Consider the following 226,613-nt stretch of genomic DNA (forward strand, 5'->3'; position numbering starts at 1 on the left):
GTTCGCGGGCGTCATCGGCCCGCAGACCGTCATCATGACGAAGGATCTCTTCGCGCCGGTCGCCTACGCGGGCGCCTATTTCTCGCAAGGGATCCTCGCCCTCGTCACGATCGTCATCCTGATGTTCTACAAGCCCGTCTTCGCCTCCGGCGCGCTGCGCCCGAGCGGCGGGGAGGGCGGGCGTCCGCTCAGCGTGATCCTGCGCCAGCCGAAGATGATGCTCGCGGTCCTGTGCGGTGTCGTCTCCTATTCGGTGATGAGCCTCGTGATGACGGCGGCCCCGCTCGCGATGCTGAATTGCGGCTTCACCACCGCCGAGGCGGCGACCGGCATCCAGTGGCACGTCATCGCGATGTTCGCGCCGAGCTTCTTCACCGGCTCCATCATCACCCGCTTCGGGGCGGAGCGCGTCGCGGCCGTCGGCCTCGTCCTCCTCGCCTTGTCGGGGACGACGTCGCTCCTCGGCATCTCGCTCGGCCACTTCTACGCGTCGCTGGTTCTTCTCGGCCTCGGCTGGAATTTCGGCTTCATCGGCGCGACCACCATGCTCACCGCCGCGCAGCGGCCGGAGGAGCGCGCCCGCACCCAGGCGGCGAACGACTTCATCATGTTCGGCACGGTGGCGCTTGCCTCTTTGTCTTCCGGGGTGCTGTTCTCGACCGTCGGCTGGGAGAGCATCAATTGGGCGATGATGCCGATGGTCGCCCTTCCGCTCGCTCTCATCCTCCTCCAATCCGTCAGCCAGTCCGGCACGCGGCAAGATCGGCTCGCTTGACGCCAACGGGCGTCACGGGCACAGATTCTGCACCGCAATAAATGCGGACGCTAAAGCACAAAGACGATGCCGCCATGAAACAGGCGGCACTGGAGGAAATGCATGGATCCCACACTACTCGTCATCGCCTGTGGACTTGTCTCCCTGCTTTATGGGGCATGGGCGGTTAGAAGTGTTCTGGCGGCTCCCGCGGGCTCGGCCCGCATGCAGGAGATCGCCGGTGCCATCCAGGAAGGCGCATCGGCCTATCTTGCTCGCCAGTACATGACGATCGCGGTCGTGGGCATCGTCATCTTCGTGATCGTTTGGTGGCTTCTCGGCATGCTGGTCGCGATCGGCTTCGCGCTCGGCGCCATCCTGTCGGGAATCGCCGGCTATATCGGCATGCTCGTCTCGGTCCGCGCCAACGTGCGCACCGCCGAGGCCGCCTCGCGCAGCCTGCAGGGCGGGCTCGACATCGCGTTCAAGTCGGGCGCGGTGACCGGGATGCTCGTCGCCGGCCTCGCGCTCCTCGGCGTGTCGGTCTACTTCTTCATCCTCACCACGGTCATGGGCAATCCGCCGACCTCGCGCACGGTGGTCGACGCGCTGGTGGCGCTCGGCTTCGGCGCGTCGCTGATCTCGATCTTCGCCCGTCTCGGCGGCGGCATCTTCACCAAGGGCGCGGACGTCGGCGGTGACCTCGTCGGCAAGGTCGAGGCCGGCATCCCGGAGGACGACCCGCGCAACCCGGCGACCATCGCCGACAATGTGGGCGACAATGTCGGCGACTGCGCCGGCATGGCGGCCGACCTCTTCGAGACCTATGCCGTCACGATCGTGGCGACGATGGTGCTCGCGGCCATCTACTTCGCCTCGTCCGACTTCCTCGGCGCCACGATGCTCTACCCGCTCGCCATCGGCGGCGTGTGCGTCCTCACCTCGATCGCCGGCACCTTCTTCGTGAAGCTCGGCTCGAACAACTCGATCATGGGCGCGCTCTATCGCGGCTTCATCGTGACGGCCGTCCTCTCGCTCGTGGTGCTGCTGCCGCTCACCTACGTCGTGTTCGGCTCGCTCGGCACCGAGATCGTGTCCTCACGCGGGACGACCTTCACGCCGTTCGATCTCTATCTGTGCGGCGTCGCGGGCCTCGTGATCACCGGCCTCATCATCTGGATCACCGAGTACTACACCGGCGTCGGTTTCCGGCCGGTCCGCTCGATCAGCCAGGCCTCGGTCACCGGACACGGCACGAACGTCATCCAGGGCCTCGCCGTGTCGCTCGAGGCGACGGCGCTGCCGGCGCTCGTCATCATCGCGGGCATCATCTTCACCTACACCTTCGCCGGCCTCTTCGGCATCGCGATCGCGGTGACGACGATGCTCGCCCTCGCGGGCATGGTCGTCGCGCTCGACGCGTTCGGCCCGGTGACGGACAACGCGGGCGGCATCGCCGAGATGGCGGACCTGCCGGCGGAGGTCCGCGCGACGACCGACGCGCTCGACGCCGTCGGCAACACCACGAAGGCGGTCACCAAGGGCTACGCGATCGGCTCTGCCGGCCTCGGCGCCCTCGTCCTCTTCGCGGCCTATACCGAGGATCTGCGCTACTTCATCGACAATAGCGAGCAGTACACCTACTTCGCGGGGCTCACCCAGGAGACGCTGAACTTCTCGCTGGCGAACCCCTATGTCGTCGTCGGCCTCTTCTTCGGCGGCCTCCTCCCGTTCCTCTTCGGCGGCATCGCGATGACGGCCGTCGGCCGCGCCGCGGGCTCGGTCGTGGAGGAGGTCCGGCGCCAGTTCCGCGAGAAGCCGGGCATCATGGAAGGCAAGGACCGGCCCGATTATGGGCGCGCGGTCGACATGCTGACCAAGGCGGCGATCCGGGAGATGATCATCCCCTCGCTCCTGCCGGTGCTGTCGCCGATCTTCGTCTTCTTCGTGATCCTCGCGATCGCCGGGAAGGGCGAGGCGTTCGCCGCGACCGGCGCGATGCTCCTCGGCGTGATCGTGACGGGCCTCTTCGTCGCGATCTCGATGACCGCGGGCGGCGGCGCGTGGGACAATGCGAAGAAGAGCTTCGAGGACGGGTTCGTCGACCGCGACGGGGTCAAGCACCTGAAGGGCTCGGAGGCGCACAAGGCCTCCGTCACGGGCGACACGGTGGGTGATCCCTACAAGGACACCGCCGGCCCCGCGGTGAACCCGATGATCAAGATCACGAACATCGTGGCCCTGCTCCTCCTCGCGGTCCTCGCCCACCACTGAGGACTGCGGACGAAAAAAATGCGCCCGAACATCGCGTTCGGGCGCATTTCCATTTGGCCAATGCGGCGCGGCGGGGCCGCCGCGCGTCTCGATCTCAGCTGAAGAGTTCGCCGCCGGTGCCGAGCGAGCCTTCCGGAAGGCCGCGCACGTCTTCGGCGGTGAGGCCGACGAAGATGATCGTGTAGAGATTCGTGTAGGTGACGGCCGTGCCCTCTTCGGTGCCGACGACGCCGTACTGAAGGGCGGTGTCGACCTCGACCGAATCCTGGCTCGTGTTGAAGTCGGCGATCGTGTCGATGTCGCCGAAGCGGACGTGGTCGCTGGCGAAGCCGAAATGGTCGGAGCCGTTGCCGCCGGTCATGATGTCGGTGCCGAGGCCGCCGATGAGCTGGTCGCTGCCAGCGCCGCCGAGGAGCACGTCATTGCCCTCGCCACCGTCGACCGTGTCGTTGCCGAAGCCGCCAAAGACGAAATCGTTGCCGCCGCCGGTGCTGATCGAATCGTTGCCCGCGAGGTCGATGACGACATTGTCCTCCTCGCCGAGCTCGATCGTGTCGTTTCCAAACCCTGCGAAGATACCGAGAAAGAGATCCATTGGTTCAGCCCTTGTCGTTGGTGCTGTTCGCGCAGCACTAAAGCTAGAACTAGCACACCCATGCAGATTTCAAGCTTGCAATGACACGAAAAGAACCAACGGCGTGTGAGCCGTTTTGGTGAAGTGAAGCTTAACTTTTAGGCTAAATACCTGGGCGCCTGCCGTGGGTGCCCAGGTCCGATTGGATGAAGATTAGAGCGACGGGTTCATCAGGCCGCCCAGGATCTGGGTGACGAAGGCGAGGTCCGACCCGGACGTGCGCGTCTTGCGCGACAGATAGTCGAACACCTTGCCGTCCTTCAGCCCGTACTCGGCGATGTCGCGGACGTTGTTGTCCTTGTCGAGATAGACGGCGAGGATGCGCCGGTCCTTCACGCTCGGCCGCTGGAATGCGACGCTTCGTGCGCTCGTCTGCGAGATGTAGTAGAAGACCTCGCCGTCGAAGAGGCCGGTGGTGGTCGGCGTGCCGAGCGCGAGGAGGACCTGTTCGCGCGAGGAGCCGACGGGGACCTGTTCGAGCTGGTCGGACGTGATCTTCTGGCCACGCGTGTACGATTCGCCCATAGGAGTGCACGCGGCGACGGCGACCATCAGCACCGCGGCTGTTGATAGCCGCGCGACCTCGATACCGAAGCGAGCCAACCTATGTTTGAAGCGTAAGGGATTAACTGCCATGCTTCGCTTCTTCTTCAACAAACCCGATCCGGCCGTGCGGTCGCTCTATGACAGAGCGGTGGCGCAGGCGCGGCTGCCGGTCTTCTATCAAAAGTTCGGCGTGCCGGACACGCTCGAAGGTCGCTTCGACATGGTCGTTTTTCACGTCAGTCCTCTTATCGACCGGTTAAGAGACGAGACGGGGGCGATTTCCCGCAAGGGCCAGGACCTGTTCGACACCTTCGTGGACGACATGGAGCAGAATCTGCGCGCCATGGGTGTGGGGGATCTGACGGTGCCGAAGCGGATGAAGAAATTCGGGGCGGCGTTTTATGGCCGCTTCAATGCCTACCGCAAGGCGGGGGCCGATTCCAACGTGCTCGCGGCGACCATTGCGCGCAATCTCCTCGGGGAGGAGGAGCGCGCCACCACGCCGCAGGCGCGGGCGCTCGCCGCATATTATCTCGCGGTTGTCGAGGCCGCGAAGTCTGCCGACGACCCGATCGGCGATTTCGTCTATCCCGACGTGACCGCATTCGTCCCGCGCTCCGGCGCGACCCAGACCGTCGAGGCAGCCCTGTGATCGCCCGTTTCTCCCGTCCCGTCAGCCTGCGACGCATGAAGCAGGAAGAGACGATCACGATCGAGGCGAACGCGGAGGAGCGCGCCGCGCTCGCCGAGGAGCTCGACCTCCTGACGCTTGATTCGCTGACCGCGACGATGGTCCTGCGCCCCTGGCGCGGGGAGGGGGTGCGCGTCACGGGCACGGTGAAGGGCGCGCTCAGCCAGGCCTGCGTCGTCTCGCTGGAGCCGGTGCCGGCGGTTGTGGAGGAGAGCTTCGACCTGCGCCTCCATCCCGACATCCAGGATGCGTCGACCGTCGATGTCGACCCGGACGCCTCCGATCCGCCCGAGCCGCTGGAGGGCAACACCATCGATGTCGGCGCGATCGCGCTCGAGCATTTCGCGCTCGGCATCGACCCTTATCCGCGCGCGCCCGGCGCCGCGTATGAGGAAGAAAGCGCCGAGGAGGAGGAGGAAGAGCAGCCCTCGCCCTTCGCCGTCCTCGCTGCCTTGAAAAACGAGAACGGCTGACTGTTTTTATCGTCGCCGAGTTGAACTAATGTCCGCGCCGGCGCGCCTTGCGCGGGGCGCCAGGGGTGCGAAGACCGAGCGAGAATGACGGGCAAGACGATCCGACTGGCCATCGATGCCATGGGTGGGGACGCCGGGCCGGCGATGGTGCTGCCGGGCCTGAAGGTCGCGCTTGTGCGTTGCCCGGACCTGACCTTCGACCTGTTCGGCGACCAGGCCGAGATGGAGAAGGTCCTCGCGGACCTTCCGGAGGTCGCGAAGGCCTCCACCCTCCACCACACCACCGTTTCCATCCCGATGGACGCGAAGCCGAGCCAGGCGCTGCGCATGGGCCGGCGCGACAGCTCGATGTGGCGCGCGATCGACCATGTGCGCACCGGCGGCGCGGCGGCGACCGTCTCGGCCGGCAACACCGGCGCGCTGATGGCGATGTCGCTCTTCTGCCTGCGTCCGATGGCGGGGGTGGACCGGCCGGCGCTGGCGGCGATCTGGCCGACGATCCGCGGCGAGTGCATCGTCCTCGATGTCGGTGCATCGATCGGCGTCAACACGAACAATCTCGTCACCCACGCCCTTCTCGGCACGGCGATGGCCCGCGCCGTCTTCGGCATCGACACGCCGAAGGTCGCCCTCCTCAATATCGGCGAGGAGGAGGTGAAGGGGCTCGAAGAGGTGCGTGAGGCGGGGCAGATCCTGCGTAGCCGCACCTTCCCGGGCATGCGCTATGAGGGCTTCGTCGAAGGCGACGATATCGGCCGCGGGGCGGTCGACGTCGTGGTCACCGAAGGCTTCTCCGGCAACATCGCGCTGAAGACGGCGGAGGGCACCGCCCGCCAGCTTGCCGAATATTTGCGCATGTCTATTGGGCGAACACTCAGGGCCCGCCTAGGTTATTTGCTCGCGAAACCGGCCTTTATGCGGTTGCGTGACAAGATGGACCCGCGCAAGATCAACGGCGCGGTCTTTCTGGGCCTGAACGGGCTCGTCATCAAAAGCCACGGCGGAACGGACGCGGAAGGCTTTGCCAGCGCCGTCGAGTTGGCGCACGACATGGTCCGCAACGAGCTACTGCGTCGCATCGCGGCGGACGTGGCCGCACTCAAGGAGACGCATGAGCTTGCAGACGCGGGTTGATCATTCACAAGCCGTAGAGGTCCAGGATCGCGCATCCGTCATGGATGGACCTTCTCCCGGCAGACGAGAGGTCGCGCGCCCGGCTGCCTGCGTGGTGGGTGTCGGGTCGGCGCTCCCCGAACGCGTCCTGACGAACCTCCAGCTTATGGAGATGGTGGACACGTCGGACGACTGGATCGTGTCGCGCACCGGCATTCGCGAGCGGCGGATCGCGGCGGAGGGCGAGTTCACCTCGCACCTCGCCGAACGCGCCGCGCGGCAGGCGCTCGACAATGCCGGCCTCACCCCCGCCGACATCGACCTCATCGTCCTCGCGACGGCGACGCCGGACAACACCTTTCCCTCCACCGCGGTCGCGGTGCAGGAGCGGCTCGGCATGAAGACCGGCGCGGCATTCGACGTCGCGGCCGTCTGCTCCGGATTCGTCTACGCGTTGACGACTGCGAACGCGCTGATCGCGACGGGCACGGCGCGACGCGCCCTCGTCATCGGCGCGGAGACCTTCTCGCGCATCCTCGACTGGTCGGACCGCACGACCTGCGTCCTCTTCGGCGACGGGGCGGGCGCGGTGGTGCTGGAAGCGAACGGCGCCACGAACGGTTCCGCGTCCGGTACGCCGCGCGGCATCATCGCAAGCTCGCTGCGCTCCGACGGTGCCCATCGCGACAAGCTCTTCGTCGATGGCGGCCCGTCCTCCACGCGCAGCGTCGGTCATCTCAGGATGCGCGGGCAGGAGGTCTTCCGCTTCGCCATCGGCGCCACCGTCGACGTCGTGGAAGACGTGATGGCGAAGGCCGGGATCACCGCGCAGGACATCGACTGGTTCGTGCCCCATCAGGCAAACAAGCGAATCATTGATGCGAGCGCGCGCAAGCTCGGCATCGACGAAAAGAAGGTGGTCCTCACAGTTGAGCGCCACGGAAACACCTCCGCGGCATCCATTCCTCTCGCCCTGTCGCAGGCTTCGGCCGACGGACGGATCAAGAAGGGCGACCTCGTCCTTCTGGAGGCGATGGGCGGCGGCTTTACCTGGGGCGCGGTGCTCGTCCGCTGGTGACGCACGGCTCCCGCGGGGGCCGGCTCAACGCTCGATCGCCGGGGCGGCGCATGCCGCCCGGCGCGGAATTATCCCTTTAATGCGTCAGAATTGTTCGAATTTTCAGGCGCTTATACATTTGTCATAGAAAGTTCAAACGACTTACGGCTGTCGTTGATAGCCAGCGGCGAAACGCCAGCAGAAGTCACAATCGTCAGACACTTTTCAGACACATTCTGCAAAGTCGGACGAAATCTCTCTCTGCGGCACATTGACCATAGGTTAACGTCCGCATACGCTTAAGTCGTTAACCACCAACGGAAACTGTTGCTCGCGCGCGCATCTCACCGGGCCGCGCGGGCGGGAAAATTTTGGCAGAGATTCATGGCTGGTCGCACCATTACCCGAGCGGATCTTTCCAACGCAGTTTGCCGACTTGTGAATGTATCCCGCGCCGAGGCGTCGGAACTCGTCGACCAGTTCATCGAAGAAATCGTTGCCGCGCTCGAGCGTGGCGAGTCCGTCCGCCTCTCCTCCTTCGGCGCGTTCGAGGTGCGCGAGAAGAAGGAGCGCGTCGGCCGCAACCCGAAAACGGGCCAAGAGGTGCCGATCGACTCGCGCCATGTCGTGACCTTCCGGCCGAGCGACGTGATGAAACGCGCCATCAACCGACCACCGGCCACCGTCCCCTGAGGGCGCGGTCCCGCGCGCCACAGCGGCGCGCTTTCAGGTGATCTTCGGCACAAAAGCGGGCCGGATCGCGTGACTTTTGCGTTCCGCGCTCTAGCGTGGGCCCCGATGAAATGGGATGATTGGCGACGCGCGTCCGCGGCGTGATGCGCGCGCGGCCGCGTCGGACGGCGCCGCGAATTGCCGGAGGAACTGGGTGGACGGCAAGGCTGGTCGGCCGGCTGGCGAGGAGACGGGAGATGCGGCCCCGCGCTCCGTGATCGCGGCCGAAGCGCTCGCGCGTCACCTCGGCGTCCCGGCCTCCGTTCTCAGCTATCTCGAAGCACGCGTGCCGGAGATCCGCGCGATCACCGAGGGCCGCACGCGCGCCTATCGCGCGCAGGACGCGATGCTGCTCGCCGGCCTCGCCGAGCTCCTCTATCGCGAGGGCCTCTCCTTCCGCGAAGTCACCGAGATGATCCGCTCCAACGAGCGCGCCGCGATCGCCGCGCGCGGGCGAAAGCGCCTGTCTGGCCTCGTCGCCGCGACGCCCGCCCGGCCGGAGACGGCGCGGCCGATCCCGCGCGATGCGATCGTGCGTCCCAAGGGCGCCGCCGAAGCGCCGCGCGAGGCGCCGCGCCCCCGCCCGCCCTCGCCGGAATTGAAGGCGGTGCTCGCCGACCTCATCGAGTGCGTGCGCCTTCTGGAATCGGCGCGCTGATCCTCAGGCGAGCGGGTCGAGATAGGGCAGGGAATCCGGCGCGAAGTCGCGCACGATGACGTCGATGCGCGCGACCGCCCGCTCGCGCGAGACGAAGAGATGATCCTCCAGCGCCTTCGCCGCCGCCTCCGTCTCACCCGCGGCGAAGAGGTCGAGGATCGCCTTGTGCTCGGGCAGGAAGGGCTCGGTCTCGAAAAGGCGCGGCGTCCAGCGATAGAGAAAGCGGTGGGCGATCAGCAGCGACTGGGGGACGGTGATCGCGTCCATCAGCGCCTCGTTCCCGCAATAGCGCAGGAGCGTGATGTGGAGGTCCTCCTCCAGCGCGTCGAGCGTGCCGCCGGGGATGTCGTGGGCGTGCCGCGTCGCCTCGGCAAGGTTGTCGCGGATGCGGGCGACGAAGTCGGACGGCGCGTGGCCGGCGGCCTTGCGCAGCGCCACCGGCTCCAGGATCGCGCGCAGCTCGTAGAGTGAATCCACCCGCTCGCGCGTCAGCGCCGGGGCGAACCAGCGCGAGCGGTCGTCCTTCTGGACGATGCCGCGCTGCTGGAGGCGGCCGACGACGTCGCGCGCGACGGTCCGGCTCACCGCGTAGAACCGGGCGAGCTCGGCCTCGTTCACGCGCCAGGGGGCGAAGGCGATGCGGGCGGTGATCTCCGATTCCACCTCGGCATAGATGCGCTCCCAGGTGGCGAGGGAGGAGAGGCGGATGTCCTCCATCGCGACGGGCGCCTCGATCGGGAGGGCCTCCACCCGGCGCACCCGGTAGCCGCGCCCCTTCGACTTCTCCACGAGGCCGAGCGCGACGAGCTCGATCAGCGCCTGGCGCGCCGGGGCGCGGCTGATGCCGAACTGGCTCGCGACGGTGGTCTCCCCGAGGCGGGCGCCGGGGGCGAGGATCCCGGCGCGGATCTGGTCGGCGAGGATCGCGCTCGCCTGCTGGTAGAGGCGCGGCGTGGCGCCACGCTGGGCCGCGCTCTCCCCCTGTCCCCGCTCGTCCTGGGGCGCGCGCATCGCCTGTTCCTCTCGTCCTCGCTCCGTCGGGGGCGGCATCGCCCGTTCAGATTCCGGTCGCGAGATAGCCGCCGTCGACACGCAGTGTTGCACCGGAGACGAAGCGAGCGCCATCGGAGGCGAGAAAAATTGCCGCGCCCACCAGCTCCTCCAGTTCGCCGAGCCGCTTCATCGAGGCGCGGCGGGACGCCTCGGCCTTGCGCTCCGGGCTCATGCGGTCGCGGTTGAGGTCGGTGAGGAAGAAGCCGGGCGTGATGGCGTTCACCCGCACGCCCTTCTCGCCCCACTCCGCCGCGAAGGTCTGGGTGAGGCCGACGACGCCCCACTTGCTCGCGCAATAGGTGGAGGCGTTCGCCCAGCCGGTATGGGCCGAGAGGGAGGCGATGTTGATGATCGCCCCGCGCCCCTTCTCGATCATCGGCGGGGCGAAGGTCGTGCAGGCGAAGAAGACGCTCTTGAGGTTGGTGTCGAGCATCGTGTCGTAGGCCTCCTCGGTGACGTCGAGCGCCGGGCCGAGGGAGAGCGTGCCCTGGCAGTTGACGAGGATGTCGATGGGGCCGTGGTCCTCCAGGATCGTCGCAGCGAGGTGCTTGAGGGCCGCGACGTCCCGCAGGTCCGCCGCATAGCCCGCCGGCGCGGTGAGGTCCTGGTCGAGTTCGGCGACGACGGCGTCGATCTTCGCCTGCGTGCGCGCCGCGATCAGCACGTTCGCCCCGGCCGCGCGGTAGCCGAGCGCGATCTCCCGACCGATCCCGCCCGACCCGCCGAGCACCAGCGCCGTGCGCCCCTCCAGCGCGAAATTCTTCATCTCGAAACCCATCGTTCCCCTCCCGTTTCCGCTGTGACAATCGGGCGCCGCGAATTGGCGGTTGATCGTCCCGCGAAATGATGGCTAGTGTACACAAAAGACGTTTTGCCGAAAGGGCGGCTTCCCGCCCCCGGCGCGGGAGGATGGATGACGGGGCGGCTCGCCGACAAGACGGCCTTCGTGACCGGGGCCGGGCAGGGCATGGGGCGGGCGATGGCGCTCGCCTATGCGGCAGAGGGCGCGCGCGTCTTCGCCGCGAGCCGCACCTTGTCCAAGATGGATGATCTCGCCGCCGACCCGGCGATCGCGCCCGTCGCGCTCGACGTGACGGACGCTGCGGCGGTGTCACGGGTGCTCACCGAAGCGGGTCCGATCGACATTCTTGTCAATTGCGCCGGGCTCGTCCTCAACGGCTCGATCCTCGACTGCACCGAGGAGGACTGGGCCGCTAGCCTCGATGTGAACGCCACCGCCGCGTTCCGCACGACCCGCGCCGTGCTTCCCGGCATGATCGAGCGGGGGCGGGGGGCGATCGTGAACGTCGCCTCCGTCGCCTCCAGCATCACGGGCGTCTCCAACCGCCTCGCCTACGGGGCGAGCAAGGCGGCGATGGTCGGCCTCACCAAGGCCGTCGCGCGCGACATCATCAAGACGGGCGTGCGCTGCAACGCGCTCTGCCCCGGCACGACCCTTTCCCCCTCGCTGGAGGCGCGGATCGAGGCCTCCGCTGATCCGGCGGCCACACGGGCGGAATTTTTCGCGCGCCAGCCGATGGGGCGCCTCGGGACGATCGAGGAGATGGCCGCCGCTGCCGTATATCTCGGCAGTGACGAGTCGGCCTTCATGACAGGCCAGCTCCTTGTGATCGACGGAGGACAGACCCTGTGAACGACAGTGCCCCGAAGACGGACCGGTCCGTCGTGCGTGTGGAGGATGCCGAGCTCGAGGCATTCTGCCGCGACGTGTTCCTCGCCGCCGGCGCGGACGAGGCGAGCGCGAACGCGGCGACGCGCGCGATGATGCACGGCTCCCGCCTGGGCGTCGACAGCCACGGCGTCCGCCTCCTCGCCCACTATGTGATGGTGATGAACGAGGGGCGCCTCAACAAGACGCCCGACGTGCGGATCGTGAAGTCGCTCGGCGCGGTCGCCTCGCTCGACGCCGACAACGCCCACGGCGCGCTCGCCGCCTATCGCGCGATGGACCACGCCATTGAGATGGCCGAGTCGCACGGCATCGGCGCGGTCGGCATCCGCCACACCTCCCATTTCGGGCCGGCGGGGGCCTATGCGCTCGCCGCAGCCGAGGCCGGCTATATCGGCTTTGCCACCTGCAACTCGGACAGCTTCGTGCGCCTCCATGACGGCGCCGCCCGCTTCCACGGGACGAACCCGCTCTCCTGGGCGGTCCCGGTGGAGGGGCGCCGCCCGTGGCTTCTCGACATGGCGACGAGCGCGATCCCCTACAATCGTGTCCTCCTCTATCGCAGCCTCGGCGTCAGCCTGCCGGAGGGTACGGCCTCCGACGAGCACGGCGTCGACACGCTCTCGCCGGAGGAGGCGGCGATGCTCGCCCCGCTCGGCAACGAGTTCGGCTTCAAGGGGGCGGGCCTCGGCGGGCTCGCGGAGATCTTCTCGGCCGTCGCGAACGGGATGCGGCTCTCGACCGAGATCCTGCCCATGAACGGGCCGGAGTTCAAAACGCCGCGCGAGATGGGCGCCTTCGTGATGGCGCTCAAGGTCGACGCGCTCACCGACCATGCGAGCTTTTCGGCCGGCATGAACCGCTATCTCGACAATCTGCAGAACTCGACGACCCGCGAGGGCGCGAAGGTGATGGCCCCTGGCGACCGGGAATGGGCCGAGGCCGAGCGCCGCGTCGTCGAGGGCATTCCGATCGACCCGGTCACCGTCGACGCGTTCGCGCGCCTCGCGGCGACCTATGGCCTGACGCCGCCCGCCCACAGGCGAGGCGTCTAGCGCCCAACCCGCCGGCGCCGCCGGCCAAATGCAATGGAGGAGGAAGCTGCCATGACGTCACGACACTCTCGGATCGCCCTCATGGGCGCCGCCATCGGCGCACTCTGCCTGGCGAGCGGCGCGGCGAGCGCGCAGGACTTCACCCTGAGCTTCAACCACGTCCTCGGCCCCAACGAGCCCTATCACAAGGGGTTCGAGGCCTGGGCCGAGGCGGTGAAGGAGCGGACGGATGGCGGCCTCGAGATCCAGGTCTTCCACTCCGCCCAACTCGGCGTGGAAGAGGACATCATCGAGCAGATCCGCCAGGGCGCGAACATCGGCCAGAACACCGACTCGGCCCGCCTCGGCAACTATGTGCCGGGCATCGCGGTGGTGAACGGGCCCTATTTCGTCGCCGACAAGGAAGCGGCCTTCGCGCTGACCGACTCGCCCACGATGAACGCCTGGATGGACGAACTCGCCAGCGATCACGGCCTCAAGGTCGTCTGCTTCGACTGGGTGCAGGGCAAGCGCCACTTCTTCACCAACAAGGCGGTGCGCTCGCCGGAGGACCTCGCCGGCCAGCGCATCCGCACCCCGCCGGCGCCGATCTGGCAGGAATCGATCCGCGCCCTCGGCGCCGCGCCGGTGGCGATGAATTTCGGTGACGTCTATCCGGGCCTCCAGCAGCGGGCGATCGACGGGGCCGAGCTCGTCTATCCGAACATCACCGCCGCGAACCTCAACGAAGTGGTCGAGTACGCGAACGAGACCGGCCACATCCTCCTCGTCAACTTCCAGGTGGTGAGCTCCGAGTGGTTCGACGGGCTGCCCGCCGACTACCAGACCGCCCTCGTGGAAGAGTGCCGCACGGCAGGCCAGGCGACGTCGGCGACCATCGCCGAGGCCGAGGAGGCCGCGAAGGCCAAGCTCATCGAGCGCGGCATGACGGTGGTGGAAGACATCGACCGCGAGGCATTCCGCGCTGCCGGCGAGAAGGCCTACGAGGTGCTCGGCCTGACCGAGGCCAAGAACCAGGTCCTCTCCGAGATCGGCAACTGACCGGCGGGCGGCGGAGATCGACGTGCGGACCGCATACAAGGCACTCATCCGGTTCGAGGCGATCCTCGCCGCCGCCTTCCTGCTCCTCATGGTGGGGCTGATCTTCCTGGGGGGCGTCGCGCGCATGATGGCGATGCCCCTCATCTGGACCATCGACTTCGCGACCTGCTTCTTCGCCTGGGCCGCGTTCCTGTGCGCCGACATCGCCTGGCGGCGCGACGCGCTGATGTCGATCGACCTCTTCCGCGAGGCGGCACCGGCGCGGCTGCGCATGGTGATCCGCTACGCGAACCTCGCGATCATCACGGTCTTCCTCGTCTACGTGATCTATGCGGGCGGCTGGCTCGCTTATGTGAGCCGCGCGCGCTCCTTCCAGGGCCTGCCGGGCATCTCCTTCTCGTGGGTGACGGCGAGCCTGCCGGTCGGCGCGGCGCTCCTCCTCATCACGACGCTGATCAAGATCCGCCGCGCCCTCGGCGAGGACGGGCTCCTCGCCCCGCTCGCGCCGCTACCGGGCGAGCGGACCGCGCCCGCCGGCGTCGGCGACGGCACGTGAGCGCGGGAAAGCGGCAACCATGCTGATCGTCACCATCGCCTTCGTCGTCCTCCTCCTCATGGGAATGCCGGTCGCGTTCGCGATCGGGATCTCGGGCGCGCTCTTCTTCGTCCAGCACCCGGAGCTGCCCTTCACCATCCCCGTGCAGGTGACGGTGAGCCAGACGCAGAATTTCGCGCTCCTCGCGGTGCCGCTCTTCATCCTCGCCGGCAACTTCATGAACAAGTCCGGCATCACCGACCGCCTGCTCCACCTCGCCGCGGTGATGACGGGTCGCCTGAAGGGCGGCCTCGCGCAGGTCTCGATCGCGCTCTCGGCGCTGATGGGCGGCGTCTCGGGCTCCGCGATCGCGGACGCCGCGATGCAGGCCCGGATGCTCGGCGCGCCGATGATGGAGCGCGGCTTCACGCGCGGCTTCACCGCCGGCGTCCTCTCCTTCGGCGCGCTCCTGACGCCGATCATCCCGCCGGGGATCGGCATGATCCTCTACGGCACGATCGGCAACGTCTCGATCGGCCGCCTCTTCGCGGCGGGTTTCGTGCCGGCGCTCCTCCTGTGGATCGGGCTCGCGATCGCCGTCTACGTCACGGCGAGCCGGCGCGGCTACAAGCCGGAGCGCACGACGCGCCCCACCGCGCGCGAGGTCGGCAGCGCGCTGACGGGCGGGATCTGGGCGATCCTTTTCCCGATCTTCCTCCTCTTCGGCCTGCGCGCCGGCATCTTCACCCCGTCCGAGATCGGCTCCTTCGCCGTCCTCTACGCGATCGTCATCGGCGTCATCGTCTACAGGAAGATGAAGGGGCGCGACTTCGTCGACGCGCTGTCAAGCAGCCTCGCCGATGTCGGGGCGGTGATGTTCCTGATCGCGCTGTCGGCGATCTTCAGCTACGGCATCGTGCTGGAGCGGGTGCCGGAGCTCGTGTCCGGCGCGATCCTCGGCGTGACCGAGAGCCTCTGGGGCGCGACGCTGCTCATCGCGCTCTTCGTCCTGATGATCGGCTTCTTCGTCGACGCGACCGTGCTCATCATCATGCTGACACCGATCTTCCTCCCGGTGGTGCGCAATCTCGGCGGCGACCCGGTCCATTTCGGGATCGTCTTCATCATCGCCGCCACGATCGGCAACTTCACGCCGCCGGTCGGCGCGGCGATGTACACGGTTTGCTCGATCCTGAAGTGCTCGGTGACGGACTATACGCGGGAATCGATCCTTCTCTTCGCCGCGGTCAGCCTCGTCACCGTCCTTCTGATCTTCCTGCCGGGGGTCGTCCTCTTCGTGCCAAACCTGATCTTCGGCTGAGCCGAAGGGTCAGGAAAGGTCCTCCTCGTAGGCGCGGCGGAAGATCTCCCGAGCGCCCGCGACGTCGAGCGGGACGGGGTTGCCGCCGGCGGTCGGGTCGACGGCCGCCATCTCGGCGATCATGTCGGCCTTCGCGTCGTCGATGCCGAGGCCCTTGAGGCCGTGCGGGATGCCGATCTCCTCGCGCAGGTCGAGCACCCACTTGAGGAACCCGTCAAACCCGCCATCGACGCCGATGAAGCGGCCGAGCCGGTCGAGCTTGTCCTCGATCGCCGGGCGGTTGAAGACGAGCACGTACGGCATGAACACCGCGTTGGTGAGGCCGTGATGCGTGTTGTAGAGCGCGCCGACAGGGTGGGAGAGGGAGTGGATCGCGCCGAGGCCTTTCTGGAAGGCGACGGCGCCCATCGCGGCCGCGCTCATCATGTCGCCCCGCGCCTCGATGTCGGTCCCGTCCTTCACGACGCGGGGGAGGGCGTTCCTGCACAGCCGCACGCCCTCGACCGCGATCCCTTCGGACATCGGGTGATAGAAGGGGGCGCTGTAGGCTTCGAGGCAGTGGGCGAGCGCGTCCATCCCGGTGCCGGCCGTGATCTTCGGCGGCATCCCGACCGTCAGCTCCGGGTCGGCGATGACGATGACCGGCAGCATCTTCGGGTGGAAGATGATCTTCTTGGTGTGGATCGCCTCGTTGGTGACGACCGCGGCGCGGCCGACCTCCGAGCCCGTGCCGGCGGTGGTGGGGACCGCGATCACCGGGGCGATCGTGTCCGCGTCGGCGCGCTTCCACCAGTCGCCGATGTCCTCGAAATCCCAGAGCGGGCGCGTCTGGCCCTGCTGGAAGGCGATCGCCTTGCCGGCGTCGAGCGCCGAGCCGCCGCCGAACGCGACGACCCCGTCATGGGCGCCCTCGCGATAGGCGGCGATGCCGGCCTCGATGTTCGCCCCGATCGGGTTCGGCGCGACGCCTGAGAAGAGCGCCGCCTCGACCCCCTCGGCCGCGAGGATCGCGAGCGCGTTCTCGGTGATCGGCAGGCCGGCGACGACGGGATCGGAGACGAAGAGCGGGCGCGTGATGCCCGCGGTGCGGCACGCGCGGCCGAGCTCGCTGATGCGGCCCGCGCCGAAGCGGATCGCGGTGGGGTAGCTCCAGTTCGCAGTGGTCATGGTCTCTGCTTGGGTGCTTGCGCAGCCGGTCAGCCGGCGTGCCTCAGATGAAAGGATTTCGGGCGCGTCAGCGTCTCGTAGCCGACACGCGAGAGGGTGGCGCCGCGGCCGGTGTCCTTGACGCCCGTCCAGGCGAGGGCCGGGTCGAGATAGTCGCAGCGGTTCATGAAGACGGTGCCGGTCTCGAGCTTGTCGCCGAGCGCCTCGGCCGCCTCGAGGTCCTTCGTCCAGATCGCGGCGGTGAGGCCGAAGCTGCTGTCGTTCATCAGCGCAACCGCCTCGTCATCGTCCTTGACCTTCATGATGCCGACGACGGGGCCGAAGCTCTCGTCCCGCATCAGCGACATCGAGTGGTCGACGCCGACGACGATCTGCGGCGCCATGTACGCCGAGCCCGCCTCCTCCAGCGGGAAGAGGGACGGGTCGACGAGGGCGCGCGCACCCTTGCGGACCGCCTCCTCGATCTGCCCGCGCACGAAGTCGGCCGAGGCGGCCTTCACCATGGGGCCGAGCGTTGTCGCCTCCTGGAGCGGGGAGCCGAGGACGTAGTTGCGCGTCAGCGCGACCGCGCCCTCCACGAAGCCCTCATAGAGGCTCTCGTGGACGTAGATCCGCTCGATCCCGCAGCAGGACTGGCCCGAGTTGAAGAAGGCGCCGTCGACGAGATTCTCGACCGCGTGGGCAAGGTCCGCGTCGGAGCGGACATAGGCCGGGTCCTTGCCGCCGAGTTCCAGCCCGACGCCCACGAAGTGGCGCGCCGCAGCGGTCTCGATCGCCTGGCCGCCGCCGACCGAGCCGGTGAAGTTCACCTGGTTGACGAGGCCGGACGCGATCGCGCGCGCGGCCTGATCGTGCGACATGACGAGGTTCTGGAAGAGCCCCTCAGGCAGGCCCGCCGCCGCGAAGGCCGCCGCGAAGCGCTCGCCGGTGAGGAGCGTCTGCGCCGCGCACTTCAGGATGACGGCGTTGCCGGCCATGAGGGCCGGGATCACCGAGTTCACCGCCGTGAGGTAGGGATAGTTCCACGGCGCGATGACGAGCACGGTGCCGAGCGGCTCGCGTTTGATCGCGCGGGTGAAGCCGTCCTTCGGGGCGGGGATGATCGGGGCGAGCGCCGCCTCGGCGATCGCGATCATGTGGCGGGCGCGCTCCTCGAAGCCGCCGAGCTCACCGGCGCCATAGCGGACCGGACGGCCCATCTGCCAGGCGAGCTCCGGCACGATGTCCGCCTTCATGGCGAGCATCGCGTCGACCGCGGCGGCGCACAGGCGCGCCCGCTCCGCGATGGGGACGGTGCGCCAGGCGCTCTGCGCGGCGTTCGCGTCGGCGAGCGCGCGGGCGAGGCCGCTGTCGGAGACGATCGGCCGCTCGGCATAGACCGAGCCGTCGACCGGGGAAATGATTTGAACCTTGGTCATGGCCTCACGCGCGTTCGAAGCCGCGGCGGACCTCCCAGTCCGTCACGCGGCGATCATACTCCAATTGTTCCCAGTCCGCCGTGTGGGCGTAGTGCTCCACCACCGCCGGGCCGAACGCATCGCGCAGGAGCGCGGAGTTGCGAAGCGCCGCCGCCGCCTCGCGCAGCGTCTTCGGGATCTCCCGCACGCTCTGCGACAGATAGGCGTCGCCCTCAAAGGCGGGCTCCAGAGTCAGCCCCTCGTCGACGCCCGCGAGCCCGGCCGCGATGAGACCGGCGATCGCCAGATACGGGTTGAGGTCCGCCCCGCCGATGCGGCACTCGATGCGCACCGCCTTCGTCCCCTCGCCGACGATGCGATAGCCGGCCGTGCGGTTGTCGCGCGACCAGACGACCTTGGTGGGCGCGAAGGTGCCGGCCTGGAAGCGCTTGTAGGAGTTGATGTAGGGGGCGAGGAGCCAGGTGATGTCGGCCGAATATTTGAGCTGGCCGGCGAGGAAGGCCTCCATCGTCTTCGACATGCCGTGCTCGGTCGAGGCATCGTGGAAGACGGGCGCGCCGCTCTTGTCGGCGATCGACATGTGGATATGGCTCGACGAGCCGGCGAGCTGGTAGTCCCACTTCGCCATGAAGGTGATGGCCTTGCCGTGGAGGAAGGCGATCTCCTTCGCGCCGTTCTTCAGGATGACGTGGCGGTCGGCCGTCTCCAGCGCGTCGGCATAACGGACGTTCAGCTCCTCCTGGCCCGGTCCCCACTCGCCCTTGGAGTTCTCGACCGGGATGCCCGCGCCGACGAGGCCGTTGCGGATCGCCCGCATCACCGGCTCTTCCTTCGTCGTCTGCAGGATATTGTAGTCCTCGATATAGTAGGCGGCCGGGGTGAGGCCGGAATAGTTCTTCTCGTGGGCGCCGCGATAGGTGTCCTCGAAGAGGTAGAATTCGAGCTCGGTCGCCGCATTCATCGACCAGCCGCGTTCGGCGAGGCGCTCGACCTGGCGCTTCAGGAGGGCGCGCGGGCTGTGGGCGACCGGGTGATGGTGGTGGTCGAGCACGTCGGCGAGCACCAGCGCGGTCGCCTCAAGCCACGGCACGCGCCGCAGGGTCGACAGGTCCGGCTTCAGGACGAAGTCGCCATAGCCCGTCGCCCAGTTCGTCGCCGCGTAGCCGGGCACCGGCTCCATGTCGATATCGTTGGCGAGGAGATAGTCGCAGGCGTGCGTTTCGTCCGAGGCGCCCTCGACGAAGAATGTCGCGTGAAAGCGCTTGCCGACCAGCCGGCCCTGCATGTCGACGAGTGCGACGAGGACCGTGTCGATGGTGCCGTCGGCAACGGCGGCCTTCAGCTCGTCAAAGGTCAGATTTCCAGGCATGGGGTGCGCTCGCGTTCGGTGGGCGAACAAGGCGGCCGTGCCCATCGCACGGCCGTGTCTCGCAGGAGGGGGGGGGGGGTGGGACGGCCGGCGCCGGGCCGGCCGTCGCGTCGATCAGGTGGAGATCGTGCAGCGGTAGGGCTGGCCGGCCGAACGCTGGATCCGATTGAAGTTGCGGAAGATGTCGACGACCTTCGCGGCGCGCTCGCTGATGGCGGCGGCCTCGTCCCAGAACTCGATCGCCGCGTTCTCGACCTGATCCCACTCGGCGTCGGGGATCGAGGTCAGCTCCAGCTTGTCGCCTTCAACGCGCAGCTTCTGCTCACCGCCCCAGTACCACTGGTTCCGGTAGAAGTGGCCGGCCTCGATGGTGGACATCAGGAGCGACTTCAGGTGGTCCGGCAGCTCGGCCCAGCGGTCGGCGTTCACGTAGAAAGAGCCGATCCAGGCGCCCGAGATGGCGTTGGTGCAGAAATAGTTCGTCACGTCTGCCCAGCCGACCGTGTAGTCCTCGGTGATGCCGGACCAGGCCATGCCGTCGAGCTCGCCCGTCTGCACCGCGACTTCCGCGTCCTCGTAGGGGATCGAGACGGGGACGAGGCCGAACTGGGACAGGAACCGCCCGGCGGTCGGGAAGGTGTAGAGGCGCAGGCCCTGGAGGTCGGAGAGGCTGCGGATCGGGTTCACCGTGTTGAAGCAGCACGGATCCTGGCCGGCGGCGGAGAGCCACTTCACGCCGACCTCGTCATAGGCTTCCGACCAGATGTCGGCGAGGCCGTACTGCTTGAAGAGCACCGGCACGTCGAGCGAGTGGTGCGTCGCGAACGGGAAGTAGCCGCCGAAGATCGCGATATCGACCGGCGCCGCCATGGAATCGTCGTCCGAGTGGACGGCGTCGATCGTGCCGCGCTGGAGGGCGCGGAAGAGCTCGCCCGTCGGCACGAGCTGATCGGCGTAGAAGAGCTCGATCTCCATCTCGCCGTTGGCGGCGGCGTTGAAGGCGTCGATGATCGGCTTCGTCACGAACTGGCCGAGGGCCGAGCCCGCATAGGTCTGGAAGCGCCAGCGGATGGGTTCCTGCGCGCGCGCGACCGCCGGAGCGGCGAGCACCGCGGCGCTCCCCATGCCAGCGGTTTTGAGAAATTTACGCCTGTTCGTCATGGTTCACCTCTTTGCTCGTGGCTGCGCGCGAAAGGAACTCGACACGGGCGTCGGCCGGCGGGCGCGACGGGGGGCTGCCGTTAGCGCGCATAGAGGGTCTGCGGCAGCCAAAGGGCGATCTGCGGGAACACCATCACGATCACGAGGCCGAGCAGCATGACGCCGACGAACGGGATGATGGAGCGGTAGATGTCCTTGAGCGTGACCTCGGGCGGGGCCATGGCGCGCATCAGGAACAGATTGTAGCCGAAGGGCGGCGTCATGTACGCGATCTGGCAGGTGATCGTGTAGAGCACGCCGTACCAGATGAGGTTGAAGCCGAGCGCACCGACGAGGGGCACATAGAGCGGGGCGACGATGACGAGCATCGCCGTGTCGTCGAGGAAGGTGCCCATGATGAGGTAGGAGAGCTGCATCAGGATCAGGATCTCCCACGGCCCGAGGCCGAGATCCTGGACGAAGAAGCCCTCGATCGCCTTCACCGCGCCGAGCCCGTCGAACACCGCGCCGAAGGCGAGGGCGGCAAGGATGATCCACATGAACATGCAGGTCACGCCGAGCGTCTTGCGCAGCGTCGTCTCCATGACCTTCCAGTTGAGCCGGCCCTTCGCGAGCGCGGCGAACGTCGCGCCGAGCGCACCGACGGCCGAGCTTTCGACGAGGCTCGTGTAGCCCATGACGAAGAGGCCGGTCATGAAGAAGAAGATGAGGAAGGGGATCACGCCGGCGCGCGCGAGGGCGAACTTCTCGCGCCGGGTCATCGAATCGCGCTCCTCCTGCGGCAGCACCGGCCCCAGCGAGGGCTGCAGGCGGCAGCGCACGGCGATGTAGAGCACGAAGAGGCTCGCCATCATGAGGCCGGGGAGGGCGCCCGCGAGCCAGAGCTGGCCGACCGGCTGGCGCGCGATCATGCCGTAGAGCACGAGCACGACCGATGGTGGCACAAGGATGCCGAGCGATGACCCCGCTTGTATGACGCCGGTCACCATCACCTTGTCGTAGCCGCGGCGCAGAAGCTCGGGGAGCGCGATGGTCGCGCCGATCGCCATGCCGGCGACGGAGAGGCCGTTCATCGCCGAGATCACGACCATCAGCATGATCGTGCCGATCGCGAGACCGCCGCGCAGCGAGCCGAACCAGACGTGGAAGGCGCGGTAGAGATCGTCCGCGATGCGCGCCTCGGACAGGATGTAGCCCATGTAGATGAAGAGCGGCAGCGTCAGCAGCGGGTACCACTTCATCAGCTTGATCGCGGCGGAGAACGCGAGCTCCGAGCCGCCATCGCCCCACAGGGCGAGCGAGGCGATGACCGCGATGGCGCCGATCGCCCCGAACACGCGCTGACCGGAGATCAGCATCGCCATCATCGAGGAGAACATGAGGAGGGCGATCATGTCGTAGCTCATGGCCGCGCCTCCGTCCCGTGGGGGTGGGGCTGATGGCCGGGCACGTCGTCCCCTGGCTCGTCGTGGTCGGGGATGTCGCCGAGGCTGCGACCGGTGGCGGCGGCGATGTCGCGGAAGAAGGTCGCGATCGACTGGAGGAGCATCAGCGAGATGCCGAAGCACATGATGACCTTGATCGGCCACATGTACGGGCGCCACGCCGAGTAGGCGCGCTCGCCATACTCGAAGGCGTAGATGGTGCTGGACACCCCGCCGAAGAGCAGGATCACGATGTAGAAGATGAGGAAGAGGATCGTGAAGGCGTCGACGCACGCCTTCGTGCGGGGCGACCAGGCGCTGTAGAGAAGGTCCATCCGCACGTGGTCGCCGAGCTGCATCGCGTAGGCGCCGCCGAGGAGGAAGTAGGCGACCATCAGGAATTGCGCGATCTCGAGCGTCCACAGGGACGGGATCAGGAAGCTCTTCGAGACCGAGGACCAGACGAGCACCGCGATCATCGCGAAGATGAGGAACATCGTGACGCGGCCGACGAGCCAGCCGACCGCCTCGACCCAGCGGACATAGGCGCGGATCGCGCCGGGCATCATGGGCTGCGCGACGCTCATGCGGCCATCCTGGCGCGCGGCAGCGCCTCGGCGAGCGCATCCCCGAGGCGGCCGGCCCAGAGCGCGGCGCCGGCCTCGTCGTCGATGAGATCGTTGCGGATCTCGATCATCGCGTTGAGCAGGCTGCGCGAGAGGGCGTGCTCGCGCAAGGTGTGGGTGACGCCGTCTTCCGGGCCGTAGGGCTCGTTCATCTCGACGATCATGCCCCCCGCCTCGCGGAAGGCCCGCAGGAGAGGGTCGGCAAGGCGCGCATCGGCATCATGAATAATCCCAACGTCCAATTCGCGGCGGACTCCGAAGTAGACCGCCGTGAACGAGTGGATGGTCACGAGCACCGCCGGGCGCCCCGACCGTTGCCGCAAATCTAGCAAGTTCGAGACCGTTTCGCGGAACGGACGGTAGTAGTTGTCGACGCGTTCGGCCCAGTCCTTGGCCGAAAGGTTGGCGTTTCCGGGCACCCGGAAGCGCTCGCTCACCGCCGGGATCGCGCTCGGGACATCCGGCGGGCGGTTGCAATCATACACGAGCCGAGAGACGCGCGAGGCGACGACCGGGGCGTCGAAGCGCGCCGAGAGGGCCTTCGCGACGTCGAACGCGCCGGGGTCCCACGCGATGTGGGCGAGACGGTCGCTCTCGCTGAGGCCGAGATCGCCATATTCGGGGGGAATGTAGGGGGAGGCGTGCTCGCAGATGAGGACAAGTTCGCCCGTGCCACCTTCGTTGATGACCTCCACCACGTCATGGGGTGATGAACGGTGCGGGGCGGCCGTCGAAGTCATGAACCATCCTGAAGCTGTTCTGTCGATTTGATTTCAGAAACAATTCGGTTGTCAATATCGTTTCTGAAATGGATGGTGGGTGGCGGCCGGGCGGGCACGCAAGCGAGGAGTTGAGCCATGGTTCCCAAGGAGGAACTCACCGTCGCCGAGTTGATCCGCACGCGATACGAGGAGCTGACGCAGGCCGAGCGCCAGCTCGCGAGCGCGCTGCTCGCCAACTATCCGGTGCTGGGCCTGTCGAGCATCACCGAGGTCGCTGCGGCGGCCGGCGTGTCGAGCCCGACAGTGGTGCGGATGGCGAAGAAGCTCGGCTTCGAGGGATTTCCGGACCTTCAGACGAACCTCAGGTCCGAGCTCGAGGCGCGCATCTCGAACCCGATCAACAAGTACGATCACTGGGCGGCCGAGGCGCCCGACACCCACATCGTGAACCGCTTCGCCGACGCGGTGATGGACAATCTGCGCAACACGCTGCGCCACCTCTCGGTCGACGATTTCGACGCGGTGGTCGCCCTCCTCGCCGACCCGAACCGGCGGGTCTATCTCGTCGGCGGGCGCATCACGCGTTCGATCGCGGACTATTTCTTCACCCACCTCCACGTCATCCGCGACGCCGTCACGCTGATCCCCCCGAACGCCAACACCTGGCCGCATTATGTGCTGGAGATGAAGCCGGGCGACGTGCTCGTCGTCTTCGACGTGCGGCGCTATGAGCGGGACACCACGCGCTTCGCCAAGATGGCCCGCTCGAAGGACGTCACAATCGTCGCCTTCACCGACCAGTGGGGCTCGCCGATGATGAAGGAGGCGTCCTACGCCTTCCACGCCCGGATCGAGGTGCCGTCCGCCTGGGACTCCTCGGTGGTGACGCTGCTTCTCGTCGAGATGATGATCGCCGCGCTCCAGACGCGCACGGGCGAGCGCGGCATCGCGCGGCTGCGGGCGCTCGAGGAGCTGTTCGACCAGACGAAGACGCTGCGCAAGAGCTAGCGGGCCGGCCCTTGCGTCCGGCTGCGCGGCGGGGGAGTGCTGGCTGCACGCTGCATTAAAGTGGAGACGACCGCCCGTGAGAATCTATGTGACGAGCGTCCTCGTGGACGATCAGGCGAAGGCCCTCGACTTCTATACAAGCATCCTCGGCTTCCAGAAGAAGCACGACATCCCGCTCGGCGCGCACCGCTGGCTGACCGTCGTCCCGGCCGAGGCGCCGGAGGGGACGGAGCTTCTCCTGGAGCCGAGCGCCCACCCGGCCGCGAACCCCTACAGGGAGGCTCTCTTCGCCGACGGCGTCCCCGCCGCCTCCTTTCAGGTCGACGACCTCGCGGCCGAGCATCAGCGCCTCGAAGCACGCGGCGTCCGCTTCGCCGTGCCGCCTGTCGACGCGGGGAATGTGCGCATGGCGATCCTCGACGACACGTGCGGCAACCTCATCCAGCTCATCGAGATGGTCGCCCCATAGGGGCGTTGCGCACCGATTCGCTTCAAAGGCTTGAAATTGACGGCCGTCTCGCCTTCCAATTGGCCTAATGCAAAGACGCTGCCGGCGATCCGTGCAAGGGTCGTCGCGCAGCGCGGGCGCCGACAGCGCGCGTCATCGAGGGGGCGCGTCGCGCTCGGCGAAGGCCGGGAAGGGGGGAACATCGCATGAGCGGGACACTCGACAGAGTCCCCTCCGGGATTCCGGGTCTCGACGCGGTCCTCGGCGGCGGCGTGCCGGCGGGGCGGATGATCCTTGTCGAGGGCACGCCCGGCACGGGCAAGACGACGCTCGGCCTGCAATTCCTCCTCGCGGGCGCGGCGCGCGGCGAGCGTGCGTTGTTCTTCAGCATCGCCCAGTCGGCGAGCGAGCTCACGATGATCGCCGCCTCGCACGACATGGACCTCTCCACGATCGAGGTCGTCTCGCCGGAGGTCGGCGCCGAGGAGGAGGAGCGGACCTTCTCGGTCGAGACCGACGAGGCGCAGCTCGTCGCGTTGATGCGGGAAATCGCGCGCACGCTGGAGACGTCGCGCCCCGACCTCCTCGTCTTCGACTCGATGCTGGAGCTCCAGCTCCTCGCGGGGTCGGCGATCAGCTACCGGCGCGAATTGCTGACGCTGCGACGGCAGCTGCGCGAGGCGAAGGTGACCTCGCTCATCCTTGATCACTTCGACGTCGAGGGCCGGGAGGGCTACGCGGAAGGCGTCGCCCACGGCGTCATCCGCCTCGTCGCCGACACGCCGACGATCGGCATCACCCACCGCCGCCTCACCGTGGTGAAGATGCGCGGCGCGCCCTTCCGCGAGGGCTTTCACGACTTCCGCATCCGCACCGGCGGGCTGGAGGTCTATCCGCGCATCGTGCCCTCCGACACGCTGACCGAGCCCGCGACGCGGCGCCAGCTCATCCCGAGCCAGCCGGCGCTTAGGGACATGCTGGGCGGCGGCCTCGAATTCGGAACGACGACGCTCGTCGCCGGGCAGGCGGGGACGGGGAAGTCCACCCTCTCCACCGTGTTCGCGATCGCGGGCGCCGAGGGCGGCGAGAAGACGGCCCTCTTCCTCTTCGAGGAGCGTCCCGAGGTCTTCCGCGCGCGCTCCGAGAGCGTCGGCCTCGACCTTGCGCCGTTCGAGGCGAACGGGGCGATCACCATCCGCCATTTCGACCCGGCGGAGATCTCGCCGGGCGAGTTCTCGCGCGCGGCCGTGCGGGCGGTGGAGGAGGGGGCGTCGGTCATCATCATCGACAGCCTCAGCGGCTATGTGAATGCGCTGCCGAACAGGGCAAACGTTCTCACCCACCTCCACGCGCTGCTCCAGCACCTGTCGCGGCGGGGGATCCTCGTGGTGGTGACGCTCGCCCAGCACGGGCTTCTCGGCGAGCCGCCACGCTCCGACATCGACACGAGCTACATCGCCGACGCCATCATACTCCTGCGCCAGTTCGCGGAGGGGACCGAGGTCCGCCGCACGATCGCGGTCCTGAAGAAGCGCTACAGCCAGCACGAGCGCGGCATCCAGGAACTCGTCATCCGCGAGGGGGCGGTCGAGGTCCAGATCATGACCAGGCCCGGATGACGGACGCCGTGGCGAGCGCGCATCCGGTCCTCATCTACGCGCCGCTCGGCGCGGACGCGGCCTCGTTGACGAAGGTCGTGGAGGCGGCGGGCTTCGCGGCGCAGGCCTGCTCCGACGAGCCGGACCTTGCCGCCGCCCTCATCGCGCAGGTTCCGCTCCTCGTGATCGTCGCGCAGGAGGGGGCGACCGAATCGACGGGCGTGATCATCGCCGGGATCCTCGACAACGAACCGAGCTGGTCGCGCCTGCCGGTCCTCTTCCTCGTCAGCGATCCGCGCAAGAAGCCGCCGGCGCTCGCCCGGATCGAGGCGGGGGAGACGGCCTCCGTTTTCACCATCGCGCGCCCGGTCCGGCCGGACCGGCTGACGTCGATCCTGCTCGCCCAGGCCGACGCGCGGCTGCGCCAGTTCGAGACGCGCGACCTCCTCCACCGCCTGGAGGAGGCCGAGGCGCGGCAGGCCTTCCTCCTCAGCGAGCTGCGCCATCGCACGCGCAACAGCCTGTCCGTCCTCCACTCCCTCTTCTCGCTGAGCGCGCGCCGGGCGACCGACCTCGAGACCTTCATCAAGACCTTCTCCCAGCGCCTCGGCAATCTCGTGAAGGCGCACCTTTCCCTCTCGGAGGAGGGGGACGAGACGCGGCTCCTGGAGACGCTCGTGCGCGAGCACGTCCTCCCCTATTGCTCCCGGCCCGAGCAGCTCGCGACGGACGGCCCCTCCGTGCGCCTCGACCACCGCACCACCTTCGAGATCGCCCTCATCGTCCACGAGCTCGCGACGAACGCGGCCAAGTATGGCGCGCTGTCGGTGGAGGCGGGGCGCGTGTCGGTCGTCTGGTCGCGCGAGGATGAGACGGGCGACCTCCTCATCCGCTGGCAGGAGAGCGGGGGGCCGCCCGTTGCCGCGGCGCCGACGCGCAAGGGGCTCGGCTCGACCCTCATCCGCACCTTCGCGGCAGGGGCGGTGGAGGTGGAGTTCAAGCCGGACGGGCTCGTCTGGCGCGCACGCGTTCGCCCCACCCACTTCGAGATGGAGGCGGCGGCGGCCGGCTGAGCCGGAGTTGATCCAGAGGGCGGGGTGGGCGCAAGGTGGAACGGGACGCGCCCCGTCCCCGATCGTCAGGAGACAGTGATGCGCATCGAGCCGGTCTTCATCTTCGATCTCGATGGAACGCTCGTCGACAGCGTCTATCAGCACGTCCTCGCCTGGAAGGAGGCGCTCGATTCGGAGGGGATCGACCTTTCCGTCTGGCGCATCCACCGCAAGATCGGCATGAGCGGCGGGCTCTTCACCAACCAGCTCCTGCGCGAGACCGAGCTCGAGATCAGCCCGGAGCGGGTGGACCGGCTGCGCGCCGCCCACGCCTCCGCCTACCGCAAATATGCGAGCCAGATCCGCCCGCTGCCCGGCGCGCGCGAGCTTCTCGCCTGGTTGACGGAGGCGGAGATTCCCTGGGCGATCGCGACGAGCGGGCGGATGGAGACGGCGGCGGTGAACCTTGCCGCGCTCGGCGTCGACCCGGGGATGTCGGTGGTCGTGACGCGCGACCAGGTGAAGTACGCCAAGCCCGACCCGGACCTTTTCGTCGAGGCGGCCAATCGGCTGAAGAAGCCGATCGAGACCTCGGTTATCGTGGGCGACAGCGTGTGGGACATGCTCGCCGCCACACGCTGCCGCGCGCTCGGTGTCGGTCTCCTCAGCGGCGGCTACGGCGTCGACGAGCTGCGCCAGTCAGGCGCCATCCGCGTCTACGAGGACCCGAGCGAGCTCCTCGACCATATCGACGAGGTGGGCGGCCGCCGCTGACCGCTTACTGCGTGATCGCGGCGTCGATCGCCTCGCGCAGGCGCGGGTCGTCGGCCGTCACGTCCGGGGCGAAGCGGGCGACGACGCTGCCGTCGCGCGCGACGAGGAATTTCTCGAAATTCCAAAGCACCTCGCCGGGGCCGCCGACGGGGATGCCCTTGCTTGACAGGCGCTCGCGCATCGGCCCTTCGCCGATGACGTCGGGCTCGGCCGTGGTCAGCGCCGTGTAGAGCGGGTGGATGTCCTCGCCGATGACGCTGATCTTCTTGAAGAGCGGGAACGTCACGTCATAGTTGACCGAGCAGAATTGCGCGATCTCCTCGTCCGTGCCCGGCTCCTGGCCTTTGAAGTTGTTCGCCGGGAATGCGAGGATCACGAAGCCATCGTCCTTCTTCTCCCGGTAGAGGCTTTCGAGCCCCTCATATTGCGCGGTGAGCCCGCACTTGGAGGCGACGTTCACCACGAGCCGCACGGTGTCGGCGAAGTCGCCGAGCGTGGCGGGCGAGCCGTCATTGCGCTGCAGGGGGATGGCTTCGATGGCTGTGGTCGACGGCATGGCCGCGCTCCCTTTCGTTTGTGTTGTTGGGGCGAATGTGGACGAGCGCGCGCCAGGTTCCAAGGCGTCCGCGCGTCTCACGCACCGGTGGGAAGGTCAGGCGCTCGACGCGCTCGCGGGGGTGAGCGGCGTGCCGTCGAGGTGGATCTGGTTGCGCCCGGCCTTCTTGGCGAAATAGAGCGCGTTGTCGCTGCGGGCATAGAGGTCGGTGATGGTGTCGCCCGGATGCGCGGCGGCGATGCCGGCGGAGAATGTGTAGGTGAGGTCCGGCCGCTCGGAGAGCGGCTGCGCCTGCCGGATGATGACGAGCATCCGCTCCAGGATGAGCTCCGCCTGCTCGATCGGCGTCGCCGGCATCACGAGGCCGAACTCCTCGCCGCCGAGGCGGCCGAAGCAATCGGATCGCCTTAGATGGCCCTGAAATCGGTTTACGAAGTCGCGAAGCACGAGGTCGCCGGTGTGGTGGCCGAACCGGTCGTTGATCCGCTTGAAATGGTCGAGGTCGATGATGGCGAGGCAGCCGAGCGTGCCCGACGGCATCGCCTCGCGCTGCAGCATCTCGCCGACGCGCGCCATGGTGAAGCGGCGGTTGGCGGTGCCGGTCAGCTCGTCCGTGTAGGCGGCCTTGAGGGCGAAGTCGCGCTCCTGCCGGACCTCGCGATTCTTGGCGCTGAGGCTGGTGATCTCGCTCGCGACGCACAGCATCCAGCCGTCGGAGGAGACCGACTCGGTCATCCACAGCCAGCGCCCGTCGACAAGGTCGGTCTCGAACGCGCGGAAGCCCGTCTTGCCGCGCCGGGCGGTGGTGTTGGAGAGCCAGGCCTCGAAATCGTTGTGGCGGATGACGGTGCCGCGACCGGCGAGATGGTTGCGGCGCATGAGGTCGGACCAGAGCGGCTCCTCGTGCTCGTCGACGAAGAAGGCGGCGCGGAAGGCCTTGTTCGCGAAGCGAAGGCGGTCGAACCCGTCATAGGCGGCGACGAGAACGTCGCTCCCCTCGAAGAGCGCCTTCAGCTTGTTGGGGATTCCGCCGATCACCATTCGTCCGAACACCCCATGCACCAGCCCGTTTGAGTCTTCCGTCGATGCGTCAGAATAGCACTCATTTTTGCATTTGCGAGATCGAGGAGCGTCCGGCAGCGGCCGATTTCACGAAAAAATCCATTTAAAATTGCATTGAAATAAGACGATTAGGTTGTCCGTTTTGGACATCCTCGGCCGCGTCTCTCCCGGACGGTGGCACAACCACGGCGTGCCGGCTTGCACCGATCTCGGACGTCTGCCGCGATCCTCGTTCGCTGCACTGCGTGATCGCATCCGAAATCAGAGTTTGAACCGCGCGCGCTCGGCGAAGGAAAATACCGTCGTAAATTCAATGGGATGACTCTGCGAAACGAGCGTCCGAACCGGACTTTCGGATACGGATAAGAAAAGAGTTGATACGCTTTGCCTCCAGCGTATTCTTTCTGCGCACAAAATAAGCATAATGCCTTTAGGGAGGCGATGATGAGATGTGCGCGCACTATTGCGCTCACGGTCAGTACTCTGGCCGTGGCTACGTCGGCTTTTGCTCAAGGATCGATATCTAATCTTCCGAGAGAAGAGACTTTGATTGTCGAGAATCCGGAAGGGACAATCAAAAACGCCAGTTGGTTCAACTACTGGTCTGTGAATGCTGGCGGCCGGTCGACCGGGCTACAGCAGCTCTGCCTCGACACGCTCTGGTATGTCGACCCGGATCACGGGATCGATGGGCCGTGGGACAATTCCCTCGCCTCCGAGCGCCCGAGCTACAACGAAGACTTCACCGAGATGACCGTGAAGCTTCGCGACGGCATCACCTGGAGCGACGGGACGCCCTTCACGGCGGACGACGTCGTCTTCACCGTTCAGACCCACATGGATACGAACGGGCTCTACTGGAGCGCGCCGATGCAGCTCAATGTGGAGGAGGTGACGGCGACCGACCCGCAGACGGTCGTCTTCAAGCTGAAGAAGCCGAACTCGCGCTTCCACCTGAACTTCACGGTCCGGTGGAACGCGATGTGGATCATGCCGAAGCACGTCTTCGAGCCGGCCGGCGATCCCTTGAAGTTCGCGTTCAGCCCGCCGGTCTGCCTCGGCCCCTATACGCTCCACTCGTTCGATCCGAACGGGAAGTGGTTCATCTGGGCCAAGCGCGATGACTGGCAGAACACCACCGTCGCCCGCTTCGGCGAGCCGGGGCCGACCTACGTCGCCTATGAGGATCCGGGTCCGCCCGACAAGCGCGTCATCGCGCAGATGAACCACCAGCTCGACATCATTCACGATGTCGCGCCGGAGGGGATGTTCACCCTCGCAAAACAGTCGCCCTCGTCGGTCGCCTGGTTCGACGGTTTCCCCTACGCGCACCCCGACCCGACGCTGCCCGCGCTGATCTTCAACGACCAGAAGGAGATCTTCCAGAATCGCGATGTCCGCTGGGCGCTGGCGCTCCTCATCGACATCAAGGCGGTGGCGATGGCGTCCTATCGCGGGGCGGCGACGATCTCCGCGATCGCGGTGCCGCCGACGGGCACGCACCCGCAGGACTATCACGCGCCTCTCGAGTCCTGGCTCGAGGAGTTCACGATCGATACGGGCAAGCAGCAATACAAGCCCTACGACGCGTCGATGGGCCAGCAGATCGCGGACATGTTGCGCCCGACCCTCGGGGAGGCGATCCCGGAGGATCCAGAGCAGATCGGGGCGGCCTTCGGCCTCGGCTGGTGGAAGCCCAACCCGGAGGTCGCGACCGAGCTCCTGGAGCGGGCCGGGTTCAAGAAAGAGGGCGGGTCCTGGATGACGCCCGACGGCGAACCCTTCCACATCCGCATCGTCGTGGAGGGCGAGAAGCGGCCGGTGATGACGCGCGCCGGCACGATGATCGCGCAGGCCTGGAAGCAGTTCGGCATCGACGCGCAGACGAGCGTTGCCGAAGGCACCCTCGTGCAGCGCCGCAACACGGGTGATTTCGACGCGATCATCTCCTGGTCGGTCGAGACGCTCGGCGGTCTGCCGGACCTCGCCTTCTTCCTCGACTCCTGGCACTCGGAGTTCATCGCCGATGCGGGATCGCCGCAGCCGCCGCGCAACTGGCAGCGATGGTCTAGCCCCGAACTCGACGCGCTGATCGAGAAGATCCGCAAGGTCGCGTTCGACTCCGAAGATTCCATCGAGCTCGGCCGTGAGTATGCCAAGCTGATGGTCGAGGAGATGCCGATCATCCCGCTGATGGCCTACAACGTGTTCACCGTCATGGACACGACGTACTGGACCGGATACCCGACGGCCGAAAATCCGTACACCAATCCGGTGCCGAACTGGGCGAACACCAAGTATATGATGGTGAAGCTCAAGCCAGCGCAGAAGTAGAGACGGGCGCGCCGGCTTCACGGCCGGCGCATCCACTCCTGTAAATCCGGCCCAGCGGTGAAATCATGCACGGCTACGGATCGTACGTCCTGAAGCGTGTGGGGCAGTTCGTCCTCGTCGTCTTCATCGGCATCTCGATCACCTTCTTCGTGACCCATCTGACGCCCATCGACCCTGTCGAGACGACCATCTCGGCGAGCGCGGCGTTCGGGTCGACGAGCCCGGAAGCCATCGAGATGCTGCGCGAGTCCCTGCGCGAGCTCTATGGCACCGAGGGCGGCATCGTTCAGCAATATGTCGGCTTCTGGAGCCGCGTCATCGTCGGCGATTTCGGCCCGTCCCTCTCGGCCTTCCCGACGCCGGTCTCCGAATTGATCGGGCGCGCGCTGCCCTGGACGATCGGCCTCCTGGTGACGGCGACGCTGATCGCCTGGGTGCTCGGCAATTTCCTCGGCGGGCTCGCGGGCTACTACCGCTCGAGCCGCCTCCTGCGCCTCGCCGGCGTGATCGCGATGGGCCTCCATCCGATCCCCTACTACATCGTCGCCTTCGTCATCCTCATCCTATTTGCCTTCCTGTGGCCGGTCTTCCCGCTCTCCGGCGGCTATCGGATGAACCTCGCGCCTGGATGGAATCTCGAATTCATCCTGTCGGTGATCTGGCATTCGATCCTGCCGGCCCTCTCGCTCATCGTCGTCGGCCTCGGCTCCTGGTTCATGGGGATGCGGGCGCTGGTCTCCAACATCGTGACCGAGGACTATGTCCAATATGCCGATCTCGCGGGTGTTCCGCAGAACCGCGTCATGACGCGCTATGTCATGCGCAACGCGCTCGTGCCGCAATTGACCGGCCTCGCGATGAGCCTCGGCGCCATCTTCAACGGCGCGGTCATCACTGAGGAGGTGTTCGGCTATCCGGGCGTCGGCGCGCTCCTCATCGATGCGGTGCACGCGGGCGACTACAGCCTCGTCCTCGGCATCACCACGATCTCGATCGTCTCGGTCGCGGCGGCGGTGCTGATCATCGACCTCGCCTATCCGCTGCTCGACCCGCGCGTGAGGCTCGGCTGATGCGCGTCTTCTTCGATCTCCTGCGCCACAACGCGGAATTCGCCGCCGGCATCGTGCTCGTCGGGTTCGTGGTCGGCTTCTCGATCCTGTCCTTCTTCTCCCCGTACGATCCGGAGCTGATCTACGTGGTGATCCCCGACCTGCCGCCCTCGGCCGAACATTGGCTCGGCACGACCTCGCGCGGTCAGGATCTCTTCTGGCAGCTCACCTTCGCGATCCGCAACACGCTGCTCTTCGGCTTCGCGGTCGCGATCCTGTCGCGCGTCTTCTCGCTCGTGATCGGCCTCGTCTCCGGCTATCTCGGCGGCACCGTCGACCGCGTGCTGATGAGCATCAACGACACCTTCGTCGTCATCCCGCTCTTCCCGATCCTCGTGCTCTTCTACTTCGTCATGCGCGACAGCATGTCGTGGGCCGCCCTCGCGCTCGTCATGGCTTGCCTCGGCTGGGCCTATGATGCGCGCCTCATCCGCTCCGTCACGATGAGCCTGCGCACGCGCGAGTTCACCCAGCAGAGCGTCTTCTCCGGCATGACGACGCGCCAGATCGTGACGCAGGAGCATCTGCCCTACGTCCTGCCGATCGTCTTCTCGACGACGCTCAACAACATGAACTGGTCGATCGGGCTCGAGGTGACGCTGTCGGTCCTCGGCTTCACCAACATCAACACGCCCACGATCGGCGTCATGATCTACTGGGCGAACCAGCACACCGCCCTCGTCGCGGGCGTGTGGTGGTGGATCACCTTCCCGGTCGTGCTGGTGGTGATCACCTTCATCGGCCTCTTCCTGCTCGCCGTCTCGATGAACGAGTTCATCGATCCGCGCAGCCGCCTCCAGAGAATGCGGGGGACGGCATGAACGCGATCAGCTTCCCCGTCCCGCCGGAGGACCCGGCCGCGCGTCCGGACCAGAGGCGACCCGCGCTCTCGGTGGAGGGGCTGCGCGCCTACTATCTGACGAATGTCTTCGGCGTGCGGCGCGAGGTTCGCGCGGTAGACGACATCAGCTTCGCGATCATGCCGAACGAGATCTACGGGATCGCCGGGGAATCGAGCTCGGGCAAGACGAGCCTCATCAAGGCGGTCGCGGGGGCCGTGCGCCCGCCGCTCACCGTCGTCGGCGGTGAGGTCCGCTACAATTTCGCCGGCGAGACGATCTCGCTCTATGGCGGCGGGCCGGTGGACCTCTCGGCCGTGCGCTGGAAGCACCTGTCCTACATCATGCAGGGCTCCATGAACGTCCTCAATCCGGTGCGCCGGATCCGCCGCTCGTTCGAGGATTTCGCCTACCGCCACATCGGCCGCTCCCGTGCCGAGTTCAACGACATCGTGTCCGGCCACCTGGAACGGCTCCATCTGTCGCCGAAGGTGCTGAACGCCTATCCGCACGAATTGTCGGGCGGGATGCGCCAGCGCGTGACGATCGCGCTCGCGACCGTCTGCCGGCCGGACTTCATCATCGCCGACGAGCCGACCACCGCGCTCGACGTCGTCGTCCAGAAGCGCGTTCTCGGTCTCATCCGCGAGGTACAGCGCCAGATCGGCTCCTCGCTCCTCTTCGTCACGCACGACATGAGCGTCCACGCCAACCTCACCGACCGGCTCGGCATCATGTATGCGGGGCGCCTGGTGGAGGAGGGGCCAACGCGGGAGATCTTCGCTGCGCCGAAGCACCCCTACACGAAGCACCTCATCGCGAGCCTGCCGCGCATCGGCGACCGGACGGTGCGCGAGGGGCTGAAGGGCTCCCCGCCCAACCTTTCCGACCCGCCCCCCGGCTGCCGCTTCCACCCGCGCTGCCCGGCCGCGATGGAGGTGTGCCGCAAGGTCGCGCCGCCATTCGTGGAGAGCGGGGCTCGGCGCCGCGTCGCCTGCTTCGCCGCCGAGCCGGAGACCATCCCCGACCGGGAATCGAGGAGGCCGATCGCATGAGCGCGCTGCTCGAAGTCGACCATGTCGGCAAGACGTACGTGATGGGCGGGCTCCTCTCGCACGACGAGGTCCGCGCGGTGGACGACGTGTCCTTCACGCTGACCGAGAAGCCGGAGATCTTCACGATCATCGGCGAGTCGGGCTCGGGGAAGTCGACGCTCGCGCGGATGATCCTCGCCGAGGCGCCGCCGACCAGCGGGACGATCCGCTTCGAGGGCAAGGACGTCACGCACCTGCGCGGGCGCAAGGAGCGCCTCGCCTTCATGAAGCGCGTCCAGCCGATCTTCCAGAACCCGTTCGAGGCGTTCAATCCGCTGAAGAAGGTCGACCGCTACCTCTACATGACCGCGCGTCACTTCAACGGGGCGCGCAAGCGGGCCGACCTCGAGGCTCAGGCCGATATCGCGCTGAAGAAGGTCGGCCTTTCGCTCGCCGAGGTGAAGGGGCGCTTCCCGAACGAGTTGTCGGGCGGGCAGCTCCAGCGCATCGCGATCGCGCGTGCGCTGATCCCGGAGCCCGCCCTCATCGTCGCCGACGAACCGGTCTCGATGGTCGACGCGTCGCTGCGCACGTCCATCGTCAACCTGTTCATGGACCTGCGCGACACGCTGGGCGTCTCGATCATCTACATCACCCACGACCTCGCGACCGCCGACTACATCTCCGACCGCATCATCATCATGCGCAAGGGGGAGGTGGTGGAGGCGGGCGACGCGCGCACCGTGCTCGCGAACCCGCAGCACCCGTACTCGATCGAACTCAAGAACGCCGTCCTCTCGCCGGACGCGGCCATCCACGGCACCGCGCTCGACACGGTGGATGCGATGGAGCCGACATGACCGCAACGTCCCCGCGCGCCCCGCCCGACGGGGCCGCGCCGGCCCTTTCCCCGGGCTGAGCCCGACGGCCCGAGGCCGTCCCGCCACCCACCGTCCCTTTTTGCACACCGCCGCCCGGTTCGGCTGGTGACGACCCTGACTGGAGATTTTTCAGAATGGTTGCCGCGTCCATCCTCATCGACAAGCACTTCGAGATCGGGACGACCGATCCGCGTCTGTTCGGCGCCTTCATCGAGCATCTCGGCCGCTGCGTGTATGGCGGCATCTACGAGCCCGGCCACGCGGAGGCCGACGAGAAGGGCTTCCGCAAGGACGTCATGGCGCTGATCAAGGAGCTCGGCCCCACGATCATGCGCTATCCGGGCGGCAACTTCGTCTCCGGCTACAATTGGGAGGACGGGGTCGGCCCGGTGGAGAAGCGGCCGAAGCGGCTCGACCTCGCCTGGATGACGACCGAGCCCAACACGTTCGGCACCAACGAGTTCATCGACTGGTGCCGCGCGGCCGATGTCGAGCCGATGCTCGCGGTCAATCTCGGCACGCGGGCGGGCGACGCGGCGCGCAACCTCGTCGAATATTGCAACCATCCGGGCGGCACGTACCTCTCGGACCTGCGCGCGGAGCACGGCTGGCCGGAGCCCCATAACGTCAAGTTCTGGTGCCTCGGCAACGAGATGGACGGGCCGTGGCAGATGGAGGCGAAGACGGCGACCGAGTATGGCCGCATCGCCACCGAGGCGGCCAAGATGATGCGGTGGATCGACCCGTCGATCGAGCTTGCCGCGTGCGGCTCCTCCTCGCGCCGGATGCCGACCTTCGGCGCGTGGGAGGACACGGTGCTGGAGCACACGTTCGACCATGTCGAGTGGATCAGCCTCCACACCTACCTCAACAACTATGCCGAGGACACGGCCGCCTTCCTCGCGAGCGCGGACCTGATGGACGACTTCATCGAGGAGGTGGTGGCGATCGCCGACTCGGTCGCCGCCCGGCGCCTGTCGGAGAAGCGGATCATGCTCTCCTTCGACGAGTGGAACGTGTGGTACCGCACCCGCCGCGGCCGCGCGAACCGCATCAAGGAAGGCTGGCCGATCGCCCCGCCGATCCTTGAGGAGATCTACAACATGGAGGACGCGCTCGCCTTCGGCGGTGCGGTCATCTCCCTCCTCAACCACGCCGACCGCGTGCGCTGCGCCTGCCTTGCCCAGCTCGTCAACGTGATCGCCCCGATCATGACCGAGACGGGTGGCCCGGCCTGGCGGCAGACGATCTTCTTCCCGTTCGCCGACATGAGCGCCCACGGGCGCGGCCGCGTCCTGCGCGCGCAGGTCAAGTCCCCGACCTACAACGCGAAATATTACGACCCGCGCAATACGCAGGACCTCTACTATCCGGTGAACGAGGTCCCCTATCTCAAGGCCTCGGTCGTCGCCAATGAAGGCGGCGGCGTCACGATCTTCGCCCTCAATCGCCATCTCACCGACGAGCTGACGTTTGACCTCAATGCGCGCAGCTTCGGGAAACTCTCGCTCATCGAGGCGAGCGAGCTTCACGATGGCGATCTGAAGGCGATAAACTCCAAGGATGAACCGGAACGGGTGACGCGCCGTTCTCTCGAAGGCGTCACGGTCGACAACAACGCGCTGCGTGCAACACTGAAGCCACTCTCATGGAACGTCATCCGTCTGGCGGAGGCATAAGCGGGGCGCCCCGCCGGCAGGGGCGCAACGGCGCGCGGGCGAATGGGGCCGACGAGCCCCAGCGCACGTTCCTCAACGTCTACCCGGAGAACGCGTTCGAGGTTCTCCGGGGCCTCGCCTCGCCGGTCCGGATCCGCATCCTGCGCCTCCTGCAGCGCGGGCCGCTCAACGTGAACGAGATCGCGGAGCGGCTCTCCCTGCCGCAATCGACGATCGCGACCAACGTGTCGATCCTCGATGAGGCCGGCCTGATCGAGACCAAGATCACCAAGGCCGCCTCGAAGGGGCAGCAGAAGATCTGCGCAGCGCGCTATGGCGAGATCGTCATCCGCCTCGACGCGGACGGGCCGGAGCGGCGGGACGATGTCATCGACGTCGCGATGCCGATCGGCCTCTATACGAGCTGCATGGTGAGCGCACCGTGCGGGCTGTGCTCGCGCGAGTCGATCATCGGCGTCCTCGACGTGCCGGACCTCTTCCTCGATCCGCGCCGGATGGGGGCCGCACTCCTGTGGTTCGGGCGCGGCTATGTGGACTACAAATTCCCCAACAACGCCAAGATCCTGAAGGCGGGTATCACCGCCATCGAGTTCTCGATGGAGCTCTCGTCCGAGGTGCCGGGCACCAACGCCAACTGGCCGTCCGACATCACGATCTGGGTGAACGGGGTCGCCGTCGGCACCTGGGTCTCGCCCGGCGATTTCGGCGACCGGCGCGGCACCTTCACGCCCACATGGTGGAAGCTCGAAGGCTCGCAATATGGGCGTCTCACGACCTGGCGGATCACCCATGAGGGGAGCTTCGTCGACGACGTGCGCTGCTCGGACGTCACCATCGCGGATCTGCGCCTCACCGAGCACCACTCGATCCGCCTGAGGGTCGGGATCGACGCGGAGGCGCGCCAGCCCGGAGGGGTCAACATCTTCGGCCGCGGCTTCGGCAACCACGACCAGGACATCCTGATGCGCCTCTACCTCGCCTGAAACGAAAACCCCCGCCGGTGGGCGGGGGCGATCGTGCTGGTCCTGGGCCGGGACGGTCAGTTCGTCTCGGCCGACTTCTTCATGGTCTCGATCTGCGCGGCGAGCTCGGGATTGAAGGTCTCCATGAAGCCGTCGAACTTCGCGGCGAAGGCGGACTGGTCCGGCTCGATCACCGTCACGCCCGCATTGCGGAACTTCTCGACGAAATTCTCCTCCTCGGCCACGACATAGTCGCCGATGAAGGCCGAGGCCGTGCGCGCCGCCTCGATGGTCGCCTGCTGGATGTCCTCGGGCAGGCTCTCGAAATAGTCCTCGCCCATCATGAAGCCGGCGAAATCTTTCACGTGGCCGGTGAGGATCAGATACTCCACGACCTCCTGGAAGTTGCTCGTCCAGCTCGTGCCGAGGGGGTTCTCCTGGGCGTCGATGATGCCCTGCTGGAGGGCCATGTAGACCTCGTTGAAGTCCATCGGGGTCGGGCTGGCGCCGAGATGCTCGAACATCGCCACGGGAAGGTCCGTCGGCGGGACGCGGATCTTGAGACCGGCGAGATCCTCCGGCGTCTCGATCTTGCGGCTCGACGTGATGTGGCGGGCGCCGCGCCAGGCGACGGAGAGGACGCGGATGCCGGACGCCTCGGCCATCGCGTCGATGGTCTCGGCGCCACCGGCCGAGTTCCACATCGCCTCGCCCGCCTCGCGCGTCTCGAACAGGTAGGGCGTCTTGAAGAGGTCGCCGAGCGGGGTGTAGGTCGCGAGCCGGCTCGGCGCGTCGAGCACCACCTGCACCGTGCCGATGCGCAGGCCCTCGATCATGTCGCGGATGTTGCCGAGCTGGCTCGACGGGTAGACGAGCACCTCGACGCGCCCGTCCGTCGCCGCCTCGAGCGCTTCCTTGAACTTCTCGGCGCCGAGATGGAACACGTCGGTCGTCGACTGCGCGTGGCCGAGGCGGATCGTGTAGTCCTGGGCCTGCGCGAGGGCCGCCGTGCCGACGAGGGCGGCGAGGGCGAGCGGCAGAGTCTTGAGCATGATGTCTCCTCCGTTTGTTGATTGTTGGCGGGCGAGGGGTGGTGTGCGGCGCCTCACCCCATCACGAGGTTCGGCAGCCACAGGGTGAGGGCGGGGATGTAGGCGACGAGGAGCGCGATCAGCGTCAGCGCCACCACGAAGGGCAGGCACTCCTTCACCACCGCCCCGACATCGACGCGCGCGACGCGGCACACGATGAAGAGGCAGATCCCGATCGGCGGCGTGATGAGGCCGATCGCGAGGGTGAGGACCATGATGACGCCGAGCTGGATCGGGTCGACGCCGATCGCGGTCGCGAGCGGGAGCATGAAGGGCGTCGCGATGAGGAGGCCCGGCGTCGGGTTCATGAAGAGGCCGAGCCCCAGCATCACGGCGACGATCAGCGCGAGCACCACCGCCGGGGACTCGGCGAAGGTGAACACGAACTCGATCACCGTCTGCGGGATCCGCTCGAAGGTGATGGTCCAGGAGAACACCGCGACGGTCGCGACGATGAAGAGGAGGACGCCCGATTCCACCGCCGTCTCGGTGAGGATGCGCGGCAAATCCTTCAGCCGGATGGTCCGGTAGGAGAGGCCGAGGATCAGGCTGTAGACCACCGCGATGACGGCGGCCTCGGTCGGCGTCGTGATGCCGAAGACGATCGCGCCGACGACGAAGACGGGCGACAGAAGCGGCCAGAATGCGCGGGCGAAGGCGCGGCCGAGCTCGCGCAGCGTGGCGCGCCGCTCCGTCGGATAGTTGCGGCGCACGGAGATGATGTAGGCCGCGACGCCGAGGAAGAGCGCCATCAGGATCGCGGGGATCGCCCCGGCGAGGAAGAGCTTCGCGAGCGAGACCGAGGCGAGGCCGGCGAAAATGACGAACGGCACGCTCGGCGGGAAGATCGGGCCGATCACCGAGGAGGCGGCGGTGATGGCGGCGGCGAAGGGGGCGTCGAAGCCGGCCTTGCGCATCGCCTTCACCTCGACCTCGCCGAGGCCCGCCGCGTCCGCGACGGCCGAGCCGGACATGCCGGAGAAAATGAGGCTCGCGAGGATGTTGACGTGCGCGAGGCCGCCCTTGATGTGGCGCACGAACGCGCCGGCGAGGTCGAAGATGCGGTCCGTGATCTGGCCCGCATTCATGAGCTTCGCGGCGAGCACGAAGCACGGCACGGCGATCAGGATGAAGCTGTCGACGCCGGCGACCATGGTCTGCATGGCCGACTTCAGCGGCAGGTTCAGCGAATAGATGAGGCTGCTCGCGACGGCCAGCAGCACGAAGGCGATCGGCATTCCGACGAGGGCGAGCCCGAAGAGCCCGCCGAGCGCGATGAGAGCGGTCATGGCTGGATCACCCGATCACTTGGGCGGGGTCGACGTCGGGCGTCGCGAGGCGGCGGCCGCTGACGAGGGCGGATGCGGTGCGCACCGTCTCGTAGGCGAAGATGATCGCCATCAGGCCGAGACCCACGGTGCCGGCGAGGAAGAGGGTGCCGAGGGGGAAGTTGATCGCCGGAAGGCGCGAGTTGAGGCCGAGGATCACGAGCGAGACGCCGTGCCGGACGAGGACGACCAGGAGCAGGAAGATCGCGCCGTTGGTGAGGGTCGACACCGCGAGGTGGAGCCGCTCGGGCAGCTTGTTCACGACGAGTTCGACCGCGATGTGGGCGCGCTGGCCGGCGCCGGCGGCCGCGCCGAGGAAGGTCGCCCAGACGAAGCAGAACTTCGCGAGCTCCTCGGGCCAGGTCAGCGCGCCGCCGAGGCCGTAGCGGGCCACGACCTGCGTCGCGAGCGAGGCGATCGCGACCAACAGGCAGAGCGCGGCGAGACCCGCGATCGACTGCACGAACCAGCGCATCGCGCGGGGCGACTCACCGGACACTTCCGACATCCGAATTCCTCCCATCCGCCGCGTTTGCCAGCGGACCAATTTTGTATTGCAACAAGTATTTCTTCTGACATATCAGTTTGTCAATCACAATGGGAGGACCCTCATGAGCGGTGAGGACGGACGGCACGTCATCGTTGAGACCAGCGAACTCGAGGCATTCTGCACCGCGGCCTACCGCGCGGTGGGTGTTCCGGAGGCCGATGCCGAGCTTGCGTCAACGAGTCTCGTCGAGGCCGATCTGAGGGGCGTCTACTCGCACGGCGTCGTTCGATTGCCGATTTACATCGAGCGCCTGGCGGCGAACGCGATCACCCCGGCCGCCGCGCCGAAGGTCGAGCGCCAGACCCGCACGACCGCCGTTCTCGACGGCGACAACGGGCTCGGCCACGTCGTCAGCGCGCGGGCGATGGAGATCGCGCTCGACATGTCGGCGGGCGAGGAGTGCGCCTTCGTCGCGGTCAACAACAGCAACCATTTCGGCGCCGCGGCCTATTTCGCGGAGATGGCGGCGGCGAAGGGGGCGATCGGCTTCGCCTTCACCATCGGCGGCATCAACCACATGACCCCGTGGGGCGGGGCCGACGCGATGCTCGGCAACAACCCGTTCGCGGTGGCGCTGCCGACGCCGCTCGGCTTCCCCATCGTCCTCGACATGGCGTGCAGCGTGGCGGCGCGCGGCAAGATCATCGTCGCGGCGAAGGACGGGACGCCCATCCCCGGCGACTGGGCTGTCGGCCCGGACGGCGTCCCCACCACCGACCCCGTGCGCGCCCTTCAGGGTTTCGTCCAGCCGATCGCCGGGCCGAAGGGCTATGCGCTGACGCTGACCGTCGGGCTCCTCTCCACGATGCTGTCGGGCGGCGCTTTCGGCTCGGAGGTGACGCACATGTACGACGACCTCGAGCGGCCGCAGAATATCGGCCACCTCTTCGGCGTGCTGCCGATCTCGGCCTTCCGCGAGATGGACGAGTATAACGCGCACATCGAGAAGGCCGCGCGCGATATCAAGGGTGTCCCGCTTGCGACGGGGACAGATGAAATCTTCCTCCCCGGCGAGCGCGAATACAGGCTAAAATTGAAGCAGCGCGACAATGGTGTCAGCATCACCAGCGCCGTGCTGGAGGAATTGAAGGCCATGGGCGGGAATTACGGTCTGAAGGCCCCCGAGCCCATTCGAGTGGAGCAGGACGCATCAGCAGCCTGACCGACAAAACGATGACCGAGACCGAGCCTGCCTCGGCCGTTGATCGCGCCTATCGCACGATCAAGACGGCGATCTTGTCCAATGAGCTGCAGGCCGGGCGCTCGATCAGCGACCAGCGGATCGCCGTCGAGCTGGGGATCAGCCGCACGCCGGTCCGCGAGGCGCTGCACCTTCTCCAGCACGAGGGATACGTGATCATCTCCCCGCGCCGGGGGGTGAACGTGCTCGCGATCAGCCTCGACGATCTGACCCGGATCTACGAGGTGATCACGGCGCTGGAGCTCTACGCGATCCGCGTCGCAGGCCGGCGCGGCCCGGCCCCCGGCGCGGTGGAGGACATGCTCGCCGCCTGCGCCGGGATGAATGCGGCGCTCGCGGAGGGGGAGATGACGCGCTGGTCCTCCTGCGACGAGGCGTTTCACCGGGCGCTCCTGCGCTCCAGCGGCAACGATGTCATCGTCAGCCAGGGGATCCACCATTGGGAGCGGGTGAGCCGCGCCCACCGCGTGGCGCTGCGCCTGCGCGACAAGCCGCGCCTGTCGACCGACGCGCACAGCGAGGTGGCCGAGCTGATGGCCGCCGGCCGGTTCGACGCGGCGGTGGAGCGCCACTGCCAGCAGCGCGAGCGCTCCGGCCAGGAGCTGATCGACGCCATCGCCCGCGTCGGCCTCACCGAACTCTAGTTCGCGCCGGCCCGCCATGAATCATGGCGGGGTGGACCCGCGCGCGCGTCAGGCTCGCGCGGTGCCGCGCCTCAGAAGCCCGAGACGAGGCGCACGAGCGGGCGGCCGCTGGTGAGGCCGGTCGCCGCCTCCGCGATCGAGGCGGCGTCGATGCCGTAGTGGCGGTAGAGGTCCGTGACGGTGCCCGTCTGCCCGAACCGCTCGACGCCGAGGCTGATCGTCTTGTGCCCGGCGACGCCGCCGAGCCAGCCGAGCGTCGCCGGATGGCCGTCGATCACCGTCACGATCCGGCAGTGGGGCGGGAGCGGGGCGAGCATCCGCTCGATATGGCTCTGCGCCGCGGGATTGCCGTCGATCCGCGCCTTCTGCGCGTTGTGCCAGGCCGAGTAGAGGCGGTCGGCGGAGGTGACGGCGAGGACGCCGATATCGCGCCGGCTGTCGGAGAGGAGCCCCGCGGCGGCGATCGCCTCTGTCCCGATCGTGCCCTGATAGGCGATGACGAGGTCGGCGTTCGGGCCGGGCTCCTTCAGCCACGTCGCGCCCGCGATCACCTCCTCGGCGAAGTGCGGGTTCGCGCGGCGCAGCGGCTGCTCGATCTGGCGCGTGGAGAGGCGCAGATAGACCGCGCCGCCCGCTTCGTCGCAGAGCCAGGTGCGCGGGTCGGGGCTCGCCTCGCCCTCGCGCTGCATGTAGTCGAACGACCAGCCCATGATGATGGCGAGCTCGTCCGCGAAGGCGGGCTCGAAGCTCGCGAGGCCGTCCTGGCTCATGCCGATCAGCGGTTGCGCGATCGACTGGTGCGCGCCGCCCTCGGCCGAGAGCGAGACGCCGGAGGGCGTGCCGACGACCATGAAGCGGGCGTCCTGGTAGCAGGCATAGTTCAGCGCATCGAGCCCGCGCGAGACGAACGGGTCGTAGAGCGTCCCGATCGGGAGAAGCCGCTCGCCGAAGAGGGAGTGGCTGAGGCCCGCCGCGCCCAGCATCAGGAAGAGGTTCATCTCCGCGATGCCAAGCTCGATGTGCTGGCCGTCGGGGGAGAAGTCCCATTTCTGCGCGCTCGGGATGCGCTGGCGGCTGAAGGTGTCGGCGAGCTCCTCGCGCGCGAAGAGCTGGCGGCGGTTCACCCACGGGCCGAGATTGGTCGAGACCGTCACGTCCGGCGCGGTCGTCACGATGCGCGCGGCGAGGTCGCTGTCCGACTTCGCGATCGTGTCGAGGATTTTGCCGAAGGCGGCCTGGGTCGAGATCGCGCTGCCGGCGGGGGCGGGCGTCTCGGCAACGCTCGCCGGCACGTCGATCGTGGCGGCGTCGTAGCGGCGCGGGCCGCGGCGGAAGAAGGGGGCGGCGTCGAGGAAGGCTTGGAGGGTCGCCGGGTCGCTGTCGAGCCCCTCGAACGCCTCCCACTCGTGGCCCTCGCGCACCTTCATCGCGCGCTGCAGCGTCTCCATCTGCGCGGCCGTCATCAGGCCGGCGTGGTTGTCCTTGTGGCCGGCGAGCGGCGTGCCCCAGCCCTTCACCGTGTAGGCGATGAAGACGGTCGGCCGGTCGTGGTCGATCGCGCTGAAGGTCTCGGTGAGACTCGCGACGCAGTGGCCGCCGAGATTGGCCATCAGCTCGGCGAGCTCGGCATCGCTGCGCTTCTCGATGAGGGCGGTCGCGGGACCCTGGTCGCCGATCTCATCCAGCAGCCGCTTGCGCCAGGCCGCGCCCCCCTGGAACATCAGCGCCGAATAGAGCTGGTTGGGGCACGCGTCGATCCAGGCGCGCAGCCTCTCGCCGCCGGGCTCGGCGAAGGCGGCCCGCTGCAGCGCGCCATATTTCAGCGTGACGACATCCCAGCCGAACGCGCGGAAGACGGTTTCGACGCGCTGGTAGAGGCCCTCGCGCACGACGCCGTCGAGGCTCTGGCGGTTATAGTCGATGATCCACCAGGTGTTGCGCACGTCATGCTTCCAGCCCTCCTGCAGGGCCTCGTAGACGTTGCCTTCGTCGAGCTCGGCGTCGCCGACGAGGGCGATCATCCGGCCCGTCGCCCCGCTCGCCCCCGGCCAGGACTTTGCTGCCAGATAATCCTGGATCATCGAGGCGAAGAGGGTGATGCCGACGCCGAGACCGACCGAGCCGGTCGAGAAGTCGACATCGTCGGTGTCCTTGGTGCGGCTCGGATAGGACTGGGCGCCCTTGTAGCCGCGGAAATTCTCCAGCTTCTCGCGGCTCTGGTTGCCCATGAGATATTGGATCGCGTGGAAGACGGGCGAGGCGTGCGGCTTCACCGCGACGCGATCCTCCGGGCGCAGCACCGAGAAATAGAGGGCGGTCATGATCGAGACCATCGAGGCGCTCGACGCCTGGTGGCCGCCGACCTTCAGCCCGTCCACCTTCTCGCGCCGGTTCGCCTGATCGATGAGGAGACAGGCGAGCCAGAGCACCTTGCGCTCCAGGTCGCGCAGAATGGCGGTGTCTTCGGTGTGTGTCGCCATGATCGCCTCCGAATAGCGGGTCCGAACTCGACAAGGTGTGGAGACGGACAGGATAGCGCAGACGCCGCGGCACGTCCTTGCGAAATCATGTGGCGGACGGCATCATCGTGGCAGATTCAGCCAAAAGAGGTGGGTATTGGGGTGGAAACACTCAAGCTCGACCAGATCGATCGCCACATCTTGCGCGTTTTGCAGGAGAACGCGCGACTCACCAACCAGGAGCTCAGCGAACGGGTTGGGCTCAGCCCCTCGCCGTGCCTGCGCCGTCTGAAGCGGCTCGAGGCGGAGGGGGTGATCACCGGCTATTTCGCCTCGGTGGACGAGGAGAAGCTCGGCCTGCCGGTCGCGATCTTCATGTCGGTGCGGCTGGAGCGGCAGGTCGACGCCGAACTCGGCCGGTTCGAGGCGGAGGTCCGCAAGCACCCCGAGATCGTCGATTGCTGGCTGATGACCGGCGACAACGACTACCTCCTGCGCATCGTGGCGCCCGGCCTCAAGGAGTACGAGCACTTCCTGACGAGCATCTTCACGAAGATCCCCGGCATCGCCTCGATCCGCTCGTCGGTGTCGCTGCGCCGCGTGAAGGCCTCGGCCCCGCAGCCGGCGTGAAACGAAGAAAGCCGCCCGGGTGGGCGGCTCGCTTTCTCCTCGGTGCGGTCGGCTCAGTAGCAGACCTTCTCCTTGCGCATCACGTAGTGGCCGCGGCGCGGGTTCCAGACGCGAACCTTCTCGATGTAGCAGTCGCGCTGACGAACGCGGCGGTGGCCGTGGCCGCCGTAGTAGCCGCGGTTGTTGTTGCCGGAGGCGACCGCCGCGCCCAGCGCGAAGGCGCCGAGGCCGATGATGGCGGCGCCCGCCGCGTTGCGGCCGCGATTGCCGACCGTCTCGATGCCGGTCGCGTCGGTCTGGATCTCGGCCTTGGCGAGGCCGTTGAAGGGGGCCGCGGAGGCGGCGTTCGGGACGAGGGCGGCCATCGCGATCGTGAGCGCGGTGGTGGCGGCGATGATCTGGTTCTTCATGGTCGTCTCCTGCTCTCTGATGTTTGCTTCGGCTCTCCCGCCGACACACCGAAGATGGCGACGCCCGCAGAACCCGCCCGTGACCCCCATCACAGCGGGCGCGTTTGGAAATTCTCCTGCTTAAACAGTCTCTTGATGTGTTCACCGTCACATTTCCCGGCCGCGGCGACACAAGCTTGCCCGACCGAACCCAATGCCTCGATCCGCTCGCCGAGATCGCTGCGCCGCGTGAAGGCCTCGGCCCTGCGGCCTTCCTGAAACGAAGAAAGCCGCCCGGTTGGGGCGGCTCGCTTTTTCCTCGGTGCGGTCGGCTCAGTAGCAGACCTTCTCCTTGCGCATCACGTAGTGGCCGCGGCGCGGGTTCCAGACGCGAACCTTCTCGATGTAGCAGTCGCGCTGGTAGACGCGACGGTGGCCGTGGCCGCCGTAGTAGCCGCGGTTGTTGTTGCCGGAGGCGACCGCTGCGCCCAGCGCGAAGGCGCCGAGGCCGATGATGGCGGCGCCCGCCGCGTTGCGGCCGCGGTTGCCGACGGTCTCGATTCCGGTGGCGTCGGTCTGGATCTCGGCCTTGGCGAGGCCGTTGAAGGGGGCCGCGGAGGCGGCGTTCGGGACGAGGGCGGCCATCGCGATCGTGAGCGCGGTGGTGGCGGCGATGATCTGGTTCTTCATGGTCGTCTCCTGCTCTCTGATGTTTGCTTCGGCTCTCCCGCCGACACACCGAAGATGGCGACGTCCTCGGAACGCGCACGTGACCCTCATCACAGCGCGCGTCTTTCGGAATTCTTTCGTTGAATCAGCCAGTTGATGTGTTGCGCGTCACACTTCCCGAACGCCTCCATCGCCGCTTGCGGGATCGATCCCGCCAACGAAAGACGTGGATTGCCGGACGCGTCGATCGCTGCGTCGGTCTTGCATTTCTATTGTGCCCTAAAGCAAACCCTTGAGACGCGGCGCATTCGCAATCGCCGCGATGCAATAGGGGCGCTCCGACAGGCCGATTGGGCCGGGATGCGGCGCTTGAGGAGAGAATTGCCAGGATGTGCACGTCGCTCAGCTATCGGGACACCGCCGGCAATGCCTATTTCGGGCGCACGCTCGAGCTCACGACCGCGCTGCCCTACGAGATCGCCTACCTCCCGGCGGGCGTCGCCTTCGCTTCGGCGATGGCGGGGCACGGTCCGTTCGAATACACCGGCCGACACGCCTTCCTGTCGATCACGATGCCCGACCGCGTGCCGACGGCCGACGCGCCGATCGGCCTTGCCGACCTCAAGGTGCTGGAGGGGCTGAACGAGAAGGGCCTCACCTTCAGCCTCCTGTCCTACCCGGCGGCGGGAGGGTCGCGGCAGGCGGTCGAGAAGACGAAGGCCGTGCTCTCCGCGTCCGATCTCGGCTCCTGGGCGCTCAGCCAGTTCGCGACCGTTGATGCGCTGAAGGCGGCGCTCGCGGAGCAGCCCGTCCTCCTCCAGCCGCTCGCGATCCTCGGCGGCGTGGAATCGCCCTTCCACTATGTCGTCCACGACGCGTCCGGCGCGTCGGCCGTCATCGAGTTCACGCGCGGCGAGATGAAGGTCTACGACAACCCGGTCGGCGTGATGACGAACGGGCCCGCCTTCGACTGGCACCTCACCAATCTCGACAACTACACCTTCCTGTCGAACGTCGACCGCTCCTCGGCCACCTTCGGCGCCTATCGCGCGGTCCAGCCGGATTCCGGCATTGCGACGGCCGGCCTCCCGGCCTCCAACACCTCGGTCGGCCGCTTCGTGCGCGCGGCCTTCTACGCCGAGTTCACCGAGAAGGCGGCGACCCCCGACCTCGCCGTGCAGACGCTCGCGCACATCATGAACAATTTCGACCGTCCGCGCGGCGTGACCATCGACTACCCCGAGGCGGGGGGCGGGCATCTGGAGGTCGCGGGCCTCGCGGCGGACGCCTCGACAGCCTACGCGACCGAGTTCACCTCCTGGACGAGCCTTGCCGACCAGTCGCGCGGCCTCTTCTTCGTGCGCGACTACAAGGGGCTGAACTACACGCGGTTCGACCTCGCATCGCTGCGCGAGGCGAAGGGCCCGCTTGTCGTGCCGCTCCAGGCGGTGTCGGGCGCTGCCGCCGACGGCAGCGCGGCGCTCCTTGCGACGCGCCCGGCCTGACGCCCCCACCCCATCCCGAGCCAAGACCCCGATTTCGCGACGAGAAGGAGCCACCCGTGGGCGATGATCGCACCGCCGTTTGGCGCGACAATCCGTATGACGAGACCTATGGCGCGGGCGATCTCGCCACGCCGCTCGCCAAGTCCGGCTTCCCGGCCGACGAGCGCGATCCGCGCCGCATCTACCTCGCCATCAAGGACGAGCTGATGCTCGACGGGAACGCGCGGCAGAACCTCGCGACCTTCTGCCAGACGTTCGAGGAGCCGGAAATCCATCGCTTGATGGACGACTGCATCGACAAGAACATGATCGACAAGGACGAGTATCCGCAGACAGCCGAGATCGAGCGGCGCTGCGTGCGGATGCTCGGCGATCTGTGGCATGCGCCGGACGCGGAGAACGCGGCCGGGTGCTCCACGACCGGGTCGAGCGAAGCGGCGATGCTCGGCGGCCTCGCGATGAAGCGGCGCTGGGAGGCGCGGCAGCGTGCGGCGGGAAGGCCGACCGGCAAGCCGAACCTCATCACCGGCCCGGTGCAGATCTGCTGGCACAAATTCACCCGCTATTGGGACATCGAGCATCGCGAGATCCCGATGGAGAATGGCCGCCTTCTGATGACGCCCGAGGAGGTGATTTCCCGCTGCGACGAGAACACGATCGGCGTCGTGCCGACCCTCGGCGTGACCTTTACGGGCGAATACGAGCCGGTGAAGGCGGTGAGCGACGCGCTCGATGCCTATGAGGCGAAGACCGGGCTCGACATTCCGATCCATGTCGACGGGGCGAGCGGGGGCTTCCTCGCGCCGTTCTGCGCGCCGGATCTCGCCTGGGATTTCCGCCTGCCGCGCGTGCGCTCGATCAACGCGTCCGGCCACAAGTTCGGCCTCGCCCCGCTCGGCGTCGGCTGGGTCCTGTGGCGGGAGGAGAAGGACCTCCCGGACGAGATGGTGTTCTGGGTGAACTATCTCGGCGGCAACATGCGGGACATCGCGCTCAACTTCTCGCGCCCTGGCGGCCAGATCGTCTGCCAGTATTTCAACTTCCTGCGCCTCGGCATGGACGGGTACAGGAAGATCCACACCGCCTGCTACGACAGCGCCCGCTACATCGCCGACGAGATCGCTGCGATGGGCCCGTTCGACGTCGTCTATGATGGCGACATGGCGCGCGGCATCCCCGCCGCGTCCTGGACATTGAAGCCCGGCACAAATCCCGGCTTCACCCTCTTCGACCTTGCCGACCGGCTCCGCGTGCGCGGCTGGCAGGTGCCGGCCTACACGCTGCCGGCCAATCGCGAGGACCAAGTGATCCAGCGCGTGCTGGTGCGCAACGGCGTCAGCCGCGACCTCTGCTCGCTGCTGGTCGACGACATGAAGGCCGCGATCGCCCACTTCGAGGCCCACCCGATCCAGGCCCCGATGACCAAGGAGGAGGCCTCCGGCTTCCACCACTGAGGGACGGCATGGATCGCGCGCGACACGGCGCGTCCGCATGAGAGTGCGGGCGCATCACGGGCCGGCCCCGATGCACACGGCGGGGGCCTGGCCCTTCGTCACCTTCCGCAGCTTCCACCATCGCGGACGGCACATCACCTGGCGGGCGCGCGAGCACCGCAAGGGCCTGCGCCGCGCCGCGCGTGCGCTGGAGAACGCGGCCGTCCCCTTCTGGCAGGCGGCGCGTTACAACTGGATCACCGGCGCCTTTTTTGCGGTGGGCGCGCTCCTCTTCATGCTCGGCGCCGGCCTCTCCCTGGTGCCGGACATCGGGGCCACCCTCTCGGGGGCGGCGATCGCGATGATCTATTTTGCGGGCTCGGTGCCGTTCACGATCGCGGGCTATCTCCAGCACTTTCAGGCAGCGAACGCGCCCGAATTCACGCCGGATCCGGAACCGCAGACGCCGGCGACGCGCCGGATCGCCGTCATCGGCTGGCATCCGGGAAACGCCGGCTGGATCAGCACGATCACCCAGTTCATCGGGACGATCGCCTTCAATTTCAACACGTTCGACAGCATCGACGCGCCGTCTTCGTGGTGGATGCAGGATCTCGCGATCTGGACGCCGGGGATGGTGGGCTCCGTGCTCTTCCTCGTCTCCGGCACTCTCGCTTTCATCGAGACCGGCCACGCCTATTGGAGCTGGAAGCCGCGCGACCTCTCCTGGTGGATCGTGTTCGTGAACCTCATCGGCTGCGTCGCCTTCATGATCTCCTCGATCCTCGCCTTCGTGCCGAAGGGGGCGGAGCCCGGCTGGATCCCGGCGATGTCGAACGCGCAGCTATTCGCCGGCGCGCTCGGCTTCCTGATCGGCGCGCTCCTCATGATGCGCGAGAGCCGCCTCGCCGACGCCGGCGGATCCACGGCTGCGGGCACCGCCGAAGCGGCGCGCGAGGCGGCCTAATTTCGGGGGACGAGGGCGAGAACGCGCAGCGGGCTCCCGCTGCCACGCCGGATCTTCAGCGGAGCGGCGATGAGGACCGCGCCCGTCGGCGGCAACAGGTCGAGATTGGCGAGGCATTGCAGCCCGTACCGGTTCGCGCCGTGGAGGGTGTAGTGCGCCGGGTAGGGCGGGTTGAGGTAGGAGGCCTGGCCCGCGTCCGTGCCGATCGTCTCCGTGCCGAAGCCCAGAATGTCCCGCTCCTCGACGAGGAAGCGCATGCATTCGGGATCGGGGCCGGGCGTGTGCTGGCCGTCGGCGGCGAAATTCTGGAAGGCGACCGGGTCTCCGGCCTTCCTCGCCCAGCCGGTGTGCATCAGCACCCACGTCCCGGCGGCGATCCGCCCGTGCGCGGCCTCGAAGGCGAGGATGTGGTCCACCGTCAGGAGAAAATCGGCGTCTGCCTCGCTCGCGGCGACGCAGTCGATCACCGCGGCGGGGCCGACGAAGCGGGATGGTGGGATCGCGTCGGTGGTGTTGTGCGGCAGGTTCCGGCCGGAGATCCAGTGGGCCGGGGCGTCGAAATGGGTGCCCGTGTGCTCGCCGCAGGAGAAGTTGTTCCAGTACCAGGCCGGCCCGCGCGCGTCGTAGTGCGAGATCTCCTCGATGCGGAAGGGCGCGGAGGGGACCGTCTCGGACGGCAGCGTGATGCGCGGGAAGTCCGGCGAGAGCGTGTGGGTGAGGTCGACGATCTCGACCGCGCCGCTCGCGAGTTCGGCGATGAGGAGGGGGAGGGCGCTCATTGTCCGGCCTCCGCGAGCTCGCGCGAGAAGGCGGCAGGATCGGCGCGCCAGCGCTCGTACCATTGGCGCGAGACGGGGTCGGGGAAGACGTCTTCCACCCCGCTTTCCAGCGCCTTCACCGCCGCGCGGGCGAGGGCGTCCGGCGCGATCTTCGGCGGCAGGTCGAGCTGGTGCCAGCCCTCGTCGACGGGGCCGGGGAAGATGTTGACGACGCGCAGCCCGCTCGCCCGCATGTCCGCCCGCATCCCCTGCGCGAAGGCGAGCGCCGCGGCCTCCGCGGCCGAATGGGTCGCCTTCGAGGGGGAGGCGACGAGGGCGTAGATCGACAGGATGTTCACCCAGGCGATGGCGTGGTTCGGCCCCTCCGCCGCGCGCGCGGCGAGCGCGGGGCCGAACGCGCGGGCAAGGCGCAGGAGGCCGAGATAGGTGGTCTCCATCTCCGCCCGCGCCGTCTCGACGCCGAGCCCACCGACCGCGCGGTCCGGCCGGTGATAGTCGGCGGTGTTGATCACGATGTCGGTCCGCCCGCCGATCCGGCCGGCAAGGTCGATGACCGAATCGCTGTCCGTCACGTCGAGCGGGACGACGGTCACCTCGGGCGCCGCGACCGCCTCCTCGAAGCCTGGGACGATTCCCCACGGCTCGGCGCGGCCCGCCCAGACGATCGCCGCGCCCGCCGCGACGAGGGCCTTCACCATGGCGAGCCCGGCGGGAGAGGCCGCGTCGGTGACGAGCACCTTGCGGCCCTTGGGGGAAGCGGTGAACTCGCGCATTTGCGAAACCTCGAAATCAGCGTGGTCTTTGGGGAGCGCGATGAGGGCGGTGTGGCCGGCCCGGTCGAGCCGGGCGGCGATCTCCACCTCGGCCGGCGCATCGCCGAGCGCGGGGTGGAGGAAGGCACCGACCGTCACGCCGCAGGAGAGGCGCACAAGGCCGGTGCGCCAGGGGGCGCGCTCGCGGAAATAGAGCTCGTAAGGATAGTGGAGCGTCGTCGTCGCGAGGAGGGTGCCCGCGCCGTCCGCAGGCCGCCAGGCGAGGCGGTCCGAGAGGCACGCGCGGCACACGTCGCGCGGCGGATATTGCACCGCCCCGCAATCGCGGCAGGTCTGGAGCGCGAAGGTCCCGGCGGCGGCCCAGGCGCTCATCTCGGTCCCGGCGCGGCTGCGAGAGACCGGCGGCAGCGTCGCCTGGCGCGGCGCGAGGATCGGATTGCGGCGGGGAGGACGGGGCGTCATCGGGAAAGGATCGCTGCGCCGGCGCTGAGGCCGCGGTCATAGTTGATCATGCCGAAACCCGTGACGAGGCCGATATCGGCGCGGGCGACGGGCGCGCCCTCGGCGGCATCGGTGAGCTGTCGCACCGCCTCCACCACGCCGAGATAGCCGCCGGCGGCGCCCGCCTGTCCGCCCGAGAGCTGGCCGCCGCATGTGTTGATCGGGAACGTGCCGGCGTTGGTGAGGTCGTGCGCGGCGAGGAAGGCTTTCGCCTCGCCCTTCTCGCAGAAGCCGAGATCCTCGAGCTGGATGGCGACGACGACCGGATAGTCGTCATAGAGCTCGGCGAAATCGATCCTGTCCGGGCCGATTCCCGCCTGGGCGTAGAGGTCCTCGCGCCCGTCCGCCCAGCCCGCGCGGGTCTGGATCGGATCGTCGGGGTACGCGTTGTGCCGCTCGACGAGGCCGAGGAGGCTCGCGTGGGGAAGGCCCTCCGCCTCCGCCGTCTCGCGGTGCATGACGAGGAAGCCCTCCGCGCCCGCACACGGCATCACGCAGTCGAAGAGGCGCAGCGGCTCGGCGATCGGGCGGGAGGCGAGATAGTCCTCCATCGTCATCGCCGAGCGCAGGAGCGCGTTCGGATAGGCCCCGGCATTGGTGCGCTGGGCAACGCAGATCCGCCCGAGATCGGCCGCCTCCGCCCCGAACGTGCGCATGTAATGATCGGTGAGGAGGGCGACGGCCGCGTTCGTGCCGGACGCGCCATAGGGGTAGGCCGCGTCCTGGCCGAAGCGGCTGAAGGCGGCGGTGGAGCGGCGGAAGGCGTCGGGGTCGTTGGTGTCGCCGGCGAGGCAGGCGACGATCTCCGCGTCCCCCGCCTGCACGGCGCGCGCGGCGCGGTGGAGCGCGACGATGCCGCTCGCCCCGCCGAAGGGCACGTGGTCGACCCACCGCGCGCTCATCCCGAAATGTTCGGTGAGGGCGATCGCCGTGTCGGGCGCGAGGGAGAAGCTCGACACGCACAGCCCGTCGATCCGCGCTTTCGGCAGGTTCGCGCGCGCGAGCATCGTGCGCAGCAATTCGCCGAGAAAGGCGTGCGCGGTGCGGGTCGAGAAGCGCCGGTAGGGCACGCTCACCGGCACGGCGACGACGATGCCGTCATATCCGAGGCGCCGTCTCATCGCCCGCCTTCGCGCAGCGCCTGCTTTTCGGCGCGCAGGTCATGGCAGTCCGGATGGGCGGCCGGATCCTCGGTGAGGGCGCCGAGGTCGGCCTTGCGCACCTTCTGCGTCGCCGTCGTCGGCAGGCTGTCGAGGAAGGCGACATAGCCGGGGGTCTTGTAGTAGGCGAGCGAGCGGGCGCTATGGGCGAGGATTGCCTCGGCCAGCGCCCGGTCCGGCGCGTTCCCGTCCTGGAGGACGATCGCGGCGAGCACCTCCTCGCCGCGGATCGGGTCGAGCACGGCGACAACCGCCACCTGCCGCACGGAAGGATGGGCGGCGATCGCCGATTCCACCTCGATCGCGGCGATGTTCTCACCCGAGCGGCGGATGATGTTCTTCTTGCGGTCGACGAAGTGGAGGGCGCCGTCCGGCCCCTCGCGCATGATGTCGCCGGTGTGGAGATAGCCGCCCTGCCAGATCGCCTCGGTCGCGGCGGGATCCTTGAAATAGCCGGAGAAGAAGCGGGCGCGGGGGTCGTCTCCGCGCGCGCGGATCAGCAATTCGCCGGGCACGCCCTTTGCGACCGGCGCGCCCGCGTCGTCGACGATCAGCGCCTCCAGCGGCGGGCCGGCCCGGTCCGGGCGGCCGAGGCAGCGCTCGCCCACATGGCGCGGCTCGACCATCGCGCACAGGATCCCCGCGCCGCCGCACTCCGTCATCGCCCAGCCTTCGAGGAGGGGGACGCCGAAGCGCGCCTCGAACGCGGCGTGATGGTCCGGGTGGACGCCGCCGCCCATGCCGAACCGCAGCGCGTGCCGCGTCTCTTCCGGCGCCTCCGGCAGCGCGAGGAGGATCGCCGGCATCACGCCGAGATAGTGGAAACAGGTCGCGCCCGTCTCGATCGCGGTCGCCCACCAGTCGCGCGGGTGGAAGCGGTCGATGATGATCTGCGTGCCGCCCGCGCGCAGCATCCCGATGAAGGAGTTGCCCATCGCGTTGACGTGGAAGGTGGGGAGCGGGGTCATCAGCCGCTCCTCACCGGGACTGAGCGCGATCAGCCCCTGTTGTGCGATGTACCAGTCGCCCCAGCCGAGAAAATAGGCGTTGGAGAGGAGACACCCTTTCGGCGTGCCGGTCGTGCCGGAGGTGTAGAGGAGGGCGCATTCGGCGGCGCGCCCCGTCGCGGCGGGGCCGGCTGCGCGGCCCGGCGCCGGCAGCGGATCGCCGGGCGCGGCGAGCGGGACGCCGAGCGCGGCCGCAACCGGCGTGACCGACGCGTGCCGCGCCGGGAGGGCGACGATCAGCGCCGCCTCGCTGTGGCCGACGACATAGGAGAGCTCGCTCTCGCGATAATCCGGGTTGAGCGGGACGATCGAGACGCCGAGGCTGTTGAGGGCGAGCCAGTGGAGATAGTGGGCCGGCCGGTTTTCGAGGAGCAGCGCCACGCGGTGGCCGGGCCCGTACCCGGCCGCGCGATAGGTGGCGGCGAGTGTGTCCGCCTCGGCGAGCGCCGCGCCATAGGTGATCGCGCGCCGCGTCTCCTCCCAGAGCGCCGCCACCGCCTCCGGCAGGCACAGGAGCTCATGGTCGGCAAAGCGTTCGGCCTGCGCCGCGAGGAGGGCGTAGACCGTCCCTTCGGCGGGAACGGGTTGACCCGCGGCGAGCGCTGCGCCTTCTTGCCGCCCCATCATGCGAAGACACGTGCGGCCGAAGGGCGCCGCGATCTGACAGGGTTTCGATGACAAGCTCCACCCCGCCGGGCGAGGACACACACGACACCGGGGACCTTCAGGACACCGGGGACACCGCCCTCTACGAGCGCCGCCTCGCCGAGTTCGAGTATGCGATCTGGCATCTCGGCGCGGCGTTCACGCGCTGGCGGCGCGACTGTCTCGACGCCGTGTCGGAGACCAACCTCACGAGCACGGAGGCGGCGATCCTGCACGCCGTCCACATGATGGGTACGTCGAAGGGGCTGATGGAGATCGCCCGGCTGCTGCATCGCGACGATATCGCGAACCTCCAATACGGACTGAAGAAGCTGACCCAGCTCGGCCTCATCGAGCGGCAGGGCCGCTCGCGCAAGGCGACGGTCTACGCCGTCACCGAGGCGGGCGGGGCGCTGGTCGAGGCCTACCTCGCGCGCCGGCGCGAGGTGCTCCTGCGCCTCTTCATGCAGGTGGCGCCGACCTCGGCCGAGCTCGACAATCTGATCATGCAGATGCACGTCATGATCGGTCTCTACGACCAGTCGAGCGATCTGCTTCTGACGCGGCAACCCTGACACGCCCATCTCCTACTGCATCCTGTAGCCGCCATTGACGTCGAACGTCGCGCCGGTGATCCACCCGGCCTCCGGCCCGGCGAGATAGGCGACCATGCTCGCCACCTCCTCCGGCGTGCCGACACGGCCGAGCGGGATCTTTTCGAGAAGCCCCGGCACCGCGGCCGGGACCATCGCGCTCTGGAACATCGGCGTGTCGACGGGCCCCGCCGCAACCGAGTTGACCGTGAGCCCGCTCGCCGCCGCCTGCCGCGCCGCGATCTTGGTGAGGCCGAGGACCGCCGCCTTCGAGGCGACATAGGCCGCGTCCCCGCGATAGCCGCCGATCTGTGCGGCGGCCGACGAGATCGTCACGATCCGCCCCGCCTCGACCGGTCGCGCCTCGCGCCGGGCGAGCATCGCGCGCATCGCGAGGAAGGTGCCGGTGGTGTTGACGCGGAAGGTGTGCTCCCAATCGGCGAGCGCCATCCGCGCGATCGGCACGCTCGCCGTCCCGCCCGCCATGATCCCGGCGGACGTGACGAGCACGTCGACCGGGCCGAGCGCCGCCTCGGCCTCGTCGAAGGCCGCGCCGATGGCGGCCTCGTCGGTGACGTCGAGGGGGAGGGCGAGGGCGTCGGGGCCGATCTCGCGCGCCGCGGCGACGAGGGCCTCGGCGTCGCGGTCGGTGAGGACGACGCGATAGTCCTCGTGCGCGAGGCGCGCCGCGCAGGCGAGGCCGATGCCCCGTGCGGCCCCCGTGATGAGTGCGATGCGTTGCCCGGACTGCGTCGGCATTGAAGCCTAATTCCTCATCGATCGCCTAAAGATCTACCGAGTTTGCGTTACACAACAAGCTTCTCATCCAATAAATTACGTTATAAACTCTTCCAAATCGCCGCCAAGAGGGGTCCTGCGCCTTGTCGGGAGGGCCAGGCGGGCGGCTGCGGTCGACGTCAAACCACGCGACGGGGAGTGTGCGGGCATGGCCACCAAGAAGAACGCGAAAATCGGATCTGTGGAACGGATGAAGCGGGCCTGCGGCCTCGCCGCGATCGGCCTCGCGGCCGCGGTCGCCGGCGTGCCGGCCGGCGCCTCCGCCCAGGAGGTCTCGCTGACGGTGCAGAGCGCGTGGCCGCTCACGCTGCCGGCCTCGGGCCGCGACGCGCAGCATTTCGCCGACGTCGTGAACACGGCCTCCGACGGCGCGATCGAGGTCGACCTCTACGCGCCGGGCCGCCTCGTGCCGCCGCTCGAGATCTTCGACGCGGTGCGCAACGGCACGCTCGACGCGGGCTACACTTCACCGCTCTATGTCGCGGGCAAGTTCCCCGCCGTGCAGCTCTTCGGCGGCGTTCCCTTCGGCCCGGACGCGTTCGGCTATCTCGGCTGGATCTACAATGGCGGCGGCCTCGACATCTGGCGCGAGATCTACGGCGCGCAGGGCGTCGTCACCGTGCCGTGCGGCCTGATGGAGGCGGAGGCCGGCGGCTGGTACAACAAGCCGATCGACACCGTCGAGGACCTCCAGGGCCTGAAGGTCCGCTTCGCCGGCCTCGCCGGTGAGGTCCTGAAGAAGAAGGGCGCGTCCGTCGTCCTCCTCGCGGGCGGCGACATCTTCCCGAACCTCGAGCGCGGGGTGATCGACGGGACCGAGTTCTCGATGCCGACGATCGACAAGGTGATCGGCTTCGACAAGGTGGTGAAGAACTACTACCTGCCCGGCTGGCACCAGCCCGCCGCGATCAACGAGCTCATCATCAACCAGCGCAAGTGGGACTCGATGACCGAGGGCCAGCGCGCCCTGATCGAGCTCGCCTGCCGCGAGACGATGGTCTGGGGCGTGACCTCCACCCTCACGGAGAACGCCGAGGCGGTCGAGGCCTTCAAGGCCAACGGCGTCGAGATCCGCCAGTTCTCGCCCGAGGTGCTCGCCGCCTTCAAGGAAGCCACCGCCGAGGTGATGGCCGAGCAGTCTGAGAAGGATGCCGACTTCAAGCGCACCTGGGAGTCGCTCCAGGCCTATCGAGCCGGCGCCGCGGCTTGGACGAACGACGACAACTGATAGGATCGACGGGCGGGCCGCTCCGGCGGCCCTCCCTCACGCCCCCCGCGGACGGCGAACATGCGCGCATTCCTCCCCGTCTTCGTGCGACGGATCGACGGGCTCAGCCGGGCGGTCGGCCGCGTCACGGCGCTGGTCCTGCCCATCATGATGCTGGTGATCGTCGCCAATGTCGTGCTGCGCTACGGCTTCGGCATCGGCATGATCGAGTTCGAGGAGCTGCAATGGCACCTCAACGCGCTGATCGTCATGGGCTGCCTCGCCTACGCCTATCGCGATGACAGCCACGTCCGGGTCGACGTCGTCCACGCCCGCCTCTCCGCGCGCGGCAAGGCATGGGTCGAGCTTGTCGGCGGCGTCCTCCTGCTCCTGCCCTTCGTGATCGGCATCGCCTATTTCGCGTGGGACAATTTCGCCTACTCGCTGTCGATCGGGGAGCGCTCGCCGATGCCAAGCGGGCTGCCGGCGCGCTTCATAATCAAGTTCGTCCTCTTCGCCGGCTTCGTGCTCCTCGGCCTCCAGGGGCTTGCTGCGATCGGGCGCTCCATCCTGACCCTTTGCGGCCGGCCGCTGCCGCCCATCGACGTGAAGGACAACGCGTGAGCCAGGACCTACTCTTCGTCGTCCTGATGTTCTCGGCGTTCGCGGTCTTCCTCTTCCTCGGCTTCCCCGTGGCGTTCGTGCTCGGCGGCGTCGGGGTGATGTTCGCGGTGATCGGCGAGATCCTGCCCTTCTTCGGCGTGAAGGTCCTCGCCGGGACGAACTTCATCGGCTTCGCCGCCGACCGCATCTTCGCGACCATCTCGAACTACAGCCTCGTGCCGATGGCGATGTTTGTGTTCATGGGCTACATGCTCGAGCGCTCGGGCGTCGCGGACCGGCTCCTCGTCGCCCTGTCGGCCTCGCTGCGCCGCGTGCCCGGCGGGCTCGGCCTCGCGGTCGTTCTCATCGGCGTGGTCCTCGCCGCCTCGACCGGGATCATCGGCGCCTCTGTGGTGCTCCTCGCGACCGTCGCGCTCCCCGCGCTCGCCGCCGGGCGCTATTCGGCCCCGCTCGCGCTCGGCTCCGTCGCCGCCTCCGGCACGCTCGGCATCCTCATCCCGCCCTCGATCATGCTGATCGTGATGGCGGATCAGCTCCGCCTCTCTGTCGGCGACCTCTTCATGGCGGCGATCCTGCCGGGCCTTCTCCTCGCGCTCCTCTACGCGGTCTATATCGTCGTCTATGCCGCGCTCCGCCCGTCCGCCGCACCGAAGCCGGAGGCGGACGGGGCGGGCGCATCGACAGCGGCGCTCCTGCGCGCACTCGGACCGCCGCTCGCCCTCATGATCGCCGTCCTCGGCTCCATCTTCCTAGGCATCGCCTCGCCGACCGAGGCCTCGGGCGTCGGCGCGCTGGGGGCGACGATCCTCGCCGCGCTCGACCGGCGTCTCACCTGGTCGACGCTGCGCGCGGTGTGTGACGCGACCGGCAAGACGACGGCCTTCCTCTTCGCGCTGATCTTCGGGGCGAGCTGCTTCTCGGTGGTCCTGCGCGGCTATGGCGGCGATCAGGTCATCGAGGGTGCGATCACCGGCATCCCGCTTCCGCCCGAAGGCGTCCTCGCGATGCTGCTCCTCGCGATCTTCCTCCTCGGCTTCGTGCTCGACTGGATGGAGATCGTGCTGATCGTCGCGCCGCTGACGGTCCCGGCGGTGGTCGCGCTCGGCTTCGACCCGGTCTGGGTCGCGCTCCTCATCGCGATCTGCCTGCAGACCTCGTTTCTCACGCCCCCCGTCGGTATGGCGCTCTTCTACGTGAAGAACGCCGCGCCCGCGGGGACGACGACCATGCAGATCTATCGCGGCATCGTCCCGTTCGTGATCCTGCAGCTCATCGGGCTCGGGATCGTCTTCCTCTTCCCGCAATTCGTCCTGTGGCTGCCCCGGATCGCCTACTGACGGGGCCTCAGACCGCGATCGGCGCGGCGCGGTTCAGGATCTCGCGGGCGATGCTGTAGACGGTTGAGACCGAGGTCTTCGGGTTGTCGGGCGAGGCCTTCCCTTCGAGCCGCATCGTGAAGTTCACCGCGTTGGAGCGGACCTCGTATTCGTGGATGTTGCCGGGAGCGGCGGGGTCGGCGATGAGGCGCACCCGCGTCGCGTCGAAGCCCGCGCCCGCGAGCGCGAGCGTCGCCGCCACGTTGGCGTTCTTGGGGTAGGCGGTCGCCGCCTCGCGCGCGCTGCCGGTGAAGAACTCCGCCTCCTCGGCGAGGGAGGCAAGGTCGAGGATGTCCTCAGCAGGCGTCCCGCGCCAGGCGGCGGGCGGCTTGCGCGAGGTGTAGGTCACGCTCTCGATCCCGGCGATCTTCGCGGCGGCGAGCGCATCGATCCCGCCGATCGCGCCCGGGACGAGGACGGCCCGTGTTCCGCCGGCGCGCGCGGACGCGGCGATCTCGGCCTCGATCTCGGCATCGGCGAGTGCGCCGATCGAGGCGATCACGGTCTCGACCCCCGCCCGCAACAGCGCCGGCACGCTGTCGCGCACGGCATGGTGCGTGGCGCATTCGACGACGAGGTCCGGCGCGTCGTCGAGGAAGGCCTTCACCGACTCGGAGAAGTCCACCTCGGGGGCGATGTTCAGCGCCTTCTCGCGCAGCGCCTCGGTCGCGTGGTCGATCCGGCCGGGACGGGCGAGCACGCTGACGAGTTCCAGATCGAGGTTCGGATCCGTGGCGAGCACGTCGCACAGCATGGCGGCGATGTTGCCGTAGCCGATGATTCCCAGTCGTCGCATGGTCAACCTTGTCTGAGGGCCGCTGTCCCGGCGCGGCGTTGGCGCTCGCACGCTGATAGCCGAAAGCGGCCGGCGGCTCCACGGGTCGCGGCGGACGGGGCGCGCGTCAGAGGAGGAGGCGGGGGAGGAAGGACGTGATCTGCGGCAGCGCGATCAGCGTCAGGATCAGCGCGAGATGGGCAAGCAGGAACGGCGCGACCCCGGCGAAGAGCGTCCCGAGCGGGATGTCGGGGAGCTGTGAGCGGATGACGAAGATGTTCATCCCGATCGGCGGGGTGATGAGCCCCATCTCGGCGACGATCACGACGAGGATCCCGAACCAGACTGGATCGTAGCCGAGGCTGACGATGAGCGGCAGGAAGACCGGCACGGTGATGAGGATCATCGACACCGTCTCGAGGATGCAGCCGAGCACGATGTAGGTCGCGACGATGATCGCGAGGACGGCAAGCGTCGGCAAGGCGGCCGCCTGCACGGTGTCGACGAGGAAGACCGGGATGCGCGTCAGCGCGATGAAGCGGGCGAACATCAGCGCGCCGAGGAAGACGAAGAAGAGCCCGGCCGAGGTGATCACCGCCTCGCGAAGCGCGAGCCAGAGCCCCTTCGCGGAGATCGTGCGCGTCGCGATGGCGATCAGCATCGTGACGGCCGCGCCGACCGCTGCCCCCTCGGTCGGCGAGAACCAGCCGAGATAGATGCCGCCGATGGAGAGGGCGAAGACGAGGCCGAGCTTCCAGGTGGAGAGGAGCGCGCGGCGGGGGGAGGGTGCGCCCGTGTCGATCGGCGGGGCGACGCCCTCGCGCGTTGCGAGCCCCTTCGCGACGAGGATGGTGAAGAGGGTGAGGAGGGCGCCCGGAATGAAGGCGGCGGCGAAGAGGGCCGGCACGCTCTCCTCCGCGAGAAGGGCGTAGATGACGAGGATCACCGAGGGTGGGATCAGGATGCCGAGCGTGCCGCCCGCCGCGACCGCGCCCGCCGCGAAGCCGTCCGCATAGCCCGCGCGCCGCATTTCGGGGATCGAGACGCGCGTCATCGTCGCCGCCGTCGCGATGGAAGAGCCGCAGATCGCGCCGAAGAGGGCGCAGGCGCCGATCGTCGCCGTGGCGAGGCTGCCGCGCGCGCCGGGACGCGAGAGGGCGCGGGCCGCGTCGTAGAGCTCGCGCGACATGCCCGCCGCCGAGGCGATCGTGCCCATGAGGACGAAGAGTGGCACGACCGAGAAGGAGTAGCCGCGGATCATCTCGCCGGGGATCGTGCCGGCGACGAGGAGGGCGCGGCCGAACCCGTCGAGCCCGGCATAGCCGACGACGCCTGCCGCCATCAGTGCGATGGCGATCGGAAGGCGCAGTCCGACGAGGGCGAAGAGGAGAAGGAGGACGATGCCGCCCCACAGGGTCGGGCTCATCGCGGGCGGCGCCCCATCATTCGGCCTCGCCCAGAAGTAGGCGCATCAGCGCGAAGAGCGCGCCGAGCCCGTATCCCGCGAGCACCGGCGCCCAGTAGATGGTGAGGGGGATGCCGAGATCGACGGTGGTGTCGCCCCACTCCGCGACCTCGCCGAATTCGCGCACGGCGAGCCAGGTGAGGCCGCCCATCAGCGCCACCGTCGCGACGCCGGCGAGGATGCGCACGAGGCGCATCGTGCCCGGCCCCGCCACCGTGTCCACGAGGTCGACCACGATGTGGCCGCCGAGGAAGAAGGTGGCGGCGATGCCGAGAAAGGTCGCCCACGCCATCGCGAGCTCGACCATGTCGACGACGCCCTGGATCGGCGCGTTGAAGAGGTGGCGCGACACCACGTCGGCGACCGTCACCCCCATGATGGCGAGGAGGCCGATCGCGGCGAGGGCGACGAGGCCCTCGGCGGCCGCGCGACAGGCAAGGCGCATCGGGCGGCCGCTCCGCCCGTCAGCGATATTTGTCGGCGAGTTCGAGCATCAGCGCGCGCGCCTCGGCCGCCTGCGGCCCGCGCTCCTCGATGATGCGCGCGCCCACCGTGTCCGCCGCCGCCTTGAAGGCCGCCATCGCCTCCTCGCTCGGCACGATGATCTCCGCCCCGCCTTCCACGAGCGCGGCCTTGCCAGGCGGGTCCTGGTTGTCCCACACCGCGCCGACGGCCTCCTCGATGCCGGTGATGCTCTCGTCGAAGAGCGGCTTCAGGTCGTCGGGGATCGAGGCGTAGGCATCCTCGTTCATGATGAGGCCGAAGCTCGTCACGTAGCCGTTGAACTCGGTCACATAGTCGATGAGGCCGCCGAGCTTGAAGGCGAGGCCCGCGCCGCCATAGTCGATCACCACGCCGTCGATGGTCGTCTTCTGGAGGTTCTCGGCGATCTGGGTGGGCGGCAGGCCGACGCTCGCCGCGCCCATCTCGTCGAGATAGGCCTTCGCGGTCGCCGACGGGAAGCGGATGCGCATCCCCTTGAGGTCGGACGGCTGGGCGACGGCCTTGCCGGCGGTGTGGATCTGCGCCGGCTGGTGGGTGAAGAGGTAGAGCACCTTCACCCCGCGATGCTCCTTGTCGAGGATCGCGCGCATCTGCGGGTCGTTCAGGATCTTCGTCGCGTGGGTGGCGCTGTCGACGGTGAAGGGAATGTCGATGAGGCCGGTCAGCGGGAAGCGATCGGACGTCGCGCCGTGAAGGATCCAGCCGATATCGATGATGCCGCGCCGCGTCGCGTCATAGATCTCGGGCACGGGGGCGAGCTGGCCGCTCGGGAAGATCTCGATCGTGATGCGCCCGTCGCTCTTCTCGTTGAGCGACTTCGCCCAGTTGTCGAGATAGGCGCTCATCGGGTGCTGGGCCGGCAGATAGTGGCCGAGCTTGAAGGTGACGCTGTCCTGCGCGTGGGCCGTCACGGCCGCCATCGCCAGCGCGAACGCCAATAGGATCCGCTTCATCAATGTCCTCCCCTCCGGGGCGTTGCCCGGACCTGCGCGGTCTCGTGCCGCTTGCGGCGGGGCGCGTCCCCCGCCGCTGCCAGTATGCACAAGGTTCGCCCGTTCCGCGAGCGGCCGGGCCTACTCGCTGAAGGGGCCGACCGTGCGCTGCTCGGCATAGAGGAAGGCGTCCGCCACGTGCATCAGCGGGGCAAGGTCGACGTCGCTCGCACCCTTCGCGACGAGGTCGACGAAGATGTCGTAGAGCGCGCGATATTCGGCGTCCGGCGCGTCGACGAGGACGCTCCCGTCGCGGGTGAGGCGCTTGCCGCCGCCCGACAGCACATAGCGTGGCCCGTCGGTCTCGACGTGGATCTCCCAGGTCGCGGGCTCGGGCTGGTCGAAGGAGAAGTCGCAGGTGATCGGCACATCCTCTGAATTGAGAAAGGTCAGCTCAGCCGCGATCGGCTGTGCGCAGTTGGAGGGGTAGGAGAGCACCGACCGGGTGAGGCGGAAGGGCCGGGGGAGGGCGTGGGTGAGGATCGAGAAGGCGTTGATCCCCGGATCGAACACGCCGAACCCGCCGACCTCCCAGATCCAACGCTGGCCGGGATGATAGACGCGCACGTCCTCGCGCCAGGGGACGTGGACCGACCGGATCCGCGCGCCCGCGAGCGCGTCGCGCAGCGGCTCGACGGCGGCGGCGTAGCGCGAGTGCCAGCTCGCGAAGAGGGTGACGCCGGCCGCCTCGGCCTGCGCGGCGAGGTCGGTGATCTCGGCGACGGTGGTCCCCGGCGGCTTCTCCAGGAAGACGTGGCGCCCGTTCGCAATCGCCGTGCGCGCGGCCGCGTAGCGCGCGGCCGGCGGCACGCACAGCGTCACCGCCTCAACCTCTGGCTCCGCCTCGAGCATCGCCTCCAGCGTCGGATAATTGGGGATGCCGTCGACGGTGCCCTGATGGCTCGCCGCGGCGACGAGCTCGACCGCAGGATGTGCGGCGATCACCGGCAGATGCTGCTTTCGCGCGATCGCCCCGATGCCGACGAGACCAAGCTTCATGGTGCCTCCCGAGGCCGATCCGGGCGGCGGCCGGCGCCCCCTTCGGCCATTAGTACTATTTTTTCATTTGCTCGCAGCCACTACCCGTGGTTACGGTCGCCGAGGGTGGCCCGTCAACGGGTCAGCCGCCATCGCCACAACAGGGTCGGGACAAGGCCGGGCGGGGTATCACCAGGGAGGATTCATGAACGCCAAGACACTTCTTGCCGCGGCGCTTTTCGCCGCGTCGGCCGCCTCGGCGCCGGCCATCGCGCAGGACAAGGGGACGGTTGGCATCGCGATGCCCACCAAGTCCTCGACACGCTGGATTTCCGACGGGAATTCCATGGTTGAGCAGTTCAAGGCCGCCGGCTACGACACCATCCTTCAATATGCCGAGGACGACATCCCGACCCAGCTCTCGCAGGTCGAGAACATGATCGTGCGCGGGGTCGACGCGCTGGTGATCGCCGCGATCGACGGCACGACGCTGACGAACGCGCTGGAGCAGGCGGCCGCGCTCGACATTCCGGTGGTCGCCTATGACCGCCTCATCCGCGACTCGGAGAATGTCGACTACTACACCACCTTCGACAACTTCAAAGTCGGCGTGCAGCAGGCGCAGTCGATCGTCGACGCGCTCGACATGGACGCCTGCAATCCCTGCAATATCGAGCTGTTCGGCGGGTCGCCGGACGACAACAACGCCTACTTCTTCTACAACGGCGCGATGAGCGTGCTTCAGCCGCTGATCGATAGCGGCAAGCTCAAGGTGAAGTCCGGCCAGATGGGCATGGATACCGTCGGCACGCTGCGCTGGGACGGTTCGGTCGCGCAGGCGCGGATGGATAACCTCCTCTCCGCCAACTACACCGACGACCGGGTCGACGCGGTGCTGTCGCCCTATGACGGCCTCTCGATCGGCATCATCTCCTCGCTGAAGGGCGTCGGCTATGGCTCGGCCGACCAGCCGATGCCGATCATCTCCGGCCAGGATGCAGAGATCCCGTCGGTGAAGGCGATCCTCGCCGGCGAGCAGACCTCCACCGTCTTCAAGGACACGCGCGAGCTTGCCCGCGTGACGGTGGCGCTGGTCGACGACATCCTCAACGAGCGCGAGCCGACCATCAACGACACCGAGACCTACGACAACGGCGTCAAGGTCGTGCCGTCCTATCTCCTCGAGCCCGTCTCGGTGACGAAGGACAACCTCAAGGCGGCGGTCGTCGATACCGGCTACTACACCGAAGACCAGCTGAAATAAGGCGCGCGCCCGCGCCCTCGCGGCGCGGGCCGACCTTGCGGAGCACGGCGTGGGCACAATCCTCGAGATGCGCGGGATCACCAAGCGCTTCACCGGCGTGACAGCGCTGTCGAACGTGAGCTTCTCCGTGGAGGAAGGGGAGATCCACGCGATCGTCGGCGAGAACGGGGCCGGCAAGTCGACGCTGATGAAGGTGCTCTCCGGCGTCTACCCGCACGGCTCCTATGAGGGCGAGATCGTCTACGAGGACCATCCCGTCGCCTTCCGCTCGATCGCGGATTCGGAGCGTGTCGGGATCATCATCATCCACCAGGAGCTCGCCCTGGTGCCGCTGCTCTCGATCGCCGAGAACATCTTTCTCGGCAACGAATGCGCCAGCCACATGGTGATCGACTGGGGCAGGACCTACGCCCGCACGGCCGAACTCCTGAAACGCGTCGGCCTGTCGGAGAAGCCGCGCACCCGCGTCGGCGATCTCGGCATGGGCAAGCAGCAGCTCGTGGAGATCGCGAAGGCGCTCTCCAAGGAGGTGCGCCTCCTCATCCTCGACGAGCCGACATCGAGCCTCAACGAGGCCGACAGCGACGCGCTCCTCGATCTCCTGCTCGACTTCAAGGCGCGCGGGATCTCCTCGATTCTCATCTCGCACAAGCTGAACGAGGTTTCGCGCGTCGCCGACACCATCACGGTGCTGCGCGACGGGGAGGTTGTCTCGACGCTCGACGCCAAGGGCGGGGAGATCACCGAGGACCGCGTGATCCGCGACATGGTGGGGCGCAGCCTGTCGGACCGCTTCCCGCCGCGCGACCTCGCGCGCCCGCTCGGACCGCCGCTCCTCGAGGTCCGCAACTGGAGCGTCGACCACCCGCTCCAGAGCGACCGGCGCGTCGTCGACGACGTCTCCTTCACCGTGCGAGCGGGCGAGATCGTCGGCATCTCCGGACTCATGGGCGCGGGGCGGACCGAGCTCGCGATGAGCCTCTTCGGCCGCACCTACGGCCGCTACGTCTCCGGCGAGGTGCTGATCGGGGGCGCGCCGGCCGACACCTCGTCCGTCACGCGGGCGGTGGCGGCGGGCCTTGCCTACGTCACCGAGGACCGCAAGCAGTACGGGCTCGTCCTGGAGGAATCGATCCGCCGCAACATCCCGCTCGCCCACCTCGAGGGTGTCTCCTCGCGCGGGATCGTGCAGGACAGCCGCGAGATCGCCGTCGCGCGCGATTTCCGCGACCGGCTGCGCATCAAGTCCTCCTCGGTGGCGCAGGAGGCGATCAACCTGTCGGGCGGCAACCAGCAGAAGGTCGTGCTCGCCAAGTGGCTCTTCACCGAGCCGCGCGTCCTCTTCCTCGACGAGCCGACGCGGGGCATCGATGTCGGCGCGAAGTTCGAGATCTACACGATCATCCATCAGCTCGCCGCGGAGGGGAAAGCGATCGTCGTCATCTCGTCCGAGATGCCGGAGATTCTCGGCGTGTGCGACCGGGTCTACGTGATGAACGAGGGCCGCTTCGTCGGCGAGATGCCGGTCGCCGAGGCGAGCCAGGAGCGGATCATGGGTATGATCCTGCGGTCCCAATGAGCCTATCCGGAGAACAGACGCGATGAGTGTGGAATTCCTTCTGACGTCCCTGGTCGTCTGCCTCGTGCCGGGGATCGGCGTGATCTACACGCTCGCCGTGGCGCTCGGGCGCGGCTTCGTGCCGGCGGTGGCTGCCGCGTTCGGCTGCACCCTCGCGATCGTCCCCCACGTCGTCGCGAGCAGCATCGGCCTCGCCGCGCTCCTCCACACCTCGGCGCTCGCCTTCCAGACGCTGAAATATCTCGGCGTCCTCTACCTCCTCTTCATGGCCTGGCGCACGCTGCGCGAGACCGGCGCGCTCGCCGTCTCGGAAGACCGCAGCGCGAAGAGCCTCCTCAAGACGGTGACGGACGGCATCCTCCTCAACGTCCTCAACCCCAAGCTCTCGCTCTTCTTCCTCGCCTTCCTGCCGCAGTTCGTGCCCGCCGGAGTCGCCTCTCCGGCCTCCGCGATGGCGACGCTCGGCCTCGCCTTCATGGCGATGACCTTCGCGGTGTTCGTCACCTACGGCGCAGCGGCCTCGCTCGCGCGCTCCTACGTCCTGTCGCGCCCGGCGGTGGTCACCTGGCTGCGGCGCGGCTTCGCGGCGGCGTTCGGCTTCATCGGCCTGCGCCTCGCCTTCTCCAACTCCTGACCCAGAGACCAGCGATCGGAGCGCCCATGTCGCAAGAGGTGATCAGCGGAGCCGGGGACGAGGTCGCGGGACGGCGCGGCGCCTCCTTCGGCTTCATCCGAAACCATCTGCGCGAATACGGGATCCTCATCGCGCTGATCGTGATCATGGCCTTCTTCCAGATCGCGACGGACGGGATCCTCCTGAAGCCGGTCAACCTGACCAACCTCGTCCTGCAGAATTCCTACATCATCATCATGGCGCTCGGGATGCTGCTCGTCATCGTCTCGGGCCATATCGACCTGTCGGTCGGCTCGGTGCTCGGCTTCATCGGGGCGCTGGCGGCGGTGATGATCGTGGAGCTCGGCATCCATCCGCTCATCACCTCGATCGTGTGCCTGATCGTCGGGGCGATGATCGGGGCCGCGCAGGGCTACTGGATCGCCTACTTCAAGATCCCGTCCTTCATCGTCACCCTCGCCGGGCTCCTCGTCTTCAAGGGGGCGACGCTGTGGCTCCTCGCGGGCCAGTCGATCGGTCCGTTCCCGGCCGGCTTCCGGCTCCTGTCCACCGGCTTCCTGCCCGACCTCTTCGACGCCTCGCGCTTCAACACCGTCTCCTTCATGATCGGTGCGGCGATCGCGATCCTGCTCTTCGCGCTCGGAATGCGCACGCGCCTTGCCCATCGCGGCCATCACGAGGACGAGCCGTTCGCCTTCTTCCTCGCGCGGCAGATCCTCGTCTCGGCCGCGATCCTCTATCTCTCGTGGTTGATGGCGAATTTCCGCGGGCTGCCGAACGTCCTCATCATCATGGCGTTCCTCATCGCGCTCTATTCGTTCATCACCACGAAGACGACGGTCGGGCGGCGCATCTACGCGATCGGCGGCAACGAGAAGGCGGCGAAGCTCTCCGGCATCAACACCGAGCGCCTCACCTTCCTCACCTTCGCCAACATGGGGATGCTCGCCGCGCTCGCGGGGCTCGTCTTCGTCGCCCGCCTCAACGTCGCGACGCCGAAGGGCGGCCAGGGCTTCGAGCTCGACGTGATCGCGGCCGTCTTCATCGGCGGTGCGTCGATGTCGGGCGGGGTGGGGACGATCGTGGGGGCCGTCGTCGGCGCCTTCATCATGGGCGTCCTCAACAACGGCATGTCGATCCTCGGCATCGGGATCGACTATCAGCAGATGATCAAGGGGCTGGTGCTGCTCGCCGCGGTCATCTTCGACGTCCTCAACAAGCGCAGCGCCGGATAGGCCGGACGGCCGATCCCCCGCCGCATGGTTGACGGCGGGGGAGGGGAGGGCTCAGCGGGCGGACCGCGTCTTCATCGTGCGCGGCGCGGTGTGGGACGGGAAGGACGAGGACTGCTGCTGCTGGCGCTTGTACTGGCGCTTCTGCTTCAGGCAGCCGTTGCCGAAGGTGCCCCACCAGGCGGGGTTGTTCTTGCCGCAGCGCCAGGAGAGGCCGGCTTCCACGGTGCCGTCATTGGCGCTGGCGGAGAGGGCGGCGGTCGGCCCGAAGGCGGCGGCGTTGGCCGGCAGGACGGCGAAGGTCGGCGCGGCGACGAGCGTGGCGAGGAGCGCGACGGCGAGGGTCTTGGTGCGGGTCATGGTCGTTTCCTTTCGGGGTTTGGGTTTCAGCGATGACCGCTGGTGGCCATCTGTTGAACCAACGGGCCCGCGGCGCCCTTATTCCCGCCCCCCCCGATAAAAAGCCGCCGAAAAAGCGATTGTCATTGCGGACCGTATAATATACGCAAGGCCGCTTGGAACGATGGGGCCCCATGGTCGCGACACTCAACACCACGCAGATGACGGCGCTCGACGCGCTGCGGCGCGCCGCCCGCCCGCTGACCGCCTACGAGGTGCTCGACGTGCTGCGGACGAGCCACGTGAGCGCGGCCCCGCCGACGGCCTATCGCGCGCTGTCGAAGCTGATCGAGCTCGGCCTCGCCCACCGGCTGGAATCGATGAACGCCTATGTCGCCTGCTGCGCCGAGCATGGTGGCCACGACCCCGCCTTCTCCATCTGCCGCGATTGCGGGATGGTGGTGGAGCTCACCGATCCCGGCATCGAGGCGGGGATCAGCGCGGCCGCCCGCCGCGGCGGCTTCGCGCCGACCAAGTCCGTGATCGAGGTGCACGGCCGGTGCGCCGACTGCCAGGGACACGCCTGATGCGCTGGTTCTCCGCACCGCTTCTCGCAAGCGTCGGCCAGCGCCTCGCCTTCGCGGCCGTCGCCTCGGCCGCGCTCTGGCTCCTCTTCGCGTGGGCCGTGCGATGAGCGCCGCCCTCACGTTCGAGAACGTGACGCTCGGCTATGACCGTCACCCCGCCGTCCACCACATCGACACGGACGTGCCGGCCGGCTCGCTGACGGCGATCGTCGGCCCGAACGGGGCGGGGAAGTCGACGCTCCTGAAGGGCATCGTCGGCGAATTGCGCCCGATCACCGGCCGCATCATCGCCCCCAACCCGCGCGAAGCGATCGCGTACCTGCCGCAGAGCGCGGAGGTCGACCGCTCCTTTCCGCTGAACGTCAAGAATGTCGTCGCGATGGGGCTCTGGCGCGAGATCGGCGCGTTCGGCGGCGTCACCCGCGCGCACGAGGCCCGCATCGCGGCGGCGCTCCACACCGTCGGGCTCGACGGGTTCGGCAAGCGCGCGATCGGTGCCCTCTCCGGCGGCCAGATGCAGCGCGTGCTCTTCGCGCGCCTCCTCCTGCAGGACGCCCCGCTCATCCTCCTCGACGAGCCGTTCGCCGCCGTCGACCGCCGCACGATCACCGACCTCCTCGCCATCATCCGGCGCTGGCAGGAGGAGGGGCGCACGGTGCTCGCCGTCCTCCACGACATCGACGAGGTCCGCCGCGTCTTCCCCCGCACGATGCTCATCGCGCGCGAGCTGATCGCGCACGGCGACACCGAGGAAGTGATGACGGCCGAAAACCTCTTCCGCGCCCGCGCGGTCGGCGAGGCGTTCGACGATCACGCCCAGCTCTGCCGCCGGGCGGCCTGAATGGAGCATATCGTTCAGCCGTTCATCGAGTTCGCCTTCATGCGCCGCGCGCTCGTCGGCTGCATCGCGATCGCGCTCGGCTCCACGCCCGTCGGCGTCTTCCTGATGCTGCGCCGGATGAGCCTCACCGGCGATGCGATGGCGCACGCGATCCTGCCGGGCGCGGCGGTGGGCTTCCTCTTCGCCGGCCTCTCCCTCCCGGCGATGACGGTGGGCGGCCTCGTCGCCGGCATGGCCGTGGCGCTCGCGGCCGGCTTCGTCACCCGCTCGACGGTGTTGAAGGAGGATGCGAGCCTTGCCGCCTTCTACCTGATCTCGCTCGCCGTCGGCGTCGCGATCGTGTCGACCCACGGCAGCAATGTCGACCTGATGCATGTCCTCTTCGGCACCGTGCTCGCGCTGAACGACGACGCGCTGATCCTCCTATGCGCCATCTCCACGATCACCCTCTTCACCCTCGCGGTGCTCTTCCGGCCGCTGGTGATGGAGTGCCTCGACCCGGCTTTCCTCGGGGCGGTGAGCCGGATGTCGCCGGTCGCGCACTTCGCCTTCCTGGCGCTCGCCGTCCTCAACCTCGTCGCCGGCTTCCACGCGCTCGGCACGCTGATGGCGGTGGGCATGATGGTGCTGCCGGCCGCGAGCGCGCGCTTCTGGACGCGCGGCATCGGCCCGATGATGGCGGTGGCGTGCCTCTTCGCGATGGCGTCGAGCGTGGCGGGGCTGCTTCTCTCCTATCATTTCGGCCTGCCGTCGGGCCCGGCGATCGTCCTCTCGCTCGGCGGCGTCTATGCGGTCTCCGTCCTCGCGGGGCCGGTCGGGAGCCTCTCCTCCCGCTACTGGCCGCGGACGCGGCATCTCGAAGCATGAGCGACGCGCCTCCCGTGCGTCGCTGAGGACAGGCGGGCGCGGCGGGGTCTCGCCGCGTTGACAATCGAAATCGCGCGCGGCAGGGCAGAGAGTATGGTTTCAGTCCCCACGGTCGGATCCCGCACGGTCAGGGTCGAACGGCGTCGCATCGGAAGCCTCGTCGCGGGGATCCTGATGGCGGTCGCCGGGTTCGCGGTGCTTGCCGCGGTGCTCTCCTCCGGCCTCGGCCTTGTCGACATGGCGCGATGGGCGGCGACGCAGCAGCGCGCCTTTCACACGATGGTGAGCTCGCTCCTCAGCCACAATTCGGGCCCCTCGCTCGCATCGGCCGGGCTGATCGGCGCCTGCCTCGCCTACGGCTTCCTGCACGCGGCGATCCCCGGCCACGGCAAGTTCCTGATCGCGGGGGCGGGCGTGTCGAGCCGCATCAGCACGGTGCGCCTCGTGCTCCTCTCGCTCGCGGCGAGCATGATGCAGGCGGTGACGGCGGTCGTCCTCGTCTATGGCAGCTTCGCCTTGCTCGACATCACCGCCGGCTGGGCGATGGCGGTGACGGACAATCTCCTCGTCCCGATCAGCTATCTCGCGGTGCTCGCGATCGGCTTCATCCTGATCCGCCGCGCGGTGAAGGGGCTCCAGGCGGCGTGGGACCATCATGCGCCGCGCTTCGGCCTCGCCGCGCCGGCCGCCGCCGCCACGCACGACCACCACCACCATCATCACGATCACGACGACCACGTCCACGACGAGACGTGCGGCTGCGGTCACCGCCACGCGCCGTCGGTGGAGGAGGTGGACGCGATCCGCAACTGGCGCGACGCGGCGATGCTGATCATCGGCATCGGGCTGCGCCCCTGCACGGGCGCGGTGTTCGTGCTCGTCGCGGCGTGGCGGATGAACCTCATCGGGGTCGGCATCGCGTCGGCCTTCGCGATGGCGCTCGGCACGGGGGCGTTCATCAGCATCGTCGCGCTGTCGGCGGCGACGGCACGGGGCGCGACGCTCTTCGCGGCGGGCGTGCGCCATGTGGGGATCGCGGTGCCCCTCCTTCAGCTCGTCGCGGGTCTCGCGATCACGCTGATCTCCGTCGCCTTCCTGATCGCCAGCATCTGGCCGAATATCTGAAAATTCCGCCCCGGATGCCGTGAACACAGGCCGGCGCCAGCTTGCTTCTGTGTGGTTGGTCGCGATCAACCACGGAGCAGCACGATGGCGACAGCCCTACGGACCGACCCCTCCTTGTGGGAGGCGGTGAAGGCCGAGTTCATGCGGTCCGGCGACGGTGGCGCGCCGAACGAATGGTCCCGCCGCAAGGCCGCGCTCGCGGCGCGCGAATACAAGCGCCGCGGCGGCCAGTACGGCGCGACCCCGATGGCGGCCGCCGCACCGGCGCCTGCCGAGGCCGCCCCGCCCTGCGCGATCGCCGCGCCGAAAAAGGCCGCGAAGCGCGCCGCGGCGCCGAAGAAGGCCGCGTCGAAAAAGGCGGCCGCAAAGCCGGCCGCGGCGGCCAAGGCCGCGACGCCGGCCAAAGCCGCCAAAACCGCCAAGCCCGCGAAGCCGAAGGCCGCCAAGGCCAAGGCGGAAAAGCCCGCATCGCCCGCGCCGAAGGCCCCGACGCCCGCGCCGAGCACGACGGCGGTGGAGCCGCGCAAGGCCGATCTCGTCGCGGTCGCGAAGCAGCTCGGCCTCGGCGGGGTCGGCGCAAAGTCGAAGCCGGCGCTCGCCGGTGCCATCTCGGCGCATCTGCGCAAGGCCGGCCCATCGGTGCGCAAGGCCGACATCGACGCCGTCGCCAAGGTCTACGGCATCGGCGGGCGCGGGCGGATGACGAAGGGCGCGCTCCTCAAGGCGGTGATGGCGGCGGCGGTCTGAGCCACCGCCGCCACCCGGCCGCCCCTACGGGACGAGGCGGCGATAAAGGTGCCACGACGCGTGCCCGAGCACCGGGAGCGCGACGAGGAGGCCGAGGAAGGCCGGGATGCACGCGATGGCGAGGATCACCGCCACCGTCGCGCCCCAGGCGAGCATCGTGCCCGGATGGTGGAAGAAGGTGCGCGCCGACAGGCCGATCGCGGCGCGCGCGCCGATCCGCCGGTCGAACACCGCCGGAAGCGACATGCTGCCGACGATGAGGGCGAGGAGGGCATAGATGAAGCCGACCGCGCACCCGATCACAAGGAGCGCCCAGCCTTCCGGCCGGTTGAGCACCCAGTCGAAGAGGGTCGCGATGTCGGTCGGCGCATCCTCGCCGAGCGTTGCCCGGTAGATGAGCAGCGCCGAGCCGAGCCACGCGGCATAGATCGCCGCGAGGACGAGGCCGATGCGGAAGGTCGGCCCGAGGGGGCCGCCCGTGAGGGCCCCCATCGCGCGGACCCCGTCGAGTTCGCTCCCGTCGCCGCGCTCGCGCTGGGCGCTGAGGGCGTAGAGCCCCACCGCCGTGAGCGGGCCGATGATGGCGAAACCCGTCGTCATCGGGAAGAGGAGCGGCAGGAGATCCTGGTGGAAGGCGAAGCGCAGGAGGACGAGGCCGATCACCGGATAGACGATGATCAGGAACAGTCCGGTCGATGGGCGGGCGACATAGTCGCGCCACCCGTCTTTCAGGCTTTCGCCGATAAGATCCAGGCCGAGATGGAGGTCCACCTCGTCGTCGAAGTGATGTGTCGCTGAGCGTGCCATGGGTCTGCAGCCTCTCGTGCTGTCACCGTCAGGCGGGCACCGATTGTATCACCGTCAACCAGACATGGCGAGGGGCGCGGCCTGCCACCCGTCAATCCGCCCGGCTTCCCGCGACATCTCGTCTTGACTTCGTTCGCTCGCCGTCCTTTGATTTGGTTAATATTGCAGTAATGCAATCGCCAATCGGGCGTTGTAGTGGAGGAAGGTACGGCCATGGTCTCGATGAAGGTCATCAAGCCTCTGGATATGCTTATCGACAACTTGGTCGGCGAGATTCAGAGCGCAACGTCGCGTCAGGTCGTCACCGAGATCGAGGATTTCCAGTTCGAGTATCGCGGCGTCTATCGCGGCCGCTTCACCGTCGAGAACGAGGATGACGTCGAGGGCGTCATCAAGAAGATCCAATTCCTCGACGGGAACAAGAAGGCGATCGTCATCAACGGCGTGAACGCGGACGCCGCCGACGTCCTCAACGCCAAGGACACGTGGCTCGCCTTCAGCGAGATCCTGTCCGGCAATGACAAGATCAACGGCTCGAACGGCAACGACGCGCTCGCCGGCTTCTTCGGCAACGACGCGATCAACGGCCTCGCGGGCAGCGACTTCCTCGCGGGCGATGTCGGCAACGACACGCTGAAGGGCGGCCCGGGCGACGATTTCCTCGTCGGCGAGGAGGGGCGCGACCTCCTCTTCGGCAGCCAGGGGGCCGACTGGTTCGTGATGGATTCGCGCTCCGCCTTCGACATCGTGAAGGATTTCCGACCCGGCGACGCGGTGGTGATCGACACCAGCCGCGGCAGCGACTTCTTCCGCGCGACCTATGACGACGTGCGCGTCGGCGGCAACGCGAAGGTCACGAACGTCTTCGTGGACGGCGACCTCGTCGCCAAGGTCTTCGGCGCACCGGTCGACCTGTCCGACATCATCCTCCTCTGAGGACAAGGCGGGGCCTGCGGGGGGACGCTCCGCAGGCCGTGCCGCTCAACCCGCCGGGCGGGCGCGGTAGGCATAGTTGGCGTCGATCCGCTCCATCAGATAGTCGCCATAGAGGACCGGCTCGTAGCGCGGCGCGTCGCCGGGCTTCAGGCACGATTCCAGGCACTCGATCGTCTCGGCCATGTCCGGGTCGAAGAAGAAGGGGATCGAGTAGCGGTCGACATTGGCCGTGTTGCGCACGCCATGCGGGGTCGACTGCCAGCGCCCGTTGGTCCAGCGGGCGAGGATGTCGCCGACATTGACCACGAACGTGCCGCGCACCGGGCGCGCCTTGATCCAGCCGCCGCCCTTCTTGCGCACCTGGAGGCCGCCCACCTCGTCCTGCAACAGGATGGTGATGAAGCCGTAATCGGTGTGAGGGGCCGAGCCGAACTCGTCCTCCGCCGCGTCCGGGTTCGGTGGATAGTGGAGGAGGCGCAGGAAGGTCGTCGGCTCTTTGAAGTGGTCGTCGAGGCTCTCGGGCGCCATGTCGAGCGCGCGGGCGATGAGGCGGGTGAAGCGCCGCGCCAGCGTGTCGACGGCGACGAGATAGGCGCTCACCGCGTCGCGGAATTCCGGCATGTCGGCCGGCCACTGGTTGGGGCCCTGGAGCGGCGCGCCGAAGCGCGGGCTCGTCTCGGCCACCTCGTGCATGAACATCAGCGACTCGCTGTTGTTCGGCTTCGTCGCCTTGGCGACGGAGGAGGTGACGATCAGCGAGGTCTTCGGCGCCATGTAGCCGCGATGCCATTCGTTGATGGCGATCGCCTGCTTCTTCTCCATCGGCTGGGCGTGGAAGGCGGCGTTCGCGGCGAAGATCCGGTCCATCAATTCGACCGGCACGCCGGTGTTCGCGATGTAGCAGAAGCCGACATTGGAGAAGGCGTCGTCGAGGGCCTTGGCGATGGCGTCGGCGCCGGCCTCGTCGAACGCGAAATTCTGCAAATCGATGACGGGGAGCGCGTCCACGTCCTGCGCCACGAAGCGGTTTGTGTCTGCTGCTGAAGTGTCAGCCATTCGTGCCTCTTTGGTTGGCTTCGGTTGCGGAAAGATGCCTGTCAATCTTTAGGCATTCTGCCGATTTTCGCGGCTTTTCCGCAGCTTGACAGCCCGTCGAGTTCGTCGATTATATACAAAATTGAACGACTTCAACGCCCGTTGTCCAGAGGGTTCAGAGCATCAAAATGCGCGCACTCGCCAGCCTCGGCCGCCATCGCGGCCGTCCCAGTCTGACGATCACGTGACGGGGCGTTCCGGGCGCGCTGCATCGGCCGGCCTTCCCGACATTCTGGCCTCCGAGCTCGTGAAGGCGCTCGAGACGGAGATCACCGAGCTGCGCCTGCCGCCCGGCACCAAGCTCGTGGCCGACGATATCTGCGCCCGCTTCGGGGTGAGCCGCTCGCCGGTGCGCGAGGCGCTCCAGGTCCTCGCCGCCGAGGGGCTCGCCGACTATCGCCCCCGCCGCGGCATGGTCGTCGCCCCCTTCAGCCTCGCGCGGCTCGACGAGATCTACGCCTGCCGCGGGCCGATGGAGGCGCTATCAGCCGCCGGCGTCGCCGAGAACGCGACGCCGCTCCTCGTCAAGCAGCTCGACAAGCTCGTCAGCGACATGGCGAAGGCGCTCCATCGCGGCCGCAACAGCGACGCCTTCGCCGCGAACGTGAAGCTGACGGATCTTCTTCACGCCAATTGCGGCAACGAAACATTGAAGCGCATGCTCCAGATGCTCGACAAGCAGGCGCTGCGTTACCGCTACTATTGCTATCAGAAAGACCGTGAGATCGTCACCGCGGGCATCGAGGCGAACCGTGCCCTCGTCGAAGCGATCCGCCAGAACGACGCGGCGACGGCGAGCCGGATCACCGAGAAGCTCATCAAAGAAAGCTGGAAGATCATTCGCGCCGCGCTCCTGGAGGACGAGGCGATCGCCTCCGATGCGCAGGGCCGGGAGGAGGGACCACCCCAGAAGGCCCGCGGCAGGACCGGCGAGGCCAACCGCAAGCCGCGCACGGCCGCGACGCCGCGCTGAACACCCATCGACATTGACGAGAAGGGAAGACGGATGAACTGGACAAAACGAGTGGCTGCCGGGGCGCTCGCCCTCGCAATGACGACGGGTGGCATCGCCCACGCGCAGGACCCGATCTCCATCGGCGTGATCGCGAACCTCACCGGCACGGACGTGTCGACGAGCCAGTCGCTGGTGCGCGGCATCGAGATCGCCGCCGAGGAGATCAACGCAGCCGGCGGCATCAACGGTGCGCCGATCTCGCTGATCGTCGAGGATTCCCAGTACAAAACGCAGGAAGCCCTCAACGCCGCCCGCAAGCTCTATGACGTCGACAATGTGGACGTCGCGCTGATGTTTGGCGGGTCGAGCCTGATGCTCGCCGTCGCGCCGATCGTGCAGGAGAAGGGGAAAATCCTCATCAACACCTCATCCTCCTCGCCCCAGCTCGGCAATTTCGCCGGCACGCTCTTCTCGATCCTTCCGCTCGACGACATCGTCGGCAAGTCGCTCGGCGACTATCTGATCGCCCAGGGCGTGAAGTCCGCCGCCTTCGTCGTGCCGAACAACACCTTCGGCACCGGCCTCATGGAATCCATCTCCGCGGCCTTCGCGGCCGGCGGCGGCGAGGTGGTCGCGAAGATCGCCTACACCGAGGGCCAGCCCGACTATCGCGCCGACCTCCAGCAGCTCCTGCGCACGAAGCCGGAAGCCATCGTCACCGCCGGCTATGGCGACGACTCGCGCACCGTCTTCAAGAACGCCAAGGCGCTCGGCCTCGACCAGACCTGGTACGCCGCCTATCCGACCATCCTCTCCATGGATGACCCGGAGTGGATGAGCGGCCGCTTCAAGGGCATCGACAATGGCGGCACCTCGGGCCCGGTCGCCGAGAAGGTCGGCGAAGCCTACAAGGCGAAGTTCGGCGAGGGCCAGGGCGAGCTCCTGCCGCACGTCTTCTACGGCTATGACGGCCTGATGGTCGTCGCCGAGGCGATGAAGAAAGGCGGCGCGCTCGCCGAGACGCTGCCGACCGTCGTCGAGGGCTATGAGGGCGCGACCGGCGCGATCGTCTGGGACGAGAAGGGCCAGCGCATCGATGCGCCGATGGACATCGTCAGCTTCGAGAACGGCACGTTCTCGGTCGTCGACCACCAGTAGAGACAGCGCGCCGGCGCCCGTGCGGGGGCCGGCGCACACCCACGAGACGCGTTTCTTTTGCTTCAGCTCCTCATCAATGCCGCGATCTATGCGGCGGAGATCGCGGTGATCGCGACGGGTCTCGCGCTCACCTTCTCGATCCTGCGCTTCGCCAACTTCGCGCACGTCCAGTTCGCCATCGTCGGCGGCTACTTCTCCTACGCCTTCGCCGCGATGGGACTGTGGCTGCCGTTCGCGATCCTCCTCAGCGCGATCGTGGTGGGCTTCGGCGCGATCGGCATCCACCGGCTCGTCTTCCGCCCGCTCGCCGACCTCGCCCCCGAGGGCAAGATGATCGTCTCGTGGGGCGTCGCGCTCGTCCTGCGCTCCACGATCGCGGCCGTGTTCGGCGGGGCCTCGCTCTTCTTCGAGGTGCAGCCGCAATATTACGTCGTCGGCGACGCCATCATCTCCTCGCTCGACATCGCGGTCATCGTCACCGCCATCGTCGCGATGATCGTGCTCCACATCGTCCTCTTCCGCACGACGCTCGGCACCGCGCTGCGCGCCCTCGCCGACAATCGCGACCTTGCCGAGACGCGGGGCATGAAGTCGGAGCGGCTCGTCGCCGTGATGTGGTTCATCGCGGGCGCGTTCGCCGCGCTCGGCGGCACGCTCTTCGCGCTCCAGGCGCGGCTCCAGCCGGACATGGACCTCCTCATCCTCCTGCCGGTCTTCGCGAGCGTCACCCTCTTCGGGCTCGGCTCGATCTACGGGGCGGTCGCGGGCGCGGTGATCCTCTCCTTCGCCCAGAATATCGCGATCGGCGTCGACCTCGGCGGCCTCTTCGGCGATGTCTCCTGGTTCCTGCCGACCCAGTTCCGCGACGCGATCGCGGTCGGCGCGATGATGCTCGTCCTGGTGCTGCGTCCGCGCGCCGGCATCAGTGGCGCGCGGTAGGGGCGGGGAATGGTCGACTTCCTCATCTTCGCCGCGACCACCGTCGCCATCTGGTCCGTCGTCGCGATCAGCCTCAACCTGCAATTCGGCCTCACCGGGCTCGTGAATTTCGGCCAGATCCTGCCCTTCGCGCTCGGCGCGTTCGGCGTCGCGATCGCGAAGGTGCACGGCCTCACCATCGCGGGCGGCATCGGCCTCGGGATCGGGCTTTCGATCCTCGCCGCGGTCGTGGTGCTGGTGCCGGTGCGGCGCCTCGCGCAGGATTATTGGGCGCTCGTCACGCTCGGCGCGGCCGAGATCGTGCGCCTCGCCTTCGTCAATTTCGCCGGCCTCGCGGGCGGGGTCGACGGGGCGGGGGTGGACCGCGTGACGCCCGCCACGACGGCGCTCGGCCTCTCGCTCCTCCTCCTCGCCGTCGCGGTCCTCCTCGCGATGCGGATCGACCGATCGCCGCTCGGCCGCTTCCTGCGCGTCATCCGGGAGGACGAGGTGCTCGCCGCGAGCCTCGGCCGCCGCCCGTTCCGCTACCAGCTCCTCGTCACCATCATCTCATGGGCGATGGCGGGCGCGGCGGGCGTGCTCTACGCGCACTTCGTCGGCTATGTGTCGCCCGATTCCTTCAAGGTGTCGGAGACCTTCATGATCTGGACGGCGGTCATCGTCGGCGGGCCGGGCTCGATCCTCGGCGCGATCGTCGGGATGAGCTTCGTCCAGCTCCTCTCCGTCGCGACGCGCTTCGCCGCGCAATGGAGCGGGCTGCCCTACGATCTCGTCGCGAATTTGCGTCTTCTCGTGTTCGGCCTTCTCCTGGTGCTCGCATTCCTCTTCCGTCGCCAGGGGCTGATCCCCGAGCGCAAGGTGGTGACCCGTGCTCACGATCAGTGACATCTCGGTCTCCTTCTCGGGCGTGAAGGCGCTCGACGGCGTGTCGTTCGAGGCGCCGTCGGGCCGGATCCTCGGCCTCATCGGGCCGAACGGGTCCGGCAAGTCGACGCTCCTCAACGTCGTCGCGGGCGTCATCGCGCCGAACCGGGGCCGCGTCCTCCTCGACGGGGCGGCTCTGCCGGCCGGCAAGCCCGACGCTGTCGCCGCGATGGGCGTCGCGCGCACCTTCCAGGTGCCGCGCCTCGCACGTCGCCTCACGGTCATCCAGAACGTCATCACCGGGGTCCGGTCGCAGCCGGGCGAAAATCTCGCGACGCTGCTCTTTGCGCCGGCGAAGGCGCGCGCGGCGGAGCGCGAGATCACCGCCCGCGCCTTCGCGATGCTCGACCGGCTCGGCCTCACCCATCTCGCCAACCACGCCGCCGGCGGCCTCTCGGGCGGCCAGCAGAAGCTCCTTTCGATCGCGATGGCGATCATGGCCGATGCGCGCACGATCCTGCTCGACGAGCCGGCGGCGGGGGTGAACCCCGTCCTCATCGAGCAGCAGGTCGGACTGCTGAAATCGCTCGCCGCGGAGGGGCGCACGCTGATCCTCATCGAGCACAACATGGAAATGGTGGCCGATCTCTGCGACCAGGTGGTCGTCCTCGATTCCGGGCAGATCATCGCCGAGGGGACGCCCGCCGAGATCCGCGGCGACGCGCGCGTGATGCGCTCCTATCTGGGGCAAGCGCCGGCATGAGCGAGACCGTCCTCTCCCTTTCCGGCCTCAGCGCCGGGTACGGCCCGCTGACGATCCTCAACGGCGTCTCCCTCGCGCTCCGGCGCGGGGAGGTGCTCCTGATCCTCGGCGCGAACGGGTCCGGCAAGTCGACGGTCCTCAAGACCATCATGGGCCTCACCCGCACCACCGCCGGTTCGATCCATCTCGGCCAGGCCGACATGACGCGCTGGCCCTCCCACCGGCGCGCAGAGGCCGGGATCGGCTATGTGCCGCAGGTCGCGAACGTCTTCCCGTCGCTGACGGTGCGGGAGAATCTCAAGATGGGCGCGTATCTGTGCGCCGATCAGCTCGAGGCGCGGCTGCCGCCCCTCTTCCAGCTCTTCCCGCGCCTCAAGAGCCGGCTGCGGGCGAAGGCGGGGGCGCTCTCGGGCGGCGAGCGGCGGATGCTGTCGATCGCGCTGACGATGGTCGCCGCGCCAAAACTCCTCCTCCTCGACGAGCCGTCGAGCGACCTCGCCCCGGCCCTCGTCAGCGAGGTGTTCGCCGCCATCCGCGAGATCCACGACAGCCACGACATTCCCGTCCTCCTCGTCGAGCAGAACATCGCCCAGGGCCTCTCCATCGCCGACCGCGTGGTGGTGATGGCCGGCGGGCGCGTGGTCGCCGAAATGGCGACCGACGAGGTACACGACGACCACCTCCATGCCCTCTTCCTCGAGGGCACCCACCGACGAGCCGAAGAGCCAACCAGGACCTGACGATGCGCACCTTTATCGAAGGCGGATATCTGATCCCCATGAGCGGCGATGGCAGCGCCATCATCGAAGACGGTGCCGTTCTGATCGACAATGACCGGATCGCGGCCGTCGGCGCCGCGGCCGACCTCGCCCGCGAGAAGGAGACGGCCGACACGGTCGTCAGCGCCCGAGGCCGGGCGATCCTGCCGGGCTTCGTCAACACCCACACCCACCTTGCGGGCGCGCTGACGAAGGCGCTGACCGAGGACGTGCCGACCTTCGGCGGCCCGTTCCGCATCGCGCTCGGGATGCACGAGAACGTCATCAAGTTCGACGAGGTGTATCTGCCCGGCATCGTCCACGGCATCGAGATGCTGAAGACGGGCACGACCACCATCAACGAATGCTGGTGGCATCAGCCCCAGTCGGCGCGGATCGTGGAGACGGTGGGCCTGCGCGGCATCGTCGCGGCGGAGATCCGCGAGGTCGATTCTTCCAAGATCGGCTTCGGCCGGTTCGAGCGGGAGTGGGACCGCAAGCTCTTCGAAGAGGGCATCGACGAGGCGATGGAGCTCTTCGAGAACTGGAACGGGCGCGGCGGCGGCCGCATCACTATCCGCGTCGCCCCGGACGGGCCTGACCGGCTGAAGCCGGAGAGCATGGGCGAGCTCGGCGCGCTCGCGAAGAAGCACGGCGTCGGCCTCCACACACACCTGTGCGCGGTGCCGGGCGAGGCCGAGTTCATGGTCAAGCTGTGGGGCAAGAAGTCAATCCCGCTCCTCAAGGAGCTGGACATGCTGAGCCCCGACTTCATCGGCGCCCACTGCGTCTACATGGACGACGAGGACATCGAGATCATGGTGGAGACGGGGGCCGCGATGTCCCACACCGCCTTCCTCGTCGGCAAGCGCGGCTACTACCCGCCGATGGAGAAGATCTATAACGCGGGCATGAAGGTCGGGCTCGGCTCCGACTGGCTGTCGAACGACATGTTCAACGTGATGCGCTCGGCGATCGTGATCGCGCGCGTGCTCTACGGGAACACGATGATCCGCGACGCGCGGGACGTCCTGCGCATGGCGACGATCGACGCCGCCGCGGCGCTGAACCTCGCGCACGAGATCGGCTCGCTGGAGGTCGGCAAGAAGGCGGACATTCAGCTGATCGACCTCACCACGGCGTGGGTCAATCCGTTGCGCAGCCAGAACCTCATCCCGAACCTCGTCTACAACTGCTCCGGGCGGGACGTGACGGACGTGTTCGTGGACGGCGAGCACATCGTGAAGGACCAGGTCTTCACCCGCCTCGACGAGAAGGAGGCGATCGCAGAGGCGCAGATCGTCGCCGAGGGTGTCTGGTCGCGCGCGAAACACCTCTTCGAGGCCGAAGGCCTGAGCTGAGGAGAGACCTGGAGGCGCGGCGGGGCCGCGCCTCCAGCCCGATCAGTGCTTCCAGAGCCGCCCGGCGTCCTTGAAGGCGCGCCAGGCCTCCACGAGGTCGCCTTCCGAGGAGACCATGCGGTGCGCCTGGAAGCCGAGGATCGCGCCGACGGGCTTGGCGAAGGCCTCCGCCCCGTGGCGTGCCTCCAGCGCCGCGACGAGCGTGTCGGTGGTGCGCACGTCGTTGAGGTGACCGAGCTGGTCCTGGAAGCGGCTGAGGAACTTGCCATAGGCCGTGACGCGCCGACCCGACCCGAAGAGGGGGAGGAAGAAGTCGGCCATGTAGCGCAGGCTCTTCATGGCGAGGCGCACGCGGTGGCGGTGCTCGGCGTCGAGCCCGGCGAAACCCCGCCCGCGCTTCAGCACCTTCTTGTGCAGCTTGCCGAGGACGATATCGGCGAAATCGCGCGCGCGGCCCGAGAGCTGGGCGAGCCCCTCCGCGTCGACCGCCGAACGCCAGCCGCGCTCCTCGATCCAGAGCGCGAGTTCCAGCTGGAAGCGGCCGGAGCGCGGGTCGCCGAGCGCGGCGCGCACACCCTCATAGGCGGCCGCGCGCTCGGCCTCTGCCGCCGCGCGCAGGGGCGCGAAATCGACACCCGATGCGACGGCAGCCTCCACCATCGGCAGTGTCTCGGAGAGGAAGACGTCCCAGTTGCGCGCGTCGTCGAGGCTGCTCGCGAGCCACTTCGCCTCCTGGCGCAGCCGCTCCAGCTCGTAGGAGCGGGTGTGGGCGGCGAGCATCTTCAGGAGCGCGCGCAGCCGCCGCAGCGAGACGCGCACCTGGTGGACGCCCTCCGGGTGCCGCCCGTCCTCCGCAGCCGCCTTGTTGTCGAGGAGGTGGGCGAGGGCGGCGCGCGTGATGGCGTTGATCGCCTCGTCGAGCGTGATCGAGGAGGAAAGGCCCAGCTTGCCGGCCTTCGCGTAGGAAGGCGGCACGTCGCGCATCAGGTCGACCCCGCGCGCCGACTTGCTGCGCGGGCTCGGGTCGAGGCGGCCGTGGTCGCACAGGGCGAGCGCGAGGCGGTAGAGGGCGGCGGGCTCCCCGTCCTTCAGCTCCAGCTCGATCTCATCGATCGGGACGGTGCGCCCGCCTGCCGCGATGGTCCCCTCGTCGGCGGCGAGCTCCACCGTCGCGTCAGGCAGGTCGAGCATCATCGTGTGGCGTCGCACGGCGGTCGTGTAGAGCGGGGCGAGGGGGCCGGATGCGGCGGCGTCCGTCACCGCCTCGGGCAGCTCCGCAAGGCGCGCGAGGTCCGGAACCATGCCGTCGACCGCGACCTCCCACTCGCGCCGGGCGAGGGCGTTGCCGTCGACCGGCCCGCTCGACTTCACCGTCATGTGGCAGCTGCGCCCGCGCCGGCGCACCCGCAGCGTATAGCCGGCCTCCTCCAGCGCGTTGTCGGGCGTGTCGAAATAGGTCGCCTCCATCCGCCGCACGACGCCCTTGTTGCGGGCCGCCGCGCGGATCGCGGGCGCGTCGAGGAAGGATTTCACGCGGCCCCGATCGGCCAGGAGCTTCAGCTCGACCTCGATCGGCGCGTCCGCGACGGGCTCCGGAGCGGCCGGAGGCTCGTCGGCGGCGGTGTCCGGCGCGGGGGCCGGGGCCGCCTCGGTCGTGTCGGTGGGGTCGGCGCGATCGTCAACCACGCGGGGGATTCCTTGCTTGGCCGCGCCGCCGCGTGAGCGCCACCGTGGCGCGCGGGGTGGGCGCGATTCGTGCCAAGGCTGAACCGCCTCGCGCCCTGAAACAAGATGCCACGAAAGCGCATCCAATGCGCATTTTGGATGCGCCTACCGCTGGCACACCGGGCAGAAGAAGGTCGAGCGCCCCGACTGGACGATCCGCGCCACGGTGCCCGAACAGGTCGGCCGTGCGCACGGCTCCTCCTCCCGCCCGTAGACTGCGAAATTGTGCTGGAAGCGGCCGAGCGAGCCGTCGGCGGCCACATAGTCGCGCAGGGAGGAGCCGCCGGCGAGGATCGCCTCGTCGATGACCGACAGGATCGCGGCGGTGAGGCGCACGAGATGCGCCCCCGCCTTCCCGTCGCGCCGCACGATGGTGCCGGCGAGGCGGCGCGGGGAGAGGCGCGCCCGCCACAGCGCCTCGCACACATAGATGTTGCCGAGCCCCGCGATCACGCGCTGGTCGAGGAGGGCGGCCTTCAGCGGCGTCACCTTGCCGTGGAGCGCCGCCGCGAGCGCGTTCGCCGTCAGCGATCCGGCGACCGGCTCCATGCCGAGATGGGCGAAGTAGGGATGCGTGTCGATGCCGCCCGGCTCGACGAGAGTCATGAAGCCGAAGCGGCGCGGGTCGTTGTAGATGATCCGCCGCTCCCCGAGCGTCAGCACCACGTGATCGTGCGCGGCCTTCTTGGAGCGGGGAAAGACCATCGACCCGATCGGCTCCCCGCCTTCGACGCGGAAGGCGCCGGACATGCCGAGATGGGCGACGAGGGCGGACCCGTCATCGAGCGTGCCGACAAGATATTTCGCGCGCCGGCCGAGCGTCTCGACGCGCCGCCCGGTGAGGCGCGCGGCGAAGCGGGCGGGGAAGGGGAAACGCAGGTCCGCGCGGGCGAGATGCACCGCGTCGATGACCTGCCCCTCCATCACCGGCGCCAGCCCCCGGCGCACGGTTTCCACCTCCGGCAACTCAGGCATTCACGTCCCTCCGCGCCTGTGACCGATCAGGCGATGGCCCATCCGGCTCCGGCCCGCTATGTGTTGCCGCGATGAGAGAGAAAGGTGACGTCATGAGCGATGCGTCCTTCGGGTTCCGGAAGGTGCCGGTCGAGGAAAAGCAGGGTCTCGTCAACAGTGTCTTCGACACAGTCGCGAGCCGTTATGACGTCATGAACGACACGATGTCGGCTGGGCTGCACCGAGTCTGGAAGGACGCGATGATCGCCTGGCTCGCCCCGCCGCGCCACCCGCGCGAGCCGTACCGGGTCGTCGACGTGGCGGGCGGGACGGGTGACATCGCCTTCCGCATCGCGAAGCGCATCGAGCGGAACGGCACCGTCACGGTCTGCGACATCAACCCCGAGATGCTGGCGGTGGGGGCGGCGCGCAACGCCAAGCGGCTGCGGCCGACGACGCCGTGCCAGTTCGTGGCCGCCAACGCCGAGACGATGCCGCTGCCGACCGGATCGTGCGACGTCTACACGATCGCCTTCGGCATCCGGAACGTGACGCGGCGCGAGCTCGCCCTCGCGGAGGCCTATCGCGTCCTGCGCCGGGGCGGCCGCTTCATGTGTCTGGAATTCAGCCACGTCGATCTTCCGGTCATGGACAAGATCTATGACAGCTACTCCTTCAACGTGATCCCGGCGATGGGGCGCCTCATCGCCGGCGACGGCGAGCCTTATCGCTATCTCGTGGAATCGATCCGCACCTTCCCCAATCCCGGCCGCTTCGCCGCCGAGATCGAGCGGGCGGGCTTCTCCCAGGTCGCCGTCCGCCCGCTGACCGGCGGGATCGCGGCGATCCACTCGGCGTTCAAGCTCTGATGGCGATAGCGCCGTTCGTCAGGCTCATCCGCGCGGGCTTTGTCCTCGCGCGTGAGGGGGTGTTCGCGATCGTGCCCGTGGAGGACGCGCCGGCCTCGGCGCGGTTCGCGATCCGCGTCGTGCGCCTGATCGAGCGGCCGAGCGCGCAGAAGCGCGACCTCGCCGCGCGCCTGTCGCTGGCGCTCGACCGGCTGGGGCCGTCCTACGTGAAGCTCGGCCAGTTCCTCGCGACGCGCGCCGACGTCGTCGGCGAGGAGGTCGCGAACGAGCTTGCGAAGCTCCAGGATCAGGTGCCGCCGGTGCCGGACGAGGCGGCGCGGGCGGAGGTGGAGGCCGCGCTCGGCCGGCCGGTCGACGCCCTCTTCGCCGATTTCGGAACGTGCGTCGCCGCCGCCTCGATCGCGCAGGTCTATCGCGCCACGATCGACGACACGCACGGCAAGCGCATCGTGGCGGTGAAGGTGCTGCGCCCCGGCGTCGCCCGGCGCTTCGAGAAGGACCTCGAGGCCTACTATGCGGCCGCGCGCTTCCTGGAGCGCTATGTGCGCCCCGCGCGCCGCCTGCGGCCGATCGCGGTGGTCGACACGCTCGCCGAATCGGTGCGCTTCGAGATGGATTTCCGCCTCGAGGCGGCCGCCATCTCGGAGATGGCCGAGAACACGAAGGACGACCCGCGCTTCCGCGTGCCGCGCGTGGAGTGGTCGCGGACGGCCCGCTCGGTCCTCACCATGGAGTGGATCGAGGGCATCAAGATGAGCCGCGTCGCGGAGCTGCGCGAGGCGGGCTTCGACTTGCCCGAGCTCGGCCAGCACGTGATCCAGACCTTCCTGCGCCACGCGATGCGCGACGGCTTCTTCCACGCCGACATGCACCAGGGGAACCTGTTCGTTGAGCCGGACGGGACGCTGGTGGCGGTCGATTTCGGCATCACCGGCCGCCTGCCGCGCAACGAGCGCGCGGCCCTCGCCGAGATCCTCTACGGCTTCATCGTGCGCGACTATCACCGCGTCGCGCGCGCCCATTTCCGCGCCGGATACGTTCCGGCGGACCAGGACGTCGACCTTTTCGCGCAGGCGCTGCGCGCGGTCGGCGAGCCGATCCGCGACGTGACGGCGGCCGACATCTCGATGGCGCGCCTCCTCACCCAGCTCTTCGAGATCACCGAGCTCTTCCACATGGTGACGCAGCCCCAGCTCATCATGCTGCAGAAGACGATGGTGGTGGTGGAGGGCGTCGCCCGCTCGCTCGACCCGCACCTCGACATGTGGCGCGCGGCCGAGCCGGTGGTGCGCGACTGGATGACGAGCGAGCTCGGCCCCGCCGGCACCGTGCGCAAGGCGCAGGAATCGTTCGGCGCGGTCGTGCGCGCGGCCCTCCAGGCGCCGGACCTTGCCGAGCGGGTCGATCGTCTCTCCAAGGATCTTGAGAACGCGCTGGAGAGCGGGCTGCCGCTGTCGCCCAATTCCGTGTCCCAGATCGCGACCACCGTCGCCCCGACGCGGCTGCGCGCGGTGGCGCTGTGGATCGGCGCGCTGAGCCTCGCGGCGATCGCCCTCGGCATCTGGACCTGACCGCAAATCCTGCGCCGGCGCATCATTTCGGCGCTGCGATAAACGCTTCGGTCCGCCGAATCGCCACCGTATCCGTCTGATTCGGCGAAGTCTTCCCGGTTCGCTCGACTGTGGGGTTGACGAATACACAGGCTGGCGGCACGTTTGGAGCGTTAACTATCACCCTGGGACTATTCGGGGAATCTCAAGTCGGGCCGGTGGCAATACCCTCCGTCTCGCAACTGCGAAAAAGTGGAAGGGTGCGATCAACCCCTCCTTAACCATTTCTCCTCATCGTGAAGCACGAGGCGGGCTCGAACCGCTTGATGTTTCACCATTCATGGCGGGCGGTATGTGGTTCATTGCTGATCTCTTTGAGCGCTACACCAACAGCGTCGCCAAGACCTTCATTAAGATGGCGACGATGGAGGCGACGGCGACGCGCAATGCGATTGAGCAGGAGCGGCTGCGCCAGCGCGCGCAACGCTGCACGATCGTAGAGCCGGACGAGGAGGCGCGCGCCGAAGTCGAATCCGCGGCGGTGGCCGAAGCGAAGGAAGCCCCCCGGCACGAGCACGACGCGCCGCTGCGCGCCGAGAGCGCGGCGCCGGCCGAATTCGACGGGGCGGCGACGGTCGACATGCCGATGGGTGTGCGCGGCGACGTGGTCCTGCAATACGCGGCCGCCTTCGAGGGGGTCTCTCCCGGCGAGGATGGCGCGGCGCTCGTCGAGAAGCTGCGCAAGGACAAGAAGGTCCGCGTTGCCGAGCTTCGGATGATCACCGCCTGCGTCCTCGGCGAGGAGCCGACGGTGCGGCAGAAGCCGGAGCACCTCGCGGTCCTGCGCACCCACGTCGGCGCCGTCTAAGGCAGCCGGCCCCGATCGGAGACCTCGCAGCCGGCGGATCGCCGCCGGAGCGGGGTCCTTGCGTCCCTCGATCCGTCGGGAGGCCGGCTCCGATGCCGGCCTTTTTCGTGCCCGTCACGCCGCGTCGAGGCGGGCGGCGCAGAGCAGATTTCGTGCCACGATCGCCATCAAACGCGTTCTGTAACGAAACGACCATTCACAGACCCGTCGCAAACCGTTTATGAGGGGCGCGACGGGAGGAACACGCTCCCACATTTCAGAAGACTCGAGGGAGCCACAATGCGCGTCTACTACGATCGCGATGCCGATATAAATCTCATCAAAGGCAAGGCCATCGCCGTCGTTGGCTATGGCAGCCAGGGCCATGCCCATACGCTGAACCTGCGTGATTCCGGATGCCCGAACGTTGCCGTGGCGCTTCGCCCGGGTTCGGCCTCCGCCAAGAAGGCCGAAGCCGAGGGCATCAAGGTGATGACCGTGGAAGAGGCCGCCAAGTGGGCCGACGTCGTCATGATGCTGACGCCGGACGAGCTTCAGGCCGACATCTACAACGAGCAGCTCGCCCCCAACATGAAGGAAGGCGCGGCGCTCCTCTTCGCCCACGGCCTCAACGTCCACTTCAACCTCATCGAGCCGCGCAAGGACCTCGACGTCCTGATGGTCGCGCCGAAGGGGCCGGGCCACACCGTGCGCTCCGAATATCAGCGCGGCGGCGGCGTTCCCTGCCTGATCGCGATCGCGCAGGACTCCTCGGGCAACGCCCATGATCTCGGCCTCGCCTACGCCTCCGCCATCGGTGGCGGCCGCGCCGGCATCATCGAGACCACCTTCAAGGAAGAGTGCGAGACGGACCTCTTCGGCGAGCAGGTCGTGCTTTGCGGCGGCCTCGTCGAGCTCATCCGCGCCGGCTTCGAGACGCTGGTGGAAGCCGGCTACGCGCCCGAGATGGCCTATTTCGAGTGCCTCCACGAGGTGAAGCTGATCGTCGACCTCATCTACGAGGGCGGCATCGCCAACATGAACTACTCGATCTCGAACACCGCCGAGTATGGCGAGTACGTGACGGGCCCGCGCATCATCACCGACGAGACGAAGGCGGAGATGAAGAAGGTCCTGCAGGACATCCAGTCCGGCACCTTCACGCGTAACTGGATGCTGGAGAACAAGGTCAACCAGACCTCGTTCAAGGCGACCCGCGCCAAGCACTCCGAGCACCAGATCGAGAAGGTGGGCGAGGATCTGCGCGCGATGATGCCGTGGATCAAGGAAAAGGCGCTCGTCGACAAGGCGCGCAACTAGTCAACGCGAACGGCGGTGCCTCCGCGCCGCCGACAGGGTGGGTGAGGGGCCGGTGCGCTGACGCGTGCCGGCCCTTCTTCTTTGGAGCCCCGCCTATTTCGGCCGCAGCGAATATTGCTGGCGCGCGCGCTCGCCGCCGCCCTCGGGACGGGTGATCTCGGTCACCATCAGGATCCCGCGCCGATTGATCCGGAAGCGGAAATTGTGCGTCCCGGTGTCGTCGACGACGTGCGCCTGGTAGAGGCCGCCGCGCGCGTTCGCCGGCGTCGCGAAGGCGAGCGGCAGCTCGCATGCGTTGGCGTTGCCGCAGGTGCGGGTGATGCGCACGCGATAGCCGGTCGGCACATAGCGCCCGTCCGCCAGCGTCTCGCCGCACTGGAAGGCGAGCTCCACGCTCACAAGCGCGCCTTCCTGAAGCTCCGGGTTCGTGTAGAGCCCGCCTTCGCCGAGCGAGCCCTCGTCGCAGCCGAGCGGCTGGGCAAGGCCCGTCTGGGCAAGGGCGGGGGATGTCGTCATCGGTGCGGCCATCAGCATCGCCGCGAGGCCGAGCGCGGTCAGTCCAAGCCGTCCGGTCAGGTGGTTCATGTCAGCTTCCTTCCGCAGCACCACACTCGGTGGGTAAACGAACGGCTCCGTCAACGGCTCCCGGGTCCGCGTCGTCCGGTCGCGGAAGGCTCGCCCGAGGGCGGGCGCTGGCGGCGCGGCTCGGAGAGGGAGAGGCCGTACATCACCGCGTCGTCGCCGAAGCGGGAGCGCAGCGAATCCATTGCCTTCTCCGCCTTGCCGAGGCGGCCGCGGTTTGGGTCGAAGAGCTCCTCCGCGTCGGCCGTCTCGATCGGGACGAGCTGGGAGAGGCCGATGCCGATGAGGCGGTAGCGGCGGATCCCGTCCGCCTCACCCGCCAGCAGCGACTTGCCGGCGGCGAAGATGCGATGGGCCATCGCGGTCGGGGCGGGGAGCTGCTGGGCGCGGGTGATGGAGCGGAAATCCGGCGTCTTCAGCTTGAGCGTGACGGTCCGCCCGCCGATCTCCGCCGCCTTCAGCCGCGTCGAGACCTTCTCGGAGAGGTGGCGCAGGAGGGCGAGGAGGGTGTGGCGGTCGGCGATGTCCTCGTCGAAGGTGGTCTCGGCGCTGACGCTCTTGCGCTCGCTGGTGGGGTCCACGACGCGGCTGTCCTCGCCGTGGGCGAGGCGCTTCAGGCGCTGGCCGGTCTCGCCGAAGCGGCGCATCAGGTCGCGCAGGTCCGCCTCCTGGAGCTGGCGCACGTGCGTGACGCCGCCTTCCGCGAGGCGGCGGGCGGCGGCGGGGCCGACGCCCGGAAGCCGCGTCACCGGCTCGCCGGCGAGCTGCGCCATGGCGTCGCCCCGGCCGACGACCGTGAAGCCGCGCGGCTTGTCTGCGTCCGAGGCGTATTTGGCGAGGAACTTGTTGGGGGCGAGGCCGACGGAGACGGTGATTCCGATCTCCCGCTCCACCTCACGGGCGAAACGGGCCATCACGACGGCTGGGGGCGCCTTGTGGACGCGTTCGGTGCCGGAGAGGTCCAGGAAGGCCTCGTCGATCGACAGGGGCTGCACGAGCGGCGTGAGGGCGTGCATGCGCTCGCGCACCTCCCGCCCCACCGCGACATATTTCTGGAAGTTGGGACGGACCACCACCGCGTCCGGGCACGCCTTCAGCGCCTTGAACATCGGCATCGCCGAGCGCACCCCGTGGATGCGCGCGAGATAACAGCAGGTCGACACCACCCCGCGCCGTCCGCCGCCGATGATGACCGGCACGTCGCGCAAAGACGGGTCGTCGCGCTTCTCGACCGCCGCGAAGAAGGCATCGCAGTCGACGTGGGCGATATTGAGGGCGGTCAGCTCGGCGTGGGAGACGATGCGGGGGCTGCCGCAGTTCGGGCAACGTCGGGCGGGGGTTGGCGCGAAGAGCGCCGTGCAGTCACGGCAGAGCGAATGGGCACTCACGCCCAATCGTCGGCGATGCGGGGCGGCCAGTCGTCATCTGCCACCATGGGGCGGTCGAGACGCTTGCGCGCCGCGACGATATCGTCCGGGGTGATTTCTTGCGCCGCGGCGACGGCGAGGAGGACCTCCTCGTCCTGCAGCACGAAGTCGAGGACACCGGCCACAAAGCTCGGCGAGGCGGCCGCATCGCGCAGGCTGGTGGGGTCGAGCCCGGTCAGCGCGAAGAACTGGTTGAGCACTTTCGGCGTCGTCGCAAAGTGCGACAGCGCGGCGATCGCGATCGTCTCTGCCTGCGGGACTTCGTCGGGATCTCTTGACGGCACCGTCCGCTCCTCACACACACAAAGACGGCGCACGGGGCGCCGATGGAGTGGATGACGGCATGGGGCACCGGGTGCTCATCGTTGAGGACAACGAGCTTAACATGAAGCTCTTCCACGACCTGCTCGAAGCGAGCGGTATGGATATCCTGCAAACACGCAACGGGATCGACGCGCTGGAGGTCGCCAAGCGAGAGCGACCTGACCTTATCGTGATGGACATTCAGCTCCCCGAAATGTCCGGCCTCGAAGTCACCGAGAGGATCAAGTCCGATCCGGACTTGAAGCCGATTCCGGTCATTGCCGTCACCGCCTTCGCGATGAAGGGAGATGAGGAGAGAATTCGCGCCGCCGGCTGCGAAGCCTATCTCTCCAAACCCATCTCCATCGACCGCTTCATTTCGACGGTGAAGTCGTTTTTGCCGAAGCGGTAATTACTTAATTTTCGCTTCGCGGAATTCGACGTGCTTCTTAACGACCGGGTCGTACTTTGTCTTGGTCATCTTCTCGGTCATCGTGCGGGTGTTCTTCGTCGTCACGTAGAAATACCCGGTGTCCGCGGTGGACACGAGCTTGATCTTGATGGTCGTAGCCTTGGCCATGGGTGTCTCCAGCGCCGCGCGCGCGGCCGCTCATTCAGGGGATAAGGTCAAACTGTGCCAATGGGGGTGGGCGCGCGCGAAGTCAAGAGCGCAGCCCCCTCAGCCCCACCCGCAACAGCGCCATCACGACGTAAATGCCGAAAATGAGGGCAATGGCTATTGCGAAGCCATGCGGGGGGAAGAGGTCCAGCGCGCCGCCGAGCGAGATCGGTCCGATCAGCATCCCGAAGGCGTACATCATCACGAACGCCGCGTTCGCGGAGGCGAGGTCGCCGCCCGTATAGCGCGAGGCGAGCTGGGTGAGGCCGATCGTGTAGAGGCCGGTCACGATGCCGCCGGTGATGAAGAGGAGGAGGAGGAGAAGGACGTAGTGGTCGGCGAAGACGGGGATGAGGAGACCGCCCACCGCGCCCACCGCCGCCGAGACGATGAGGAGGAGGCGCCGGTTCACCCGGTCCGCGAGGTAGCCGATCGGGATCTGTGAGAGGACGTTCCCGACCGCGATCGCCGAGACGAGGATGACCGCGTGCTCGCCCGAGAGGCCGATCGCGACGCCGTAGAGCGGCAGGATCGCGGTGCCGCCAGATTCCACCGCCCCGAAGACGAGCGCGGCGAAGAGCGGCAGCGGGGCGAGGAGCACGAAGCGCAACAGGTTGCGCCCGCCCGTTGTCGGGATCTCCGGCTCGCGCGCCCGCACCGTCGCGACCGGGATCGCCGCCGCGAGGAGGCACAGCGAGCCGATCAGGAAGGGCATGATCCCGTGCGTGCCGACGATCGCGAGGATCAGCGGGCCGATGGTGATCCCGATCGACAGGAACGCCGTGTAGATGCCGACGATCAGCCCGCGCCGGTGGGAGGGGGCGAGGGAGGAGATCCAGAACTCGGTGAGCGCGAAGATCAGCGTCACCGAGGCGGAGAAGATGAAGCGCAGCGGGAACCAGAAGACGAACGGCGTGATGAGATAGAAGCCCATCAGCGCGATCGACATGGTGATGAACGCGGTGATCATCATGCGTGCGGTGCCGAAGCGCTTCGCGAGCTCGCTGACGAAGGGGAGGATGCTGATCGCGGCGACGCCCGCCGTCGCGGTGTTGACGCCGATCCAGATGGGCGAGACGCCGCGCTGGGAGAGCACCACGGAGAGGAGCGGCAGGCTGAGGCTCAGCGCGATGCCGACCCCCGTGATGCCGCTGATCACCGCCGCCAGCGCCAGCCCGTCGATGCCGCGCGTGCCCTCTCCCGCCAGCCGACGCATGGCGTCGGACTGCGCGTCATGGACCTCGGCACGGTCTGCGACGAGGCGAGAGGGGGTCGTTTGGTCCATGGCAACGCAAGTTCGGCGAAGTTCGACAGGGCTGTGTGTCGCGCAAAAGCCGACGACACGCCAGATCTTATCACGATGAAATGGCGGTCCGAATACGCGCGCGCGCCCGCGCGGACCGGTTGGTGGCTAAACGGTCACGCGCTCGAACCGGCCGCGGACATAGCGATAGAACGGCACGGGGCGGCCGGGGGTGAGGGCCGGGTCGTCGGCGAGGCGGTTCGTCAGCTCGTCGAGCACCGTCACGGTGATCGCGGGCAGGTCCATGCCGCGCGCCTCGTCGATCGTCACCCAGGCGATCTCCTCGAGCTCGGCATCCTCGCCGACGCAGTCCGGGTCGATGTCGGCGACGGCGGCGCGGTCGACGACGAAGAAGCGCGTGTCGAAGCGGCGCGGGCGGCGCGGCGGGGTAATGGCCCGCAGGACGAAGCGGAGCGCGCCGAGGTCGAGCGACACGTTGCGGTCCGCGAACGGGGCCCAGGCCGCGCCCGCGGGGAGGGCGCCCGCGTCGCGCCGGCCGATGATGACGCCCGTCTCCTCGTACGCCTCGCGCAGCGCCGCGACGCCGAGCGCACGCGCCCTCGCCGCGCCGGTCTTGTTGCGCATGTGGGCCGTCAGCTTGCCGAGCGTCACGTCGTCATAGTCCGCGCCGAGGCGCACGCGCGCGTCGGTCGGGTCGACGCGGCCGCCGGGGAAGACGAAGCGGTTCGGCATGAAGGCGTGGCGCGAATTGCGCCGTCCCATCAGCACCTTGGGCGCTTTCGGGTCGTCGCGATCGAGGATCAGGATGCTTGCCGCGTCGCGGATGGTGATCGGCGGGTGGCTCTGGTCGCGCTCGGCCTTCGTGAGCCGCTCGGTCAGCGCTTCGGCGCTCGTCATGCGTGGTGTTCCTCCCCGTCGATCCCGAATCCGTGCATCTCGTTCGCCCATTGAATGGCGATGAGCGCGCCCTTCACCGGTTGGAGCAGGATGAAGGAGAGAGCAACCGTCATCGGCAGGAAGATGGCCGCGTGCAGCCACATCGGCGGGTGATAGGCGATTTCGAACGACAGCATCAGGCCGACCACGACGTGGCCGACGATGAGCATGACCATGTAGGGCGGGGCGTCGTCGGCGCGCTGGTGGTGGAGCTCCTCGCCGCAATGGGCGCAGGTCGGCTCCACCTTCAGGAAGCGGCCGAAGAGCCGTCCCTTGCCGCATTTGGGGCAGCGGCAGCGGCCTCCGTTCAGCATCGCATCGATCAGGGAGCGGCTCATCGGCGACCTCGCTTGGACGGCGGCAGTTTCGGACGTCCGCCGGTGCGCCGCGGACCCGGACGCGACGGGCGACGGGTGCGGCGGCGCGGTTCGGCCGTCGCCTCGTGCTCCACGATCTCGAAGCGGAGCGCGCCGGAGAGGGGCGCCGCCTCCACGAGACGCACATGCACCGTGTCGCCGAGGCGGAAGGTGACGCCGCTCGTCTCGCCGACGAGGGCGTGGGCGTTCTCGTCGTGGATCATGTACTCGGCCGAGAGGGTCGAGATCGGGATGAAGCCGTCGCCGCCCGAATCGTCGAGTTTCACGAAGAGGCCGGCGCGCGTGACGCCGGTGATCCGCCCCTCGAACACGGTGCCGATCTTTTCGGCGAGCCAGCCCGCGATGAGGCGGTCGATCGTGTCGCGCTCGGCGAGCATCGAGCGCCGCTCGGTCGCCGAGATCGCCTCGCCGATGGCGGGCAGCTCCTCGATCTCCTCATCGCTCAGTCCGTCGCTGCCGAGGCCCTCCGCGCGGATCAGCGCGCGGTGGACGATGAGGTCGGCATAGCGGCGGATCGGCGAGGTGAAGTGGGCGTAGCGGCGCAGGTTGAGGCCGAAATGGCCGAGATTGTCCGGCGCGTACTCGGCCTGGCTCTGCGAGCGCAGCACGACCTCGTTGACGAGCTGGGCGTTCGGCGTGCCTTCGACGCGGGTCAGGATGTCGTTGAAGTGGGACGGGCGCATCCGCGTGCCGCGGGCAAGGCGGATGTCGAGCGTCAGGAGGAACTCGCGCAGCGCGTCGAGCTTTTCGAGGCCCGGCGCGTCGTGGACGCGGTAGAGGTGCGCCATGCGCGCCGTCTCGCACGTCTCCGACGCCGAGACGTTCGCCTGGATCATGAACTCTTCGATGAGCTTGTGCGCGTCGAGCCGCTGGGGCACGACGACCCGCGCGACCTCGCCCTCGGACGTGAGGAGGATCTTGCGCTCGGGAAGGTCGATCTCCATCGGCTCGCGCGCATCGCGGCCGCGCTTCAGCACCTCGTAGGCGGCCCAGAGATTCTGGATGAGGGGAGCGATGTCGGACTCGGCCCCGTCCGCGATCGCCTGCGCCTCCTGGTAGGCGAGGCGGCGCGCGGAGCGCATCAGGACGCGGTGGAAGGTGTGGCGGTGCTTGCGCCCGTCGGCGGAGAAGACCATCCGCACGGCCATCGAGGCGCGCGCCTCGCCCTCGCGCAGCGAGCAGAGATCGTTGGAAATCCGCTCCGGCAGCATGGGGACGACGCGATCGGGGAAATAGGTGGAGTTGCCGCGCAGGCGCGCCTCCGAATCCATCGCCGAGCCGTACGTCACGTAGTGGGCGACGTCGGCGATCGCGACGGTGACGATGACCCCGCCTTCATTGTGCGGGTCGGGCTCGGCGTAGACCGCGTCGTCGTGGTCCTTCGCGTCGGGCGGGTCGATGGTCACGAACGGGATGTGGCGCCAGTCCTCGCGCCCGCCCTCGAGCCCGGCGGGCTTCGCCGCCGCCGCCTCGGCGAGCACGCGGTCGGGGAACTGGTCGGGGATGCCGTGGGCGTGGATCGCGAGGAGCGAGACCGCCTGCTCGGACCCGACCGGGCCGACCACCTCGACGATGCGCGCGGAGCGCCGCCGGTCGACCTCGATCTTCACGAGCGTGTTGCTCGCGATGTCCTTCACCTCGGCGGGGTCGACGAAGAAAATGTCCCGCTCCTTCTTGGTGATGGGGGTGAGCTGGGGCCGGTCGCCGATCCGCTCCAGGACGGCGAGCGTCGCGGCGGGGCGGCGCTCGAGCACCTTGATCACGCGGCCGAGGTGTCGTCCGTCGGTGTCCTGAGAGATGCGGGCGAGGAGGCGGTCGCCCATGCCGGGGGCCGGGCCCTTGCCGACGAGCGTGACGCGCGGCTTCGGCCCGTCCTCGTCCCACTGGGTGGGCTCGGCGACGAGCTCGCCATCATCGTTGCGGCCGGTGACCGCGAGGAGGGTCACGCGCGGCAGCTGTCCGGGCGTGCCGACATGCTTGCCGGACTTGGCGAGGAGGCCTTCGTCCGCCATCTCCGCGAGGAGGTTCTTCAGCTCTATGCGCGCGCCGCCCTTGACGCCGAAGGCCCGTGCGATCTCGCGCTTGCCGACGCGCCCCGGACTTTCAGCGACGAAACGCAGGATCTCATCGCGTGTGGGACCGTCAGGTTTTGTCATCGGCCTGATGTGGCATTGCGCGCGCCATTCGTCGAGGCCCCTCGCCGCCGATCAGCGTGCCGAGAGCATCCAGTTGATGGTCTCGCGCCAGTCCGTCATCCGGATCGGGGTGCCGTGGCTGCCCGTCTCGAAGCGGACCATCTTCACGGGGTAGCCGCGGGAGCGGAGGCCACGGAAGAAGCTCTCCATCCGGTCGACGGGGAAGACCTTGTCGCGGCTTCCCTGGCCGATGAAGACCGGCACGCGCCGCTTGAACGCCTCGCTGGAGGTGAACTGGTCGTCCCACATGGAGCCGAGGAGGAGGAGGCCGCCGAGGCGCGGGGCGACGGACGGATCGCGCGCGAGGCGCCAGCAGAGCGCGCCCCCCATCGATCCGCACGCGATGAAGACCGGCGCGCGCGGCGAGGCGGCGGCATAGGCGTTGATCAGCCCCGCGATCTCCGCCGCGCCCTTCGCGCCGAAATCGGAGAAGTCGGGCGAGAGATAGACGCCGCCGGCCTGGGCGACGAGATTCTTGATCCGGTTGAAATTGCCGCCGAACGAATAGTCGTTGACGCCCTGGCTCCGGCTCCCGCCCTGGCCGTGGAGATAGACGACGATGAGGCGCGCCCCCTCGCGGCGGCCGACGGCGACGTGGCGCACGCTCCCGGCGGGGGTCTGGACGGTGAGGTCGGCCTGGTTGCGGCGCACGCCGAGCGAGACATAGCGGGCGTGGGCGCGCCGCTCCGGCACCTCGTCGCGGCCGTTGATGTCGCGCACCTCGTCATAGGCAACGACGCGATAGGCCCCGCCCGCCTCCGTCGAGATCGTCGGCGGATAGGCGAAGAGCTGGTCCTTGTGGGCGGGAAGGCTCTGCGCGGCGGCCGGCAGGGCGAGCGCTGCGGCCAGCAGCGAGGCGAGGGCTAACCGTGTCAGAATGCGTGTCATCCGCCTGTTCTAGAGCAGTTTTGGCGGGCGACGAAATGACCATTTTGCGAAAGCGCCGCACCGGTGGGACCGGCGCGGCGCGAAGGCGGACGGGCTCGGCGCGTCGCCTTTAGCCGTCGAGGCCGAACTCGGCCTGGATCTCGACCGTCACGTCGGTGCCGATCGGACCGGCGAGGGACTGGATCCCGAACGCGGTGCGGTCGATCGTGCCGATCGCGGAGATGCCGAGATGGGGCTTGCCGCTCATCGGGTGGTTCGCGGCGCGCACGAGCGTCGTGTCGAGCGTCACCGGCAGCGTGGTGCCGTTCATGGTGAGTTCGCCCGTGATCTCGGCCGTGTTCTCGCCCGTCACCGCGATCGAGGTGGTGGTGAAGGTGATCTCGGGGTGCTCGACCGCGTTGAGGAACATGTCCGAGGCGATCTCGGCGTCGAAATCATCCGGGCCGGGATGGAGCGTCACGACGTCCTGGCCGCCGAGCGTCACGTTCAGCGTGGACTTCGTCACGTCGGCCGCGTCGAGCTCGATCGTCGCGTCGATCGCGCTGCGGTCGAACATGCCGGTATAGGTGGAGAAGCCCATGTGGCTGACCTTCCACACCACCGAGGAGTGGGACGGGTCGATCACGTAGGTGCCGGAGGGGACATCCACCGATTCCGCAGCCGCGGGAAGCGCCAGCCCGAGAGTGGCCGCGACGGCAAAGACGAAACGCATGAGGGAAGCTCCATTCGATGTTGATACCGCATCGCACAACGAGGCGGGTTCGGCTTCGGCATGTATGGTCTGCGTGAAAAGGCACAAAGCGAGCCGCGGCTCGATCCGCTCACAAGCCGGTGAGAAGTGCGTGCATTGAGACACTCTAACGCAGCGCAGCATAAGGGCTGAGCAGTTTCGCTGCCCACGCCGCGAATGTTGTGGCAAGAGGCGGCCGGAGAGACGCGTTAAGGGGCGCACGATGACGGGGATGATTGCGGAAGGCGTGGCCTACCATCCGGGCCTGCTGCCGGCGACGGAGCAGAAGGCGCTCGTGGCGGACCTGCACCGGGTGATCGCCGCGGCTCCCTTCTTCACGCCCCAGATGCCGCGCACCGGCGCGCCCTTCTCGGTGGAGATGACGAATTGTGGGCCGCTCGGCTGGGTGAGCGACCGCAAGGGCTACCGCTACCAGCCGACCCATCCGGAGACCGGCCGCCGCTGGCCGCCGATCCCGGAGCGCCTCCTCAAGATCTGGCGCGCCGTCGGAGCGCCGGGCGTGCCGGAGGCCTGCCTCATCAACCGCTATGGCGAGGGGGCGAAGATGGGCCTCCACCAGGACCGCGACGAGGAGACGTTCGAGGCCCCCGTCGTCTCCGTCTCGCTCGGCGACACCGCCGTCTTCCGCATGGGCGGGACGACGCGGCGCGGGCCGACCCGCTCGCTGCGCCTCGCCTCCGGGGACGTGATCGTCTTCGGCGGGCCGGCGCGGCTCATGTATCACGGCATCGACCGCGTCCTCGCCGGCTCCTCCCGGCTGCTGCCGGAGGGCGGGCGCCTCAACCTCACCATGCGCCGCGTCACCCCGTTTCCGGCCGACGAGGCGGGCTGAGCCTCACCCCATCAGGCTGGGCAGCCAGAGCGCGAGGCCGGGGATCAGGAGGATCAGCGCCACGCGCACGACGTCGGCCGCGATGAAGGGGGCGACGCCGCGGAAGATCGTGCCGAGCGGCACGTCCGGCAGCACCGTCTTCAGGACGAAGACGTTGAGGCCGACCGGCGGCGTGATGAGGCTGATCTCCGTCATCACGACGACGAGGATGCCGAACCAGACGAGATCGAAGCCGAGGTTGCCGACGAGCGGGGCGAAGATCGGCACCGTGAGGAGCACCATCGAGAGGCTCTCCAGCACCATGCCGAGGAAGAGGTAGATCGCGAGGATCACGAGGAGGATCGCGAAGGGCGGCCAGGCGAGATGCTCGACGAAGGAGGTCATCGCCGCGGGCAGCCCAGCGACGTTCACGAAATTCGCGAAGATCAGCGCGCCGATGAGGATCGAGAACATCATCGTCGTGGTGGTCGCCGTCTCCGCGAGGACCTCGCCGAAGGTGCGCAGCGTGAGCTTCCCGCTGAAAAGCGCGATCAGGAACGCGCCGAACGCGCCGATGCCCGCCGCCTCCGTCGCGGTGAAGATCCCCGCATAGATCCCGCCGATCACGAGAAGGAAGAGGGCGAGGACGCCGCCGACCCCGCGCGTCGCGCGCAGCTTTTCGGCCATCGTCGTCTCGGGTCCGCGCGGGCCCGCGGCCGGATTGATGAGGCAGGTGACGCGCACGGCGGCCATGTAGAGGAGGATGCCGAGGAGGCCGGGGACGATGCCGGCGATGAAGAGCGCGCCGATATTCTGGCTCGTCGTCACCCCGTAGAGGATCAGGATCACCGAGGGCGGAATGAGGATGCCGAGCGTGCCGCCCGCCGCGATGACGCCGGCGGCGAGGCTGTCGGCGGTGCCGTATCGGCGCATCGAGGGGAGGGCGACCTTGCCGATGGTCGCCGCCGTCGCGAGGGAGGAGCCGCAGACGGCCGAGAAGCCGCCGCAGGCGACCGCCGTCGCCATCGCGAGCCCGCCCCGCCGCGCGCCGAGCCAGGCATAGCAGGCGGCGTAGAGCTTGTCGGAGAGGCCCGCGCGGGTCACGAAATTGCCCATCAGGATGAAGAGCGGGACGACCGAGAGCGTGTAGGAGAGGCCGGTGTCGAAGAGCGTCTGGCCGGTGATGGAGAGCGCCCCGCGCGGTCCCATGATGAGGATCAGCCCGGCACTGCCGACAAGGCCCATCGCGAAGGCGATCGGCACGCCGACGAGGATCAGGGCGACGAGCGCGACGAGGCCCGGCACCCACGGTTCGAGACCGAACATCAGCGGTCGGCTCCGGCGTTCGGGCGGCGCGCCGCGAGGATCTGGAGGACGAAGCGGGCCGCGGCGACGACCGAGGCGGCCGCGCTCAGCGCCATCAGCGCGTAGGCGACGGGCGCGAGCGGGATATGGAGAAGGACGGTCGCGTCGCCATAGCGCGAGAGCGCGGCGCCGCGCTGGTAGAGGAGATAGGCCGCGCCCGCGAGGAGGACGGCGACCACGAGTTCCACGAGGCGGTCGAGCAGGAAGCGCGGCCCGTCGGGCATCCGGTCGACGAGGAGGCGCACGGTCACGTGGTCGCCCCGCGCGGTGACGATCGGCAGGCCCGCGAAGATCGCGAGGGCGAGCATGATCTCCGTCGCCTCGAACGCGCCGGGAACCGGGGAATTGAACACATAGCGCCCAACGACGTCGACGACCGTCAGGAGCATCATGGCCATCAGGAGCACGCCTGCGATCGCGATGAGCAGGGCCGATGTGAGGGGGAGGAGTTTCACGAATCACCCTTCGGGGGACGGGAAGAGGGCGGTGTCCGCGCGCCGGGCGGCGCCGCGGACACCGGGGTCCCTGCCGAATGGCAGGGACGGGGGGCTCAGGAGCCGGAGGCGGCCTTCTCGCGCAGCGCCTTCAGCGCGGCCGCGCCGTCAATCCCCTTCGCCGCGGCGGCGTCGATGAAGACCGAATCGATCCCGTCGAGCGCGCCGCGAATCTCCTCCACGAAGGCCTCGCTCGCGACCGTCTGCGCGACGCCCGAGGTCTCCATCGTCTTGCGCCCGGCCGCGTCCGCCGCGTCCCAGGCCTTGCCAGCCCGGCGCGCGAGTTCCACGCCGGAGACCGAATCGATCGCCGCCTTGTCCTCGTCCGAGAGGCCGTTCCACGTGTCCTCGTTCATGATCATGAAGAAGGACGTGTTGTAGAGGCCGCCCGGCACTTCGGTGCCGTGCTTCACGACGGTGTCGATCTTGAAGAACGGTACGGATTCGGGCGGGAAAAGGATGCCGTCCGCGACGCCGTTGGAGAGAATTTCATAAACCTGCGGCGAGGGGGCCGATACCGGCACGATGCCGAGGCGCTCGGCCACGATGTTCGCGAGGCCGCCGCCGACGCGCATCTTCTTGCCCTTGAGGTCGGCGATGTCCTCCACCGGGGAGGCGACCATGTAGATCTCGCCGGGCCCGTGGGTCCACAGGGCGAGGAGCTTCACCCCTTCGTGCTCGTTCGCGCCGGCGAGATATTCCTCGAACACCTCCTGGTAGGCGACCGAGAGCGCCTCGGAGGAATCGCCGAGGAAGGGCACTTCCGCGATCGTCGTCAGCGAGAAGCGGTTCGGGGTGTAGCCGTGGACGCCGAAGCCGATATCGGCCGCGCCGTCGTGGATGAGGTCATACTGGGCCGGCGGCTTGCCGATCGGCGCGGCCATGACTTCGACCTTGACCCGGCCGTCCGTCGCCTCGGTCACGGCCTCGCCCCAGGGGATGATGATGTCGCGCACGATCGGATGGCTGGGCGGCAGCCAGTTCGAGACCGTCAGCGTCGTGTCGGCCATGGCCGAAGTTGCGCCGACGGTCAGAAGGGCGGCGACGGAAAGGGCGCGCAGTGTGGGCATCGTGTCTGTCCTTGTCATGCGCCGGCTTGGTCTCGTGGCACGGCGAGGGGGAGATTAGGCGGCATCGCAGACGTCTGTCGACAAGGGGCATGTTTCGCGCCAAGTCGCTGGGGCAATGGCGGGCGGTCGACGGTGTCGCAAGGCCGGTGCTGGCGCGCTTGCCGCTCAATGAGCCAAGAGCAATCGCGCCAGATCGATGGAGCGAACACGCTTTTCTCGGTCAATCCGACTCGGATTGAACGAGACGTGTTCTAAAGTCTCGCAACGGGCCGCGCCGGCATTAGATGGACGCCATGGACACGATCGATCGCACGAAACCGGCCGCGGAGCCGGGACACCCGCATGCCGGCCTCGAAGGCGGCCCGCGCCCCGACGACCACCCGACGGTGAGCTTCGGCCGGATCGGCGTGCTCCTCGTCAATCTCGGCACGCCCGAGGGGACCGACTATTGGTCCATGCGTCGCTATCTCAAGGAATTCCTGTCCGACCGGCGCGTCATCGAGGTGCCGCGCGCGATCTGGTGGCCGCTCCTCAACCTCGTGATCCTGTCGCGCCGGCCGCAGCGCTCGGGCGAGGCCTATGAGCAGGTGTGGAACAAGGAACTCGACGAGTCGCCGCTGAAGACGATCACGCGCAGCCAGGCCGACAGGCTCGCCGCGAGCCTTGCGGCCGATCCGCGGATCGAGGTGGACTGGGCGATGCGCTACGGCCTCCCGCCGATCGCCGAGCGGCTGGAGGCGCTTCAGAGGAAGGGCTGCGAGCGGATCCTGATCGTCCCGCTCTATCCCCAATATGCGGCGGCGACGACGGCGACGGTGAACGACAAGGCGTTCGACGCGCTGAAGACGATGCGCTGGCAACCGGCGATCCGCACCGCGCCCCAATGGTGCGACGACCCGGTCTATATCGACGCGCTCGCCCGCTCGATGGAGGACCACCTCGCCACGCTCGATTTCGAGCCGGAGCTGGTGCTGACGAGCTATCACGGCGTGCCGAAATCGTACCTTCTGAAGGGCGACCCCTATCACTGCCAGTGCCTGAAGACGACGCGGCTCCTGCGCGAGCGGCTCGGCTGGCCGGAGGACCGGCTGCGCGTGACCTTCCAGTCCCGCTTCGGGCGCGAGGAGTGGCTGAAGCCCTACACCGACGAGACGGTGAAGGCGCTCGCCCAGTCGGGGGTGAAGCGGCTCGCGGTGATGATGCCGGGCTTCGTCGCCGACTGCCTCGAGACGATCGAGGAGATCGGCGTCGAGAATGCCGGCTATTTCTACGAAAATGGCGGAGAAAAATTCTCCGCCATTCCGTGTCTCAACGATTCAGATCACGGCATGCGCGTGATCGAGAACGTGGTCCGCCGCGAGCTTATGGGTTGGCTTTGACGACCTTGGCGACCGGCGGCTCGAGGAGCCTGTCGGGCCGGCCGAGGCCGCGATAGACGAAGCCCGCGGCCTCGGCGTCGGCCGGGTTGAACACGTTGCGCAGGTCGATGAGGACGTCGCCCTTCATCGTCTTGCGCACGGCGGAGAGGTCGAGCGCGCGATACTCGTTCCACTCCGTCATGAGGACGAGGACGTCCGCCTCTTCGGCGACCTTCGCCGCGTTCTCGCACCAGACGGCGCCTTCCAGCATCGCCTCGGCGTGACGGCGGCCTTGCGGGTCGTGCACCTTCACGGTCGCGCCCTTGTCCATCAGGCGGGGCAGGATCACGAGGCTCGGCGATTCGCGCATGTCGTCGGTGTTCGGCTTGAAGGTGACGCCGAGGACGCCGATCGTCTTGCCGCGCACGTCGCCGCCGGCGGCGCGCACGATCTTCGTGACCATCGACTGCTTGCGCTCTTCGTTGACGATCTGCACCTGCTCGATGAGGGAGAGGGGCGAGGAGGCCTCGCGCGCGGTGCGCACCAGGGCCGACACGTCCTTCGGGAAGCAGGAGCCGCCATAGCCGGGGCCGGTGTGGAGGAACTTGTTGCCGATGCGCCCGTCCGAGCCGATCGCGTTGGCGACCTGCTGCACGTCCGCGCCGACCTCCTCGCACAGATCCGCGATCTCGTTGATGAAGCTGATCTTCATCGCGAGGAAGGCGTTCGCGGCGTACTTCGCGAGTTCGGCCGATTCACGCGAGGTGAAGATGATCGGCGCGTTGCGCAGGGCGAGCGGCTTGTAGAGGCGGCTCATCACCTCCTTCGCCCGCTCGTCGTCGCAGCCGACGAGGATGCGGTCGGGGTGGGTGAAGTCCTGGATCGCGGAGCCTTCGCGCAGGAATTCGGGGTTGGAGCAGACGGCGAAGTCGGCGTCGGGCCGCAGCGCGCGCAGCCGCCGCTCGATCTCGCGGCTGGTGCCGACGGGGACGGTCGACTTCGTGGTGATGACGGTGAAGCCGGTGAGGTGCGGGGCGAACTCCTCCACCGCCGCGTAGATGTAGGACAGGTCCGCGTGGCCGCTGCCGCGCCGCATCGGGGTGCCGACCGCGAGGAAGACGAGGTCCGCGTCCTTCACCGAGTTGGCGACGTCACCCGTGAAGGTGATGCGGCCGGCGGCGCGATTGCGGTCGACGAGGGCGTCGAGGCCGGGCTCGAAGATGGGGATGTGCCCATCCAGCAGTGTGGCGAGCTTGTCAGCGTCCTTCTCGACGCAGGTGACGGACCACCCGAACTCGGAGAAACACGCTGCCGATACGAGACCGACGTACCCGCCGCCAATCATGCAAATTTTCATGACATCAACTTCCGGAGTGTCTGTTGGTTGGCGTGAAGAGCCCTCAGGCCTTGGTCCTGTGTGAGGTGACTATAGCACCTCGCACGGGATCTGAAGCCGCGGATGGGATGAACTCCTCCCAGAGTCATGATTCGATTGCTGGTTCGACCAGGGATAGCCGAGTCTCCGGCAACAGGTTGTGGGTGTGGACCATCCACGCCAATCATGGCGGCATTGAGGATCGGAAACGGGCAATTGTCGCCGCCCGGCCCATCTTCCGCATCAGGGTCACAGAAACGCAACGAGCAGGCCGAACGACATGGCAATTGAATCATCTCGACATGATGGCGGGTCGCGCAAGCTCCGCCTCGGCATGGTGGGGGGCGGGCATGGCGCCTTCATCGGGGCCGTCCACCGCATGGCCGCCCGCCTCGACGACCGGTACGAACTCGTCGCGGGCGCGCTGTCGGCGAACCCGGAGAATGCGCGCCGCTCCGCCCTCGATCTCGGCATCGCCGAAGACCGGGCCTACACCTCCTATGAGGAGATGGCCGAGAAGGAGGCGGCGCGGGAGGACGGCATCGACGTCGTTTCGATCGTGACCCCGAACCACCTGCATTTCGCTCCCGCCAAAGCGTTCCTGGAGGCCGGTATTCACGTCATCTGCGACAAGCCGATGACGGTGTCGCTGGAGGAGGCGAAGGCGCTCGTCGCGCTGGTGCGCAAGACGGGGCTCGTCTTCGTCCTGACGCAGAACTACACCGGCTATCCGATGGTGCGCCACGCGCGCGAGATGGTGGCCTCAGGCGCGCTCGGCGACATCCGCGTCCTCCAGACGAATTATGCGCAGGACTGGCTCGCGACCGCGATCGACCAGGAGGGCCAGAAGCAAGCCGCCTGGCGCACCGACCCCAAATTCGCGGGGGCGGGCGGCTCGGTCGGCGATATCGGCGTGCACGCCTTCAACCTCGCCGCCTTCGTCTCGGGCCTGGAAATCGAACAGCTCTGCGCGGATCTGCGCAGCACCGTCCCAGGCCGCCAGCTCGACGACAATGCCAACGTGCTGATGCGCTTCAAGGGCGGGGCGACGGGGACGCTCTGGGTCTCGCAGGTCGCGACCGGCAATTTCAACCGCCTGACGCTCGGCGTCTACGGCACGAAGGGCGGCATCCAGTGGGACGGGGAGGACAATGACAACCTCCTCTACACCCCGCTCGGCGAGGCGACGCGGATCCTGACGCGCGGCGGGCCGGATGTCGGAGCGGCGGCGGGCCGGTCGACGCGGCTGCCGACGCGCCACCCCGAGGGCTTCATCGAGGGCTTCACCAACGTCTACACCGATGCCGCCGAGCTGATCGCCGCCAAGCGCGACGGCCGCGCGCCCGATCCCGGCGCGACCAGCGTTCCGACGGTGGAGGACGGGGCGCGCGGCCTCGCCTTCATCGAGGCGTGCGTGAAGTCGAGCCGCGCGGGCGGCGTCTGGGTCGACGCCTCGATCGACCTCTAGCTCCATCGCCATCCGGCCCCGCCTGCGACGGCGGGGACGTTCAATCTTCGATCCGGGACGGAACATGCCCGGCTTCGGGCCGTTCCTCCTTCAGACGTCGGCTTTGTCCGGTCGCCTCTTGGATGCATCCGCTCAAGAGATCGAGGATTTCATGACATATCGACACGACACCCAAAGGACCCGCGGCGTGGGTCATTGGGTGGTGATGCTGCTCGCGCTCGTGATCGGCGCGCTCGGCGTCGTTCTGGCCGCGGGAGGCGCATATCTCATCGCCCTCGGCGGCAGCTGGTACTACGCGCCTGCCGGACTTGGATTGATCGCGACGGCCGTGCTTCTCGCGCGCCGCGATATCTCCGCCCTCTACATCTACCTTCTCGTCTGGATCGGCACGCTCGGCTGGGCCTACTGGGAGGCCGGGCTCGACTGGTGGGCGCAGGTGCCCCGCGTGGTTGCCCCGACCGTGCTCCTCGTGCTCGTCCTTCTGGCGACGCCGGCCCTCGGCCGCCGCCCCTCTTCCGATACTCACGAGGTGAACGCATGACCGGCCGCACCTTCACATGCGCCGTCTCGATGATGGCGCTCGTCCTCGCCGCACCGGCCCTCGCACAGGGCACCGACGCCACGACCCCGCCGGCCGCCACCCAGCCGTCCGACACCGCCAGTCCGCCCGCCGCATCGACGACCGGGACTGAGACCGCGACGCCGCCGAGCGATCCGTCCGCGACCGCCGAGACTGCGTCCCCCGACGCGGCTACGACCGGCACGGCCGGGACCGAGGCGCAGCCCGCCGCGGAGGCTGCGCCCGGCGCGACCGCAGAGACGGCGCCCGATGCCGCGACCGGAAGCGCCGCGAGCGAAACCCCATCCGGCGATCCGGCCGCCGAAGCGCCCGCGAGCGCCAGCACCGCCCCCGATCCCGCCACCGGCACCGCCGCGAGCGAGGCGACGGCCGAGACCGAGACGGCCGCGATTGGCCAGCCGCCGGCGCCGCAGCCCGAGGTCGGCGCCGACTGGCCCTTCTATGGCGGCGACGCCGACGCCACGCGCTATTCGCCGCTGGCGCAGATCACGCGCGACAATGTCGGCCAGCTTGAGCGCGCCTTCGTCTACCGCACCGGCGACATGCCGAGCGAGGCGGCGGCGGGCAAGTATGCGCCTGAGACGACGCCGCTGAAGGTCGGCGACGCGCTCCTCATGTGCTCGGCGAAGAACATCCTGATCTCCATCAACGCCGCGACGGGCGAGGAGAACTGGCGCTACGATCCCAAGGTCGGTGACGACGCCATCCCCTATTCGGCCTCGTGCCGGGGTGTCTCGGTCTACACCAACCCGGACGCCGCCCCCGACGCCGCCTGCGCGACGCGGGTCATCGAGGGCACGCTCGACGCGCGCCTCATCGCGGTCGACACCAAGACCGGCGAGCCGTGTGCCGATTTCGGCGAGAACGGCGAGGTCGATCTCTGGGACGGGATCGGCGAGCGGGTGCCCGGCTGGTACGCCGTGACCGCGCCGCCCGCGATCGTGCGCGGCATCGTCGTGACGGGCGCGCAGGTAAAGGACGGCCAGGCCGAGGACGCGCCCTCCGGCGTCGTGCGCGGCTACGACGCCGTGACCGGCGAGCTCGCCTGGGCCTGGGACCTCGGCGCGCCCGAGGAGAACAAGAACGGCCCGCCCGAGGGCGAGGTCTACACGCGCGGCACGCCCAACATGTGGACCGCCGCCACCGCCGACGAGGCGCTCGGCTACGTCTATCTCCCGCTCGGCAACTCCTCGGTCGACTACTATGGCAGCAACCGCTCCGAGGCGGAGAACGACTATTCCACCTCGCTCGTCGCGATCGACGTGACGACCGGCGACCCGGTGTGGACCTTCCAGACCGTCCATCGCGACGTCTGGGATTACGACCTCGGCAGCCAGGCGACCCTCGTCGACTTCCCGAGCGACGGCGGAACCGTGCCGGCGATCATCCTGCCGTCCAAGCAGGGCGACATCTACGTCCTCAACCGCGAGACGGGCGAAAGCCTCTTCCCGGTCGGCTCGGTCGAAGCGCCGAAGACGGGCAGCGTGGAGCCCGACTATCTCGCCTCCGAGCAGCCGGTGTCGGAGTACCACACGCTACGCCATGCGGATCTGAAAGAGAGCGACATGTGGGGCTTCACCCCGATCGATCAGCTCTACTGCCGGATCCTCTACCGTCAGGCGAACTATGCGGGCTTCTTCACCCCGCCCTCGACCGACAAGCCGTGGATCCAGTTTCCGGGATATAATGGCGGCTCGGACTGGGGCTCGGTCGCGGTCGACACCGAGCGCGGTATCATCATCGCCAACTACAACAACATCCCCAACCACAACCGTCTTCTGACGCGTGAGGAGGCGGATGCGCGCAACCTTCAGCCGATCAACGAGCAGGAGGCCGGCGCGGGGGGCGGCTCGAAGGCCGAGGGCGCAGGCGACCCGCAGGCGGGCGCGCCCTACGCGATCGACGTGAATGCGGGCTGGCGCGACGAATATACGGGCGTTCCGTGCACCCGGCCGCCCTATGGCGGGATCCGCGCGATCGACCTCAAGACGGGCAAGACGCTGTGGGACACGCCGCTCGGCACCGCGCGCCGCAACGGCCCCTTCGGGATCCCGTCTTTCCTGCCCTTCAAGATCGGGACGCCGAACAATGGCGGCTCGGTGGTGACGGCGGGCGGGCTCGTCTTCATCGCCGCCGCGACGGACAATCTCTTCCGCGCGATCGACATCGAGACGGGCGAGACGGTCTGGGAGGACCTGCTGCCGGCGGGCGGCCAGGCCAACCCGATGACCTATGAAGTCGACGGGCGGCAATATGTGCTGATCGCGCCGGGGGGCCACCACTTCATGGAGACCCCGATCGGCGACTACGTGATCGCCTACGCGCTGCCCGAGAGCTGAGGCGACGGCCGCCGCCTTCCGGGCGGCGGCGCGCCCTTCGGGGATGGACAAGGACGGGCCTCTCGCGCGACTCTCCGGGCCGCGCGAGAGGCCTTTTCATGAACACCGCACTCACCATCCGCCGCCTGGTCCCTGACGACGAGCCGCAATGGCAGGACCTCTGGCGCGGCTATCTCACCTTCTACAAGACGACCCTGCCGCCGGAGATCTACGCGACGACCTTCGCGCGCCTCCTCAGCGACGACGAGGCAGGTCCGCGCGGCTTCGTGGCCGAGAGCGAGGGCGCGCTCGTCGGTCTCGTCCATTATTTCTTCCACCCCCATTGCTGGCGGATCGAGAAGGTCTGCTACCTGCAGGATCTCTTCGCGGCCGAGGCGGCGCGGGGGAAGGGCGTCGGGCGCGCGCTCATCGAGGCCGTCTACAAGGCGGCGGACGAGGCGGGGTCCCCCTCGGTCTACTGGATGACGCAGGATTTCAACGCGACAGCCCGCAAGCTCTACGACCAGATCGGGACGCTGACCCCCTTCATCAAATATCAGCGCCCGGCCTGAGCGGGGTCACAGAAGGGGGCCGAGGAGGCGGGCGGCCGGCGCCATGATGCGCACGCGGTTGCTGCGTGCGTCGAAGAAGGCCTGGTCGAAGACGATGGAATTCTCCATGTCGGTCTCCAGCATCGCCGCGACCTGCTCGTTGAAGGTCGGGTCGAACACGAACACCGTGTTCTCGAAATTGAGGCGGAGCGAGCGGCTGTCGAGATTGACCGTGCCGATGGAGGCGGCCCAGTCGTCCACCAGCATCGTCTTCTGGTGCATGAAGCCGTCATTGTAGCGGTACATCTTGATGCCCGCCTTCAGCGCCTCCCCGGCATAGGCGAAGGCGGCGTACCAGACGACCTTGTGGTCCGGCACGTGCGGGATGATCACGCGCACGTCGACCCCGCGCAGCGCCGCGACGCGCAGCGCGGTGAGGACGTCGAGATCGGGGACGAAATAGGGCGTTGCGATCCACACCCGCTTCTCCGCCTCGGTGATGAGGTGGATGAGGCTGAGCGAGCAGGCCGGAAGCTCGTCCGCCGGACCCGTCGGGTAGATGAGGATCGGGGAGAGGGCGGACGGGTCGTGCGTGTGCGGGGGATGCTCGGCCGGGGTGATCGGCGCGCCGCCCGTCCACAGCCAGTCCTCCACGAAGGTCGATTCGGCAAGCGCGGCCGCTGGTCCCGTCAGCTGCAGCGCGGTGTCGCGCCAGTTCGTGAACCACTTGCTCGGGCCGAGATATTCGTCGGCCATGTTCGGCCCGCCGACCACCGCGACGCGCCCGTCGGCGGCGACGATTTTCCGGTGGTTGCGGAAGTTGATGTAGAGGATGCGCGACATGCGGCGCTTCACGTCGAAATTGCGCACCTCGACGCCGGCATCGCGCAGCTTGCGCCAATAGTCCGCGCGCGTGTTGCGCGAGCCGATGCTGTCGCGCAGGAGGCGCACCTTCACCCCCGCCCGCGCCCGCTCGATCAGCGCGTCGCGGAAGCGCGTGCCGACCTTGTCGTCGCGGATGATGTAGAACTGCACCGAGAGGTCCTTCTCCGCGCTCTCCACGATGTCGAAGAAGGTCTTGAAGATCGTCGGCCCGTCATGGAGGAGCTCCGGCACCGGCGACATGGTGATCGGCGTCGGGGCGAGGTCGGCGAGAAAATCGTAGCGCGGCGCGGTGTGATCGTCGGGGACGAGCGCCTCGGGCGGGATCTCGGCGCGGATCGGCGGCAGCGCGCGGCGCCGCACGTCCTCGAGTTGCAAAGTCAGCGTGTTGGAGGCCGGCGGGCCGAAGAGGGCGTAGGCCGGCAGGGCGAGCCAGGGGAAGGCGATCAGCGAGACCGCCCAGGCGATCCCGCCCTCGGTGGTGTGGGCGTGATAGGCCGCGTGGAAGGCGCAGATCGTGCCGCTGATGTGCGCGATCGGCAGGAGGAGCGCGATAACGGATTCGATCGACATCGCTCAGTTCGTTCCCGGCAGCTTGAGGTCGGCCCACAGCGGCAGATGGTCGGACGCGCGGCGCGCGACGTCGCTATGATGAACGCCGCGCTCCAGGACCTCGATGTCGGGTGTCGTGGCGATCCGGTCGAGCGCGGCGATCGGCCGGCTCGCATGATAGGTCGGCGCCGGGTCGGCGAAGACGAGCGAGCGTGAGAAGAGCGAGATGCACCCCGCCTTCGAGCGCCACTCGTTGAGGTCGCCCATCAGGACGGTCGGGCGCGGCTTCCGCGAGGCGAGCATCTCGGCGATGAAGCGGGCCTGCGCCGCGCGCCGGTCGGGCGTCAGGCCGAGATGGGTGCCCACGATGCGCACCGGCGTGCCGTCGATCCGCGCGTCCACGAGGACGGCGCCGCGCGGCTCATAGGCCGGCAGGTCGACGCGGTGGGTGTCCTCGACCTCCACCTTGGGGCTCAACAGGATCGCGTTGCCGTGCCAGCCGAGCCCGCCCTCGTGCATCGCGACCGAGGCCGGGCGCCACCCGTCCTCGACGAGCTTGGTGTGGGAGAGGGTGGTGATGCGCGAGCCGAAGCGGCGGTCCGCCTCCTGGAGGGCGATCACGTCCGCGTCGAGCTCGTTGATGACGTGGAGGATGCGGCTCGGCTCGCGTCGCCAGTCGAGGCCGACGCACTTGCGGATATTGTAGGTCGCGACGCGGATGCGCATGGCGTTTCATGTCCTTTGGAGACGCCACGACTGAGATCGGCGGGCCGTCGGGGAGGAACAGTTGCACCTCCCCTTTATGGGACCGTTACGCGCGATATCGAGGGGTCAGCACTCCGCGAGGAGCACGTCGAGGTCGCTCGTGGCACGCTTGCCGAGATCCTCGCCGTGGACGAACAGGAATTCGTCGGCCACGCGATAGCCCTCCTGCTTCAGCATCGAGATGAAGGACCACTCGGCGTTGAGCTTGGAGGAGGCGCCATATTCGGCGAGCGAGTCGGTCATGATGCGGTGCGGGCGCATCGCGGCCCAGCGGGCCCCCTCGCCGGAGCCGGGGTCGGCGACCTGGCGCATCAGCGCGATCATCCGCAGCTCCTTCATGAGCGGGGAGTTGAAGGAGATCTCGTTGATCCGGTTCAGGATCTCCGCCGCCGATTTCGGCGTCTCCTTGCGCACGCGCGGATTGATCTGGACGAGGATCGTGTCCTGCGCGTTGCTCTCGCGCACGAGGGGGGTGATCGTCGGGTTGCCGACGAAGCCGCCGTCCCAATAGGGCTCGCCGTCGATCTCCACCGCCTGGAACATCGTCGGCAGGCAGGCCGAGGCGAGGAGCACGTCCGGCGTGATCTCGGCGTTGCGGAAGATGCGCCCGCGCCCGGTGTGAACGTTGGTCGCGGTGATGAAGAGCTTGATCGGGCAGCGCACGAGCCGGTCGAAATCGACGCTCTCGGCGAGGACGCGGCGCAGCGGGTTGAGGCCGAACGGGTTGAGGTCGTAGGGCGACAGCATCCGCGTCATGAGGTCCATCATGACGTAGCCGGGCGAGGTGTCGAGCGACCAGCGGCCGAGCATCCGGTCGAGCATGGAGCGCTGGAGCGGGCTCGTCTTCGCCGCGCGCGAGACGCGCTGCCAGAAGGCGTCGAGCGCGGCGCGTGCGCCCGCCGCGCCGCCATCGGTCCACCCGTCGGCGAGGACGGCGGCGTTCATCGCGCCGGCGGAGGTGCCGGAGATCGCCTCCACGGTGATCCACGGCTCTTCGAGGAGCCGGTCGAGCACGCCCCAGGTGAAGGCGCCGTGCGAGCCGCCGCCCTGGAGGGCGAGGTCGATGAGGACGTTCTCGCGGCCGGCCGCGGGGGCCGCGCCCGGCGTGTCGGACGCGGTGGTGGGCAGATCAGACTGTGACATTCAACCAATCCGGAACGGGACGCGGGACGGGCGGCTCAGTGCGTGACTTTCGACTTCGTGTAGGAGTAGCGCAGGAGCCGGTAGAGGACGCCGCCGGTGACAGCGCCGAGCAGGTAGATGACGAGCGCGAGCACGGCGAGCGGCAGCGTCAGGCTGAGACCCAGCATCGTCACGGTGACCGAGGTGAAATTCTGGAGCGCGAAGATCACCACGGCCCCGGCGAAGATGATGATGATGGCGAGGTAGAAATATCTCATCTTGGGTCGTCTCCATCGATGCGCGCCGGAGGGTGGGCCGCGCTATCGGGCCAGCGGTCGGCCGGCGCGCCTCGCCAGATCGCGATGCCTGATATTGCGGTGCGGGGAAATTGTTCGCAAGTGCGGGATCGTCCGGCGGTGGATTGGAATGGGCGCGCCATCCTCAGCCGCCCGCGCTGTCGGCGCCGAAAAGCGGCGCGCGGCGCATGTGTGCGTTGAGGCGCGCGAGGTCCGCCGCGTCCCAGTCGATGTCCATGAGCTCCACCCAGCCGCTGGCATAATGTTCCGGCGCGAACAGGTGACCATACCCCATCGGCGCGCTGGTGGAGACGGCCATGTCGAGCGCGACCTGAAGCATCGTGATGATCGGAACCCAGCGCAGCGTCGCCGACACGTCCGGACCGCGCGGCTCGTCCATCCAGTCGGGCCGGCGGAAGAAGCCGCGATATTCGAAGAAGGTGATCGGGTCGCTCGCATATTGCAGGAAGATCACCCTCAGCGGCCCCCAGGGCGTGCCCTCGGGGACGTTGCCGCCGTCCTGGTTCATGAAGCGCACGAACGCGCCGTCACGAAAGCGCGGCAGCCACTCGGGGCTGTCCGGATTGCGCCGGTCGGTGATGTCGCGCCAGAACGCGCTCTCGAACGGCGCGCCGCTCCACAGGGCCCCGTCGATCGGGTCGCCGATCAGCTCGAAGAGCTCGGCCGACTTCGCCGAGTTGAGCGCGCCGAGGCTGAGGCCGTGGAGATAGAAGCGCGGGCGGGATTCGCGCGGAAGGGTGCGCCAGTGGCCGTAGACGGCGGCGAAGAGGGCGCGCGCCGCCTCCGCCCCGCGCTCCGGCTCGACGAGGAGCGACATCGGGCTCGTCAGCACCGAATATTGCTGGGCGACGCTCGCGACGTCGCCGTCGAGGAGATATTCGAGCGGCTCCATCGCGGAGGGGTCGACCCAGCCCGTGCCCGTCGGCGTGATGACGACGAGGTTCGACCGCTCGAACGCGCCGACCCGGATCAGCTCCTTCAGCGCGACGTCGGCCCGCTCCTCGGGCGTGTTGCCGGCGCGCAGGCCCGCATAGATGCGCAGCGGCTCCTTCGCCTTGCGCCCGGTGAAGGCGGCAATGTCTTCTGACGTCGGCCCGGAGCCGACGAAGAGGCGGCCGGCGCGGCCGAGATCGTCCCACGCGACAAGCGAGCCCTCTGCGCCGGAGCGGAGCGGGGAGGTGGGACGCGGAATGTCCGCCTCGATCAGCGCGTCGAGCTCCTGCGCGGAGGATTCGATCGCCTGGAGGCCGAAGCGCACGATCGCCCCGTCGACGACGCTCCAGAAGAGGAGGATGGCGAGCGCCGCGCCGATCACGTTCGCGACCTTGCGCGGCAGCACCCGGTAGAGCCGGTCCGACAGGGCGCGGAAGACGAGCGCGAAGAGCCGCGCGAGCGCGAGGAGCACGAGGAAGACGGCGACGGCGATACCGCACACCGTGAAGGGCCGCGCGTCGCGCACGGGCTCCATGCCCATCAGCGCGCGCACGTCGTTCTGCCAGCCGGCCGCCTCGCGCAGCGTGTAGGCGGCGACCGCGATGCAGGCGAGCGCGAGGACGACATTCACGACCACGCGCAGCCACCGCCGCGGCTCCGGCAGCTCCATATAGTGCCAGAGCCAGCGCAGGAGGACGCCCGCGCAATAGCCGATCGCGAACCCGGCGCCGGCGAGGACGCCCTGGTTGACCGCCGTGCGCGGGATGAGGGAGGGGGTGAGCGCCGCCGCGAAGGCCAGCGTCCCGAGGAGAAGCCCGACCCCCGAGAGGCTGTTCCAGAACAGATAAGCCCATCGTGCCATAGTCGGATCGCTTCTCGTCGCTCGCAAGGATGCTACGGGCTTATCGGGGGCGGCCGCGACGCGCAACGATCGATAGGGCGGGTGTGCCGGATTGTTCGGCGGTGACGGGACTGGCGCAACGAGGATCGCGTGGAACGCTTTGATATTCTGGGGCTCCAGGCCTTTGTCAGTGTCGCCGAGCATGGGAGCTTCCGCCTCGCGGCGGACCGGCTCAATCTCTCCGCGACGGCCGTCAGCCGCCGCGTGCAGAAGCTGGAGGAATCGGTCGGCGTCGTCCTCATCAGCCGCACCACGCGGCAGGTGACGCTGACGCGCGTCGGCGCCGAGTTCCTGCCGCGCGCCCAGGAGATCCTGTCCAATCTCGAAGCGACGGTGAGCGACCTGCGGGCCCAGGGCCACTTCGGCAAGCCCGATGTCCGGATCGCGTGCCTTCCGACGATCGCCGCCCAGCTTCTGCCGCGCATCATCGCCGAATTCCCCGAGGACGCGGCGAACCGGGTGCAGATCACCGACCTCTCGGCGACGGAGATCCTGGAGCGGGTGCGCGACAAGCGGGCCGATTTCGGCATCAGCTTCATCGGCGCCGACCACTATGACCTCATCATCGAGCCGCTCTTCACCGAGCCGGTCGTCGCCCTCGTCACGCCCGACAAGCCGCTCGCGAAGGAGACGTGCATCCCCTGGCGCGCGCTCGAAGGGGAGCGGCTCATCTCGATCGGCCGCCTCAGCGGAACGCGGCGGCTCATCGAATCGGCCGTCCAGTCCCACGCGATCGGCCTCGACTGGGTCTACGAGGTGCAGCACCTCGCGACCGCCGTCAGCCTCGCGGCGGCAGGGGTGGGGGTCGCGGTCCTGCCGGCGATCGCGGGGGAGATGGTGCATCCGCCGCTGGTGCCCGTCGCGCTCGTGGAGCCGCGCGTGGAGCGGGCGATCGGCCTCATCCGGCGCAGCGACGTTCCGCTCTCCGGCGCGACGCGCCTGATGCGCGACCTCGTGACCAAGCGGCTGAAGGCGCGGTGAGGTGGTGTCGCGATTGCTGCACGCTACGCAGGTAAAATGCCGATAATTGCATTGGAGGCAGCTTCGGCCCGCGTTTAGTCTCGATGCCAACGATAAGGGCTATTGGGAGACGCCAGGGTGAATGCCTTCGACCGCATTTCCGCGGACGCTTCGACGTGGGTCGGCCGTGAAGAGCACGCGAGGGACGAGGTGTCGGGCACCGAGGTGCGCCGCCTCGCCGCGACGCTCGATCTCGATCCGACCCCATTCGTGCCGGGTGCGACGCTCCCGATCGGTTGGCATGTCACGCTGTTTCCCCCGCTCGCCCCAACGGCCGAGCTTGGCCCCGACGGCCACCCGAAAAAGGGCGAGTTCCTGCCCGATCTCGGCCTTCCGCGCCGCATGTTCGCCTCGCGCAAGCTGATCTTCCGCGGCCCCCTCACGATCGGTGAACCGGTGAAGCGCGTCTCGCGCATCGCCGAGGTGACGCCGAAGATGGGTCGCAGCGGCCTCCTCGCCTTCGTGACCGTCGTCCACGACATCACCGGCGAAAGCGGCGCGGTCGCGGTCACCGAGGAGCAGAAAATCGTCTATCGCGAGGAGGCGAAGGCCGGCGCGAAGGCCGCGCCCGCCGAGGACCGCCCGGAGGGGGATTTCGAGTGGACGCGCGAGGTGGTGCCGTCGCCCGCGCTCCTCTTCCGCTACTCCTCGATCACCTTCAACGGCCACCTCATCCACTATGATGCCGACTATGCGCGGGGCGAGGAGGGCTATCCGGATCGCGTCGTGAATGGCGGCCTCACCTCGATCATGGGGCTGAAGCTGATCGCCGAGATCCATCCGGCCCCGCTCCTGGAATTCGCGGTGCGCAACCGCCGCCCGCTCTTCGTGAACCGCAAGGTCACGCTAATGGCCCGGCGCACCGGCGAGACCGAGGCCGGCATCACCGGCGAGTTCTGCGCGGTCGACGCGGACGGCTTCATCGCCGCCACCGCCGACCTCCTGTGGAGCCGCGCCGCGTGAGCGCGCTGCCGCTGAAAGGGATCCGCGTCCTCGACCTCACCTCGGTGGTGGTGGGGCCGCTCGCGACGCGCTTCTTCGCCGACTTTGGCGCCGACGTCGTCAAGGTGGAGCCGCCCGAGGGCGATCTCATGCGCACGCTCGGCGGCGCCTCGCCGAGCGGGAAATTCTCGCCCAAATTCCTGAACCTCAACCGCAACAAGCGCTCGATCGGCATCGACCTCAAGGCGCCTGGCGCGCGCGAGCTGATGGAACGCCTCATCGCCTCGTCCGACGTGGTGTTGACGAACATGCGCGTGAAGGCGCTCGGCAAGCTCGGCCTCGACGCCGAATCGATCCGGGCGAAGTCGCCGCACATCATCCATTGCGCGATCGTCGGTTTCGACAAGAACGGCCCCTACAAGGACCGGCCGGCCTACGATTCGATCATCCAGGGCGCGTCCGGCATGGCCGCGTCCAACGAGCGGATGACCGGCGAGCCGCGCTATGTGCCGATGACGATCTGCGACCGGATCGTCGGCCTCGTGACCGTGCAGCTCGTCATGCTCGCCCTCTTCCACCGGGAGCGGACGGGGGAGGGGCAGTCGATCGAGGTCCCGATGCTGGAGAACATGGCCGAATTCGTGCTCAACGAGCACATGGGCCAGCGTGTCTTCGTCGGGTCGGACGGACCGACGGGGGACCTCAGAATCCTCAATCCGCTCGCCCAGCCGATCCCGACATCGGACGGCTATATCTGCGTGACCGCCAACACCGACAAGCAGGCCTTCGCGCTGTTCGAGGCGATCGGCCAGCCCGAGTTGAAGGACGATCCCCGCTTCTCCTCCGTGCGGGCGCGCCTCAAGAACGTCCAGGCCTATCACAGCGTCCGGGGCGAGGCGCTCGCCAAGCGCACCACCGCCGAGTGGCTCGAGATCCTCGGCAAGCTCGACGTTCCCTCGCTGCCCTACCGCACTTTCGAGGGCCTCCTCGAGGACGAGCACCTCAACGCCGTCGGCCTCTTCGGCGAGATCGAGCACCCGGTCGAGGGGCCGATCCGCAACATGCGCATGCCGAACCGGTTCTCCTCGGACTGGGAGACGCCGAAGCGCCCCGCGCCCGCGCTCGGCGCCGACACCCGCCACGTCCTCGACGGGCTCGGCTACGCCGACGACGAAATCGATCGCCTCGCCGAGACGGGCGTGGTCATCGCAGGAAAGGTCCACGATGCCGCGTGATCCGAGCCGCTCCATCGCCGCCCGCTGGCGCGCGCTGCTCTACGTCCCGGCCCACAAGGCGCGCTTCGTCGAGAAGGCGCCCTCGTCCGGCGCGGACGCGGTGATCCTCGATCTCGAGGACAGCGTTCCCGCGGGCGCGAAGGCCGAGGCGCGCGCCGCGCTCGGCCCGGCGACAGCCTCCCTCCATGCGGCGGGCCTCGACGTTCTCGTGCGCATCAACCGCCCGCTGGAGCTCGCCGTCGACGACGTTCGCGCCGCGGTTGCGGCCGGCGCCGATGCGATCACCGTCGCGAAGGCGGACGGGCCGTCCCACGTGCGCCTCCTCGCCGAGCTGCTCGACACGCTGGAGCGGGACGTCTCGCGCAGCGCGCCGATGGCGATGGTCGTCCTCATCGAGACGCTGGACGCGTTCTGGGACATGAAGGCGATCGCCGCGGCCTCGGACCGCGTGGTGGCGATGACGCTCGGCGGCGAGGACATTGCCGCCGCCGTCCACGGCGCCTCCGACGAGGAGACGCTGCTGTGGCCGCGCCAGCAGATGATCTTCGCGGCCGCCACCGCCGGCGTCGCCCCGATCGGGTTGATGGGGAGCCTCGCCGGCTACAAGGACAAGGAGCGCTTCCGCGCCATCGCCGAGCGCTCGCGCCGCTTCGGATATTGGGGCGCGACCTGCATCCACCCCGACCAGGTCGCGATCGTGCGCGAGGCGTTCAGCCCGTCCGAGGACGAGGTCGCCAATGCGCAGAAGATCGTGACCGCGCTCGACGAGGCGATCGCGGCGGGCGACGCCGCGGTCAGCGTCGACGGGCGGATGATCGACCCGCCGGTGGCCGCCCACGCCCGCCGCATCCTCGAGATCGACGCACGCATCAAGGCGCGCGCGGCCCGCACACCGGAGCCCGTTGCGACCTGAGCGCCGCGAGACGTTCCCAATCACGACCCCAGACATACAAAGAGATGACGGGAGGAGACGAGACATGACGATTGAAACGAAGACCCTGACGGCGCTCACCGCCGCCCTTGCCCTGACGATGACGCTCGGCACGACCGGCGCGGCGCGGGCCGACTTCACCCTCGAGGGTGAGCAGGTCGAGGTGATCGTCCCCTATTCACCGGGCGGCGCGGCCGACGCCTATGGCCGCTTCATCAGCGCCCAGCTCGGCAAGCACCTGCCGGGCAACCCGACGATCATCGTGCGCAACGTGCCGGGCGCGGGCGCGATCGCGGGCACCAACAATTTCCAGCAGAACGCCGATCCGGACGGGCTGACGCTCCTCGTCACCTCGACCTCGACGCTGATGAACGCGCTCCTCGAAGACCCGCGCGTGAAGTACGACCTGTCGACGATGACCCCGGTCGTGGTCAATCCGCTCGGCATGATGGTCTACGCGCACGAAAGCCTCGGGATCGAGGACGTCGCGGGCCTTGCCGGTCTCGGCGAGGACGCGGCGCTGCGCTCGGGCGCGCACACGCCGACCTCGGCCGACCTCGTGCAGCTCATCGAGTTCCACATTCTTGGCCTCGACGTGACGCCGATCTTCGGCCTCCAGCGCGCCGACGCCAAGCAGGCTTTCGAGCGGGGCGAGATCTCGATCTCCTATGACAACCCGCTCGCCTACAACACCTATGTCGTGCCGATGGTGGAGAGCGGCGTCGCGGTGCCGCTTTATGCGATGGGCTTCGTCGACGCCAAGGGCGAGCGCGTGCGCGATCCGGCCTTCCCGGACCTGCCGAGCTTCCCGGAAGCGGCCGAGACCGTGCTCGGCGCGGCGCCCTCCGGCCCCGCCTATGACGCGTGGCAGACGATGTTCTTCAGCCGCGTGATGGCCTCCAAGGCGGTGCTCCTGCCCGAGGGCACGCCCGACGAGATCGTCGCGGCCTACGAGGCGGCGGCCAAGGCGATGGCGGAGGATCCCGAATATATCGCCGCCACCGAGAAGCTGACGGGCGGCTATCCGACCCTCACCGGGCAGGAGGCGGACGACCGCTGGCAGGCCGCGCTGAAGTTCGACGGCGAGGCCCGTGACTGGCTCTATGGCTGGCTCTCCGAAGAGTTCGGCGTCGCGCGCTAACACGGCCGATGTCTCCCCTCGCATCGTGGGGCGCGGCCTCCCCCGTCTTCGGACGGGGGGGCCTGCGTCTGGTCGCGGCCGCCGGCGCTGACGCCGGCCGCCGCCGTCTCGCCGCCCGTCCGGAGGCCCGCCCATGAACGGTCCCGTGGAGACCATGCTCGCGGCCTGGGCGCAGCTCTTCGAGCCGGTGCACTTCCTCTACCTCACTGGCGGCGTCTTCTTCGGCCTCATCATCGGCATCCTGCCGGGGCTCGGCGGCATCGCCGGGCTGACGCTTCTTCTTCCCTACGTGTTCGGCATGGAGCCGAGCCTTGCCCTTGCCATGATGGTGGGCATGCTCTCGGCGACCGCCACCTCCGACACCTTCCCCTCCGTCCTGATGGGCATTCCGGGGACGAGCGGGTCGCAGGCGACCGTCGTCGACGGCTTTCCGCTCGCGAAAAAGGGCGAGGGGGCGCGCGCGCTCGGGGCGGGCTTCGCGGCCTCGCTCTGCGGCGGCCTCTTCGGCGCGCTCCTCCTCTCGGTCGCGATCTTCGGGGTGCGGCCGGTCATCCTCTATTTCGGCTTCGCCGAGCAGTTCATGCTCGTGGTGTTCGGGCTCTCGATGGTGGGCGTCCTCACCGGGCGCAGCGTCTTCAAGGGGCTCGCGGCCTGCTGCGTCGGCCTCCTCATCGGCTCGATCGGGGCGGCGCCCGCGACGGGCGATCTGCGCATGTCGTTCGGGTCGACCTATCTCAGCGACGGCGTGCCGCTCGTGATCGTGGGCCTTGCGATGTTCGCGGTCCCCGAGGTGCTCGACCTCCTGTCGCGCAAGAAGGCGATCGTGGAGAACCAGCAGCTCGGCCTCGGGATGCTGACGGGCGTGCGGGACGCGATCCGCCACCGCTGGATCGTGCTGCGCTGCGCCGCGATCGGCAGCCTCGTCGGCGCGCTTCCGGGCCTCGGCGGCTCTGTGGTCGACTGGATCGCCTACGGCCACGTCGTCCAGACCTCGCGCGACCGGGACAATTTCGGAAAGGGCGACATTCGCGGCGTGATCGCGCCCGAATCGGCGAACAACGCCAAGGAGGGCGGCGCGCTGGTGCCGACGCTCCTTTTCGGCATTCCGGGGTCCGGCGCGATGGCCGTCCTCCTCGGCGGCTTCATCCTCGTCGGGGTGGAGCCGGGCGTCGGGATGCTGCGCAACGACCTCGACCTCACCTTCATCATCATCTGGTCGCTCGCGATCGGGAACGTGCTCGTCGTCCTGATGTGCCTGGGGCTTGCCCGCCCCGTCGCGCTGCTGACGACCGTGCCCTACACGGTGGTGGGGCCGTTCATCCTCGTCATCGTGATGTTCGCCGCCTTCCAGGCGACGCGCTCGTGGAACGATGTCGCGACGCTCGCCGCACTCGGGGCGGTCGGCGTCCTCATGATGCGCTTCGGCTGGCCGCGCCCGGCCCTCCTCATCGGCTTCGTCCTGTCGACCCGGCTCGAGGCGTCCGTCTACCAGACGGCGCAGATCTATGGCCTTTCGATCTTCGAGCGGCCGATCGCCCTCGTCCTCCTCGCGCTGACGATCGGGGTGATCGTGCTCGCGGTCCTCCAGCGGCGCACGAACCCGAAGGAGGAGGTGGAGGCGGAGGCGCTCTCGACGCGGCCGCTCCAGATCGCCTTCACGCTGGTCTTCCTCGCCTTCACCGGCCTCGTGGTGTGGGACGCGTCGGGCTTCGGCTTCATGGCGCGCGTCTACCCGCTGTCGGTGGCGACGATCGGGCTCGTCCTCATCGCGATCGTCCTCGCGCGCCAGGCGTTGACGCGCAGGGTCGTGCCGGAGCTCGCCGATTCCTCCGCGACCGCCCCGCGCGAGCAGCCGCTCGGCCTGCAATTCCTGTGGTTCCTCGGATTGTGGGCGGTCGGCTATGTGGTGGGCTTCCCGGTCGCGGCGGGCCTCTTCCTTACGGCCTACCTCATCGTGAACGCGCCGGTCGGGGTCGTGCGGTCGGTGCTGATCGGCATCGCGACGACGGCGATCTTCTGCATGCTGGCCCGTTGGCTCGGCATCACCTTCCCGGCGGGGCTCGTGCCGGACATGCTGAACGCGCCGCGCTGGATCGGGGGGTAAGGCCCGGCGGGGGCCGCCCGCGGCGTCGTGGCGGGGCGCGGCTGATGGGGCCGTGCCCCGCGCTCCCTCGTGATTCGAGGCTCGCGCCGAAGGACGGACGCCTCAAGGGACGCTGCGCTCTTCGCCCTTGACCCATCCGCCCTTCGGCGCGGTCCTGAGGGTGTCGGCTCCGCCGGAACGTCGCTTGTCCCTCCTCCGGAACGGGGAGGGCGGCGCTGTGCCGGGCGGGCGCGGCCCCGGCCGCCGGCGGGTCAGGATGACATCAGTGGGCGGGCATGTGGATCATGCCGCCTTCGGGGAGGGTCTGCCCGCCGTCGATGACGATGGTCGTGCCGGTGATGTAAGCGGCCTCGTCGGAGGCGAGGAAGAGCGTCGCGTGGGCGATCTCGCGCGGCGTGCCGAGGCGGCCGACCGGGACGGAGGCCGACATCTCGCGAATGAAGGCCTCGCCGCGTTCCCGCTCCATGCCCTCCGTCAAAATGTTGCCGGGCTCGATGGCGTTCACGGTGATGCCGTAGCGCGCCCATTCGAGCGCGGCGGAGCGCACGAAGCCGAGGATCCCCGCCTTCGAGGCCGAGTAGTGTCCGTGGCCGGGGCTCGTCACGCGCGGGCCGGTGATGGAGGAGGTGAAGACCATCCGCCCGCCGCCCGCCGCCCGCATCGGCGCGAGCGCGGCCTTCGCGGCGAGGAACGTGCCGCGCAGGTTGACGCCGAGGACGGCGTCCCACTCCGCGGGGCTGATGTCCTCGATCAGCGTCCAGGGATAGATGCCGGCATTCTGGACGAGGATGTCGAGCCCGCCATGGGCCGCGAGCGCGGCTTCGACGGTCGCGTTCGCGCCGTCCTCGGTCGCGATGTCGGCCGCGACGAAGGCGGCGCCGATCGCCTTCGCGGTCTCCGCGCCCGCCTCCGAGACGTCGCTGATCGTGACGCGCGCGCCCTCCTCGACGAAGCGCTCGGCGATGGCGCGGCCGATGCCGCGCGCCGCGCCGATCACGAGGGCCCTCTTGCCGTTCAACCGTCCCGTCATCGTCGTGTCCCGTTCACCGGATCTAGAGATAGCGCCGCCTGACGGTGCCCTTGAGGGCGTCGAGGAGGACGGCGGCGAGGACGAGGCTCCCCTGGATCATCTGGGTAAAGTGGGGCGGCATCCCCATCACGTTGATCGCGGTCTGGATCGAGGTGAGGAGGAGGACGCCCGCGAAGACGCCGGAGAGGCGGCCCTGGCCGCCCTTGAGGCTGACGCCGCCGATCACCACGGCGGCGAAGGCCTGGAACAGCATCCCGATGCCGAGATTGGCGGTCGCCCCGGCGGTGCGCGAGGCGAGGAGCCAGCCCGCGAGCCCGGCAAGGACGCCCGACAGGATGAACGCGATGGTGACGGTGCGCTTCACGTCGATGCCCGCGCGGAAGGTCGCCATCGGGTTGCCGCCGATCATGATGAGGTGACGGCCGAACGGGGTCCTGCCGAGGATGAAGGCGAAGAGGGCGAAGACGAGGATCAGCACCCACGCCATCAGCGGGATGCCGGCGATCCGGTCCACCGCCATGACGCGCAGCGCGTCCGGCAGGCCGTAGACCGAGCGCCCGCCCGAGAGCGCGACCACCATGCCGCGCACGAAGATGTACGAGCCGAGCGTCACGATGAAGGCGTTGATGCCGAAGCGCACGACGAGGGTGCCGTTGAAGAGGCCGATGAGGCCACCGACGGCGAGCGCCATCGCGAGCGAAACGGGGAAGGCGAGGAAGGCGGGGGTGAGCTCGAGCCCCGCCCCGGCCCCGCCGGTGCCGAAGGTGAGGGCGACGGCCATCGCCGCGAACGCCATCACCGATTCCACCGAGAGGTCCATGTGGCCGGCGATCAGCGTCAGCGACAGGCCGACCGCGATGACGCCGACGAAGGTCGACTGCTCGAGGATGTTGAGGAGGATCCCGATCTGGAAGAAGCGCGGGATCGCGAGCGAGAAGGCGACGAGCACCACGACGAGGATCAGCCAGACGAGATTGTCGAGCACGAAGCCGAGGACCGCCCGGGCGCGGGGGCCGAGGCGCGAGGCGTCTTGTTGCGTGGCGTTCATGGTCGGGTGCGATCGGACGGGAGAGGGGGAGCGGGCGGCGCGGGCCGCCCGCCTGGGATCATTCGACCGGGGTCACCGGTTCGGCGGGGGGCTGGAGGTTGCCCCAGAATTTCGGGTCGTCGACATTCTCCGCGGTGATGACGGCGCCCGGGATCTTGATGTTCGGGCCCCACGCCTCGACGGTGAGGACGGAGGGGAGGCCCGTGACGTCATACTCGCCGGGTGTCAGCTCCTCGCCGGCGATCACCTTGTCGGCGAACATCGCGAGGGCCGCGGCCTGGGCGTAGAGCGGCTGCTCCACCTCCACCTGCTCCCACCCCTTGCGGATGAGGTCGAGGCCCACCGGCGCGCCGTTCGAGGAGACGAGCATGATCTCGCCCGGCGCCTTGCCCTGCGCTTCGAGGACGGCCGCGACCGCGACCGCGAGGTGGGCGGCGTGGACGAAGATGAGGTCGATGTCGGGGTTCGTGAGGAGCTGGTCCTGCGCGATCGAACCCGCGTTCGAGGCCTCCCACTGCATCGCCGGCTGGGTGAGGATGGTGACGTCGGAGCCCGCCATCGAATCCTCGAAGCCCTTCTGGATGTCGAGCGTGTAGGGGTCGCCCGGGTCGCCGAGGATCTGGAGGACCTTGCCCGAGAGGCTTCCCTTCTTCTCGGTGAGGAGGCGGGAGATCTCCTTGGCCGCGAGCTGGCCGATCTCGATGGTGCCGGCGACCGAGGTGAGGTCGGACGGGGTCGAGGTGATCTGGCGGTCGAAGATCATGACCGGGACGCCGGCCGCGCGCGCCTTCTCGATGCCGGGCTTGATCGCGTCGAAATCGACCGCGGCGATGATGAGGGCGGCGGGGTCGAGGTTGAGGACGTCGTCGAGCTGGTTCAGCTGCAGGTCGGTCCGGTTCTGCCCGTCGAGCGAGACGACTTCGTAGCCGACATCGCCCATGAATTTCTCGATCGCGCTCACCGAGCCGGTCTGGAACTCATCGAGCAGGGTCGGGACGAGATAATAGATCTTGCCCTTTGCTTCCTGCGCGGAGGCCGGGGAGATCGGAGAGAACGCAATCGCGGCGGCCAATGCCGCTCCCGCGCAGATACGCCAAAGTTGCCTCATGGTGCTCTTCTCCTCGTTGGCTTCTCAGGTCCGTTGTCCGACGGTCTCGATCTCGCCGGTGATCATGTGGACGACCTCGTCCGGGCTCGTGTCGGCCGTGCGCACGTCGCCCGCGACGACGCCCTGGCGCATCACGACGATGCGGTCCGCGACGGCGAAGGCCTGGGCCATCACGTGAGTGATGAGGATGACACCGATGCCGCGCTGGCGCACCCTGTCCACCATCTCGAGGCCCCGCCGCGTCTGCTCGACGCCGAGCGCGGCGAACGGCTCGTCGAGGAGGACGAGCTTGCCGCCCCAGTGGACGAAGCGGTTGAGCTCGATCGCCTGGCGCTGGCCGCCCGAGAGGTGCTCGACATTGGTGCGCAGCGAGGGGATGCGCGTGCCGCCCGCCTCCAGCGCCGCCGCGGTCTCGGCCTGCATCTCCTTCTCGCACAGGATCGGGATACCGAGGACTTTGCGGGTAATCTCGCGCCCCATGAAGAAGTTGGCGACGACATCGACATTCGTGCAAAGCGAGAGGTCCTGATAGACCGTCTCGATGCCGGCCGCCTTCGCTTCGGCGGGGGAGGAGAAGTGGCGTTCCGCGCCCTCGAAGAGGACGGCGCCGGCGGTCGGCTGGAGGCCGCCCGAGATGATCTTCACGAGGGTGGACTTGCCGGCGCCATTGTCGCCGAGAAGGGCGACGACCTCGCCTGCCCCGACCGAGAAGCTCACGCCGCGCAGCGCCTCGATGGCGCCGAAGCGCATCCGCACGTCCTTCAGCGCGAGGAGCGGGGCGGCGTTCCTCGCCGGGCCGATCTGGGCGCTGTCGGGGGTCGTGCGTCCGGTCGTCATGGGCGCGGCGTCTCCGTCGAACCTTTATTTGTTCGCGAACCGCACCATAGTCGTGCGGGCTCGCCGATGGCAACCCAATGTGCAGTGCGGTGCGCTGCACAAAAGCTTGGCATCCGACCGCTAGTAGGTGGCGGTGAAGCCGCCGTCGACCACCAGGACCTGGCCGGTCACGTAGCGGCTGTCGTCGCCGGCGAGGAAGAGGATCGGACCGGCGACGTCGTCGGGCGTGCCGGCGCGGCGCAGCGGCATGCGGCCGTGCTTGACGTAGATGTCCTGGAACCAGTCGGTGCGGTGCTCGTGGCCGCCGTCCGGCATCAGCGCCATGCGCGTGTCGATGAAGCCGGGGGCGACGGCGTTGACATTGATGCCCGACGGGCCGAGGTCGACGGCGAGCGAGCGGGTGAGGTTCACGACGCCGCCCTTCGCGGTGGAGTAGGCGAGGGCGTTCGGCTGGCCGCGGATCCCCTGGGTGGAGGCAAGGTTCACGACGCGCCCTGCGGGGCTCCGCGCAAGCGCGGGGGCGGCGGCCTGCGTCATCCACAGGACGCTGTCGAGATTGACGGCGAGGACGGTGTGCCAGCGCGTCTCCTCGAGTTCGTCGAGCGTGGTGTCGTCGACGATCGCGGCGTTGTTGACGAGGATGTCGATCCGCCCGAACGCGGCCTCGATCGCGCCGACGACCGCGATCGCGCCCGCGCGCGTCGAGAGATCGGCACGGAAGGGGAAGAGGGCGAGTTCGTCGCCGGCGTGGGGCGCGATGGCCTCGGCGAGGGCGGGCTCGTCGATGTCGACCAGCGCGACGGCGGCGCCGGCACGGGCGAGGCGGGTCGCGGCGGCAAGGCCGATCCCGCGCGCGGCGCCGGTGACGATGGCGACGCGGCCCTTGAGGGGAAGGTCTGTCATGAAAGGTCTTTCAAGGGAGCCTGCCGTCGCCTGTCATGGTTGAAGCGGGTCGCCCCAGGCGAGCGCGGCCGCGGCGGCCGCGCGGCGGCGGGCGCCGAGGCTCATCGCCCGTCCGTCGCCGCGGCGCGTCGCGCGCGCGACCTCCTCGCGCAGCGCGATCCCGACGAGTGCGGCCTCCGCCTCCGAGACGTTGCAGGGGTCGAGATAGATCGTGCCGTGCTCCACGAGATCGTCGCGCACGATGACGGCCGGGTCGCGCGCGGCGAGGCGGTCGGCGAGCTCCCAGGCATAGAGCCCGGCTTCGTATTCCACCTTCACCGCGAGGCGGGTGACGGGGTTCTGCGTCCAGTCGCGGTGGCGCGTGATGGTGAGGCCCGGCACGTCCTCCAGCGCGCATTCCCAGTCGAAGAGGATCGCGGCCTCGCGCTCGGCCGCCGCCTCGTGATCGCGCTCGGACCATGCCTGGAGGGCCGCGATCGTCCCCGCGATCCCCTCCTTGCCGACCTTCATGTGCCGGCCGAGGCCGCGATTTTGCAGATAGGTCGCGGTGACGAGATCGAGGCGGCCCGCGACGATGCCCGCCGTCGGCCCGCCGAGGAATTTGTGCGCGCTGTAGACCACGACGTCGGCGCCGGCCGCGATCGGGCCGGCGAGGTCGTATTCGGCGGCGGCGTCGACGATCACCGGCACGCCGCGCGCGTGCGCGAGGTCAACGACGTCGACGAGCGCGGTCTGCCCCTCCTGGACGACGTGGTGGGAGATGACGAAGACGACCGCGGCCGTGCGCTCGGTGATCGCGTCGGCGATGTTGTACTCCTCGACGCGCGCGGCGGTGCCGGCCGGGACCACGCGGGCGCCGGTGAGGCGGATCGCCTGGTCGATCGGCGCGCCATAGTTCACGAGGTGGCCGGCCTGGACGACGATCTCGTTGCGCAGGCCGTCCGTGTCCGGCAGGCGCTCGATACGGGCGAGATCCTTGCCGGTCATCGCCCCGGCGACGGCGAGGGAGAGGCCGGCCGCGCTGCACCCGGTGACGCAGCCGCCCTCCGCCCCAGTCGCCGCCGCAATGGCCCGACTCGCGTGGCGCTGCAGGTCGGCGATGTCGACGAAGCGCTCGGCCATGAGGGCGGCGGCGGCGATCGCCTGCGGCACGCCGCGCGAGGCGCCGAGCGTCGTCATGGTGCCGGACGCATTGAGGAGCCGCTTCAGCCGGTCGGGGTGAAACGGGGTCGCTTGGTTCGTCATTCGCTCTCTCGGGTGGTGCGGGGTCGGGCGGCTTGTCAGCCGGCGGCGTGGGCGAGGGGGCGCGTCGCCGGCCCGGCCGCGGCGACGCACGCCTCGGCGAGGATGGTGACGGTGTCGATGACCGGCAGGGGGCCGGCGAGCGTGTCGGCGACGAGCGAGAACTCGCTGCACGCGACGATCGCGACGCCCGCGCCCTGTTCGGCGAGGCCGGCATAGGCGGCCCTGAGGGGAGCGGTTGCGGCCGCGCCCTGATCGCCGCGCTTGATCGCGCGGATCGCGCCGAGGAGGGCGTCGCGGTCGGGCGGATAGACGACATCGATGCCGGCGGCGGCGAAGGCGCGGTCGAAGATGGCGGTGATCTCGATCGCAGGCGAGCCGAGGAGGCCGACGCGCGCGACGCCCGGATGGCGGCGCCGCACCGCCTCCACCGTGAGGGCCACCATGTCGAGGAAGGGGATCGTGACCGCGCCGGTGATCGCCTCTGCGTAGGAATGGGCGGTGTTGCAGGGCATCGCGAGAAAATCGGCGCCGTGGCGTTCGAGCTTCGCCGCCATCCCGGCGATCGTCGGGCCGGGATCGATGCCGGTCTTCTCGATGAGATGGGCGATGCGGGAGGGGATCGCGGTGTTGTTGTCGACGATCATCGGCACGTGGTCGGAATCATCGCGCGCGGGGGTGAGGGCGATGATGCGGTTCATCAGGAGGACAGTCGCCTCCGGCCCCATCCCGCCGATGATCCCGATCACACGCATCGCCGGTCCCTTCCCGGTATCCGCCCCGCAGCGGCCGTCTCAGGCCGTGCGCGCATGATAGTCGAACTTCGCGGTGTAGCCGAAGAGGCCGACCGAGCCGCCCGTGTGCAGGAAGACGATGCGCTCGCCCGCCTTGTACGTGCCCTTGCGGATGAGGTCGATGAGGCCCGCCGCGCCCTTGCCGGAATAGACCGGGTCGAGAAGGATCCCCTCCATCCGGGCGAAGAGCTCGATCGCCTCGATCGTGCCCGGCGTCGGGATGCCGTACCCCTCGCCCACATAATCGGTGTTCGCGACCACGTCCTCGCGCGCGACGATGCCCGGATGGCCGAGCTTCTCGGCGGTGGCGCTCGCGAGCTTGAAGACGTTGCCCTCCTGGACCTCCTTCGGGGCGCGTACGCCGATGCCGAGGAGGGGGATATCGGCGTTCAGCATCTTGAGGCCGGTGACCATGCCGGCCTGGGTGCCGGCGCTTCCCGTCGCGTGGACGATGCGGTCGATGACGAGGCCGCGATCGTTCGCCTGACTGAGAAGCTCCATGGCGCAGTTGACGTAGCCGAGCGCGCCGGTGGGGTTCGAACCGCCGCCGGGGATGGTGAAGACGTTCTCGCCCGCGCCGCGGCGCATCTCCGCGACCGCCTCAAGCTCGGCGTTCATGTCGAGGCCGGGCGGGCGGTGCTCCAGCGTCGCGCCGTGGAGGAGGTCGAGGAAGACGTTGCCGTTCTCATTGTAGTTCGGATCATTGGTCGCGATCCGCTCTTCGAGGAGGAGATGGCATTTGAGGCCGACGCGGGCGGCGGCGGCCGCCGTCTGGCGGGCGTGGTTTGACTGGACGGCCCCGTGCGTCATCACGGTCTCGGCCCCGGCGGCGAGCGCCTCGGCGATGAGGAATTCGAGCTTGCGCGTCTTGTTGCCGCCCGAGGCGAGGCCGGTGCAATCGTCGCGCTTGATCCACAGCTCCGGCCCGCCGAGATGGGCCGAGAGGCGCGGCATCGGCTCCAGCGGGGTCGGCAGATGGGCCAGGCGGTAACGCGGGAAACGGGCCAGATGCATTGCGGCGCCTCCTTGCTTGTTCGCCGGGCGATCCTTTCGAAAAGCCGCCGCTCCCGCAAACCCAAATTCACCTGGCCCGAGTGCGACACGTCATCGGCGTGACATCTCGCCATGCACTGTCCACATGGGTCGGTGGCGGCGTGGGCATGGCCGGCCGGGTCCGAACTGGATATTGATTGTGCGGTGCGGCATAGTTTGCCGAAATGAATGTTCTACGGCGCGCAAGATCGCGAATGGTTCGCGGGCAGCCACCGCGCGTGGGGCATGAGCGCATGACGGCCCGTCGTCTGCGTCCCGCGGCGGACGGCACGGACCGGCGGCGAGCGGGACAGGGCGGCCGGACGAATGCGGCAGCGCAGTGCGCGCGGGCCGTTCCGGCGGGAAGAGGCTCTCGAGTATGGATGCGATGAAATTCGACACGAAGGGCACCGCCTCGCGGCCGGCGCTCGAAGACGTCGACGAGGGTGATGTCGAGGCGTTCCGCGCCATCGACCGGATGCGCGAGGCGTTCCTCGCGCAGGCGACCGGCGGCCTTTCGCCGGCGGCCCTCTCCCTCGCCTTCTATGACTGGTCGCTCCACCTCGCGATGGCGCCGGGCAAGCGGCTGGAGCTTGCGAACAAGGCGGCGCGGAAGGCGGCGCGGCTCCTCACCTACATGGGCTCCTCGATGCTGAGCCAGGACGTGCCGCCCTGCATCGAGCCCCTGCCGGGTGACCACCGCTTCAGCGGCAAATTGTGGGCCTCGCCACCCTATTCACTTTGGGCGCAGGCCTTCCTCCTGAACCAGCAATGGTGGCACGGCGTCACCCACAAGGTGCCGGGCGTCGAGCCGCACCACCAGGACGTCGTCTCCTTCACGATGCGGCAGATCCTCGACGTGTTCGCCCCGTCGAACAACCCGTTCACCAACCCCGAGGTGATCGCCAAGACGATCGAGACGAGCGGGCAGAATCTCGTCCAGGGCTTCCGCAACTGGATGGAGGACGCCAACCGGCACCTGACCGGGCAGCCCGAGGTGGGGACGGAGAATTTCCGCCCCGGCCGCGAGGTGGCGGTGACGCCGGGCAAGGTGGTCTACCGCAACCATCTCATCGAGCTGATCCAGTACAGCCCCGCGACGGCGGAGGTGGTCGCCGAGCCGATCCTGATCGTGCCGGCCTGGATCATGAAATATTATATCCTCGACCTCTCCCCGGATAATTCGTTCGTGCGCTACCTCGTCGGCGAGGGGCACACCGTCTTCTGCATCTCCTGGCGCAATCCGGGCGCGGCCGACCACGACCTGTCGCTCGACGACTATCGCCGCATGGGGGTGATGGATGCGCTCGACGCGATCGGGGCCATCGTGCCCGGCCGCAAGATCCACGCGACCGGCTACTGCCTCGGCGGGACGCTCCTGTCGATCGCGGCGGCATCGATGGCGCGCGCCGGGGACGAGCGGCTCGCGAGCGTGACGCTGCTCGCCGCGCAGACCGACTTCTCCGAGCCCGGTGAACTCGCCCTCTTCATCGACCCCAGCCAGATGCACTTCCTCGAGAGCATGATGTGGAACCGGGGCTATCTGTCCTCGGACCAGATGGCCGGCGCCTTCCAGCTCCTGCGCTCGAACGACCTCGTCTGGTCGCGCCTCGTCCACGACTACATGATGGGCGAGCGCACCCCGATGATCGACCTCATGGCCTGGAACGCCGATTCCACGCGCATGCCCTACAAGATGCACGCCGAATATCTCCAGCGCCTCTATCTCGACAACGACCTCGCGGCGGGCCGTCTCGTGATCGACGGGCGGCCGGTGGCGCTGCAGAACATCAAGGCGCCGATGTTCGCCGTCGGCACCGAGCGCGACCATGTCGCGCCGTGGCACTCGGTCTACAAGATCCACTATCTGACCGACACGGACGTGACCTTCGTGCTGACGAGCGGCGGGCACAATGCGGGTATCGTGTCCGAGCCCGGCCACAAGCACCGCCATTTCCGCATGGCCTTCAAGGCGTTCTCGGACCCCTGCGTCAGCGCCGACGAGTGGGAGGCGGCGGCGCCCGTCTATGAGGGGTCCTGGTGGCCGCAATGGAGCGCCTGGATCAAGAGCCACTCCGACGCCGAACGCGTCGGGCCGCCGATGCTCGGCGCGGCGAACAAGGGCTATCCGCCGCTCGAGGATGCGCCCGGCACCTACGTCTTCCAGCGCTGAGGATCGGATGACCGAAAAGCTGATGAAAAACCGGACCTTCGACGAGCTGAAGCTCGGCGAGTCCGCATCGATCGTGCGCGTCGTGGGGCGGGACGATATCGACCTCTTCGCCGCCGTCTCGGGCGACGTCAATCCGGCGCACCTCGACCCGGTCTTCGCCGAGACCGACATGTTCGGCCACGTGGTCGCGCACGGCATGTGGACGGGCGCGCTCGTCTCGGCCGTTCTCGGCACGGCGCTGCCCGGCCCCGGCACGATCTATCTCGGCCAGGAGATGCGCTTCATGAAGCCCGTCTCGCTCGGCGACACGATCGAGGCGACCGTCACCGTCAAGGAGAAGAAGGACAAGAAGCACATCGTCCTTCTGGACACGGTCTGCCGGAACCAGAAAGGCGAGGAGGTGCTGACCGGCGTCGCGACGGTGATCGCGCCGGACAAGACCATCGAATGGCCGCGCAAGAGGCTGCCCGACGTCTCGCTCCGCCGCCACGACCGCTACGAGGCGTTCGTGAAACTGGCGCGGGAGCGCCCGCCGATGCGCGCGGCGGTGGTCCATCCCTGCTCGGCCGCCGCGATCCTCGGCGCCGTGGAGGTCCACGCCGAGGGACTTCTCGACCCGATCCTTGTCGGGCCGAAGGCGAAGATCCTTGCCGCCGCCGAGGCCGCGAAGGTGTCGATCGCGGGCTTCACCATCATCGACGTGCCGCACAGCCACGCCGCGGCCGAGCGCGCGGTGGCGATGGCGGTGTCGGGCGAGGTCTCGACCCTCGTGAAGGGGAGCCTCCACACCGACGAGCTTCTCGGCGCGGTCATCGCGCCCGGCTCCGGCCTCAAGACCGAGCGGCGGATCAGCCACGTCTACGCGATGGACGTGCCGGCCTACGCCAAGCCCATCATCATCACGGACGCGGCGATCAACATCCAGCCGACGCTCGAGCACAAGCGCGACATCTGCCAGAACGCGGTCGACCTCCTCCACACGCTGGGGATGGAAGAACCGCTGGTGGCGGTGCTCGCCGCGGTCGAGACGGTGAACCCCAAGATGCCGGCGACGCTCGACGCCGCGGCGCTCACCGTGATGGCCGCGCGCGGCCAGATCACCGGCGCGAAGGTCGACGGCCCGCTCGCCTTCGACAACGCGATCAGCGCCGAGGCCGCGCGCACCAAGGGGATCGTGTCGCCGGTGGCGGGCCAGGCCGACATCCTCCTCGTGCCCGATCTCGAGGCAGGCAACATGCTCGCCAAGCAGCTCATCTATTTCGCCGGGGCGACGGCGGCCGGGCTCGTGCTCGGCGCGCGCGTGCCGATCGTGCTCACGAGCCGGGCCGATCCGCTGACGGCGCGGATCGGTTCGGCCGCGCTCGCCAAGCTCTCCGCCGCGCCGAAGCCGGTGGCGGGGATCTGAGATGGCGCCGGACCTTCTCCTCACCTTCAACGCCGGCTCGTCCACGGTGAAGGTCGGCCTCTTCGAGATGCACGGCGACAGCGTCGCGCGGATCGCGAAGGGCGTCCTCGATTTCCGCGCGAAGCCCGTCCGCTTCCACGTGGTCGAGGGGCCCGCGACGTTCGACGTGCCGCTGGAGGCCGAGCCCGGCGAAGGGCTCGCCGAGATCATGGACGAGGCGTTCGGCTGGCTCGCCGAGCATGTCGACATGAGCCGCATCGCCGTCGCCGGCCACCGCGTCGTCCATGGCGGCGATCTCTTCTCCGGCGCGGTCCGCCTCGACGCGGCGACGACGGACGCGATCGACGGCCTCACCAATCTCGCCCCGCTCCACCAGCCGCAGAGCGTGCGCCTCATCCGCGCCGTGCAGCATCTGCGGCCGGACCTCATCCAGACGGCCTCTTTCGACACCGCCTTCCACCGCACCAACCCGGACATCGTGCGCCGCTTCGCGATCCCGCGCGCGCTCGGCGACGAGGGGATCAAGCGCTACGGCTTCCACGGCCTCTCCTACAAGTTCATCGCGGGCGCGGTGGCGCGGCGCTTTCCGGCGCTCGCGGGCGGCAAGATCGTCGCCGCCCACCTCGGCAGCGGGGCGAGCGTGTGCGGGATGGACGCGGGCCGGAGCCAGGATTCCAGCATGGGCTTCTCGACCCTCGACGGGATCCCGATGGCGACGCGCTGCGGCGCGCTCGACCCCGGCGTCCTCCTCCATCTCCTCGGGCCGATGGGGCGGCCGCTCGATGAGGTGGAGGACATCCTCTACCACCAGTCCGGACTTATCGGCCTCTCCGGCGGGATCAGCGCGGACAGCCGCGTCCTCCTCGAGAGCGACGCGCCGGAGGCGCGCGAGGCCATCGAAGTCTTCACGCTGCGCGTCGCGGGCGAGATCGCGCGCCTCTCCGCGACGCTCGGCGGGCTCGACGCGATCGTGTTCACGGCGGGGATCGGCGAGAACCAGCCGGCGGTGCGCGAGGCGGTGATTGCGCGCCTCGGCTTCCTCGGCGCGACGCTCGACGCCGCCGCCAATGCGCGGAATGCCGAGACGATCAGCACCGCCGGGAGCCGCGTCGCGGTCCATGTCATCGAGACGGACGAGGAGACGGTGATCGCCGAGGAGGCGGTGGCCGTGCTCAAAGAGGGACACTGACGCGATGAACGCGATCGTCGATCTATCCGGAAAGCGCGGGCTCGTGGTGGGCATCGCCAACGAGCACAGCATCGCGGCTGGCTGCGCGGCGGCCTTCCGCGACGCGGGGGCCGAGCTCGCGGTGACCTACCTCAACGCCAAGGCCGAGCCCCATGTGCGGCCGGTCGCCGAGGGGCTCGGGGCCACGATCATCACGCCGTGCGACGTGCGCGTGCCGGGAGAGCTCGAAGCGGTTTTCGAGGAGATCGGGGCGAAGTGGGGCAAGCTCGACTTCCTCCTCCACTCGATCGCCTTCGCCCCGCGCGAGGATCTGCAGACGAGCGTCGTCAACTGCTCGGCGGAGGGGTTCGCGCTCGCGATGGATGTCTCGTGCCACTCCTTCATCCGCATGGCGCGGCTCGCGGCGCCGCTGATGACGGACGGCGGCTGCCTGATGACGGTGAGCTTCTACGGCGCCGACCGGGTGGTGGAGAATTACAACCTGATGGGCCCGGTGAAGGCGGCGCTGGAGTCCAGCGTGCGCTATATCGCGGCCGACCTCGCGCCACGGAAGATCCGCGCCCACGCGATCTCGGCGGGGCCGGTCATGACGCGGGCGGCCTCCGGCATCGGCCGCTTCGACGAGCTGATGGACGAGGTGCGCCAGCGCACGCCCGCCGGACAGCTCGTCACGATCGAGGAGATCGGCCGGATCGCGGCCTTCCTCGCGAGCGGGGCGGGGGCGCCGATGACGGGCTCGGTGGTCTTCGCCGACAACGGCTTCCACGTCGTCGCCTGAGCGCTCACTCCCGCTCCAGGATGAAGAGATAGGGCTCGGCGTCGCCGCGCATGTCCATGCAGCCGACCACGAGGTCGGCATCGACGCTGCGGAAGACGTCGATGATGGGGAGCGTGTCGTAGATCATCGCGGCGGTGAGGACGCCGCGGAACTCCAGTCGCCGCAGCCGCGCCTTCGGCTTCGTGGTGGCCGTGAGCGGGGAGAGGGTGCGCACGATCTTCGGCATCCGCGGCCGCCGCACGAGCTTCGGATAATCCTTCAGCGCCTTCAGCGTCGCGGCGGAGGGGGTCACGCTGTAGAGTGTCCCGTCGGGCTTTGCGAAGACGAGGGGGTGCACGTCCTCGGCCGATTCGAAGCGCTTCCCGTGCCAGCCGAAGCGCGGCAGCATCCCGTCGAACGGGTGGCCGGTCTCGAGGTCGCGCCCCCGCCAGGCACCGATCATCGCCTCGACGGGCGTTGCCGGCAGGCTGTCATAAAATGCGAGGGCCTCGGCCGTGCTGGTGCCCCGCTCGAGGGATGCGAGGCGCGCGCGGAGGGTCTCGGGGGCGTCATCCATCGCAGGATCCTCGTTCAGGCCGGAGCGAGGCGTGTTCTACCACGAACGGGCGCGCAGACTGCGCGGTTTCCCGCCGCGCGCGGCCGCCCGGCGGAGGGGCGCAAAAAATGACCGTCAGCTATGCGGTGAGTGCGTGGCCCGATTGTCCAGCAAACCTGCGGCACAATGACCGCATTGTGGGCAGGGGGGCGGGGCGGGGGTCGTAACCAAACGGTTGCCTGCCTTGCGGCATCGGCCATCCCGTGCCACACGGGAAAGGCCCACTAGCGATTGCGGCCACCCAATGAGCAGCACCACCATCAATCCGACCGCCTCGGTCGGGAGCCAGACGGCGCTCGCCGTGCTGGTCTCGCTGAGCCTTTGCCATTTCCTCAACGACACCATTCAGTCGTTGCTTCCGGCCATCTATCCGGTTCTCCAGCAGAACTATGCGCTGACCTTTACCCAGATCGGCATCATTCATTTGTGCTTCCAGGTAACGGCGTCGCTGCTTCAGCCGGCGGTGGGGCTCTACACCGATCGCAAGCCGCTCTTCCGCCTCGCCTCGGTCGGGATGGGGGCGAGCCTCATGGGCCTCGTGATCCTCGCGATCGCGACGCATTATTGGGCACTCCTCGTCGCGGCTATGTGCATCGGCATCGGCTCGTCGATCTTCCACCCCGATTCCTCGCGCGTCGCGCGGGCGGCCTCGGGCGGCCGGTTCGGCTTCGCCCAGTCGCTCTTCCAGGTCGGCGGCAATGTCGGGAGCGCGGTGGGCCCGCTGCTCGCGGCGCTGATCGTGCTGCCCTTCGGTCAGTCGAGCATCGCGTGGTTCTCGGTCCTCGCGCTCATCGGGATCGTGGTGCTCTGGAATGTCGGCTCGTGGGCGAAGGCGAACCATCTCGCCCGCGCGCGCGCCAGCGCCGGGCGGACCGCGCCGCGCGAGCATTCGGGCCTGCCGCAGCGCACGGTCGTCAAGCTGATCGCCGTCCTCGCGATGCTGATCTTCTCGAAATACATCTATCTGGCGAGCCTTTCGAGCTACTACACCTTCTACCTGATCGAGCGGTTCGAGCTGACGGTCGGCCAGTCCCAGCTCATGCTCTTCGTGTTCCTCGGCGCGGTCGCGGCGGGCACCTTCGTCGGCGGGCCGATCGGGGACCGTTTCGGCCGGCGCATGGTGATCTGGGTGTCGATCCTCGGCATCCTGCCCTTCACGCTCGCCCTGCCGTACGCGAACCTCTTCTGGACGGGCGTGCTGACGGTGATCATCGGAATCATCATCGCCTCGGCCTTCTCGGCGATCCTCGTCTATGCGCAGACGCTGGTGCCGGGCCGGGTCGGGATGATCTCGGGCCTCTTCTTCGGCTTCGCGTTCGGCGTCGGCGGCATCGGCGCGGCGGCGCTCGGCGCGGTGGCGGACTGGAAGGGCATCGCCTTCGTCTACCACGTGTGCTCCTTCCTGCCGCTCCTCGGCCTCCTCACCGTCTTCCTCCCCTCGGAGGAGAAGCTGCGCGAGGCGCAGCAGGCGGCGGCGGCCTGAGCTAGGGCCTCAACTAGGGCAGGGCCTGACGCCCTGCGGGGGCGGACCGCCCCCGCAATCGGCTCCCGGCGCGCGGCGTCAGACGACGACGTTGCGCGGCGTGCCCGCCCAGAAGGCGTCGACGAGGTCGATGAGCTGATCGGTGAGGCCCTGGATCGCCTCGCGGCTCGCCCAGGCCACATGCGGGGTCAGGATCACGTTGGGCCGGTCGGCGATGCGGCGCATGACGTGGCCGGCGCCCGGCGGCTCGGTCGTCACCACGTCGAACCCGGCACCGGAGATCAGCCCCTTGTCGAGCGCGTCGGCGAGCGCCTCCTCGTCCACGAGACCGCCGCGGGCGGTGTTGATGAGGAGCGGCTTGCGCGCCATCAGCGCGAACTCGCGGTGCGAGATGAGGTTGCGCGTGGACGGCATCAGCGGGCAGTGCAGCGTGATGACGTCGCTCAGCCGCATGACGTCGTCGAAGGGCGTGTAGAGCGGCCCCATCCCCTCCACACCCTTGTAGGTGGAGAAGAGGACCTTCATCCCGAACGCCTCGCCGAGCTTGGCGACGGACTTGCCGAGCGCCCCGTCACCGATGATGCCGAGCGTCGCGCCGGAAAGGTCCGCGATCGGGTAGTCGAAATAGCAGAATTGCGCGGCCTCCTCCCACCGCCCGTCCATGACGGACTGGCGGTAGGGGACGATGCTGCGGCGAAGCGCCAGGAGCAGCGCGAAGGTGTGCTCCGGTACGGTGTTCTTCGCATAATTGCGGATGTTGACGACGGTGACGCCATTGTCCTTGCACGCGGCGAGGTCGATCGCGTCATAGCCCGTCGCCGCGATGGCGATCAGCTTCAGGTGCTTCGCCCCCTCGATCGCTGCCCGGTCGAGCTTGACCTTGTTGTTGATGACGATGTCGGCGTCGCGGATGCGCTCGGCGGCGAGGTCGGGCGCGGTGCTGAGGTGGGTCGTCAGCTCGTGCGGGAAGTTCGGGGCCCGCATCACCGTCTCGGGGGAGATCGTCTCACGATCGAGGAACACGATCTTGGCCGGATCTCTCATCAAATCACCTCGTCGCTCATCGGGCCTGGCACGATCGGCGCGCCGGGGCCGGGGAGACCCGCGGGGCGCGCCTTCCGTCGGGCCGCGCTCGCTGCCGCATGGCGTCAGGATGCGTCGATCCCGGCGCCCGCTTCAATCCCCCTGTTTGCCGCGCACGGGATCGGACGAAAGGCGCGGGGTGGGCCTTCCGCGCAAGCGCATATTTGATGTACGCTAACATGAGATCATCGATGCCACGGCCACCCGCCTCGCGCCGGGGCCGGAGGCATCGCAAACAATCGGCCGGCCTTTCGCAGCGTTCGGCCCAAGAGGAGAGCTTTCGTGGCCAACGCTTTGCGAATCGCGACGTTGAAGGGTGACGGCATCGGTGTCGATGTGACGGACGCGATGATCGCGGTTCTTGCCGCGGTCGAGACCAGGATCGGCGGATTCCATCTGGAGTTCGAGGAATACGCGGTCGGCGCCGGATATTACAAAGAGACCGGCAAGGACATCTCTCCCGAGGCGGACAAGGCGGTCGGCGAGCTCGATGCGATCTATGTGGGCGCGATCGGGATGCCGAACATCCGCCATCCGGACGGGACCGAGATCGCGCCGCACCTGCGCCTGCGCGAGCGGTTCCAGCTCTATGCCGGCGTGCGGCCAGTGAAGGCCTACCCGAACACGCCTTGCCGCCTCGCCGACCCGCGCGCGGCGAAGATCGACCTCGTGGTCCTGCGCGAATCCACCGAGGGGCTCTTCTACTCGGCCGCGACGCACAACCGGCCGGGCCTTTGCACCGACGAGGTCGTGCAGGACGTCCTGCAGATCACCCGGCCGACCTCCGAGAAGCTGCACGATTTCGCCTTCAACCTCGCCCGCCGGCGCAAGGAGCGGGGCGGTCTCGGCAAGGTCACCTGCGTCGACAAGGCCAATGTGTTCCGCTCGATGGCCTTCCTGCGCAAGATCTTCTTCGAACGGGCCAAGAACTTTCCCGACATCGAGGCCGGCACGAACTATATCGACGCGCAGGCGCTCGACCTCATCCGCAAGCCCTGGGAGTTCGACGTTCTCGTCACGGAGAACATGTTCGGCGACATCCTGTCCGACCTCGCGGGTGGGCTCGTCGGCGGCATGGGGATGGCGGCCTGCGCCGAGATCGGCGACGAGCACGGCCTCTTCCAGCCCGCCCACGGCACCGCGCCGGACATCATGGGCCAGGACAAGGCAAACCCGCTCGCCGCGATCCTGTCGGGCGGGCTGATGCTCGACTATCTTGCCGACCGGAGCGGCTCGCAGGCGCTGCGCGACGGCGCGCGCCTCGTGGAGGACGCGATCGAGCTCGGCTTCAATACCAGCCGCCTGCGCCCGATGGAATTCGGCGGCGACATGGGGACGATTGCCGTCACCAAGGAGCTGATCGCCATCATCAGCGAGCCTGCCGTCCACTAAAGCCACGCGTGTGGGAGAGGGCGCCCCATTGGTCTGGCGCGATTGCTCTTCGCTCAGGTTGATCCAACCTGAGCGGCAAGCGCGCTAGAACACGCCTCGCTCGATCCGAAGCGGATTGAGCGAGAAAAGCGTGTTCGCCCCATTGGTCTGGCGCGATTGCTCTTTGCTCAGGTTGATCCAACCCGAGCGGCAAGCGCGCTAGAACACGTCTCGCTCAATCCGCATCGGATTGAGCGAGAAAAGCGTGTTCGCTCCATCAGTCTGGCGCGATTGCTTTTCGCTCAGGTTGATCCAACCTGAGCGGCAAGCGCGCTAGGCGCTCTCCCGCTCGATCAGCTTGAAGCCGAGATCGACGATCTTGTCGGCCGGGAGCCCCTGCAGGCGGCGCATGATGAGGTCGCCGCCGACGCGCCCGATCTGGTAGCGCGGCACGCGGATGGTGGTGATGCCCGGCACCGTCTCCGACGCGATCTCCTGGTCGTTGAAGCCGGTGATCGCGATGTCCTCCGGCACGCGGATGCCGCGCCGGGCGCACTCCGATATCATGCCCGCGGCCCACAGGTCCGAGGCGCAGAAGACGGCGTCGGGCGGCTCCGGTCGGTCGAGGAGGGCGGCGAGCGCGGCGCGGCCCTCGGCGATGCCGTAATTGGTGTGGAGCACCAGCTCTGGGTGGAATTCGAGCTCCATGTCCTCCAGCGCCGCCTTGAAGCCGCGCAGGCGCTCGTTCGCCCGGTCATTCTCCGCAGGCGGGACGCTGACGAAGCCGATCCGCTTGCGCCCGCGCCCGGCGATGAAGCGCGTCATCGTGCGCGCCGCCTCGTGGTTGGAGTAGCCGACGGCCATGTCGATCGGGCGGGGCGGGAGCGTGCCCATCTCGACCACCGGCACGGCCGCGCTCTGGAGGATGCGCCGCGTCGTCTCGGTGTGGTTCGCGCCCTGGATCAGCACGCCCGCCGGGCGGTGGCCGAGGAGGTTGCGCACGATCGTCTCCTCGCGCTGGGGCGAGCCGCCGCTGTTGCCGAGGAGGACGGAGAAGCCGGCATCCTCGAACGCGTCCGAGGCGCCCTGGATCGCGTCGGCGAAGACGCCGTGGGTGACGTAGGGGACGATCATCGACACGATGCGCGTGGTGGCGCTCGCAAGGCCGCCCGCGAGGAGGTTCGGCACGTAGCCGAGCTCGGCGATGGCGGCGTCGATCGCCGCGCGTGTCTTGCCGCTCACCCGGTCCGGATGGTGGAGCGCGCGCGAGACGGTGATCGCCGAGACCCCCGCCTTCCGGGCGACGTCTTCCATGCTGATCTGTCGGGCGCCGAGGCGCGCGCGGCGGGAGGGCGGGTCGTCGGGCTCGCTCATCTTCGAGGCCATCGCATAGGCCGGGAACGGCTGCAACGGATGGTGGCATTCACCCCCAATCCGGTGCGCCGCCCGGCGCCGTCAAAGCTGGGTGAGGTTGTGCTCGGCGAGGATGCGCAAGAGCATCGCGCCCGCCTCCTGGCGATGCGCGCGGTGGAGCGCGCGGGCGATCTCGGGCTGCTTCTTCACCATCGCGTCGACGAGCTTGATGTGCTCCTCGGTGGAATCGACCGGCTTCGGCCGCAGCTTCAGCGTGAGCATCCGCACCCGGTGGCTCTGGTCCCAGAACTGGAGCACGACCTGGCGCTGGCGGCGGTTGGCGCTCATCATGATGAGGTCGCGGTGGAAGGCGGCGTCGGCGCGCGCCCAGCGCGGGAGGTCGTCCTCCTCGAGCGCCGCCGTCATCTCGTTGGTGGCGGACCACAGAAGCGCCGCCTCGTCCTTGGTGAGGCCGCGCGTCGCGATCTCGGCCGCGACCTCGGCCTCCAGCACGGTGAGGATCGCGTAGATCTCGCGCATGTCCTCCGGGGAGACGGGGAGGACCCGCATCCCGTGGCGGGGACGGATTTCCACGAAGCCCTCGTTCTCGAGGCGGATCAGCGCCTCGCGCACCGGGGTCCGGCTCATCTTGAGGAGGTCGGCGAGTTCCTGCTCCAGGAAGTAGGTGCCCGCGCCGAACTCGTTGTCGAGCACGCGCTGCTTGATCGCCTCATAGGCGGTCTCGGCGCGGGTGCGGGCGCTGTCGGCGCGCGTCAGGGGCGGCGCGCCGAAGGGCACGACCGGGGCGATCGAACGCTCCTCGTCGAGGGAGGCGGGGGGCGCGCTACGCATCGCCGCCGCCGTCGAGCGCGATGCGCCGTCCTTCCGCGCTGGAGCGGTAGATCGCGTCCTCGATGACGAGGTTGGCGATATAGTCGGCGGCGCTGTTGTGGAGCGGCGCGCCGTCGAGGATGTGGGCAACGATGTGCGCCTCGGTGGCGCGGACGGCATCGCCCGCGAAGCCGATCTCCTGCCACTCATAGTCGTGCGGCACCCAGTCATTGGTGCCGAAGGGGCGGGTGAAGAGCTTGCCGTACCCGTCGAGCCAGAGCGCCATCTTCGAGCCGTCGAGGAAGAGCTCGCCCATGGTGAGGCGGCGGTTGTCGGCCGGATGGTCGGAGAGGCGGTTTCCGTCGAAGAGGGCGCGCACGCCGCCGCCATGGTCCATCACGAAGATCCCCGAATCCTCGCCGACGATCGCCGGGTTGAGACGGCGCAGGTCCGCATAGACCGACTGCGGCTCGCCGAGGAGATAGCGGAACGTGTCGATGAAGTGGATCGCGGTCTCGTGGATGAGGAAGCGGTCCATCGTCTGGAAATAAGGCTGGCGGTCGAGATAGGCGCGCGGACCCTGGCCGTCGCCGGGTCGCAGGCGGAAGGAGAGGCCGAAGATGTCGCCGAACGCGCCGGTGTCGATCAGGCGGCGGATCTCCACGAACCAGGGCGAGAAGCGGAAATTCTCGTGGACGACGAGGAGGATGCCGGCCGCGCGCGCGATTTCCACCGCCTCGCGCGCCTCGTCGAGCGTGCGGCAGAAGGCCTTCTGGCAGATCGTGTCGATCCCCGCCGCGGCCGTCATCTCGATGAGGGCCTTGTGGGTGGCGGGCGGGGTGATGATGTCGACGAGGTCGGGCTTTTCGGCGGCGATCATCTCGGCGGGGTCGGTGTAGACCGCGGGCACGCCGAATTCGCGGGCGTAGGCCTCCGCCTTGGCGCGGTCCGCGTCGCAGACGGCCGCGAGGTTCACGCGGTCCATGCGCGCCCAGCCGTCGTGGTGGAAGCGGCTGAAATATCCGGCGCCGATGGTGACGACCTTGAGGGGAGCGGTTGCGGGCATGGGGTCCTTCAGGCGGCCTTGGCCGGCAGGAGGCCGGCCTCTTCGAGCGGGGTGAGGTCGGCGTTCCAGTGGGCGGGCTCGGCGCCGGCGACGGGCGCGGCGAAGCTCGTGATGGAATCGCCGAGGAGGCAGCCGAGATAGGCCGTGCGCCGGTCCGGGCCGCCGAAGGCGAGGCTCGAGATGTTCTTGAGCGGCCCGTTATGCGGCCAGTCGAGCTCCTTGCGGGTGAGGGCGGCGGCGCGATAGGCGTGCTCCACCACATCGACCCGCTCCGGATCGGCATCGTCGAGAATGGTCGTGAGGGTGCCGTCCGGGTCGAGGCGGATCACCGAATTGGAGACGATCGAGGTGATCCAGAGCGCGCCCGCCTCGTCGAAGATCAGACCGTCGGGGAAGATTCCGCGGCCGTAGCGGGCGATGATTTCGCGCGGGCCGAGCGTGCCGTCGGCGCGGATCGCGAAGCGGCTCGTCTCGCGGGTGAAGGTCTCGTTCACGGTGAGGAAAGCGCCGTCCGCGCTGAAGACGCACTCGTTCGTGTAGCCGAGATCGTCGGCGACGATCACCGGCTTTCCGCCGGGCGGGAGCATCACGATGAAGCCGTCGCGCACGTCGCCGCGCGAGGCGAGGTGGCGGGGCGTGTGGCGGGTGGAAATCGTGACGTAGAGGCGGCCCTCGGCGTCCTTCGCGGCGAAATTCGACGGGGGGAGGGGGCGGCCGTCCATCTCGGTGAAGACGGGGGTGACCGTGCCGTCGGCGGAAAGGCGGAAGACGCCGCCCGTCTCGGCGCCGAGATGGGTGAGGAGGAAGCTCCCGTCATCCTCGAGGAGCACGCCGTTCGGCTTCAGCCCGGCATCGGGCGGGGCGAGGAGGCGGCGCACGGCCCCGCTCTCGGGCTCCAGGATGGAGACGCCGCCGCCCCCGGTCCAGTCCGCGGTGAAAAGGTAGCCGCTGGCGTGCGCGAGGACGCATTCGGGGCGGACGAGGCCGCTGCCGTGGTGGCGGAGCGAAGCGAGATCGAACGGGGTGCTATTCATGGCTTTACGTATACAATAAAACATACGATGATGTTAGCGGCAATCATTTGCCGCTGAACCACGAACCGCCCGACACCGCGCCGACGAGACAAGGGGCGCCATGCGTCGCGGTGGGCGCGGCAAAAACAAGATGGGAGGAACTCAGTGACACGACGCTATACGACGCTTCTCGGCACACTCGCGACCGCGGCCCTGATCACCGCCGGCTCCGCCGTCGCGCAGGACTATCCGACGCGCCCGATCACCAACGTCGTGGTGTGGAGCGCCGGCGGCGGCACCGACACCGTGAACCGCCTGATCATGGCCGAGATGGAAAAGGCGATGGACCGGGCGACCATTAACACGGTCAACCGCACCGGCGGCGTGGGTGGCTCCAACGGCATGTCCTACGTCTTCGGCCAGCCGTCCGACGGCTACACCCTCGTCGGCCTCTCCGAATCGGTCGTCACCGCCGCCGTCCAGGGCGGCTGGGACCAGCGGATCGGCGTGTGGGACATCTTCATCGTCGGCGGGTCGCCCGACCTCATCTCGGTCACCGCGAATTCCGACTATGACTCGCTCGAGGCGCTGATCGAGGCGGCGAAGGCGAATCCGGGCTCGATCCGCGCCGGCGCCAGCGCCGCGGGCTCGATCCACCACCTCAACCTCCTCGCGCTGGAGAACGGGTCGGGCGCGAAGTTCAACTACATCCCCTATGACGGGTCGGCCCCGGCGCAGAACGCGGCCGTCGCCGGCGAGGTCGAGCTCGTCGTGACCTCGCTCGCCGAGCAGCAGCAGCTCATCCAGGCCGGTCGCCTGAAGCCGCTCGCGATGCTCACCCCGGACGGCTTCACGTTCGAGGGCGTCGGCGACATCCCGTCCGCCTTCGACACCTTCCCGGACCTCTCCCAATACCTGCCGATCAGCCAGGCCATCGGCTTCGGCATCAAGTCGGACGCGCCGGACGACGTGAAGGCGACGATCACCGAGGCGTTCAACACCGCGATGGCGTCCGACGCGATCAAGGAGTTCGGGCAGAAGAACTTCTACAAGCTCTCCGGCGCGAGCGGCGAGGAGTCGGCCAAGATCTTCGACAACCTCGAATCGCTCTTCGCCTGGACGCTGTGGGAACTCGACGCGGCGACCGTCGACCCGGAAACGCTCGGCATCCCGAAGCCCTGAGACGGAACCGGAGCGCGGCCCCGCCGCGCTCCGACCTGGAACCGGCGCGCGGCCATGCCGCGCCTCGACCTGGAACCGGCGCGCGGCCATGCCGCGCCTCGACCCGGAACCGGCGCGCGGCCCTGCTGCGCCCCGACCTGGAACTGGCGCGCGGCCCGCCGTGCGCTGACCCGATGAACGCCGGCGGGCGCCGTGACCCCTCGGGGACCCGCGCCTGCGGCCGATGTCCCGTTCCCACGATGTGAAGTCCTCATGGCCATCAGCGACACGTCCGACCCGCACAATGCCGTCACCGGCGAGGAGCCCGCCGAGGCGAAGGCGGCGCTTCGCAAAGCCGATGCGTGGACGAGCGGCGTCCTCGCCATCATCGCCATCCTGATGATCGCGAAGGCGACCACCTTTCCGCTGGAAGGCAACTACGCCGGCGTGAAGAACGCCTGGTACGTCTCCCCTGCGCTCTTTCCGCTGATCGTCGGCGGCTTCCTCTTCGTCCTGTCGATGGCGCTGATGGCGAAGGCGGTCTCGGACTATCGGCGCCTGTCGGGCGGCTCGATCCTCGCAATCCCCTTCGCCGCGGCCTGGACCAAGGGACAGGACGTCATCATCGTCGGCCTCCTCCTCACCGGCTATATTGTCGGCCTCGTCCCGCGGATCGATTTCGTCGCGGCGACGGCGATCTTCCTCATCGTCTTCATGTTCGCCTATCTCCTGCCCACGCAGGGACAGCGCTACGGGCTCGTCGCCGCCTTCTCGGCCGGCGCGGCCCTGGTCTTCCTCGTCTCGCTCGTGACGTGGCCGCCGGTCGGCTCCGACGGGCAGAAGACGATCGACCTCGTGGTCTGGGCGCTCGCCGCGGTCGCGGCCGTCTTCGGCATCGCCGTCTCGTCGGGTCCGCTCCGCCGGCGCGCCGTGCAGGCGACGGTGACGAGCCTCGTCACCGCGCTCTTCCTGTCCGCCGCGTTCAAATATTTCCTCCTCGTTCCCCTCCCCAAGGAGGGATGGACGATCGGGCTGATGGACGCCGTGCGCAGCGCGATCCGCGCGTGGGGAGCCTGAGATGAGCCCGCTCGACCAGCTCGGCGCCTTCGGCGGCGCCATCGTCTCGATGCTGACCGACCCGTGGTCGGTCGCGATCCTCCTCGGATCGAGCTTCCTCGGCATCGTCTTCGGCGCGCTCCCCGGCCTCACCGCGACGCTCGGCGTCGGCCTCCTCGCGACGCTCACCTACAATTTCGGCTACCAGACCGCGCTGCTCGCGCTGATCGCGATGTATGTCGGGGCGATCTATGGCGGCTCCTACCCGTCGATCCTCCTCAACATTCCGGGCACCGCGGCCTCCGCCGCCTCCGCGATGGACGGCTATCCGATGGCCGCGCGCGGGGAGGGCGGGCGCGCGCTCGGCCTCACCACCACCGCGTCCTTCATCGGCACGATCCTCGGCATGGTGGCGCTCGTCATCCTGTCGCCGCTGATCGTGGAGGTGGCACTCGGCTTCACGAGCTACGAATTCTGCCTTCTCGCGATCTTCGGCATCATCATCTCCGGGACGCTCCAGAGTCCCGATCTCGTCATCAAGGGGTGGATCGCGGGCTTTATCGGCCTCGCCCTCTCGGTGATCGGGCGCGACCCGCTGATGTTCTATCCGCGCTACACGTTCGGCCTGCCGGCGCTGGATTCGGGGCTCGAGGTGGTGCCGGTGCTGATCGGCGCCTTCGCGATCCCGCAGATCATCTCCACCATCCGCACAGGCGCGCCGCTCGCCAGCCGCCAGGTGATGGGGCGGATCGTCCCCGAATTCGGCACGATCCTCAAAAACATGCGCCACATCGTGCGCTCGGCGTTCGTGGGCATCGGCATCGGCGCGGTGCCCGGCGTCGGCGAGGATATCGCGGGCTGGGTCTCCTACGGCGCGGCGAAGAGCACCTCACGCCATCCGGAGACCTTCGGCACCGGCGACCCGGCCGGCCTCATCTCGGCCGAGACGGCGAACAATGCCTGCATCGGCGGCGCGCTGATCCCGCTCGTGACGCTCGGCATTCCGGGAAGCCCGCCTGCGGTGATGCTCCTCGGCGCGCTGATGCTGCATGGCCTGACGCCCGGCCCCATGCTGTCGATCTCGCATCCGAGCTTCCTCGCCGAGCTTGCGGCGGTGATGGTGCTGGCGTCGGCCGCGATGTGCCTCAACGGACTGGTCCTTGCGCGGCAGGTGGTGAAGGTGCTGCGCGTGCCGAGCCCGATCTTCCTGCCGATCGTCGCGGTCCTCTCGGTCCTCGGCTCCTACGCGCTCGGGCTCAACGTCTCGAACCTCTACCTGATGCTCGCGGTCGGCATCGCCGCCTATCTCCTGTCGGAGATGCGCTACCCGATCGCGCCGCTCGTGATCGGTGTGATCCTCGGCCCGATGGCGGACGAGAATCTGCGCCGCGCGCTGATGGTGGGGCAGGGCGATCTCACCGGCTTCGTCAGCCGTCCGGTGAGCCTCATCCTCCTCGCGGCGATCGCGTTGACGGTGTTCTCGCAGATGCCGCTCGCGCGCCGCGCGCTCGGCCGCCTCTTCACCCGCCGCTCGCAGAAGGCCGTCACCACCCATTGAGGGTGGCGACGGCGTCGCGTCAGCTCGTGACGAGCGCGGGTCGCACCACGTGGGTGAGCGGGCGTCCGCTCGCGAGGCGCTCCAGATTGTCGGCGATCATCTCGGTTCGCCGGTCGAGCGTGCCCTCGGTCCAGCCCGAGATGTGCGGCGTCATGTAGACGTTGGTGAAGGCGGCGAAATCGTAGGCCGAGGGCGGCGCGTTCTCGTCGTCCACATTCTTCGGATAGTTGTACCAGACGTCGATCACCGCGCCGCCGATGGTGCGCGTGCGCAGCGCCTCGAAGAGGGCGGCCTCCTCCACGACCGGCCCGCGCGCGACATTCACCACCACCGCGCGCCGCTTCATGCCGGAGAGGACCGCGCGGTTGATGAGGCCGCGCGTCTGGTCGGTCAGGGCGACGGCGACGACGAGGAAGTCCACCTTCGCCGCCATCGCAGCGACGTCCTTCAGCGTGAAGGTCTCGGCAAGGTTCGGATCGTCCTCGATCGGGCTGCGGTTCGCGGCGATCGTGGTGACGCCGAACGGCGCGAGGCGGGTCGCGATCGAGCGGCCGATCAGCCCGTACCCAACGATGCCGACGACGCTGCCGGCGAGCTCGCGATGGGGCGCGGCGCCGAGCTTGTTGGAGCGCGCCCAGCTCCCCCGCTTGAAGCTCGCATTCGCCTCGCAGAAGCGGTGGCAGGCCTGGAGCATGGAGAGGATCACGTACTCGGCGACGCCCTCGCCGTGGCCGGTGACATTGCACAGCGTCGCTCGGCCGGGGACGGCGGCGATGTCGATCCCGTCATAGCCGACGCCGGTCGTCTGGATGAGGCGCAGCGCCGCGCTCGCGGGCGTCGTGCGGTTGAATTGCGCGGTGACGACGGCCTCCGCGCCGTCGAAGGCGGCGCGCGTCGCGGGCGAGGCGCCGAAATCGGCCGACACGAGGGTGAAGTCCGGCGACAGGCGCGCGGCGAGGCGCTCGCGGAAGGAGAGCCCGGTGCCGCCATAGAGGACGACCTTCATCGCGCGCGGTCCCCGGTCTCGTGTCGTTCTTGTGCCATCGGTCACTCCCTGTCGCGGGACAGAGAATAAACCAAACCGGCCCGGATGTTACGCCCCATGCGCCAACTTGCGCGCGGTGTGTCGCATCAGGGGAGCGACAGCTGTCCCGAGGATTCGCGGTGGACGACCCCGTCGGGGCGCAGGATCATCGCGTGCGGGTCGACGCGCCGTCCCTCGATGAGGTCGATGAGGTTGGTCGCCGCGCTCCAGCCGAGGCGGAAGAGGGGGAGGCGCACCGCGGTGACGGCCGGCGTCATCATCTCCGCCGCCCGCGTGTCGTTCAGCGAGATGACCGACACGGCGTCCGGCACGCAGAGCTTCAACTTGCGCGCGGCGCGCGTGATCCCGGCCGCGACGGCGAGATTCCAGGCGACGAAGGCGGTGGGGCGGTCGATGTCGCTGAGGAGGTCCAGCGCGGCGGCCTCCGCGTCGTGCGCGCTTGGATTGATCTCGCGCAGGAGACGGGGGTCGACCGGCAGGTTCGCGGCCTCGAGCCCGGCGATGAAGCCGGAGCGGCGGCGGTCGCTCACATAGGTGGGCGCGGCGGCGCACAGATAGGCGATGCGCGCGTGGCCGAGCTCGGCGAGGTGGCCGACCGCGAGCTGCGCGCCGGCCTCGTTGTCCACGATGACGCTGTAATCGTTGGCATCGCCCGTGTCGCAATTGACGGCGACGACGCGGGCGCCGAGCGAGGTGAAATCGTCCAGCAGGCGCTGGTCGTCGACGGTGCCGAGGAGCACGCCGTCGACGCGGCTGCCGAGGACGATGCGCCGCCCGAGCTCGCGCGGGGAACCGCCTTCCTCGACCTGGGCGATGAGGACCGAATAATTCTGCTCCGCCGCGGCGCGGTGTGCCCCCTCGATGATCTGGCCGAAGACGGGGCTGCCGAGCTCGGGAACCACGAAGGCGATCGTCCAGGTGCGCGAGAGGCGCAGGCTGCGTGCGTTGGGGTTCGGAATGTAGGACAGCTCCGCGGCGGCTGCCTGAATGCGCAGGCGCGTCTCTTCGCGGATGTTGAGATTGGGGTCGTTGCTGAGGGCGCGTGAAACGGTGGACTTCGCGACTTCGGCACGGCGCGCGACGTCGGCGAGCGTCGCCGGCCCTGACGTCTGGATGCCGGCCGGAAGTTTCGTCCTATCGCGGCGACGGTGATCGTGCATGCGCGTAGTATCTCATTGTTTCCTCAAAGCTTTTTATTTTGCCAACGGACACGGCGCGTAGCCCCGACTCCTCCATCGGCGGGCCGATGTCCTGGCGACACGAAAACTCGCTCTTACAAAGCAGTTCAGAAGATCGGACTCAGTGCCGAAGGTCAGCGAAAACGATTGATCGACAGGGGCTTGGCAAAGCGTCCGCCCCAGCCTTCCAGACCAGAAGGCCGTCGAGGGCCTTATGATCTGATAATCTAGCATTATGAGTCCTTCTTCCAAATAGCATAAGAGTCAATTGCACGCTTGGTTGATGCGCCGCGCGGGCGAGGCGTTGTCCGGCCGAACCCCGGCGGCAGCCGCGCCTGTCTCCGACCGGATCGCCCGAACGCAGCCTTGATCATATTTTGCATGGTTGCAATGCCCGGTGCCGCATTGCGGGCATTCCGGACGCGCGTGTCACAGGACTGCCGCAATCCGCGATCGTGCCGGCCGTGGGGCGGGCGAGGGGCGCGCGCGAACCGTCCGTCGCGCATTGCGTGCGCGCGGCGGCCGCGCGCCGGACCGGCGGATGACGGGCGGAAGTAATCGATCGCATACGCCACCATCCGGTGCCTGCCGATTAACACGATAGGCAATAAACGCCCAAGCAAGGGCGGATGGTTCCGTTGGCAATCGGAGTTTTTTGCTTCGTCCATGTTGCAGTGCAACTCTACCGAACGCTGCGAGGATCGTTGACAAGCCTCAGGGTTGCCGTCTCTTATTCGGGGTGACGGCACCCAGGCGGTCGGAAATGGCCGTGAACGGGCCGCACAGCCCGGCGCAAAAGACCGGGCGGACACAGATCCGGTTCTGGGAGGAATCGAATGATGAAAAATGCTAGGGCCTTGGCGGGCCTCGTGGCCGGCGGCGCGATGGCGTGCGCGCTCATGGCCGGCAGCGCATTGGCGCAGGACGACATCCTGATCGGCCTCGTCACGAAGACCGACAGCAATCCCTTTTTCGTGAAGATGCGCGAAGGCGCCTCGCAGAAGGCCGAAGAGCTGGGCGTGACGCTCCAGAGCTTCGCCGGCAAGTTCGACGGTGACAACGATACCCAGGTGACCGCGGTCGAGAACCTCATCTCCGCCGGCGCCAAGGGCATCCTCATCACCCCGAACGACACGGTCGGCATCGTCCCCGCGATCCAGAAGGCGCGCGACGCGGGCATCCTGGTGATCGCGCTCGACACCCCGCTCGACCCGACCGACGCCGCGGACGCGACCTTCGCGACCGACAATTTCAAGGCCGGCCGCCTGATCGGCGCGTGGGCGGCGAAGACGCTCGGCGAGGACGGGGCGAAGAACGCCAAGATCGCGCTCCTCGACGCGCACGAGGCCCAGCCCACCGTCGACGTCGCGCGCGACCAGGGCTTCATGGAAGGCTTCGGCATCGATATCGGCGACCCGAAGCGTTATCTCGACGAGAACGACCCGCGGATCGTCGGCCATTATTGGGCGGGCGGCGCCGAGGACGGCGGGCGCACCGGCATGGAGACCCTTCTTCAGAAGGACTTCGACACGAACGTCGTCTACACCATCAACGAGCCGACCGCCGCGGGCGCCTATGAGGCGCTGAAGGCCGCCGGCATGGATGGGTCGGGCGTCCTCATCGTCTCCGTCGATGGCGGCTGCCCGGGCGTGAAGAACGTCGCGGAAGGCATCATCGGCGCGACCGCGCAGCAATATCCGCTGAAAATGGCCTCGCTCGGCGTCGAAGCCGTCGTCGCCTTCGCCAAGGACGGCGTGATGCCCGCGCCGACGCCGGGCCTCGACTTCTTCGACACCGGCGTCGCCCTCGTCACCGACAAGCCGGTCGACGGGCTGGAATCGATCTCGTCCGAGGAAGCGCTGAAGCTCTGCTGGGGCTGATCCGCACCGGCGGCCGCGCGCCCGAGCGCCCGGCCGCCGTCCCCGGCGACTTCCGCATCCACAGCCCACACCACGAGTCCGGCCCATGGCGAGCGATACTGAGGTCGAGGCGGTCTTTCCCGGGCGCGAAGTGCGCTCGCCGCTTCGCCGCCTTCAATATTTCCTGCACCTCTACCCGACGACGGTGCCCTTCATCGTCCTCGCGCTCGGCCTCGTGGTCTTCGGGCTGATCGTCGGCGACCGCTTCTTCCATCCCTTCAACCTGTCGCTGGTCCTCCAGCAGGTGACGGTGATCGCGCTCCTCGCGGTCGGCCAGACGATGGTGATCCTCGTCGCCGGCATCGACCTGTCGGTCGGGGCGATCATGGTCCTCTCCTCGGTGGTGATGGGGCGCCTCGCGGTCGTCACCGGCCTCCCGGTGGAGCTCGCCTTCGCGCTCGGCCTCCTCACGGGCGCGGCCTGCGGCTTCGCGAACGGGCTCCTCATCACGACGCTCCGCCTGCCGCCCTTCATCGTGACGCTCGGCACCTGGAGCATCTTCGAGAGCATCAACTTCCTCTATTCGAAGAACGAGTCGCTCCGGCAGCAGGATGTCGAGGCGACCGCGCCGCTCCTGCAGTTCACCGGCCACTCGATCCGCCTCACCGACATCATCCCCCTCGACTTCCTGAAGGGCGGGGTGCTGACCTTCGGCTCGGTGCTGATGATCTTCGTCGCGATCGTCGTCTCCTACATGCTGACGCGCACGAAATTCGGCCGGCACGTCTACGCCTCGGGCGACGATCCAGAGGCCGCGCGCCTCGTCGGCATCAATGTCCGCCTCACCCTCATCAAGGTCTACACCTGCGCGGGGCTCATTTGCGGCATCGCCGGGTGGGTGCTGATCGGGCGCATCGGGGCGGTGAGCCCGAACGCCGGCTACAACGCCAACCTCGATTCCATCACCGCCGTGGTGATCGGCGGGACGAGCCTCTTCGGCGGGCGCGGCGCGATCATAGGCACGCTCTTCGGGGCGCTGATCGTCGGCGTCTTCCGCAACGGGCTGGCGCTCGCGGGGCTCCAGAACAACTGGCAGAACCTCACGGTCGGCGCGCTTATCATCATCGCGGTCGCGCTCGACCAGTGGATCCGGCGGGTGTCGGTGTGAGCCCGGTCGCCACCATCAAGACGCCGACGCCGATCCTCCAGGCGCGTGGCCTCACCAAGCGCTACGGCCGCGTCGTCGCGATCGACCGGGCCGATTTCGACCTGATGCCGGGCGAGATCCTCGCCGTCATCGGCGACAACGGGGCGGGCAAGACGACGCTCATCAAGGCGCTCGTCGGCGCGATCCTGCCGGACGCAGGCGAGATCGTGATGGACGGCCGCCCGGTCCACTTCACCTCGCCGATCGAGGCGCGCTCGGCCGGGATCGAGACGGTCTACCAGAACCTCGCCCTCTCGCCGGCCCTCTCGGTGGCGGAGAACATGTTTCTTGGCCGCGAGCGGCGGTTGCCGGGCTGGCGCGGCCGGTTCCTGCGCACGCTCGACCGGGGCGGGATGCGGCGCGAGGCGAGGGAGCGGCTCGCCGATCTCGGCATCCTCACCGTCCAGAATGTGGACCTGCCGGTGGAGGCGCTGTCCGGCGGTCAGCGCCAGGGCATCGCCGTCGCCCGCGCCACCGCCTTCGGCACGCGCGTCGTGGTGATGGACGAGCCGACGGCCGCGCTCGGCGTCAAGGAATCGCGGCGCGTGCTGGAGCTGATGCTCGACGTGAAGCGGCGCGGGATGTCGATCATCCTCATCAGCCACAACATGCCCCACGTGTTCGAGGTGGCGGACCGGATCCACATCCACCGCCTCGGCCAGCGCGTCGCAGTGATCCGCCCGCACGACCACGAGATGTCGGACGCCGTCGCGATCATGACCGGGGCGATGGCCCCGCCGAAGACCGAGCCGATCCCGCTCGTGCGCACCGACCCACAACGCCAGGAAAGCCACCCATCATGAGACGCGGCATCCTGACCGGCGGCACCTGGTGCCTCGATCGCAACATCATGGTCGTCACCTGGCCGGCGGAGAACGGCCGCGCCGACATCCTGGAGAACATCCCCTGCGGCGGGGGCTCCGGCTACAACATGGCCGTCAACATCAAGACGCTCGACCCGGCGATGCCGGTCGGCACGATCGCGCTCGTCGGCGCGGACGCGGACGGGGCCTTCCTCGTCGGCGAGGCAGAGCGCTACGGCATCGAGCACTCGCGGATGCAGACGACCGACAAGGCACCGACCGACTACACGCTCGCCTTCGCCTCGGCCGACAAGGGCCTGCGCACGCACATGAGCCAGTTCGGCGTTGCGAACCTTCTGACACCTGACCATTTCGACTTCTCCGGCCTCACCCACAAGCTCCTCCATCTCGGCCTGCCGGGGATCCATGCGCTGATGGACGGGCCGTGGGGCGGGTTCGAGAATGGCTGGGCCGCGACGCTCGACAAGGCGCGGCGGGCGGGCCTTGCGACGAACATGGAGCTCACCTCCATCGAGGCAGAGCGGATCAACGCGCTGATGCGCCCGTGCCTGCCGCATCTCGACCTCCTCATCGTCAACGACCACGAGATCGGCGGCATCGCCGGGATCGAGACGGTGCCGGGCGGGGAGACCGATATCGACGCGTGCGTTGCCGCCGCCCGCGCGGTGATGGAGCGTGGCGCGATGGCGCTCGTCGCCGTCCATTTCCCGCGCGGCGGGGTGGTGGTGACGCGCGATGGCGGCGTCACCGTGCGCCCCTCCGTGCGCGTCCCGCAGGAGGCGATCGCCGGGGCGAACGGGGCAGGGGACGCGTTCGCTGCCGGCTTCCTCTACGGCTGGCACGAGGGCTGGCCGGTCGCCGACTCGCTGGCGCTCGCCCACGCCACCGCCGCCGCCTCGCTGCGCGACATCACGACCACCGGCGGCATCCTCCCCTGGCGCGAGGCGCTGGACCTTGCGAACCGATGGGGATGGCGGGAGGACGCGCGGCCCTCCGCCGTCGCCTGACCCGCCCGCACCGACTCACCACAAGGACCCAAGGAAAGGGATCGACCCATGCTCGCTCTGGACCGCAAGCTCGCCAACATCCAGGCGGGCCGGTACACGCCCGCGGACTTCATCATCGCCGACGCGAAGGACGGCGATATCGGCTTCGGGCGGGCCGCGCCGGTCGCAGATCCCGCGAAGCCGGGCCGCCACACGCCGCGCGCAACCCATCTCGAGGCGATCCGTCAGATGACGCGCACCGGCCTCGTCGACATCATGCTCGTCTCCGCCTCGACCGGGGAGCGCCTGTCGAAGGAGGGGCTCTTCGCGGGCTCGGACGTGACGCTCGCGATGCGCCTCAACGACACGACCGACATCTGGTCCGCGCGCGGCGGGCGCTATCGCGAGGAGCCCTCGCGCCACCACCGCACGGCGCGGCTCGATCAGGTCGCCGCCCACACCAATCTCGGCCTCTACTCGATCACCTTCTCGAACCAGCGCGACATCGACGCGATCAACGCCGAGGCCTACAGCGCCTTCCGCAAGGAGGCGGGGCAGCACGGGATGCGGCACTTCCTGGAGGTCTTCAATCCGGCCTTCGACATCCGCCTGACGGACGGGGCCGATATCGGCTCCTTCATCAACGACAACATCGTGCGCACGCTCGCCGGCGTGATGGACATCGACTTCCCGAAATTCCTGAAGATCCAGTACAACGGCCCCGAGGCGATGGAGGAGCTCGCCTCCTACGATCCCACCCACCTCATCGTCGGCATCCTCGGCGGGTCGGCCGGCACCACGCGCGACACGTTCGAGCTTTTGTCCCAGGCCGAGCGCCACGGCGCGCGCGTTGCGCTGTTCGGTCGCAAGATCCACCTCGCCGAGTCGCCGGTCGATATCGTGCGCCTCATGCGCGAGGTGGTCGGGCGCAATCTGACCTCGGGGGAGGCGGTGAAAGCCTATCACGGCGCCCTGTCCGAGCGCGGCGTGCGTCCCAGGCGCGACCTCGACGACGACATGGTTCTTTCCGAGGAGGCGTTGAAGAAAGCGGCATAGTCGGCTGAGGCGGCTTGACTTATCGTCCGGTTGATTGCGCAAGGACCATCGGCACGTTTCGTGCAAACGTGCCGAATGGATCTGATCGACCTGGCAGCCTGAGGAGGGACCCTTGGCCACGAGATGGACAGTCGTTGCAGCGCTCGCCTCGGCGCTAGTCGCCGGACCCGCCGCGGCCCAGGAGGTCGTGAACGTCTACAACTGGTCGGACTATATCGACGAGTCGATCCTGTCCGACTTCACCGCCGAGACCGGCATTAGCGTCCAGTATGACGTGTTCGATTCCAACGAGTTCGTCGAGGCGAAGCTCCTCGCCGGCAAGAGCGGCTACGACGTCGTCGTCCCGACCGCCTACTTCCTGTCGCGGCAGATCAAGGCCGGCATCTTCGCCCCGCTCGACAAGTCGAAGCTGCCGCACATGTCGAACCTCTGGGACAAGATCCTGAAGGAGACGGCGACCTACGATCCGGGCGCGGAATACGCGATCCCCTACATGTGGGGCACCACCGGCATCGGCTACGTGAAGGAGAAGATCCTGGAGCGGATGCCGGACGCGCCGGTCGATTCCTGGGCGATGCTGTTTGACCCGGACGTCGTGTCGAAATTCGCCGATTGCGGCATCTACGTGCTCGACGCGCAGTCGGACATGCTGCCGATCGCGATGAATTATCTCGGCCTCGACCCGAACTCCAAGGAGCCGGACGATATCCGCGCCGGGGCCGAGCTGATGGCGAAGATCCGCCCCTCGATCCAGAAGTTCGATTCCTCCGAGTACATCAACGGCCTCGCGAACGGTGACATCTGCCTCGCGGTCGGCTGGTCGGGCGACATCCTCCAGGCGCGCGACCGCGCCGCGGATGCCGACAATGGCGTCACCGTCGAATATTCGATCCCCAAGGAAGGGGCGCCGATGTGGTTCGACATGATGGCGATCCCCGCCGACGCGCCGCACAAGGAGAACGCGCTCGCCTTCATCGACTACCTGATGCGGCCGGAAGTGATTGCGAAGGCGACCAACTACGTGAACTATGCCAACGCGAACGCGGCATCGAGGGAGTTCGTGGATGAGGCCGTTCTCGACGATCCTGCCGTCTATCCGCCGGACGCCGTCCAGGAGACCCTGTTCACGACGACCGAGCTGCCGCCCGCCGTCCAGCGCGTCGCAACGCGCGAGTGGACGCGCATCAAGACGGGTCGCTGACCCCCTGATCGTGGGACGCGGGTGTTGAGAACGCCCGCGCCCGTCACGCTTGAGACGCGGAGCCCGCCGATGATGCGCCAGTCACGGCCCCTTCGATGAACGAGATGGCCTCGCCGTCGGGCTTCCGCGGAACCCCGTTCGGCGGCGATCCGACCCTGCCGTTCATCCGCTTCGACCATGTGAGGAAGACCTTCGGCCGCTTCGTTGCGATCGACGATCTTTCGCTCGACATCAACGAGGGCGAGTTCTTCGCGCTTCTCGGCCCGTCGGGCTGCGGCAAGACCACGTTGATGCGGATGCTCGCCGGGTTCGAGGCGCCGACCAGCGGGGACATCTATCTCGACGGGGTGAACCTCAACGGCGTGCCGGCCCACAAGCGGCCGACCAACATGATGTTCCAGTCCTACGCGCTGTTTCCGCACCTCTCCGTGTGGGACAACATCGCGTTCGGCCTGCGCCGCGAGGGGCTCGGCGCGGACACGATCGCCGCGCGCGTCGAGGCGATGCTCACCCTCGTTCAGCTGACGCCCCAGGCCCGGCGCAAGCCCCACCAGCTCTCCGGCGGCCAGCGCCAGCGTGTGGCGCTCGCCCGCTCGCTCGCCAAGGAGCCGCGCGTTCTCCTCCTCGACGAGCCGCTCGCCGCGCTCGACAAGAAGCTGCGCGCCGAGACCCAGTTCGAGCTGACCGAGATCCAGCGCCGCCTCGGCATCACCTTCATCATCGTCACCCACGACCAGGACGAGGCGATGGTGCTCGCCGACCGGATCGCGGTGATGCGGGAGGGGGCGATCGAGCAGATCGGCACCCCGTCCGAGATCTACGAAGCGCCGGTGAGCCGGGCCGTCGCCACCTTCATCGGCGAGACGAACCTGATGGAGGGGAAGGTCGCGCGCGTCTCCCCGTCCGAGGTCGAGCTCGCGGTCGAGACGCTCGGCACGCGGGTGCGGGCCCAGGCGGGCGAAGGCGCCTCCGGAGGCGCGGCCGGGTGCGTCGCCGTGCGGCCGGAGAAGATCGTGATGCGGCCGGCCGAGAGCGCGCCGCTCGACGGCGCGAACGCGGTCTCGGGCGTCGTGGTGGACGCCGCCTATATGGGCGAGGACACGCTCTATCGCGTGCGCCTCGACACCGGGCACCTCCTCAAGGTCCGCCGGTCGAACACGCGGGAGGGGGCGTCGATCGCGATCGGCGACCAGGTGATGCTCACGTGGGACGAGGCCGATGCGGTTTTCCTCGAGCGCTGAGGCGCTGAGGGCGGACAAGGGCGGGCGGCGCTTCGCCAACGCGAGCCTCGCGGGTCTCCTCCCTTATCTCTGGCTCCTCGTCTTCTTCCTCATCCCGTTCCTGATCGTCCTCAAGATCTCGCTGTCGACGGCCTTCTACGGGCAGCCGCCCTACGAGCCGAGCTTCGACCTCTCCGAAGGGTTCGCGGCGACGGTGGAGAAGGCGAAATCCCTCTCGTTCGACAACTTCCTGTTCCTCGCGAGCGACTCGCTCTACTGGCGCGCCTACCTCTCGTCGCTGGAACTCGCGGCGGTCTCGACGATCATCACCCTCCTCATCGGCTTCCCGATCGCCCACGCGATGGCGCGCGCCCCGCGCGGCGTGCGCCCGCTCCTCGTGGCGCTCGTCATCATGCCGTTCTGGACGTCCTTCCTGATCCGGATCTACGCCTGGATCGGCATCCTGAAGCGGGAGGGGCTCCTCAACGCGCTCCTCCTCGACATCGGCGCGATCACTGAGCCGCTGAACATCCTCAACACCAACGGGGCGGTCCTCATCGGCATCGTCTACGGCTACCTGCCGTTCATGGTGCTGCCCCTCTATGCCGCGCTGGAGCGGCAGGATCCGGCGCTGCTGGAGGCCGCGTCCGATCTCGGCAGCCCGCCCTGGCTCGCCTTCTGGCAGGTGACGGTGCGGCTCGCGGTGCCCGGGATCGTGGCGGGATCGCTCCTCGTCTTCATCCCCGCCGTCGGCGAGTTCGTGATCCCGAGCCTCCTTGGCGGGTCGAACACGCTGATGATCGGCCAGACGCTGTGGGACGAGTTCTTCCTCAACCACGACTGGCCACTCGCGAGCGCGGTGGCGATCGTGCTCCTCGTGGTCCTCGTGGTGCCGATCACCCTCTTCCAGAGGGCGCAGTCGCGTCAGGCCGAATGACCCGCTTCACCGCCCTCAACGCCGTCTCGCTGACGTTCGGCTTCGCGTTCCTGTACCTCCCGATCCTGCTCCTGGTGATCTACTCGTTCAACGAGTCCCAGCTCGTGACGGTGTGGGGTGGCTTCTCCACCAAGTGGTACGTCTCGCTCTTCCAGAACCGGCAGCTGCTCGCGGCGGCGAAGATCTCGCTCCTCGTCGGCCTCGTCACCGCGACGCTCGCGACGCTGCTCGGCACGCTCGCCGCGATCGCGCTGACGCGCGCGCGGCGCCTGCCCGCCCGCTCCCTCTTCCAGGCGATGACCTACGCCCCGCTCGTGATGCCGGAGGTGATCACCGGCCTCTCGATGCTGCTTCTCTTCGTCGCCATCGGCTTCGACCGGGGCTTCTGGACGATCACCATCGCGCACACGACCTTCGCGCTCTGCTTCGTCGCGGTGGTGGTCCAGTCGCGCCTCACCGCCTTCGACATGAGCCTCGAGGAGGCCGCGCGCGATCTCGGCGCCCCGCCGGTGAAGGCCTTCTGCCTCGTGACGCTGCCGGTGATCGCGCCGGCTGTGGCGGCGGGCTGGCTCCTCGCCTTCACCCTCTCGCTCGACGATCTCGTGATCGCGAGCTTCACGAGCGGGCCCGGCTCCACCACGCTGCCGATGCGCATCTTCAGCGCCGTCCGCCTCGGCGTCTCGCCCGAGATCAACGCGGCGAGCACCATCCTCATCGGCGTCGTCGCGGTCGGGGTCATCACCGCGAGCCTTGCCACCAAGATCGGCGCGCGGCGCGGGGGCGATCAGTAGGCGAGGCAGTAGGCGGCGATCCGCTCGTCGATCGTCTTGCCGTCGAGAACGGCAAGTTCGCCGCGCTTGTGGGCGAGATAGATGCTCGGGAAGCGGCCGGGGAAGGCGGCGAGGAGGGCGGTGTCGGCCTCCAGCGCGTCGAGCGCGTCGGCGAGCGTCGCCGGCAGGCGCACGAGCCCCTTCGCCGCCAGCGCATCGGGGGCGAGGAGGGTGAGGTCGCCCGTCGTCGGCTCGGGCGCCGGGAGGCCCGCGCGCACACCTTCCAGCCCGGCGAAGATCATCGCGGCGAGCGACAGGTGCGGCGTCGCCGAGGCGTCGGTCGCGCGGTACTCGATGTTGAACTGGCGCGAGCGCCGCGCCTCGTCGTCCCCGGCGAAGGTCGGGCAGACGCGCACCGCCGCCTCGCGATCCTGGACGCCGAGATTGTTGAAGGCCGCGCTCCAGCGGTGCGGGGTGAGGCGGATGTGGGAGAGCGCGCTCGGCGCGGTGAGCGCGGTGAGGGCGGGAAGGTGGGCGAGGATGCCGGCGATGAAGGATCCCGTCACCGCCGCGAGGCCGTGGGGGCGGGCGGCATCGCGCGTCTTCGGATGGCCGTTCTCGTCCCAGAAGGAGAAGTGGATGTGGACGCCGTTGCCGACCCCGTGCTCGCTGACGAGCGGGGAGAAGGTGACGGGCGCCTCGAAATCCTCCGCCACCGCGTAGGTGAGCTGGCGCAGCATCACCGCCTCGTCCGCCGCGCGCATCGCCTCCTGGGGCGGCAGCGTGATCTCGAACTGGCGCGGGCCGAATTCGCGCAGGAAGCTGTCCGGCGGGAGCCCCGCGTCGCGCAGCACCCCGGCGAGCGTCTCGCCGAAGATGCGCCGGCCGCGCAGGCCCCGCAGCGAGTAGGCGGTGCCCGGCTCCGGCTCGTGGTCGGCGTTGCGGAAGGTGAATTCGTGCTCGAAGGCGACGCGCAGCGAGAGGCCGGTCTCCGCCTTCAGCGCCGCGATCGCACTGTCGAGGATCGTGCGCAGGCAACATTCCCAGGGCGCGCCGTCCCCCTCGACGACCCGGCACAGGACGAACCGCTCCGTCGCGCCGCCCGGCAGCGGCACCTCCACCATGGCGTTCCGGTCCGGGATCATGCGCACGTCGCCCGTCGGGCCCCAGGGGCTTTCGGAGGCTGTGTCGAAGCAGGTGATCTGCACGTTCGCGGGCGTCCACCCGGCCCCGATCTCGAACAGCTCGCCGAAGGCGGAGAGGGGGACGGCCTTGCCCCGGACCTGGCCGGCGATGTCGGGGATGCAGGTTGCAATCAGGGGTTCGGTCATGGGGGCCACTTCACCAAGCCTTTCCCGGTACGGCAAGCCGAGATTTTCACTTGCGCGGCGGGTGTGCCAAGCCACTTTGTGCGCCAGAGCGAACCGAGGAGCGAGAATGAGCGCCTTTCTGTCCACGACGTCGCGGGAGATCCCGATCCAGCCCGACCGCGCGGCGCTCCTCTTCATCGACGTGCAGAATTATTGCTGCCACCCGAACGGGACCGAGGTGCGCACGTGCGCGCCGGAGAAGCGGCGGGCGGTCTATGAGCCGTTCATCGCGCACCTGCGCACCCACATCGTGCCGAACATGCAGCGCATCCAGGCGGCGGCGCGGGCGGCGGGGGTGGAGGTGATGTACACCAACATCGAGAGCCTGACGCGCGACGGGCGCGACCGCAGCCTCGACTACAAGATCACCGGCTTCCACGTCCCGCGCGGCTCGTGGGACGGGCAGACGATCGACGAACTCGCCCCGCTGGAGGACGAGATCGTCCTGCCGAAGACCTCGGCGAACGTCTTTATCTCGACGGCGATCGACTATCTGCTGCGCAGCATGGGGAAGGCCCAGCTCATCGTCTCGGGCGTGCTGACGGATCAGTGCGTTGACGCGACGGTGAAGAGCGCGTGCGACCTCGGTTATCTCGTCACGGTGGTGACGGACGCCTGCGCCTCCCAGACGGTGGAGCGGCACGAGAACGCGCTCTCCGCCTTCAAGGGCTTCTGCCGCGAGGTCGACACCGAGACGCTGGTCGCCGAACTCGCGGCGGCGGGGCCGGCCTAAAGCCCCGCGATCGCCCGCGCGAAATCGTGGGCGTCGAAGGGGGCGAGGTCGTCGATGCCTTCCCCGATGCCGATGAAGTGGATCGGCAGGGCATGCTTGTTCGCGATCGCGACGAGGATGCCGCCGCGCGCCGTGCCGTCGAGCTTCGTCATCACGAGGCCGGTGACGCCGACGGTCTGGCGGAAGATGTCCACCTGGTTCATCGCGTTCTGGCCGGTCGTGGCGTCGAGCGTGAGGAGGACGGCGTGGGGGCCGTCCGGCACGCGGCGCTTGATCACGCGCACGATCTTCTCGAGCTCGGCCATCAGCTCGGCCTTGTTCTGGAGGCGGCCGGCGGTGTCGATGATGAGAAGGTCCGAGCCCTTCGCGGCGTCGAGCGCCTCGTAGACGAGGCCGGCGGCGTCCGCCTTCGGGGCCCCGGCGACGACGCGCGCGCCGGATCGCTCGCCCCAGATCTTGAGCTGCTCGACGGCGGCGGCGCGGAAGGTGTCGCCGGCGGCGAGGACGATCGACTTGCCCTTCGCCGATTCCTGCGCGGCGATCTTGCCGATCGTCGTCGTCTTGCCGGTGCCGTTGACGCCGACGACGAGGACGATGAAGGGCGCGGGCCCGTCGAGCTCCAGCGGGCGGGCGAGCGGCTTCAGGACGCGCTCGACCTCCTCGGCGAGGACCTCCTGAAGTTCTTCCGCCTCGATCCCCTTGGCGTAGCGGCCCTCGGAGAGGCGGTCGGTGATCGCCATCGCGGTGTCGACGCCGAGATCGGCCTCGATGAGGATGTCCTCGAGGTCCTGCAGCGAGCTCGCGTCGAGCTTCTTCTTGGTGAAGAGCGCCGAGACGTTGTCGCCGAGCCTGTTGGAGGACCGGGAGAGACCCTGGCGCAGGCGCGAGAACCAGCCGCCCTTGGCCGCCTCCGGCGCAGCCGCCGGCACGGCCGCTGCGGGCTCGCTCGCGGCGGGGAGAGGGGCGGCGGGAGCTGGTGCGGGGGGCGCTTGGGGCGCGGGCGGCGCTTCGGGCGCGGGCGTCGCCGTCTCGGCGACCCGGTCCTCGACCTCGACCTCGGCCTCGACCTTGGTTTCGGCGGGCGGCGGCGGGGCCGCCGGCTCTTCGGCCGCGCGCTTGCGCCCGAAGCCCCAGAAGGAGCGGCGTCCTTCGCTCATGCAGCCAGCCTTTCGACGAGGAGGCTCCCGCCTTCCGCGCCGACGACGCGGCCCGCGAGGAGATCACCCGCCGGTACCGGCGTGCCGACGAGATGGGCCGGGAGATAATGCGGGGTGCGTCCGCGATTGCCGTCTTCCACGAGGAGCTCGACGGTCGACCCGTCGGCCCCCGCAAGGGCGCCCGCGAGGCGCGCCTCCGCCGCCTCGCGCAGCCGCGCGGCGCGTGCCTTCACCACCTGGCGCGCCACCTGGGGCATCCGCGCCGCCGGCGTGCCGACGCGGGCGGAGAAGGGGAAGACGTGGACGTGGGTGAGGTCGCAGTCGGCGAGGATCGCGAGCGTGTTCTCGAACATCGCGTCGGTTTCGGTCGGGAAGCCGGCGATGAGGTCGGCGCCGAAAACGAGATCGGGCCGGCGCGCGCGCGCCTCGGCGCAGAAGCGCACCGCGTCCTCGCGCAGATGCCGGCGCTTCATGCGCTTCAGCACCATGTCGTCGCCCGCCTGGAGCGACAGGTGGAGGTGCGGCATCAGCCGCGGCTCGCCGCCGATGACGTCGAGGAGGGCGGGGTCGACCTCGATGGAATCGATGGACGAGAGGCGCAGGCGCGGCAGGTCCGGCACGAGGCGCAGGATCCGCGCGACGAGGTCGCCGAGCTTCGGCGCGCCCGGCAGGTCGCCGCCATAGCTCGTGAGGTCGACGCCGGTCAGCACGACCTCGCGGTGGCCGGAATCGACGAGGCGCTTCACCTGGTCGACGACCACCCCCATAGGCACCGAGCGGGACGGGCCGCGGCCATAGGGGATGATGCAGAAGGTGCAGCGATGGTCGCACCCGTTCTGCACCTCGACGAAGGCGCGCGTGCGGCTACCGAAGCTCTCGACGAGGTGGGCGGCCGTCTCGCGCAGGTCCATGATGTCGCCGACGACGATCTTGTCGTGGCGCGGCAGGTTCGCCCAGAAGGCCGGCTGCAGCTTCTCGGCATTGCCGACGACGTGGTCGATCTCGTCCATGGCGGCGAAGCCGTCCGGATCGGTCTGCGCGGCGCAGCCGGTCGCGATGATGCGCGCGTTCGGCCGCTCGCGCCGGATCTTGCGGATCGTCTGGCGCGCCTGGCGCACGGCCTCTGCCGTCACCGCGCAGGTGTTGACCACCACGGTGTCGGTGACGCCCGCGTCGGCCGCGAGCGCGCGCACGTTCTCGCTTTCCAGCGCGTTGAGCCGGCAGCCGAACGTGACGATATCGAGATCAGAGGGTGCGTTAATGTTTGTCACGCGCGTGATATGCGACGGCTGGCCGTGGCTTGCAACTCGCCGCATGCGGTAACGGTATGAACACAATAAAACTTGCGGTCCGGGCGAACGAGGATCACGATCGGGCCATGAGCACCGCCGCCCTCGCCATACGCACCGCCAAGCCGAGCGACTCGCATGGGCTTGCACGCGTTCATGACGCGTCGTGGCGCTTTGCCTATCAGGGAATCCTGCCTGGACGCGAGCTCGAGCAGATGATCGCCCGGCGCGGCCCGAACTGGTGGGAAAAGGCCGTGCGGCGGCGCGTTCCGATCCTGGTTCTCGATGCGGGGAGCGAGGTTCGCGGCTACATCACCTTCGGCGCCAGCCGGATGCGCACCCTCCCGTTCCAGACGGAGGTGTACGAGCTCTATATCCAGCCCGAATATGCCGGACTCGGCTTCGGCAAGCGCCTCTTCCGCTCCGCCCAGCAGCGCCTCGGCCGGCGCGGGCAGGACTCGCTCATCGTCTGGTGCCTGTCGGAAAACATGCCCGGCTGCCAGTTCTACGAGCGTCTCGGCGGGCGCATCGTCGCGACCTCCGAGGAGATGTTCGGCGACGTGCCGATCGGCAAGGTCGCCTTCGGGTTCGACCGTCTCACGCCTCCGGCGCTGAAACTGCCGCCCCCATGATCCGGCTCGACGGCGTGACGCTCGGCGCGTCACCCCCCAATGACGTCAACGTGGTCGTCACCGCGAGCGTCGGTGCCGAGCCGCTCGCCGTGCGCGTCGACGAGGTGTCGGGCGCGCTGACGGTCACGCAGCTCTTCCACACGACCATGCGCTGCCCCGGCAATGTGGGCTTCGTCCCGCACACGGTGTCGGAGAGCGGCGACCCGCTCCAGTCCCTCATCGTGACGAGCCATGTGATCGCGCCCGGCACGGTGATCGCCGTGCGGCCGATCGGCGTCCTCTACGTCACGGGCGACGGAGCGGAGGAGCTGACGGTGCTCGCCGTCCCCGCCGCGCGCCTCACCGCGCGCTACGACAAGGTCCTCAACTACACCGATCTCCCCGGCAGCCAGCTCCGCCAGATCGCGCACTTCTATTGCCACTATCGCGACATCGAGGAGCATCTGCGCCCGCGCACCAGCGGATGGGGCGATGTCAGCGAAGCGCGCCGCGCCATCCAGGAAGCGGCCGAGCGCGCGCGCCATCCCGTCGACCTCGTCGAATAGGCCGGTCGCGCCCACCACAAGAAACGCCCGCACACACCCAGGGGAGACATCATGGCCCGCTTGTCCCATTTGCTCGCCGCTGCCGCCGCTTTGGTGCTCCTCGCCGGTGCGGCCAAGGCCGCCGACCCCGCCTTCGACTGCGCGAAGGCCGACGGGGCCGCCGAGGAGGCGATCTGCCAGTCGGACGGGCTCGCCTCGCTCGATGTGGAGCTGTCGCGCCTCTACAAGCTCGCCGTCGCGTCCGTCTCCGACGACAAGGCCCGGCTCGACGAGCTGAAGGCCTATCAGCGGGGCTGGGTGAAGGGGCGCAACGATTGCTGGAAGGCGGACGATCTCGACGCCTGCATCGTCGACTCCTACGCGATGCGCATCCATGAGCTGCGCCAGGGCTATGCCGGCGCGCGCGCCGGGGAGGACACGCCGAGCCTCGGCCCCTTCGCCTACCAGTGCGAGGGGCTCGATGCGTTTGTGAGCGCGGTGTTCATCAACACCGAGGAGTCGCTCGTCTCCCTCGCCTGGGCCGACAACTGGATCGTCCTGCCGCAGGCCGTCTCCGGCTCCGGCGCCCGCTACGCCATCGAGGGCGGCCAGGGCGCGGCGGAGTTCTGGACGAAGGGGGACAGCGCGATGTTCACCCCGCCGGGGATGACCGAGACGCTCGACTGCAAGGAAGAGGAGATCGGCTGACCCTACCTACCGGCCGCCGGTGGGGAGAGGCCCTCCGAGACCCTCAGCTCCAGGATCTCGACCGCGCTCGGCAGTTCGACGAGATAGTCGGCGTCGCGCGGGAGGTGGTGGATGGCGGTCGGGTCGGTCCCCGTGAAGGCGCCCATCGCCTCGACGCTCTCCCAGTAGGAGATCGTCATGAACTCCGTCTCGGTCTCGCCGTCGTGGCGGAAGGTCTGCACGGCCGACGCCTTCTCGATCAGCGGGCGGATGCCTTCCTCATAATTGTAGCGTTCATATTCGTCGGCGATCTCGCGGCGCGTGCGGCCACGCCAGATGCGCGCGACGCCCTTGTTCGACGGTCCTGACATCGGCCTTCGTCCTCCCTTTTGTCGGGGGGACAACGCGGGGCGGACGGGGGCGTTTCGTCAATCCTCGGAATCGTCGATGGCGTACATGTCATCGTCCGACAGGCCGAAATGGTGGCCGATCTCGTGGATGAGGACGTGGCGGACCACGGCCTCGATATCGTCCTCACCCTCGCCATCCTCCAGGAAGTGGAGGATCGGGCGGCGGAAGAGCCAGATGCGGTTCGGCATCTGGCCGGTGAACTCGGCAAGGCCTTCGGCCATGCCGAACCCCTCGAAGAGGCCGAGGAGCTCGTCCGGATCGTCGAGGTCCATCGTGTCGAGCATCTCGTCGGTCGGATCGTCGGCGACGGAGATCTGCACGGAGCCGGTGAGCGCCCGGAACGAGTCCGGGAGCTTGTCATATTCCGCCTTTGCGAGCGCGGCGAAGGCGTCGAGGCTGATCACGCCGCGCGGGTCCTCGGCGCGAGGGCGGCGGCGAAGAGGAGGATCGCGGCGGTGGTCGCGGCGACGACATTCCAGCCCGCGAAGCTGATGCCGAGGAAGCGGCCCGCGGCGTCCGTGCAGCTCACGATGCGCGTCTCTTCGAGCACGGAGAGCATGTTGGAGGCGTCGCGCACGTCGGCCCCGCCGCCGCACGTCGCCGGCCCCGGCCAGAAGCCCCACTCCGCGCCGGCGTGATAGACGCCGAGCCCCGCCGAGACGAGGATCGCGATGCCGGCGATGGCGAGGAGCCAGCGGGCCAGCGTGTCGGTGCGCGTCGCGGCGATGAGGCCGATGAGCGCGACCGGGATCGCCACATAATAGGGGATGCGCTGCTCGAGGCAGAGGGCGCAGGGGATGAACCCGCCGATCAGCTCGAACCCCCATGCGGTCGCGATCGCCGCGATCATGACGAGGGTGCCGAGGACGCCGAGGGGAAGACGAAGAGAACTCATAGAAGTTTCACCAACAGGAAGCCGCCGATCAGCAGGACCGCGCCGACCGTGAAGACGAGGGCGAGCCTCTCCTCGATGAAGGCGCGGATCGGCGAGCCGAATTTATAGAGGAGGCCGGCGACCGCGTAGAAGCGGACGCCGCGCGCGAGGATGCTCGCCAGGATGAAGACGGTCATGGAGAGATCGGCCGCGCCCGAGGCGATGGTGATCACCTTGTAGGGGAACGGCGTGATCCCGGCGAAGAAGACGATCCAGGCCCCGTACTCGTGGAAGCGCTCGGTGAAGGAGGCGAACTTCTCGCTGTAGCCGTAGAAGGCGATCAGCGGCTCGGCGATCTGCTCGAAGAGGAGATGGCCGATCGCGTAGCCGAAGACGCCGCCGAGGACCGAGGCGATGGTGCAGAGCGTCGCGAAGACGAACCATTTGTGCCGCTCGGCGAGCACCATCGGGATGAGAAGGAGGTCGGGGGGCAGCGGGAAGAACGAGCTTTCCGCGAACGAGACGCCGAAAAGCGCCGGTTTGGCATGGCGGCCCGCCGCGAGGGACAGCGTCTTGTCGTAGAGTTTGCGCAGCATGTCTCTTCTGCTCGTACCAGGTGAGGGGCGGAGCCTACACGCTCCGCACCCGCCTCGACCGACCCAATGTTACTCTGTTCACACGCCCCGGACGGGTGCGCCAAAATCGAGCGCCGGTCCGGCAGGGACGATCCCGGTCGGGTTAATCGACCGGTGGCTCTCATAATAGTGGTGCTTGATGTGGAAGAGGTTGGTGGTCTCGGCGAATCCCGGCTGGCGGTAGAGGCCCTTCAGGTAGCGCCAAAGGTTCGGGTAGTCGACGATCCGTCTCACGTTGCACTTGAAATGGCCGTGATAGACGGCGTCGAAGCGCACGAGGGTGGTGAAGAGGCGGATGTCGGCCTCGCTGATCGCGTCGCCGACGAGAGTGTCGCGGCCGTCGAGCAGCGCCTCCAGCCAGTCGAGACTGTCGAAGAGTTCGCCCACCGCCTTCTCGTAGGCTGACTGGCGCGTCGCGAACCCTGCGCGGTAGACGCCGTTGTTCACGGTCGCATAGACGCGATCATTGATCGCATCGATCTCCGCCTCGAGGCCGGCCGGGCGGTGCGTGCCGGCGGTCGCGCCGAGCCCGTCGAAGGCGGTGTCGAACATGCGGATGATCTCGGACGATTCGTTGGAGACGATCGTCCCCCGCGCCTTGTCCCAGAGGACCGGCACGGTGACGCGGCCGGAATAGTCGGCGTCGGCCGCCTGGTAGACCTCGCGCAGGAATTGCGCGCCGTTGACGGTGTCGGGGATGACGCCCTGGCCGTCCGCGAAGGTCCACCCGTCCTCGCCCATGAACCAGTGGACCACGGAGAGGCCGATCATGTCGGTGAGGCCCTTGCGGGCGCGCATGATGAGCGCGCGGTGCGCCCAGGGGCAGGCGAGCGAGACGTAGAGGTGATAGCGGCCCGCCTCGGCGCGGAAGCCACCCTCGCCGGTCGGCCCCGGCGATCCGTCGGCGGTGACGAAGCTGCGGAAGGACGAGGCCTTCCGCTCGAACTCGCCGGAGTTGCTCGCAAAACCGGGCGAGCCGGTGTGCCAGCGCCCATCCAGCAGATAACCCATGGAAGCTCCAATCCTCGTTTGATGCGCGTCAGCACAATTTCCAGAGATGGAGCGGATCGTCCGCCCCCGCCACCTTGCACAGGCCGAGCGAAGAGAGCGTGCCGTCGAACCCCTGCGCCTTGGCGCGGTCGAGCGTCTCTTCCGTGGTGAGGGCGGCGGTGCCGGCGACCTTGTTGTGCTTCTCCAGCTTGGCGGCGATGTTGGCGGCCGAGCCGATGACGGTAAACTCCAGCCGCTCCTTGTTGCCGAGCGTCGCTGCGACGACGCGTCCGGCGACCGCGGCGCCCTGGATCGCGAGCGCGGGCATCCCCTTGGCCGCCATCGCGGCCGACCAGGCCGGCGCGCCCGCCATGATCGCGGAGAGCGCCCGCAGCGCGTCCGCCGCCGCCGTCTCGGACGGGGAGACCGCGCCGAAGGTCGCCATCACCCCGTCGCCCAGGAACTTGTCGACGATTCCACCCTCTCGCTCGATGATCGGCACGACGAGGGCGTGATAGGCGGTGAGGGTGGCGACGACGTCGTGCGGGGTGTGGGTCGCGGCGAAGTGGGAGAAGTTGCGCAGGTCCAGCATCAGGATCGCCGCGTCCCGCCCCTCCGCCTCGCCCGCCATCGCCTCCGTCTCGCGCGAGGTGATCGCGTCGGCGACGCCCGCGCCGAAATAGCGGCGCATGTCGCGCGTCGCCGCCGCGTCCCGCGCGGCGGTGAGGAGGGTGCGGCGCGCGCGGAAGAGGGCAAGGCCGAGGACGCCGCTCATGACGAGGATCGTGAAGATCTTGTCGAACTCCGCGCCGATCAGCACGAGATTGCTCGTGAGGTAGGCGACAAAGGAGCGGGTGATCACGTCGCCGCCGCTATTCTCGATGGCGTAGAGCACCATGATGACCCAGCCGATGGCCGCGATGATCCCCTGGCTCACCACGAAGCGCGGGTCGAAGCGCAGCGCCCGCACGGCGATGAAGACGAACACGTACGCGAAGGTCGGCACCTTCAGATAGAAGGCGGCCGGCTGGTGGTAGGCGATGTGGAAGCTCCAGATCAGCCCGTAGAGGAGCGCGATGTCGGCGACCATCGAGGCGACGAGGAGCCAGCCGGGCAGGAAGCCGCGATAGGCGGCGGCAAGGCGCAGGATCGTGAAGGCGATATAGGCCGCGAGCACGATCGGCACCGGCTGGAACATGGTGCTCGCGTCGGTGGGGCGCGGGGCGACGGCGTAGAGGGTTGCGAAGGTGACGGCGATGGTGAGCTGCACCCAGCCGATCAGGCGCTCGGAGCGCTCCTCCTCGGCGACGACCAGTTCGACGACACGGGCGGGCATGCGCGCCGTCAGCATGTCCGACAGACCAAGGTGCGTGAACAGGCTTTTCGGCAGAAAGGCCATGATTTGTCCCCCCGATGAGCGGTCAAAGCACGGGGACAGGCGCAAGACGAGTGAAATTCGCCGGATTGCGCGAAGGTGTGATCGCGAAAAAAGGGGCCGGCGCGCGGCCGGCCCCTCGGATCCTCAGCGCACGAGGACGTTGCGGAACTGCCAGGGATCGCTCTCGTCGAGGTCCTCCGGGAAGAGGCCCGGACGGTCGTGGAGCGGCGTCCAGTCGGTGAAGTAGCCCTTCACCGGGCCGAGATAGGGCATCTGCACCTCGAGGCAGCGCGCGTGGTCCATCTCGTCGGCCTCGACGATGCCGGATTCCGGGTTCTCGAGCGCCCAGACCATGCCGGCGAGCACGGCGGAGGTCACCTGGAGGCCAGTCGCGTTCTGGTAGGGCGCGATCCGCCGCGTCTCCTCGACGGAGAGCTGCGAGCCGTACCAGTAGGCGTTCTTGGCGTGGCCGTAGAGAAGGACGCCGAGCTCGTCGATGCCGTCCACGAGCTCGTGCTCGTCGAGGACGTGATGGACCGACTGCATCTGGCCGGCCTGGCCGAACATCTCGTGGAGCGAGAGGACGGCGTCGTTGGCCGGGTGGTAGGCGTAGTGGCAGGTCGGCCGGAACTCGGGGTCGAGGCCCTCGCCGACGGTGTAGTAGTCGGCGATCGAGACGCTCTCATTGTGCGTGACGAGGAAGCCGTACTGGGCGCCCGGCGTCGGGCACCAGGTGCGCACGCGCGTGTTGGCGCCCGGCTGCAGCATGTAGCGCGCCGCGCGGCAGCCCGAGCCTTCCGGCTGGACTTCCATGTTGTCCGGCATCCACTTCTCGTGCGTGCCCCAGCCAAGTTCGGCCGGCTGCATGCCCTCGGAGAGGAAGCCCTCGACCGACCACGTGTTCCAGAACGCGTCCATCGGCTTCGGGGACTTCGCGCGCTGGGTGTCGCGCTCGGCGATGTGGACGCCCTTCACGCCGAGCGTCTGCATGAGCTTCGCCCAGCCCTCGCGCGTCGTCGGCATCGGGTCCTTGTGGCCGAGTTCCTCGGCGAGGTCGACGAGCGCCTGCTTGACGAACCAGGACACCATGCCGGGGTTCGCACCGCAGCAGGAGACGGCCGTCGTGCCGCCGGGGTTCGCCCGCTTCTCCGAACGGACCGTCTCGCGCAGATGATAGTTCGTGCGCGTGGCGTTGGAGGCGGACTTGTCGAAATAGAAGCCGGGCCAGGGCTCGACGACGGTGTCGATATAGAGGACGCCGAGCTCGCGGCAGAGCCGCATGATGTCGAGCGAGGAGGTGTCGACCGAGAGGTTGACGCAGAAGCCCTGCCCCTCGCCAGCCGTCAGCAGCGGGGTCAGCACGTCACGATAGTTTTCCTTCGTGATCGCGATCTGCTCGTACTTGATGCCGCGCTCGTCGAGAAGGCGCCGGTCCGCGTCCGACGGGTCGATCACGACCATGCGGGACTTGTCGTAGTTGAAGTGGCGTTCGATCAACGGCAGCGTGCCGCGTCCGATGGATCCGAAGCCGATCATCACGATCGGCCCCGTGATGGTGCCGTGTCGCGGCCAGTCCTTCATGAAGGGTCTCCCTCTGCGCTTTGGGAGGGGACCTACATCATCCGGTGGCCGAAGGGCTATGCCTTAAAATGTCATCTCCTTTGCCGCAGGCGCGGAGCCGCCGCGCGCGGACCACTCGCCGGTCCGCCGGCCCCTGCCTTCGGGGGCCGTGCCCTGCATCGGCGCGATGTCGGTGTTGACGGGCGAGGGGAGGGGGAGCGGCGGCGCCTCCACGTCGTCCGGCAGCGTGATGATGGCGCCGGGGAAGGAGCGCAGCGGCGTGCGCCGCAGCCGCGCCGGGCCGATCGCCCCCGCCGCCTGCCGTGCATTGGCGAGGAAGAGCTCGCCCTCGGCCCGCGCGTGGACCTCGTAGGGAAGCTCGGCCGATGCCGCGTCGGCGATGCCGATCGAGACCGTGATGGCCCCCGCCGCCGTCTTCTTTGGCGTCACGGTCTTGCACACGCGCGCCGCGATCCGCTCCGCGATCGGGTGCGCGAAGGGGAGCGTCGCGTGCGGCAGGAGGACGGCGAAGCGGTCGAGATCGGTGCGGGTGCACAGGTCGCAATTGCGGACCGCCTGGCGTACGGCGCGGGCGACCTCCTCGACGAGGCGCTCCCATTCGGCGCCGCGATAGGCCTTGCGCAGCGTCGCCACGTCGTCGATCGCGACGAGCATGTAGATGTACTCGCTGCCATAGCGGTTGTGGAGGCGCCAGGCCTGGAGGAGCTGCGCGTCGAAGAGCTCGCGGCTGATGAGGGCGGTCGACTGGTCGAACCGCGCGCGCCGCCGCTTGTCGCGCAGAACGTTGCTGCGGGAGAGTTCGTTCAGCGTCGCGAGGCCGAAGAGGAGCGTGCCGGCCGGCAGCCAGGCGAGGAGGGCGAGCGCGATGCGCGCCGGATCGCCAGCCCCCGGCGCAAGGTACGGGACGTAGAGGGTCAGGATCGAAAGGGGGCTGACGGCCGCGAGCCACAGGATCGAGCGGCGCTCGAAGAGGGACCGGTCGCGCTTCAGGGCAATGTGGAAGGCGGTGCCGATCGCGACCTGGACGAGAATCGCCGCGACGCCGACGAGAACGGCCGGCCCGCCGGTCGCGACGCGCATCGCGAGCGGCGCGATGATGCCGGCGAGCGCGCCGAGCGGGCCGCCGAAGAAGCCCACCGCAATCATGAACACGCCGCGCCCGTCGATGAGGTAGCCCTCGGCGGGGAGCGGCATCGCCATCAGCCCGGCGGTGAGGAGGCCGCAGGTCGCGCCGACCAGGAGGTCACGCGCCCGCCCGGCCGCATGGTCGAACACGAGGCCGAGGAGCACCGCCCCCAGCATCAGGATCCCCGCCGTCTGGGCCAGATGATAGAAAACCGCAGCCACACTCACTCCTCCGATGAGTGAGCGAATATGGCGCGCGCCGCCGGGGCGGCGATTTCATTTCAACTATGCTTTGACAGCGTGTTGGCGCGTCTCGGCCCCATAGGGCGGGTTGGGGATCGACTGGTGCGCCTCGCGCAGCGCCTCCGACCAGCGGTGGCGCACATATTCGAAATATTTGTCGTCCTGATCGATGCGCGCGTTGACCGAGGTGCGCAGCGCGTCGCGCGGCAGGACCATCATGTCCACCGGCAGCCCGACCGCGAGGTTCGAGCGCATCGTGGAATCCATCGAGATCAGCGAGATCTTCAGCGCCTCGTCGAGCGGGGTGTCGAAGGTGACGGACCGGTCGATGATGGGCTTGCCGTATTTGTGCTCGCCGATCTGGAGGAAGGGCGTGTCCTCCGTCGCCTCGAGGAAGTTGCCGGCGCGGTAGATCATGAAGAGGCGCAGCCGGCGCGAGCCGATCTGGCCGCCGACGAGGATCGAGCAGTCGAACGCGCCGCCGTCCTTCTCGAGGGCCTCGGCGTCCTGCTCGCGGACATAGCGCACCACGCGGCCGGTGAACTGGGCCATCTCGAACATCGAGGGGATGGTGTGGATGGTGTGGGTCTCGCCGGTGACCGGGTCGGTGAACCCTTCGGTCATGTGGCTGATGACCGCTTGAGACACGGCAAGGTTGCCGGCGGTGGCGAACGCGATGACGCGCTCGCCCGGCACCTCGAAGATTTGCAATTTGCGGAAGGTGGAGATGTTGTCGACGCCCGCGTTCGTGCGGGTGTCACCCACCATCACCAGGCCCGACCTGAGGAGAAGGCCAACACAGTAAGTCATTGAAAGTCCGGTCCCGTCCAACGTGGCCGCGGGTGTCGTCTGGAAGTGACCCCATCCGCCCATCGCTCTACCGCACTCCTTTACTGCGAAAACTGGGTCTGTGTCTGGCCTTCATTCGACTGCGACTGCCATTGCGTCTTGTCCATCGTCACGTCGACCGTGAGTCGCTCGCCGGCACCACCATAGATCGCGCCGCGCACCGGGGAGGCGCTGACCGAATCGATGCCGGTCGCGACGCGCACATAGGCGTCGGTCGTGCTCTGCGCGCCGGTCGGATCGAAGCTCACCCAGCCGAGTTCGGCGACGTGGATCTCGGCCCAGGCGTGGCTCTCATGCTCGTGCCGCTCGCGCCCGACGACATACTGGTATCCGGAGACGTAGCGGGCGGGGAGGCCCTCCGCGCGCGCGGCGGCGAGGAGGACGTGGGTGAGGTCCTGGCAGACGCCATGCCCGGCGGCGAAGGCGTCGGCCGCCGAGGTCGCCACATGTGTGCGGCCGGGCTCGAAGCGGATCGCGCCGTGGACGGCGAGGTTCAGCCGGTGCGCGATGTCGAGCGGGCTGCCGTCGCTTTCCTGGCGCGCCTCGGCGGCGAGCTCGCGGATCGCGGGGGTCGGCTCGGTCAGCTCCGTGTCGCGCAGGAAGACGCCGATCGGCAGCGGCTCCAGCGTGCCGGTCACGACGCCATTGTGCGATTCGGTCTCGACCGTGCCCGACGCGGTGATGACGAGCTCGCGGCCCGGATTGGTCAGCGTGAAGGTGTGGGTCACGTTGCCGAATGCGTCGAGGGAACGACGAAGCGCGGCATCGCCCGTCACATCGATCCGCCAGTCGCGCACGGACTGGATCGCCGTGCTGCAGGGGGTCAGGCGCAGGACCTCGATGATCGAGTTCGGGGCGACGTCGTAGGTGTATCGCGTTTCGTGTTGGATGGAGAGGCGCATCAACGGCTCCCGTTTAGCGCAGGTATTGGGCCTCGATGGCTTCGCCCAGCGCGTTGTTCTGACGGATCACGCGCTGAAGAAACTCGTGGAGCCCTTCCTGGTAGATGCCGTCGATCGAGTTGTTCACGAGGCCCGCGTGGTAGGCGCGCGCGGCCCGCTGCGCCGGGCCTTGACGTCCATAATCGTTCGCAAGCTTGTCGAGGAACCAGAGCGTATTTTCGGCGCAATTGACAATAGAGCGTGGCAATTCCTTGCGCAGTGTCAACAGCTCCGCGACCCGCCAGGGCCGCAGCGCGTCGCGGAAGACCCATTGATAGGCCGTCAGCGCCGAGGCCGAGCGCAGGATGGAGGCCCACTGGAAATAGTCGAGCCCGCTGCCGACCCCGTCCTGCTCCGGCAGGAGGACGTGATACTTCACGTCGAGGATGCGGGCGGTCGCGTCCCCGCGCTCGATGAAGGTGCCCATGTTGTAGAAGGCGTGGGCGTCGGTGCGCAGCATCGTGCGGTAGGCGAACCCGTCGAGGCGCAGGCACGAATCCTTCACGAAGAGGAGGAATTCGGCGAGCTGGCGCGGCGACATGGAATCGACCGAGTGGCGGCGCAGCTCCAGCCAGGCGTCGTTGATGACCTCCCACATCTCGCGCGTGATCGCGGTGCGGACCGAGCGGGCCGACTGGCGCGCGGTCGCGAGGCACGAGGCGATGGAAGAGGGATTCTCGGGACTGAAGGCGAGGAAGTCGATGACGTTGCGCCGGTTCGCCTCCTCGTAGCGCTGGTCGAAGAGGAAGTTTCCGCCGGTCGCCGTCATCGCCGACTCCCACTCGTTCGTCCGGCCGGCATAGGTCGTCGGCATGGACGAGAGGCGGGACGCGACGTCGAGGAGGCGCGCGGTGTTTTCGGCCCGCTCAACGTAGCGGGCAAGCCAGTAAAGGTCAGCGGCGACGCGTGAGAGCAGCATCAGTCGTCCAAAACCCAGGTGTCTTTGGTGCCGCCGCCCTGGCTGGAGTTCACGACCAACGATCCCTCCTTCAACGCCACGCGGGTGAGGCCACCAGGAACGGTGCGGATGCCGGTCGACCCTGCCAGCACGAAGGGGCGCAGGTCGACGTGACGCGGCGCGATCCCCTCGCCGACGAAGGTCGGGCAGGTGGAGAGGGCGAGCGTCGGTTGTGCGATGAACTCGTCGGGGTCGGCCTTCAGCTTGGCGCGGAAGGACTCGATCTCGTCCTTCGTCGCCGTCGGGCCGACGAGCATCCCGTAGCCGCCCGAGCCGGACACCATCTTCACCACGAGCTCGGGCAGATGGTCGAGCACGTAGGCGAGCGATTCGGGCTCGCGGCAGCGCCAGGTCGGCACGTTGTGCAGCTTCGGCTCCTCGCCGAGATAGAAGCGCACGATGTCGGGCACGTAGGTGTAGACGGCCTTGTCGTCGGCGACGCCGGTGCCCATCGCGTTCGCGACGGTGACGTTGCCCGCGCGATAGGCGGAGATAAGGCCGGGAACGCCGAGCACCGAGTCGGGGCGGAAGGCGAGGGGGTCGAGGAAGTCGTCATCGAGCCGGCGGTAGATGACGTCGACCTGGTGCGGCCCCTCGGTGGTCCGCATGTAGACCTTGTCGTTGCTGACGAAGAGGTCGCGCCCCTCGACGAGCTCGACGCCGAGCCGGTCGGCGAGGAAGGAATGCTCGTAGAAGGCGGAGTTGAAGGGGCCGGGCGAGAGGAGCACGACCGTCGGCTCACGCGGCGCGGAGGACGGGGCGAGCGACTGGAGCGTGGCGAGCAACTCGTTCGGATATTGCTCGACCGGCTCGATCGTGTGCTCGCTGAAGAGATCCGGGAAGAGGCGCATCGTCACCTCCCGGTTCTCCAGCATGTAGGAGACGCCGGAGGGCGTGCGCAGATTGTCTTCCAGCACGTAGAACGTGTCGGCGTCGACGCGGACGATGTCGATCCCGCAGACGGGCGTATAGATCCCGTGCGGCACCTTGATGCCCACCATCTCCGGCCGGAAATAGGTGTTCTGGTAGACGAGCTCGGGCGGGATCACCCCGGCGCGCAGGATCTCTCCGGGGCCGTAAATGTCGGCGAGGAAGAGGTTCAGCGCCCGCACGCGCTGCTCGAGCCCGGCGGACATCGTGCGCCACTCGCTGCCCGTCAGGACGCGGGGGATGATGTCGAAGGGGATGATCCGCTCTTCGGCCTGATTGTCGCCGTAGACCGCGAAGGTGATGCCGATCCGACGGAACAGCATCTCGGCCTCGCGCGCCCGCTGGCGCAAGTTCTCCGGGGTGGTCCCTTCGAGCCAAGTCTTGACGATTCCATAGGCGGCGCGAACTGCGTCGCCACGTCCGTTCATCTCGTCAAAAGGCTGGGTCATAAGCCATGTTTGCGCGCCTCATCACGCAACGGTGGCCGCTGCTGCCGATTAAATCAAGCCCGTCGCGAGCCCCTTTCGAAGGCAGATGGAAAATGATGGGAATGCGGCGGGGGGCCGTGATGTCGCGCCGCTGCCCGCCTGCGCGGCGCACGGATTGGCCGAAAGCGGATCAGCGTGATCAAAAATCAGGCGCGCCCCGGCGGTGCGCCAGCCGGCGCTGGCGGCGATCGAAAACCTGACCTGACAGGTCTAATTTAGAGCATTGTTGTCACACGCCATTGTGACAATGATTGAGGAATTGCCGCGATTGACATCGCTCAGCGGCGCCCGATACCGACTCTCCATAGATTTCGCCCAAACCAACATTGCATTCGTGCCTTGTTTGTTTGGCGGGATCCGGTCCTTTCTCGGCCGGTTTCGCCGTTTTGTCTTTGCACCCTCCGCATGACGCCGACGAGACCGCCTCGATTGGGGCTGCCTACGGTCCTCTTCGCGCAATTGGAGATTTGCCATGAACTCTTGGATCCCCTCGATGGGCGTCGCAGCGTTGCTCGCCGTTGGGCTCGCGGCGGGTGCCCTCGCTCAGGATGTTGTGGAAGCCCGTCAGGATTCCATGAGCGCGATCGGCGACGCGATGAAGCCGCTGCGCCCGATGTTCAGCGGCGAGGCGACCTATGATCCTGCGACCGTGCGCGCGTCGGCCGACATCGTCGCCGAGCACGCTGGCGCCCCCCTCATCGCGCTGTTCCCGGAGGGGAGCCGCAACCCGGATTCGGCCGCGCTCCCGGCGATCTGGGAGAATTGGGCCGAGTTCGAGGCGCTCGCGAACAAGCTCGGCGTCGTGGCGAAGGGCCTCGCCCTCGCAGCCGACAACACCGAGGCGGCCGCCCCGAGCGGCGGCGCGTCGATGGGCGCGCTGATGGGGGCCGCCCCCGCGCCGGCCCCGGACGCCGCCCTCACGGCCGAGGCGCTCGGCGAGAAGCCGGCCGCCGAAGTGTTCAAGATGGTGGGGGACACGTGCGGCTCCTGCCACTCCCAGTTCCGCGAGAAACGCTCCTGATGCGAACGCTTCTCTCCCTGGTCATCGCCGCACTGATTGGTGCGGCGATCGGCTTTGGAGCGCTCGTGATGTGGCCGATCGGCGGCACGACGTCGATCGACGCCAGCCTTGAAGGCGACGCCCAGCGCGGTGCCTATCTCGCGCGCACGGGCGGCTGCATCAGCTGCCACAGCGACTTCGCCAAGGGCGGCGCGCCGCTCGCGGGCGGGCCGGCGCTCGACACGCCTTTCGGCGTCTTCCACGCCCCGAACCTCACCAGCGACACGGCGGCCGGCATCGGCGGCTGGTCGCTCGCCGACTTCGCGACGGCGGTGCGCGAGGGCGTCTCGCCGGACGGCGAGCCCTACTATCCGGTCTTCCCCTACGAGTTCTATGCGGGCCTCAGCGACCAGGAGGTCGCCGACCTCTACGCCGCCTTCAAGACGGTGCCGGCGGTCGCGACGCCCGCGCCCCCGCACGAACTCGGCTTCCCCTTCAACCAGCGCCCGACACTGAAGCTCTGGCGCGCGCTCTTCGCCGCCGACCCGTCCGCCGAGGCTGCGCCCGGCGGAAAGAGCGAAGCCTGGCAGCGCGGGCGCCACCTCGTCACCTCGGTCGTCCATTGCGGCGCGTGCCACACCCCGCGCAACATCGTCGGCGGCCTGGAGGAGAGCGAGGCGTTCGGCGGCAGCGACATGCTGCCCGGCGGCGGCGTCGCCCCGTCGATCACGGCCGCGCGCCTCGGCGAGGACGGATGGACGGTCGCGAGCCTCGCCTACGCGCTGAAGAGCGGGGTGATGCCGTCGGGCGACGCGTTCGGCGGCGAGATGGCCGCCTTCGTGGAGGGCGCGACCCAGTTTCTGACCGACGACGACCGCACCGCGATCGCCACCTACCTCGTCGAAGGGCCCTGACCGTCACCCGAACGCATCGGTCGGCCCGTCTCGTGAGCCCTCCGGGCCACTTTGGGGCGGAATCTAACAGGAACGATGGATCTTTAGTGGCATACTCGCGTTGGTGCCGGTGACCATCGCGCAAGGCGGTGAATTGTCGCCGCTCGCAGCTTTTCGTTTCGTCTCTTCCGGGGGAATTTTGTCGGTGTTTATGTGTTCGACCAAACGAGCGGAGCGCGGCCGGCCCGCGTCTCCTTTAAGGGCTATGAAGTGAGCGGGGGCGTCTCTCGCCGGCATCTCCTGATCGGCGCCAGTGCCCTCGCGGTGAGCGGCTGCACGATGGCCGATCAGGGGCCGTATGTGGTCGAGGAAACGAGCCCGACCCAGTACGCGCTGATGTATGGGCCGGTTCGTGACGAGCCTTATCCGATCCCTGCGGTCAACCTCTCCAAGATCGATCCGAAATTCTATCGCCGCCAGGTGCGCGACCCGACCGGCGAGAAGCCGGGCACTCTCGTCGTCGACACGCCGAGCCGCTATCTCTACCTCGTGCAGGAGCGGGGCATGGCGATGCGCTACGGTATCGGCATCGGCCGGCAGGGCTTCGACTGGGCGGGTGACGCGACCATCAAGATGAAGCGCGAATGGCCGACCTGGACCCCGCCGCCGGAGATGGTCGACCGTCAGCCCGAGCTTGAGAAGTATCGGGACGGCATGGAGCCGGGGGTGCACAACCCGCTCGGCGCCCGCGCCCTCTACCTGTTCGAGGGCAACCGGGACACGCTCTATCGCCTGCACGGGACGCAAGAGGCCTTCTCGATCGGCCGCGCCGTGTCGTCCGGCTGCGTGCGTCTTCTCAACCAGGACATCATCGACCTCTACAATCGGGTTCCGGTGAACTCGAAGGTGAAGGTCCGCCCGCTCGACGCGCCGGCCCTCAGCGTCTGAGGCCTGGCGCGCGTCGGGCGCGCGATGTGAAGCCCCGCCGCGTGTGCGGCGGGACTTCGCGATCGATCGTCAGGCCGCCTTCGCGTAGCGTGCCCGCTCGGCCTCGGTGAGGGCCGGGTAGTCGACATAGCCGCGCGCGTCGCCGCCATAGAAGGTCGACTGGTCCCACTCGGCGAGCGGGGCGTCGATCGCGAGACGCTCCACGAGATCCGGGTTGGAGATGAAGAGCCGCCCGAAGCAGACGAGGTCGGCGAGGCCGTCCTCCACACGCTCGATCGCGAGATCGCGCGTGTAGCTGTTGTTGCCCATGTAGAGCCCGGAGAAGTGCTCCTTCAGCGTCCAGGGCTTGAACGGCGCCGGATCGCGGTCGCCGCGCGTCACGCCCTCGATGACGTGGAGATAAGCAAGGCCCCGCGCCGAGAGCGCCTCGGTGTAGGCGGTGAAGACCGGGCCGGGGTTGGAGTCGGCGACATCGTTCGCCGGGCTCACCGGCGAGATGCGGATGCCGACGCGGTCGGCACCCAGGACGCCCGTCACCGCGTCCACCACTTCCAGCGGGAAGCGGATCCGGTTCTCGATCGAGCCGCCGAATTCATCCTCGCGCAGGTTGGTCTTGTCGGCCAGGAACTGGTGGAGGAGGTAGCCGTTCGCGGAGTGGATCTCCGCGCCGTCGAACCCTGCGGCACGCGCATTCTCGGCCGCCTTCGCGAAATCCTCGGCGATGCGGGGGAGTTCGCTCGCCGCAAGCACGCGGGGCGTCGGGATGTCCTTGAAGCCGTCGGCAGTGAAGGCCTTCCCGTTCGGCCTCACGGCGGACGGGGCGACGGGGAGGGCGCCGCCCGGCTGAAGGTCGGGATGGGAGACGCGGCCCACATGCCACAGCTGGATGAAGATCTTGCCGCCCGCCTCGTGGACGGCGTCTGTCACCCGCTTCCAGCCCTCAACCTGATCGGGGGAGTGGATGCCGGGCGTCCAGGCATAGCCCTTGCCCTCCTGGGTGATCTGGCTGCCTTCGCTGATGATGAGGCCTGCGCTCGCCCGCTGGCGATAATATTCGACGTGCATGTCGGTCGGGACGTCACCGGGGCCGGCGCGGCTGCGCGTGAGGGGCGCCATCACGATCCGGTTCGCAAGCCGGTTCGGCCCCATCTCGATGGGCTCGAAGAGCTTCGACTTCGCCATTGAGAACTTCCTTCATGGTGGGCGACTTCGCGCCGGCGGACGGGATCCGACGGCCTCAGGCGAAATAGTGTAGTGGCACGCAATCTTCCACCCCACCCCGATGCGGAGATTGTGGGCACGCGGTGCCCTGGCGTTCGGGCATGAAAAAAGGCGGGCAAGTGGCTTGCCCGCCTTTCAATGGAGAGTGGGGTCAGATCAGCCGAAGAAGCTGAGATTGAACCCGTCGTCGAGATCGGAGTCGACCTTGAAGACGCTGAGGTCGAGCTGCGTGAGGTCGACATCGTCGTAGCGCAGGCCGCGGACGAGGATCGTGCCGTCGCCGTCGACATCGCCGAGCAGGCCGTCGACGTTGCCGTCGATCAGCGAGACATCGATCAGCAGCCAGCCATTCTCGCCTTCGCTGAGGGCCGGCAGCAGGTGCGTCGTGAAGTCGAAGGCCGGCGGCGGGTTGCGGCCTGTCGTGCGCAGCGAGATGAAGGCCGACAGGTCGATGATGTCGGTGCCATGCTCGAAGCCGTAGATGATGTCTTCGCCCGTGTCGATGAAGGCGTCTTCCTCGATGACGCCACGCACGAGGAAGCGGTCGGCGCCGAAGCTGCCGAACATCATGTCGTCGCCTTCGCCGGTGACGATCACGTCGTCGCCAGCGCCGCCGAACATCCGGTCGTCGCCTTCGCCGCCAAAGATGACGTCGTCGCCGTCTTCGCCGAACATGCGGTCATTGCCTTCGAGGCCGAAGAGGACGTCGTTGCCCTCGCCGCCCCAGACGCGGTCGAGACCGAGCCCGCCGATGACGACGTCGTTGCCTTCGTCGCCGAAGAGGAAGTCGTTGAACTGGCCGAGCGCGTCGCCGATCGAGATGAACGCGCCGGTGAGCTCGGAGACGATCTCCTCGATGGTGGGGGCGTCCTCGCCGAGATCCTCTTCCGGATTCTCGGCCTGCGCCGCCATCGCCTCGATCAGGGGCAGGATGAAGTCGCCGACCGGACCGTCGGTCGGGAAGTCACCCATGACGAGGTCCGCGCCTTCGCCGCCATGGACGCGGTCGCGCCCGGCGCCGCCGATGAGGAAGTCCTCGTCCTCGTCGCCGTAGATTTTGTCGTTGCCGGAGTTGCCGAGGATGATGTCCTCGCCTTCGCCGCCATGGATCGTGTCCGGGCCGCCGATGACGGTGAGGCCCCAGAAATCGCCGAAGATGAGGTCGTCTTCCGCGCCGGCGTTGAACATGTCGCCGCGCGTGCCGCCGAGCATGACATCGACGAGGTCCGTGCCGGTCAGCACGTCACGGCTGAACGGACTGCCGAGGAGGATCTCGCCGAGCGGGCGGATGAAGGTCTCGGCGAAGTCGCTAGTCTGCTGCTGGAAGGGATCGGCCGTGCCAAGGATGAGGCCTTGGACGATCGTTGCGCCTTCCGGGATAACGCCGCTCTCGGGGACGGGCACGTATGCCCCTAACTGCGTGTCGTAGTAGACCTCGATCGGGACTGTCTTACGGAAGCCGTAGGCCCAGGGTGCGCCGCCGACGAGGGGGTTGTCCGCTTCGGAGTCGACGATCCCGTTCTCGCCGACGAAGCCGATATCGTAGGTCTCGCCGTCGCCGATGTGCTCGATCGCGACGAGACGCGTGCCGCCGCCGCCACCGAAGGACTGGTAGAATTCGGAGACGTAGAGGACGCCGTCCACCACATCCATCTGCCAGGTGTAGGTGGCGCCGTTGCGCGGATGGAGGCCTTCATCCTCGAAGCCGGTGTCGGTGACCTCTTCCCAGGAGTCCCGATCGAGCGGGGTCTGGGTGCGGTAGAGGCTCGCGCCGCGCTGCTGGCCCTGCTGCTCGTCGAAGCCGTAGTTCACGCTGCCGACGTAGAACCAGTCGCCATATTGGATGATCTGCATGACGCCATCGTCGTTGATGGGGTCCTGCGAGTTGTCGAAATTTTCCGGGATCGGGGTGGCGTCGATCGGGATGAGGCCGCTCGTCGTGCCGTCATAGACGTCTTCGATATCGTCCGGGGTGACGGCGTAGAGCTTGTAGGGGAACCAGCCGCCGAAGAAGATCGTCTCCTCACCCGTGTCGGGGTCGGTGAAGATGTCGATCTCGGAGATCACCGAGACATAATCGGCCGTGGTGCCGTCGAAGGTAGTGAGGAGCGTCCACTCCGGAACGCCGCCTTCTTCCGTGTAGAGCCAGACCTGCGCGCCATCGGTGAGATTCTCGGTGCCAACGAGGAGGCCGGGGACGCCGTTGATGTCGACCGAGGTGAGGGCGCGGATCGAGCGGGTGCCCTCGACGTCGAGCGGGCCACCTTCCATGAGGCTCCAGTCGGTGCCGTCGGACGAGCGGAAGATCTTGGCTTCGTTGTCGCCGCCATTCGCGACGTTGTAGATCAGCGAAGTCGAGGTGGAGGCGTAAATATGGTCATTGAAGGTGACCATGTCCCGGAAGCCGATGTCGCCGTCGTCAAGCTCGCCGTTCGACATGTCGACGCTGAAGACCTGCGTCCATTCCTGGTCCACGAAATCGTAGCGCCAGATCTCGCCACCGTCGGAGTGGATGAGGTTCGCGAGGTCCTGTTCCAGGAATTCCTGGAGCGCTTCGGGATCGCGCAGGAGTTCGTCATTGAAGAAGTTCGGGATGCCGACGGAAGACTTGCCGCCGATATAGACTTGCAGCGCAATGGCGCCGTCAAAATCCGTTTGCGAATTCAGCGTACCGACGTAGAGTTCCGGAGTGCCGTCGCCATCGCCGTCGAACAAGGACGACGACCAAGTGTACTTGTTCTGCTCGTTTCCAAACCCTTCTTCACCTTCAGGAGTCAGGGGGATGAACGAGTTCGTCGGAATTCCTTCATTGGTGATCGGCACGAACAAATAAAGTTCGGTGCCAAGGCCAGGCAGTGGTTCCATGAAATCGCGCTCCGAGGCGGGGTCAATAAAATTGTTTAGACAAATTATATCAGTCTTGATTTAATTTTGGAAGCAGCTTTGAGCTGCACAGACACGATTCGGAAATCAATTGAAATCAAGTTATTCCCTAAATGTGGCGCTACACGCATTGAGTCGCCACAAATAAGCTCAAATTGCCATTTGACGGTGAGCGGTGGTCGAATATCCGCTACTTCAGATTGAGTATTCGAGGCCGCGTCTCACCTCATCTCAGGGATGAGGTTCGGAATTGCTTCACCGTCGAAGTAAGCGCTGATGTTGTTGACCAGCAACGTCGCCGTTGCTTGCTGCGCCTCGTGGGCGAGCCCGCCGATGTGCGGGGTAAGGACGACGTTCGGGAGCGCGGCGAGCGCGGGCGGGATTCCGGGCTCGTTCTCGAACACGTCGAGCCCCGCGCCGGCGATCGTCCCCTCGCGGAGCGCGTCGACGAGGGCGGCGGTGTCGACGATGCTGCCACGCCCGACATTGACGAGATAGCCCGCCGGACCGAGCCGGGCGAGGACCCCCGCGTCGACCATGTGGAAGGTCGATGGGCCGCCGGGCGCCGCGATCAGGAGAATGTCCACGCGTTCGGCGAGCGCGCCGATATCGGCCACATACGTCCAGGGAAGGTCGGGCTTGGGGCCGGTCGCGGTGTAGAACACTTCCATCTCGAACCCCTCGCATCGCTTCGCGAGAGCGCGGCCGATCCCGCCCATGCCGACGATGCCGACCGTCTTGCCGCCGATCATCGGCCGCGTTCCGAGCACACCGCGCCATTCCCCGGCGCGCGCGCTCGCGTCGTAGGCCGGGATCTGGCGCACGGCGGCGAGGAGGAGGCCCATCGCGTGGTCGGCGACGGTCTTCGCGTTCGTCCCGGCCGCGTGGGTCACGCGCACGCCGCGCGCGGCGGCGGTCGCGATATCGACATTCTCGTAGCCGGTGCCGACGCAGGAGATCATCCCGAGCTTCGGCAGGGCGTCCATCTCGGCGGCGGTGAACCCTTGCGAGCCGGAGGTGATGACGATCTCGGCGGCGGCGCGTGCCTCGGGATCGACGGTGTCGACCCCCTCGCGCGCGTCGAACACGGGATAGGTCTCGCGCAGCACGCGGACATAGTGGCCCGCTTCCACGCGGACGAGGATAGGAGCAGTCATATTCAATTGAGGCTTCGTTGCAGCGAAAGCGGTCGAGGAGGCCGACCGAAGCCAGCCTCACACCCTCGCGGCATTTGTGCAAGGGCGCGGGGCGCCCTTGCGTGCGCGGCTCAGTTGGCGGCGCGCTGGAAGGTGGCGGTGCCGTCCGCGTCGAGGAACTCCACCGTCAACGCGGAGACCGCGTCGCCGTCCCGCTTGAAGGTGAGGGCGGAGATCGACCCTTTCGGCATCGACTCGTTGAAGACCGGGAAGGAGAAGACGTCGCCCGACCAGTGCGTGAGGTCGTAGGTCTGTCCGGCGGGGCCCAGCGTCAGGACGAGCGCGCCGTCGGTGTCGGCGACCTTGGCGGGGCCGAAATAGTCGTTCGTGAAGTCGCCGGCATAGTCGGTGAGGGGAGCGGCCGGGGCGGCGTCGGCGGGCGCGGTCTTGCCGACGAGCGAGCCGATCGGCTCCAGCATCGGGGTGAGGTGCGGGCCGATGATGGCGAGCCAGTCGTTCGTCGTTTCGCCGTCGATCGCTAGGTCCATGAACTCCGCGCCGATCGCCTCCACCGCGCCGACCGGGGCGCCGTTGGAGAAGGTCACGATGCCGAGATTTTGGGACGGGAGCATCATGTAGTTGGTGCCGGTGCCGAGTTGGAACGCGCCCGAGTGGCTGAGCACGACCGGGCCCGGCCCGTGCGTCCCGACGCCGATCCCGTAGCCGTAGAAGGATGGGAGCGCCGCCATCGAGTCCGAGGCGCGCGAGACCGATTGCGGGGTCACCGCCGGCAGGAGCGCCTTCTCCTTGATGAACGCCTCGCCGTCGAGCTTGCCGTTCGCCAACACCATGATCATCCAGCGCGAGAAATCCTCCACGGTGGAGCTGACGCCGCCCGCGGGCGACTGCGGATCGGGCGCGCGCTGGGCGAGCGCGGCGAAGGCGCCATCGACGCGCACATGGCCGACCGCGCGGTCCTCGTGGGCGAGGAAGTCCGCAAGGCGTGAACTCGTGGAAGTCATGCCGAGGGGCTTGTAGAGGGCCTCGTCCGACAGCGTCTCCCACTCCGTGCCGACGGCTTCGGCGACGGCCTCGGCCCCGGTGGTGAGCCCGTAATTCGTGTAGGCGTAGCTGATGCGGAAAGGGTCGAGGGGGAAGGTGCGCAGCCGCTCGATGATGGTCGCGCGGTCGAAGCCGATATCCTCGAGATCGTCGCCCGCATGGTCGGGCAGGCCCGAGCGGTGCGAGAAGAGGTCGCCGACCGTGACGTGCGCGCCGACCCAGGGATCCGCGAGGTCGAAGGTGGGGAGCAGCGTCTTCACCGGTGTCGTCCAGGAGACCTTGCCCTCGCTCACCTGGCGCGCGACGACGCTGCTCGCGAGCGACTTCGAGAGCGAGGCGATCTGGAAGACGGTGTCCGCCCCGACCGCGCCGTCCTTGCCGAGCTCGCGCACGCCGAAGCCCTTCGCGTAGATCATCGTCCCGTCATGGACGACCGCGACGGCGATGCCGGGAACGTGCGAGCGTTCCATGATGCGCGTGACGATCCCGTCGAGCGCGTCGACGGCGGAGGTGATCCGCGCGTCCGCCGCCTCGTCCGCGAGGGCGGCACCGCCGAGGAGGACGCTCAGTCCCAGCGCCGCGCCATATCTGAAGATGTACCGTTGTTTCTCGTATTTCGGTCGCATCCGCGCTCCTCCCTCAGGTCTCGTCAAGTATCGGTCAAGCGGATGTACACGGATCAACCATCCGGCCGCCAGTGCGCTTATGCGCCACGCCGGGGCGCGGGCAAAGCGCCGAATGCCACCACTAGGTGGCTGCGACGAGGCTGAGATCGAGGACGTGGGTGACGATGCCGAAATAGAGGAGGAGGCCCGTGAGGTCGACGATCGTGGTGAGGGCGGGGCCGGAGACGACGGCGGGGTCCTGGCGCGCCGCGACGGCGGCGACGGGGAGCACCGCGCCGATCAGCGTCGCGCTCACCACCTGCGCGGCGAGGGCGATCGCGATGGCGAGACCGATCGCGTTCAGCGTCAGCCCCTCCGGCACGTCCGCGCCGTTCGAGATCAGGAGAACCTTGAGGTAGGCGAACAGGAAAAGCGTCCCCGCCATCAGGAGGGAGACGCGGGTCTCGCGCCACAGGATCCGCGCCGCGTCGCGGGCGGTGACGTCGCCGAAGCTGATCGCCCGCGTCACGAGGCTCGCCGACTGGGTGCCGACATTGCCGCCGGTGTCGGCCACCATCGGCATGTAGAGGGCGAGGATCACGAGCGCGTCGAGCGCGTCCTCGTAGACGTGGACGACATAGCCCGCCGCGAGCCCCGCGACGGCAAGGCTCAGCACCCACGGGACGCGCCGCCAGAAGTCGGCCCAGACCGAGAGGTCGAGGTAGTCGTCCTTCTGCTCGCCGACGATGCCGACGGCCTTGTTCGTGTCGTCCTCCACCTTCTCGATGAGGTAGCGGTGGGCCGCGAGCGCCGGGACGAGGCCTCGCACCGTCCCGTCCGCCGCGACGACCGGGAGCGCGGGGAGGGCCTCGTCCACCAATTCGTGCGCGGCCTCCTCGGCCGTCCAGTCGGGCTCCGCGGGCGTCGCGGTGCGCTGGATCCCCGCGACCGGGGCGGCGGGGTCGGCCCGCAGACAGTCACGCAGCGTCGCGATGCCGAGGAGGCGGCCATCGGCGTCGGTGATGCAGGCGACGTCGCCCACCTCCTGCGACGCCGCGGCGAGGCGCGCGGCGACCTCTCCGCACGGCGTTTCGGGAGCGGCGCGGACGATGTCGAGCCGGGTGATGGTCTCGATCGGGTCGAACGGGGTCGGCGGGTCCGGGCGGGGCGAGGTGTCGGGCATCGGTGGCTTTTCAGTTCGGCGCAGAGAGCCGGAGCCTAGCCGATCGCCCATGACAGGGCGGTAACGACGGCGGGCCGGGCGCGGCGAAACATGGCAAGATTGCGTTATCCGTCCGTTTGTTCACTTGAGCCGCAATAACGAAGTGATAAAAGTGCAAAAGCACATCGACGAAAACAAAAAGTCGAAGCAAAACGGCGGCTCTTCGGTCGATGTGTCACGGTGTGACCTGACCACGGTGCCCGCCTCTCCGGGAGGGCACGGATTTGGCGACGGTCGGCTTCAACGATTTCACCCCATCGACCAACGACAGCGACTATCGCTGGTGGCAGGCGAACCCTTCCATCGAGTACACGGTGAACCTCGCGCTCGACACGCTCGACGAGATCTACACCTTCGTCGCCTACGTCCCCCTCAACGAGGATTATACGTTGCCCGGGACGTTCAATCTCAACGCCAATGTCGCCTACGCGGCGACGGGGGCGGGGGACGACACGATCAACTTCCCGACCGTGATGGCCGACCCCGACGATCCGTCGCTGCTGCCGTCCTACACGATCACGGTGGTCGCCGGATCGGGCAACGATACGATCAACAAGGTGCCCGATTTCGGCGTCAACAACGCGACGACCATCACGCTGATCGCCTATGGCGGTGCGGAAAGCGACCTCATCAATGGCGGGAAGCAGAGCGACTTCCTCCACGGCGATTCCTACAACACCATCAATTTCAGCAACACGCTCGTCCAGAACAACCAGCTCGCCTTGCCGACGCCGGATTCGGCCGCGGGCGATGACAGCCTGTTCGGCTATCGCGGCAGCGACACCATCCATGGCGGCGCCGGCAACGACGTGATCGACGCCGGCCCGCGCGGCTATGGCGACACCGATGTCGTGACGGGCGGACCCGGGGCGGACAATTTCCTCCTCAGCTACAACGCGGACGGGACCGCCGGCGGCACGGACTTCTGGTCGATCTGGGCGCAGAACCTCGTCAACGACGAGGTCGGCCAGGTCGTCAGCTCCGTGGTCGCCGATCTCCTCGGCGCGGGCGCGAGCATCGCCGACGGCATCGCGCTCGGCGGGCTCGGCCAGATCCTCGGGGCGAGCGTCGAATCCTTCGTCGACTTCCTCATCGCACTCGAGGCGAGCCCCACGCCGAGCAGCGGTCCCGACGTGCTTGTCGTCACCGATTTCGACCCGAGCGAGGACGTCATCTTCGTCCCCGTCGCGCAGAACGTGACGCTCAACAACTCGGTCGAGTTCTTCCAGAATGCCGCGGGGGTCAACGGCTGGGGGATCAAGTTCTCCGACAATGACAGCAACACCTATGCGGAGGTGATGCTGAGCGAGGACTTCCTCAAATCCGTCGGCGTGTCGCAGGAGCAATCGAACACCGCGCAGGCCCTCCTCCAAAGCGTCCTGTCGCGCTCCACCGTGATCGAATCGGATGGCGGCTTCGACTCGCTCACCTCGCAGAACGTGCTGAGCCTTCTGCCGGGCGGCGGCTATAGCGCGCCGTCGAACACGCCCGTGGTGCCGGCCGGCACCAAGCTCGCCGCGTGGGGTGCGATCGGCCCGATCGTGGCGGACGGCAGCGTCGCGGGCATCGGCGACGCCGGGACGATCAATTTCGGCACCCAATATTCCGACGCGCTGACCAGCAACCCGCACTTCGTGAATCCGGCCGACTTCACCCTCTCCGACAGCGGCCCCCTGCCGACCCTCATCCAGGGCTATGCCGGCAACGACCTCATCTTCGGCACGACCCATTCCGACACCCTCGCGGGCGGCGACGACAACGACGTCATCTACACCTTCATGGCCGACATCGAGAATGGCGAGCTCGTCCCGGAGACGGTGACGGGCGGGCGCGGGGCCGACACGGTCTATACCGGGGCGAGCGGCGGCACCTTCGATGGCGGCGACGGCGGCGACACGCTGATCTTCTTCTACGGCGAGCAGATCGATAGCTCGAAGACCCCGGCCAAGGCCTATCAGGTGGTGATTGACCTCACCGCCACGACCCCGATCATCATCGACGCGGTGCCGACCGGCAGTACGAATGTGGCGCCGGACAGCACGACCCCGCCCTTCACCACCGCGCTCAACACCTACTCGGTGACGAATTTCGAGACCTTCATCGGCGGCCCCCTCAACGACTGGGTGCGCGGGTCGAACGGCACGACGATCGGCGGCGGGGCGGGGCCGGACTATCTCGATATCGGCGCCGGCGACATGGGGCTCACCTACCAGACCTCGGCCAAGGGGGTGACGGCCGTCCTGCAGCAGGGCCTTCTGGAGCTGAAGGGCGGGGACGCGACGGGCGACGTGCTCGTCAACATGATGACCGGCTCGACCTACAACGTCTCGAGCCTCACCGGCTCGGAGGAGAACGATTCCCTCTATATCGTGGCGAGCGGGACCACGATGTACGGCCTCGGCGGCACCGACACGTTCGGCCTCTTCTTCGATCCGAACAACACTGTCTCGATGGTGGAGATCCCCGATTTCGGGCAGGACGACATCATCGACCTGCGGAAAATCGGCGCGACTTCGTTCGGACAGCTGCAAATCATCGATGGGTTCGCATTCGAGTACACCGATCCCACGACCAATCAGCAGCTGCGCGCCCTCCTCAACGACAATAATCTCCCGCTGACCGCCTCCAACTTCATCTTCGCGTCGGCGGCGAGCGGAACGGCGGTCGGCTCGCGCCGTGACGACGGCATCGTGGGCGGGGGCGACGACGACCAGTTCGACGGGCGCGGCGGCGACGACGCGCTCCACGGCAACGACGGCGACGACGAGCTCATCGGTCGGCAGGGGAACGACCTCCTCATCGGCGGCAACGGCAGGGACTCGCTCCTCGGCGGGGCAGGCAGCGACCGGCTCGAAGGCGGGCGCGGCGCCGACAGCGCCCACGCCGGCGGCGGGGCGGACTATGTGCACCTCGGCGCGGGGGCCGATATCGGCCGCGGCGGCGCGGGAGACGACACCCTCCATGGCGGCGGCTCGGCCGACACGCTCACCGGCGGCAGCGGCGACGACGAGATCCTCGGCCAGAATGGCGAGGACGTGCTGCGCGGCATGGACGGGGACGACCGGCTCCTCGGCGGGGCGGGCGAGGATGTGCTTTTTGGCGGCGCCGGGGACGACACGCTGACGGGCGGGCTCGACGCCGACCGCATGGCGGGCGGGGAGGGGGAAGACCTCTTCCTCCTGCGCTTCGGCGACATCGAGGGCGACATCATCGTCGATTTCGACGCGGGCGAGGGCGACCGGATCACGATCGCCGATGACCGTGCCCTCACCGTGAGCGAAGTCTCGGACGGCATCTTCAGCGTCACCGACGGCCGCTTCACGCAGACTTTCGAGGCCGCGGGCGCCTCGCTCGATGATATCAGCGTGATTCTCGTCTGAAGGGCTCCAATCTTCGATTGACGGATGTGGTAGGGCGGTTGTAGAGCCGCCCCGCATCCCCCAACGAAGCGCAAGAGCCCGATCGCCGGATGTCGCACCGCTATTCCATCCATTCCGCCAGCGGCACGATCGAACAGGACGCCGAGGATCCGAAGGCCGCCCGTTCGCCGGAGCCCGCCGCGCTCGACCCGTTCGAGCAGGACCTTGAAGACGTCGCCAACGTGAAGGCGATCCCGACCATCCTCGACATCGTGTGCCGCCTCACGGGCATGCGCTTCGCCGCGGTCGCGCGCGTGACCGAGACGCGCTGGATCGCGCTGAGCGTGCGGGACGACATCGCCTTCGGCCTGCGCCCCGGCGGCGAATTGAAGGTGGAGACGACGCTCTGCCACGAGATCCGCCAGAGCGGCGAGGCGATCATCATCGACGATGTCGGCGCGGACGAGACCTACTGCCACCACCACACGCCGGCCTTCTACGGCCTCAAGAGCTACATCTCGATGCCGATCCTGCTGCCGGACGGCGCCTTCTTCGGCACGCTCTGCGCCATCGATCCCGAGCCGCGCAGGCTGAAGACGCCGGAGACGATCGAGATGTTCGAGATGTTCGCCGAGATCATCGGCGCCCAGCTCGGCGCGGCGCGGCGCACGCGCCAGGCGGAGGCGAGCCTTTTCGACGAGCGCGCGACGGCGGCGCTGCGCGAGCAGTTCATCGCCGTCCTCGGCCATGATCTGCGCAACCCGCTCGCCTCCATCGACGGCGGCGTCCGCCTGCTCCAGAAGGAGCCGCAGAGCGATAAATCGAAATATCTTCTCGGCCTCATGGCCGGGAGCGTGCTCCGTATGTCGGGTCTCATCGACAATGTGCTCGACTTCGCGCGCGGCCGTCTCGGCGGCGGGATCACGCTGGAGCGGGGGAGCGTGGAGCTGGAGCCGCTCCTCAACCATGTCGTCGAGGAGATTCGCCTCGTCGCGCCGGGGCGCGCGGTCGAGATGGAGGTCGACCTCTCGGGGCCGGTGCGCTGCGATCCCTCGCGCATCGGCCAGCTCGTCTCCAACCTCCTCGGCAACGCCATCCTGCACGGCGAGCCGGGCGCCCCGGTCCGCCTCGCCGCGACCGCGGACCGCAACACCCTCACGATCGCCATCGCGAACGAAGGCACCCCGATCGCGTCCGAGACGATGCCACGCCTCTTCCAGCCCTTCTTCCGGGGCGGCGCGAAGGAGGGGCAGGCGGGGCTTGGCCTCGGACTTCACATCTCGGCCGAGATCGCCAAGGCGCACGGCGGGCGGATCGACGTCCTGTCGACGGCGCAGGAGACGCGGTTCACCTTCACGATGCCCCTGCCGCGCTGACGCGCTGCGCCTTGCAGGGGGCGACGCAATCGGTCGCTTGCCATCCGCTTGACCGCCGCCGTTCGCTATTCGGCAGGGGTGCAGGAAACCTGCACCCGCAACTAAGGGCGCAGGTTACTGCATGCCTTTGCTCATGAAGTCTTCGACGATATTGGACATGTTGAACGACGTTCCACCCTGCACAGGGGGGTAGTCGGCGAGCGTTTGCAGGTGTTGTTGCATCAGAACGCCCATTGGCTGGATCAGCCATGATACTTTCTGCATGAGATGACCATAACCGTCGGTCGAGTCGTAGCTCTCGAACGGGTCTGCCCTGATGTTGAACACCAAAGGAACCGTCCGTGGGGTGAGGTTGGCGTAGTAGTCTTCTTTTGTTGAGAAGTGAAACTTCCAGGGCCCCATCCGCACCGCTGTCAAAATGCTTTCATAATAGTGAAAGATATGAGTGCGGTTTGACCTAGCCTGCTCGCCCTTCCAGTACGGTAGGTTATTGACGCCATCAATGTATTGCTGCTTCTCACTCATGACTTCGGCGTTCACGTCCTCTATTCCGGCCGCGGCCGCAAGGGTGGTGAACATATCCTGATGCGCCTGGATCCCGTTGAGCACCTTTCCAGGCTCGAGCACATTCGGCCAACGGACCATCGAGACGACTCGAACGCCGCCTTCATAGGTGGTCATCTTCTCGCCGCGGAATGGGGTCGTAGCGCCGTGCGGCCATGAGGCATGCTCTGGCCCATTGTCGGTCGAGTACCAGACGATCGTATTGTCGGCGAGGCCCTGCGCATCGAGCCAATCGAGGACCAGCCCGATATCGTGATCGTGCTGGAGCATACCTGAGCCGTGAAAGTCGGCCTCGGTGGTGAAGGTCTCGGCCGCGTAGCGCCACTCGTCATTCAGGCGCGTATAAAGATGCATGCGGCTGGTGTTTAGCCAGACGAAGAACGGCTCTCCTGCATTCTGGGCGTTCTTCATGAATTCCTCTGCAAGAGGGATCACTTCGCCTTCATCGAATCCTTTCATTCTTTCTTGTGTCAGAGGACCGGTGTCTTCGATGGTCTGATTGCCAACGACACCAAATCGAGGCTGGTCTGTGTCATCAAAAGTCTCAGATGCGAAGCTGTGGATGACACCCCGGGTTCCGAATTGCTCTTCGTAGGCCTCGAGGCTTCCAGAAAATTCTTCGCCAAATCGCTGATAGTCGCGTTGTTCAGCTTCTTCCTGCGTATTGAGATGATATAGATTGCCGAAAAACTCGTCGAAGCCATGGACTGTCGGCAGATGCTCATTTCGGTCACCGAGATGATTCTTGCCGAAGTGGCCGGTGCGATAGCCGATCTGCTTGAGCTGTTCCGCGAGTGTCGGTGACGCGGCCTGAAGGCCTAGAGGGGATCCAGGTTGTCCCACCGTCGTCATTCCGGACCGGATCGGATATTGACCGGTGATGAAGGCCGCGCGTCCTGCGGTGCAACTCGGCTGAGCATAGTGGTCGGTGAAGCGGATGCCCTCCTCGGCGATCCGGTCGATGTTCGGGGTCGTATAGCCCATCGTGCCAAGGCCGTAGGCCGACACGTTCTGCCACCCGATATCGTCGCCCCAGATAACGAGGATGTTGGGACGCTCCGGCGTTTGTGCCAAGGCAAGGCCGGTCCCGACCAAAGATACCGCGATCCCGGTCAAAAGAGCTCGAATCGAACACATGCGACCATTCCTCCATGAGTTGGAGCGGCATCCTCGCCAACATGGCAACTCATGGGGGCTGCCGCACATTCGCGCAAAGTGGTGTTGCAAGAAAGAGCAAGCCAGCGACGACTTTAGCATATCTTGGTGCTTCGGTCTCGCCTGAGGCGGTCGTCATTTCACGCAGAATTCGTCTCCGGGGCACCGTCATTGTTCGAATCGGGTGGCGCTGACACCGTCGCAAATGTGGATATAAAGTACGAGTTGTTTGGATAATGTTGCACGTGGGGAATTGTATTTTGAAGGAGCGCAGAGCGCGCACAGGCCATTCTCGGTCGGATTGCCAAGATCAAGGTCGGGGCGATGAACGGTCCGGCCGGGCCATGCCCGCCTGCGGGATCCGGCCCGTCCTGACGCAAGGGCCGCGCGGCTGATGCCGAAGCCACCTGCCAACATCGTCATCGGCGTCGACGATCGGCCGCCCGCCCTCCAGCTTCTGCTCCTCGGGATGCAGTACGCTTTCCTGCTGTGCGTCTATCTCGTCATCGTGGTGATCGTGGTTCACGCGGCGGGGGCGAGCAAAGAGGAGGCGCGCAGCCTCGTCTCGATGGCGATGCTCGCCTCGGCGGTCGGCACTGTCCTGCAGGCGCTTCATCGCGGGCCGGTCGGCTCCGGCTACCTCGCCCCGCCGGTCTTTTCCGCGATCTATCTCGGACCCTCGATCCTCGCGGTGAAGGCGGGCGGGCTTCCGGGCCTTGCCTGCATGACGGTGTGCGCTGGCCTCACCGAGATCGTGATCGCGCGCTACCTCCATCGCCTGCGCATCATCATGCAGCCGGCGATCACCGGCCTCACCATCTGCATCATCGCGATGGAGCTCGGCATCGTGGGGCTCCAGCATTCGCTCGGCATCGGCAAGGAGACGGCGCCGCACCTTGCGACCCATGTCGCGGTGGCGGGTCTCACCTTCGCCGTCGCGGTCGCCTTCACCGTCTGGGGGCGGGGGGTGTGGCGGCTCGTCTGCTCGCTGCTCGGCATGGTGGCGGGCGTCTCAGCCGCCTTCGCGTTCGGCCTCTTCGACGCGGATGGCCTCGCCGAGATCGCGGCGGCGCCCTGGCTCGCGCTCCCGAACCCCTCCTATATCGGCTTCGAGTGGGACCCCGGCCTGCTGCCCGCGTTCATCGCGGCGGGCGTCGCGGCCGCGATCCGCACCGTCGGCGTGGTGACGACCTGTCAGCGCGCGAACGACGCGTCCTGGAACCGGCCGAACTTCACGAACATCCGCAAGGGCATCCTCGCCGACGGGATCGGCTGCACCATCGCCGGGCTCGTCGGCGCGCCGGGGATGAATATCGGGCCGAGCCTCGTCGGCGTCTCGATCGCGACGGGCGTCACCTCGCGCTTCGTCGCCTACGCGGCCGCCACCGTCCTCGTCGCGCTCGCCTTCATGCCGAAGGTCGCCGACGTGTTCCTCCAGCTCCCGCTCGCGGTGGCGGGGGCGCTGCTGGTGTTCACCGCGTCCATCATGCTCGCGAGCGGGCTCCAGCTGATGCTGGCGCGCACGCTCGACATCCGCTTCACCTTCGTCATCGGGCTCGGCATCCTGCTGCCGCTCACCCGGCTGGTCTCCATCCAATATTTCGACGCGCTGCCGGGCTGGCTCGGGATCGTCACCAATAGCGGGCTCGCGCTCGGCCTCACGGCGGGGATCGGTCTCCTCCTCCTCTTCCGCATCGCATCCGGGCGCCACCAGGAGATCCTGTGGAAGCGCTCCGCCGATGCCCTCGCCGAGCTGGCCGTGGCGCTGAAGGTCAACAGCAAGGCGTGGGGGCTCACGAAGGAGGTGGTCGAGCGGGCGCTCGTGAACACGGAGAAGGCGATCGAGGCGTTGAAGGAAGGGCAGCTCATGCGCGAGCCGGTCGCGATCGGCGCGGCGGAGCGGGACGGTTCGCTGGAGATCGAGCTGCGCTACAAAGGCCTGCCGCTCTACCTGCCGGACCTCTCCGCCGAGGTCGCCGAGACGACCGAGGAGACGCCGGTCTTGATCGGTCTCCAGAATGTCGGCCTGCAGGTGTTCGTCGACCGCTCGATGACCATCACGCGCGGGTCCGAGACGACGCTGCGCCTCAGCTTCGACATGTAGGCAAGCGGGGCCCGCGCCGCGGGCCTGACACGCCCCGCGTTTTTCGCGGAAGCCAGTTTTATCGACCACTGATCAGGGTTTGCTGCACCTGCTCACGAAGAAGTTGCGTTTTGATCCGTGCAATGGCGCGGTTTCAAGCGTGATCTGCCGCGAGACTCGGCAGATGACTGAATAAACGCCGATTAAAATATCGCTATTGCGGTGTTCCCCGGATTGTATATCATTTTTTCTATGGTCTCCGCGATCAATGCCCATGATCTGGTCTCTGAAGCCCACGAAACTCTGCGGGCGTGGGTTCTCACCGGCGTTCTGCCGATGGGCGCGCGCCTGAACGTGGTGCAGCTCGCCCGCGCGCTGAACTCGTCACGCACGCCCGTGCGGGAGGCCCTGTCGCGCCTCACGGCGGAGGGGTTCGCGACCTTCGTCCCCAATCGCGGCCATTTCGTCGCGGTCTACACCGCTGCGCGTGTCGCCGAGATCTATAGCTGCCGGGCGATCCTGGAGAGCGAGGCGACGCGGCTCGCCGCCCGCGCCCCGCTGGAGGCCGAGACCGCCGCCCGGCTGGCTGAGATATTGGATACAATTGACGGCCTCATCGCCGGAGGCTGCGACGAGGAGGCGCGCGAGGCGCTCGCCCACCTCAATCACGAATTCCACGAGGCGATCTACGCGCGCTGCGGCAACCAGGAGCTCCAGCGCCTGATCGCCCAGGTCACGACCATTCCGAGCGCGATCCGCCACTATTTCCGCTTCTCGCCCGAGCAGCTCTCCGACAGCAACCGCGCCCACCGCACGATCCTGCGCGCCATCCTCGATGGCGACGGGGACCGCGCCGCCGCCGCGATGCGCGAGCACATCTGGGCCGCGCGCGACCGCATGCTGCCGCCCGACGAGATCGAGGCCCCGCACGACGGCCCACCCGACCCCTTCGCGACGCTGCCGATGCTGCCGATCGCGACCGCCGCGACGACCCAGGACCACCCCATTCGAGCTCGCAGAGCCAAAGGATCCCACCGATGAGCCAGTCTCCGCCCACCCGTTCCGCCAAGCCGTCTGCCGCGCCGACGCGCCGCCGCGTCCTGAAGGGCGCCGCCGCGACCGCCGCGGCCGGGCTCGCCGCCCCCTGGGTCACCACCGCCGCGCGTGCCGCGGGCGAGCTCACCGTCGTCCTCAACCAGGGCCTGCCCGCCAAGCTCTGGATCGACGAGGTGAACCCGATCTTCGAGAAGGAGACCGGCGCGAAGCTCAACGTCCAGCAGTCGGTCACCAGCAACATGCTGGCGATGCTCGAGACGCAGAAGGACAATCCGCCCGACCTCCTTCAGTTCTCCGAGGCCGGCGTCTTCCTCGCGCGCGACCAGGGTCTCCTGCGCCAGCACAACGTGAAGAACATCCCGAACTTCGCGAACCTGATCCCGGCGTTCGACATGGCGGACGGCTATTCGGCCGGCGGCTTCGACGCCTACCACACGCTCCACTACAACACGCAGCGCATCAAGGAGGCGCCGACCTCCTGGCAGGCGCTGTGGGATCCGGCCTATTCGGGCCGCATCGCGATCCCGCCGATCACCTGGAATAACGGCGTGCGCATGGTTACGACCGCGGCGCAGATCGCGACCGGCAAGCCCTTCGCCGAAGCGCAGTATGAGCTGGCGGCCGGCCTCGAATATCTCGCCAAGCTGAAAGACAACGGCGTCGTCGTCTATACGGGCGCGCCGCAGGCGATCCAGATGGTCCAGAGTGGCCAGATTCCGCTCGTCCCCTTCTATGGCCCGTTCATCAACCCGGTGATCGATGAAGGGGCTCCCGTCGCGCCCGCGACGGCGCTGGAGGAGGGCGCGCACGGCGAGATCGTCGGCCTCAACATGGCCTTGAACGCGCCGAACGTGGAGCTTGCCGAGGTCTACGTGAACATCTCCCTCTCGAAGGAGTTCGAGGAGAAGATCGACAGCGTCCTCAAGACGCGCTGCGGCCACAAGGACGTCACACCGTCGGCCGAGACGGCCGCGCGGATCGGCGATCCGGACAAGACCCTCTATGCCGACTGGGGCTTCCTGTCGCGTGAGCGCAAGGCGCTGACCGACGCCTGGAACGAGCACTTTGGCTGAGAAGAGCCTCGCCGCGGCCGGTGCGCCGCTCGGCATGGCGCGCGCGCGACCCTGGTGGTCGCGCCTCGCCTGGCCGGGGCGCGTCGGCCTGCTGCTCCTGCCGGCCGTCGCCTTCATGGTGGTCTTCTACATCCACCCGGTGCTGATGATGCTCGAGACGAGCGTCCAGCCGCCGGAGGGCGCGGCCGGCATCACCGCCCAGCATTATGCGGAGGTCTTCGACAGCCGGCGCATGATGGCGAGCCTCGAGCGCACGATCCGTCTCTCGGCGCTTTCGACGCTCATCACCTTCCTGATCGCCTATCCGATCGCGCTCTTCCTCATTGGTGCGCGCCCCTGGCTGCGCACGTCGATCCTCGTCTTCACCTTCGCCTCGCTCGCCGCGAGCATCATCGTGCGCAACTATGGCTGGCTCGTCGTGCTCGCCGACGGCGGCCCGGTGAACTCGGTGCTCGTCGCGCTCGGCATCGTCGAGTGGCCGGTGCGGCTCGTCTATAGCGAGGGCGCGGTGCTGGTGGCGCTCGTCCACTATGCGATGCCCTTCATGATCCTGCCGATCTATGGCGCTCTCGTGCGGCTCCAGCCTTCGGTGTGGGAGGCGGCCCAGTCGCTCGGCGCCTCGCCCTGGACGGTGCTGCGCAGCGTCGTGCTACCGCTCTCGATGCCGGGCGTCTTCGGCGGGGTGACGCTCTCCTTCGCGATCGCCGCCAGCGCCTATGTCACGCCCCTGATGCTCGGCTCTCCCGCGACGGCGTTCGCCTCGCAGGTCGCCGCGGACGAGCTCCTCGTCCAGCTCAACTTCCCGCGCGGCTCGGCCGTGATCGTGCTCCTGACGCTGTGCACCTTCGCCGTCATCGGGCTCTACGCGCTCGCCGTGCGCCGGATCGGAAAGACCCATGTTCGAGGATAGAGGCTTCAAGCTCATCATCGGCACGCTCGCCGCGCTCGGCATCGCCTTCCTCGCCTTTCCGGTGCTGGTGACGGTGGTGGCCTCGTTCGAGAAGTCGAGCTTCATCGCCTTCCCGCCGACCGGCTGGTCGCTGCGCTGGTATGGCGAGATCGGCTCCATCAACCGTATCGTGGAGGCGACGCTGACGAGCCTTCAGGTCGCGATCGCCTCGGCCGCGCTCGCGACGACGCTCGCCGGCCTCGCCGCCCTGGCGCTGGTGCGCGGCAAGGTCCCCCTCGGCGGGGCGATCGCGACGGTGCTCGCCTCGCCGATCTCGCTGCCCATGATCGCGATCGGCATGGCGCTCGTGCAATTCTTCATCGCGATCGGCGTCGCCTTCACCTGGTGGAGCCTCGTCGTCGGCCACATGGTGCTCGTGATCGCCTATCCGCTGCGCACGATCATCTCGTCGCTGCTGCTCGCGGAACGCTCGCAGGAGGAGGCGGCGGCCTCGCTCGGCGCGACGCCCGTCACCGTCTTCCGCACGGTGACGCTCGCCCAGATCGCGCCCGGCGTCGTCTCGGGCTTCCTCTTCGCCTTCCTCATCTCGTTCGACAATTATCCGATCAGCCTGTTCCTCGTGCGCGGCTCGCTGACGACCATGCCGATCGAGGTGTTCAACTACATCAACCAGAGCTTCGACCCGACGCCGGCGGCCTTCTCGACCGTCTACATCGTGGTCCTGACGATCCTCATCGCGATCGCCGAGAAGCGCTATCGTATCGTCTCGCTGGCTCTGCCGCGGTAGTTTGGGAGCCATCGATGGCCAGCCTCGAAATCGAGAATCTCCGGGTCTCCTACGGCGCGAACACGATCCTGCCCGACCTCAGCCTCAAGGTGGGGGAGGGGGAGTGCGTCGCGTTGCTCGGCCCCTCCGGCTGCGGCAAGACGACGACGCTGCGCTCCATCGCCGGCTTCGTGCGGCCCGATCGCGGCCAGATCCGGATCGGCGGCACCAACGTGCTCGGCCGCCCGGCGCACAAGCGCAATGTCGGCCTCGTCTTCCAGGACTACGCGCTCTTCCCGCACATGAATGTCGCGGAAAATGTCGCCTACGGCCTCATCCGCCGCCGCGTGCCGAAGGCCGAGATCGCGACGCGGGTCGACGACGCGCTGCGCCTCGTGCGGCTCGACACGTTCGGCGAACGCTATCCGGCGCAGATGTCGGGCGGCCAGCGCCAGCGCGTCGCGCTCGCCCGCGCGATCGTGGTGAAGCCGGACATTCTCCTCCTCGACGAGCCGCTCGGCGCGCTCGACCGCAAGCTGCGCGACGAGATGCAGTTCGAACTGAAGACGCTGCAGAACCGGCTCGGCCTCACCTCAATCATCGTGACGCACGACCAGGAGGAGGCGCTGTCGCTCGCCCAGCGCGTCGCGCTGATGTTCGACGGCGACATCGCCGAGATCGGCCCGCCCGCCGAGCTCTATCACCGGCCGAAATCCGCGCGTGCCATGGACTTTCTGGGCGCGAGCTCGATCTTCGAGGGAGAGGTCGCGGCGGTCTCCGGCGGCGAGGCGCGTCTCGTCACCACCGGCGGGGCCGAACTCGTCGGCACCGGGGCGGGGCTCGCGGAAGGGGCGAAGGTCCATATCGGCGTGCGGCCGGAGCGGATCACGCTGACGACGGCCCCCAGAGAGGGCGACAACGTCCTGAAGGGCACGGTCGTCCAGAGCGTCTTCAAGGGCGGGGCGGCCGAGCTTTACGTGAAGCATGCGGGCGAGGCCTTCCGCGTCGCGATGCCGACCGACGCATTCGGCGGCGGGGGCATTGAAGCGGGGGCCGAAGTGTGGGCCGAATTCGCCAAGACCGATGTCCTGGTCTTCCCCCATGCGCGGTGAGCGGCCGATCGGCCCCGCCCGCGACCGGTTCGAGGAAAGGAAGCGATGAGCGTCTGTGCTGACAGTGTGCCCGAGCAGCGGGTGAACGATCTCGGCGGCCTCACGGCCGGCCCGGTGGATCGCGACGAACACGGCGTCTCCTTCTTCGAGAAGCGGGTCGACGCGCTGGTGATGCTGATGGTGAGCCCTTCGATCGGCGCCTTCCGCGTCGACGCGCTGCGCCGCGCCGTGGAGGCGAACAGCGCCGAGGCCTACACCACGCTCGACTATTACGTGAAATGGCTGAACGCGCTCTCCGAACTCCTCATCGAGCAGGAGGTGATCGACCGCGACGAGCTCGACGCGCGGATCGCCACGATCGCGGCGGCGGAAGCCGGAGGCCGCTTCGGTGAGTGACGCGCCCGCCTTGGGGCCCGGCGTCGCGGTGCGCGTGGTCGGCGGCCCGCCCGAGCCGCACTGCCGCACGCCGCATTATCTGCGCGGCAAGACCGGCATCGTCGATCGCGAGATCGGCACCTACGCCGATCCCTCGCGCCTCGCCTACCACAAGCCGGGCCTTCCGAAGCGCCGCCTCTATCGCGTCCGCTTCGACCAGGCCTCGCTGTGGCCCGACTATCCGACGCCGGGCGACACCCTCTACGCCGACCTCTACGAGCACTGGCTCCTGCCGGACGCCGCCCACAAACCGGGACAGGCCTGACCATGCACGACGATCACGACCACCCGCACGACCACGATCATCATCACGGCCACGATCACGACCCGCACGCGCCGGCGTCGGACGATCCGCCCGCGCCGCGCGACTCGCGCATCCTGGAGCAGGCGCTGCGCGAGCTTCTCATCGAGAAGGGCGTCGTGACGGCGGAGATGATCAGCCGCCAGATCGACAACATGGACAGCCGCAACCCGGCGCTCGGCGCGCACATCATCGCCCGCGCCTGGGTCGACCCGGCCTTCCGCGCCGCCCTCGTCGCCGATCCGCTCCACACGATCGAGAAGGAAACCGGCAAGACGATGTTCGTCTCGGGGATGCCCGAGCTGTCCGTCGTCGAGAACGGGCCGGGGCTCCACAATGTCGTCGTGTGCACGCTGTGCTCCTGCTACCCGCGCATGCTCCTCGGCATCCCGCCCGCCTGGTACAAGGCGCCGGAATATCGCTCCCGCGTGGTGCGCGAGCCGCGCGCCGTGCTCGCCGAATTCGGCCTCACCCTCGACGCCGGGACCGAGGTGCGCGTCCACGACAGCACCGCCGACATGCGCTACCTCGTCCTGCCGATGCGGCCGGCGGGGACGGAGGGGTGGGACCTCCCGGCGCTGGAGGCCATCGTCTCGCGCGACTGCATGATCGGGACGGCCGTTCCGGAGGTCCCGGTGGGCGCCTGACCTGCCGGCCCCGCCCGTCGTCCCCCGACCCGCCCCTCACACATCACGGACTGCGATGAGCCCCCCATCCGACGATCTCGCGACGAACTATTCCGCCGTCTTCGGTACGCCGATCGGCCTCGGTGAATCCCCGGCGCTGATCATCATCGACTTCATCAACGCCTACACCGTGCCGGACGCGCCGCTCTACGCGCCGGGCGTGGTGGAGGCGGTGAAGGCGACGGGCCCGCTCCTCGACGCGGCGCGCAAGGCGGGGATCCCGGTGATCTTCACCCGCGTCCTCTACCACCCGTCCGGCATCGATGGCGGGCGCTTCGTGGAAAAGGTGCCGGTTCTGCGCACCCTCGTGGAAGGCGAGCCGCTCGGCGAGATCGTGGACCAGCTGACGCCGCTTCCGAGCGAGCTCGTCATCATCAAGAACTACACCTCGTGCTTCTTCGGCACCTCGCTCGCCGCGACGCTGACGGCGAAGCGCTGCGACACGCTCATCATCGCGGGCTGCTCGACGAGCGGCTGCGTGCGGGCGACGGCGGTCGACGGGGTGCAATACGGCTTCAAGGTGGTGGTGCCGCGCGAATGCGTCGGCGATCGCCACCCGGCCCCGCACGAGGCGAACCTCTTCGACATCAACGCCAAGTACGGCGACGTCGTCTCCCGCGACAGCGTCATCGAGGCCCTGCTGCCGGCGACCGCCGACGAAGTCGTGTCCTGAGCCGCACCGCTCCGTAAATCGGGTGAGGCGGGCCGCCCGGCAGTTCGCCTTGCACCCTCTCCTTGTGTAAGCTTCCCGGTACACGAACCGGAGGAGCGGCGCCGCGAGCGCTCGGGGCGGGAATGACGTGACGACTGCGCGAGAGCCGGCGGCACGGACCTTCGCGGGGGAGGAAGCGCCTACGCGGTTTCGCTGGGTGGTCGTCGGCCTCCTCGCCATCATCACGCTCGTCAACTATCTCGACCGCGCCGCGATCGGCTTCGCCGCCCCCGAGATCGAGCGGGAGCTGGGGCTCGACGCCACCGCGCTCGGCCTGATGATGGGGGCGTTCGGGATCGGCTATTTCCTGTCGAACCCGGTCTGCGGCGCGCTCATCGACCGTCGCGGCGTGCGCGCCATCCTCACCGTCACGATCCTTCTCTGGGCGGCCTCGATGGGCGCGACGGCGCTCGCCCACACGGTGGCCGGCCTCGCGGCGGCGCGCGTCCTCCTCGGCCTTGCCGAAGGGGGCAGCTTCCCGGCGATGTCGGGCGTGGTGACGCGCTGGCTGCCGCCGGAGCGGCGGGGGAGCGCATTCTCGCTGGCGCTTGCCGCGGTGCCGCTCTCGCTCGCGATCGGCGGGCCGCTGCTCTCCGCCCTCGTCGCCGGGTTCGGCTGGCGGGCGACCTACGCGATCCTCGCCGCGAGCACCTTGCCATGGGTCGCCCTCTGGTGGGTCTTCTTCCGCGACGATCCGGGCCGATCCCGCTTCGTCAACGCGGCCGAGGCGCGGCTCGTGGCGGGCCGGACCCCGAGATTGCGGCAGGGCGAACGGGCGGGCGACGGGGTTGGCGGCCTCCGCGAAATCCTCACGAACCGCACGATTCTCGCGAACAATTGGGCCGTGTTTGTGTGGTCCTTCTACCTCTTCTTCTTCATGAGCTGGCTCCCCGGCTACCTGAAGGCCGCACACGGGGTGGACCTCAAGGCGGTCGGCAGCTTCTCCTTTGTCGCCTGGGGCCTCGCGACGCTCGCCCTGTGGGCCGTCGGCCGCCTCTCGGACCGGATCTTCGCGGCGACGGGGCGGCTGCGGCGCGCGCGCAGCCTGCCGATCGCGCTCGCGATCCTCGTCGCCACCGTCGCGGTCATTCCGCTCGCGGGTGGGGGAAGCCTCGCACTCGCCTATGCCTGCCTCACGATCGCGATCGCGACGCTGATGGCGGCGACGGCCCCGCTCGTCGCGATCAACGTGGACCTGATGCCCCACCGCGCCGCGCTCTCGCACGGGATCTTCACCGCCTGTCTCGCGGGGGCGGGCTTCGTCGCCCCGTCCGCCGTCGGCTGGCTGCGCACGCTGACGGGCTCGTTCGAGGCGGGGTTCTGGCTGATGGCGGGGCTCGGCCTCTCGGCCGTCCTCGTCATCGCGCTCTTCCACCGGCCCGACGCGGACCTGTCACCGGCCGGTCGGCAGGCGCTCGCCGGTCTCGGCCACGTGCCGGGCCGCCGCTAGCGCCTTGAGGGCGGTGCGGTCGACCTTGCCGGTCGGGTTGAGGGGCATCGCCTCAAGGAACGCGATCTCCTCCGGCGCCTTGTAGCCGACCCGCTCATAGGCGAACGCGATGAGGTCGTCCGCGCTCGCATTCGCGCCGCGCCGGATGACGATGTAGGCCCGCACATTCTCCCCGTGCAGCACGTCGTGGACGCCGATGACACCGGCGCTCTCGACCGCGGGATGGGCAAGGAGCGCCTCCTCCACCTCCTGCGGGAAGATGTTCGACCCGTCGTGGACGATGATCTGCTTCTTGCGGCCGCGGAACCAGAGATAGCCGTCGGAATCGTAGCGCACGAGGTCGCCGGTCTCGAACCAGCCCCCGCGCACGACCGTCGCGGTGGCGGCGGGATCGCCCCAGTAGCCGCGCATCAGGCCGGGGGCGCGCACGAGGAGCTGGCCGTCCTCGCCGGGTGGGGGCGCGATCCCGTCCGCGCCCGCGACGCGCACGGTCACGCCTGGAACCGGCGTCCCGATCGAGCCCATCACGATCCGCCCCGATGGCGGGTTGAGGGTGACGTTGCCGATCTCGCTGCACCCGAGCCCCTCGTCGATCGCGAGGCCGGCCAGGTCCGCGACCGCGAGGCCGAGCTCTTTGGGCACCTTGTCGCTGCCGGAGCGCAGGAGGCGCAGCGAGGTGAAATCGTCCGCCCGCACGTCCGGGTCGCGCACGACGCCGAAGAGGGCGACCGGCAGGATGCACAGGACCGTCGGCCGCTCGCGCCGCAGCATGGTGAGGATCTCGCGCGCGGCGAAATGGCGGGCGACGACGACGCGCGCACCCACTGAGAGCGCCGCCAGCGAGAAGAGCAGCGCGCCGAGATGGGACAGCGAGGAGGCGGGGAGCATGATGTCGTCGGCGGTGAGCTCGAACCCCGCCGCTGTGCTCGCGCACATCGCGCTCATGGAGGCGTAGGTGTGGGTGACGCCCTTGGCGGGTCCCGTGCTGCCGGAGGTGAAGAGGATGAAGGCGGGGTCGTCCTCCCTGTGTGGCGGCGGGGTCCAGTCGCGCGCCGTCTCGATCATCTCCTCGAAGCGCGGGCCGGTGACGCCCTCCTCGTAGCCGTAGAGGATGTGGCCGAGCGGGAGGGCCATCGCGGTCGCAGAGGCGCGCATGTCGTCCTCACGCTCGATGTGGTGGAGGATCGCGGCGGCGCCGCACCGCTCCAGCGCATGGTCGATCTCGGCCGCCGTGTAGCGATAGTTGAGCGGGACGGCGACGAAGCGCCCCTTGAGGCACGCGAGATAGTGGACGAGGACCGCGCCGCGATTGGGCATCAGCGAGGCGATCCGGTCGCCGGGCCGCAGGCCGAGCGCGGCGTAGGCGGCGGCGAGGCGGTCGCTCGCGGTGTCGAGCGCGCGGAACGTCCACCGGATGTCGCGGGAGACGACGGCGTCGGCCTCCGGACGGGTGGCGAGGCCCGCCGCGAGAAGGTCCGCCACGGGCGCGATCGTCGTCAGCGGAGGGCCGGCGAGCTGGGCCGCGTCCTCTCCATCCATGATTTCCCCCGACGTTCTTTTCGTTCTCGCAGATCTCGATCCTAAAAGCGTTCGAGAGTTCGAGCAAATGTCGGAGATATTTCGCTGCATCGGGTGCAGTGTTGTCGTGGAAGGGCAATTAAAGCGCGCGGTATATCAGTCGCGTCGCGGGATATAGCCATCGGGTCTTGCATCGATGCTAGGGGCGCCAGATCAACCGGGGCTCGGATCGCTTATCATTGGACGGGCCGTGCCGATCTCGGGGGCGGGGTCCGACGCGGGATCGAGTTCGGCCTTGAAGACCGCGACCGGCAGGCCTTTTCCCTTGAGGTGCAGCGGCTCCATCGGGGTGAAGCGGAAGCCGGGGCGGCGGGCGGCGGCGGTCGCGGCGTCGGTGCTGACGAAGGTCTCGCCGGGCGGGGCGGCCGAGCAGAGGCGCGCCGCGATGTTCACGCGGTCGCCGAGCACGGTGAAGTCCATGCGCGTGCGCGAGCCCATCGCGCCCATCACGACGTCGCCGACATCGACCCCGATTCCGACCTTGAGGTCGAGGTCGGGATGCTCGTCGATGACGCGCTGCATGTCGTCCTGGATCTCCAGCGCGCAGGCGACCGCGTCCGCGGCCATCTCCTCACGCAGGAAAACCGCCATGATCTGGTCGCCGACGAACTTGTCGACGTCCCCGCCATGGCGCAGCACGATGTCCGTCTGGTTGCGGAAGAAGAGGTTCAGGACGTCGACGACGACCGAGGGATCGCGCGACTCGGCGAAGGCGGTGTAGCCGCGAATGTCGGAGAAGAGGATCGCGGCCTGGCGCCGCTCGCCGCCGAGGCGGACCCCGCCCTGGTCGGAGCGCTGGATCGCCTCCAGCGTGCCGCCGGAGACGAACTTGGCGAGCTGGAACCGCTCGCTGATCTGCACGATCATTTCGTTGATGTGCCGGGCGAGGTCGCCGATCTCGTCGCGCGAGTGGGTGCCGGTGCCCTCGACGCGCGCGGTGAAGTCGCCGTCGCCGACCGCGTTCACCGTCTTCGCCATCGCGACGACCGGTCGGCTCATGCGCGAGGCGACGAGATAGGCGCCGCCGCCGGCCGCGAGGAGGCCGAGCGCCAGCCACCAGCCGAGGCTCTGGATCATCTGGCGCACGGCGAAATAGGCGATCGTCTCGCTCTTGTCGGCGATGACCGCCCATCCGAAGGGTTGGGGGAAGGCGTAGGCGGCGAGGACCTGCTCGCCGCCGGGCAGCGTGAACGGCCCGACCGAGGCGACGCGGGTCTGGCTGCGCAGAAGCTCCATCGCCTGAGCGACGACAGGGTTTTCGCGCAGATCGCGTGACCGGGTCGTGAGTACGCTCTGGCCCTCCGAATCCACGATGAAGATGCGGCCCGTCGCGTTGATCGAATGCCCCTCCACGGCCTTGCGCAGGCGGGTGAGGTTGAAGCGCGCCGTCAGCACCGCCTCCTGGCCGGAGACGCCGTTGAGGAGGGGAAGCGCGATGGTGGCGAGCCAGTCGTCGGTCTCGGCGATGTGGTCGACGCGGGAGAGGCGGGCGGGCGCGCCCCAGATGTCGGAGCGCGAGACGGACTGGAACGGGTCGCCCGGCGCCGTCAGCACCGCCTTCGGCACCAGCGAGGCGCGCGCGAGGCGCTCGTTGAAGGTGTTCTGGGTGATGAGGAGGGGGAGGGCGGCCTCCTTCACCGTGATCTGGAGCGCGACGAGGTCCGGCAGCTCCGAGATGCCCTCCTGGAGGAGGGCGATCTTCTCGCGCACGCCGAGCTCTTGGTCGTCGATCGCGTTGCGGATGACGCGCAGCGGCGCGAGCCAGACCTGGGTGTAGACCCCGTCGATCTCCTGCGCCACCTGCCGCACCGTCGCGAGCAGCTCGGCATTGGCCGAGCTCTTCAGCTCGTCCCGCGCGATGCGGATCAGCGACTGCCCGGCCGTCAGCAGCGGCACGACCGCGATGACGATCGCGAACGCGAGCAGCTTGTCGCGCAGCTTCATGTGCAGGCGCGGCCACCTCATCGCGCGGCGACGGTCGCCGGGGCGTCAGGTGGCGCGGACGGGGCGTCGTGGGCGCGGATGCGCACCAGCACCTCGTCGTGCGCGACGCCGCATTGGAGACCCGTATGGTCCGACACGGTGAGGCCAACCGCGACCTCGCCCGGCTGGATGAACTGGTGCCTCACCCGCTGGCCGGAGAGCGTCACCCCCTCGGACGGGATCGTCCAGGTGTAGCGCAGGGACGGGCCGTCCGGATCGCGCGAGCCGCTCGCGTCGAGGAGGATCCCATCGTGCGCGCCGCCGGTGAAGCCGTCCCGGTCGGGTCCCGCGTCGGCGATGGGCGGTGCGTTGACCGTGATGAACGCGTCGTCGGTCGCCGCGCTGCAGGACGCGCCGGCGGGGTCGGTGGCGGTGAGGCGGACGCGGTAGCGGCCGGGGGTCGCGAAGGTGTGCTGCGTGACGGGGCCGCCGCCGCTCGCCCCGTCGCCGAACTCCCAGCGGAAGGCGATGGCGGGGTCGTCGATATCGCCCGAGCGCGTGGCGTCGAACGTCACCGGCTCGCCGGGGCAGACGGTGCGGTCCGGCCCCGCGAAGGCCTGGGGCGGTCGGTCGATCTGGAGGGCGTGGGTCGTCTGGCGGGCGCTGTTGTCGTGGCCGAGGCCGTTGTCGACCATCGCGACCACTTCGTAACGCCCCGGCCGTTCGTAGAGGTGGCGGACGGCCGTGCCCTCCGCCTCCGTGCCGTCGCCGAAGCGCCAGCGCGCGGCGGCGCTCTCGCCGGAGAGGCCGTCGAGTGTCATTTCCACGGCCTCGCCGACGCAGCTTGCCGACGGCGCCGCGATCGCGACCGCCGGGGCCGGTGCGACCACCACGCGCGCCGTGTCGACCACCGTCGAGTTCGAGACGCCCGCATTGTCGGTGATGGCGAGGCGGACGATGTAGGTGCCGGGATTGGCGTAGCGGTGGCGCACGGTGCTGCGCTCGCCCTTGGTGCCGTCGCCGAAATCCCATGCGTAGGTGAGGATGCCGCCGTCTGCGTCGGCCGAGCCGGTGCCGTCGAAGGTGACGCTTTCGAGGACGCCGACCTCGCGGTCGGGCCCCGCGTCGGCGACGGGCGCGGCGTTCGCCGTCACCACCTTGGTGGCGGAGACGCTCTGGCACGTCGGGTGGGGCGAGTTGGTGACGAGGGTGAGGCTCACCCGGTGGTCGCCGGGCGCCTGGAACGTGTGGCGCACGGTCTCTCCGGTGGCGGTGCTGCCGTCGCCGAAATCCCAGCGATAGTCGAGGATCGCGCCGTCCGTCATCGTGGAGGCGCGCGCGTCGAAGACGGCCTCCTCGGCGACCGCCACGGCCGCGGGCGCGTCGATCACCGGGTGCGGGCCTTCGAGGATCGTCACCAGGATCTCGTCCGAGGCGACGCGGTCGCACTGGCCGACGACCTCGCCGACGATGGTGAGCTGGGCGCGGTACGTGCCGGGCCGCGTGTAGATGTGGAAGGGCCGCTCGCCGCCGCTCTGTCCGCCATCGCCGAAATCCCAGCCATAGGAGTTGACGACGCCGTCGATGTCCCACGAGTTCGAGCCGTCGAAATGGACCTCGGTGTTGACGCAGGCGCTGATGTCCGGACCCGCGCGGGCGATGGGCCCCTGGTCCACCTCCACCGCGATGCGGTTCGTGCCGCCGCTGTTGGCAAGGCCCGACTCGTCGCGCACGGTGAGGATCACGGCGTAGGTGCCGCCCTCGCGATAGGCCTTCGTCGGGTTGACGACGTCGGACGCGGTGCCGTCGCCGAAATCCCAGGCATGGCTCAGGACCCCGCCGTCCGGGTCGAGCGAGGCCGAGCCGTCGAAGGCGATCACGTCGTCGGTGCACACGCGCCGGTTCTCGCCCGCGACGGCGATGGGGGCGCGGTTGATGGTGACGGTCATCTCGTCCGTGTCGGCGGCGTTGGAAAGGCCCGTCCCGTCGTCCACGGTGAGGAGGACCGGGTAGGTGCCGCCCTCGGCAAAGGTGTGGACCGCGCGCGCGCCGGAGCCGCTCGCCCCGTCGCCGAAGGACCATGTGTAGGTGAGGGCGTCACCGTCCGGATCGACGCTCGCGCCCGCGTCGAAGGCGACGGTGGTGCTCGCCTGGACGATGTCGGCCCCGGCGCTCGCGGCGGGGCGCGCGTTGACGAGGATCGTCATGTCGTCCTCGGCCTGGCCGTTCAGCGCGCCGCTGTCATCTGTGACGGTGAGGTGGGCCGTGTAGGTGCCCGGCGCGCCGAAGTCCCGCTCCACGCGCGGGGCATAGTCGGGGTCGGCGCGGTCGCTGAAATCCCATCGCGTGAGGGCGATCGCGCCGTCCGTGTCGAACGAGCCGCCGGCGTCGAACACCACGGGGTCACCGGGCGCGACGCGCAGGTCCGGCCCCGCGACGGCGGTCGGCGCGGCGTTCACCACGATCTCCGCCTCGTCGATGTCGAACGCCTCGGGGTGGCCGGAATCGTCGCGCACCGTGAGCGTCACCAGGTAGGTGCCGGGCGCGCCATAGGTGTGGGTGAGGATCGGTCCGGTCGCGGTCGCGCCGTCGCCGAGCGTCCATTCGTGCGCGACGATGTCGCCGTCCGGGTCGATCGAGCGGTCGCCCTGGATGGTGACGGTCTCGTTGGGGGCGGCGATCTGGTTCCGCCCCGCGTCCGCGATCGGCGCGGCGTTGACGAGGACGACCATCGTGTCCTCCGCAGTGTTGCGGATCGTGTCGCTGTCGTCGGTGACGGTGAGGCGGACGGGATAGCGGCCCGGCCGGCGATAGACGTGGGCGGGGGCGCTGCCGATCCCCCGCTCGCCGTCGCCGAAATCCCAGTCATAGCGGATGATCGCGCCGTCCGCGTCGGAGGAGGCGCGGCCGTCGAACTGGACGAGGCTGCGGGTCAGCGACTGGTCCGGCCCGGCCTCGGCGACCGGCGGATCGTTGACGGTGATGCGCACCGTGTCGACGGACTGGGATTGGGCAAAGCCCGAATCGTCCGACACCGTCAGGCTGACATCGTAGGTCCCGCTCTTGGCAAATGCGTAGTCGGAAACCGGTCCGGCCGCGACGCTGCCGTCGGCGAAGGCCCAGGCGAAGCGCGAGATCATGCCGTCCGGGTCGTGGGAGCCGGTGCCGTCGAAGGCGATCACCTCGCCGACGGCCGCGCTCCGGTCGGACCCGGCGGCTGCGACCGGCGGGGCATTGACGACGACGCGCATCGTGTCCTCGTCGACCCCGTTGGGGGCACCGGAATCGTCGGTGACGGTCAGCGTCACGACATAGGTGCCGGGGTCCTTGAAGGTGTGCCGGGCGACGGGACCGTCGCTGAGCGTCCCGTCGCCGAGCGCCCAGCGGTGGGACACGATCCGCCCGTCCCGGTCATAGCTCGCACTGCCGTCGACGACGAGCTCGTCGCCGAGATGGAGCTTCTGGTCGCGCCCGGCGACCGCCACGGGCGGGGCGTTGACGCGCAGCGTCGCCTGCGCCGTGCCGGTCTCGCACGCGTGGCCGGAATCGTCCGTCGCCCGCAGCGTCACGAGATAGCTGCCCGGCTGCTGGAAGGTGCGCATCACCTTCGGCCCTTCCATCACCACGCCGTCATTGAAGAGCCACTCGAAACGCTGGAGGCGCCAGTCGCCGGCCTCGGAGGCGGTCGCGTCGAGCGTCACCTCCTCGCCGACGGCCACCATCGCGGGGGATGCGATCACCGCGGTCGGGCGCGGCTTGGAGAAGACGGAGAAGGTGAGCGAGGCGCCGTCGCCGATCTGGCCCGAGGAGTCGGTGAGCAGGAGACGGCCATTGTGGTGGCCGCTCGTCGCGAACTCCTGGAGGACGGACTTGCCGGTCTTCCGCGTCCCGTCGTCGAACTCCCACGCATAGGAGAGGCGGTCGCCGTCCTGATCGGTGGAGGCGCTCGCGTCGAAGACGAAGGCGACGCAGTTGGCGAGCGAGGCGATGTCGACCGAGGGGGTCGGGCGCTGGTTGAGGACGAGGTCGCGCGGGGGGAGGTCGATCGGGACGGGGACGGCATTGTGGTCGGTGATGAGGAGGGTGACGTCGTTCGGCGTCTCCGTCCCGCCGGTGATGGTGATCCCGGCGAGATCGGTCGCGAGCGGGCGGTCGATCATGACGATGTCGCGCTCCCACTCGTCCTGGCCCGAGGCGGTCAGCGGCACGTCGCTGAAGGCGGTGCGCATCACGAGGCGGGCGTGGGCCGTGTCGAAGTTCGCGACGGTGAGGGCGGCGGCGTCCTCAGGGACGCGGAAGCGCAGCTCGGTGGTGCGTGCGGAATTGAGGACGCGTACCGTCGGCATCAGCGAGAAGGTGCGCACACCCTCCGGCGCAAGATTGCGCCGGTCGCGCAGGCTGAGCCGCACGTCGTAGACGTTGCCGGCGTTTCCATCGAGGCCCACCGCGTCGAAGCGGAAGATGCGCCGACCGTCGACGAGCGCGCCGTCGACGGGGTTCACGACCGCGACAGTGCGCCAGCGATCGTCCGAGGCCGCGTCCTCGCCGACGATCTCCTCGTAGAGGAGGCGTCCCGTCCCTGCCGGCGCCTCGGACAGGCCGTCCTCGCCGACGGGGGCGGTGAGCGCGGCTGCGGCCGCCTCGCCGCCATAGAGTGCGTAGCGGAAGCGGGACGGGCCGCGGCCTTCGAGGTCGTGCGCGCCGCCGGAATCGGCGTCGAAGAGGCGGAGATAGAGGCGGTCCTGAAAGTCGGCCGGGAGGCTGAAATAGACGGACTGGTGAAAGTCGGGGTCGCCCTCGCGGGTAGGGGCGCCGGCACCGTAGGTGACGAGGAGGGGCGTGTCCTGCGCCGCCGCGCCGACGCTCCATCCGGTGATTGTCAGCAACGCGGCGAGGCCGGCAAGCACAAATTTGCGGGAGCGCGTGTGTTCGGGCCGCCACGTGCTGTGAAGGCAACGAGGAGTGGCGCGCCGGCCGAAGTCAGCTCGGCTTGAAGACGATAAGATTTCCTGCATTGTCTTCAATGTTTACCTCGATGAGGGCAGGTTTTCCGTGAGGCGCGTTCATCAAAGCGACAACCCCCTGGTATCGCTTCGATGCCTCGTTGTATCGGACGAACGCCTCGAACTCTTCCGCGCCGACCGAGACGCGGGCGCGGGCCGCCGCTGCGACGCCGCTTTCGTCATCCACCATCACCTCCACGACGAGGCGCCGGGCGTGACCGTCGCCGACCACGCTGAGGCTGTAGTCCGCCACCTTCGGCGGGGTCCGGTCGTGCGTGACGGTTGCGTTCAGCACCGTCACGTTGCCGACCGCGTCCGTCGCGGTCAGCTCGAAATGGTTGGGGCCGGGTGAGAGGCTGACGACGCGCGAGAAGCCTGCGCCCGGATCGAGCCGCAGCGCCTCGCCGTTCAGCGCGACCGTGGCGTCGGCATCGGTGGTGCCGTAGATCTCGAGTAGGGAGCGGGAGGTCAGCTTCGGCAGCGGGCTGCCGAGGGCGAGCGCCGGGGCCGCGCGGTCGGTCGCGGCGCGGAAGGTGGTGCCGGTCTCGAAGCCGGAGGCCGCGATCACCACGCAGACGAGCACCTCGGCCGGCCCCTTCAGGGGCACCGAGACGGTGAAGCTCCCGTCCGCCTCCGAGCGTGTCGCGGCGCGGACGGCGCCCAGCCTGTCGCGCACCTCGAGTCGCGTGCCCGGCACGGTGCGGCCGCCGAGCGCAAGCGTGCTCGTCGCGGTGAGGAGCGTCCCGTCGCGCATCCGGGGGATCCAGTCCCCGAAGGCGACGCGGGCGCGGGTGTCGGGCTGATAGGTCACGCGCCGCACCCGCTCGGTGACGTTGCCGGCCGCATCCGTCGCCGCAACCTCGATCGCGTTCGGCCCGTCGGCGAGCGGAACGCGCGTGATGAAACGATTGCCTTGCGGCAAGACACTCGCCGCGCCGACGGTGAGGATCGCGCCGGGCTCCACCTCGCCCGCGACCTCGACGCTCGCCTCGCGCACGATCGCCTCCTCCTCCGGCCGGTCGATCCGCAGGAAGGGCGGGGCGGTGTCGCCCGCGAGCTCGAAGCGCCAGGTGGGGCTGCGCTCGCCGGGGATGCCGAACGCATCGAGCACAGCCGCGCGCCAATAATAGACGCCCGGCGTCAGGCTCGTCGCCTGGAAGGCGGGGTCCTGCAGGCCGAAATGGCTCTCCACCATGCGCTGGAAGGCGGGGTCGGACGCGATCTCGATCCACGATCCGCCGGCGCCCTCGGGCGGGGTCCAGGTGAAGTCGACGGGACTCGTCGTCAGCCGCGCCTCGTCGGCGGGGGCGTGGAGGGCGGGCGGCCCCAGCACCGTCAGCGTGCCGACCTCCTGGTGCTGGCGCACGACCGCACCCTCGTTGCGGCCGAGCGTGACGATCTCGCCCTCGGTGGTGAGGGTCAGCTCGCCTGCATCATAGTTGGCGAACTTCGCCTCCTCGGCCTCGTTGCTGACCCAGAAGCTTCCCGAATCGATGGTGGTCCCGACATTCGGAAGGTCTACCTCGAACTCGCGCCGCTCGCTCTCGGCGGCGAGGAGGGCGTAGAAATTCCCCTCCACGAGGCTGACCTTCGACTGCTCGCGCCGCGTCAGCGGGTCGACGCGCATGTGCTCGATCACGGCGTAGGAGTTGGGCTGGAGGCGCAGGCGGCTCGCGTCGCGGAAGGTGATCTGCGCGGTGGAGGCCGACAGCGTGCGCACGCGCTCCTGCTGTTCCAGGAGGTCGCCCAGGGCGCGGTTCTGCCAGCCATAATCGTCGTTCTTGCGCCCCTCGACGCCGCCCTGCCGGTCGCTGAGGACGGCTTCCCCGGCCTGGTCGCGCGCGTGGATCGCGGCCTCGTAGGCTTTCAGCGCGTGGGTGGTGGAGACGTCGGCGCGCGTTTTGGTGATCGCCCAATTCTTGGCGGTGCGGTGGCGCAGCGCGTCGGCATAGGCCTCGAGCGCGGCGCCGATCTCGGCGGGGGCGAAGATCTGCGCGCCGGCCTTGTTCGCGGCCTGGGTGGTGGTGAGCGCCTCGTTGAGCGCGTAGTTGGCGAGCGAGATGGCGTTAGCGGGGATGCGCAGCGCGTCGCCGGGCCTCAGATCGGACACGGCCGAGACGCCGGTGGTGGCGAGGATGTCCGGCCACAGATTGGGGTCGTCGAGATATTCGGCGGCGACGTCGCGGATGGGACGTGCGGCGTCGTAGCTGACGGTGAGGTAGCGCTCCTGCGCACCCTGCGCACCCTGCGCGGCCGCTGGGACGGTGGGTCCGAGGAGGCCGACGAGCACCACCGCGACCGACGTCACCGCCGACACGATTGGATGAAAGGATGGACGAGGATCGCAGGCGCGCATCAGGACAGGCCCCGGCCGCAAACGCTTGGAAGCTCGATACGACTTTAATGTCGCGTTACATAAGTATCACAACCGCGGCGGGGGGCCAAACACGGTGGGGTTACTGGTGAGGGGCGTGTGGAAATCGGCCGATGAAGGGGGCGGTTGCTCAGAGGCGTCGAGAGGAGCGCTTGGAGCGCAGGGTCGAATTCAGTGTTTCGTCTGAATTTCCGGATGATAAACATTTGGATGAATAAATGGGGCTGGTGGGACTAGACGTGCGCTGACGCCGAACTTGAGTGGCGGCGTCATCCTGAACGTCGTGCCTCTCGCCTTCCCCGGCACCGGTGTTCTTGGAGACGGAAACGTCAGACGCCGAGGACGCCGCCATCGACCCGACCCACGCCGGAAGCAAACCCAACGGGCCGCTTCACGACCGTTTCCCCGTCCTCCCTAGCAAAGGTGCTGCAGACAGAGCGCGGTGCGCAGTGCGCTCGGATCCTCTACACCCTTCCTTCGGTTCGCATCGATCGCGGCGCTCTGTTCGGATCGCTGCCCATTCGTCACTTGGCATCGGAGGGGATGATGAAGGTCTTATTCGCAACCTGGCAGTTCTGGGCCATCTCGGCAGCATTCTTTGCCGCTCTCACGGCGATCTTCGCAAAGATTGGTATTGAGAATATCGGCTCCGACTTCGCAACCTTCATCCGCACCATCGTCATACTTCTGGCTTTGGCCCTCATTCTGACAGCAACAGGCGGGTGGCAGAGCCTCAGCACGATTTCGTCGCGCTCAGGCATCTTCCTCGTTCTGTCGGGGCTTGCCACCGGCGCGTCATGGATCTGCTACTTCCGCGCGCTGAAGGTCGGGGATGCGGCGCGGGTTGCCCCCATCGACAAGATGAGCGTGGTGCTGGTGGCCATCTTCGGCGTCGCCTTTCTCGGCGAACAGCTTTCCCTCCCCAACTGGCTGGGCGTGGGGCTCATCGCCGCCGGGGCAATCCTCGTCGCGTACAAGGGATAGGTGCTGGAGCGGCCCGTCCGGCGGATCTCGTTCCGGTCCGGGGACGGTTGCTGTCAGAACATCAGAAGGATGAGATGGCGCACCCGACAGGATTCGAACCTGTGACCTCTGCCTTCGGAGGGCAGCGCTCTATCCAGCTGAGCTACGGGTGCGGATGCCTCCCCGGTCAGTAGCCGATCGCGGGGGCCGCGACAAGGGTTTGCGCGGCACTCCCCATCCGGCCAGAGCCTAGAACACCAGGAGGCCGATGCCGACCGCCGCCGCGATCGCGGTGAGGGCGAAGCCGATCGCCATCAGGAGGCCGTCCTTCACCATCATCGCGAGGCCCAGTGTCGCGATCGCGAGCATCGGGGCGCTCGAGGCGAAGGGCAGAAGCTCGAGCGGCGGCACGGTCAGACACAGGACGAGACAGGCCGCGGCCGCCGCTCGAGTCGCCGCACGACCCGCCAGGCGCGGCAGGCGCGGACTGAAGAGACGGTCGAGCCGGTGCGCCACCGGCCGCGCGGCCTCCGCCGTCTGCCGGAGGCGCCGCGCCGGCAGCGTCCGGCAGTCGAGAAAACGCGGGAGCCAGATCTCGCGGCAGCCGAGCACGATCTGCACCGCGAAGAGCGCGATGATCGCGGCCAGGAGCGTCGGCACGCCCGGAATCGCGCCGACCGGCGACAATTCGACGAGCGCGGGAAGGATGAGGAACGGGCCGAAGCCGCGGTGGCCGAAGGCGCCGGCGAGGTCGTCGACCGTCACCTTGCGCGCGGCGCGGGCGCTCGCGGCGAGATCGTCGAGGATGCACGTCAGCGCGCCCTTGTCCGGGCTCGCGGCGCAGGCCTCGATCTGGCCCGTCCAGGCGGGGGAGGGGGCGGCGGGCGCGGACGGGGGCATCGTTCCAGTCATGGGGAGGCAACCGGAAAGGGCGGCGTTCGTTCCGGCGCGCGCGGGCGTCACTTTGACACCGCGGGCCGCGGCGGGCACGACTGGGGGCGGGCCCGCGGGTCCGAGAGGCAACGGGGCGCCGCCCCACCACCCACGAGACGAGAATGGACAAGGCCAAACTCGACGCCTTGCGCGCCCGCTTCGGCGGCGAGAACGAGCGTCGCATCTACGATCCGGGCTTCTCCGCCGTGGCGGACAAGCTGTTCGACCCCGCTGGCACGCGTGTCGCCCCCTTCGCCGGCGTGTCGACCTTTCTCGACCTCCCCTACCGCAAGATCGACTGGCGCGCGCCGGACCTCTCCGGCCTCGACGTGGCGATCGCGGGGGTGCCGATGGATCTCGGCGTCACCAACCGCAATGGCAGCCGCTTCGGGCCGCGCGCGGTGCGCACGATCGAGCGCGTCGGGCCCTACAATCATGTCCTGAAGACGATGCCGCAGTCCGATGTCGCTGCGGCCGATGTCGGCGACATCCCCTTCCGCAGCCGCTTCGAGCTCGCGACCTGCCACGCCGACATCGAGGCGGGGGCGGCCGCGCTCGTGAAGGGCGGGGTGATCCCGCTCTTCGTCGGCGGCGACCATTCGATCACGCTGCCGATCCTGCGCGCGGTGGGGGCGGACCGGCCCGTCGGCATGGTCCATATCGACGCCCATTGCGACACCAGCGGACCGTTCGACAATTGCAAGTTCCACCATGGCGGCCCGTTCCGCCAGGCCGTGCTCGACGGCGTCCTCGACCCGACCCGCACGATCCAGATCGGCATCCGCGGCTCGTCCGAATATCTCTGGGAATTCTCCTATGAGAGCGGGATGAGCGTGATCCACGCCGAGGAGATCTCCGATCTCGGGATCGAGGCCATCGCCGCCAGGATCCGCGCCGTCATCGGGACGGGGCCGACCTATGTCTCGTTCGACATCGACTCGCTCGACCCCGCCTTCGCGCCCGGCACCGGCACGCCGGAGATCGGCGGCCTCACCACGCGCGAGGCGCTCGCCATCCTGCGCAGCCTCGCCGGGATCAACATGGTGGGCGGCGACGTGGTGGAGGTCGCGCCGCAATATGACGCGACCACGAACACCGCCCATGCCGGGGCGCAGATGCTGTTCGAGCTCCTGAGCCTCACCCCCTTCATCCCCCGCTGAGCGGCCGGGTCGGGGCGGGGGGCGATCGATTGTCTCGCGTCCCGCCCCTCGCGATGGCGGGAAAATGGGCTATGTGTAGTGGCAAGCAATCGGGTATCTGCAGGAGTTCGGCCGATGATCCCATATTCCCTTCTCGACCTCTCGCCCATTCCCGAGGGGGCGAGCGCCGCCGATGCGCTCCGCAACTCGCTCGACCTCGCCCGCCATGCCGAGGCGTGGGGCTACAACCGCTACTGGCTCGCCGAGCACCACAACATGGCCGGGATCGCGAGCGCGGCGACCTCCGTGCTGATCGGCTACATCGCCGGCGGCACCTCGCGGATCCGCGTCGGCTCGGGCGGCATCATGCTGCCGAACCACGCCCCGCTGGTGATCGCCGAGCAGTTCGGCACGCTCGCGACCCTCTATCCGGGCCGCATCGATCTCGGTCTCGGCCGCGCGCCGGGGACGGACATGAACACCGCGCGGGCGCTGCGCCGGAGTCTGGAGAATTCCGACAACTTCCCGCAGGACGTGATGGAGCTCCTCTTCTATCTCGGCCCCGAGGGGAATGACGGGCCGGTCCGCGCGATCCCAGGCGCAGGGACGGAGGTGCCGGTCTGGATGCTGGGGTCGAGCACGTTCGGCGCGCAGCTCGCCGCCCATCTCGGCCTACCCTACGCCTTCGCCTCCCACTTCGCGCCCGATTCGCTGGAGGAGGCGCTGGAGATCTACCGCCGCACCTTCAAGCCCTCGCAATGGGGGACGAAGCCCTACTTCATGCTCGCCATCAACGTCTTCGCCGCCGACACCGACGAGGAGGGGCACTTCCTGCGCACCTCGATGCAGCAGGCCTTCTTCAAGAACCGCACGGGGCGGGCGGGTCCCCTGCCGCGCCCGGTGAAGGACCTCGCCTCGGTGATCGACCCGGCCTACATGCCACACGTCGACGCGGCTCTGTCGGTGACGGCGGTGGGCTCGCCCGACAGCGTGCGGCGCGACCTCAAGGCGCTCATCGACCGCTACACGCCGGACGAGGTGATCCTCACCGGCCAGATCCACGACCACGCCGCGCGCCTCCATTCGTTCGAGATCGCGGCGGAGGTGATGTCGGAGGGCGGCCTTCAGCGCTCGGCGGCCGAGTAGGTCAGGCCGACGCCGCGCGCGCCTCGAGGATCGCGTCGAGGTCGAAGGCCGCGCGCATCAGGCGCTTCGTGTAGTCCGAGCGTGGCGTCTCGAAGATCGCGGAGGTGGGGCCTTCCTCCACCACCGCCCCGTCCTTCATCACTATCACATGGTCGGCGAGGGCGTGGACGACCGCGAGGTCGTGGCTGATGAAGACGAAGGCGAGGTCGTGCTCGCGCTGGACGGTGCGCAGGAGCTCGATGATCTGCTTCTGCACCGACCGGTCGAGCGCGGAGGTCGGCTCGTCGAGGACGATGATCTCCGGTTTCAGGATGAGCGCGCGGGCGATCGCGATGCGCTGGCGCTGCCCACCGGAGAATTCGTGCGGGAAGCGGTTCTTCACGGCGGGGTCGAGCCCGACTTCGGTGAGCGCGGCGTCGGCGCGGCGGGCGCGTTCGCGCGCCGAGAGGCCCTTCTCGTGGACGAGGAGGCCCTCGGTCACGATCTCGCCGACGGTCATGCGCGGGCTCAGCGAGCCGTAGGGATCCTGGAAGACGATCTGGAGATCGCGGCGGAGCGGGCGGATCGCAGCCGGGGACAGCGTCGCGATGTCGGACCCGCGGAAAAGGATGCGCCCGCGCGCGTGCTCCAGCCCGACGAGGGCGCGGCCGAGGGTCGACTTCCCCGATCCCGACTCCCCGACGATCCCGAGCGTCTCGCCCGGCCGCAGCGCCAGCGAGACGTCGCGCACGGCCTCGATCGCGTAGCCGCCGCGCCCCAGGAGCCCGCCCGCGACGCGATAGGTCACGCCGACATTCTCGGCCGTCAGGAGCGGCGGCTTCGGGGCGGCCGGCGCCTTGGTGCCGCTCGGCTCGGCGGCGAGGAGCATCTTCGTGTAGGCCTCGCGCGGGGCCTCGAAGATCGCGCGCGTCGGCCCCGTCTCCACGATCGCGCCCTCGCGCATGACGATGACGCGGTCGGCGATGGCGCGCACGATGCCGAGATCGTGGGTGATGAAGAGGATCGCCATGCCGAGCCGCGCCTGGAGGGAGGCGAGGAGGGCGAGGATGTCGGCCTGGATGGTGACGTCGAGCGCGGTGGTCGGCTCGTCGGCGATGAGGATCTCCGGCTCGTTCGCGAGCGCCATCGCGATCATCACGCGCTGGCGCTGGCCGCCGGAGAGTTCGTGCGGGTAGGCCCCCGCGCGCCGCTCCGGGTCGGGAAGCTGGACGAGACGAAGGAGCTCGACGACCCGCGCCTTCGCCGCCCGCGCCGAGAGGCCGCGATGGACCATCAGCGGCTCGGCGATCTGGCGGCCGATCGGATAGAGCGGGTCGAGGGACGTCATCGGCTCCTGGAAGATCATCGAGATCTTGTCGCCGCGGATCGCGTTGAGGGTGCGGCGCGGCATCCCGATCAGCTCCGTGCCGCGATAGGCGACCGACCCGCCGGCCGTCCCGTTCGCGGCGAGGAGACCCATCGTCGCCATCATGATCTGGCTCTTGCCCGATCCCGACTCGCCGACAATCGCGAGGCTCTCTCCGGCGAATACGTCGAAATCGACGCCGCGCACCGCCTTCACCGCGCCGTCCGGCGTGTCGAAGGTGACCCGGAGGCCACGGGCGGAGAGGATCGGGGCCGCGCTCATCGGTCTTTAGGGTCGAGCGCGTCGCGCAGCCCGTCGCCGAGGAAGTTGAGGGCGAAGAGCAGGATGGTGAGGGCGAGCGAGGGGTAGAGGAGCATCGAGGGGGCGTTGCGCATGTTGCGCGCCCCTTCCGAGATGAGGACGCCGAG

General features: G+C 68.4%; 208 protein-coding genes and 1 tRNA gene (2 of these 209 only partly in view). 110 read left to right on the forward strand and 99 right to left on the reverse strand.

All coding sequences use genetic code 11. The annotated features are described in order from the left end of the window. Both DBV35_RS04690 and DBV35_RS04695 read left to right on the forward strand, forming a co-directional pair. A protein-coding gene (locus DBV35_RS04690; RefSeq protein ID WP_108659053.1) for an MFS transporter crosses the window boundary here: on the forward strand, positions 1-775 show its 3' portion. 443 nt of this gene lie to the left of the window's left edge; the window shows 775 of its 1,218 coding nt (coding positions 444-1,218); the start codon falls outside the window, past its left edge; its stop codon occupies positions 773-775. A gap of 102 nt (positions 776-877) precedes the next feature. Then, a complete protein-coding gene (locus DBV35_RS04695; protein WP_108659054.1) occupies positions 878-3,028 on the forward strand; it encodes a sodium-translocating pyrophosphatase in 2,151 nt (716 codons plus the stop codon). A 94-nt stretch (positions 3,029-3,122) separates the two neighbouring features. On the opposite strand, the gene DBV35_RS04700 is transcribed toward DBV35_RS04695, so the two are convergent. Next, complete coding sequence (locus DBV35_RS04700; protein WP_108659055.1) at positions 3,123-3,623, reverse strand: calcium-binding protein; 501 nt, start codon at positions 3,621-3,623, stop codon at positions 3,123-3,125. Positions 3,624-3,815: 192 nt separating this feature from the next. After that, a complete protein-coding gene (locus DBV35_RS04705; protein ID WP_205648467.1) occupies positions 3,816-4,214 on the reverse strand; it encodes an outer membrane protein assembly factor BamE in 399 nt (132 codons plus the stop codon). A gap of 58 nt (positions 4,215-4,272) precedes the next feature. On the opposite strand from DBV35_RS04705, the gene DBV35_RS04710 reads away from it, so the two are divergent. From DBV35_RS04710 to DBV35_RS04735, 6 genes are all read left to right on the forward strand, one after another. Further along, complete coding sequence (locus DBV35_RS04710; RefSeq protein ID WP_205648468.1) at positions 4,273-4,860, forward strand: ubiquinol-cytochrome C chaperone family protein; 588 nt, start codon at positions 4,273-4,275, stop codon at positions 4,858-4,860. Then, positions 4,857-5,372: a DUF177 domain-containing protein gene (locus tag DBV35_RS04715; protein WP_108659058.1), complete on the forward strand. Its 516-nt coding sequence runs from the start codon at positions 4,857-4,859 to the stop codon at positions 5,370-5,372. Before DBV35_RS04710 ends, DBV35_RS04715 begins: the two co-directional genes overlap by 4 nt. An 84-nt stretch (positions 5,373-5,456) precedes the next feature. Beyond that, positions 5,457-6,506 (forward strand): phosphate acyltransferase PlsX, encoded by a 1,050-nt coding sequence (gene plsX, locus DBV35_RS04720; protein WP_108659059.1) that lies wholly within the window; start codon positions 5,457-5,459, stop codon positions 6,504-6,506. A gap of 40 nt (positions 6,507-6,546) precedes the next feature. Further along, positions 6,547-7,563: a beta-ketoacyl-ACP synthase III gene (locus DBV35_RS04725; RefSeq protein ID WP_108659060.1), complete on the forward strand. Its 1,017-nt coding sequence runs from the start codon at positions 6,547-6,549 to the stop codon at positions 7,561-7,563. 306 nt (positions 7,564-7,869) lie between these two features. After that, positions 7,870-8,235, forward strand: a complete 366-nt coding sequence (locus DBV35_RS04730; RefSeq protein WP_281262216.1) for an integration host factor subunit alpha — start codon at positions 7,870-7,872, stop codon at positions 8,233-8,235. A 193-nt stretch (positions 8,236-8,428) separates the two neighbouring features. Beyond that, positions 8,429-8,932 carry a MerR family transcriptional regulator gene (locus tag DBV35_RS04735; protein ID WP_157961582.1) on the forward strand — a complete coding sequence of 168 codons (504 nt, stop codon included), beginning with the start codon at positions 8,429-8,431 and terminating at the stop codon, positions 8,930-8,932. Positions 8,933-8,935: 3 nt separating this feature from the next. Here DBV35_RS04735 and DBV35_RS04740 read toward each other — a convergent pair whose 3' ends face one another. Then, positions 8,936-9,943: a GntR family transcriptional regulator gene (locus DBV35_RS04740; protein ID WP_157961583.1), complete on the reverse strand. Its 1,008-nt coding sequence runs from the start codon at positions 9,941-9,943 to the stop codon at positions 8,936-8,938. 46 nt (positions 9,944-9,989) lie between these two features. Beyond that, positions 9,990-10,763, reverse strand: a complete 774-nt coding sequence (locus DBV35_RS04745; protein WP_108659064.1) for an SDR family NAD(P)-dependent oxidoreductase — start codon at positions 10,761-10,763, stop codon at positions 9,990-9,992. A 135-nt stretch (positions 10,764-10,898) separates the two neighbouring features. Between DBV35_RS04745 and DBV35_RS04750 the strand changes: the two genes are divergently transcribed. Genes DBV35_RS04750 through DBV35_RS04770 form a run of 5 tightly spaced genes read left to right on the forward strand, consistent with a single transcriptional unit; the run spans position 10,899 to position 15,627 of the window. Then, positions 10,899-11,639 (forward strand): SDR family oxidoreductase, encoded by a 741-nt coding sequence (locus tag DBV35_RS04750; protein WP_108659065.1) that lies wholly within the window; start codon positions 10,899-10,901, stop codon positions 11,637-11,639. Beyond that, a complete protein-coding gene (locus tag DBV35_RS04755; RefSeq protein WP_245943840.1) occupies positions 11,636-12,730 on the forward strand; it encodes an Ldh family oxidoreductase in 1,095 nt (364 codons plus the stop codon). Before DBV35_RS04750 ends, DBV35_RS04755 begins: the two co-directional genes overlap by 4 nt. Positions 12,731-12,781: 51 nt before the next feature. After that, a complete protein-coding gene (locus DBV35_RS04760) occupies positions 12,782-13,771 on the forward strand; it encodes a C4-dicarboxylate TRAP transporter substrate-binding protein (RefSeq protein WP_211099932.1) in 990 nt (329 codons plus the stop codon). Positions 13,772-13,793: 22 nt separating this feature from the next. After that, positions 13,794-14,327, forward strand: a complete 534-nt coding sequence (locus DBV35_RS04765; protein ID WP_108659067.1) for a TRAP transporter small permease — start codon at positions 13,794-13,796, stop codon at positions 14,325-14,327. 19 nt (positions 14,328-14,346) lie between these two features. Next, entirely contained in the window at positions 14,347-15,627 is a 1,281-nt protein-coding gene (locus tag DBV35_RS04770; RefSeq protein WP_108659068.1) for a TRAP transporter large permease, read from the forward strand. Between the two features lie 9 nt (positions 15,628-15,636). Here the strand turns inward: DBV35_RS04770 and DBV35_RS04775 are convergent, their stop codons facing one another. The 7 genes from DBV35_RS04775 to DBV35_RS04805 all read right to left on the reverse strand — a co-directional run bounded on the left by DBV35_RS04775 (position 15,637) and on the right by DBV35_RS04805 (position 23,532). Continuing rightward, positions 15,637-16,794, reverse strand: coding sequence for an iron-containing alcohol dehydrogenase (locus DBV35_RS04775; RefSeq protein WP_108659069.1), 1,158 nt, complete (start codon positions 16,792-16,794; stop codon positions 15,637-15,639). A gap of 29 nt (positions 16,795-16,823) precedes the next feature. After that, on the reverse strand, positions 16,824-18,212 hold the full coding sequence (locus DBV35_RS04780) for an aldehyde dehydrogenase family protein (RefSeq protein ID WP_108659070.1): 1,389 nt from the start codon (positions 18,210-18,212) through the stop codon (positions 16,824-16,826). Between the two features lie 4 nt (positions 18,213-18,216). Next, positions 18,217-19,581: a glutamine synthetase family protein gene (locus DBV35_RS04785; protein WP_108659071.1), complete on the reverse strand. Its 1,365-nt coding sequence runs from the start codon at positions 19,579-19,581 to the stop codon at positions 18,217-18,219. A 114-nt stretch (positions 19,582-19,695) separates the two neighbouring features. After that, positions 19,696-20,742, reverse strand: coding sequence for a TRAP transporter substrate-binding protein (locus DBV35_RS04790; protein WP_108659072.1), 1,047 nt, complete (start codon positions 20,740-20,742; stop codon positions 19,696-19,698). An 80-nt stretch (positions 20,743-20,822) separates the two neighbouring features. After that, entirely contained in the window at positions 20,823-22,148 is a 1,326-nt protein-coding gene (locus DBV35_RS04795; protein ID WP_108659073.1) for a TRAP transporter large permease, read from the reverse strand. Next, on the reverse strand, positions 22,145-22,753 hold the full coding sequence (locus DBV35_RS04800; protein WP_342752348.1) for a TRAP transporter small permease subunit: 609 nt from the start codon (positions 22,751-22,753) through the stop codon (positions 22,145-22,147). The genes DBV35_RS04795 and DBV35_RS04800 overlap by 4 nt, the downstream gene beginning before the upstream one ends. Then, positions 22,750-23,532, reverse strand: a complete 783-nt coding sequence (locus DBV35_RS04805) for an N-formylglutamate amidohydrolase (RefSeq protein ID WP_108659074.1) — start codon at positions 23,530-23,532, stop codon at positions 22,750-22,752. Before DBV35_RS04805 ends, DBV35_RS04800 begins: the two co-directional genes overlap by 4 nt. A gap of 117 nt (positions 23,533-23,649) precedes the next feature. On the opposite strand from DBV35_RS04805, the gene DBV35_RS04810 reads away from it, so the two are divergent. From DBV35_RS04810 to DBV35_RS04830, 5 genes are all read left to right on the forward strand, one after another. Next, a complete protein-coding gene (locus tag DBV35_RS04810; protein ID WP_108659075.1) occupies positions 23,650-24,522 on the forward strand; it encodes a MurR/RpiR family transcriptional regulator in 873 nt (290 codons plus the stop codon). A 76-nt stretch (positions 24,523-24,598) separates the two neighbouring features. Next, on the forward strand, positions 24,599-24,991 hold the full coding sequence (locus DBV35_RS04815) for a VOC family protein (RefSeq protein ID WP_108659076.1): 393 nt from the start codon (positions 24,599-24,601) through the stop codon (positions 24,989-24,991). 185 nt (positions 24,992-25,176) lie between these two features. After that, positions 25,177-26,589: a DUF7125 family protein gene (locus DBV35_RS04820; protein ID WP_108659077.1), complete on the forward strand. Its 1,413-nt coding sequence runs from the start codon at positions 25,177-25,179 to the stop codon at positions 26,587-26,589. Then, positions 26,586-27,641 (forward strand): sensor histidine kinase, encoded by a 1,056-nt coding sequence (locus tag DBV35_RS04825; RefSeq protein WP_108659078.1) that lies wholly within the window; start codon positions 26,586-26,588, stop codon positions 27,639-27,641. The genes DBV35_RS04820 and DBV35_RS04825 overlap by 4 nt, the downstream gene beginning before the upstream one ends. Before the next feature lie 78 nt (positions 27,642-27,719). Then, entirely contained in the window at positions 27,720-28,394 is a 675-nt protein-coding gene (locus DBV35_RS04830) for an HAD family hydrolase (protein ID WP_108659079.1), read from the forward strand. A 4-nt stretch (positions 28,395-28,398) separates the two neighbouring features. On the opposite strand, the gene DBV35_RS04835 is transcribed toward DBV35_RS04830, so the two are convergent. Continuing rightward, entirely contained in the window at positions 28,399-28,950 is a 552-nt protein-coding gene (locus DBV35_RS04835; RefSeq protein ID WP_108659080.1) for a glutathione peroxidase, read from the reverse strand. A gap of 96 nt (positions 28,951-29,046) precedes the next feature. Continuing rightward, entirely contained in the window at positions 29,047-29,991 is a 945-nt protein-coding gene (locus DBV35_RS04840) for a sensor domain-containing diguanylate cyclase (RefSeq protein ID WP_108659081.1), read from the reverse strand. A gap of 465 nt (positions 29,992-30,456) precedes the next feature. On the opposite strand from DBV35_RS04840, the gene DBV35_RS04845 reads away from it, so the two are divergent. The 7 genes from DBV35_RS04845 (at position 30,457) to DBV35_RS04875 (ending at position 38,871) form a co-directional block, all read left to right on the forward strand. Next, positions 30,457-32,346 (forward strand): ABC transporter substrate-binding protein, encoded by a 1,890-nt coding sequence (locus DBV35_RS04845; protein ID WP_108660556.1) that lies wholly within the window; start codon positions 30,457-30,459, stop codon positions 32,344-32,346. A gap of 65 nt (positions 32,347-32,411) precedes the next feature. Beyond that, the gene (locus DBV35_RS04850; protein ID WP_108659082.1) at positions 32,412-33,416 is read left to right on the forward strand and encodes an ABC transporter permease; all 1,005 of its coding nucleotides are present in this window, start codon (positions 32,412-32,414) and stop codon (positions 33,414-33,416) included. After that, positions 33,413-34,276 (forward strand): ABC transporter permease, encoded by an 864-nt coding sequence (locus tag DBV35_RS04855; protein WP_205648615.1) that lies wholly within the window; start codon positions 33,413-33,415, stop codon positions 34,274-34,276. The genes DBV35_RS04850 and DBV35_RS04855 overlap by 4 nt, the downstream gene beginning before the upstream one ends. Beyond that, on the forward strand, positions 34,273-35,349 hold the full coding sequence (locus tag DBV35_RS04860; RefSeq protein ID WP_108659084.1) for an ABC transporter ATP-binding protein: 1,077 nt from the start codon (positions 34,273-34,275) through the stop codon (positions 35,347-35,349). Before DBV35_RS04855 ends, DBV35_RS04860 begins: the two co-directional genes overlap by 4 nt. Continuing rightward, complete coding sequence (locus DBV35_RS04865; RefSeq protein ID WP_108659085.1) at positions 35,346-36,188, forward strand: ABC transporter ATP-binding protein; 843 nt, start codon at positions 35,346-35,348, stop codon at positions 36,186-36,188. The genes DBV35_RS04860 and DBV35_RS04865 overlap by 4 nt, the downstream gene beginning before the upstream one ends. 155 nt (positions 36,189-36,343) lie before the next feature. Then, positions 36,344-37,888, forward strand: coding sequence for an arabinosylfuranosidase ArfA (gene arfA, locus DBV35_RS04870; RefSeq protein WP_108659086.1), 1,545 nt, complete (start codon positions 36,344-36,346; stop codon positions 37,886-37,888). Next, entirely contained in the window at positions 37,858-38,871 is a 1,014-nt protein-coding gene (locus DBV35_RS04875) for an ArsR/SmtB family transcription factor (protein ID WP_108659087.1), read from the forward strand. Before arfA ends, DBV35_RS04875 begins: the two co-directional genes overlap by 31 nt. A 56-nt stretch (positions 38,872-38,927) precedes the next feature. Here the strand turns inward: DBV35_RS04875 and DBV35_RS04880 are convergent, their stop codons facing one another. Genes DBV35_RS04880 through DBV35_RS04890 form a run of 3 tightly spaced genes read right to left on the reverse strand, consistent with a single transcriptional unit; the run spans position 38,928 to position 41,777 of the window. Then, positions 38,928-39,902 carry a TRAP transporter substrate-binding protein gene (locus tag DBV35_RS04880; RefSeq protein WP_108659088.1) on the reverse strand — a complete coding sequence of 325 codons (975 nt, stop codon included), beginning with the start codon at positions 39,900-39,902 and terminating at the stop codon, positions 38,928-38,930. A gap of 53 nt (positions 39,903-39,955) precedes the next feature. Then, the gene (locus DBV35_RS04885; RefSeq protein WP_108659089.1) at positions 39,956-41,230 is read right to left on the reverse strand and encodes a TRAP transporter large permease; all 1,275 of its coding nucleotides are present in this window, start codon (positions 41,228-41,230) and stop codon (positions 39,956-39,958) included. A 7-nt stretch (positions 41,231-41,237) separates the two neighbouring features. Beyond that, complete coding sequence (locus tag DBV35_RS04890; protein WP_157961584.1) at positions 41,238-41,777, reverse strand: TRAP transporter small permease; 540 nt, start codon at positions 41,775-41,777, stop codon at positions 41,238-41,240. A 103-nt stretch (positions 41,778-41,880) separates the two neighbouring features. Between DBV35_RS04890 and DBV35_RS04895 the strand changes: the two genes are divergently transcribed. Together DBV35_RS04895 and DBV35_RS04900 are read left to right on the forward strand one after the other, a co-directional pair. After that, entirely contained in the window at positions 41,881-42,981 is a 1,101-nt protein-coding gene (locus DBV35_RS04895; RefSeq protein ID WP_108659091.1) for an Ldh family oxidoreductase, read from the forward strand. Positions 42,982-42,992: 11 nt separating this feature from the next. After that, complete coding sequence (locus DBV35_RS04900; RefSeq protein ID WP_108659092.1) at positions 42,993-43,664, forward strand: GntR family transcriptional regulator; 672 nt, start codon at positions 42,993-42,995, stop codon at positions 43,662-43,664. 71 nt (positions 43,665-43,735) lie between these two features. Here the strand turns inward: DBV35_RS04900 and DBV35_RS04905 are convergent, their stop codons facing one another. Further along, positions 43,736-46,144 carry a 1-deoxy-D-xylulose-5-phosphate synthase N-terminal domain-containing protein gene (locus DBV35_RS04905; RefSeq protein WP_108659093.1) on the reverse strand — a complete coding sequence of 803 codons (2,409 nt, stop codon included), beginning with the start codon at positions 46,142-46,144 and terminating at the stop codon, positions 43,736-43,738. 141 nt (positions 46,145-46,285) lie between these two features. Here DBV35_RS04905 and DBV35_RS04910 point away from each other — a divergent pair, with 141 nt between their 5' ends. Beyond that, entirely contained in the window at positions 46,286-46,753 is a 468-nt protein-coding gene (locus tag DBV35_RS04910) for an Lrp/AsnC family transcriptional regulator (RefSeq protein ID WP_245943841.1), read from the forward strand. 53 nt (positions 46,754-46,806) lie between these two features. Here DBV35_RS04910 and DBV35_RS04915 read toward each other — a convergent pair whose 3' ends face one another. Together DBV35_RS04915 and DBV35_RS04920 are read right to left on the reverse strand one after the other, a co-directional pair. Beyond that, positions 46,807-47,163 (reverse strand): hypothetical protein, encoded by a 357-nt coding sequence (locus DBV35_RS04915; RefSeq protein WP_108659095.1) that lies wholly within the window; start codon positions 47,161-47,163, stop codon positions 46,807-46,809. 312 nt (positions 47,164-47,475) lie between these two features. Next, entirely contained in the window at positions 47,476-47,832 is a 357-nt protein-coding gene (locus DBV35_RS04920; protein WP_108659096.1) for a hypothetical protein, read from the reverse strand. Between the two features lie 368 nt (positions 47,833-48,200). Here DBV35_RS04920 and DBV35_RS04925 point away from each other — a divergent pair, with 368 nt between their 5' ends. From DBV35_RS04925 to DBV35_RS04935, 3 genes are read left to right on the forward strand one after another with little or no spacing between them, the layout of a single operon-like run. Next, positions 48,201-49,316 (forward strand): linear amide C-N hydrolase, encoded by a 1,116-nt coding sequence (locus tag DBV35_RS04925; protein WP_108659097.1) that lies wholly within the window; start codon positions 48,201-48,203, stop codon positions 49,314-49,316. 56 nt (positions 49,317-49,372) lie between these two features. Then, entirely contained in the window at positions 49,373-50,770 is a 1,398-nt protein-coding gene (gad, locus tag DBV35_RS04930; RefSeq protein WP_108659098.1) for a glutamate decarboxylase, read from the forward strand. Between the two features lie 37 nt (positions 50,771-50,807). After that, positions 50,808-51,716, forward strand: a complete 909-nt coding sequence (locus DBV35_RS04935) for a hypothetical protein (RefSeq protein WP_108659099.1) — start codon at positions 50,808-50,810, stop codon at positions 51,714-51,716. Here DBV35_RS04935 and DBV35_RS04940 read toward each other — a convergent pair. Genes DBV35_RS04940 through DBV35_RS04955 form a run of 4 tightly spaced genes read right to left on the reverse strand, consistent with a single transcriptional unit; the run spans position 51,713 to position 56,563 of the window. After that, complete coding sequence (locus DBV35_RS04940; protein ID WP_108659100.1) at positions 51,713-52,495, reverse strand: cyclase family protein; 783 nt, start codon at positions 52,493-52,495, stop codon at positions 51,713-51,715. The genes DBV35_RS04935 and DBV35_RS04940 overlap by 4 nt on opposite strands. Beyond that, entirely contained in the window at positions 52,492-53,730 is a 1,239-nt protein-coding gene (locus DBV35_RS04945) for an SDR family NAD(P)-dependent oxidoreductase (protein WP_108659101.1), read from the reverse strand. The genes DBV35_RS04940 and DBV35_RS04945 overlap by 4 nt, the downstream gene beginning before the upstream one ends. Next, entirely contained in the window at positions 53,727-54,890 is a 1,164-nt protein-coding gene (locus tag DBV35_RS04950; RefSeq protein WP_108659102.1) for a thiolase family protein, read from the reverse strand. Before DBV35_RS04950 ends, DBV35_RS04945 begins: the two co-directional genes overlap by 4 nt. Next, complete coding sequence (locus DBV35_RS04955) at positions 54,887-56,563, reverse strand: AMP-binding protein (protein WP_205648470.1); 1,677 nt, start codon at positions 56,561-56,563, stop codon at positions 54,887-54,889. Before DBV35_RS04955 ends, DBV35_RS04950 begins: the two co-directional genes overlap by 4 nt. A gap of 47 nt (positions 56,564-56,610) precedes the next feature. On the opposite strand from DBV35_RS04955, the gene DBV35_RS04960 reads away from it, so the two are divergent. Further along, complete coding sequence (locus tag DBV35_RS04960) at positions 56,611-57,156, forward strand: winged helix DNA-binding protein (protein WP_108659103.1); 546 nt, start codon at positions 56,611-56,613, stop codon at positions 57,154-57,156. A 12-nt stretch (positions 57,157-57,168) separates the two neighbouring features. Here the strand turns inward: DBV35_RS04960 and DBV35_RS04965 are convergent, their stop codons facing one another. Further along, positions 57,169-57,933 carry an SDR family NAD(P)-dependent oxidoreductase gene (locus DBV35_RS04965; protein WP_108659104.1) on the reverse strand — a complete coding sequence of 255 codons (765 nt, stop codon included), beginning with the start codon at positions 57,931-57,933 and terminating at the stop codon, positions 57,169-57,171. Between the two features lie 187 nt (positions 57,934-58,120). Between DBV35_RS04965 and DBV35_RS04970 the strand changes: the two genes are divergently transcribed. The 3 genes from DBV35_RS04970 to DBV35_RS04980 are packed head-to-tail and all read left to right on the forward strand — an operon-like array spanning position 58,121 to position 61,140. Then, on the forward strand, positions 58,121-59,200 hold the full coding sequence (locus tag DBV35_RS04970; RefSeq protein WP_245943842.1) for a TRAP transporter substrate-binding protein: 1,080 nt from the start codon (positions 58,121-58,123) through the stop codon (positions 59,198-59,200). Between the two features lie 60 nt (positions 59,201-59,260). Beyond that, positions 59,261-59,803 carry a TRAP transporter small permease subunit gene (locus tag DBV35_RS04975; RefSeq protein ID WP_108659105.1) on the forward strand — a complete coding sequence of 181 codons (543 nt, stop codon included), beginning with the start codon at positions 59,261-59,263 and terminating at the stop codon, positions 59,801-59,803. Next, positions 59,800-61,140 carry a TRAP transporter large permease gene (locus DBV35_RS04980; RefSeq protein ID WP_108659106.1) on the forward strand — a complete coding sequence of 447 codons (1,341 nt, stop codon included), beginning with the start codon at positions 59,800-59,802 and terminating at the stop codon, positions 61,138-61,140. The genes DBV35_RS04975 and DBV35_RS04980 overlap by 4 nt, the downstream gene beginning before the upstream one ends. A gap of 7 nt (positions 61,141-61,147) precedes the next feature. Here the strand turns inward: DBV35_RS04980 and DBV35_RS04985 are convergent, their stop codons facing one another. The 5 genes from DBV35_RS04985 to DBV35_RS05005 all read right to left on the reverse strand — a co-directional run bounded on the left by DBV35_RS04985 (position 61,148) and on the right by DBV35_RS05005 (position 65,914). Next, complete coding sequence (locus DBV35_RS04985) at positions 61,148-61,975, reverse strand: aspartate dehydrogenase (RefSeq protein ID WP_108659107.1); 828 nt, start codon at positions 61,973-61,975, stop codon at positions 61,148-61,150. Between the two features lie 106 nt (positions 61,976-62,081). Then, positions 62,082-63,380, reverse strand: coding sequence for a TRAP transporter large permease (locus DBV35_RS04990; protein WP_108659108.1), 1,299 nt, complete (start codon positions 63,378-63,380; stop codon positions 62,082-62,084). Between the two features lie 16 nt (positions 63,381-63,396). Then, entirely contained in the window at positions 63,397-63,864 is a 468-nt protein-coding gene (locus DBV35_RS04995; RefSeq protein WP_108659109.1) for a TRAP transporter small permease, read from the reverse strand. 19 nt (positions 63,865-63,883) lie between these two features. Beyond that, positions 63,884-64,876 (reverse strand): TRAP transporter substrate-binding protein, encoded by a 993-nt coding sequence (locus tag DBV35_RS05000; protein WP_108659110.1) that lies wholly within the window; start codon positions 64,874-64,876, stop codon positions 63,884-63,886. A gap of 120 nt (positions 64,877-64,996) precedes the next feature. Further along, positions 64,997-65,914 (reverse strand): Gfo/Idh/MocA family protein, encoded by a 918-nt coding sequence (locus DBV35_RS05005; protein ID WP_108659111.1) that lies wholly within the window; start codon positions 65,912-65,914, stop codon positions 64,997-64,999. 184 nt (positions 65,915-66,098) lie between these two features. Between DBV35_RS05005 and chvE the strand changes: the two genes are divergently transcribed. The 4 genes from chvE to mmsB all read left to right on the forward strand — a co-directional run bounded on the left by chvE (position 66,099) and on the right by mmsB (position 70,605). After that, positions 66,099-67,157, forward strand: a complete 1,059-nt coding sequence (gene chvE, locus DBV35_RS05010) for a multiple monosaccharide ABC transporter substrate-binding protein (RefSeq protein ID WP_108659112.1) — start codon at positions 66,099-66,101, stop codon at positions 67,155-67,157. 67 nt (positions 67,158-67,224) lie between these two features. Beyond that, a complete protein-coding gene (gene mmsA / locus DBV35_RS05015) occupies positions 67,225-68,736 on the forward strand; it encodes a multiple monosaccharide ABC transporter ATP-binding protein (protein ID WP_205648617.1) in 1,512 nt (503 codons plus the stop codon). A gap of 22 nt (positions 68,737-68,758) precedes the next feature. Further along, positions 68,759-69,370, forward strand: a complete 612-nt coding sequence (locus tag DBV35_RS05020; RefSeq protein WP_108659114.1) for a LysE family translocator — start codon at positions 68,759-68,761, stop codon at positions 69,368-69,370. Positions 69,371-69,396: 26 nt separating this feature from the next. Then, positions 69,397-70,605, forward strand: coding sequence for a multiple monosaccharide ABC transporter permease (mmsB, locus tag DBV35_RS05025; RefSeq protein ID WP_108659115.1), 1,209 nt, complete (start codon positions 69,397-69,399; stop codon positions 70,603-70,605). A gap of 51 nt (positions 70,606-70,656) precedes the next feature. Here mmsB and DBV35_RS05030 read toward each other — a convergent pair whose 3' ends face one another. Further along, the gene (locus tag DBV35_RS05030; RefSeq protein ID WP_108659116.1) at positions 70,657-70,962 is read right to left on the reverse strand and encodes a hypothetical protein; all 306 of its coding nucleotides are present in this window, start codon (positions 70,960-70,962) and stop codon (positions 70,657-70,659) included. A 173-nt stretch (positions 70,963-71,135) separates the two neighbouring features. Between DBV35_RS05030 and DBV35_RS05035 the strand changes: the two genes are divergently transcribed. The 5 genes from DBV35_RS05035 to DBV35_RS05055 all read left to right on the forward strand — a co-directional run bounded on the left by DBV35_RS05035 (position 71,136) and on the right by DBV35_RS05055 (position 75,108). After that, positions 71,136-71,528 carry a Fur family transcriptional regulator gene (locus DBV35_RS05035; protein WP_108659117.1) on the forward strand — a complete coding sequence of 131 codons (393 nt, stop codon included), beginning with the start codon at positions 71,136-71,138 and terminating at the stop codon, positions 71,526-71,528. Between the two features lie 103 nt (positions 71,529-71,631). Further along, entirely contained in the window at positions 71,632-72,369 is a 738-nt protein-coding gene (aztA, locus tag DBV35_RS05040) for a zinc ABC transporter ATP-binding protein AztA (RefSeq protein WP_108659118.1), read from the forward strand. Next, a complete protein-coding gene (locus DBV35_RS05045; RefSeq protein ID WP_108659119.1) occupies positions 72,370-73,236 on the forward strand; it encodes a metal ABC transporter permease in 867 nt (288 codons plus the stop codon). It begins immediately after the preceding gene. A 93-nt stretch (positions 73,237-73,329) separates the two neighbouring features. After that, positions 73,330-74,361 carry a nickel/cobalt transporter gene (locus tag DBV35_RS05050; protein ID WP_108659120.1) on the forward strand — a complete coding sequence of 344 codons (1,032 nt, stop codon included), beginning with the start codon at positions 73,330-73,332 and terminating at the stop codon, positions 74,359-74,361. 84 nt (positions 74,362-74,445) lie between these two features. Further along, the gene (locus tag DBV35_RS05055; RefSeq protein WP_157961585.1) at positions 74,446-75,108 is read left to right on the forward strand and encodes a hypothetical protein; all 663 of its coding nucleotides are present in this window, start codon (positions 74,446-74,448) and stop codon (positions 75,106-75,108) included. 24 nt (positions 75,109-75,132) lie between these two features. Here DBV35_RS05055 and DBV35_RS05060 read toward each other — a convergent pair whose 3' ends face one another. Further along, on the reverse strand, positions 75,133-75,915 hold the full coding sequence (locus tag DBV35_RS05060) for a DUF2189 domain-containing protein (protein ID WP_108659122.1): 783 nt from the start codon (positions 75,913-75,915) through the stop codon (positions 75,133-75,135). Between the two features lie 246 nt (positions 75,916-76,161). Here DBV35_RS05060 and DBV35_RS05065 point away from each other — a divergent pair, with 246 nt between their 5' ends. Beyond that, positions 76,162-76,851 (forward strand): calcium-binding protein, encoded by a 690-nt coding sequence (locus DBV35_RS05065; RefSeq protein ID WP_157961586.1) that lies wholly within the window; start codon positions 76,162-76,164, stop codon positions 76,849-76,851. Between the two features lie 45 nt (positions 76,852-76,896). Here DBV35_RS05065 and DBV35_RS05070 read toward each other — a convergent pair whose 3' ends face one another. Next, positions 76,897-77,907 carry an isopenicillin N synthase family dioxygenase gene (locus DBV35_RS05070; RefSeq protein ID WP_108659124.1) on the reverse strand — a complete coding sequence of 337 codons (1,011 nt, stop codon included), beginning with the start codon at positions 77,905-77,907 and terminating at the stop codon, positions 76,897-76,899. A gap of 223 nt (positions 77,908-78,130) precedes the next feature. Here DBV35_RS05070 and DBV35_RS05075 point away from each other — a divergent pair, with 223 nt between their 5' ends. Genes DBV35_RS05075 through DBV35_RS05105 form a run of 7 tightly spaced genes read left to right on the forward strand, consistent with a single transcriptional unit; the run spans position 78,131 to position 84,744 of the window. After that, entirely contained in the window at positions 78,131-78,919 is a 789-nt protein-coding gene (locus tag DBV35_RS05075; protein WP_170134873.1) for a GntR family transcriptional regulator, read from the forward strand. Between the two features lie 51 nt (positions 78,920-78,970). Next, positions 78,971-80,059: an ABC transporter substrate-binding protein gene (locus DBV35_RS05080; RefSeq protein WP_205648471.1), complete on the forward strand. Its 1,089-nt coding sequence runs from the start codon at positions 78,971-78,973 to the stop codon at positions 80,057-80,059. A 57-nt stretch (positions 80,060-80,116) separates the two neighbouring features. Then, entirely contained in the window at positions 80,117-80,998 is an 882-nt protein-coding gene (locus DBV35_RS05085; protein ID WP_108659127.1) for a branched-chain amino acid ABC transporter permease, read from the forward strand. 9 nt (positions 80,999-81,007) lie between these two features. Next, positions 81,008-81,883: a branched-chain amino acid ABC transporter permease gene (locus DBV35_RS05090; protein ID WP_108659128.1), complete on the forward strand. Its 876-nt coding sequence runs from the start codon at positions 81,008-81,010 to the stop codon at positions 81,881-81,883. Further along, on the forward strand, positions 81,867-82,625 hold the full coding sequence (locus DBV35_RS05095) for an ABC transporter ATP-binding protein (RefSeq protein ID WP_108659129.1): 759 nt from the start codon (positions 81,867-81,869) through the stop codon (positions 82,623-82,625). Before DBV35_RS05090 ends, DBV35_RS05095 begins: the two co-directional genes overlap by 17 nt. Then, the gene (locus DBV35_RS05100) at positions 82,622-83,365 is read left to right on the forward strand and encodes an ABC transporter ATP-binding protein (RefSeq protein WP_108659130.1); all 744 of its coding nucleotides are present in this window, start codon (positions 82,622-82,624) and stop codon (positions 83,363-83,365) included. The genes DBV35_RS05095 and DBV35_RS05100 overlap by 4 nt, the downstream gene beginning before the upstream one ends. 2 nt (positions 83,366-83,367) lie before the next feature. Continuing rightward, positions 83,368-84,744, forward strand: a complete 1,377-nt coding sequence (locus DBV35_RS05105) for an amidohydrolase family protein (RefSeq protein WP_108659131.1) — start codon at positions 83,368-83,370, stop codon at positions 84,742-84,744. 42 nt (positions 84,745-84,786) lie between these two features. On the opposite strand, the gene DBV35_RS05110 is transcribed toward DBV35_RS05105, so the two are convergent. Together DBV35_RS05110 and mutM are read right to left on the reverse strand one after the other, a co-directional pair. Further along, the gene (locus DBV35_RS05110; RefSeq protein WP_170134874.1) at positions 84,787-86,430 is read right to left on the reverse strand and encodes a CYTH and CHAD domain-containing protein; all 1,644 of its coding nucleotides are present in this window, start codon (positions 86,428-86,430) and stop codon (positions 84,787-84,789) included. Positions 86,431-86,574: 144 nt separating this feature from the next. Then, a complete protein-coding gene (gene mutM / locus DBV35_RS05115) occupies positions 86,575-87,444 on the reverse strand; it encodes a bifunctional DNA-formamidopyrimidine glycosylase/DNA-(apurinic or apyrimidinic site) lyase (protein ID WP_108659133.1) in 870 nt (289 codons plus the stop codon). Between the two features lie 92 nt (positions 87,445-87,536). Here mutM and ubiE point away from each other — a divergent pair, with 92 nt between their 5' ends. The 3 genes from ubiE to DBV35_RS05130 all read left to right on the forward strand — a co-directional run bounded on the left by ubiE (position 87,537) and on the right by DBV35_RS05130 (position 90,710). Then, positions 87,537-88,292, forward strand: a complete 756-nt coding sequence (gene ubiE, locus DBV35_RS05120; protein ID WP_245943843.1) for a bifunctional demethylmenaquinone methyltransferase/2-methoxy-6-polyprenyl-1,4-benzoquinol methylase UbiE — start codon at positions 87,537-87,539, stop codon at positions 88,290-88,292. Then, positions 88,292-89,863 carry a 2-polyprenylphenol 6-hydroxylase gene (ubiB, locus tag DBV35_RS05125; RefSeq protein WP_108659135.1) on the forward strand — a complete coding sequence of 524 codons (1,572 nt, stop codon included), beginning with the start codon at positions 88,292-88,294 and terminating at the stop codon, positions 89,861-89,863. The genes ubiE and ubiB overlap by 1 nt, the downstream gene beginning before the upstream one ends. A gap of 331 nt (positions 89,864-90,194) precedes the next feature. After that, complete coding sequence (locus DBV35_RS05130; protein WP_108659136.1) at positions 90,195-90,710, forward strand: hypothetical protein; 516 nt, start codon at positions 90,195-90,197, stop codon at positions 90,708-90,710. Between the two features lie 114 nt (positions 90,711-90,824). Here the strand turns inward: DBV35_RS05130 and DBV35_RS30505 are convergent, their stop codons facing one another. Beyond that, positions 90,825-91,082 (reverse strand): hypothetical protein, encoded by a 258-nt coding sequence (locus tag DBV35_RS30505; protein ID WP_170134848.1) that lies wholly within the window; start codon positions 91,080-91,082, stop codon positions 90,825-90,827. On the opposite strand from DBV35_RS30505, the gene ilvC reads away from it, so the two are divergent. Further along, positions 90,990-92,009, forward strand: coding sequence for a ketol-acid reductoisomerase (gene ilvC / locus DBV35_RS05135; protein ID WP_108659137.1), 1,020 nt, complete (start codon positions 90,990-90,992; stop codon positions 92,007-92,009). The two genes, DBV35_RS30505 and ilvC, sit on opposite strands and share 93 nt — an antisense overlap. A 93-nt stretch (positions 92,010-92,102) precedes the next feature. Here the strand turns inward: ilvC and DBV35_RS05140 are convergent, their stop codons facing one another. From DBV35_RS05140 to DBV35_RS05150, 3 genes are read right to left on the reverse strand one after another with little or no spacing between them, the layout of a single operon-like run. Next, complete coding sequence (locus DBV35_RS05140; RefSeq protein ID WP_108659138.1) at positions 92,103-92,594, reverse strand: hypothetical protein; 492 nt, start codon at positions 92,592-92,594, stop codon at positions 92,103-92,105. Between the two features lie 50 nt (positions 92,595-92,644). Next, positions 92,645-93,979, reverse strand: coding sequence for a DNA polymerase IV (locus tag DBV35_RS05145; protein ID WP_205648472.1), 1,335 nt, complete (start codon positions 93,977-93,979; stop codon positions 92,645-92,647). Then, the gene (locus DBV35_RS05150) at positions 93,976-94,302 is read right to left on the reverse strand and encodes a DUF3572 domain-containing protein (RefSeq protein ID WP_108659140.1); all 327 of its coding nucleotides are present in this window, start codon (positions 94,300-94,302) and stop codon (positions 93,976-93,978) included. Before DBV35_RS05150 ends, DBV35_RS05145 begins: the two co-directional genes overlap by 4 nt. A gap of 59 nt (positions 94,303-94,361) precedes the next feature. Here DBV35_RS05150 and DBV35_RS05155 point away from each other — a divergent pair, with 59 nt between their 5' ends. After that, on the forward strand, positions 94,362-94,733 hold the full coding sequence (locus DBV35_RS05155; protein WP_108659141.1) for a response regulator: 372 nt from the start codon (positions 94,362-94,364) through the stop codon (positions 94,731-94,733). On the opposite strand, the gene rpmG is transcribed toward DBV35_RS05155, so the two are convergent. The 7 genes from rpmG to DBV35_RS05190 form a co-directional block, all read right to left on the reverse strand. Next, on the reverse strand, positions 94,734-94,901 hold the full coding sequence (rpmG, locus tag DBV35_RS05160; RefSeq protein WP_108659142.1) for a 50S ribosomal protein L33: 168 nt from the start codon (positions 94,899-94,901) through the stop codon (positions 94,734-94,736). It lies immediately after the preceding gene. 82 nt (positions 94,902-94,983) lie between these two features. Beyond that, complete coding sequence (locus DBV35_RS05165) at positions 94,984-96,225, reverse strand: MFS transporter (RefSeq protein WP_108659143.1); 1,242 nt, start codon at positions 96,223-96,225, stop codon at positions 94,984-94,986. A gap of 126 nt (positions 96,226-96,351) precedes the next feature. Beyond that, positions 96,352-97,101 carry an NUDIX hydrolase gene (locus DBV35_RS05170; RefSeq protein WP_108659144.1) on the reverse strand — a complete coding sequence of 250 codons (750 nt, stop codon included), beginning with the start codon at positions 97,099-97,101 and terminating at the stop codon, positions 96,352-96,354. Next, positions 97,098-97,478: a DUF983 domain-containing protein gene (locus tag DBV35_RS05175; RefSeq protein WP_245943844.1), complete on the reverse strand. Its 381-nt coding sequence runs from the start codon at positions 97,476-97,478 to the stop codon at positions 97,098-97,100. Before DBV35_RS05175 ends, DBV35_RS05170 begins: the two co-directional genes overlap by 4 nt. Beyond that, positions 97,475-99,673 carry a ribonuclease R gene (gene rnr, locus DBV35_RS05180; RefSeq protein WP_108659145.1) on the reverse strand — a complete coding sequence of 733 codons (2,199 nt, stop codon included), beginning with the start codon at positions 99,671-99,673 and terminating at the stop codon, positions 97,475-97,477. Before rnr ends, DBV35_RS05175 begins: the two co-directional genes overlap by 4 nt. A gap of 51 nt (positions 99,674-99,724) precedes the next feature. Next, positions 99,725-100,600: an alpha/beta hydrolase family protein gene (locus tag DBV35_RS05185; RefSeq protein WP_205648473.1), complete on the reverse strand. Its 876-nt coding sequence runs from the start codon at positions 100,598-100,600 to the stop codon at positions 99,725-99,727. 109 nt (positions 100,601-100,709) lie between these two features. After that, entirely contained in the window at positions 100,710-101,312 is a 603-nt protein-coding gene (locus tag DBV35_RS05190) for a YceI family protein (RefSeq protein WP_108659146.1), read from the reverse strand. A gap of 241 nt (positions 101,313-101,553) precedes the next feature. Between DBV35_RS05190 and DBV35_RS05195 the strand changes: the two genes are divergently transcribed. Beyond that, positions 101,554-102,183, forward strand: coding sequence for an alpha-ketoglutarate-dependent dioxygenase AlkB family protein (locus tag DBV35_RS05195; RefSeq protein WP_245943845.1), 630 nt, complete (start codon positions 101,554-101,556; stop codon positions 102,181-102,183). Between the two features lie 3 nt (positions 102,184-102,186). On the opposite strand, the gene DBV35_RS05200 is transcribed toward DBV35_RS05195, so the two are convergent. The 3 genes from DBV35_RS05200 to DBV35_RS05210 all read right to left on the reverse strand — a co-directional run bounded on the left by DBV35_RS05200 (position 102,187) and on the right by DBV35_RS05210 (position 105,091). Further along, a complete protein-coding gene (locus DBV35_RS05200; RefSeq protein ID WP_108659148.1) occupies positions 102,187-103,488 on the reverse strand; it encodes a TRAP transporter large permease in 1,302 nt (433 codons plus the stop codon). Continuing rightward, positions 103,488-103,982: a TRAP transporter small permease gene (locus tag DBV35_RS05205; RefSeq protein WP_108659149.1), complete on the reverse strand. Its 495-nt coding sequence runs from the start codon at positions 103,980-103,982 to the stop codon at positions 103,488-103,490. Before DBV35_RS05205 ends, DBV35_RS05200 begins: the two co-directional genes overlap by 1 nt. A gap of 95 nt (positions 103,983-104,077) precedes the next feature. After that, positions 104,078-105,091 (reverse strand): TRAP transporter substrate-binding protein, encoded by a 1,014-nt coding sequence (locus DBV35_RS05210; RefSeq protein ID WP_108659150.1) that lies wholly within the window; start codon positions 105,089-105,091, stop codon positions 104,078-104,080. A gap of 293 nt (positions 105,092-105,384) precedes the next feature. On the opposite strand from DBV35_RS05210, the gene hemH reads away from it, so the two are divergent. Next, positions 105,385-106,470, forward strand: a complete 1,086-nt coding sequence (gene hemH / locus DBV35_RS05215; RefSeq protein ID WP_108659151.1) for a ferrochelatase — start codon at positions 105,385-105,387, stop codon at positions 106,468-106,470. On the opposite strand, the gene DBV35_RS05220 is transcribed toward hemH, so the two are convergent. Further along, on the reverse strand, positions 106,454-107,806 hold the full coding sequence (locus DBV35_RS05220) for a UDP-glucose dehydrogenase family protein (protein ID WP_108659152.1): 1,353 nt from the start codon (positions 107,804-107,806) through the stop codon (positions 106,454-106,456). The genes hemH and DBV35_RS05220 overlap by 17 nt on opposite strands. A gap of 298 nt (positions 107,807-108,104) precedes the next feature. Between DBV35_RS05220 and DBV35_RS05225 the strand changes: the two genes are divergently transcribed. From DBV35_RS05225 to DBV35_RS05240, 4 genes are all read left to right on the forward strand, one after another. Beyond that, positions 108,105-109,292 carry a Gfo/Idh/MocA family protein gene (locus DBV35_RS05225; protein WP_108659153.1) on the forward strand — a complete coding sequence of 396 codons (1,188 nt, stop codon included), beginning with the start codon at positions 108,105-108,107 and terminating at the stop codon, positions 109,290-109,292. A gap of 151 nt (positions 109,293-109,443) precedes the next feature. Continuing rightward, positions 109,444-109,833, forward strand: a complete 390-nt coding sequence (locus DBV35_RS05230; RefSeq protein ID WP_108660561.1) for a glucose dehydrogenase — start codon at positions 109,444-109,446, stop codon at positions 109,831-109,833. Further along, positions 109,830-112,211: a pyrroloquinoline quinone-dependent dehydrogenase gene (locus tag DBV35_RS05235; protein WP_108659154.1), complete on the forward strand. Its 2,382-nt coding sequence runs from the start codon at positions 109,830-109,832 to the stop codon at positions 112,209-112,211. Before DBV35_RS05230 ends, DBV35_RS05235 begins: the two co-directional genes overlap by 4 nt. A gap of 98 nt (positions 112,212-112,309) precedes the next feature. Next, positions 112,310-112,762, forward strand: coding sequence for a GNAT family N-acetyltransferase (locus tag DBV35_RS05240; protein ID WP_108659155.1), 453 nt, complete (start codon positions 112,310-112,312; stop codon positions 112,760-112,762). A gap of 6 nt (positions 112,763-112,768) precedes the next feature. Here DBV35_RS05240 and cls read toward each other — a convergent pair whose 3' ends face one another. The 5 genes from cls to DBV35_RS05265 form a co-directional block, all read right to left on the reverse strand. After that, positions 112,769-114,196, reverse strand: coding sequence for a cardiolipin synthase (cls, locus tag DBV35_RS05245; protein WP_108659156.1), 1,428 nt, complete (start codon positions 114,194-114,196; stop codon positions 112,769-112,771). A gap of 3 nt (positions 114,197-114,199) precedes the next feature. Then, a complete protein-coding gene (locus DBV35_RS05250; RefSeq protein WP_108659157.1) occupies positions 114,200-114,901 on the reverse strand; it encodes an endonuclease/exonuclease/phosphatase family protein in 702 nt (233 codons plus the stop codon). 105 nt (positions 114,902-115,006) lie between these two features. Beyond that, a complete protein-coding gene (locus DBV35_RS05255; protein WP_108659158.1) occupies positions 115,007-116,083 on the reverse strand; it encodes a patatin-like phospholipase family protein in 1,077 nt (358 codons plus the stop codon). 35 nt (positions 116,084-116,118) lie between these two features. Next, the gene (locus DBV35_RS05260) at positions 116,119-116,340 is read right to left on the reverse strand and encodes a LapA family protein (protein WP_108659159.1); all 222 of its coding nucleotides are present in this window, start codon (positions 116,338-116,340) and stop codon (positions 116,119-116,121) included. A gap of 163 nt (positions 116,341-116,503) precedes the next feature. Further along, on the reverse strand, positions 116,504-118,174 hold the full coding sequence (locus DBV35_RS05265) for an alpha/beta hydrolase (protein ID WP_108659160.1): 1,671 nt from the start codon (positions 118,172-118,174) through the stop codon (positions 116,504-116,506). 129 nt (positions 118,175-118,303) lie between these two features. Between DBV35_RS05265 and DBV35_RS05270 the strand changes: the two genes are divergently transcribed. From DBV35_RS05270 to DBV35_RS05295, 6 genes are all read left to right on the forward strand, one after another. Beyond that, positions 118,304-119,194: a LysR family transcriptional regulator gene (locus DBV35_RS05270; protein ID WP_108659161.1), complete on the forward strand. Its 891-nt coding sequence runs from the start codon at positions 118,304-118,306 to the stop codon at positions 119,192-119,194. 117 nt (positions 119,195-119,311) lie between these two features. After that, the gene (locus DBV35_RS05275) at positions 119,312-120,196 is read left to right on the forward strand and encodes an HTD2 family dehydratase (protein WP_157961587.1); all 885 of its coding nucleotides are present in this window, start codon (positions 119,312-119,314) and stop codon (positions 120,194-120,196) included. After that, positions 120,193-121,410, forward strand: a complete 1,218-nt coding sequence (locus tag DBV35_RS05280; RefSeq protein WP_108660562.1) for a CaiB/BaiF CoA transferase family protein — start codon at positions 120,193-120,195, stop codon at positions 121,408-121,410. Before DBV35_RS05275 ends, DBV35_RS05280 begins: the two co-directional genes overlap by 4 nt. Continuing rightward, positions 121,400-122,323, forward strand: a complete 924-nt coding sequence (locus tag DBV35_RS05285) for an HpcH/HpaI aldolase/citrate lyase family protein (protein WP_108659163.1) — start codon at positions 121,400-121,402, stop codon at positions 122,321-122,323. The genes DBV35_RS05280 and DBV35_RS05285 overlap by 11 nt, the downstream gene beginning before the upstream one ends. 64 nt (positions 122,324-122,387) lie before the next feature. Next, a complete protein-coding gene (locus tag DBV35_RS05290; protein ID WP_108659164.1) occupies positions 122,388-123,482 on the forward strand; it encodes a Bug family tripartite tricarboxylate transporter substrate binding protein in 1,095 nt (364 codons plus the stop codon). A gap of 133 nt (positions 123,483-123,615) precedes the next feature. Further along, positions 123,616-125,586: a tripartite tricarboxylate transporter permease gene (locus DBV35_RS05295; RefSeq protein ID WP_245943846.1), complete on the forward strand. Its 1,971-nt coding sequence runs from the start codon at positions 123,616-123,618 to the stop codon at positions 125,584-125,586. Between the two features lie 262 nt (positions 125,587-125,848). Here DBV35_RS05295 and DBV35_RS05300 read toward each other — a convergent pair whose 3' ends face one another. The 8 genes from DBV35_RS05300 to cuyA form a co-directional block, all read right to left on the reverse strand. Beyond that, positions 125,849-126,616, reverse strand: coding sequence for an SDR family oxidoreductase (locus tag DBV35_RS05300; protein WP_108659165.1), 768 nt, complete (start codon positions 126,614-126,616; stop codon positions 125,849-125,851). Positions 126,617-126,638: 22 nt separating this feature from the next. Then, positions 126,639-127,664, reverse strand: a complete 1,026-nt coding sequence (locus DBV35_RS05305) for an ABC transporter permease (RefSeq protein ID WP_108659166.1) — start codon at positions 127,662-127,664, stop codon at positions 126,639-126,641. 58 nt (positions 127,665-127,722) lie between these two features. Continuing rightward, a complete protein-coding gene (locus DBV35_RS05310) occupies positions 127,723-128,772 on the reverse strand; it encodes a sugar ABC transporter substrate-binding protein (RefSeq protein WP_108659167.1) in 1,050 nt (349 codons plus the stop codon). 24 nt (positions 128,773-128,796) lie between these two features. After that, positions 128,797-129,609 (reverse strand): ATP-binding cassette domain-containing protein, encoded by an 813-nt coding sequence (locus DBV35_RS05315; protein WP_205648475.1) that lies wholly within the window; start codon positions 129,607-129,609, stop codon positions 128,797-128,799. Positions 129,610-129,729: 120 nt separating this feature from the next. Further along, positions 129,730-130,512 (reverse strand): SDR family NAD(P)-dependent oxidoreductase, encoded by a 783-nt coding sequence (locus DBV35_RS05320; protein ID WP_108659168.1) that lies wholly within the window; start codon positions 130,510-130,512, stop codon positions 129,730-129,732. 33 nt (positions 130,513-130,545) lie between these two features. Then, on the reverse strand, positions 130,546-131,757 hold the full coding sequence (locus tag DBV35_RS05325) for an aminotransferase class V-fold PLP-dependent enzyme (RefSeq protein WP_108659169.1): 1,212 nt from the start codon (positions 131,755-131,757) through the stop codon (positions 130,546-130,548). A 35-nt stretch (positions 131,758-131,792) separates the two neighbouring features. Further along, complete coding sequence (cuyB, locus tag DBV35_RS05330; RefSeq protein ID WP_108659170.1) at positions 131,793-132,509, reverse strand: cysteate racemase; 717 nt, start codon at positions 132,507-132,509, stop codon at positions 131,793-131,795. Positions 132,510-132,548: 39 nt separating this feature from the next. Further along, entirely contained in the window at positions 132,549-133,562 is a 1,014-nt protein-coding gene (cuyA, locus tag DBV35_RS05335) for a D-cysteate sulfo-lyase (protein ID WP_108659171.1), read from the reverse strand. Positions 133,563-133,959: 397 nt separating this feature from the next. Here cuyA and DBV35_RS05340 point away from each other — a divergent pair, with 397 nt between their 5' ends. The 4 genes from DBV35_RS05340 to fabI are packed head-to-tail and all read left to right on the forward strand — an operon-like array spanning position 133,960 to position 139,125. Continuing rightward, positions 133,960-135,753 carry a PHA/PHB synthase family protein gene (locus DBV35_RS05340; RefSeq protein WP_108659172.1) on the forward strand — a complete coding sequence of 598 codons (1,794 nt, stop codon included), beginning with the start codon at positions 133,960-133,962 and terminating at the stop codon, positions 135,751-135,753. A 7-nt stretch (positions 135,754-135,760) separates the two neighbouring features. Next, entirely contained in the window at positions 135,761-137,158 is a 1,398-nt protein-coding gene (locus DBV35_RS05345; protein ID WP_108659173.1) for a bifunctional enoyl-CoA hydratase/phosphate acetyltransferase, read from the forward strand. A gap of 1 nt (position 137,159) precedes the next feature. Continuing rightward, positions 137,160-138,347: an acetate/propionate family kinase gene (locus DBV35_RS05350; protein ID WP_108659174.1), complete on the forward strand. Its 1,188-nt coding sequence runs from the start codon at positions 137,160-137,162 to the stop codon at positions 138,345-138,347. 4 nt (positions 138,348-138,351) lie between these two features. Continuing rightward, positions 138,352-139,125, forward strand: coding sequence for an enoyl-ACP reductase FabI (fabI, locus tag DBV35_RS05355; protein ID WP_108659175.1), 774 nt, complete (start codon positions 138,352-138,354; stop codon positions 139,123-139,125). Positions 139,126-139,129: 4 nt separating this feature from the next. Here fabI and DBV35_RS05360 read toward each other — a convergent pair whose 3' ends face one another. Next, on the reverse strand, positions 139,130-139,681 hold the full coding sequence (locus tag DBV35_RS05360) for a DUF4334 domain-containing protein (protein WP_108659176.1): 552 nt from the start codon (positions 139,679-139,681) through the stop codon (positions 139,130-139,132). Between the two features lie 283 nt (positions 139,682-139,964). Between DBV35_RS05360 and DBV35_RS05365 the strand changes: the two genes are divergently transcribed. Next, positions 139,965-141,203, forward strand: coding sequence for an MFS transporter (locus DBV35_RS05365; RefSeq protein ID WP_108659177.1), 1,239 nt, complete (start codon positions 139,965-139,967; stop codon positions 141,201-141,203). A 78-nt stretch (positions 141,204-141,281) separates the two neighbouring features. Here the strand turns inward: DBV35_RS05365 and DBV35_RS05370 are convergent, their stop codons facing one another. Continuing rightward, complete coding sequence (locus tag DBV35_RS05370) at positions 141,282-142,247, reverse strand: D-2-hydroxyacid dehydrogenase (RefSeq protein WP_108659178.1); 966 nt, start codon at positions 142,245-142,247, stop codon at positions 141,282-141,284. Positions 142,248-142,568: 321 nt separating this feature from the next. On the opposite strand from DBV35_RS05370, the gene DBV35_RS05375 reads away from it, so the two are divergent. Continuing rightward, the gene (locus DBV35_RS05375; RefSeq protein ID WP_245943847.1) at positions 142,569-143,678 is read left to right on the forward strand and encodes an isocitrate/isopropylmalate dehydrogenase family protein; all 1,110 of its coding nucleotides are present in this window, start codon (positions 142,569-142,571) and stop codon (positions 143,676-143,678) included. Positions 143,679-143,990: 312 nt separating this feature from the next. On the opposite strand, the gene DBV35_RS05380 is transcribed toward DBV35_RS05375, so the two are convergent. The 4 genes from DBV35_RS05380 to DBV35_RS05395 all read right to left on the reverse strand — a co-directional run bounded on the left by DBV35_RS05380 (position 143,991) and on the right by DBV35_RS05395 (position 147,941). Next, positions 143,991-145,031, reverse strand: coding sequence for a LacI family DNA-binding transcriptional regulator (locus DBV35_RS05380; protein ID WP_170134876.1), 1,041 nt, complete (start codon positions 145,029-145,031; stop codon positions 143,991-143,993). Between the two features lie 81 nt (positions 145,032-145,112). After that, positions 145,113-145,862: a GntR family transcriptional regulator gene (locus DBV35_RS05385; protein WP_108659181.1), complete on the reverse strand. Its 750-nt coding sequence runs from the start codon at positions 145,860-145,862 to the stop codon at positions 145,113-145,115. Then, positions 145,855-146,907, reverse strand: coding sequence for a Gfo/Idh/MocA family protein (locus DBV35_RS05390; protein ID WP_108659182.1), 1,053 nt, complete (start codon positions 146,905-146,907; stop codon positions 145,855-145,857). Before DBV35_RS05390 ends, DBV35_RS05385 begins: the two co-directional genes overlap by 8 nt. An 8-nt stretch (positions 146,908-146,915) precedes the next feature. After that, positions 146,916-147,941: an SMP-30/gluconolactonase/LRE family protein gene (locus DBV35_RS05395; RefSeq protein WP_157961588.1), complete on the reverse strand. Its 1,026-nt coding sequence runs from the start codon at positions 147,939-147,941 to the stop codon at positions 146,916-146,918. 144 nt (positions 147,942-148,085) lie between these two features. Here DBV35_RS05395 and DBV35_RS05400 point away from each other — a divergent pair, with 144 nt between their 5' ends. The 3 genes from DBV35_RS05400 to DBV35_RS05410 all read left to right on the forward strand — a co-directional run bounded on the left by DBV35_RS05400 (position 148,086) and on the right by DBV35_RS05410 (position 151,695). Further along, a complete protein-coding gene (locus DBV35_RS05400) occupies positions 148,086-149,102 on the forward strand; it encodes a Bug family tripartite tricarboxylate transporter substrate binding protein (protein WP_108659184.1) in 1,017 nt (338 codons plus the stop codon). A gap of 252 nt (positions 149,103-149,354) precedes the next feature. Then, positions 149,355-150,158: a hypothetical protein gene (locus tag DBV35_RS05405; RefSeq protein WP_108659185.1), complete on the forward strand. Its 804-nt coding sequence runs from the start codon at positions 149,355-149,357 to the stop codon at positions 150,156-150,158. Position 150,159: 1 nt separating this feature from the next. Next, entirely contained in the window at positions 150,160-151,695 is a 1,536-nt protein-coding gene (locus tag DBV35_RS05410; protein ID WP_108659186.1) for a tripartite tricarboxylate transporter permease, read from the forward strand. Between the two features lie 19 nt (positions 151,696-151,714). Here the strand turns inward: DBV35_RS05410 and DBV35_RS05415 are convergent, their stop codons facing one another. Together DBV35_RS05415 and DBV35_RS05420 are read right to left on the reverse strand one after the other, a co-directional pair. Continuing rightward, on the reverse strand, positions 151,715-152,701 hold the full coding sequence (locus DBV35_RS05415; protein ID WP_108659187.1) for a 2-hydroxyacid dehydrogenase: 987 nt from the start codon (positions 152,699-152,701) through the stop codon (positions 151,715-151,717). Positions 152,702-152,826: 125 nt separating this feature from the next. After that, the gene (locus DBV35_RS05420; protein ID WP_108659188.1) at positions 152,827-153,900 is read right to left on the reverse strand and encodes a LacI family DNA-binding transcriptional regulator; all 1,074 of its coding nucleotides are present in this window, start codon (positions 153,898-153,900) and stop codon (positions 152,827-152,829) included. An 857-nt stretch (positions 153,901-154,757) separates the two neighbouring features. Here DBV35_RS05420 and DBV35_RS05425 point away from each other — a divergent pair. The 9 genes from DBV35_RS05425 to DBV35_RS05465 all read left to right on the forward strand — a co-directional run bounded on the left by DBV35_RS05425 (position 154,758) and on the right by DBV35_RS05465 (position 163,999). Beyond that, the gene (locus DBV35_RS05425; protein WP_425428441.1) at positions 154,758-155,798 is read left to right on the forward strand and encodes a sugar ABC transporter substrate-binding protein; all 1,041 of its coding nucleotides are present in this window, start codon (positions 154,758-154,760) and stop codon (positions 155,796-155,798) included. An 85-nt stretch (positions 155,799-155,883) separates the two neighbouring features. Further along, positions 155,884-156,945 carry an ABC transporter permease gene (locus tag DBV35_RS05430; RefSeq protein ID WP_108659190.1) on the forward strand — a complete coding sequence of 354 codons (1,062 nt, stop codon included), beginning with the start codon at positions 155,884-155,886 and terminating at the stop codon, positions 156,943-156,945. Then, positions 156,942-157,787, forward strand: coding sequence for an ATP-binding cassette domain-containing protein (locus DBV35_RS05435; protein ID WP_245943848.1), 846 nt, complete (start codon positions 156,942-156,944; stop codon positions 157,785-157,787). The genes DBV35_RS05430 and DBV35_RS05435 overlap by 4 nt, the downstream gene beginning before the upstream one ends. Continuing rightward, a complete protein-coding gene (locus DBV35_RS05440) occupies positions 157,784-158,815 on the forward strand; it encodes a carbohydrate kinase family protein (RefSeq protein WP_108659191.1) in 1,032 nt (343 codons plus the stop codon). The genes DBV35_RS05435 and DBV35_RS05440 overlap by 4 nt, the downstream gene beginning before the upstream one ends. 48 nt (positions 158,816-158,863) lie before the next feature. Next, a complete protein-coding gene (locus DBV35_RS05445; RefSeq protein WP_108659192.1) occupies positions 158,864-159,850 on the forward strand; it encodes a hypothetical protein in 987 nt (328 codons plus the stop codon). A 112-nt stretch (positions 159,851-159,962) separates the two neighbouring features. Beyond that, positions 159,963-161,051, forward strand: coding sequence for a polyamine ABC transporter substrate-binding protein (locus DBV35_RS05450; RefSeq protein WP_108659193.1), 1,089 nt, complete (start codon positions 159,963-159,965; stop codon positions 161,049-161,051). 104 nt (positions 161,052-161,155) lie between these two features. Beyond that, positions 161,156-162,292: an ABC transporter ATP-binding protein gene (locus DBV35_RS05455; RefSeq protein WP_108660566.1), complete on the forward strand. Its 1,137-nt coding sequence runs from the start codon at positions 161,156-161,158 to the stop codon at positions 162,290-162,292. After that, positions 162,270-163,208 carry an ABC transporter permease subunit gene (locus tag DBV35_RS05460; protein ID WP_108659194.1) on the forward strand — a complete coding sequence of 313 codons (939 nt, stop codon included), beginning with the start codon at positions 162,270-162,272 and terminating at the stop codon, positions 163,206-163,208. The genes DBV35_RS05455 and DBV35_RS05460 overlap by 23 nt, the downstream gene beginning before the upstream one ends. Further along, the gene (locus DBV35_RS05465) at positions 163,205-163,999 is read left to right on the forward strand and encodes an ABC transporter permease (protein WP_108659195.1); all 795 of its coding nucleotides are present in this window, start codon (positions 163,205-163,207) and stop codon (positions 163,997-163,999) included. Before DBV35_RS05460 ends, DBV35_RS05465 begins: the two co-directional genes overlap by 4 nt. Here the strand turns inward: DBV35_RS05465 and DBV35_RS05470 are convergent. Next, positions 163,993-165,309 (reverse strand): type I glutamate--ammonia ligase, encoded by a 1,317-nt coding sequence (locus DBV35_RS05470; protein ID WP_205648476.1) that lies wholly within the window; start codon positions 165,307-165,309, stop codon positions 163,993-163,995. The two genes, DBV35_RS05465 and DBV35_RS05470, sit on opposite strands and share 7 nt — an antisense overlap. Positions 165,310-165,415: 106 nt before the next feature. Here DBV35_RS05470 and DBV35_RS05475 point away from each other — a divergent pair, with 106 nt between their 5' ends. Further along, entirely contained in the window at positions 165,416-166,081 is a 666-nt protein-coding gene (locus DBV35_RS05475) for a cysteine hydrolase family protein (RefSeq protein ID WP_108659196.1), read from the forward strand. Here DBV35_RS05475 and ftsY read toward each other — a convergent pair. Then, entirely contained in the window at positions 166,078-167,238 is a 1,161-nt protein-coding gene (gene ftsY / locus DBV35_RS05480) for a signal recognition particle-docking protein FtsY (RefSeq protein WP_108659197.1), read from the reverse strand. The genes DBV35_RS05475 and ftsY overlap by 4 nt on opposite strands. Then, on the reverse strand, positions 167,235-168,509 hold the full coding sequence (gene mtaB / locus DBV35_RS05485) for a tRNA (N(6)-L-threonylcarbamoyladenosine(37)-C(2))-methylthiotransferase MtaB (RefSeq protein ID WP_245943849.1): 1,275 nt from the start codon (positions 168,507-168,509) through the stop codon (positions 167,235-167,237). Before mtaB ends, ftsY begins: the two co-directional genes overlap by 4 nt. 107 nt (positions 168,510-168,616) lie before the next feature. On the opposite strand from mtaB, the gene DBV35_RS05490 reads away from it, so the two are divergent. From DBV35_RS05490 to DBV35_RS05500, 3 genes are read left to right on the forward strand one after another with little or no spacing between them, the layout of a single operon-like run. Further along, the gene (locus tag DBV35_RS05490; RefSeq protein ID WP_108659199.1) at positions 168,617-169,159 is read left to right on the forward strand and encodes a GNAT family N-acetyltransferase; all 543 of its coding nucleotides are present in this window, start codon (positions 168,617-168,619) and stop codon (positions 169,157-169,159) included. Continuing rightward, entirely contained in the window at positions 169,156-169,704 is a 549-nt protein-coding gene (locus DBV35_RS05495) for an inorganic diphosphatase (RefSeq protein ID WP_205648477.1), read from the forward strand. Before DBV35_RS05490 ends, DBV35_RS05495 begins: the two co-directional genes overlap by 4 nt. A gap of 51 nt (positions 169,705-169,755) precedes the next feature. Then, on the forward strand, positions 169,756-170,391 hold the full coding sequence (locus DBV35_RS05500) for an MliC family protein (protein WP_108659200.1): 636 nt from the start codon (positions 169,756-169,758) through the stop codon (positions 170,389-170,391). A 2-nt stretch (positions 170,392-170,393) separates the two neighbouring features. Here the strand turns inward: DBV35_RS05500 and DBV35_RS05505 are convergent, their stop codons facing one another. The 12 genes from DBV35_RS05505 to DBV35_RS05560 form a co-directional block, all read right to left on the reverse strand. Beyond that, positions 170,394-170,741, reverse strand: a complete 348-nt coding sequence (locus DBV35_RS05505; protein ID WP_108659201.1) for a hypothetical protein — start codon at positions 170,739-170,741, stop codon at positions 170,394-170,396. Positions 170,742-170,798: 57 nt separating this feature from the next. After that, entirely contained in the window at positions 170,799-171,185 is a 387-nt protein-coding gene (locus tag DBV35_RS05510) for a metallopeptidase family protein (RefSeq protein ID WP_108659202.1), read from the reverse strand. Beyond that, the gene (locus DBV35_RS05515; protein WP_108659203.1) at positions 171,182-171,676 is read right to left on the reverse strand and encodes a disulfide bond formation protein B; all 495 of its coding nucleotides are present in this window, start codon (positions 171,674-171,676) and stop codon (positions 171,182-171,184) included. The genes DBV35_RS05510 and DBV35_RS05515 overlap by 4 nt, the downstream gene beginning before the upstream one ends. Beyond that, positions 171,673-172,251 carry a YqaA family protein gene (locus DBV35_RS05520; protein ID WP_108659204.1) on the reverse strand — a complete coding sequence of 193 codons (579 nt, stop codon included), beginning with the start codon at positions 172,249-172,251 and terminating at the stop codon, positions 171,673-171,675. Before DBV35_RS05520 ends, DBV35_RS05515 begins: the two co-directional genes overlap by 4 nt. Before the next feature lie 78 nt (positions 172,252-172,329). Continuing rightward, entirely contained in the window at positions 172,330-173,301 is a 972-nt protein-coding gene (locus tag DBV35_RS05525) for a glutathione S-transferase family protein (RefSeq protein ID WP_108659205.1), read from the reverse strand. A 28-nt stretch (positions 173,302-173,329) separates the two neighbouring features. Beyond that, positions 173,330-174,679, reverse strand: coding sequence for an adenylate/guanylate cyclase domain-containing protein (locus DBV35_RS05530; protein WP_108659206.1), 1,350 nt, complete (start codon positions 174,677-174,679; stop codon positions 173,330-173,332). Positions 174,680-174,802: 123 nt separating this feature from the next. Then, on the reverse strand, positions 174,803-176,239 hold the full coding sequence (locus DBV35_RS05535) for a homospermidine synthase (protein WP_108659207.1): 1,437 nt from the start codon (positions 176,237-176,239) through the stop codon (positions 174,803-174,805). 63 nt (positions 176,240-176,302) lie between these two features. Beyond that, a complete protein-coding gene (locus DBV35_RS05540; protein WP_108659208.1) occupies positions 176,303-177,586 on the reverse strand; it encodes a GGDEF domain-containing protein in 1,284 nt (427 codons plus the stop codon). Positions 177,587-177,649: 63 nt separating this feature from the next. Next, entirely contained in the window at positions 177,650-178,417 is a 768-nt protein-coding gene (locus tag DBV35_RS05545; protein ID WP_108659209.1) for a proteasome-type protease, read from the reverse strand. Between the two features lie 80 nt (positions 178,418-178,497). Next, a complete protein-coding gene (locus DBV35_RS05550; protein WP_108659210.1) occupies positions 178,498-179,358 on the reverse strand; it encodes a transglutaminase family protein in 861 nt (286 codons plus the stop codon). 13 nt (positions 179,359-179,371) lie between these two features. After that, positions 179,372-180,313 (reverse strand): alpha-E domain-containing protein, encoded by a 942-nt coding sequence (locus DBV35_RS05555; RefSeq protein ID WP_108660569.1) that lies wholly within the window; start codon positions 180,311-180,313, stop codon positions 179,372-179,374. Positions 180,314-180,315: 2 nt separating this feature from the next. Beyond that, entirely contained in the window at positions 180,316-181,734 is a 1,419-nt protein-coding gene (locus tag DBV35_RS05560) for a circularly permuted type 2 ATP-grasp protein (RefSeq protein WP_108659211.1), read from the reverse strand. Between the two features lie 511 nt (positions 181,735-182,245). Between DBV35_RS05560 and DBV35_RS05565 the strand changes: the two genes are divergently transcribed. The 3 genes from DBV35_RS05565 to DBV35_RS05575 all read left to right on the forward strand — a co-directional run bounded on the left by DBV35_RS05565 (position 182,246) and on the right by DBV35_RS05575 (position 184,614). Continuing rightward, on the forward strand, positions 182,246-182,794 hold the full coding sequence (locus DBV35_RS05565; RefSeq protein WP_108659212.1) for a c-type cytochrome: 549 nt from the start codon (positions 182,246-182,248) through the stop codon (positions 182,792-182,794). After that, positions 182,794-183,687, forward strand: coding sequence for a c-type cytochrome (locus DBV35_RS05570; protein ID WP_108659213.1), 894 nt, complete (start codon positions 182,794-182,796; stop codon positions 183,685-183,687). The genes DBV35_RS05565 and DBV35_RS05570 overlap by 1 nt, the downstream gene beginning before the upstream one ends. 318 nt (positions 183,688-184,005) lie before the next feature. Next, complete coding sequence (locus DBV35_RS05575; RefSeq protein WP_108660570.1) at positions 184,006-184,614, forward strand: L,D-transpeptidase; 609 nt, start codon at positions 184,006-184,008, stop codon at positions 184,612-184,614. A 69-nt stretch (positions 184,615-184,683) separates the two neighbouring features. Here DBV35_RS05575 and DBV35_RS05580 read toward each other — a convergent pair whose 3' ends face one another. From DBV35_RS05580 to DBV35_RS05600, 5 genes are all read right to left on the reverse strand, one after another. Continuing rightward, positions 184,684-185,796, reverse strand: a complete 1,113-nt coding sequence (locus DBV35_RS05580) for an alkene reductase (RefSeq protein WP_108659214.1) — start codon at positions 185,794-185,796, stop codon at positions 184,684-184,686. A gap of 195 nt (positions 185,797-185,991) precedes the next feature. Then, the gene (locus tag DBV35_RS05585) at positions 185,992-188,550 is read right to left on the reverse strand and encodes a calcium-binding protein (protein WP_170134877.1); all 2,559 of its coding nucleotides are present in this window, start codon (positions 188,548-188,550) and stop codon (positions 185,992-185,994) included. A 389-nt stretch (positions 188,551-188,939) separates the two neighbouring features. Continuing rightward, the gene (locus DBV35_RS05590) at positions 188,940-189,875 is read right to left on the reverse strand and encodes an NAD(P)-dependent oxidoreductase (protein ID WP_108659216.1); all 936 of its coding nucleotides are present in this window, start codon (positions 189,873-189,875) and stop codon (positions 188,940-188,942) included. A gap of 110 nt (positions 189,876-189,985) precedes the next feature. After that, entirely contained in the window at positions 189,986-191,542 is a 1,557-nt protein-coding gene (locus DBV35_RS05595) for a serine hydrolase (protein ID WP_108659217.1), read from the reverse strand. A 121-nt stretch (positions 191,543-191,663) separates the two neighbouring features. Continuing rightward, positions 191,664-192,704 (reverse strand): magnesium transporter, encoded by a 1,041-nt coding sequence (locus tag DBV35_RS05600; RefSeq protein ID WP_108659218.1) that lies wholly within the window; start codon positions 192,702-192,704, stop codon positions 191,664-191,666. Positions 192,705-192,967: 263 nt separating this feature from the next. On the opposite strand from DBV35_RS05600, the gene DBV35_RS05605 reads away from it, so the two are divergent. Continuing rightward, on the forward strand, positions 192,968-196,123 hold the full coding sequence (locus DBV35_RS05605) for a calcium-binding protein (protein WP_108659219.1): 3,156 nt from the start codon (positions 192,968-192,970) through the stop codon (positions 196,121-196,123). An 89-nt stretch (positions 196,124-196,212) separates the two neighbouring features. Next, positions 196,213-197,478 carry a GAF domain-containing sensor histidine kinase gene (locus DBV35_RS05610; protein ID WP_108659220.1) on the forward strand — a complete coding sequence of 422 codons (1,266 nt, stop codon included), beginning with the start codon at positions 196,213-196,215 and terminating at the stop codon, positions 197,476-197,478. A gap of 114 nt (positions 197,479-197,592) precedes the next feature. On the opposite strand, the gene DBV35_RS05615 is transcribed toward DBV35_RS05610, so the two are convergent. After that, positions 197,593-199,179, reverse strand: a complete 1,587-nt coding sequence (locus DBV35_RS05615; RefSeq protein ID WP_108659221.1) for an arylsulfatase — start codon at positions 199,177-199,179, stop codon at positions 197,593-197,595. Between the two features lie 412 nt (positions 199,180-199,591). Between DBV35_RS05615 and DBV35_RS05620 the strand changes: the two genes are divergently transcribed. From DBV35_RS05620 to DBV35_RS05670, 11 genes are all read left to right on the forward strand, one after another. Beyond that, positions 199,592-201,301, forward strand: a complete 1,710-nt coding sequence (locus DBV35_RS05620) for a uracil-xanthine permease family protein (protein ID WP_108659222.1) — start codon at positions 199,592-199,594, stop codon at positions 201,299-201,301. 231 nt (positions 201,302-201,532) lie between these two features. After that, positions 201,533-202,321, forward strand: a complete 789-nt coding sequence (locus DBV35_RS05625) for a GntR family transcriptional regulator (RefSeq protein ID WP_108659223.1) — start codon at positions 201,533-201,535, stop codon at positions 202,319-202,321. Continuing rightward, complete coding sequence (locus DBV35_RS05630; protein ID WP_108659224.1) at positions 202,318-203,409, forward strand: extracellular solute-binding protein; 1,092 nt, start codon at positions 202,318-202,320, stop codon at positions 203,407-203,409. The genes DBV35_RS05625 and DBV35_RS05630 overlap by 4 nt, the downstream gene beginning before the upstream one ends. Continuing rightward, entirely contained in the window at positions 203,402-204,319 is a 918-nt protein-coding gene (locus DBV35_RS05635; RefSeq protein WP_108659225.1) for an ABC transporter permease, read from the forward strand. The genes DBV35_RS05630 and DBV35_RS05635 overlap by 8 nt, the downstream gene beginning before the upstream one ends. Continuing rightward, a complete protein-coding gene (locus tag DBV35_RS05640) occupies positions 204,306-205,106 on the forward strand; it encodes an ABC transporter permease (protein ID WP_108659226.1) in 801 nt (266 codons plus the stop codon). The genes DBV35_RS05635 and DBV35_RS05640 overlap by 14 nt, the downstream gene beginning before the upstream one ends. Before the next feature lie 14 nt (positions 205,107-205,120). After that, entirely contained in the window at positions 205,121-206,197 is a 1,077-nt protein-coding gene (locus tag DBV35_RS05645; RefSeq protein ID WP_108659227.1) for an ABC transporter ATP-binding protein, read from the forward strand. Between the two features lie 45 nt (positions 206,198-206,242). Beyond that, complete coding sequence (locus DBV35_RS31370; protein ID WP_108659228.1) at positions 206,243-206,593, forward strand: SH3-like domain-containing protein; 351 nt, start codon at positions 206,243-206,245, stop codon at positions 206,591-206,593. Next, complete coding sequence (locus DBV35_RS31375; RefSeq protein ID WP_108659229.1) at positions 206,586-206,897, forward strand: SH3-like domain-containing protein; 312 nt, start codon at positions 206,586-206,588, stop codon at positions 206,895-206,897. The genes DBV35_RS31370 and DBV35_RS31375 overlap by 8 nt, the downstream gene beginning before the upstream one ends. A gap of 2 nt (positions 206,898-206,899) precedes the next feature. Further along, the gene (locus tag DBV35_RS05660; RefSeq protein ID WP_108659230.1) at positions 206,900-207,580 is read left to right on the forward strand and encodes a nitrile hydratase subunit alpha; all 681 of its coding nucleotides are present in this window, start codon (positions 206,900-206,902) and stop codon (positions 207,578-207,580) included. A gap of 55 nt (positions 207,581-207,635) precedes the next feature. Continuing rightward, a complete protein-coding gene (locus tag DBV35_RS05665) occupies positions 207,636-208,292 on the forward strand; it encodes an N-carbamoylsarcosine amidohydrolase (RefSeq protein ID WP_108659231.1) in 657 nt (218 codons plus the stop codon). Positions 208,293-208,419: 127 nt separating this feature from the next. Beyond that, positions 208,420-209,781 carry an MFS transporter gene (locus tag DBV35_RS05670; protein ID WP_108659232.1) on the forward strand — a complete coding sequence of 454 codons (1,362 nt, stop codon included), beginning with the start codon at positions 208,420-208,422 and terminating at the stop codon, positions 209,779-209,781. On the opposite strand, the gene DBV35_RS05675 is transcribed toward DBV35_RS05670, so the two are convergent. From DBV35_RS05675 to DBV35_RS05690, 4 genes are all read right to left on the reverse strand, one after another. Then, positions 209,725-211,320, reverse strand: a complete 1,596-nt coding sequence (locus DBV35_RS05675) for a class I adenylate-forming enzyme family protein (RefSeq protein WP_108659233.1) — start codon at positions 211,318-211,320, stop codon at positions 209,725-209,727. The two genes, DBV35_RS05670 and DBV35_RS05675, sit on opposite strands and share 57 nt — an antisense overlap. A gap of 192 nt (positions 211,321-211,512) precedes the next feature. Continuing rightward, positions 211,513-213,303, reverse strand: coding sequence for an adenylate/guanylate cyclase domain-containing protein (locus tag DBV35_RS05680; RefSeq protein ID WP_170134878.1), 1,791 nt, complete (start codon positions 213,301-213,303; stop codon positions 211,513-211,515). A 17-nt stretch (positions 213,304-213,320) separates the two neighbouring features. After that, entirely contained in the window at positions 213,321-218,168 is a 4,848-nt protein-coding gene (locus tag DBV35_RS05685) for a PKD domain-containing protein (RefSeq protein WP_157961589.1), read from the reverse strand. Positions 218,169-218,262: 94 nt separating this feature from the next. Next, positions 218,263-220,593 carry a FecR domain-containing protein gene (locus tag DBV35_RS05690; protein WP_157961590.1) on the reverse strand — a complete coding sequence of 777 codons (2,331 nt, stop codon included), beginning with the start codon at positions 220,591-220,593 and terminating at the stop codon, positions 218,263-218,265. Positions 220,594-221,205: 612 nt separating this feature from the next. Between DBV35_RS05690 and DBV35_RS05695 the strand changes: the two genes are divergently transcribed. Further along, complete coding sequence (locus tag DBV35_RS05695; protein WP_108660571.1) at positions 221,206-221,643, forward strand: EamA family transporter; 438 nt, start codon at positions 221,206-221,208, stop codon at positions 221,641-221,643. Between the two features lie 75 nt (positions 221,644-221,718). On the opposite strand, the gene DBV35_RS05700 is transcribed toward DBV35_RS05695, so the two are convergent. Continuing rightward, a tRNA-Arg gene (locus DBV35_RS05700) sits at positions 221,719-221,795 on the reverse strand. Between the two features lie 76 nt (positions 221,796-221,871). Then, on the reverse strand, positions 221,872-222,534 hold the full coding sequence (locus DBV35_RS05705) for an exopolysaccharide biosynthesis protein (protein WP_211099933.1): 663 nt from the start codon (positions 222,532-222,534) through the stop codon (positions 221,872-221,874). Between the two features lie 143 nt (positions 222,535-222,677). Here DBV35_RS05705 and speB point away from each other — a divergent pair, with 143 nt between their 5' ends. Together speB and DBV35_RS05715 are read left to right on the forward strand one after the other, a co-directional pair. Next, the gene (gene speB / locus DBV35_RS05710; protein ID WP_108659238.1) at positions 222,678-223,715 is read left to right on the forward strand and encodes an agmatinase; all 1,038 of its coding nucleotides are present in this window, start codon (positions 222,678-222,680) and stop codon (positions 223,713-223,715) included. Between the two features lie 114 nt (positions 223,716-223,829). Next, positions 223,830-224,840, forward strand: coding sequence for an LLM class flavin-dependent oxidoreductase (locus tag DBV35_RS05715; RefSeq protein ID WP_108659239.1), 1,011 nt, complete (start codon positions 223,830-223,832; stop codon positions 224,838-224,840). Position 224,841: 1 nt separating this feature from the next. Here DBV35_RS05715 and DBV35_RS05720 read toward each other — a convergent pair whose 3' ends face one another. Then, on the reverse strand, positions 224,842-226,467 hold the full coding sequence (locus DBV35_RS05720; RefSeq protein WP_108659240.1) for an ABC transporter ATP-binding protein: 1,626 nt from the start codon (positions 226,465-226,467) through the stop codon (positions 224,842-224,844). Further along, positions 226,464-226,613 carry the 3' end of an ABC transporter permease gene (locus DBV35_RS05725; protein ID WP_108659241.1) on the reverse strand. The gene runs 966 nt beyond the window's last position, so 150 of the gene's 1,116 nt are visible here — the last part of the coding sequence; the start codon falls outside the window, past its right edge; its stop codon occupies positions 226,464-226,466. The genes DBV35_RS05720 and DBV35_RS05725 overlap by 4 nt, the downstream gene beginning before the upstream one ends.

The sequence above is a fragment of the Acuticoccus kandeliae genome, from assembly GCF_003073115.1.

Excerpts from the sequence above, each read along its gene's own strand:
- DBV35_RS05200 (WP_108659148.1), bottom strand. The coding sequence starts at position 103,488 with ATGTTCGGTCTCGAACCGTGGGTGCCGGGCCTCGTCGCGCTCGTCGCC.
- rnr (WP_108659145.1), bottom strand. The coding sequence starts at position 99,673 with ATGACAAAACCTGACGGTCCCACACGCGATGAGATCCTGCGTTTCGTC.
- DBV35_RS04965 (WP_108659104.1), bottom strand. The coding sequence starts at position 57,933 with ATGCCGACGCAGTCCGGGCAACGCATCGCACTCATCACGGGGGCCGCA.
- DBV35_RS05595 (WP_108659217.1), bottom strand. The coding sequence starts at position 191,542 with ATGCGACCGAAATACGAGAAACAACGGTACATCTTCAGATATGGCGCG.
- DBV35_RS04985 (WP_108659107.1), bottom strand. The coding sequence starts at position 61,975 with ATGCGACGACTGGGAATCATCGGCTACGGCAACATCGCCGCCATGCTG.
- DBV35_RS05050 (WP_108659120.1), top strand. The coding sequence starts at position 73,330 with ATGGTTTCAGTCCCCACGGTCGGATCCCGCACGGTCAGGGTCGAACGG.
- DBV35_RS05005 (WP_108659111.1), bottom strand. The coding sequence starts at position 65,914 with ATGAAGCTTGGTCTCGTCGGCATCGGGGCGATCGCGCGAAAGCAGCAT.
- ubiB (WP_108659135.1), top strand. The coding sequence starts at position 88,292 with ATGGCGATAGCGCCGTTCGTCAGGCTCATCCGCGCGGGCTTTGTCCTC.
- DBV35_RS04825 (WP_108659078.1), top strand. The coding sequence starts at position 26,586 with ATGACGGACGCCGTGGCGAGCGCGCATCCGGTCCTCATCTACGCGCCG.
- DBV35_RS05385 (WP_108659181.1), bottom strand. The coding sequence starts at position 145,862 with ATGCGTAGCGCGCCCCCCGCCTCCCTCGACGAGGAGCGTTCGATCGCC.
- DBV35_RS05505 (WP_108659201.1), bottom strand. The coding sequence starts at position 170,741 with ATGTCAGGACCGTCGAACAAGGGCGTCGCGCGCATCTGGCGTGGCCGC.
- DBV35_RS05055 (WP_157961585.1), top strand. The coding sequence starts at position 74,446 with ATGGCGACAGCCCTACGGACCGACCCCTCCTTGTGGGAGGCGGTGAAG.
- DBV35_RS04950 (WP_108659102.1), bottom strand. The coding sequence starts at position 54,890 with ATGAGACGGCGCCTCGGATATGACGGCATCGTCGTCGCCGTGCCGGTG.
- DBV35_RS04760 (WP_211099932.1), top strand. The coding sequence starts at position 12,782 with ATGACGTCACGACACTCTCGGATCGCCCTCATGGGCGCCGCCATCGGC.
- DBV35_RS04800 (WP_342752348.1), bottom strand. The coding sequence starts at position 22,753 with ATGAGCGTCGCGCAGCCCATGATGCCCGGCGCGATCCGCGCCTATGTC.
- DBV35_RS05570 (WP_108659213.1), top strand. The coding sequence starts at position 182,794 with ATGCGAACGCTTCTCTCCCTGGTCATCGCCGCACTGATTGGTGCGGCG.
- DBV35_RS05260 (WP_108659159.1), bottom strand. The coding sequence starts at position 116,340 with ATGAGATATTTCTACCTCGCCATCATCATCATCTTCGCCGGGGCCGTG.
- DBV35_RS05590 (WP_108659216.1), bottom strand. The coding sequence starts at position 189,875 with ATGACTGCTCCTATCCTCGTCCGCGTGGAAGCGGGCCACTATGTCCGC.
- DBV35_RS05520 (WP_108659204.1), bottom strand. The coding sequence starts at position 172,251 with ATGCTGCGCAAACTCTACGACAAGACGCTGTCCCTCGCGGCGGGCCGC.
- DBV35_RS05630 (WP_108659224.1), top strand. The coding sequence starts at position 202,318 with ATGAGCCAGTCTCCGCCCACCCGTTCCGCCAAGCCGTCTGCCGCGCCG.
- DBV35_RS05315 (WP_205648475.1), bottom strand. The coding sequence starts at position 129,609 with ATGACGACCGGACGCACGACCCCCGACAGCGCCCAGATCGGCCCGGCG.
- mutM (WP_108659133.1), bottom strand. The coding sequence starts at position 87,444 with ATGCCTGAGTTGCCGGAGGTGGAAACCGTGCGCCGGGGGCTGGCGCCG.
- DBV35_RS05065 (WP_157961586.1), top strand. The coding sequence starts at position 76,162 with ATGCTTATCGACAACTTGGTCGGCGAGATTCAGAGCGCAACGTCGCGT.
- DBV35_RS05500 (WP_108659200.1), top strand. The coding sequence starts at position 169,756 with ATGGCCCGCTTGTCCCATTTGCTCGCCGCTGCCGCCGCTTTGGTGCTC.
- chvE (WP_108659112.1), top strand. The coding sequence starts at position 66,099 with ATGAACGCCAAGACACTTCTTGCCGCGGCGCTTTTCGCCGCGTCGGCC.
- DBV35_RS04780 (WP_108659070.1), bottom strand. The coding sequence starts at position 18,212 with ATGACCAAGGTTCAAATCATTTCCCCGGTCGACGGCTCGGTCTATGCC.
- DBV35_RS04935 (WP_108659099.1), top strand. The coding sequence starts at position 50,808 with ATGAGAGTGCGGGCGCATCACGGGCCGGCCCCGATGCACACGGCGGGG.
- ubiE (WP_245943843.1), top strand. The coding sequence starts at position 87,537 with ATGAGCGATGCGTCCTTCGGGTTCCGGAAGGTGCCGGTCGAGGAAAAG.
- DBV35_RS04820 (WP_108659077.1), top strand. The coding sequence starts at position 25,177 with ATGAGCGGGACACTCGACAGAGTCCCCTCCGGGATTCCGGGTCTCGAC.
- DBV35_RS05680 (WP_170134878.1), bottom strand. The coding sequence starts at position 213,303 with ATGAAGCTGCGCGACAAGCTGCTCGCGTTCGCGATCGTCATCGCGGTC.
- DBV35_RS04880 (WP_108659088.1), bottom strand. The coding sequence starts at position 39,902 with ATGCTCAAGACTCTGCCGCTCGCCCTCGCCGCCCTCGTCGGCACGGCG.
- DBV35_RS05565 (WP_108659212.1), top strand. The coding sequence starts at position 182,246 with ATGAACTCTTGGATCCCCTCGATGGGCGTCGCAGCGTTGCTCGCCGTT.
- DBV35_RS05405 (WP_108659185.1), top strand. The coding sequence starts at position 149,355 with ATGGCCATCAGCGACACGTCCGACCCGCACAATGCCGTCACCGGCGAG.
- DBV35_RS05390 (WP_108659182.1), bottom strand. The coding sequence starts at position 146,907 with ATGCCCGCAACCGCTCCCCTCAAGGTCGTCACCATCGGCGCCGGATAT.
- DBV35_RS05185 (WP_205648473.1), bottom strand. The coding sequence starts at position 100,600 with ATGACACGCATTCTGACACGGTTAGCCCTCGCCTCGCTGCTGGCCGCA.
- DBV35_RS05265 (WP_108659160.1), bottom strand. The coding sequence starts at position 118,174 with ATGGCACGATGGGCTTATCTGTTCTGGAACAGCCTCTCGGGGGTCGGG.
- aztA (WP_108659118.1), top strand. The coding sequence starts at position 71,632 with ATGAGCGCCGCCCTCACGTTCGAGAACGTGACGCTCGGCTATGACCGT.
- DBV35_RS04795 (WP_108659073.1), bottom strand. The coding sequence starts at position 22,148 with ATGAGCTACGACATGATCGCCCTCCTCATGTTCTCCTCGATGATGGCG.
- DBV35_RS04740 (WP_157961583.1), bottom strand. The coding sequence starts at position 9,943 with ATGCGCGCGCCCCAGGACGAGCGGGGACAGGGGGAGAGCGCGGCCCAG.
- DBV35_RS04895 (WP_108659091.1), top strand. The coding sequence starts at position 41,881 with ATGAGCGGTGAGGACGGACGGCACGTCATCGTTGAGACCAGCGAACTC.
- DBV35_RS05250 (WP_108659157.1), bottom strand. The coding sequence starts at position 114,901 with ATGCGCATCCGCGTCGCGACCTACAATATCCGCAAGTGCGTCGGCCTC.
- DBV35_RS04995 (WP_108659109.1), bottom strand. The coding sequence starts at position 63,864 with ATGCGCCTTGCCTGTCGCGCGGCCGCCGAGGGCCTCGTCGCCCTCGCC.
- DBV35_RS05345 (WP_108659173.1), top strand. The coding sequence starts at position 135,761 with ATGACCGAAAAGCTGATGAAAAACCGGACCTTCGACGAGCTGAAGCTC.
- DBV35_RS05675 (WP_108659233.1), bottom strand. The coding sequence starts at position 211,320 with ATGGATGGAGAGGACGCGGCCCAGCTCGCCGGCCCTCCGCTGACGACG.
- DBV35_RS05310 (WP_108659167.1), bottom strand. The coding sequence starts at position 128,772 with ATGAGGCAACTTTGGCGTATCTGCGCGGGAGCGGCATTGGCCGCCGCG.
- arfA (WP_108659086.1), top strand. The coding sequence starts at position 36,344 with ATGGTTGCCGCGTCCATCCTCATCGACAAGCACTTCGAGATCGGGACG.
- DBV35_RS05525 (WP_108659205.1), bottom strand. The coding sequence starts at position 173,301 with ATGGGTTATCTGCTGGATGGGCGCTGGCACACCGGCTCGCCCGGTTTT.
- DBV35_RS05130 (WP_108659136.1), top strand. The coding sequence starts at position 90,195 with ATGTGGTTCATTGCTGATCTCTTTGAGCGCTACACCAACAGCGTCGCC.
- DBV35_RS04790 (WP_108659072.1), bottom strand. The coding sequence starts at position 20,742 with ATGACGAACAGGCGTAAATTTCTCAAAACCGCTGGCATGGGGAGCGCC.
- DBV35_RS04960 (WP_108659103.1), top strand. The coding sequence starts at position 56,611 with ATGACAAGCTCCACCCCGCCGGGCGAGGACACACACGACACCGGGGAC.
- DBV35_RS05210 (WP_108659150.1), bottom strand. The coding sequence starts at position 105,091 with ATGCCCACACTGCGCGCCCTTTCCGTCGCCGCCCTTCTGACCGTCGGC.
- plsX (WP_108659059.1), top strand. The coding sequence starts at position 5,457 with ATGACGGGCAAGACGATCCGACTGGCCATCGATGCCATGGGTGGGGAC.
- DBV35_RS05295 (WP_245943846.1), top strand. The coding sequence starts at position 123,616 with ATGAACGGTCCCGTGGAGACCATGCTCGCGGCCTGGGCGCAGCTCTTC.
- DBV35_RS04940 (WP_108659100.1), bottom strand. The coding sequence starts at position 52,495 with ATGAGCGCCCTCCCCCTCCTCATCGCCGAACTCGCGAGCGGCGCGGTC.
- DBV35_RS05420 (WP_108659188.1), bottom strand. The coding sequence starts at position 153,900 with ATGCACGATCACCGTCGCCGCGATAGGACGAAACTTCCGGCCGGCATC.
- rpmG (WP_108659142.1), bottom strand. The coding sequence starts at position 94,901 with ATGGCCAAGGCTACGACCATCAAGATCAAGCTCGTGTCCACCGCGGAC.
- DBV35_RS04925 (WP_108659097.1), top strand. The coding sequence starts at position 48,201 with ATGTGCACGTCGCTCAGCTATCGGGACACCGCCGGCAATGCCTATTTC.
- DBV35_RS05045 (WP_108659119.1), top strand. The coding sequence starts at position 72,370 with ATGGAGCATATCGTTCAGCCGTTCATCGAGTTCGCCTTCATGCGCCGC.
- DBV35_RS05490 (WP_108659199.1), top strand. The coding sequence starts at position 168,617 with ATGAGCACCGCCGCCCTCGCCATACGCACCGCCAAGCCGAGCGACTCG.
- DBV35_RS04840 (WP_108659081.1), bottom strand. The coding sequence starts at position 29,991 with ATGGTGATCGGCGGAATCCCCAACAAGCTGAAGGCGCTCTTCGAGGGG.
- DBV35_RS05470 (WP_205648476.1), bottom strand. The coding sequence starts at position 165,309 with ATGACCGAACCCCTGATTGCAACCTGCATCCCCGACATCGCCGGCCAG.
- DBV35_RS05320 (WP_108659168.1), bottom strand. The coding sequence starts at position 130,512 with ATGACAGACCTTCCCCTCAAGGGCCGCGTCGCCATCGTCACCGGCGCC.
- DBV35_RS05030 (WP_108659116.1), bottom strand. The coding sequence starts at position 70,962 with ATGACCCGCACCAAGACCCTCGCCGTCGCGCTCCTCGCCACGCTCGTC.
- DBV35_RS05560 (WP_108659211.1), bottom strand. The coding sequence starts at position 181,734 with ATGACCCAGCCTTTTGACGAGATGAACGGACGTGGCGACGCAGTTCGC.
- DBV35_RS05615 (WP_108659221.1), bottom strand. The coding sequence starts at position 199,179 with ATGTGTTCGATTCGAGCTCTTTTGACCGGGATCGCGGTATCTTTGGTC.
- DBV35_RS30505 (WP_170134848.1), bottom strand. The coding sequence starts at position 91,082 with ATGGGCATGGCCCTGGCTGCCATAGCCAACGACGGCGATGGCCTTGCC.
- DBV35_RS04890 (WP_157961584.1), bottom strand. The coding sequence starts at position 41,777 with ATGTCGGAAGTGTCCGGTGAGTCGCCCCGCGCGATGCGCTGGTTCGTG.
- mmsB (WP_108659115.1), top strand. The coding sequence starts at position 69,397 with ATGTCGCAAGAGGTGATCAGCGGAGCCGGGGACGAGGTCGCGGGACGG.
- cuyA (WP_108659171.1), bottom strand. The coding sequence starts at position 133,562 with ATGCATCTGGCCCGTTTCCCGCGTTACCGCCTGGCCCATCTGCCGACC.
- DBV35_RS05410 (WP_108659186.1), top strand. The coding sequence starts at position 150,160 with ATGAGCCCGCTCGACCAGCTCGGCGCCTTCGGCGGCGCCATCGTCTCG.
- DBV35_RS05395 (WP_157961588.1), bottom strand. The coding sequence starts at position 147,941 with ATGAATAGCACCCCGTTCGATCTCGCTTCGCTCCGCCACCACGGCAGC.
- DBV35_RS04875 (WP_108659087.1), top strand. The coding sequence starts at position 37,858 with ATGGAACGTCATCCGTCTGGCGGAGGCATAAGCGGGGCGCCCCGCCGG.
- DBV35_RS04835 (WP_108659080.1), bottom strand. The coding sequence starts at position 28,950 with ATGCCGTCGACCACAGCCATCGAAGCCATCCCCCTGCAGCGCAATGAC.
- DBV35_RS04885 (WP_108659089.1), bottom strand. The coding sequence starts at position 41,230 with ATGACCGCTCTCATCGCGCTCGGCGGGCTCTTCGGGCTCGCCCTCGTC.
- DBV35_RS04700 (WP_108659055.1), bottom strand. The coding sequence starts at position 3,623 with ATGGATCTCTTTCTCGGTATCTTCGCAGGGTTTGGAAACGACACGATC.
- DBV35_RS04775 (WP_108659069.1), bottom strand. The coding sequence starts at position 16,794 with ATGACCACTGCGAACTGGAGCTACCCCACCGCGATCCGCTTCGGCGCG.
- DBV35_RS05105 (WP_108659131.1), top strand. The coding sequence starts at position 83,368 with ATGCGCACCTTTATCGAAGGCGGATATCTGATCCCCATGAGCGGCGAT.
- DBV35_RS05720 (WP_108659240.1), bottom strand. The coding sequence starts at position 226,467 with ATGAGCGCGGCCCCGATCCTCTCCGCCCGTGGCCTCCGGGTCACCTTC.
- DBV35_RS05475 (WP_108659196.1), top strand. The coding sequence starts at position 165,416 with ATGAGCGCCTTTCTGTCCACGACGTCGCGGGAGATCCCGATCCAGCCC.
- DBV35_RS05610 (WP_108659220.1), top strand. The coding sequence starts at position 196,213 with ATGTCGCACCGCTATTCCATCCATTCCGCCAGCGGCACGATCGAACAG.
- DBV35_RS05380 (WP_170134876.1), bottom strand. The coding sequence starts at position 145,031 with ATGAGCGAGCCCGACGACCCGCCCTCCCGCCGCGCGCGCCTCGGCGCC.
- fabI (WP_108659175.1), top strand. The coding sequence starts at position 138,352 with ATGAACGCGATCGTCGATCTATCCGGAAAGCGCGGGCTCGTGGTGGGC.
- speB (WP_108659238.1), top strand. The coding sequence starts at position 222,678 with ATGGACAAGGCCAAACTCGACGCCTTGCGCGCCCGCTTCGGCGGCGAG.
- DBV35_RS05695 (WP_108660571.1), top strand. The coding sequence starts at position 221,206 with ATGAAGGTCTTATTCGCAACCTGGCAGTTCTGGGCCATCTCGGCAGCA.
- DBV35_RS05460 (WP_108659194.1), top strand. The coding sequence starts at position 162,270 with ATGCGGTTTTCCTCGAGCGCTGAGGCGCTGAGGGCGGACAAGGGCGGG.
- DBV35_RS05190 (WP_108659146.1), bottom strand. The coding sequence starts at position 101,312 with ATGCGTTTCGTCTTTGCCGTCGCGGCCACTCTCGGGCTGGCGCTTCCC.
- DBV35_RS04810 (WP_108659075.1), top strand. The coding sequence starts at position 23,650 with ATGGTTCCCAAGGAGGAACTCACCGTCGCCGAGTTGATCCGCACGCGA.
- DBV35_RS04945 (WP_108659101.1), bottom strand. The coding sequence starts at position 53,730 with ATGACGCCCCGTCCTCCCCGCCGCAATCCGATCCTCGCGCCGCGCCAG.
- DBV35_RS05365 (WP_108659177.1), top strand. The coding sequence starts at position 139,965 with ATGAGCAGCACCACCATCAATCCGACCGCCTCGGTCGGGAGCCAGACG.
- DBV35_RS05495 (WP_205648477.1), top strand. The coding sequence starts at position 169,156 with ATGATCCGGCTCGACGGCGTGACGCTCGGCGCGTCACCCCCCAATGAC.
- DBV35_RS05445 (WP_108659192.1), top strand. The coding sequence starts at position 158,864 with ATGCTCGCTCTGGACCGCAAGCTCGCCAACATCCAGGCGGGCCGGTAC.
- DBV35_RS04770 (WP_108659068.1), top strand. The coding sequence starts at position 14,347 with ATGCTGATCGTCACCATCGCCTTCGTCGTCCTCCTCCTCATGGGAATG.
- DBV35_RS05035 (WP_108659117.1), top strand. The coding sequence starts at position 71,136 with ATGGTCGCGACACTCAACACCACGCAGATGACGGCGCTCGACGCGCTG.
- hemH (WP_108659151.1), top strand. The coding sequence starts at position 105,385 with ATGGACACGATCGATCGCACGAAACCGGCCGCGGAGCCGGGACACCCG.
- DBV35_RS05155 (WP_108659141.1), top strand. The coding sequence starts at position 94,362 with ATGGGGCACCGGGTGCTCATCGTTGAGGACAACGAGCTTAACATGAAG.
- DBV35_RS04805 (WP_108659074.1), bottom strand. The coding sequence starts at position 23,532 with ATGACTTCGACGGCCGCCCCGCACCGTTCATCACCCCATGACGTGGTG.
- DBV35_RS05240 (WP_108659155.1), top strand. The coding sequence starts at position 112,310 with ATGAACACCGCACTCACCATCCGCCGCCTGGTCCCTGACGACGAGCCG.
- DBV35_RS05465 (WP_108659195.1), top strand. The coding sequence starts at position 163,205 with ATGACCCGCTTCACCGCCCTCAACGCCGTCTCGCTGACGTTCGGCTTC.
- DBV35_RS05705 (WP_211099933.1), bottom strand. The coding sequence starts at position 222,534 with ATGACTGGAACGATGCCCCCGTCCGCGCCCGCCGCCCCCTCCCCCGCC.
- DBV35_RS05140 (WP_108659138.1), bottom strand. The coding sequence starts at position 92,594 with ATGAACCACCTGACCGGACGGCTTGGACTGACCGCGCTCGGCCTCGCG.
- DBV35_RS05350 (WP_108659174.1), top strand. The coding sequence starts at position 137,160 with ATGGCGCCGGACCTTCTCCTCACCTTCAACGCCGGCTCGTCCACGGTG.
- DBV35_RS05455 (WP_108660566.1), top strand. The coding sequence starts at position 161,156 with ATGGCCTCGCCGTCGGGCTTCCGCGGAACCCCGTTCGGCGGCGATCCG.
- DBV35_RS04860 (WP_108659084.1), top strand. The coding sequence starts at position 34,273 with ATGAACGCGATCAGCTTCCCCGTCCCGCCGGAGGACCCGGCCGCGCGT.
- DBV35_RS05100 (WP_108659130.1), top strand. The coding sequence starts at position 82,622 with ATGAGCGAGACCGTCCTCTCCCTTTCCGGCCTCAGCGCCGGGTACGGC.
- DBV35_RS04850 (WP_108659082.1), top strand. The coding sequence starts at position 32,412 with ATGCACGGCTACGGATCGTACGTCCTGAAGCGTGTGGGGCAGTTCGTC.
- DBV35_RS05545 (WP_108659209.1), bottom strand. The coding sequence starts at position 178,417 with ATGACTTACTGTGTTGGCCTTCTCCTCAGGTCGGGCCTGGTGATGGTG.
- DBV35_RS05415 (WP_108659187.1), bottom strand. The coding sequence starts at position 152,701 with ATGAAGGTCGTCCTCTATGGCGGCACCGGGCTCTCCTTCCGCGAGCGC.
- DBV35_RS04900 (WP_108659092.1), top strand. The coding sequence starts at position 42,993 with ATGACCGAGACCGAGCCTGCCTCGGCCGTTGATCGCGCCTATCGCACG.
- DBV35_RS04695 (WP_108659054.1), top strand. The coding sequence starts at position 878 with ATGGATCCCACACTACTCGTCATCGCCTGTGGACTTGTCTCCCTGCTT.
- DBV35_RS05285 (WP_108659163.1), top strand. The coding sequence starts at position 121,400 with ATGCCGCGTGATCCGAGCCGCTCCATCGCCGCCCGCTGGCGCGCGCTG.
- mmsA (WP_205648617.1), top strand. The coding sequence starts at position 67,225 with ATGCGCGGGATCACCAAGCGCTTCACCGGCGTGACAGCGCTGTCGAAC.
- DBV35_RS04970 (WP_245943842.1), top strand. The coding sequence starts at position 58,121 with ATGGCCACCAAGAAGAACGCGAAAATCGGATCTGTGGAACGGATGAAG.
- DBV35_RS05175 (WP_245943844.1), bottom strand. The coding sequence starts at position 97,478 with ATGAGCCGCTCCCTGATCGATGCGATGCTGAACGGAGGCCGCTGCCGC.
- DBV35_RS05600 (WP_108659218.1), bottom strand. The coding sequence starts at position 192,704 with ATGCCCGACACCTCGCCCCGCCCGGACCCGCCGACCCCGTTCGACCCG.
- DBV35_RS05305 (WP_108659166.1), bottom strand. The coding sequence starts at position 127,664 with ATGAACGCCACGCAACAAGACGCCTCGCGCCTCGGCCCCCGCGCCCGG.
- DBV35_RS05620 (WP_108659222.1), top strand. The coding sequence starts at position 199,592 with ATGCCGAAGCCACCTGCCAACATCGTCATCGGCGTCGACGATCGGCCG.
- DBV35_RS04745 (WP_108659064.1), bottom strand. The coding sequence starts at position 10,763 with ATGGGTTTCGAGATGAAGAATTTCGCGCTGGAGGGGCGCACGGCGCTG.
- DBV35_RS05370 (WP_108659178.1), bottom strand. The coding sequence starts at position 142,247 with ATGAGAGATCCGGCCAAGATCGTGTTCCTCGATCGTGAGACGATCTCC.
- DBV35_RS05325 (WP_108659169.1), bottom strand. The coding sequence starts at position 131,757 with ATGACGAACCAAGCGACCCCGTTTCACCCCGACCGGCTGAAGCGGCTC.
- DBV35_RS05220 (WP_108659152.1), bottom strand. The coding sequence starts at position 107,806 with ATGAAAATTTGCATGATTGGCGGCGGGTACGTCGGTCTCGTATCGGCA.
- DBV35_RS05530 (WP_108659206.1), bottom strand. The coding sequence starts at position 174,679 with ATGGCCTTTCTGCCGAAAAGCCTGTTCACGCACCTTGGTCTGTCGGAC.
- DBV35_RS04915 (WP_108659095.1), bottom strand. The coding sequence starts at position 47,163 with ATGAAGAACCAGATCATCGCCGCCACCACCGCGCTCACGATCGCGATG.
- DBV35_RS05340 (WP_108659172.1), top strand. The coding sequence starts at position 133,960 with ATGGATGCGATGAAATTCGACACGAAGGGCACCGCCTCGCGGCCGGCG.
- DBV35_RS05535 (WP_108659207.1), bottom strand. The coding sequence starts at position 176,239 with ATGAAGGACTGGCCGCGACACGGCACCATCACGGGGCCGATCGTGATG.
- DBV35_RS05645 (WP_108659227.1), top strand. The coding sequence starts at position 205,121 with ATGGCCAGCCTCGAAATCGAGAATCTCCGGGTCTCCTACGGCGCGAAC.
- DBV35_RS05360 (WP_108659176.1), bottom strand. The coding sequence starts at position 139,681 with ATGGATGACGCCCCCGAGACCCTCCGCGCGCGCCTCGCATCCCTCGAG.
- DBV35_RS04830 (WP_108659079.1), top strand. The coding sequence starts at position 27,720 with ATGCGCATCGAGCCGGTCTTCATCTTCGATCTCGATGGAACGCTCGTC.
- DBV35_RS04785 (WP_108659071.1), bottom strand. The coding sequence starts at position 19,581 with ATGCCTGGAAATCTGACCTTTGACGAGCTGAAGGCCGCCGTTGCCGAC.
- DBV35_RS04725 (WP_108659060.1), top strand. The coding sequence starts at position 6,547 with ATGGATGGACCTTCTCCCGGCAGACGAGAGGTCGCGCGCCCGGCTGCC.
- DBV35_RS05440 (WP_108659191.1), top strand. The coding sequence starts at position 157,784 with ATGAGACGCGGCATCCTGACCGGCGGCACCTGGTGCCTCGATCGCAAC.
- DBV35_RS05195 (WP_245943845.1), top strand. The coding sequence starts at position 101,554 with ATGACGGGGATGATTGCGGAAGGCGTGGCCTACCATCCGGGCCTGCTG.
- DBV35_RS04975 (WP_108659105.1), top strand. The coding sequence starts at position 59,261 with ATGCGCGCATTCCTCCCCGTCTTCGTGCGACGGATCGACGGGCTCAGC.
- DBV35_RS05070 (WP_108659124.1), bottom strand. The coding sequence starts at position 77,907 with ATGGCTGACACTTCAGCAGCAGACACAAACCGCTTCGTGGCGCAGGAC.
- DBV35_RS05090 (WP_108659128.1), top strand. The coding sequence starts at position 81,008 with ATGGTCGACTTCCTCATCTTCGCCGCGACCACCGTCGCCATCTGGTCC.
- DBV35_RS05425 (WP_425428441.1), top strand. The coding sequence starts at position 154,758 with ATGAAAAATGCTAGGGCCTTGGCGGGCCTCGTGGCCGGCGGCGCGATG.
- DBV35_RS04865 (WP_108659085.1), top strand. The coding sequence starts at position 35,346 with ATGAGCGCGCTGCTCGAAGTCGACCATGTCGGCAAGACGTACGTGATG.
- DBV35_RS05170 (WP_108659144.1), bottom strand. The coding sequence starts at position 97,101 with ATGACGAGCGCCGAAGCGCTGACCGAGCGGCTCACGAAGGCCGAGCGC.
- DBV35_RS05165 (WP_108659143.1), bottom strand. The coding sequence starts at position 96,225 with ATGGACCAAACGACCCCCTCTCGCCTCGTCGCAGACCGTGCCGAGGTC.
- DBV35_RS05255 (WP_108659158.1), bottom strand. The coding sequence starts at position 116,083 with ATGTCACAGTCTGATCTGCCCACCACCGCGTCCGACACGCCGGGCGCG.
- DBV35_RS05575 (WP_108660570.1), top strand. The coding sequence starts at position 184,006 with ATGGCCGATCAGGGGCCGTATGTGGTCGAGGAAACGAGCCCGACCCAG.
- ftsY (WP_108659197.1), bottom strand. The coding sequence starts at position 167,238 with ATGAGCGAAGGACGCCGCTCCTTCTGGGGCTTCGGGCGCAAGCGCGCG.
- DBV35_RS04955 (WP_205648470.1), bottom strand. The coding sequence starts at position 56,563 with ATGATGGGGCGGCAAGAAGGCGCAGCGCTCGCCGCGGGTCAACCCGTT.
- DBV35_RS05640 (WP_108659226.1), top strand. The coding sequence starts at position 204,306 with ATGTTCGAGGATAGAGGCTTCAAGCTCATCATCGGCACGCTCGCCGCG.
- DBV35_RS31370 (WP_108659228.1), top strand. The coding sequence starts at position 206,243 with ATGAGCGTCTGTGCTGACAGTGTGCCCGAGCAGCGGGTGAACGATCTC.
- DBV35_RS05715 (WP_108659239.1), top strand. The coding sequence starts at position 223,830 with ATGATCCCATATTCCCTTCTCGACCTCTCGCCCATTCCCGAGGGGGCG.
- DBV35_RS04845 (WP_108660556.1), top strand. The coding sequence starts at position 30,457 with ATGAGATGTGCGCGCACTATTGCGCTCACGGTCAGTACTCTGGCCGTG.
- cuyB (WP_108659170.1), bottom strand. The coding sequence starts at position 132,509 with ATGCGTGTGATCGGGATCATCGGCGGGATGGGGCCGGAGGCGACTGTC.
- DBV35_RS05625 (WP_108659223.1), top strand. The coding sequence starts at position 201,533 with ATGGTCTCCGCGATCAATGCCCATGATCTGGTCTCTGAAGCCCACGAA.
- DBV35_RS05580 (WP_108659214.1), bottom strand. The coding sequence starts at position 185,796 with ATGGCGAAGTCGAAGCTCTTCGAGCCCATCGAGATGGGGCCGAACCGG.
- DBV35_RS05665 (WP_108659231.1), top strand. The coding sequence starts at position 207,636 with ATGAGCCCCCCATCCGACGATCTCGCGACGAACTATTCCGCCGTCTTC.
- DBV35_RS05660 (WP_108659230.1), top strand. The coding sequence starts at position 206,900 with ATGCACGACGATCACGACCACCCGCACGACCACGATCATCATCACGGC.
- DBV35_RS04750 (WP_108659065.1), top strand. The coding sequence starts at position 10,899 with ATGACGGGGCGGCTCGCCGACAAGACGGCCTTCGTGACCGGGGCCGGG.
- DBV35_RS05430 (WP_108659190.1), top strand. The coding sequence starts at position 155,884 with ATGGCGAGCGATACTGAGGTCGAGGCGGTCTTTCCCGGGCGCGAAGTG.
- DBV35_RS05290 (WP_108659164.1), top strand. The coding sequence starts at position 122,388 with ATGACGATTGAAACGAAGACCCTGACGGCGCTCACCGCCGCCCTTGCC.
- DBV35_RS05000 (WP_108659110.1), bottom strand. The coding sequence starts at position 64,876 with ATGAAGCGGATCCTATTGGCGTTCGCGCTGGCGATGGCGGCCGTGACG.
- DBV35_RS05235 (WP_108659154.1), top strand. The coding sequence starts at position 109,830 with ATGACCGGCCGCACCTTCACATGCGCCGTCTCGATGATGGCGCTCGTC.
- DBV35_RS05060 (WP_108659122.1), bottom strand. The coding sequence starts at position 75,915 with ATGGCACGCTCAGCGACACATCACTTCGACGACGAGGTGGACCTCCAT.
- DBV35_RS04990 (WP_108659108.1), bottom strand. The coding sequence starts at position 63,380 with ATGAGCCCGACCCTGTGGGGCGGCATCGTCCTCCTTCTCCTCTTCGCC.
- DBV35_RS05550 (WP_108659210.1), bottom strand. The coding sequence starts at position 179,358 with ATGCGCCTCTCCATCCAACACGAAACGCGATACACCTACGACGTCGCC.
- DBV35_RS05515 (WP_108659203.1), bottom strand. The coding sequence starts at position 171,676 with ATGAGTTCTCTTCGTCTTCCCCTCGGCGTCCTCGGCACCCTCGTCATG.
- DBV35_RS05230 (WP_108660561.1), top strand. The coding sequence starts at position 109,444 with ATGACATATCGACACGACACCCAAAGGACCCGCGGCGTGGGTCATTGG.
- DBV35_RS04905 (WP_108659093.1), bottom strand. The coding sequence starts at position 46,144 with ATGGCGACACACACCGAAGACACCGCCATTCTGCGCGACCTGGAGCGC.
- DBV35_RS04920 (WP_108659096.1), bottom strand. The coding sequence starts at position 47,832 with ATGAAGAACCAGATCATCGCCGCCACCACCGCGCTCACGATCGCGATG.
- DBV35_RS04705 (WP_205648467.1), bottom strand. The coding sequence starts at position 4,214 with ATGGTCGCCGTCGCCGCGTGCACTCCTATGGGCGAATCGTACACGCGT.
- DBV35_RS05225 (WP_108659153.1), top strand. The coding sequence starts at position 108,105 with ATGGCAATTGAATCATCTCGACATGATGGCGGGTCGCGCAAGCTCCGC.
- DBV35_RS05020 (WP_108659114.1), top strand. The coding sequence starts at position 68,759 with ATGAGTGTGGAATTCCTTCTGACGTCCCTGGTCGTCTGCCTCGTGCCG.
- DBV35_RS05300 (WP_108659165.1), bottom strand. The coding sequence starts at position 126,616 with ATGACGGGACGGTTGAACGGCAAGAGGGCCCTCGTGATCGGCGCGGCG.
- cls (WP_108659156.1), bottom strand. The coding sequence starts at position 114,196 with ATGTCGATCGAATCCGTTATCGCGCTCCTCCTGCCGATCGCGCACATC.
- ilvC (WP_108659137.1), top strand. The coding sequence starts at position 90,990 with ATGCGCGTCTACTACGATCGCGATGCCGATATAAATCTCATCAAAGGC.